Origin of the sequence: Mycobacterium sp. 852013-50091_SCH5140682 (genome assembly GCF_001665685.1) — a bacterium.
In the GTDB taxonomy this organism is placed as follows: domain Bacteria; phylum Actinomycetota; class Actinomycetes; order Mycobacteriales; family Mycobacteriaceae; genus Mycobacterium.
Map to the genome: position 1 here is coordinate 1 of NZ_LZTB01000028.1, position 176,473 is coordinate 176,473.

The window sequence follows — 176,473 nt, forward strand, 5'->3', positions numbered from 1 at the left end:
GAAGGACACTCGGATGGACACGACTCCGTCACCGCAGACCAACTTGAAAAAGAATGCCTTTGGTGTGCCCAGCATCTTGTTCTTCGTCTTCTCCGCCCAGGCGCCGCTCACCGGCATCGTCGGAGCTGCCGGGCTCGCGGTGGCGCTCGGCAACGGCGCCGGCGCCCCCAGCGCCTACCTCGCCGTCGGCCTGGTGATCGTGCTGTTCGCGGTCGGATTCACGACCGTCACCCGCACCATCGATGCCCACGGTGGGTTCTTCGCCGTCATCCGGGCCGGCCTCGGGCAGCGCGTCGGGACGAGCGGCTCACTGCTGGCGTTGTTGTCCTACAACACTGTTCAGTTCGCCATGTACGGTCTACTCGGCGCAAGCCTCTCGTCGCTGTTGGCCAACGACCTCGGCCTGCACCTGCCATGGTGGCTCGGTGCGCTGGCGGCGATCGCGCTGGTGTGGTTTCTGGGCTCACGCAACGTCGAACTCGGCGCCAAAGTGCTCGCCGTCCTGGTCAGCCTCGAATTCCTGTTGCTCAGCGCGTTTGCGGTCGGGGTCATTGTCACCAAGGGGCTGGGTGCACTGAACGTCGCCGGCAGTTTCAGTCCCGGTGCATTTTTCTACGGCGCGCCCGGAGTGGCAGTCATGTTCGCCATCGCCTCGATGTTCGGATTCGAGTCGACAGCGATCTACGCGGCCGAGGCCAAGGATCCTCACCGCACCGTGCCCCGCGCGACCTACATCTCGGTCATCATCATCGCGGTCTTCTTCGCCCTCGTAATCTGGATGTTGATCGTCTACTACGGCTCGGCCAACGCCCAACCCGCCGCCCTGGACGTGCTCAGCACCGATCCCACCCAATTCGTCCTGCAGCCGCTCAACGCGATCCTCGGCCCATGGGCCGGATCGGTGGCGCAAATCCTGCTGTGCACATCGCTTCTGGCGGGTGTGCAGGCCTTCCACAACATGATCACCCGCTACTTCCACGCCTTGGCCGAGCACCACGTGTTCCCGCATCTCTTGGCACGCACCAACCGCCACCAGGCCCCCTGGATCGCGGCAATCACCCAGACCATCCTGGCGGTTGCCGGCGTGGCCGCCTTCGCCATCCCCGGTCTGGATCCCATCACCAATCTGTTCACCTGGTTCAGCGGACTGGCCGTACTCGCACTGGTCGTGCTCTACGTGCTGTCCTCGGTCGCGATCCCCGCCTACTTTCGGCGTCACCCGGCGCCGTACCCGCTTTGGCAAACTCTGATCGCCCCGGCACTGGCCACCCTGTGCATGGCCGCCGTGCTGTGGATGGTCATCGACAACTTCGACGCCCTCGTCGGAGGCAACGGCCCCGTCATGTGGACACTGCTGATCACGGTGCCGACCGTCGCGGTGATCGGTCTTCTCATCCGGCAGCCCACCTCCCGAACCAACGGGCCCACCGATCGCAAACCGACTGCCGAAGCGTCCTAATCCGTTGCCATGCACTGCCACCCATCGAAAAGTCGATTCCCCAGAAGAGGTGACCTCATGCCCGAAACCCTTACCCCCGAACTGCTCCCCGTCGACGATCCGGCATACCGCTCCAATCCCTACCCCTACTACGCGCGACTACACACAGAGGCCCCGGTGTACCGACACCCGTACGGCTTCTGGGCGATCACCCGATACGAGGATGTCTCCCGACTGCTGTTCGACCGCACCATGAGCGTGGCACAGATCGATTTTGGTCCCGCGTCGCTGCTACACCACAGCCCGCTGGGCGCCGACCTGCCCGACCATGCCCGACTGCGTAAGGCGATGAGCCGCTGGTTCACCGCCCGCGCCGTCAAACAATGGCAGCACACCGCACGAACCCATCTGACTGATCGCCTCGACAGCATCGCCTCGGGCGGCGGCACCTTCGATGCCGTGCTGGACTTGGCGTTCCCCGTCACCTTCCGCACCATCTGCGACATTTTGGGCATCGAACCCCAAGATGCCCTTGCCGTACGAAATGCGACCTACACGGTAGGCGCGGGACTGAGCGCCAACCCGACGGAAGAAGAGATCACCGGCGTCGAGGACGCGATGGGGTGGTTCGTGACTCACTGCGATGAAATCATCGCCCTCAAACGGGACAACCCCGGTGATGGACTGCTGGACTCATTCCTCGATGCCGAATCCAAAGGCGAGCTCAGTCGGGACGAAACCACAGCATGCCTCGTATTGCTGTTCGCTGTCGGACATCTCGACATCACCTACCTGATCGTGCACGGACTGCGTCGCTTCTCTGAATCACCCCATGTCGCCCAGACCTACCGCACCGATCCGGCCAGCAGGCCCGGGATCATCGAAGAACTACTGCGTATCGACACCCCGGAACAGTTCGTCACCCGAATGACCACCCAACCGACCGAGGTCGGCGGTGTCACCATCCCCGCTGGCGAGATCCTGCTGCTGCTCATCGGAGCGGCCAACGTCGATCCCACGGTGTTCCCGGACCCCACTACCTTCGATCACACCCGCGACCTGTCGAAGTCCCGACACATCGCATTCGGCGCCGGCATCCACGGCTGCGCCGGCCAAATCCTGGCCCGAGCAGAAGCCGACCTCGTCTTCTCCACCATCGTGGAACAGTTCGGCGGCGTCCACCCCAACGGCGACGTGGAATACGCTCACACCGACTTCATCCGGTCCATCAAACGCTTGCCATTGAGACTGAACACAATCTGATCTCAGCCTCGGGGACCCCTGACCCGGTCACCGACACTGAAGCGCCGGCTAACGGAGGCGCCGCTCTTCCTCCTTCTCCAGACGTTCGCGTTCTGCTTCGCGACGCTCCTCCTCCTTTTCGATGGCTTCCTCGCGTTCGTTCTTGTTGGTCATGAATCCGAGCGTACTGTGCCGCACCGACTGAACGGCCTCGGATTGTGATGGCCAACAACCACTTTTGTCGGCTCCGACAGCAGGTCGCGCTGCCCGGGCGTCCCCGTCGGAGCCGTGCGTATCGTCGGGTCAAGCCGACCGCCCACGAATGAGGAGACAACCGATGGCGACACCGGAGAGCAGCGGCGCGGTGCAACCGCAACCCGTGCTGACACCGGTGACGCCCGCTGCGGTATTTCTGGTGGCGACCATCGACGCGGGCGGCGAGGACGCCGTGCATGACGCGCTCGGCAATCTCTCCGGGTTGGTCCGCTCAGTCGGATTCCGCGACCCTGCCAAGCAGCTGACGATGGTCACCTCGATCGGCTCTGCTGCCTGGGACCGGCTGTTCAGCGGCCCGCGCCCCGCACAGTTGCATCCCTTCGTCGCACTCGACGGACCGCGGCACCGCGCCCCGGCGACGCCCGGTGACCTGCTGTTCCACATCCGGGCCGACAGCATGGACGTCTGCTTCGCGCTGGCGAGCCACGTCCACAATGCGATGGCCGACGCGATCACGGTGGTCGACGAGGTGCACGGCTTCCGGTTCTTCGACAACCGGGATCTGCTCGGATTCGTCGACGGCACCGAAAACCCCGGCGGTGCACTGGCAATCAGCTCGACCGCCATCGGCGACGAGGACCCCGACTTCCGCGGCGGCAGCTATGTACACGTGCAGAAGTACCTGCACGACATGGCAGGTTGGGAAGCGCTGTCGGTGACGGAGCAGGAACGTGCGTTCGGCCGCACCAAGCTCGACGACATCGAATTCCCGGACGCCGACAAGCCTCGCAATTCACACCTGGCGCTCAACGTCATCACCGACGACGACGGCACCGAGCTCAAAATCGTCTGGCACAACATGCCGTTCGGTGAAGTGGGCCGAAGAGAATCCGGTACGTACTACATCGCCTACGCCCGCACGCCAACGGTCACCGAACGCATGCTGCGCAACATGTTCCTGGGCGATCCACCCGGCACCACCGACCGCATCCTCGACTTCTCCACCGCCGTCACCGGCGGTCTGTTCTTCACGCCCACAGTCGATTTCCTCGACAACCCGCCGCCGCTGCCACCGTCCGCCACCCCCGCGAGCGAATTGTCGATCGGAAGCTTGAAAGGAACGCCGCGATGAACAACCTCTACCGCGACCTGGCTCCGGTCACCGATCTCGCCTGGGCCCAGATCGAACAGGAAGCCGCGCGGACGTTCAAGCGTCACATCGCGGGACGGCGCGTGGTGGATGTGACCGGGCCGGGCGGCCCGTCGAGCGCCGCAGTCAGCACGGGGCATCTGCGTGCTGTGACGGCACCGGCCGACGGCGTGATCGCCCAGCTGCGCGACAGTAAACCCCCGGTGCGACTGCGGGTTCCGTTCACCGTGACGCGCGAGGACGTCGACGACGTCGACGACGTCGAACGGGGCGCGCAGGACTCGAGGCTCCCGCCATCGACGGCGCATTTGTATTGTCCACGCGCGGCGGCGATTTCGATCTGAACCTGGGCACAGACGTGTCGATCGGATACCTGTCCCACGACACCCAGAACGTACAGCTGTATCTGGAGGAGACCATGACGTTCCAGTGCTACACCGCCGAGGCATCGGTGGCGCTGACGCCATAGGTCAGCCGCGCAGCCGATCCGCGATGGCGGTGCGGGGCAATTTCGTCGGGTTCGGGTGAGTGATGATGATCCGTTCGAAATCCGGGCCGACCGCGTCGACGAACGTCAGGCCGGTCTCGTCATCGGTGTGGACGTAGGTCGCGGGATCGTAGGCTTGCAGGCGCCGAGTGATCTGCTCAAGGTCGGCCGCACTGTCGGTCGACCACACCAGGTGCTGGACACCGAGCACACCGATACCGCGCTCCAGAAACGGCTCCTTGGCGTGCAGATAGATCTGGAAGCCTTTGGGCGTCAACAACAATGACATGTCCTCGGTGTGCACCGCGACCCGGCACGAGAAAATAGCGCGATAGAAGTCGACAGACCGGCCCAGCTCGGTCACCCGTACGACGCACGATGTGACGGTCACGTTGATCTCGTTGCCCATGATTTAAGTCTGACCGTCGGTCAGCGCAAACGTCCAACCGGAAAATTCGACATGCCGATAGGTCTCGCCTATCAGCCGTGGTCTCATGGTTCATGCTCTTTCGCCAGCTGGAATATTTCGTGGCGCTCGCTCGCGAGAAGCATTTCGCCCGCGCTGCCGCGGCGTGTTACGTATCGCAGCCGGCGCTGTCGGAGGCCATCCGCAAGCTGGAGAACGAGCTGAAGGTTCCGCTGGTGCGGCGCGGAAAGAGTTTCGACGGGCTGACCCCGGAAGGCGAACGGCTCGTGCTGTGGGCGCGGCGCATCCTGGCCGACCACGACGCCCTCATCCACGAAGTCACCGCGCTGCAGACCGGCCTGACCGGCGAACTACGCCTCGGTGTGATCCCTGCCGCGTCCAGTACGGTGGCCCTGCTCACCAACCCGTTCTGCCTCGAACATCCTTTGGTGCGAGTTCAATTGGAGAGCAGCTTGCGCTCGGCAGGCGTCGTCGAACGCATCCGCCGCTTCGAACTCGATGCGGGCATCATCTATCCGGACGGTCAGAACACCACAGATCTTCTCGTCACGCCGCTGTACCAGGAACGCCAGGTGCTCATCGCCAGCGGCGACCTGCTGACGAGCCAACCTGACCCGACGACGTGGGAAGACGTATCGGAACTGCCGCTGTGCCTGTTGAATACGGGCATGCGGGGTCGTCAACTTCTCGACTCGGCGCTGGCCCTGCACGGTCTCACCCTGAGCCCGCGGTTGGAGGCGGACTCGGTGGTGTCGCTGCTGGCACACGTCAGCACCGGCCAATGGGCCAGCATCGTGCCCCAAACCTGGCTGCGGACCTTGCGTCCACCCGCCGGGGTACGGGTGGTGGAGCTGGACAATCCGTCGGTGACGGCGACGGTCGCGTTGGTCACCAGCGCCGCCGAACCCGGTTCGGTGCTGACCCGCGCGCTCGTCGAGATCGCGCAAAACGCCCGGATTACCATCGAACCCGGCTAGCCCGCCAGATCGACCGACAGCAGGGCACGCACTGCCTGCCCCAGATCTTCCTCGAGCCATGAGGGCCACTGCGCATCGTCGGCATGCCGTCGCACCGCGGCATACGGCAGGTCGACCACGGCCCGGGTCATCGCATCCATCGTGCGCGCGTCGTCGTTGCCGAACACCCCGCGAGCCAGCTCGCGTACCCGCTCGATCAACGGAGAGTTCATGGTGGCGAGCCGGGTCTCGAAGTCCGCATCGGGCTCGCCGTCGAGCAGATCACCGGGCCGGATGGTCAGCAGGAGTCGGGCATCGTCAGGAGTGGCCCGGGCGAACTGGACCGCTGCGACCCCCATCGCGACGGCCGCCTCCAACGGCGTCTGACCCGTCGCGGCCATCGCACGGGCCTGGAACCGCTCCAGCGCCCGGATCCAGGCCGCTGTCACGACGCCGTTGCGGTTACCGAACCGGTGATAGAGGGTGCCGGCCGGGGCCCCGCTGGCCCGCGCGATCGCCGCGACGCTCGCCGCCCGGGGACCGTCGGCCAGGACGAGTGTGCGTGTCGCGTCGAGAATTGCGTCGGTTTCATGCTTCCGCGGAGGTGCCACGATCTAGTATGGTCCTTCTATATGGAACGTTTACCCTATATCGACGAGCATGCCACAACCATCGACGCAGACGCGGCGACAACGTGGGAGGCGGTGCTGAGTGTCCTGTGCGGCGACCCGGCCGACCCGCACGCGCCGCGCGGCTTCAGGATCGGCGAGTGCCGCGCGCCCGAGCGCCTCGTCCTCGCCGGACGCCACCCGTTCGCGAGCTACGAATGGGTCTTCGAACTGGACGCCCTGGCGCCGAACCGCACCCGCGTCCGATCGCAGACCTGGGCGGCGTTCCCCCACGTCCGAGGGAAGATCTACCGCGCCCTGGTCATCGGATCCGGAGGGCATCGGATCGTCGTGCGCTGGACGCTCAAGCGCATTGCCGATGAGGCGCGCCGCCGCGGAGTGAGCGTCCGACAGCCCTGAATCGTCGGACCCGCCAGGGTCAGCCGAGGGTAACCAGCGTCACCGCACCGGCGGCCATCGCCAGCCCGACCGCCTGACCCTGGTGGATTCGCTCCCGCAGCACGACGACGGCGAGCAGCACGGTGAATGCGGGGTAGAGCGAGGACAGCACCGACGAGATGGCGAGCAGGCCGGAGTGGGTCGCGAGCTGGAAAAGCATGGTGGCGGCCGCGGTGGCCAAGCCGACCGACAGCGATACCGCGGCATACCGGTCGCGCGGGAGCCAGCTTTGCCGCAGCACGCTCGCAATCACCGCGATGACCACCACCGACACCGCCAGGCCGAGTGCGGCCGGGAACAGCCCGGAGCCCTCGGGCACCTGACCGAGGCAGACAAACAAGAACCCGAAACCGATCCCCGCCACGATCCCGTCAAGCACGCCGGTTGCACCCTTGGCGACATGCCCACCCGCAACGTTCTCGTCGCCCTCGCCGGTGGCGATCAGCCAGATCGCGGGCAGTGCGCAGACGATGCCGAACCAGGCCAGCGCGCTGGGCCGCTCACCGATGACCACACCCACCAGAACCGGCAAGGCGGCCGCGCCGACCGCCGACAGCGGCGCCACGACGCTCATCCGCCCATTCGCCAGGCCGCGGTACAGGAACCCGGTGCCCACGCCGGAACCAATGCCGGACAACGCACCCCATGCCAGCGCCGTGCTGCTCGGCGCGCCACCGAAGACCGTCGCCACCAGCGCCAGGACCGCCGCACTGCTCAGCTGGACCGCAAACGCCACCCGCCACACCGACGTTCGGCGGGACAGCACGCCGCCGAGGAAATCGGAGAGCCCGTACATGCTCGCCGCGCCCAGCGCGAGAAGGATACCCACGGCGGCCGAGGCTACCGGACCGGTCGGACACGGGTGACGTGCGCCACAGCTTGCCCTGGGAAAGACCTGTGTGCGTTCCCGGCGGTCGGGCGCCCCGCCGATCGGCACGACACACACTTTGCATCTTGACGCTGACTAGATAGGGGTTCATCATGGAACTAGTCACTGACAAGTTCAACGGAGGCGTCATGTCTGTCATGCAGCAACCCACCCGCGCAGGCGACCGCGAGCGCGAGCAGACCGCCAACGACCTCGGGCAAGCCCTTGCCCAGGGCTACCTGACCATGGCCGAATACGAGGACCGGCTGGCCACCACGTTCCGCTCGAACACCCACGGTGAGCTTCGCGGACTTGTGGCCGACCTCCCGCTGGCCCGGCTGCGGCGCAACGATCCCCGCCGTCGCGCCGCCCAGGTCCGCGCCGCGCGGCTCAGCGTCCGCATCCACGGCGGCGTCTACCTCGCGGTCTCGCTGTTGATGATCGGCATCTGGCTGGCGGTCGGGCTCGGCGGCGGTGGGTGGTACTTCTGGCCGGTCTGGCCCATCATGGGCTGGGGCATCGGCGTTGCGTCCCATGCCATCCCGATCTGGGCTCACGGCTCGATGAGACCCGCCCGGATCGCATAGCGGGTGAGCGCCAACCGATCCCGCAGGCCAAGCTTGGCCAGGATGTTGGTGCGGTGCCGGTCAACGGTTTTCGCGCTGATGGTCAGTGTCGCGGCGATCTCGCGCGTCGAATAGCCCTCGGCGATGAGCTTGAGCACTTCCTCTTCACGCGGCGTCAGGATGGTGTCCGGCAGTTCCCCCTGCCTGGCCCGGTGCAGATAGTCCCGGATCAGGGCGGTCACCGCGCCCGCGTACAGAAACGGCTCACCGCGCATCGTCGCCCGGCACGCCTCCAGCAGATCGCGATCGGCGACCGACTTCAGCACATAGCCCGATGCCCCCGCTTTGAGCGCCTCGAAGAAATACTGCTCGTTGTCGTACATCGACAGGATCAGGATGCGGACGTGCGGATGCGACCGGTTGATCTCACGTGCCGCCTGCAGACCGGTCATCCGCGGCATCGCGATGTCGAGAATCGCCAGATCGACCGGGGTTTGGTCGAGCGCCGACACCGCTTCGTACCCGTCGGCCGCTTCGGCCACCACCTGCAGGTCGGGTTCGGCATCGATGATCATGCGCAGGCCGCTGCGCACCAGCGCGTGGTCGTCGGCCAGCAGAATCCGTGCGGTCATCAGAGCGGGATCACCAACCGCACCTCCGTGCCGCCGTCTTGCGGTGAGGTGATGGCCAATTCGGCATTCACCAGCAGCGCCCGCTCGCGCATGCCGTTGATCCCCGCCCCTTCGTCATCCACACCACCGCGGCCGTCGTCGGCGATCCGCAATGTCACATCGCTTGCGCCGGAATGCAGATCGAGCCACACCTTGCTCGCTCCGGAATGCCGTGCCACATTCGTCAGGCTCTCCTGGGCGATCCGGTAACACACCAACTCCACGTCGGGGCGCAACCGAACTTCCTGTGGTGCAATATGTTTGACCACGGCGATACCCGAAGCCTGACCGAAGTCGGTGCACAGCGCGTTGAGTGCGCTGTGCAGCCCGAGATCCTCCAACGCGTCGGGACGCAGGCGTCGGGCAATTTCGCGGACCTCGTCAAGGCTGGACCGCACGATCTCCTGCGCATCGGCGAGTTCGTCCTGCATCGACGCGGGGGCCTGGTCGGCGACCCGTTTGAGCCGCAGCAGGGCCACCGTGAGGGTCTGGCCGATCTCGTCGTGCAACTCCCGGGCGATGCGTTGACGCTCGTTCTCCTGAGCCGCAAGTGCCGACGCGCTCGCGGTGGTCCGCTCGATCTCCAACCGATCGAGCATCGCGTTGAACGACGTGATCAGGTTTTCCAGATCGCTGTTGCCTCCCGGGTTCATCCGGTCGATGCGCTTGGGCGGATCGACTCGCCGCATTGACGCGGCGAGCCGATCCAGAGGGGCAAGACTCGAGCGCAGCAGCACCGCGTTGGCGGTCAGGATCACCACCAAACCCACGAGCAGCACCGGAATTTCGGCGAGCTTGATGCGCGACGACACCGACGCAGGCGACACCGCCAGGATCAACGTGCCGAGCGTGAAGATCAGCCCGTTGATGAGAAACACCCGACGGAACAGCGCCGTCGCCGGGGTGCGCGCCGCTTTCACCCCACCAGGGTGGCGTGCGACGCCGAGGTTTGTCCATACAGGCGCCATCCCCCTCGGAATGGGTGTCAGACCCGATGGTCAGCGACCGGACGGCGCCCCAAACTGAGCGCAATCGACGCCCGGCGACTCGGAGAACGAGGACCATGACCGTAGCGACCCACTGGAACGAAGACATGCAGGCACACGAAATCGCCGTCCACCCACCGACGGTCCGCATCGACGACCCGGTGTCCAAGGCGGTCCAGCTCATGGTGGTCAACCGGCTGCCCGGACTGGTGGTGGTCGACGATTCGGGGCGGCCCGTCGCGGTACTCCCCGGCACCCAGGTGCTGCGCCTGGCGATACCCGAGTCCTACCAAGACGATCCCGCCCTGGTACGCACGGTCGACGAGATCCACGCCGACCTGTTCTGGCACGGACCCGGCAAACTCACCGTCGGCGACTGTCTGCCCACACCCGTGGCGAAACCGGCCACTGTGCCGCCCGACGCGACGCTGCTGGAGATCGCGACCGTCATGGCGAACAAGCGCAGCCCGCTGATCGCCGTCGTCGACAACACCGGTCGGCTCACCGGGGCGGTGACGCTCGAACGGCTGCTGACCAGTCTGGCGGTGGCCGGGCCCGGCGACTGATCCCCCTGGTGCTCGCCGCAGAAGTCACCCCCGTCTCATCGCTCGCCGCAGACTTCTCCCCCGTCGCTTCGCTCGCCCCGGTCCTGGCACTGGCCATCTTCGTCACCGCCTTCTGGTTCATCGCCACCGAGCGGGCCGACAAGGTCAAGACCGTCCTCATCGCGGCCGGCCTGATGGCGTTGCTCGGGCTCATCCCCGGCGAGCGGGTGTTCTACTCCGAACACGAAGGCATCGACTGGAACGTCATCTTCCTGCTGCTCGGGATGATGGTCATCGTCGGTGTGGTCAAGCAGACCGGGCTGTTCGATTTCCTCGCGATCTGGGCGGCAAAACGCTCACGCGGCAAGCCTTTTCGGCTCATGGTGATGCTGATGCTGATCACCGCGATCGCGTCGCCCGTGCTCGACAACGTCACCATCATCCTGCTGGTCGCCCCCGTCACGCTGGTGATCTGCGACCGGTTGCGCATCTCCCCGCAGCCCTACCTCATCGCCGAGGTACTGGCATCCAACATCGGCGGCGCCGCGACCCTGATCGGCGACCCGCCCAACATCATCATCGGCAGCCGAGCCGGCTTGACCTTCAACGACTTTCTGGTGCACATGGCGCCCGCGGTGGCGATCATCTTCGCACTGTTCGTGGTGTTCACCCGGCTGCTGTTCCGAAAAGACCTGCGCGCCGAAGAGATTCACATCGATGAGGTCATGGCGCTGCAGGAACGCCGGGCGATCAAGGACACCCGCCTGCTCGTTCGCGCACTGGTGGTGCTGAACCTGGTCATCCTCGGCTTCGCCCTGCATTCGGTACTGCCTGTGGCACCGTCGGTCGTGGCCCTGCTCGGGGCCGGCGTGATGCTGCTGGTCACCGACGTCGACGTGGGCGAGATCCTGCCCGAGGTGGAGTGGCCGACGCTGGTGTTCTTCATGGGCTTGTTCGTGATGGTCGCCGGGCTGGTGCACACCGGAGTGATCGGAAAACTCGGCTCGGTGGCCGAGTCGGCATTCGGCGACAACTGGTTCGGCGCGGCCACGGCATTGTTGTTCGGGTCGGCGGTGGTCGGCGCGTTCGTCGACAACATCCCCTACACCGCGACCATGACGCCCGTCGTCGAATCGATGGTGGCGCAGACCCCGGACGCCGACACCGGCCAGGCGCTGTGGTGGGCCTTCGCGCTGGGCGCCTGCTTCTCCGGCAACGGCACCGCGATCGCGGCGAGCGCCAACGTGGTCGCGCTCGGCATCGCCCAGCGCGCCGGGCACCCGATCAGTTTCTGGCGCTTCACCCGCTACGGCGTCGTGGTGACGCTGCTGAGCACAGCGCTGGCGTGGATCTACGTGTGGCTGCGCTATTTCTGAGGTGCGCATCGAGATTCACAAGAGGGACAAGATCATGCCGATTTTTGTCCCTGGCTACAGTCTCGACGCCAGCCGCGGCTGAGCAATGCTCGTTCGACACGGGCGAGGACGTCGGCGATGTTGTCCTCGGCGATCACGCGGATGACGATCCACCTCATGGCCTCGAGCTCGCGTAGGGTCTTCCGGTCCTGCACATAGCGTTTGCGGTCGGACTGGTGGAAGATGCCGTCGTAATTGACGCCGACACCGAACTGCTCCCAACCCATATCGAGCACCGCCACCACGCGGCCGCGTCCCACCGTCACCACGATCTGGGTTTCGTCGGGCGGCATTCCGGCGTCGGTCAATCGCAGGCGCAGCCATGTTTCCCGCGGGGAATCGGCACCCGAGTCGACCAGCGGCAGTGCGACTTTCAGTGCCCGGATCCCCCGAACGCTCGGGTAACGCGCGATAAGCGGCGTGACGTCGTCGACGGTGACGCGCCGGGTCCATGCCAACGCATCAATACGTGCGACGGCCTCGTCGCGTGGGTAGTGGCGGCCGAGGTCGAACACGGTGCGCGCAGGTGTGGTGACCGGCATGCCCACGACCCGCTTGATTTCGTCGTCAGAAAGGGTCTCGTTGCGCACAACCAAACCTGCAGGTGGCCGGGTGTTGTTCCAGATGAGTTCGACCGGGACGTCGGGATCCACGTACGCCGCACCGTGCAGAGCCGACGCGGCGACGCCGGCGATCACTGCCCGACGGCCCGACCACAGCCAGGCACCGACGGTCCGGTCGCGCAGCGTCGGCTCCCCTCGCACATATACGTCGGGGAACAGCCTTTGGTAGTGGTGTCGCAGTTCATTACGCGTGACGAGCTGCTTGGACATTGCTTCACTGCCGACGATCACCCCACCCATGCCGGAATGTTGGCACGCGGTACCGACACCACACCGAGGCTGTACTGGGGGACAAATCTCGGCCTGATTTTGTCCCTCTTGTGAATCTCGGTGAGTCAGGCGCGGGTCCAGTGCGCGATGGCCGCACGCACGTCGGAGGAACGCGGTAACCGTTCGCTGGCCCAGGCCACGTAGCCGTCGGGCCGGACCAGCACCGCGTCGGGCAATTCGGGCCGGTTGTCGATCGCCTGCACGACATCACAGCCGGCGACGTCGACCGGCGCCGCGGTGACCAACACGAACTTGCCTCCCCGCAGCAGCTCGTACAGTCGGCTGTTGCCGCATTTCACGTCGGCCATCCGGCGACCGACCAGCCAGTCCTCACCGCGGGCGTGGGGATAGGCGATGCCGATACCGCTGAGCAGCTCGGCCACGAACCGGCGCGTACGAGGTATCCGCAGCACGGTCGCGAGGACGAGCGCCCGCGCCCGCCGCGTGACCGGTGAGCCGAGCACGATCTGGTTGAACGCGTCGGTCATCTGCAGCACCCGCTCGCCGACCGGATGCCGTTCGCGTTCGTAGCTGTCCAGCAGCCACGGCGGGGCCTCCCCGCGGACCGCGGCCGCGAGCTTCCAACCCAGGTTGATGGCGTCGCCGAGCCCGGTGTTCATGCCCTGCCCACCCAGCGGGGAATGCACGTGTGCGGCGTCGCCCGCCAAGAACACCCGCCCCGACCGATAGTGCCGGGCCTGCCGTCGTTCGCTGAGGAAACGCGAGCTCCACCGCATATCGCTCATGCCGAAGTCTTCGCCGGCGATCCGCTTGAACGCGTCGCGCATCTCATCGAGGGTCACAGGCTCGTCCAGCGGCGCCTGCTCCCGGGACCGGTCCCACGCGATCGCCCGGAACCAGCCGTCACCGAACGGCACGAACAGCACCACGCCGTCGGCGCTCGTCCGGCCGAACAGGGTTTCGGTGGGCTGCTCGGCCAGCCGGACGTCGGCCAGCAGGATGTGCGTGGCGTACTGCTTGCCGACGAAGTCGATGCCGAGCAGCTCGCGCACCGCGCTGTGCGCCCCGTCGCATCCGACGACATAGTCGGCACGCAGACTGTCCCCGCCTGCCAACTCGACCGTCACGCCGTCGTCATCCTGTTGGAGCCCGACAACTTCCGCACCGCGGCGCACCGTGACACCCAGCTGGGCGGCCCGCTCCTCCAGCACGTGTTCGGTGCCGCTCTGCGGGACGATCAACACCATGCCGAACTGAGTAGGCAATTCGCGCAAGTCCAATGTGCGGCCGCCGGGCGGAGCCACGTTGTGGACCGGCACTCCGCGGGCGATGAGCTCATCGACCAGGCCGCGCCCGTCGAGCAGCTCAAGGGTGCGGGCATGCACGGCGAAAGCCCTGGTGATGTTGGGCGTTGTGGTGCGCTCTTCGAGCACTGTGACCGCTGCACCGCCGAGCGCGAGCTCGCAGGCCAGCATCAAACCGGTCGGCCCGGCACCGACCACCAGAACCTCACGGGTTCCCACAGGAATCGATGCTAGCGACACCCGCCCACGTAGAATGGCCGAAACCCCGACGCCATTTGTGCTCGTTGATTCCGCGTCAGCGCTCAACGGTGTCCGACACCCCGACCCCAACCAGATCGGAGTGCCATGCTCGCCGTATTGGTCGCTCACGCGGTAGCCACCGCGCTTGCGCCCCTTCTGGTCGCCAGATGGGGCCGAGCGGCGTTTTATCCGCTCGCCCTCGTACCGCTCGGATCGCTGGTGTGGGTGGCGCTGAACTGGCCCAGCCACGACCGGGTGCCCACTCTGCACATCCCGTGGCTGCCCGAACTGTCGATGAACATCACGCTGCGCTTCGACTCGCTCGCGGCGATCATGAGCGTGCTGGTGCTGGCCATCGGCGCGCTTGTCCTCCTCTATTGCGCCGACTATTTCCACCATCACGACGGGCACAAAGAAAACCGGCTGCCCAGCTTCGCCGCCGAGCTGGTCGCGTTCTCCGGAGCCATGTTCGGGCTGGTGGTCAGCGACAACATGCTGGTGCTCTACATCTTCTGGGAAACCACCACGGTGCTGTCGTTCCTGCTCGTCGGCCACTACGCCGAACGCGCCACCAGCCGCCGCGCGGCGACCCAGGCCTTGCTGGTGACGACCTTCGGCGGGTTGGCCATGCTGGTCGGCATCGTGGTGCTCGGGCAGCTGGCGGGCACCTATCTGTTGTCAGAACTGATCGCGTCCCCGCCCGGTGGCACCGCGACCGCGATCGGCGTGGCGCTGATCCTCGTCGGCGCGCTGTCCAAATCGGCGATCGTCCCGATGCATTTCTGGCTCCCCGGAGCGATGGCGGCCCCCACGCCCGTCAGTGCCTATCTGCATGCCGCCGCCATGGTGAAGGCCGGTGTCTATCTGGTGGCGCGGATGACGCCGGGGTTCGCCGACACCCCGCTGTGGCGGCCGATGGTGATCGGTCTCGGGCTGCTCACCATGCTGCTGGCCGGCTGGCGGGCGGTGCGCGAGTATGACCTCAAGTTGATCCTGGCGTTCGGCACGGTCAGCCAGCTTGGCCTGATCACGGTCATGGTCGGGGCAGGTGGCAGCGACATGATGCTGGCCGGGTTGGCCATGCTGTGCGCGCACGCAATGTTCAAAGCAGCGCTGTTCATGGTGGTCGGCATCATCGACCACGCCACCGGCACCCGCGACATCCGCAGGCTCGCGGGGCTCGGACGGCACAATCGCCCGCTGTTCGTCATCGCCGTCGGCGCGACCGCGAGCATGGCCGCGTTGCCGCCGTTCTTCGGGTTCGTCGCCAAAGAGGCCGACCTGGAGACCGTGCTGCACAGCCCTGCGCTGGGCTCCGCGGCTCCGTGGGTGCTGACCGGCATCGTGGTGGGCTCGGTGTTCACCACGATCTACAGCCTGCGCTTCCTGTGGGGCGCGTTCGCCGCGAAGGGTCTGCCGCAGCCGAGCACCCGGGTCGCCGAGATGCATCGCCCGTCAACCAGTTTCCTCACCGCTCCTGCCATCCTCGCCACCGCAGGCCTGGCCTTCGGGCTATGGCCTGCCGGCATGGACGCGGTGCTCGACGAATACGCCAACACGATGCCCGGCGGCTCGGGTTATCACCTGGCGCTCTGGCACGGGTTGGGCCTGCCGCTGCTGCTGTCGGTGGTCGTCCTCGCCGTCGGTACCGCCGCGTTCTTCGGCCGGAACCGGTTGCCGCGCGCGGGGTCCGGCTTCCTGCCGCTGGGCAACGCCGACCGCATGTACGACGCGGTGATCCGCGGATTGGACATCTTCGCCGTCCGGTTGACCGCCGTGACGCAACGCGGCTCGCTGCCCGCCACCCAGTCGCTGATCCTCTCGACGCTCGTGCTGGTGCCGATCATCATGCTGGCGTTGGGCGCGCGGAACCGCCCGAATTTCGCGCTGTGGGATTCCCCGATCCAGGTGGTCGTCGGCGTGCTGATGCTGGCCGCCGCGCTCGGCGCCGTGGTGATGCGGAATCGACTGGCCGCGGTTTTGCTGATCGGTGTGACCGGCTACGGCTGTGGCGCGATCTTCGCATTCCACGGCGCGCCCGACCTGGCCTTGACCCAATTCCTGGTCGAGACACTGGTTTTGGTGATCTTCCTGCTGGTGTTGCGGACCCTGCCCGCCGAGGCGGACCGGACCAACATCAACCGTCACCGGTTGCCGCGTGCGCTTCTGGCGCTGGCGGTCGGGGTCGCGGTGACCACCCTGGCGGTGTACGCGATGGCCGCACGCACCGGCGTCGGCATCGCCGCACTGCTGCCGGACGCGGCCTACTACCGCGGGCATGGATCCAACACCGTCAACGTCCTGCTGGTCGACATCCGCGCCTGGGACACCATGGGCGAGATCATGGTGCTGCTGGTGGCGGCGACGGGCGTCGCGTCGCTGGTGTTCCGGCACCGTCGGTTCGGCGCCGCACCGCGGGTCAGCCAGGCCGTCGGTCAGCCCGACATCGGGCCCATCGCCGCGTACAGCCCGGCCGCCGGCGACATCACCTGGCTGCGCGGCAGCGAACTGCGTGATCCGCGGCACCGGTCGCTGGTGCTCGAGGTCGCGACGCGCATCATCTTCCCGCTGATCATGATGTTGTCGGCGTACTTCTTCTTCGCCGGGCACAACCACCCGGGCGGAGGTTTCGCCGGTGGACTGACCGCGGGCCTGGCCCTGGTGCTGCGGTATCTGGCCGGCGGGCGCTATGAACTCGGCGAGACACTGCCGCTGGATGCCGGGAAGATCCTGGGCACCGGGCTGGCGTTGTCGGCCACCACGGCGATCACCTCGGTGGCCTTGGGTGCACCCGCGTTGTCGTCGGCCGTGCTTCAGCTCGACCTCCCGGTGTTCGGCCACGTCAAGCTCGTCACCGCACTGTTCTTCGACCTGGGGGTGTATCTCATCGTGGTCGGCCTGGTGCTCGACGTCCTGCGCAGCCTCGGCGCGCGCGTGGACACCGAGCTGGCAGAGGCGGCCGGGCTGTCCAAGGCGGTGACGCGATGACGACGTTCCTGGTTCCTCTGCTGCTCATCGGCGGCCTCACCAGCACCGGCGTCTACCTGCTGCTCGAACGCAACCTGACCCGAATGCTCCTGGGCCTGTTGCTGATCGGCAACGCCGTCAACCTGCTGATGCTCACGGTCGGCGGGCCGTCGGGCAATCCGCCGATCCGCGGCAACACCAGCGACGGCGCCACCACGACGGCCGATCCCCTCGCGCAGGGCATGATCCTGACCGCCATCGTCATCAGCATGGGCATCGCGGCGTTCGTGTTGGCGCTGGCATACCGGTCCTACCGGCTGACCACTGTCGAAGAGGTCAGCAACGATCCCGAGGACACGCGAGTGTCGCAGCAGTCCGGCACAGAAGACGAGGCGGAAGACATCCCCCAGCCAACGGCCACGCGCGATACCGATGCCCCCGACGAGCTGGACGCACTGCCCGGTTTCGAGGGGTCCAAGTGAGCGCCCAAAGTCTGATCCCGCTGCCGGTGCTGATCCCGGCGCTCGGCGCGGCCGCCACGCTGGTGGCCGGTCGTCGCCCGCGGTTGCAGCGGATCATCACGCAGGTGGCCCTGGCGACCGTGGTTGCGGTGTGCGCGTCGCTGCTCTACCTGGCCGACCGCGACGGCACACTCGTGCTGCATGTCGGCGGCTGGGCGCAGAGCGTGCCGGGAATGGGGCCGCTGGGCATCACGCTGGTGGTCGACCGGCTCTCGGCGCTGATGCTGGTGGTGTCGTCGATCGTGTTGCTGGCGGTGGTGGTGTACGCCATCGGGCAGGGTATCCGCGACGGCGACGAGCGCCAGCCGGTGTCCATCTTCATGCCCACGTATCTGGTGCTGTCGGCCGGTGTGTGCACGGCGTTTCTGGCCGGTGACCTGTTCAATCTGTTCGTCGGGTTCGAGGTGCTGCTGGCCGCGAGCTTCGTGCTGCTGACCATCGGCGCCAGCCCCGATCGGGTGCGGGCAGGCATCTCGTACGTGATGGTGTCGATGGTGTCGTCGCTGATCTTCTTGATCGGCATCGCGCTGGTCTATGCCGCCACCGGAACCCTCAACCTGGCCGAGTTGGCGCTGCGGCTCGACGGGATATCGACCGGCACGCGCGACGCGCTGTTCGCGGTCCTTTTGGTGGCGTTCGGCATCAAGGCCGCGGTGTTCCCGCTGTCGGCCTGGCTGCCCGACTCCTACCCCACCGCGCCCGCGCCCGTCACGGCGGTGTTCGCCGGGTTGCTGACGAAAGTCGGTGTGTACGCCATCATCCGGGCGCACTCGCTGCTGTTCCCCGGCGGCGGGCTCGATTCGGTGCTGCTGGTGGCGGGGCTGCTGACGATGGTGATCGGCATCCTCGGCGCCATCGCGCAGAGCGACATCAAGCGGCTGCTGTCCTTCACGCTGGTCAGCCACATCGGCTACATGGTGTTCGGAGTCGCGCTCGGCAATCAGCTGGGAATGTCGGGGGCGATCTATTACGTCGCGCATCACATCGTCGTGCAGACGACGTTGTTCCTGGTGGTCGGCCTCATCGAGCGACAGGCCGGGGCGTCGACGCTGCAGCGGCTGGGCGGTTTGGCCGCGGCCAGCCCGGTGCTGGCCTTCGTGTTCGTCGTCCCCGCCCTCAATCTCGGTGGGATCCCGCCGTTCTCCGGTTTCATCGGCAAGATCGCCCTGCTGGAGGCCGGCGCCCAGAACGGGTCGACGCTGGCCTGGATCCTGGTGGGCGGCGCCGTCGTCACGAGCCTTTTGACGCTCTATGTCGTGGCCCGCGTGTGGACCAAGGCGTTCTGGCGGGCCCGAGCCGACGCACCCGAGGGCCACCTGGCCGCGGCCGCGCCCGCGGTGTTGCTCGACGACATCGAGGACATCCAGTTCGCCGACCGGGACAGCGTGGGGCGCATGCCGATCGGGATGTTGGTGCCGACGGGTGCGCTGATCGCGGTGGGGCTGACGCTGACCGTGGCTGCCGGACCGATCTTCTCCTACGCCGAGCGGTCGGCCGCCGAGGTGCTCGACCGGGGTCAGTACATTTCGGCAGTCCTCGGAGGTGCGTACCGATGAGCGCTTGCGCGAAGAGGAGACGATCATGAGACGCCAATTACTGCGGCTCTGGATCCTGTGTTTCCTGATCCTGGTCTGGTGCCTGTTGTGGGGCCACTTCTCGATCGCCAACATGGCGAGCGGGCTGGTGGTGGCGCTGGTGATCACGCTGCTGCTGCCGTTGCCTGCCGTGCCGGTCGAAGGTCGGCTGCATCCCCTGTCGCTGCTGAAACTCAATGTGCTGGTGGGCTACTACCTTGTGCTGTCCTCGGTGCAGGTGGCGTGGTTGGCGATCCGACCCGGCCCGCCACCGCTGGTCGCGGTGCTGCGGGCGCATCTGGCGCTCAAGTCGGATCTGGTGCTGGCCCTGGCGGTCAACATCTTCAACCTGATCCCGGGCTCGATCGTGCTGGAGATCGACCAGTCGCGCCGGATGCTCTATCTGCACGTGATCGACGTGGGTTCAGAACGGTCGGTGCACCGGTTCTACCGTCAGGTCGAGCAGGTCGAGCGGATGCTGGTCGCGGCCTTCGAGCGGGATGAGGACTGGCAGCCGGCAGCGGAGCAGGGGGCGGGCCGCACGTGATTACCGTCTGGATCATTGCCGCGGTGATGCTTTCGGCCGCCGCGGCCACCACCATGTTCCGGCTGTTGGCCGGGCCGACCACCCTGGACCGCCTCGTGGCTCTCGACACCCTGGTCGCGGTCACGATGTGTGCGATCGGTACGTGGGCGGCGTTCAGCCTGGACAGCACGGTGACCTACAGCCTGACCGCGTTGGCGCTGATCAGCTTTGTCGGTTCGGTCAGCGTGGCGCGTTTCCGCGTGCCCGACACGGACAAAGCCCGCAACAAGCGGGAGGTGTTGTGAACTTCCTCGACATCGTCACCGCGGTCCTGATTCTGGGTGGCTCGACGTTGGCGCTGACCGCTGCGATCGGCGTGGTCCGGTTCCCGGACACGCTCTCGCGCATGCACGCCGCGAGCAAGCCGCAGGTGCTGGGACTGCTTCTGGTGCTGGCAGGCGCCGCGATCCGGCTGCGGGGCAATGCCGACGTCGGCATGGTGATCCTGACCGGTCTGTTCACCTTGATCACGGCGCCGGTGGTGGCCAACCGGGTCGGGCAACTCGCCTACCGCGAGCAGAACATCCGCGACGACCTGCTCACCCGTGACGACTTGCGCGACATCGACAGCTGAACGCACCTGACGAGCGAAGTTCGGGAACACTGGACACAGTGAGCAGAACTGACGACGACACCTGGGACATCAACGAGAGCGTGGGTGCGACGGCGCTGGGCGTGGCCATGGCGCGGGCCCACGAGACCGCGTCGGAGTCTCCGCTGTTTCTCGATCCGTACGCGCAGATGTTTCTCGATGCCGCCGCCGAGCGCGGTTGGGTGCCGCCGCAGGGCGCGATGGCCGAGCGGATCCGGACCATCGGCGACTACGCCGCGGCGCGGACCAAGTGGTTCGACGAGTTCTTCATCGCCGCGGGGGCCAGCGGCATACAGCAGGCCGTGATCCTGGCGGCCGGCCTCGATGCCCGGGCCTGGCGACTGCCGTGGGTGGGCGACAGCGTGGTCTACGAGATCGACCAACCGAAGGTGCTGCAGTTCAAAGCCGAGGTCTTGGAGTCACACCATGCCCGGCCCGCCGCGGCGCTGGTGGCCGTCCCGGTCGACCTCCGTCAGGACTGGCCGACCGCGCTGCGTCAGGCGGGGTTCGACCCGGCGCAACCCACCGCGTGGTCGGTCGAGGGTCTGCTGCCCTATCTGCCCGCCACCGCGCAGGATCTGCTGTTCGAGCGCATCACCGAGTTGTCGGCGCGCGACAGCCGTATCGCCGTCGAGGGTTTCAGCGCCGACTTCTTCACCGAGGACTACCTCGCCCGCCGCCAGGCGCGGCTGCAGCAGCTCCGTGAGCAGGCCGGCCAAACGGGGCACGACCTGCCCGACCCGGCCCAGCTCTGGTACCTCGAAGAGCGGGCCGATGTGGCCACGTGGCTGCACGACCACTGCTGGCAAGTCTCGTCGGTCGCGGCCGACGAACTGATGGCCCGCTATCACCGGGCACCACTCGACGACGCCGACGACGGGAAAGTGCCGTCGGTGTTCGTCGAGGGCGTCTTGGACGAGCGTCCCGAGGGGTGAGGGCCCCAGTTACTTCGGCGTGGCCTTGACCGTCGGCGCGGCGAACGAGGTTTCCGGCGCCGTGGGAGGCGTCGTCATGGTGACGGTGGCGCCCAGCTTCATGGCGACCTGATCGGTGGTTCCGCCCACGGTGGCCGGGGTGCCGTCGATCGCGGTGATCACACCCATCACGGCCATGGCGCCCAGACCGGCGACCGCCGCCAACTTCTTTACGCGGTGGCGCGGCTTGTCTGGCTGGTACATCTGTTCTCCTCTGGCAAACGAGCGATTCGGGCTTCCCGACCGGAGCCCAAATGGTGACAGGGCTTCGATGAGAGAACGCTGATAAAACCCACCGTGAACTTTGCTCTCAGCGTTCTTTCAGCCGTCATGAAGATTGCGGACATGTAGCGCTGCGTTCGCCCTTCTCGCCGGATTTCCCGGGCAGGCGGCCGTCTCGACCCCGGCGCACACTCTGGTGGCAACTGGGCCCAAACTGTCTGGATGACGTCACGCGCCGCTACGCGCGGTCTGCGGCTGCGGCCCCGCGGCTGGGGCATCGCGACCCGGTCGGCCATCGTCGCGGCCACCGTCGTGCTGGTGGTGCACGTCGTCGCCGGAGCCGCGTTGGTCGCGCTGCTGGGCCACTTCCTGATCTCCGAGGTCGACGACGCCGCAGCGGCCCGCCTGCACGACATCGTCAGCGGGCTGCGCTCCGAGCCGCCCAACGAGTTCGACAGCGCCCTGTTGGACACCGACCAGCGGATCATCGCGATCCAGGTGATCTCGGACAACGACACCGTCGTCTACCGTTCGACCGACGCCCCCTCGACCCCGCTGGTCCCGATCGGCGGCATCGGCAAGACGCCGACTCAGATGTCGGACAACGCAACTCCGGACAACGACCTGCGCATCGTCGGGGAACGCGTACACACCTCCAGCGGCCACTACACGGTGCTGGTGGCAGGCAGCAGCGAGGTCGCCGAGAATACCGTCCAGACGGTCGCCTTCTTGCTTTGCGGCGCAGCACCTTTGGTGATCACCGTGGTCGCGATGGCCACGTATCTGTTGGTCAAGCGGTCGCTGAGGTCGGTCGACGCCATCCGCGCCCGAGTCTCCGACATCAGCACCTCGGATCTCTCCGAGCGCGTCCCGATGCCGGAGAGCCACGACGAGATCGCCGCCCTGGCCGACACCATGAACGCCATGCTGGCCCGCCTCGAGATGGGCCACAACGCGCAACGGCAGTTCGTCGGAGACGCCTCGCACGAACTGCGTAGCCCACTGACCACGATCATCTCGGCGCTCGATGTCGCGCAGTCGCACCCTGAGCTGCTCGATCAGGACATGATCGAGCAGACCCTCATCCCCGAGGCCCAGCGCATGCAGCTGCTCATCGACGATCTTCTGCTCTTGGCCCGCGCCGACGAGCGAGGTCTGAAGCTACGCAGGGAGGACGTCGACCTGGAGGCCATCGCCATCGCCGAGGCTGACCGGCTGTGTCGCGAAACCACCCTCTCGATCCACCGCGACATCACGCCGGCACACCTGCGCGGTGATTCCCGCGCACTGCTGCGGTTGTTGCGCAACCTCACCGACAACGCAGCCCGCCATGCTGATTCACGCATCGACATCACCCTCAGTGAGCACGACGGCAGCATCCTGCTCGCGGTCGCCGACGACGGGCCGGGGATTCCGGCCAAGGACCGGCTCCGGGTGTTCGACCGGTTCGTCCGGCTGGACTCCGACCGGTCCCGCAGCGGCGGCGGCACCGGCCTCGGACTGTCGATCGTCGCCGAAATCGTTGCGGCACATGACGGCAGCATCAACATGGCCGACCGACCCGGCGGCGGCACCGCCGTTTGCGTTCAGTTTCCGTCGGGTACTTCGCCGGACTCCAGCCGATAACCCACACCGCGCACGGTGCCGATCGTGTTGGTGCCGAAGGGCGCATCGATCTTCCGGCGGACGTACCGCACATACACCTCGACGACGTTGTGCGGCCCGGAATAGTGGGCGTCCCATACGTTGCGGAGGATCTCGGACTTGGTGACGACGGTGTCCTTGTTGCGCATCAAGTACTCGAGCAGGCCGAATTCCCTGCGCGTCAACTCAATTGGGACGCCATCGCGGGATACGGTCTTGCGGGCGGGGTCCAGCGACAGCGTCCCCGCCGTCATCACGACCGGGCGCTCCGGGGCGCAGCGGCGCTGCAGGGCACGCATCCGCGCGGCCAGCACGTTGAACTTGAACGGTTTGGTGAGATAGTCGTCGGCGCCGAGGTCCAAGGCGTCGGTCTCGTCGAATTCCCCGTCCTTGGCGGTCAGCATCAACACCGGTGTCCACACCTGCTCGGCCCTGATGCGGCGCAGCACCTCGTACCCACTCATCCCGGGCAACATGATGTCGAGCACGATGACGTCGAAATCGTCTTCGACCGCGTGATGCACAGCGTCGACACCATTGTCGGCCGCAACCACCACCCAGCCTTCTGCCCGCAGCCCCAAGCTCAATGTCTTGGTGAGCCGCGGCTCGTCGTCGACGATCAAAACCCGCATCTCGGCGTCAATCCTGCTACTCGGACAGTTGAAACTCCACCATGGCCGTCACCGTGTCGACGGCTTCACTCAGCGCGTCCAGCCGGGCCGCGGCGCTCGGTGCGCACAGCACCGAATACCGGTCGGCCTGCCCCATCGGCACCCGGGCGGCCAGCGCGTAGAGCGGATCGATCGGGTCGGCCGCGGCGGCGGTGACGATGTCGCGGCTGTGGAACGCGACGCCCCGCGCCTCGCCGATCAAATCGAACAGTGCCACCATACGGTCCTGCACATCGGCCAGCAACGACGCGTCGGCAGTGCCCGGTTCATCGTCCCAGACTTCGATCTCAGCCCGCGGGTACGGATCGTCGTCCAGCCAGCGCAACACCCGAATACGTTCGGCCATAACACATCTGAGCCGGTAGCGGTCCACGCCGAAGTTCTGGCAATCGACGATCCGGGCAAGCGCACCGACGTCGCATCGCTGGTCGCCCCCGCCGACCTCGCGCCCGGCCGAGATCAGTACGACGCCGAAGGCCGGCTCGGTCATGGCCATGCAATCGCTCACCAGCGCGACGTAGCGGGGTTCGAAGATGCGCAGCGGCAATTCTTCACCCGGCAGCATCGCCATCTCGAGGGGAAACATCGGTGTCGCGGTCACGGGTCAGCCGGGAACTTTCTTGTTGATCGCCTGCACCACCGTGGCGCCGGGATCGGCGAGCACGCACATCGCCCCGATGAAACTCACCCACAGGAACGGATTCTTCTTCAGCCCCGGGTAGCCGTTGTCGCCGAGCAGTTGGACCATGCCCATCTTGGTCGGGTCGTCGAATGCCGAGTACTCGTCGCACGTGGTGGACATGCCGTTCGGAGGCGGCGTGCTGGCAGCGCTGGTGCCTGGGGTCACCTCGGGCGGCAACGGGTTGGAGGTCGGCGTCGGGCGCGGCCGTGACGTCGTGGTCGTGGTCGTCGTGATCCCGGTCTGATCCGGGTCGGCCATCGGCGCGCCTGCGGTGACCTCGGTGCAGCCGGCGAGACAGATGGCCGCAGTGGCGATCACAGCCGTCATCGAACGCCGCATCAACTCACCCTATAGCTCAAGCTCACCGATCAGGGCGTCCACGACCTCACGCAGGTCGCCGTCGTTCTCCTCGGCGACCCGGCGCTGTCGTTGATACGACGCCCCCGAGTGGTAGATGTCGGCGACCGAGGCCAATTCCTCGCTGCACTTCAGAGATTTGGCCACGGGCTCCAGCCGGTTGAGCAGCTCGTCGAGATCATCGGTGACCAGCCGCTCATTGCTGTCGGCGTCGAGGATGATCACCGCGTCGAGGCCGTAGCGCGCTGCACGCCACTTGTTTTCCTGCACATGCCATGGCGGCATGGTCGGCAACAACTCGCCGGCGTCGAGTCGACGGTCCAGGTCGACGATCAGGCAATGCGTCAGCGCCACCAGGGCGCTGAGCTCGCGGATGTTGGAGACACCGTCGAAGATGCGGACCTCCACGGTGCCCAGCCCAGGCGACGGCCTGATGTCCCAACGGATTTCGTTGAGGTGGTCGATGATGCCGGTCTTCTTCTGGTCGTGCACGAAGCCCTCGAACTCGGGCCACGACTGGAATTGGAACGGCAGGCCTGCGGTCGGCAACTGCTGGAACATCATCGCCCGGTTGCTGGCGTATCCGGTGTCCTCCCCTTCCCAGAACGGGGAGGACGCCGACAGCGCCAGCAGGTGCGGATACTGGTTGAGCAGTGACGAGATGATCGGCATCACCTTGTGCGCCGACGAGATACCGACGTGCACATGCACGCCCCAGATCAGCATCTGGCGTCCCCACCACTGGGTCCGCTTGATCAGCTCGGCGTAGCGCGGTGCGTCGGTGAGCTGCTGTGTCGACCACTTCGCGAACGGATGCGTCCCCGCGCAGAACAACTCCATGCCGCGCGACTCGACGATCCGTCGTACGGATCCAAGGGTGCCGCGCAAATCGTCCATCGCCTCCGCGGTGTTCTCACACACCCCGGTGACGATCTCGACGGTGTTGCGCAGCAACTCCTTGTGAACGTGCGGGTTGTCGCCGAGGTCGGCGATCACCGCGGCGGCCTCGTTGCTCAGTTCCCGGCTGCCGGCGTCGACGAGAGCGAACTCCCATTCCACCCCGAGCGTGGGACGGGGTGAGCCGGCAAAATCGATGCGGCTGCTAGCCGGTACCGATGACACCGCAGGCCACGCGCTTGCCGGCGTCGCCGGTGGCCATAGTGGCCTCATCGGGGCCGGGTGCACCACCGGTGATCTGCTGGTAGCGCTCCGGCGGGATGTTGGCGAAGTTGTCGGACTTCTCGTGGATGATGATGGCCGTCTTGCCGCCGCCTTGCAGGTCGGCAGCGGTGAAGGCGTCGGTGGTGGTCACGAGCTTGCCCGAACCGTCGGCACGCACCTGCAGCGAGCTCAGGTCGCCGCTGGCGGGGTGCGCGGTGTGCCCGGCCACCTGGAAATGCCCACCTGCGGAGTTGAAGTCGCCAGGGGCGCCACCGGTCGGGGCGACCGAGTTGGCCTCACACTTGCCCACGGAGTGGATGTGCAGGCCGTGGAATCCGGGGGCCAGCTTCCCGGGTGCGGTGGTCTCGACGGTGACAGTGGCGAAGCCGTCGGCGAACTGGAATTCGGCGGTGGCCACGGAGGTGCCGTCGGCGGTCTTCAGGTCGGCGGTCAGGGTCTCGCCGGCAGCCTGGGCGCCGGTGGTCGCGGGGGCGGCTCCGTGGCCGCCGTGCTCACCGGGCGCCGCCGACGGGGACGGCGATCCGGTCCAGACCGACGGAGTGGTACCGGGAGTGTCGGACGGCACCTGACCAGGCGGGCTGCAGGCGCTCAGCGCGACAACGGGGGCGGCGAACAAGACAGCGACACTGACGGGCTTCAGCATGGGCCAAAGCCTAGCCGGTGACCACCACGATCACGCCCGGTGGTTGCTCGTTGAGTTCAGCGCGTCGAGGTTCGACCGGAGCGGCCAGCAATTTGCCCACCTCATCAGCGGCTTCCTTCTCTCCAGGGGTGTCGCCGAAGAACACTGTCGTGCCGGTGACACCGTCCAACGTGAGGTTGCCGGTCTCGGTCACATGCCAGTGTGCCTCGCGCAACCGGTTGGCAGTGCCTTCCGCAGCACCGGGGACATCGGAAACGTTGTACACCCGGACGTCTGTCTTGGCTGGGTCCGGCGCGGCCTTGGCGGCGGCGGACGTGGCGGTGGTCGTCGTGGTCGTCGCCGAGGACACGGTGGAGCTGTCCCCCGAGGAGTCGTCGCCTGAGCCGATCGCCTGGAATCCGACCAACAGGAAAACCACCCCGAGGAACAGCAGCACCATCACCATGGCACGCAGGGGTAGCCCGGAGGATTCTCGCTGATTCATCGGGTCCACTGTATCGAGCGAATTGCCCGACCCGTCACCGGCGCTGGCCTACGTGACGTCGAAGCCGAGCCGCCGCGCAGCCCGGGCCTTCTGCCGACTGGCCCGCAACCGGCGCAGCCGCTTGACCAGCATGGGATCGGCGGCCAATGCCTCCGGGCGGTCCACCAGTGCGTTGAGCACCTGGTAGTACCGCGTCGCCGACATGGAGAACAGCTCTTTGATCGCGTCTTCCTTGCTGCCCGCGTACTTCCACCATTGGCGTTCGAATGCCAAAATATCGTGTTCGCGTCGGGTGAGCCCGTCGGTCAGATCAGAGTCATCCCCGGATCGCTCAGTCCGCGCCATGGCGCCGTCCATATTGCTCCCTTGGACCCTTCCGACACTCGAGAAATGACATCGCTGTGGTTCGGCGATTATTCAACCACGGCTTGCTGGCTTGGCGTGACACATAAGCCCGCGAGTCGGGTGGGAAGCATTTCCGCCTAAGCTTCCCCCGTGGCTGTCGTACCGATTCGCATTGTCGGAGATCCCGTGTTGCATAAGCCGACCGAGCCGGTACCCGTCGGACCGGACGGAACACTCCCGGCTGATCTCGCCGAGTTGATCCAGACGATGTACGACACGATGGACGCCGCCAACGGGGTTGGCTTGGCCGCCAACCAGATCGGCGTCGCCAAGCGGTTGTTCGTCTACGACTGCGCCGATACGCGCACCCGCAACAACCGCCGCCGGGGCGTGATCATCAACCCGGTGCTCGAGACGTCCGAGATTCCCGAGACCATGCCCGACCCGGACAACGACGACGAAGGTTGCCTGTCGGTGCCGGGTGAGCAATTCCCCACCGGCCGCGCCGAGTGGGCGCGCGTCACAGGACTGGACGCAGAGGGTAACTCCATCACGTTGGAGGGCACTGATTTGTTTGCCCGCATGCTTCAGCACGAGACCGGCCACCTCGATGGTTTCCTCTACATCGACAAGCTCGTTGGCCGTCACGCGCGCGCCGCCAAACGTGCGGTGAAGCGCAACCATTGGGGCGTGCCGGGCCTGTCCTGGATGCCCGGCGAGGATGCCGACCCGTTCGGGCACTGATGCCAGTGGTGCTGCCGACGCCGGGCACGCGGGTCAGCCTGCGCTACCGCCTACCTTCGGGTTCAGCCAAACCGCTGACCGACGTCGTCGGGCATGTGGAGCAGGTCGAGCCCACCGTGCTGGTGCGCACCAAATCCGGCGAGCTCGTCGACATCGATCCCGGCGACATCGTCAGCGTGCGGGAGCTGTCTCACACCCCGGTGCGCGCCTCGGAGATCCGGGCCCTGGAGCACGCGGCCGCGCTGGCCTGGCCGGGCACCGAGCAACACTGGCATCGGGGCTGGTTCCTGCGGGCCGGTGGCGGTGTCACCAGCCGCGCCAATTCGGCTGTCCCGCTGGATATGTCAGCGCAGATCGCCGACCTGCCCGCGATTGTGGACTGGTATCGCGAGCGGGGCCTGCCACCGTGGCTGGCCCTACCGGAGCGGCTGCTGCCGATCCGGACTCCCGGCGTCAAGGCACACCGTGTCATGGTGCGCCCCCTCGACACGACGGCCCCGGCGCCGCAGGCCGTCGCGCTGGTCCCGCGGCCCGACGCAGCGTGGCTGGCCGGCTATCGGCGTGAGGTACCCGTCGACGTCCTGACGGCCGTGGTCGACGGCGAGCTGACGTTCGCGTCCGTGGCGGGCCGGGCGGTCGGCCGCGGGGCCGTCACGCCTGCTCCCGACGGCACGCGATGGCTCGGCATCTCGTCGATCCGGACGGCCGACGACAGCCGCAGGCAGGGCCACGCCCGGGCACTGTGCGAGGCGCTGATCGCGTGGGGCGGCGCGGCGGGGGCCCAACACGCCTATGTGCAGGTCGAAGTCGGCAATGACCCCGCCATCGCGATGTACACCGCGATGGGTTTCCGGCTGCACCACCACGGCCACTATGTCGACGCCCGTACGCTCTAACCCCATGCGCCTGGCCACCTGGAACGTCAACTCCATCCGCACCCGTGTCGACCGTGTCACCGACTGGTTGTCCCGTGCCGATGTCGACGTGCTGGCGATGCAGGAGACCAAGTGCACCGACGAGCAGTTCCCCACCATGCCGTTCGCCGCGCTCGGCTACGAGGTCGCCCACGTCGGCCTCAACCAGTGGAACGGGGTGGCCATCGCGTCGCGCATCGGCCTTGAGGATGTGCAGATCGGCTTCGACGGGCAGCCGACGTGGAGCAGCAAGCCCGAAGAAGAGGCGACCGCCGAGGCCCGCGCACTGGGGGCCACGTGCGGCGGCGTGCGGGTGTGGAGTCTGTATGTGCCCAACGGCCGTACCCTGGCCGATCCGCACTACACGTACAAACTGGATTGGCTTGCCGCCCTCCGTGATACCGCAGCCGGTTGGTTGCGTGAAGACCCGCAGATGCCGATCGCACTGGTCGGCGACTGGAACATCGCTCCCACCGATGAGGATGTCTGGGACATGGCCAAATTCGATGGCAGCACCCATGTCTCCGCGCCCGAGCGGGCTGCCTTCCAGGCCATGAACGACGCCCAATTCACCGACGTGGTGCGGCCTTTCACGCCCGGCCCGGGAATCTACACGTACTGGGACTACACCCAGCTGGCATTCCAGAAGCGCCGGGGCATGCGCATCGATTTCATCCTCGGCTCCCCCGGCCTGGCCGCCCGCGTCACGCATGCCGAGATCGTGAAGGACGAGCGGCGCCCCAAGAAGGGCACCACCGCGCCCAGCGACCACGCCCCGGTCGTCGTCGAGCTGAGCTGAGTCCTCTACCCGCTGACTCTGCGCTCAGGGCGCAAAAGTGCGAGTGAGCCACGCCGTGGACGCAGAATCAACGCTCGGACGGCCGACTCCGGACGGTTAGCATTGGCGCGACGGGAGGGGCAGATGACCAACAGGTGGAGCGCGGTGTCCACATCGCCGACCTTGCCCGTGCACCACGCGCCTGCCGACGGCCTCACCGCCTCGGATCTGTTCACCCCGCCGGTCGTCGCGACGGTCACGCTCGACGAGAAGCTCCGCCGGTCCTACTTCTGGCTGATCAACAAGGCCGTCATCTCCCCGTTCTACGACGTCGAATTCGGCTCGGACACCACGGTCAACTATCCGCTCGGCGATGCCGGCGCCGCTCTGAGCCTGCCCAAGCAACCGGCCTACTCATCCAATGTCCTTGTGCCCCTTCTGACTTTCGCCGTGGGCGGCAGGTGTCTGCTGATCGGTGGACCGGGCCGCGGCAAGACCACCCTTGCGGTGTTGATGGGCGTCCTGGCCGGATCGGCGCCCTCCGATGTGCGCCGCCACGTCCAGCAGGGCCAACCCCAGCTGACCGTGGGTGACCTGGTCGGGATTCCACTGCCGCGTGACCTGGTGCAAGCCGGGAGCCTCGCCGAGATCACCATCGCGTGGAAGAGCTGGCTGACGGCGCCGGTCAAGATTGTCGACGAGTACAACCGGATCCCGACCAAGACGCAGTCCGCGCTGCTGACCATGGTCGCCGAGGGCTACGTCGAAAGCCACGACCAGATGCACGTCACCACACCTGAAAACGGCGTGCATAGCTGGTTTTTCACCGCCAACGACGACGGCGGCGGTGGCACCTTCCCGGTGATCCAGGCACTGCGTGACCGGATCGACGTGACAGTGCAGGCCTTCGGATTCAACAGCCGGTTCCTCGACGAGCTGGTGACCCGCGTGGAAGCCGGTGACCGCCCGGAGGACAACGTGCCTGCCGAGTTGGTGTTCACCGCCGCCGAGCAGGCCGCGATGGTCGAGCAGATCCGCGCGATCCCGGTGCCCACCGAGGTGCGCCGCCGCGTGGAGTTCTTCGTCAGCCATTTCGAATTCGTCCAGCACGGTGGCCGCCGTTTCGAGTACCGCACCAAGGACGTGGTGGCCACCGCGGGACTTGAGGTCGAGCAGATCATCGACGCCAACTCGGGTGCCGATCTGCAGGTCGATCTCGGTGCACAGACCGTCAACGGGGTGTCCGTACGGTCGCTGCAGAATCTGGTGCTCTACGCCAAGGCACTGGCCTGGTTCCGGGGCAACGACACCGTCACCCTTGAGGACGTGCGGGCCATGGTGCCGTTCGCCTTGCGCGGCAAGCTGTTACCGAACCCCGCGCATCCGAGGTTCGACACCGGCGCGGACCGCGAGCTGGCATCGGACCCGGCGAGCTGGCTGACCGATCTGTTCGACACCTCGTGCCGGCAGTTCGTCGCGCTGGCCCGCGACGACGAGGACCCGGTGGCCGAACTGCTCGCCCAGTTCGGCCGCGGCCTCGACGGCGTGGACGCCCTCGAAGTGTCGCGGCGATTGACTTCGATCGAGTCCAGGATTTCGACGATCTCGAGCGTCGGCAAGATCTACGGCCGGGATTTCGATGATCTGGTCGCGCTCAAGTATCTCTACCAACGGTATTCGAACTACCTGCACTGGTTGGAGAGCGGCAGGTGATTGCCCGGGCATACCACCAGGTGAATCTCGACGTACCCGCGGAAGTCGACCTACCCACGGTGCCGGGGCTCGACCTCGCGCTCTCGGCCGACAACGTGGCGCGCTTCGGCGGTGATCCACACCGCTACCGCCATGCACTGCGCGGGGTCTCGGTGCCGCCCGACGCGATGGTCAACGTCGCCGCCGTTGCCGCCTGGCGCTCCGGGGTGCTCGGTATCCGTGCCGACGCCCTGGCCCGATTACAGCTGCTGCCAATCGATGTCGCGGCCTCGGTACTCGGCCTGCCCGCCGACGCAGTGGTGCCGTTCACCGATGGGCAGGCGGTGGACCGGTTCTACTGGCCGCTTCGGCCGCAGGGCCAGTTGATCGCGCGGATCGGCGGTTTCACCGGACTCGGTGGCACGTGGGACCACCCGCCTACCGACCCCGTATGCCACGGCCCGGGGCGGTGGTCGGTGAGCGTCGGCAACCAGCGTCGGCAGATCGATGCCGACGTGTTCGGCCACGTGCTGTCCTATTCCCCCACCGACGCCACGCCCGCCGACGGTCCCCGGACCGCGCAGTTGGTGGTGCGTCCCACCTCGTATCTGGCCGAGATCTGGCCGGCATGACCGGCCGGGCACCGACCGACACCGAACTGGTGGCCTGGCGGGCCGCACTGGAGCTGTGGGGTGTGCAGCTGCATCTACCGAACATGGTGCGCGACAGTGCAACCGGAACCTTCGCGTGGTTTTCCTTCCCGCCGTCGATCTCGATCGACGTCGACGAGCTCGCCCGCCACGGCGCTCAGCACCATCTGGTCAGCGTCTTCGCGCATGAAATCGGCCATCACGTACTGTCCCCGAGCACCCGTATCGTGTCGTTCAAGCTGCTGCAGCAGATGGCCCGGGCCATCGTGGCGAGCGACCCTCGCCGGTCCATCCCCGTCAACAAGACAGCGCAGAAGCTGTCCAATCTGTGGTCGGACATACTCATCAACGATCGAGTGGTGCGGATGCAGCGCAGGCGCCAGCCCGGCACCGAGCCGGACATGATCGCGCTGTGGCGCACCCTCGCGGCCAGGGACCCGGTGTCCAACGCGTTTTGGTGGGTGCTGATGCGGACCTATGAGCTGCTGTGGTCGCTGCCGTCGAACACGTTGTGTCCCAACGATCCTCCCGTGGTGCCCGAAGCAGCCCGGGAGGAGGCGCGGGCCCGCCAGCAGATCGACCCGGCCACGCTCGACGTGTCGATGGTCCGCGAGGATCTCCGGGAGAAGGAACGTGCCCACCGGGCAGCGGCGCTGCGGGTGCGGGCGCTGCAGGATGAGCTGCTGCTCAGCCAGCCCGTACAACCGGTCACCGATGCCGAATACGTCGCGGAGGCGGTCCGGACATTCGGGGCCGACCCGGTGGGTGGTGCGCTGACCTTCGGCATGGTGCTGGTGCCCTACCTGGTACTGGAATCCATCACCGCCGGGGAGGCCGACGTGACCGGCGGCGGCTGCGCGGAAGCCGGCGGATCACCCGCCACCGCATCCGAACTCGCCGAGGTGCTGGCTGATCCGCGGCTCACCGAGACCCCGGTGCACCCCGCGGCTACGGCCGTCGGCGCTCCGGCGCAGGAGCCCGCCGCGGGCCAACAGTACGGTGTCGCACAGACATTGGCCCTGTTCGAGGGCTCCGATCCGAACGCGGTGATGCTCGCCTGGTACGAGGCGCAAGCCCGGCCGTGGGTTTCTCCGCTGTTGCAACAGGGCCGCGGTGTCACCACGGCGGGTATCCCGGGGCCGCTGGAAACGTGGCAACTCGACGACGAAGTCGCCGACATCGACTGGCCGGCAACCCTTGCCGTGAACCCGGTGGTGGTGCCCGGGGTGACGACGCGGCGCCGCACGCACCTGCCGGACGATCCGTCTCCCACTACCGAAGTGGTCACGCTGGATCTGTACATCGACTCGTCGGGCTCGATGCCGAAACCCGAACGTGGCTCGCCCGCGGTGCTTGCCGGCACGATCCTGGTGCTTTCCGTTCTCAAAGGCGGTGGGCGGGTGCGGGTGACGTCGTGGTCGGGCCCCGGCCAGGTGGCAAGCGACAGCGTGTTCACCCGCGACCGGATGGAGATCATGCGCCGGCTGACCACGTTCTTCTCTGGTGGCACGTCGTTTCCGCTCGACCTGCTCGCCGAGCGGTACCCGCCCAGTGCCCGGGCCCACGACGAGCTGCGCCACCTGGTGGTGTTGTCCGACGACGGCCTGGCGTCGCTGTTCGGTGCAGGCCAGGAGGAGTACGCCGGGGTGGCGGCGGCTGTGCGGCGTCAACTCGACACCGCCACACTGTTGGTGCAGGACCGGTCCCGCACGGTCGCCGGGCCGGCCGCCGAGGCCGGTTATGCCGTCGACTACCTGGACACCATGTCCGACGCCCCTGGGGTCTGCGCGCGGTTGGCCGCCCACATCGCCGCGTATCGACGGACGGTGTTGCATGGCTGAGCAATTGGCGAACTGGTTCGCCGAAGGGCTGGACGAGCAGGCGGTGTGGTCGCGGCTGCGACCCGGCCCGCCGGTCGACGAGGTCGCCGCGCGGCTGGCCAGCACACCGCAACCGTTTCTCGCCGACACCGTCGACGTGGTGGCCCTCGCGTGCGACGTGTTCAACCACACGGGATGTGCGGCGGCAGCGCAGCGCATCTGCGAGCGAGGCGCACCGGCCTCGCGCCGGGGTGCCGCGATCGGATTGTGGTTGTTCGCGAGTGCGGACCTCATCGGCCCGTTCAGCGCGCCGCTGGACGAACGCATGGCCGCACGAGCCCTGCTGGCGTTGGCTTTTCGGGTGGCGCCGCTGGTCGACCCGGGCCGCTGGCTCAGCGATGCCCAGCGCCGCGACGAGGTGGTGCGCACGTTCCTGCTGTGGGATGGTCTGCTGCCGCACGGGGAAGATGTCGCGCAGGCCCGGTCCTTGTTCGAGATGCGGGATTCGGTGCGACGCGAAGGTGCGCTGGCGCAGGCCCTGGCTGACCATGAACACCGCATGGCCGTGCAACGCCGCCTGGCCGATGCCCAGGCCAAAGAAGCTGCGGCACGGTACAACAGTGAGTGACGATCCGTTGCGGCTCGCCGATTACGTCCCGTTCGGCCAGGTCGCGCTGACCGATCAGGAGCGCTGGCCCGGTCTGTCCGCTGCCGGGCAGCAACGGTTGGCCGACCTGGAACATCATCGCCTGGCGCCGGCATGGTGTCACCGCACAGGACACCGGCTGCGCCCCGATCAGCAGCTGGCAGCTACTCACCAACTGCCCCTTGACGATTGGCTGCCGCAGCATCTCGCGTTGGCCCGCACGCTGCCCGCCTACCGCCACCACAGCAGGCCGCTGACCGACCTCACCGACTTCCCGCTGATCGGTCGCGAGGATCTGGCCGGGGACATCGCGGCGTTCGTCCCGCCCGGCGCCGACCTGAGCCGCATGCTGCACGGTACGAGTTCGGGCAGCACCGGCGCGGCGCTGGTGATGCCCGACGACCCCGACGAGCTGGCTCGCGGCTTTCACTGGCTGCGCAGCCTGGTCGGCGCGCACTGGGAACCCGCGAGTGATCGACTTGCTTTGGCGCAGACAGTTTTTCAGCGGCAAGCATTCACCTACACCTCCGTGCTCCCGGGGTTCGGCGAGGCGTTGATGGCCCGGCTCAACCTGCATCCCGCCACATGGGCGGGCGGGCGCACGCAGCGCGACGAGTTTCTGCGGCATACCGATCCGCAGGTGATCAGCGGGACGCCCACATCGCTGGAGGTGCTGCTCGAACCCGGTCTGGCGCAGGCACTGCGACCGCTGGCGTTGATCTCAGGGGCGATGACGCTGACCGCTCCGTTGCGGCGCGCGCTGCATGCTGCCTACGACTGTCCGGTGCTGGACATCTACGGCTTGCACGAGACGCGGCCCATCGCGGTCAGTGACGACGGTGGACCATTCATCGTCGCCGAGCGCCGCGTGCACGTCGAGGTGTTGGCGGGCGAGGTCGTCGTGACGTGCGGTGAAAACCAGTTCCTGCCCCTGGTGCGGTACCGCACGGGTGATTACGCCCGGTTGGTCACGCATCGCGGTCGGCCCGCGCTGGCCGACCTGGAAGGCAGAGAGGCAACGGTTTTCACCGCGGCCACCGGGGCCGCGGTACCGTGCGTCGACCTCACCCAGCAGTTGCAGGCCGCCGGGGCCCGCGGGTGGAGCGTCGAACAGGATGCGGCAGGCCACATCTCGGCGGTGATCGCATCCGGTGACCCGCAGCGGGTCTCCGACGCGCTGGCCCTGCTGCTGGGTCGCCCGGTCGAGGTGACCCGCGTGGCGACGCTCGCCGAACTGGGACCGGGCAAGCCGCGGCGGTACGCCTCGGCTACTTCGCCGATGCGGTGATGAGCTCCACCGCTGGTCGGCGGTGGTGGCGCAACGGTCCCGGCGCAGTTGCACCGAACCGCGGATTTGGAGCTCGCTCTCCTCGATCTCGGTCACGTTTGCCAGCGTAGGTGCACCCGGACCCTCTCAGGCCGCGTTGTCGGCTCCAGGTTCGGTCCCATAGCGGCCCGCGCTGAACATCGACGCGATCGCACCGAGCACCATCATCACCGCTGCGGCGATGAACACCACCACCAGACCGGAGTGGAAGGGCTCGGTGATCAGCTGCGGAAAGAACTGCTGCCCGGTCAGCACATCGGCGTTGACCCCCGGTTGCTGCAGGGCGTGCGACGGGCCCAACAGCTCGGCGATCGGGTTGTAGCCAAGGAATGCCGCGAATAGGCTGCCGACCGGTGGCAGCTGGGCGACGTCGTGGGCCACCGCCGCGGAGACACCCTGCTGCTCAAGGCCGCTCGACATCGCGGTGGGCAGGGTTCCGGCGAGTCCGACGATCATCAGCGAGAAGAAGATGCCGATGGACAGTGACGAGCCCGCGTTGAAGAACGTCGCACGCACACCGGAGGCCGCGCCGCGCTCTGCGGCAGGTACCGCCGACATGATGGCAGCGGTGTTGGGTGCGGTGAAAATGCCGCCGCCCAGGCCGTTGAAGAACACCAATGCGGCGAACAGCCAGTAGTTGAAGTCGACGGGAATCATCACGAGCGCGACGAACGTGACCGCCATCAGCAGCATGCCGCCGACCGTGAACGGCCGCGCCCCGTAGCGGTCGGACAGGGTTCCGGCCAGCGGACCGGACACCAGGAATCCGATGGTCATGGGCAGCATGTAGATGCCCGCCCACAGCGGGGTGGACTCGAAGCTGTAGCCGTGCAGCGGCAGCCAGATGCCCTGCAGCCAGATGATCAGCATGAACTGCAGGCCGCCGCGGCCCACCGAGCTCATCAGGCCTGCGAGGTTGCCCATCCCGAATGCGGTGCTGCGGAACAGCCGGATGTTCATCATCGGATGCGCGACACGCAGTTCGATGACACAGAACGCGACCAGCATCAGGACACCGGCGATGATCGCGCCGAGCACCCATGGATTCAGCCATCCGGTGGTGGAGCCGCCGTAGGGCTGGATGCCGTAGGTGATGCCGGTGAGCAGCACGGTCAGCCCGATGCCGAACGTCAGCGTGCCGGCCCAGTCCAGCCGGCCCGGGCTGCGGACACCCAGTTCACGCAGCGAGCGGTAGCTCCAGATGGTGCCGAGGATGCCGACGGGGACACCGACCCAGAAGATGGCCCGCCAGTCCCATTCGGACAGCACACCGCCGATGAGCAGACCCAGGAAGGAGCCCGCGACGGCGGCCACCATGTTGACGCCGAGGGCCATGCCGCGCTGGTTGGCCGGGAACGCGTCGGTGAGGATCGCCGATGACGACGCCATCAGCATCGCGCCGCCGACGCCCTGCACCACGCGCCACCCGATCAGCCACACCGCACCGCCGCCGAGGTGGAACGGGTCCACCGAGAGCGCGATGGCCGCGACGGTGAACACCACGAAGCCCAGGTTGTAGATGCGGACCCGGCCGTACATGTCGCCGAGCCGGCCGAACAGCACCACGAGCACGGCCGTCACCACGAGGTAGCCCATGAGCATCCACAGCAGGTAACTGACGTTCGCCGGGGCCAGCGGGTTGAGCCCGATCCCGCGGAAGATCGCGGGCAGGGAGATCAGCACGATCGACGCGTTGATGGTCGCCATCAAGGTGCCCAGCGTCGTGTTGGACAGCGCGATCCACTTGTAGAACGGATGGTCGTGGTCCATCCGGATCCGCCGGCGCGCCGTCTCCAGGGCCGCCGAATCCGTGTCGGCACCGGCCTGCGGGGTAGCGCTGCCGGTTTCGTTCGCAGTCGTCGTCTCAGTCGTCATCAATCTTCTTCGTCGTCGTCATCGTCAGGTTCGTGGACCACCCAGAACGTATATATTAGCTATGCAAATCAACGGACGGCAATTCCATTGCAGTCCCGATCGCTGCTGCCAATCTCCTGGGAACCGGTCCGCTGTTCCCCACCGCGGGGCATCTGCGCTAGGTTGGTACCCGCACGATTCCAATCCACACGGGAGTGCACACCGAGTGCGCTGAGAGGACGGGTAGGCCCGTCGACCGTTGAACCTGACCGGGTAATGCCGGCGTAGGGAGATGAGCGTAATGACGCTGTCCGACGTTTCTGTTGACCTCTCCTCTGTGACCACGGGTCCCATCACGGGAAGCAGCAAGGTCTACCGCGAGATCGACGGTGTGCGGGTGCCGTTCCGCCGGGTCAATCTCACCAACGGTGAGCATCTCGACCTGTACGACACCTCGGGGCCGTACACCGACGACGATGCGGTGATCGACCTGACCGCGGGCCTTCGCCCGCGGCCCAACGTGATCCGCGACCGGGGCACCCAGCTGCAGCGGGCCCGGGCCGGCGAGATCACCGCAGAGATGGCCTTCATCGCTGCCCGCGAAGGGGTTTCACCCGAGCTGGTGCGTGACGAGGTGGCCCGCGGCCGTGCGGTGATACCCGCCAACCACAACCACCCGGAGAGCGAGCCGATGATCATCGGCAAGGCCTTCGGCGTGAAAGTCAATGCCAATATCGGCAATTCGGCCGTGACCTCGTCCATCGGCGAAGAGGTCGACAAGATGGTGTGGGCCACGCGCTGGGGCGCGGACACCATCATGGACCTGTCCACGGGCCGCAACATCCACGAGACCCGCGAGTGGATCCTGCGCAACTCCCCCGTGCCGGTCGGCACCGTGCCGATCTACCAGGCGCTGGAGAAGACCAACGGCGATCCCACCAAACTGACGTGGGAGTGCTACCGCGACACCGTGATCGAGCAGGCCGAGCAGGGTGTCGACTACATGACGGTGCACGCCGGCGTGCTGCTGCGCTACATCCCGCTGACCGTCAACCGCGTCACCGGCATCGTGTCCCGCGGCGGCTCGATCATGGCGGCGTGGTGCCTGGCGCATCACACAGAGTCGTTCCTGTACACCAACTTCGAGGAACTCTGCGAGATCCTGGCCCGCTACGACGTGACCTTCTCGCTGGGTGACGGGCTGCGACCCGGTTCGATCGCCGACGCCAACGACGAGGCGCAGTTCGCCGAGCTGCGCACGCTGGGTGAACTGACGAAGATCGCCAAATCCCATGGGGTGCAGGTGATGATCGAGGGCCCCGGGCACGTGCCGATGCACAAGATCGTGGAGAACGTCAAGCTCGAGGAAGAGCTCTGCGAAGAGGCCCCGTTCTACACCCTTGGCCCGCTGGCCACCGATATCGCGCCGGCATACGACCACATCACCTCGGCGATCGGCGCCGCGATCATCGCGCAAGCCGGCACGGCGATGCTGTGCTACGTCACCCCGAAGGAACACCTGGGCCTGCCCGACCGCAAGGACGTCAAGGACGGCGTGATCGCGTACAAGATCGCCGCGCACGCCGCCGATCTCGCGAAGGGTCACCCGCGGGCGCAGGATCGGGACAACGCACTGTCCAAGGCCCGCTTCGAGTTCCGCTGGCACGACCAGTTCGCGCTGTCACTCGACCCGGACACCGCACGCGAATTCCACGACGAGACCCTGCCCGCCGAGCCGGCCAAGACCGCGCACTTCTGCTCGATGTGCGGCCCGAAGTTCTGTTCGATGCGGATCACGCAGGACATTCGCGACGCCTACCCGAACGGAGTGCCCGACGAGATCGCGCAGGGCATGGCGGCGAAATCCCAGGAGTTCGCCGACCACGGAAATCGCGTGTATCTACCCTTAGCCCCGTGACGAACCACGAGAGCTTCCTGCCGCTGACCCCACCGGGCCAGGCCCCGCACCGGGTGATGACCATCGCCGGATCAGACTCCGGCGGTGGTGCGGGCATTCAGGCCGACCTGCGCACCTTCGCCATGCTCGGCCTGCACGGACTGGTCGCCATCACCGCGGTGACGGTGCAGAACTCGGTGGGCGTCAAGGGGTTTCACGAGATCCCGCTGGACGTGGTGGCAGGCCAGATCGAGGCCGTGGCGACCGACATCGGGCTGCAGGCCGCCAAGACCGGCATGCTGGCCTCGTCGGACATCATCGAGACCGTCGCCGAGACGTGGGATCAGCTGAGCCTCGGTGTGCCGCTGGTGGTGGACCCGGTGTGCGCCTCGATGCACGGCGACCCGTTGCTGCACCCGAGCGCTCTGGATGCGCTGCGTACCCGGTTGTTCCCGCTGGCGACGCTGGTCACCCCCAACCTCGATGAGGTCCGGCTCCTGACGGGCATCGACGTGGTGGACACCGCCAGCCAGCAGGACGCGGCCCGGGCCCTGCATGCCCTGGGACCGCGGTGGGCACTGGTCAAGGGCGGGCACCTGCGGGCCAGCACGCACAGCCCCGATCTGTTGTTCGACGGCACGGAGTTCCACGAGTTCGACGCCGAACGCGTCGACACCGGGCACGATCACGGCGCAGGCGATACCCTGGCCGCCGCGACGGCCAGTGCTCTCGCACACGGCTATTCGGTGCCCGACGCCGTGGCCTTCGGCAAGCGATGGGTCACCGAATGTCTGCGCGCGGCGTACCCGCTCGGCCACGGGCACGGCCCGGTGTCGGCACTCTTTAGATTGAACACATGAACCTGGACGCGAGCCTGGCTCCGATCGACGGCATCGCGCACGAACCCGACGGCACACCGGACGGTGTGGTGATGCTGACGCACGGGGCCGGCGGCAACCGGAATTCCCCGATGCTGGTCAAGATCTGCGATGAATGGGCTTCGCGTGGCTGGCTCGCGATCCGCTACAACCTGCCGTACCGGCGCCGCAGGCCCAAGGGTCCGCCGTCGGGGTCGGCGGCAGGCGACCGCGCCGGGATCGCCGAAGCAGTGGCGCTGGCCCGCACACTGAACGACGGTCCGGTGATCGCAGGCGGACATTCCTACGGCGGCAGGCAGACGTCGATGGCGGTGGCGGGCGAAGGCGCCGAGACACCCGTTGTCGTGGATGTCCTGACGTTGTTCTCCTATCCGCTGCACCCGCCGGGCAAGCCTGAGCGTGCCCGCACCGAGCACCTGCCGCGGATCACCGTGCCGACGGTGTTCACCCACGGCAGCGCCGACCCGTTCGGCACGCTCGACGAGCTGACCGCCGCCATCGCGCTCGTCGCCGGTCCGACCGAATTGGTCGCGATCACCGGCGCCCGGCACGATCTGGGCTCCAAGACCTCCGACGTGCCTGCCCTTGCCGTCGACGCGGCGCTACGGTTGCTGGCGTGACAAATCCGCCCGGGCATTACCCACCCCCGCCCCCGCAGCCGTATTCCGCGGAGTCCGGCCGGTTCGCGGCCCAACCGAAAAAGAAGTCCTCGGCACTCAAGTGGATCTTGATCCTCGTGGCAGTCGTCGTGGTCGTCGCCGTCGCGGCGGCCGCCGCGGTCTATTACCTGGTGAACCGCGACTCGACGCAGGCGACACAGGTCAAGGTCGGAGACTGCCTGGGCGACGTGCCCGACAGCAGCAGGGTGCTCTACGTCCACACCGTGACCTGCGATCAGCCGCACAAGGGCGAGGTGTTCTCGGTGCTGACCATGCCCGACGGCGCTTTCCCCGGTGACGCCGCCGTGATGAAGTACACCGACCAGTGCAAGCCTGCGCTCACCAACTACGCACCGAATGCCGTCAACGACGCGACCATCAAGCTGTTTGTGCTGTACCCGACCACCGACTCCTGGCAACGGGGAGACCGCACCGTCACATGCATCGCCACCAGCGATAATCCCCGCACCGGGAAATTGGGGTAACGCCCTACTCTAATCCGCGGACCTGCCCGGGCCGACACTCGACGCATGGTCGAGATCGACACTCCTGCGGTCGCCACCACCCGTGTGCTGCCGCTGGCGCCCCGCAATCCGATGCCCTACCGCCAACAGCTCAAGGCGTTGCGGCTCTTCATCGAAGGGCATCAGCGACTACGCGACGCGGGCGGTCCGGTCAGCCGCATCGTGCTGGGCCCCCGCTGGCTTGTCCCGCCGGTCCTGCTGATCACCTCGCCCCAGGGTGCGCGCGATGTCCTCGGCCGCCCCGACGCGGTCGCCGATCGCGGCGGCGCGATCAACATGATCGACCTGCGCAAGCTGATGGGCGGCAACCTGCTCAATCTGCCGCACGACCGCTGGCTGCCCCGCCGGCGCACCCTGCAGCCGATGTTCACGAAGAAGCATGTCCCGCGGTACGCCGGACACATGGCCGACGCCGCGCAGGCGGTCGCCGACAGCTGGGACGACGGCGCCACGATCGATCTGGACGCGGCGTGCCGCACCCTGACGCTGCGGGCCCTGGGCCGCTCGGTGTTCGGGCTCGACCTCGACGAGCGCGCCGAAGACGTAGGCCCGGCGTTGCGCGCGTCGTTGTCATGGATATCGGACCGCGCGATACAACCGGTCAAACTCCCGCAGTGGGTACCCACCCCGGCGCAGCGCCGGGCCAAGGCAGGCAATGCTCGACTACATCAGCTCGCCCACGAGATCCTGACCGCCGTGCGCACCGACCCCGATCGCGACGCGCCCTTGGTTCGCGCCCTGATCGAGGCCAGTGACCCGGACACCGGGCAACGTCTCACCGACGACGAAATCTGCCATGAATTGGTGCTGTTCGTGCTCGCCGGCCATGACACCACCTCGACCACACTGTGCTACTCGCTATGGGCGTTGGGCCGCCACCCCGACATCCAGGCTCGCGTGCACGCGGAGGTCGCCGCACTGGGTGACCGGCCCCTGACCCCGGAGGACGTGCCACACCTGGAGTACACCGTGCGGGTGCTGCACGAGTCGCTGCGGCTGTGCCCGCCCGGTGCGGGCACCCCCCGCATGCTCAACGAGGAGATCACCGTCGACGGCTACCGCGCCGAGGCGGGAACGATGGCGATGGTCAACTTCTACGCCATGCACCGCGACCCCGCCCTCTGGGACGATCCGCTGGAGTTCGACCCGGACCGGTTCACCCCGGAGCGCTCGGCAGGCCGAAGCCGTTGGCAATACCTGCCTTTCGGTGGCGGCCCGCGCTCGTGCGTCGGAGATCACTTCGCGATGCTGGAGGCGACCCTGGCGCTGGCCACCCTGGTGCGCGAGGTCGCAGTGACCTCGCTGCACGACGACTTCCCGGTGGACACGCCCTTCACCGTCGTCGCTGCCGAGCCGATTCCGGCGCGCGTGACCCGACGCAAAACCTGATCCCGGTCATCGTCAGAACCGCACCGCGGCAGTGAGTTTGGTGACCGACTCACAGATCTCTGCGACGCGCTCGGCGCACAGGCCCCACGGCTCGTCCACTCCGACCCGGTTGTCGAGATCCCACAGCACGCACTGTTCGCCCGGCATCGCGACGAGTTCCCATGCGATGACGGTCCTGCGCAGTTGCTCGGACATGGGCTCTGTTGCCGCGCGGCTGTTGGCCGGTGCACCGCCGACGGGCGTGTGGTGCATGAAGCGCCCATAGGCATCCGCACAGAACGACTGGTAGCGCATGGTGCACAGGATCAGGCCGTGCCACGCCTCATCCACTGCGTGCGACGGCATCCCGATCAGCTGATCGTCGGCCAACGCCGCAGCACAGCACCGCAACCACTGCCGCAAACCGGTTTTGATCAGCGCGTGCGGCTGCCACGGGCACGTCCTGAATACCGCCTGCGGCAGTTCGAGTGCCGCCACCGCGGCATAGGACCTCTCGAACCCGACCTCTCGGCGCCGTGCCGACCAGCGCGATGTCATCCCTCTGCCCTCCATGGCCTCGGCGGCGCTCAGCCGCCACAGCCTCCGCAGCCACCACAACCTCCGCAGCCACCGCCGCACCCGCCGCAACCGCCCACGTCCGAAGATTTCGACGTCTGCTTCGAGCGCGGCTGCGCAGGCGAGCCTGCCGCCCACAGCGCGGCACGGCGTGGCCGCACATAGCGGCCCGCATCCCGGCGCAGCGCCCGAATCTCCCTGCGGCACTGCTCTTCCGGGCTTACCTCGTCGCGACGGCGCGCGCCGGCGGATCGGTGCACCAGGGCGCTGGTCAGCACCACAGCCAGTGCGATCACCACCACGCCCAGTTCTGTCGTGTGCATCGTGAGCCTCCTTTGGCTCGGTGTGACGATCCCATTCTGTGAGGGCCGCCACATCCCCAGGAAGGGATCGGACCCGCATCGGGCGTTTCCTTGCACGATCCACAGATTCACCCGGCACAGCGCCGACAACTGCCGCGAAACATCCAAGGCGACAACCTGTTTGACGGACGGTCCGCGTTGTCATTGACCACGCCGCCCGGGGACGGTGTGATGTTTGCGTAAGCACGAGAAAGGACCGCAATGAGCACCTCCAACGGCTGGCCGGCCCTGCGCGTGGCGGACTGGGAACCGACCCGCGACACCCTGCACATGTGGACGCAGATCGTCGGCAAGATCCGCCTCACCCATTCGCCGCTGCTCAACCACTGGTGGCAGGTCACCCTCTATGTCAGTCCCCGGGGCCTGACCACTGGGTCGATTCCCTACGAAAACCGCCTGTTCGACCTGGAATTCGATTTCGTCGACCATGTGCTGGCAGTACGCAGCAGCGATGGCGCAGCGGCCACCGTCGCCCTGACCGCCAAGCCCGTCGCCGAGTTCTATGCCGAAACCATCGCTGCACTAGGAGAACTCGGCATCGAGGCTGGGATATCCGCGCGGCCCAACGAGGTCGATCCGGCCATTCCGTTCGCCGAGGACCACCAGCACGCGTCTTACGACCCGCAGGCCGCACACCTGTTCTGGCGCCAACTGATTCAGGCCCAGCGGGTGATCAACGAGTTCCGCTCCTTTTTCATCGGCAAGGTGAGCCCGGTGCACTTCTTCTGGGGCTCGTTCGACATGGCGTGCACGCGCTTCTCCGGCCGACCGGCGCCCGAGCATCCGGGCGGGGCGCCCAACTGCGGCGACTGGGTCATGGTCGAGGGCTACTCGCACGAGTTGAGCAGTTGCGGATTCTGGCCCGGCGGCGGCGAAGAAGGCGCCTTCTACGCGTACGCGTACCCGGAACCGCCGGGATTCGCCGAGTACCCGGTCGGCCCTGAGCCCGCCTTTTACAGCCAGGAGTTCCGCCAGTTCCTGCTGCCCTACGAGGCGGTGCGGACTTCCCCCGACCCCGACCGCGCCCTCATGGAGTTCCTGCAGTCCACCTACGCCGCGGCCGCCGACCTGGCCGGCTGGGACCGCTCGCAGTTGGAGGCCGATCCGCACAGGTGGCACGCTCCCGGCCGGTAACCCCTCGACAAAGTACCCGGTACCTGCGGTACTGTTTCGCCATGGGGGCACACGACGCGGTGATCGTCGGGGCGGGGTTCGCCGGGATCGGCGCGGCCATCCAGCTCAAACGGATGGGTATCGACGACTTCGTGATCGTCGACCGCGAAGCCGACCTCGGCGGCACCTGGCACGTCAACCACTACCCCGGCTTGGCCGTCGACGTCCCCACCACCACGTACTCGTACTTCTTCGAGCCCAACCCGCACTGGTCGCGACTGTTCTCGACGGGCACCGAGATCAAGCGCTACGCCGACGCGGTCGCCGACAAGTACGACGTGCGGCGCCACATCCGGTTCAACACGACCGTGCTGGGCGCCAGCTGGGACGAGGAGACCGCGCAGTGGCAGGTGACGGTCGCCGACGGTGAGACACTGCGGGCCCGCTACCTCTTCACCGCCACCGGGTTTCTCTCCCAGCCGCACACACCCGACATCGCGGGCATCGACAGCTTCGCGGGCCGGATCATCCACACCGCCGACTGGGATGACGAGCACGACCTCTCCGGTCGCAGCGTGGCGATCATCGGCACCGGCGCCACCGCCGTGCAGCTCATTCCCGAGCTGGCCCGCCGGGTGACTGCGCTGACCGTCTACCAACGCACCCCGATCTGGGTGGTGCCGAAGATAGACGTGCGGTTCTCACCCCGCGCCAAGGCGGTGTTCGCCCGAATACCGTTGACCCAGCGCGCCATCCGGGCCGTCACCGACGGTATCTACGCATTCATGGTCGACACCGCGGTGCTCAAACACCGTTACTTCCGTCGGCTCAACATCGCTGCGGCGGATCTGGCCAAACTGCACCGGTTCGCCTCGATCCGTGATCCGGAGCTGCGTCGCAAACTGACCCCGGACTACGACTTCGGCTGTAAGCGGCCGACATTCTCCAACAGCTACTACCGCACCTTCACCAAGCCGAACGTGCACCTGCAGGCCGACGGCATCGACCACATCGAACCGGACGGCATCGTCAACGCCGACGGCAGCAAGACCGTCATCGACACCCTCGTGCTGGCCACCGGATTCGACCTCTGGGAGGCCAATTTCCCGGCCATCGAGGTGATCGGCCGGGACGGCCGCAACCTCGGAAAATGGTGGCGCGACACCAGGTTCCAGGCCTACCAGGGCGTCTCGATGCCGTACTTCCCGAACTACCTGAGCCTGGCCAGTCCGTACGCGTTCCTCGGTTTGAACTTCTTCAACACCATGGAGTACCAGATGCGGTTGATGGACCGGCTGTTCGGTGAAGTGAAACGCCGCGGCGCCACCACATTCGAGGTGACCGAGGAGGCCAACGCGCGGTACCTGGACTTGATGACCGAGTTGCTGTCCGACTCGTTGTTCACCCTCGGCGACTGCGCTTCGGCACGGTCGTACTATTTCAATCCGAGCGGCGAAGCCACCCTGCTGCGACCCATGACTACGCGTCGGGCCGTTGCGGACGCTTCCCGATTCCCGTTGAGCGACTACGCATTTTCCTGATCAGAGAGGATCATCCATGACCGAACAGAACAACGACTCGACGCTGGCCAAGCTCGCAGGCCTCGGCCTGGCCGGAACCGGCCTGGCCCATTTCGTCAAACCGCAGTTGTTCGAATCGATCACGAAATCCGCGTTCCCCAAGGACACGCACAAGCACATCTACACCAACGGGGGCATCGAGACCGCGCTCGGGTTGGGGCTGGTGCTGCGCAAGACCCGCAAGCTGGCTCTCGTCGGAACCCTCGGATACGTCGCCTATCTGGCCGGCAACGCCGCCCGCAACCGGTAGCGCCCGAACAGGGTCAGATCGACCATGGCCGTCACAACGGCCCGGGCCTGCTCCGAATTCTGGTACCCCATGAGCCGGCCCAGGTCGATCACCAACGCCATCGCAGCATGAACCGCGAACCGCGCCTGACCGGCAGTCCACTGGGGCCGCACGGGCATCACCAGGTTCACCCAGGATTCGACTGCCGACCTCTGCAGGTCGCGCAGGATTTTCTGGTCGGCGGCGGTCATGTTGAGACGCTCGGTGTAGTAGACGTAGTCGAGTTCCGGGCGGGCGAACGAACGCGCCACGTACCCGTCGATCAGCACCGCGAGTGCCTGTTCGGGATCGGGGACGGTGCGCAGCACCTCGGCCATGTCTTCGGACAGTCGGTCGGCCGCCCGCCGGAATCCGGCCGCGAGGATGTCGGTCTTGCCCGAGAAGTACCGGTAGATGCCCGATGCCGGCATGCCGACCGCACTCGCGATGTCCTCCATGGTGGTGTCGCGGTAGCCGTTCTGGTTGAACAACCGCAGCGATTCACTCAGCAACGCTTCGTATTTGGTGGGACCGGCGGGAGGTGGGGTTACCGACGCCACCGGATCAGCGGCAGTGGGAAGCTCGGGCAGATCCGCGGTGAGCACGGTGTCGACGATCTCGGCGAGAACTGCACGGATCTGGCCGGCAGGCAGCTTGGCCCGATGGTCGACGATGCTGCCGAGCACGCTGAGCACCGCGGTGGACAACGTCCAGCGCTCGTGCGATCCGAGTTCGGGCCGCAGCGCCCGCAGCGGCCGCTGGATGCGCAGGTGCACGGTGCGCATCTGGCTGTTCAACGCAGCCTGATCGTCGCCGCGCAGGAACCGGGCCTCCCAGCGGTACAGGCCACCGGACTCCCGGTTGGCCAACGCGGTGTCGGTCAGGGCGGCGACCAGCCGACGCAGTTCCTGACGCGGGTCGGTTTCGGTCTCGTCGGCGAACGCGGTGCCGTCGACCAGTTGCTGGCCGAGATTGAGCACGGCGTCGCGGAACAGTTCGTACTTGCTCGAATAGTGCCGGTACAACGCGGCCGCCGAGATCCCGACGCGCGACGCGATGGCCTCCATGCTGACACCGTGATAGCCGAGGGCGCTGAACTCCTCCGCCGAGGCGCGCGCGATCTGGGCTTTCCGGTCTTTCGGGCGGCGCCGCACGACATCTGCACTCCGGTCGCCGCGGGTGGGCGGGGTGCGCGCCATGTCGACACCATAAACGGACCCGCGAATGTGGTCAAAGGGGCCGGACACGACGGAATGGGCATTAACATAGCCAGGGTTGATGCCGGATGGGGGTCCCGTGCTGGTCAGGTTGCGAAGATTGCTGGCGTACCGTGTCGCGGTCGGCGAGTTGATCGTCATCGCGCTGATCATCGGCACCCCATACGGGCTGATCGGGGTGATCTGGTCGAGCACCCACACCGAACATCTCCGCGAGATGTCCGGCCTGGACGCCGTGGTGTCGGCGCTCGGGTCGATCGTCTCGTGGCCGGTGCTGCTGTTCGCCGACGTTTGTATGACCTGAAGGGGGCATAGATGAGTTATCGAGCCGTGTATCTCGGGATCGCCGGTCTGGTGGTCCTCGGCATCGGCCTGTATCTGATGAGCATGCCGGTGTACCTCGACGACTTCGACCAGTACGGCATGCAGATTCCGTGCGGGTCGTCGTATTCGGCGCATCTGGTGCAGGCCAGCGCCGCTGGAGACCAGTACGTCGACAAGTGCGGTTCAGCGCTGCTGACGCGCCGGCTGTGGACCATCCCGGTGGTGGCACTCGGTGCCCTGGCGGTCCTCGCGGTCCTCGTGCGCGCAGCGACGTCGTCGGCGCACGAATCACTCATTCCGACGCGCGACACTCACTGAGCTCTCAGCGTCGAATGGCCAGTTGCCGCACGGATTTTCGCGAATCGCGTGCCACAACTGGCCAGTCGCGGGATAGCTAGTCGACCAATACCGCCGCGGCGGTGCACATGTGGTCGCGGACCGCAGTAGCGGCCGCGACCGGATCGCCCGATTCGATGGCCTCGACGATGTCGAGATGCCGCTTGGCGTCCATGTTCTTCAGGGCCCGGTCCACCCCGGCGTACATGATCGACATCCGGATGCTGCCCTCCAGGGACGACCACGAATGCAGCAGGGTTTCGTTGCCGCTCAGGTGACACAAGGTCCGGTGGAACTTGAGGTCGGCCTCGATGCGGTCCTCCAGGTTGGCCGCGGCCCATCGCTCCATGTCGGCGACGGCGCTGCGCAGGGCCAACACCGCCGTGGCCCGGTCGTCCCGCGACGCCAGGTCGCTGGCGGCCAGCGACTCGAGGGCACCACGGACGTCGAAGATGTCCTTGATTTCCTTGGCGTCGAGGTGCCGGACCGACAGGCGACCGCGCGCCCCCGCCGAGATCAGCCCTTCCTGCTGCAGTTGGCGCATGGCCTCGCGCAACGTGCCGCGGCTGATCTGCAGGGCATCGGACAGGTCGGTCTCCACGAGGTGGGTACCGGGCTGCAGCTGGCCAGAGGTGATGGCGCGGCGCAGCGCGGAGAGCGCCTGTTCGCGCAGGCTGGTCTTCTCAAGTCGCAGCAGCGACGGGGCCTCGACCGACATGACCTGCTCCTTGAGTGTCAACATTTGTTTGTCAACAGTGATCCTACAGTCGCTCGAGTACCGACGCGACGATTCGCCGAGTCGACAAGCCGTAGCGGTCGTGCAGCGTCGGAAGTGCCCCGGCGGCCAGGAATTCGTCCGGCAACGCGATGGGCGTCACCTGCCGGCTGATCCCACGCTGCACCAGCGCCGAGGCCACCGTCTCGAACAAGCCGCCGACCACGGTGTGGTTCTCCAGCGTCAGCGCGAGGCGGTCCGAATCAAGTTCGCGCAGCACGGTTTCGGCGTCGAACGGCTTGAGCGTCGGCGCGTGCACCACGGCGACATCGACATGGTGGGCCGTCAGTTCCTCAGCTGCCAGCAAGGCCCGCATCGTCATCAGGCCGCTCGAGACGAACACGACGTCGGTGCCGGGCCGCACCACCTTGGCCTTGCCGAGCTCGAAGGTGTATCCGTACTCATCGAGGACAGTAGGCACGTTTCCCCGGAGCAGACGCAGGTACGTGGGGCCGGCATGTTCGGCCAACTGGGGCACGGCCTGCTCGATGTCGACCGAATCGCACGGGTCGACGATGGTCAGCCCCGGCATCCCCCGAAAGATTGCGACATCCTCGGTGGCCTGGTGCGACGGCCCGTAACCCGTTGTGAGCCCTGGCAATCCGCCGACGATGTTGACATTGAGGCCCGGCTCGGCGATGTCGAGGCAGATGAAGTCGTAGGCCCGCCGGGCGGCGAACACGGAATAGGTTGACGCAAAAGGAATCAGGCCGGTCTCGGCCATGCCGGCGGCGGCGCCGAACAACAGCTGCTCGGCCATGCCCATCTGGAAGAACCGCTCCGGAAAAGCCTGGGCGAAGATGTGCATGTCGGTGTACTTGCCCAGATCGGCGGTGAGCCCGACGATGCGGTCATCGGCCTGCGCGGCTTTCACCAGGGCGTGTCCGAACGGTGCGGGTGTGGTCTTCTGCCCGGGATCGGCGAACGACGCGATCATCGCCGAGGTACGAAGTTTGGTGGTGCTCATGCCGATACTCCTTGGCGTCCTGCGGTTGATTCGGCGGTCAATTGGTCTCGGCAGATCTGCCACTCGTCGGCGTCGATCCGCATGAAGTGCGCCTTCTCACGCGTTTCCAGCAGCGGCACACCTTTGCCAACCTTGGTGTCGCACAGGATGACTGAGGGCTGTTCGGTACTGACACCGTCGAATGCGGCAAGCAGCGCCTCGACGTCGTTGCCGTCAACGCGCTGGACGTGCCAGCCGCAGGCCGCCCATTTGTCGGACACGGGTTCGGTGCGCAGCACACCCTCGGTCGGGCCGTCGGCCTGCAGCGCATTGATGTCGACCATCGCCACGAGATTGCCGAGCCGGTGATGCGACGCGCCCATCGCGGCCTCCCACGTCGAACCTTCGTCGAGTTCACCGTCGGAGAGAAAGTTGATCACCCGGGCGCTGTTGCCCTGGTGGCGCAGACCCAGCGCCATGCCGACGGCCACCGCGAGGCCGTGGCCCAGCGATCCCCCGGAGATCTCCATACCTGGTGTGTAGCTGGCCATTCCGGACATCGGCAGCCGGGATTCATCGGATCCGTAGGTGTCGAGTTCGGCGACGTCGACGATGCCCGCTTCGGCCAGTGCCGCGTACAGCCCGATCGCGTAGTGCCCGGTGGACAGCAGGAACCGGTCCCGCTCGTCCCAATGCGGGTCGTCGGCGCGGAAGCGCAGCTGATCGGCGTACACCGCGGCGAGCATGTCGGCGGCACCGAGTGCCTGCCCGACATAGCCCTGCCCTTGGGCCTCACCCATGTTCAGTACGTGGTGACGCATCCGGTAGGCAGCATCACGCACCTTCGCCGCGCGCATCAGGCGGCCAGCGCCTGGTCGGAGGCGGCCTTGTCGGCAGCCTGGCGTTCGGCGGATCCCCAAGTTTCGCGGGTCACCAGCGCGGCCCACAGGCCGATCGCAGCGTACGCGGAGAACAACAGAGCAGGTCCCATCCATCCCATCCATTCGAATAAAAGTGTCGTGATGAAGGGCGTGAAGCCCGACACCATCGCCGAGATCTGGTATGCCAGTGAGGCTCCCGACGCCCGGGTGTTGGCGGTGAACAGCTCCGGGAACCAGGCCCCCTGGGAGCCGGCGAGCGCGTTCTGACACACCCCGTAGGCGATCACGACGGTCGCGATGATGAGGAAGAACAGTCCCGTGTTCACCAGCACGAACATCAGCACGCCGAAGGGGATGCCGAAGGCGCACACCCATATGTAGACCGGCCTGCGCCCGGCCTTGTCGGTCAGCCGCGCCCATCCTGCGGTTGCGAAGATGCCGATCGCGGCAGCAATACACAGGGCGACAAGGGTTTCGGTGGCAGTGGCCAGTTTCGCGGTCTTGAGGTAGGAGATCATGTAAGTGATCGAGACTGCATAGCCGGCGGTCTCGGCGACGCGAAGGCCGATGCCGCGCAGGATGTTTCGCCAGTCGTTCTTGAGCACCTCGACGATGGGCGCCTTGACGATCTTGCCCTCGTCCTTGACGTCTTCGAAGACCGGCGACTCGGGCACCTTGGCCCGGATGATCAGACCGACGACGACCAGCACGATGCTGGCCAGGAATGGCACCCGCCATGCCCAGTCCCCGCCGAGGTGCACGCTGACCAGGAACACCAGGTTGGCCAGCAGCAGCCCTACCGGGAAGCCGGCCTGCACGATGCCGGTGTAGCGGCCCTTTTCCTTCCACGGAGCGTGTTCGTAGCTCATGAGGATGGCGCCGCCCCACTCAGCGCCGAACGCCAGGCCCTGAATGATCCGCACGGTCACCAACAGCACGGGCGCGATCACGCCGACCGCGGCATAGGTGGGCAGCAGCCCGATCGCGAAGGTGGACAGGCCCATGATGAGCAGCGAAGCCACCAGCACGGGTTTGCGCCCGACCTTGTCGCCGAGGTGACCGCCGATGATGCCACCCAGTGGGCGGGCCGCGAAGCCGACACCGAGGGTGGCAAAGGATGCCAGGGTGCCCGCGACCGGGCTTGAGTGCGGGAAGAACGCGTGGCCGAAGTACAGCGCGGCGGCGGTTCCGAACCCGATGAAGTCGTAGGTTTCGATCACGGCGCCGACGGCAGAGCCGACCGCTACCCGCTTGGCGTCCTTGGTGCCAAGTACGGGACCCCGCATTTTCAGAGCGTCATCGCTCATGGGCGTCATCCTTTCAAATCCCGCTCAATCCAGGTCTACCTGCGAGTTGCCTGAGATGTTGACTGTCAACAACGTGGTAGATGTCACCCAGTGTGAGCCCGCACACAGGTCAGTGTCAACAGTCAACATGATTTATTGCCGCCCGTTGACTGTTAACAGTCAACGGCAGTAGTGTGGGCCCCGCCACAACGTGAAGGTCCGGGAGAAAGCGCCGCCAGATGTCAGCTCATTCGTTTCACAGCCGACTGGGCTGTTCGACCATCAGCTTCCGCCACCAGCGGTTGTCCAAGGCCCTGGACACCATCGCCGGCCTGGGCTTCACCGAGATCGACCTCGGTGCGCTGCCCGGGGTGTGCGACCACGTGCCGTTCGTCCTCGACGAGGACGCCGTGCGCGATGTCTCGGCCACCGTTGCGGCGTCGGGCATCCGGGTCCGTTCCATCAACGGCGACATCGGCGATCTCAATGCCGCACTGGATGCCCAGGGCCGGGCCGCGCGGGACCGCCACCTGGCGATGCTGGTCGAGCTGACCGCCGCCACCGGCGCCGACGCCCTGGTACTGCCCTGTGGTGCGCTCGACCACGAGCCGATCACCTCGCTCGACGAAGACCTGACGACCGTTGCCGGTGAACTGGCCGCGGCCTCGAAGGTCGCCGCCGCCCGCGGCGTCGCGCTGTGGACCGAGTCACTGCACTTCTTCCGGTTGTGCTTCGACATCGAACGGGCCCAACGGCTCGCCGACCGACTCGACGAAAACGTCGGAATAGTCATGGATTTCAGTCACATCGTGGCGTCCGGCGGCGATCCCGTCGACTTCGTGGCACGGTTCGGGCCACGCATCCGGCACGTGCACATCCGTGATGCCGTCCCCGGCAACATCAATCTGTCGGTCGGCAACGGCCAGGTCGATTTCGCGACCGGACTCAAGAGCCTCGCGGCCGTCGGCTATTCGGGGCACTTCGCGCTGGAACTGGAAACCCGCGACGTCACCCACGACGAACGTCCCGCCGCTGCCGCCGCGGCCGGAAATCTCATCTCCGCCCTGATCTGAAAGGACTCGCAATGTCTGTCACCCGCACCGCCGTCGTCACCGGAGCCACCTCCGAGAAGGGCATCGGCGTGGCCGTTGCCGAGCGCTACGCCAAGGAAGGCTGGGGCGTCGTGATCCTCGATCTGGACGGCGAGAAGTCCGCCAAGGTCGCCGCCGAGATCGGCAACCAATTCGGGGTACCTGCGTTCGGCCATGCCGTCGACGTCACCTCCGAAGAGTCGGTCACCGCCGCGTACGACGCGGTTGCCGCCGAGGTCGCCGCGGGCAACCTGCCCACCGTCGGCGCGCTGGCCAACATCGCAGGCATCACCTCCCCCGTGCCGTTCCTGGAGACCACGCTGAATCTGTGGAACCAGGTCATGGCCGTCAACGCCACCGGAACCTATTTGGTGACAAAGGCTTTCCTGCCCGACATGATCGACGCCGGCTGGGGCCGCATCGTCAACATGAGCTCGGTGTCCGCGCAGCGCGGCGGCGGCGTCTTCGGCAAGGTGCCCTACTCCTCGGCCAAGGCCGCGATCCTGGGCTTCACCAAGTCGCTGGCCCGCGAGATCGCCAACACCGGCGTCACGGTCAACGCCGTCACCCCGGGCGCGGTCGACACCAACATCCGCGTCGGCTCCACCGATGAGCAGGAAGCCAAGCTGGCCGCCGACATCCCCGTCGGCCGCACCGCCACCACCGACGAGGTCGCCGCCGTCATCACGTTCCTGTCCAGCCAGGACGCCAGCTACCTCACCGGCACCACCGTGGACATCAACGGTGGCAGCCACATGCACTGACACCGCCGTCATCGCGTCGAGTGGCCAGTTTTTACAAGGATTTTCGCGACAAACGTGGCATAACTGGCCACTCGACGCCTATAGATAGTGCGTGACCCTGCTGAGTTGGAAACGCGTCGAGGCCCGCGCAGACGACGACTTCGTCGTCGCCCCCGGTGAGCGGCTGGACTGGCCCCGGACCGTCGGCATCGGCGCCCAGCACGTGGTGGCCATGTTCGGCGCCACCTTCCTGGTTCCGGTGCTCACCGGCTTTCCGCCGTCCACCACGCTGTTGTTCTCCGGCGTCGGCACCGTGCTGTTCCTGATCATCACGGGTAACCGGCTGCCCAGCTATCTGGGTTCGAGCTTCTCGGTGATCGCCCCGGTGACGGCGGCGGTCGCCTCCCACGGCACGGGCAGCGCCCTGGGCGGCCTCATCGCGCTCGGTGTGCTGCTCATCATCGTCGGCGCCGTCGTGCACCTGATCGGGACCCATTGGATCGACCTGACGCTCCCGCCGGTGGTGACCGGCGCGATCGTCGCGCTGATCGGCTTCAATCTGGCTCCGGCCGCCAAGAACAACTTCGAGAAGGGCCCGGTGGTCGGCCTGGTCACCCTGGTGGTGCTGGTCGCGACGCTGGCGTTCTTCCGCGGCATCATCGGGCGGCTGGCCATCTTCGGGGCGGTGGTGATCGGTTATGTGCTGGCGCTGATCCTCGGCGAGGTCGACACGTCCGCGATCGCCGCTGCGCCGTGGCTGGGGCTGCCGCACTTCCAGACGCCGACCTTCACCGTCGCGGTGCTGCCGCTGTTCCTGCCCGCGGTGATCGCATTGATCGCCGAGAACATCGGGCACGTCAAGTCGGTGGGGCAGATGACCGCCACCGACATGGACCCCCTCGTCGGCCGAGCACTGGCAGCTGACGGGCTGGCTACTGTACTGGCCGGTGCCGGTGGCGGATCGGCGACCACCACCTACGCCGAGAACATCGGGGTGATGGCCGCCACCCGGGTCTACTCGACCGCGGCGTACTGGGTGGCGGCCACCGTGGCGATCGTATTGTCGTTGTGCCCCAAGGTCGGTGCCGCGATCTCGGCCATCCCGCCGGGGGTACTGGGCGGTGCGACCGTGGTGCTCTACGGGCTGGTCGGGGTGCTCGGCGTCCGGATCTGGCTCACCAACCACGTCGACTTCGCCAAGCCGATCAACCAGATGACCGCGGCGATCCCGCTGATCATCGGTATCGCCGATTTCACCTGGACCGCAGGCTCTTTGACGTTCACCGGGATTGCCCTTGGCTCCATCGCGGCGTTGGTGGTCTACCACGGGATGCGCGTGCTGCAGTTCGCCGGCGGACAGCGGAACTCACTGCCCCAGCGCGTCGACCACCGCGGAGAACACGACGGGTAGCGCAGCGGCCGCCGGTGTGATGCTCGCCCGCACCGGACGAAAACCGCTGCCGTACAACAGCGCTGCGGTGAGAAAGCGGTAGCGCCGGGTCAACGCCCGCCACTGCCTGTCGTAGTCGCCCGGCCGGTCCGCCAGCACGCAGCCGACCAGCAACTCGGCCGCACCGAACGCCAAGCCCATCCCCTCGCCGGTCAGTGCGTCGATGTAGCCCGCCGCATCCCCGACCAGCAGCACGCGGCCCGCGCTGCGGTGCCGGACCTTCTGCCGCAACGGGCCCGCGGCCCGGTCGCTGCCGTGAGGGCACCCGCGGATCCGGTCGGCCAATGCCGGGAATTTCTCGACGTGCTCCTCGAACCGTCCGCGGGCCGACGTCAGGATCGCCACGCCGACACAGTCGTCGGCGACCGGGGTCACGTAGGCCTCGCTGGCCTCCCCATCTCGGGCCCAGTACACCTCGACACAGTCCGACCACGGCGCGATCCGGACATGGCGCCGGATGCCCCATCGCCGCCGCGGCCCGTTGTCCTCCGACAACCCGAGCGAACGGCGGATCGGCGAGTGCAGCCCGTCGGCCGCGGCCAGATACCTCGCCTGAAGCCCCGCCGCCGACACCGAATTCGAATCCTGGTGTACCACACCGACTTCGCCCTGCACCACCTTCACCCCGGCTGCCGCTACCGCGTCGGACAACGCGGCGTGCAGTACCGTGCGCCGCACGCCACGACCTGCTGCGCCGGAGAACCGCGCCTCGGCAACGCGGCGGCCATCGAGATAACGGATGCCGCGGAACTCGTGCCCCTCTGCGTCGACCCCCAGCGCCTGCAGGTGACGCACCGAATGCGGCATCAAGCCCTCGCCGCAGGCCTTGTCGATCGGGCCGCACCGACGTTCCACCACCACCGTCTCGAGCCCGGCGCGCGCTGCGTGCACCGCGGTGGCCAGACCGGCAGGCCCACCGCCCGCAACCAACAGATCAATCACGTCAAACCTTGCAACGCATCGTTTTCCACCCGGATCCGGGTCCGCAACAACGCCGCGTTGGCGACGGTGAAGATCAGTGCGGTGAGCCACGCGCCGCCCACCAGTGGCAGGGCCACGCCCTCGGTCACCACCGCGACGTAATTCGGGTGCGGCACCACGCGGTACGGGCCACCGGTGACCCGCTCAGCCCCCGGTATCACCACCACCCGGGTGTTCCACTGGCGCCCCAGCGTCGTGATGCACCACCACCGCAGCCCCTGCGCGGCCAGCACCAGCGCCAGCATCGGCCGGCCCAGCCACGGGCGGTAGGGCCTGCGGCGCGCCTCCAGCAGCGCACCGGCCAGCAGTCCCGTATGCAGTGCGACCATCACCGGATAGTGGCCGGCACCGAACTCCTTGCCGCCGTTGGCTTTACTCCACGCCAGATTGCGCCGGGAGACCACGAGTTCGGCCACTCGCTCGGCGGCGACCGCGGCGATGAGGACGGTTACCCCTCTGCGGCCCATCAGCGCCAACGCAGCAGGACGAGTTCGGAGCAGAACCCCGGGCCCATGGCCATCAGGACTCCCGGGGTGCCCGGCGCGGGGCGCTTGCAGATGGTGTCCCGCAACACGTGCAGCACCGACGACGACGACAGGTTGCCCACCTCTGCCAGCGATTGCCAGGTCAGATCCAATGCGTCGGAGGGGAGTTCGAGCGTCTCGATGATGGCCTCGATCACCTTGGGCCCGCCGGGGTGACTCACCCACGACTCGACGTCGCCGACGGTGAGGCCATGTGCGGCAAGGAAACCGGTGACGTCGTCGCCCAGGTACCTGCCGACGAAGCCCGGTACCTCTGCGCTCAGCACGATCTCGAACCCGTCACTGCCGATATCCCAGCCCATGGCGTGCAGCGAATCCGGGTACAGGTGGCTGCGGGAGTCAAGGACATCCGGGCCGCTCGGGTCGAGCTTCTTTGCCCGTTGGGCACCGACGGCCACCACGGCCGCGGCCCCGTCGCCGAACAGCGCGCCTGCAACCAGCGTCGGCATCGACGGATGGTGTTTGCGTGTCAGCGAACACAGCTCCACCGACACCAGGACCGCGACCTTGTCGGGAGCGCCGCGCAGATAGTCGTTGAGCCGGGCGATGCCTGCCGCTCCGGCCACGCACCCCAGACCGAAAATCGGCATCCGCCGGACATCGGGTCGCAGCCCCAACCTACCGGCGATGCGCGCATCCAGCGAAGGAACCACCGCGCCGGTGACCGTCGTGGTGATGATCAGATCGACGTCCTGCGGGCGCAGGCCCGCCTCTTCGAGCGCACCCGCCAACGCCTGGCACCCCAGCTCGGTGGCGTGTTCGATGAACAGGTTGTTGGTCTCACCGAAATCGCTGAGCGTCGCATACTCTTCCAGCGGCCTCACGAGGTAGCGGCTGTTGACCTTGGCGCTCTTGTGCAGCGCGCGCACCACGTCGGCGACCTTGTCATACCCCGGCAGCGCGAGCAGGGCCTCGGTGACCTCGTCCTGGGTATATCGATTGGGCGGGAGTACACCGTGAACGCCGGCGATTGTGCTGTGACTGACAATGTGGCCGAAGTCAATTCCCATACCTGTACTACGGAGTCGCCCGCGGTGAGGTTCACCGGGATTCGATGATTTTTTCTGATTCAGCGTGGGCGGCGATTTCGTTTGTCGTGCGACGGAACCCCGTTGACGCCGTCGATCGACATCGCGTAGCTACCGACAGCAAACGCCGCCGCGGGTCCCATGATTGACAGCGCATGGGCATCGACATTGTCGACGGTGTCGCGCGGGGTGTGGTAGTTCGGGTCGAACGGCTGGCCGGCTTTACCGCCCCAGAGCCGCGCTTGCACTTCCGTTTTGCGTTGCGACGATCCCGTGGTGGTACCGCCGATGGGCACGCCTGCGGCGAGGAAGGCGGTGTAGTCGGTGGTGTCGCTCAGCGGCATGTCGGCGGGCCGTACTCCGGCGAGGTTGAGGTAGCCGGCGAGGGTGCGCTCGATGCCCGCCGAGCCGTCGGGAACCGACTTGACTGTCGTGGTGGCGGCAGACTGGTCACCGTCGTAGGTGAAGTACCCGGCGTTGGTGGAACCCAGCATCTCGAAGTTCAGGTACAACGCAACATCGGCGAGCTGACCCGCGTCGAGCCCCTTCACATACTGCGTCGAGCCGTCCACCCCGGTCTCTTGGCCACCCCAGAACGCGAACCGCACCGCGTTGTGCACCGCTGGCGAACCACCCAGTTGCAGTGCGGTTTCCAGCAACGCGGCCACGCCGGTGGCGTTGTCGTTGATACCCGGGCCGCCGCGGATGCTGTCCAGATGCGCCCCGGCCATCACGACATCGGAGGTTGACCCGGTCTTGGTCTGCGCCACCAGGTTTCGCGACTTGATCAGTTCGGACTTGCCGTCCAGCGTAAGTTTGACCGCGGCCGACGTGCCCAGCAGTGCGGTGTCGGCGGACTTCTCGATGATGCCGACCGGCACCTTCAGCTGCCGGTAGTAGCCCGGAGTGAACAGGCCTGTGGGACTGGGCTTCACGGTGCTGACCACCAACAGCCCGACCGCGCCCTGCGCCACGGCGGTGTCCTGTTTGACCACAACGGAGCAGCCGGTGTCGTCGACGACCGCGATGGCTCCGGTCATCTTCTTTGAGCCGTAATCGGCTGCCGTGCAACCCGTGAGCTTGGTGGGATGCAGGGTGGGCGCGTTCAGTCCGCCTGGCGGTGTCTGGACCAGCAGCGACCCTTGAACGACCGGGTACCGAGTTCCGTCGACCACCAGCGCCGGATCGCCGCCCTGCATGGGCCCGAGCCGGTCGAATTCCGGGGTCTGCACATCGAAACCCTTGTCCTTCAACAGCTTCGAGACGTAATCGAGGCTGGCGTCGTACCCGGGAGTACCTTCTGCCCGGTTGCCGCCGTTGGCCTCGGCGATGTCCGCGAGCTTGTGCAGGTGCGTGTACATGGCGTCGACGGTGATCCGAGCCGCCAGGTCATGTGACAGATCGGTCGGCGGCGGCGACTGCGATGAACACCCGGTTACGGCGACGGCCACCAGCGCCGCGGCGGCCCAACCGGCCTTCACGAGGGGGTGACCTCGTGGCGGGTGCGGTCGGATCTGATCGGAATTCCGTTGCGGCCACTCTGATCCTGCGCGTACAGGCCCGTCACGTAGGCGACCCCCTCGCCGTGGATCTGCAGCGCGGTCGGGTCGACGTGGTCGATGGTGTCGGTGGCCTGGTGGTAGTTCGGGTCGAACGGCTGATCGACCTTGCCCTGCCACAGCTTCGCCTCCTCCTCCGACATCTTGTCCTCGGCTCCGGAGAACAACCCGCCTGCCGGGATACCCGCCAGCGTGAAACCGTCGTAGTCGGACCGGCCGTCGAAGCTGGTGTCGCGCGGCGTCTTTCCGGCGTTTTGCAGGTAGGTGGCCAACGTCCGCTCGATACCCGCCGAGCCCTCCGGCACCCGGGCCGGACCGCTGGGATCCGGTGGTGCGGACTGGTCGCCGTCGTAGGTGAAGTAGCCGGGATTGGGTGAGCCCAGCATGTCGAAGTTCAGGTACATCGCGATGTCCTTGAGTGCTTCGAGGTCCAGCGACTCCACATAGTTGCGCGAGCCGAGCAGGCCCTCCTCCTCGGCACCCCAGAACCCGAAGCGCACCGCGTTCTTGATGTCGGGCGAAACACCCAGCTGCAGTGCGGTTTCCAGCACCGCGGCGACCCCGGATCCGTTGTCGTTGATGCCCGGCCCCTCGGGCACGCTGTCCAGATGCGCGCCCAGCATGACCACGTCGGCGGTCGAACCGGTCTTGGTCTGGGCGATCACGTTGCGGGTGTGCTCGGTGCGGATACCGGCGTTGAGCTTGATGGTGGTCGGCCCCGGGGCCGAGCGCAGCCGGGCGCCGTCGGCCTTGGTCACGCTGACCACCGGGATCTTGACGTCGGTGCGCTCGCCGAGCGTGCCGCCCATCTGATCGCCGTCCTGGTTGTTGGCCACGATCAGCGCAACGGCGCCGCGTTCGACGGCCGCGGTCTCTTTGGCACTGAACGCGCAGTGCCCGCGATCGACCAGCACGACCGCACCGGCGACCGGCAGCCCGTCGTAGTCCTTGGCCTCGCAACCCGGGGAGTCGCCGGCGCGGGCGGGGACCAGCGGCCCGGACACCCCTTCGGCGCCGGTGCCGATGGTGTACAGCAGCGGCTTGGCGGTCACCGGCTGACCACCCACGGTGACCTGGGGATCTTCGGAGAACGGTATGCGCACCTGGAACTCGGGCGTTTGCACGTCGAAACCCTTGTCGCGCAGGGTTTTCGCCACATAGTCGACACTCGCGTCAAAGCCGGGTGTGCCGAGCGCGCGGGTGTTCCCGTTGGCGTTGGCGATGTCCTGCAGCTTCTTGAGGTGGCCCATCATCGCGTCCACCGACACCTGGTGACGCAACTGCTCGGCGAATTCCCGGGCCGCGGGCGGGGCCGCAGGCGTATCGACGTTGAGTTCGGTCTTGCTGTCACAGCCGGCCAAAGCCGCGGTCAGCACCACCGCGCCAAGGACCGCCCCCGTCAAATTGCGTCGCATTGCACCCACCGTAGTGGGTAGCTCCGCGGGCAGGGCGGCGTTAATCGGTCGCGTGCCGCCGAGCACCTTCAGGCGTCGGTCTGCAGTGCCTTCAGGTAGCGGTTCGTGACGAGTCTCTGCGCAACAGCTGCGGGAATCGCGGCGAGCTTGCTCCACCACGTGGCGGGCCGGGAGAACGCGACCACATCCACATACACGCGGCCTTCGTCATACCGGACGGCGAACAACTCTTCCCCGGACTCGGGATGCCCACGCAATGTCCCATAGGCGAAGCCGCGCCGGTCGGGTTCGTCGACGGTGTAGACGACCCGGCCGTAGGCCGGCACCGGTCCCAACCGGATTATGAGCAGCGCCCCTTCCTCGGCGAGTTCCGACGAGGTCTGGATGCGTAACCCCGCACCGCGTTGCACGCCCCAGTGCATCAACCGCTCGGCTGCGTTCTCGAAGCAGCTCCGGCCCTCACCGAGAGCGGCGGTCCGCCGGATGTGGTGATACCCGCTCGGCAATTCCCCGGCAGTGGCTCCGACTTCGGGGTAGTTCAACGGTTTGCGGCCCACTGCGGCCCAATCCATGTCAGGCATCCCTTCGGTTCAGCACCGCGATCGCCGCGACGAACACCACCACGACCAGCGCGACGAAGTAGCACAACGACCCCGTCTCACCCCACGGGATGTTGAAGGTCGGGAACAACCACTCCACGTCGAGGAAGCGGAACATGTTGGCGAACGGCAGCCACGGGCCGAGCTGCACACCCGTGGAGGGCAGGTTGGCCAACAGCGGCTCGGCGACCAGAGGCCACAACAGCAGTACCGCGACGGCGCCGGCCGCGAAACGGACCAATGCGCCGACTGCAACCCCGAGCACGGCCGCCAACGCGGCGTAGAGCGCAAAGCCTCCGGCGACCGACCAGGTTTCCGCACTGACCAGCGACAGTTGCGCGCCGACCACCGGTTCGGCGAACAACCGAGCCACCATCACCGACGCCAGCACCATCACCACCGCACAGATCGACGAAAAGGCCGCCGCCACAATGGCCTTCGCGATCAACACCCAGGTGCGGTTCGGTGTGGCCAGAAACGTCGTCCGGATCAGCCCGGTGCGGTACTCGCCGGTCACCGTCATCGACGCCAGGATCATCAGCACGGGAACCCCGAACACCGCCACCCCCAGCGCGGCCTTGCCAGGAGGCAGCGGGGTGAACCCGTACGCGGTCCAGCCCTGCAGCGCTGCCACCCCCAGGCTCAGCGCGGCCACGCCCAGCACCGACCAGAGCGGCGAGCGCGTCGTCGACAGTTTGATGCGTTCGGCGTCGAGCACCGCGAGCGCGCTCACGGCTTGCCCGCCCGGTAGTCGACGGCGTCGTCGGTGAGTTTCAAATACGCCTCCTCCAGCGAAGCCGACCGCGTGCTCAGCTCGTGCAGCACGATCGAATTGCGGGCTGCCAGTTCCCCGATCACCTCGATGGCCGCACCGCGCACCGTCAGCGCGTCGCCGTCCACGTCGGCCTGCAACCCGGCGTCGCCCAGCAGCTCGGCCAAGGTCTCCAGCTGCGGACTGCGCACCCGCACGGCATTGCCCGACTCGCTGACGAACTCCGTGACCGTCGTCGACGCGATCAGTTTGCCCTGGCCGATCACCACCAGGCGGTCGGCCGTGTTGGACATCTCAGCCAGCAGATGGCTGGACACGAACACCGTGCGGCCCTCGGCAGCGAGGCTGCGCATCAGCGTGCGCACCCAGTGGATGCCCTCGGGGTCCAGACCGTTGACGGGCTCGTCGAACAGCAGCACCGGCGGATCTCCCAGCAGCGCGGCGGCAATGCCCAGGCGCTGGCTCATGCCCAGCGACAGGGTCCCTGCGGGCCGATCGCCCACGGATTCCAAGCCGACGGCTTCGAGCACCTCGTCGACGCGGGGTACCGGGATGCGGTTGGCCGCGGCGATCCAGCGGAGGTGATTGCGCGCGCTGCGGTTGGGGTGGGCCTGACGCGCGTCGAGCAACGCACCGACGGTTCGCAGCGGGTCCCGCAGGTCGCGGTAGGGCTTGCCGTCGATGGTGGCGGTACCGGCATTCGGGCGGTCGAGACCCAGAATCAGCCGCATGGTGGTGGTCTTGCCTGCGCCGTTGGGCCCGAGAAACCCGGTGACAACACCCGGTTCGACGGTGAACGTCAGGTCGTCGACGGCGCGTTGGGTTCCGTAGAGCTTGGTCAGCCCGGCGATTTCGATCATCGCCTTCCAGTATTCCCACCGTCGCGCGCCGCGGCCAACGGCCGTCCTGTCGCGAATGTGAATCGTCTGCGAAAGATCAGCCGATTTTTCGCAGAGGATTCACGCTCGCGGGACGCCGGCGGCCGCGAGACGTTTGATGATGTCGGCCTCGCCGTCCATGGACGTGACGCGGATGTGGGCCCACCCCATGCGCGTCACTGTCTCTGCCTTGTGGATGTCCCGGCCGAAGCGGCGACGGTCTGTTCGATGCTGGTCCCCTTCATAGTCTGCGGCGACGTTGTCTGCCTCCCACGCCATGTCGAAAACCCCCATCAGCACGCCATATTCGTCATGGACAGGCACCTGGGTGCGCGGTCGCGGAAAGCCGGCACGGATCGCGAGCAGCCGCAGCCACGTTTCGCGCGGCGACTCCGCACCGGCGTCGACGAGATCCAGCACTGTTCGGGCGTTCTTGATCCCCCGGCGCCCGCGGTACCGCTCGACGAGCAATTCCACATCGGCCATTTTGAGGTGCGTTGCGTTGGCGAGAGCGTCAACGAGAGCCACCGCCTCGTCGACCGGATAACGGCAGGCGAGGTCAAGCGCGGTGCGGGCCGGCGTGGTCACCCGCATGCCGCCCACGACGGTGACCTCGTCGTCCTCGAAACGATCGGCCCAGCTGCGTATTCCGCTGGGCGGACGACGGTTGTCATGAATCAACTCGGCTGGATGCCGTGCGTCGAGCCATTTCGATCCGAGCAGCGCCGCAGCGGAGCGTCCTGCGACGATCCCACGGCGGCCCGACCACAGCCACGCGGCTTTCGCTTTCGCCTTGGCGGTGGGAACGGTGTCGCGGGGCACATAGATCCCGGGATAGATCGGCACGCACCTGCTGCGGAGCTGATACGCCGTCAACCGGCCCGAAGCGATGGCTTCCGTCCCCACGAATGGCTCCCCCATGCGCGAAGTGTGCCTGCCCCCACCGACACCTTCGCGATCGTGAATCGTCTGCGAAAAATCAGCCGATCTTTCGCAGAGGATTCACAGTCGCGGGACCGGTGACGTGAAACCGACTACAGCGAAGGACTCGACGCCTGAGCCCAGAACCGCTTGGGGATGCGGCCCGCTTGCCTGGCGAGATAGCCTGCGGTGACGGCCGCTGACATGGCCGCGGCCATGGTCGGCGGATCGGATGCCCGGGTGACGGCGGTGGCCAACAGCACTGCGTCGCAACCGAGTTCCATCGCCAGGGCAGCGTCGGACGCGGTGCCGATACCGGCGTCCAAGATCACCGGGACACCGGCCTGCGCGACGATCATCTCGATGCTGTGCGGGTTGGAGATGCCCAGCCCGGTGCCGATCGGCGAGCCCAGCGGCATCACCGCAGCGCACCCGGTGTCCTCCAACCGCCGCGCCAGCACCGGATCGTCGTTGGTGTACGGCAGGACGATGAATCCGTCGTCGACCAATTGTTCTGCGGCCTTGACCAATTCGATGGCATCGGGCAGCAGTGTGCGCTCGTCGGCGATGACCTCGAGCTTGACCAGGTCGGTGCCGAGCGCCTCGCGGGCGAGCTGGGCGGTCAGCACCGCCTCGGCCGCGCCTCGACAGCCCGCGGTGTTCGGCAGGGCCGCGATACCCAGCCGGTTGAGCAGATCCAGCACACCAGTTCCGCCCGACGCGTCGACCCGGCGCATCGCGACCGTGGTGAGCTCAGTCCCCGAGGCGACCAACGCTTCTTCGAGCACAGCGAGATTGGGTGCCCCGCCGGTGCCCATGATCAGCCGCGAACCGAACTCCCGGCCACCGATCTTCAGTACCGAATCAGCCACCTTGCACCGCCGTCACAACCTCGACGCGCGCTCCGTCGGCCAGGGTGCGATCCCACTCCGAGCGGGGTATCACCGACCAGTCCAACGCCACGGCGATGCCCTTCTCCGGAAAACCCCGCGTCTGCAGCAACCCGGCGACGGTGGTCTGTTCGGCCACCTCGACGGTTTCGTCGTTGACAGTGATGGTGATCATTTCGCTCCCACACTCACCTCGAGCTCGGCCGCGATCCGCTCAGCGGTCCACGGCGCCAACAAAAATCCATTACGGCCGTGCCCGGCCGCCACCAGCGTGCGGTCGTCGAGCCGTTCGACGACGGGCAGTCCGTCGGGCGTCATCGGCCGCAGGCCTGCCGCGGTCTCCGCCAGTTCGTACTCGCCGAGGGCGGGCATCACCGCACACGCGTCGTCGAGCAGGTCACGTACCCCGGTGACCACGGGCGCGGTGTCGCGACCGTGTTCGTACTGGGTGGCGCCGACGACGACACCGTCGGCTCGGGGAACCAGGTAGACCGGGCGGCCGTGCACGCGCGCGCGGATCACGCGGGTCGGCACCGGCATGCAGCCCGTGCGCCACCGCAGCCGCAGCACCTCACCCTTGACCGGTCGCACCGGCAGCCCCGGCCACAGCCGTGGAGCGTCGATGCCGTTGGCGATGACGCGCTGTTCAGCGTCGACCTCGTCGAGCGAATCCACCGCGGGTGCCCACTGCACACCCAGCCGTCGGCAGTGCGCGGCCAAGCCCTCGACGACTGCGCGGTTGTCCACCGCGAGTTCGGTCGTCGCCAGGAAGCCGTGCCGGATGCCCTGAGCCAGCAACGGTTCCACGTCGCGGGCGGCGGTCGTCGGCTCGACCGGATGCCCCTGCGTGGCCAGCCAATCGGCGACGGTCCGCAGATCGGCGACATCGGCTCGGTCGACGGCGACGACGAGCGATTCCCGGGCGGTCACCACCTCGGGCGGCAGCCCGTCGAGGAAGTCCGTGTGCCACAGCCGCAGCGATTCCAGACCGATCTGCAGCAGCCGTTCCTCGCCGGGCCAGCCCTCGCTGTGCGGGGCCAGCATGCCCCCGGCCACCCAGGAGGCGCCGCGCTCCACGCTGGCATGCAGCGTCACCGACCAGCCGGCCAGTGCCGCGCGGCGGGCGACGGACAGCCCGATGACGCCGCCGCCGATGACGGATAGTGGTGGGGACATTTCATCTCCTCCCTTCGCCGGCATGACCCGGATCAGGTGTGACGGTAAGGGCTGGTACGTACGCCCACTCTCAGCCCCCGCTCCCGGGACTCCCGTGTTGCCTGTTCACCATACTCGGAGCGCAGGCACTACCGTCGCGGTGTGCAACAACCTGCCGACCGACTCGCCCGATCCACGCTGTACCTGTGCACAGATGCCCGCCGTGAGCGCGGTGACCTGGCCGAATTCGCCGACGCCGCACTCGCCGGCGGGGTGGATCTGATCCAGCTGCGCGACAAGGGCTCCGCGGGCGAACGACAGTTCGGGCCGTTGGAGGCACGCCAGGAACTCGACGCCCTTGAGGTGCTCGCCGACGCCGCCCGCAGGCACGGCGCTCTGCTTGCGGTCAACGATCGCGCCGACATCGCGTTGGCGGCCGGGGCCGACGTGCTGCACCTGGGCCAGGACGATCTGCCGCTGCCGATCGCGCGCGGCATCATCGGGCCGCGTCCGGTGATCGGCCGTTCGACTCATGACGCCGGGCAGCTGGCAGCGGCCATCGAAGAGCCCGTCGACTACTTCTGCGTCGGCCCCTGCTGGCCCACCCCCACCAAGCCGGGGCGCACGGCACCCGGGCTCGAACTGGTGCGGGCCACGGCGGCGCTCAACCCGGACAAACCGTGGTTCGCGATCGGCGGTATCGACGCGCAACGGCTGCCCGAGGTGCTGGCCGCGGGCGCTCGCCGCGTCGTGGTGGTCCGCGCCATCACCGCGGCCGAGGACCCGCGGGCCGCCGCCGAAGAACTGAAGTCCGCGCTTACTGCGAGTCGATGACCAAAAGCGGGATGGTGGCCGTGACCTCACGCAGGCGCTGCCAGCTGGCCGCGAAACCGGGGTGCAGCGGCAGCTCGGCCACCTGATCCTCGGCCACCCAGCGCAGCTCGGAGCTCTCGCGGTTGGGGACCGTGTCCAAGGGTTCGGGCGCGTCGGCGATCACGGTGGTGTAGGTCCACTGCGTGCCACCCGATCCGACCACCTCGGCGGTCACGACCGTGGTCCGTAGGGTCAGCTGCGTACCGGACAGCCCGGCTTCCTCGTTGGCTTCGCGGACGGCGGCCTGCTCAGCGGTCTCGTGGCTGTCGCGGGCTCCGCCCGGCAGCGCCCACGTGCCACCTTGATGACTCCATGGCGCCCTGTGCTGCAGCAACACCGCGGCCGACCCGTCGGGCCACGGCGCTCGCAGCAGTAACCCGGCTGCGCCGTGCCGGCCCCAGAACCGGGCGCCGCTGTCGGACACCACCCATCCGTCACCGTCGCCACGCACTCGTACAGGATAGGGAACATGCCCGGCTTCGGGGGTTCCTGATTCCGGGCGAGCCATCCCACGAACTCTTAGACTTCTTTTATAGAGTTGGGACAGCCGTACGACAGCCGGAAAGGTCCGCGCGCAGGTGACTGTGGAGTTGGCACATCCGTCGACCGAGCCGCTCGCGTCCCGGTCGCCGACGACTCCTGCGCATCCGCGCTGGTGGTTTCTGTGGACCACGCCGGGGCGCATCCTGACCATCGGCCTCGTGCTGTCGGCGCTCGTCATCATCAGTGCCTTCGCGACCTCCACCACCATCAACCACCGGCAGCAGGCGCTGACCACGGTGCTCGACCACACCGAACCGCTGTCGTTCGCGGCCGGGCAGCTGTACACCACGCTGTCGGTGGCCGACGCCGCCGCGGCCACCGCGTTCATCTCGGGTGCTGAGCCGCGTGACGTCCGGCAGCGTTACGAACAGGCCATCACCGAAGCGTCGGTTGCGGTCACCCGGGCCTCGAGCGGCCTCACCGACGAACCGCTGGTCCAGCTGCTGGGCCGCATCAACGCCCGGCTCGCCGTGTACACCGGACTGGTGGAAACCGCGCGGACCAACAACCGGGCAGGCAACCCGGTGGGGTCGTCGTATCTGTCGGAGGCCTCGTCGCTCATGCAGACGCTGATCCTGCCCGACGCGCAGCGGCTCTACGAGCAGACCTCGGCCCGCGTCGACGCCGAAACCACGGCTTCCACCCGGATCCCGGCGCCGGTGGTCCTTGCGGTGTTGGCGACGTTGATGTTCGGGGCGTTCGCCAACCGCTGGCTGGCGCGGCGGACCCGACGCCGGGTCAACATCGGGTTCGTCGCGGGCGGGCTGGCCGTTCTGATCATGCTGATCTGGGTGATGACGGCGCTCGTGATCTCGACGTCGGACAGCCGCAGCGCCAAGGTCACAGCCGCCGACTCGCTCAAGACCGTCACGAACCTGGCCATCACCGCCCAGCAGGCCCGGGCCGACGAGACGTTGGCGCTGATCCGCCGGGGCGACGAGAACCTGCGCAAGCAGTCCTACTACCAGCGCATCGACATGATGCAGGAGCAACTGGCGGCCTACCTGGCTCGTGACAACGGGATGGACAAAACCGATCTGGCCGACGCCGATCAGTTGCTGACCCGGTGGCGCGCCGCCGACGACCGGATCAACGCCTACATCGCGGTCGGCAATTACCAGGCCGCCACCCAGGTGGCGCTGGGCACCAGCGAGGACGATTCAACCCCGGCCTTCGACAAGCTCGACGACGCACTGTCGAAAGGCATCCAACAAAGCCGCAACCAGTTGCGCAACGACATCGTCAACGCCCGCCGCGTGCTTTCCGGCGCGACCGTCGGTGCCGCGGTGTTGAGCGTGGCCGCCGCGGTGGCGGTGGCGTTGGGGTTGTGGCCGCGACTCAGTGAGTACCGGTAGCGCGATGAGAAAAATTCTGGTCCTCCTCGCGACGGTCCTGGTGGTGGCAGGCTGCGCGCAGACCGCGCCCGCTCTGACCGTCCCCGCGCTCACGCTCTCCCCGCCCACGCCCGCAGGCATGCAGGAACTGACGCCGCAGCCGGTGCAAGTGCCCTCGGCCGAGGCCGACGACTGCGACCGCACGGCGAGCCTGCGCCCGTTCAGCAACAAGGCCGACGCCGACGCCGCGGTCGCCGAGATCCGCAACCGGGGCAGGCTCATCGTCGGCCTGGACATCGGCAGCAACCTGTTCTCGTTCCGCGACCCGATCACCGGAGAGATCACCGGGTTCGACGTCGACATCGCAGGCGAGGTGTCCCGCGACATCTTCGGCACCCCGGCACAGGTCGAGTACCGGATCCTGTCCTCGGCCGACCGGATCACCGCACTGCAGAACAAGAAGGTCGACATCGTCGTCAAGACCATGACGATCACGTGTGAACGTCGCAAGCAGGTGAACTTCTCCACCGTCTACCTGATGGCCAATCAGCGGATCCTGGCTCCCCGCGACTCGACCATCTCGCAGGCCTCCGACCTGTCCGGCAAGCGGGTGTGCGTGGTCGACGGCACCACGTCGCTCAAACGCATCCAGGAGATCAGCCCGGCGCCCATCATCGTCTCGGTGGTGACGTGGGCCGACTGTCTGGTGGCGTTGCAACAACGGCAGGCCGACGCGGTCAGCACCGACGACTCGATCCTGGCCGGCCTGGTGGCTCAAGACCCGTATCTGCACATCGTCGGCCCGAGCATGAACCAGGAGCCGTATGGCATCGGCGTGAACCTCGACAACACCGGGCTCGTGCGATTCGTCAACGGCACGCTGGAACGTATTCGGCGGGACGGCACGTGGAACACGTTGTACCGCAAGTGGTTGACGGTGCTCGGCCCGGCGCCATCCCCTCCCGTCGCGAGGTACATCGACTGATGACACAGCCACCCGACATCCCAGAGGACCCCGACGAGGATCCCGGCACGCAGCCTGCCAGCTTCGAAGACCTCGACATGGATTCGCGGTCGACGGCCCGCCCGATGGCCACGCAGGCGGTGTTCCGGCCGGAGTTCGACGACGATGAAGACCACAACCAGTCTTCGATTTTCGGCGACACCGAGGCACACGACCACGGCACGGTGATGACGCGTGTGCTCTCGCCGGTCCGCCGATTGGGCGGCGGTCTCGTCGAGATACCGCGGGTGCCCGAGCGGGATCCCTTGACGGCCTTGATGACCAACCCGGTGGTGGCCGAATCGAAGCGGTTCTGCTGGAACTGCGGCAAACCGGTCGGCCGGTCGTCGCCAGACGGGAAGGCCCTCTCGGAGGGCTGGTGCCCGAACTGCGGCAGCTCGTATTCGTTCCTGCCGCAGCTGTCCCCCGGCGAGATCGTCGCCGACCAGTACGAGATCAAGGGTTGCATCGCCCACGGCGGGCTGGGCTGGGTCTATTTGGCGTTCGACCACAACGTCAACGAGCGGCCCGTCGTGCTCAAAGGCCTGGTGCATTCCGGCGACGCCGAAGCACAGGCCATCGCGATGGCCGAACGTCAGTTCCTGGCCGAGGTGACCCACCCGGGAATCGTCAAGATCTACAACTTCGTCGAACACGATGACAAGCACGGCAATCCGGTCGGCTACATCGTCATGGAGTACGTCGGCGGAACATCGCTCAAGCAGGCCAAGGGCGCCAAGCTGCCGGTCGCCGAGGCGATCGGCTACATGATGGAGATCCTGCCTGCGCTGGGCTACCTGCACTCGATAGGGCTGGCCTACAACGACCTCAAGCCCGAGAACATCATGATCACCGAGGAGCAGCTCAAGCTGATCGACCTCGGCGCGGTGTCACGGCTCAACTCTTACGGATACCTGTACGGCACACCGGGTTACCAGGCACCCGAGATCGTGCGCACCGGACCGACCGTGGCCACCGACATCTACACCGTGGGCCGAACCCTGGCCGCGCTGACGCTGAACCTGCGCACCCGCAAGGGACGCTACGTCGACGGGCTGCCGTCCGATGATCCCGTGCTCACCAAGTACGACTCGTTCGGGCGGCTGCTGCGCCGGGCCATCGACCCGGATCCCCGGCGGCGCTTCGCCACTGCCGAGGAGATGTCATCCCAGCTGCTCGGTGTGCTGCGCGAGGTGGTGGCCACCGACAGCGGGCTGCCGCGGCCGGGCCTGTCGACGGTGTTCAGCCCGTCGCGGTCGACGTTCGGCGTGGATCTGCTTGTCGCACATACCGATGTCTACGTCGACGGCCAGGTGCACTCGGAAAAGCTGACGGCCCAGGAGATCGTCCGCGCCCTGCCGGTGCCGTTGGTGGACCGCACCGATGTCGGGGCGCCGATGCTGGTCGCCAGCGTGCTGAGCCAGCCGGTGCACACCCTCGATCAGTTGCGCGCCGCGCGGCACGGCGCGCTCGACGCCGAGGGCATCGACCTGTCCGAATCGGTCGAGCTGCCGCTCATGGAGGCCCGCGCGTTGCTCGACCTGGGTGACGTGGCGAAGGCCACCCGCAAGCTCGACGATCTGTCCACGCGGGTGGGGTGGAACTGGCGGTTGATCTGGTTCCGCGCGGTCGCCGAGATGCTGTCGGCCGATTATGACTCGGCCACAAAGCATTTCACCGAAGTACTGGACACCCTACCCGGCGAGTTGGCACCGAAGCTGGCCCTGGCCGCAACCGCAGAGCTGGCAGGCACGGCCGACGAGCTGACGTTCTACAAGACGGTCTGGGGCACCGACAACGGCGTCATCTCCGCGGGATTCGGATTGGCCAGGGCCCAGTCGGTCAGCGGGGATCGCGACGGCGCGGTGCGTACGCTCGACGAAGTTCCCGCCACCTCACGGCATTTCACCGCTGCGCGGCTGACGAGCGCTGTCACGCTGCTGTCCGGACGGACCGCCAGCGAGATCACCGAACAGAACATCCGCGACGCCGCGCGGCGGGTGGAGGCCCTGCCCGACACCGAGCCACGCGTGCTGCAGATCCGGGCACTGGTGTTGGGTACCGCGATGGACTGGCTGGCCGACAACACAGCCAGCAGCAACCACATCCTGGGTTTCCCGTTCACCGAGCACGGCCTCAAGCTCGGCGTCGAAGCTTCGCTGCGGGCGCTGGCCCGCGTGGCTCCCACCCAGTCGCATCGGTATGCCCTGGTGGACCTTGCCAATAGTGTGCGGCCCATGAGCACGTTCTGAGCGCACTGGCGAGTCACACCAGCCACACCAGTCCCCGCTCGAAGACCATGTGACGTTGCGCCCGCCTATTAGCGACAATGTCGCGGAAATCGCCTCAGCTGCATCGCTTTTCCCTGCAGCATCACGTCGCGAACCCCTCCAGCCCGGGCAGTAACGTGAGCCGCATCAGCATCAAAATCGGCTGTGCCCGGCTGTTAGCGACTTTGTCGCTCGCAGCGCGGGCACGTTGCCATTGAGGCACCGTATGCCTGACGGTGCAGGCGTGACCCCTGGGATCGCCTGGTCCGAGACCAGTGATGCCAGCGATGCTGATGTGGCGATTGTCGCTCGATTGTCGCTAACAGGCGGGCAACTCGAGTGCCCCTTCCGGCGCCGGGGCAGCCGTGACTGATGTGAATCGCGGGACGATGTCAGGCGGTTCGGACCACCTGGACGCAGGCGCGGGCGATGGCCAGTTCCTCATCCGTCGGGATCACCAGCACCGTAACCCGTGACGACTCGGCAGAGATGCACCGCGCCTCCCTCGACGGGGCCTCGTTGAGCGACGCGTCGAGTTCGATACCCAATGCGGCCAGCCCGCTCAGCGCATCCCGGCGCACCGCGGCATCGTTCTCGCCGACCCCCGCGGTGAAGCTGATGATGTCGGTGGTCCCGAGCACCGCGAGATACGCGCCGACATACTTGCGCAACCGGTGGATATAGACGTCGTACGCCAATTGAGCTGCTGCATCACCGTTTTCGATGAGCTGGTGCAGTTTGCGGAAGTCGTTCTCGCCGCCGAGGCCCAGCAACCCGGACCGGCGGTTGAGCATGGTGTCGATGTCCTCGATGGTCATGTCCGCTGTGCGGCAGAGGTATCCGACGATGCCGGGGTCGATGTCGCCACTGCGGGTGCCCATCACGAGGCCCTCTAGGGGAGTGAGCCCCATCGAGGTGTCGACCGCGCGACCCTCGGCGACCGCCGACGCCGATGCGCCGTTACCGAGATGCAGCACAATCTGATTCACCGAATCGTAGGGCCGTCCGACGAAATCGGCGGCCTGTCGGCTCACGTACTCGTGCGAGGTGCCGTGGAAGCCGTAGCGCCGGATGTGCCATTTCTCCGCAACCTCGTGGTTGATGGCGTAGGTGGCCGCGGCGGCAGGCAGATCGTGGAAGAACGCGGTGTCGAACACCGCGATATGCGGGAGGCCGGGCAGGATGCGCCGGGACACCTCGATACCGACCATCGCGGGCGGATTGTGCAGCGGGGCAAGCGGAGCCAGCTCTTCGAGCTTGGACATCATCGCGTCGTCGATGACAGCGGGCCGGTAGAACGTCTTGCCGCCGTGCACCACACGGTGCCCGACCGCGACCAGGTCGAGGTCGTCGAGGTGCAGGCCCGCTTCCGCGGACAGTTCGAAGGCCAGCCGCAGCGCGGCGTCGTGATCGGCGACGCGGCCCTCCCGGCTCAGCGTGCGCTCGCCGACCTTCAAAGTCGCGGTCGACGAATCCTCGCCGATGCGCTCCACGATGCCGCTCGCCAGCTGCTGCCCCGAATCAGGCTGGATCAGCTGGTATTTCACCGACGACGAGCCGGAATTGATCACCAGCACGGTGTCGGTCATCTATTTGCTCCTCGCGTGCGCGTCATCAATTGCTCCTCGCGTGCGCGTCATCTCAGTTCCCCTGCGCCTGGATCGCGGTGATCGCGACCGTGTTGACGATGTCCTCGACCAACGCACCCCGCGACAAATCGTTGACGGGCTTGTTGAGGCCCTGCAGCACCGGGCCGATCGCGATGGCACCCGCGGACCGCTGCACGGCCTTGTAGGTGTTGTTGCCCGTGTTGAGATCCGGGAAGATCAGCACCGTGGCCCGGCCTGCCACCGGGGAATCCGGCATCTTGGTGACCGCGACCGATGGCTCCACCGCCGCATCGTATTGAATCGGACCCTCGACCAGCAGATCCGGTTCGCGCTGGCGCACCAATTCCGTTGCTGCCCTGACCTTGTCGACATCGGCGCCGGTACCCGACGTGCCCGTCGAGTAGGACAGCATGGCCACCCGCGGCTCGATGCCGAACTGTGCGGCGGTGCGCGCCGACGAGATGGCGATGTCGGCCAACTGCTCTGAAGTGGGGTCCGGCACGATCGCGCAGTCGCCGTAGGCCAACACCTTGTCGGCCAGGCACATCAGGAAGATGCTGGACACCGTCGAGATGCCGGGCGCGGTGCGGATGATCTCGAAAGCAGGCCGCACAGTGTGCGCGGTGGTGTGGGCCGCCCCGGACACCATGCCGTCCACCATGTTGTTGTGCACCAGCATGGTGCCGAAATAGGACACGTCATGAATGGTCTCGCGAGCCTGCTCGACCGTGATGCCCTTCTTGCGGCGCAGTTCGGCGTACTGCTCGGCAAACTGGTCGCACAGCTCGCTCGTCCGCGGATCGAGGACCACGGCCGCATCGATGTTCACGCCGAGTTCGGCTGCCCGGGAACGAACCTGGCTTTCCTCGCCGAGGATGGTCAGATCGGCCACACTGCGCCGCAGCAGCCGGCCCGCGGCCTTGAGGATGCGATCGTCGGTGCCCTCGGGCAGCACGATGCGCTTACGGTCGGAGCGGGCCCGGTCGAGCAGCTGATAGGTGAACATCTGCGGCGTGGTCACGGCCGGGATCGGGATGCTCAGTTGCGCCAGGAGATCGTTGACGTCGACGTGCTTGTCCATCAGCGCCAGCGCGGTGTCGATCTTGCGCTGCGACTTGGCGGTCACCCGGCCGCGGGCGCCGGCGACACGGCTCGCGGTCTCGAACGTGCCGTACTTGGTGGCGACAATCGGCAACCGCAACCCCAGCCCCTCGACCAACGCCGCGATCGAAGGGTGCAGATCGAGCCCGCCGTTGAGGATGATGCACGACAGCGACGGGAAGCCTTCTGCCGCATGGGCACTCACCACCGCAAGTACCACGTCGGACCGGTCACCCGGCGTCACCACCGCGACGCCCTCGGTCAGTCGCTCCAACACGTGCTCGGCGGTCATCCCGGCCACGAGCACACCCATCGCCTCGCGGGACAGCAGCGCCGGGTCCCCCGCGATCACCGTGCCGTCGACGGCCACCTGCAGTTCGGCCACCGACGGAGCGATCAGCAGCGGCTCCTCGGGCAGTACGTAGGCCGGCGGGCCGAGCGGTTTGAGGGCATCGGCCACCGCCGTCAACTGCGCGGGATCGCACCGGTTGGCGACGACCGCAGCGGCGTACGCATGTTGGTGGTTCAGCTCGGCCAGGCACACCTCGACGACGTGGGCGACCTCCTCAGGCGTGCGGTCAGCGGCCTTGACGGCGAGCACCACGGGAGCACCCAGGTTCACCGCGATGCGCGCGTTCATGCTGAGCTCACTGGGGGCTGCGACGTCGGTGTAGTCGCTGCCGACGATCAGTACCGCGTCGCACCGGTCGGCGACGCGGTGGAACCGGTCGACGATCTCGGCGATCGCGGCGTCGGGATCCTCGTGCACCTGTTGGTAGCCGACGCCGACGCAATCCTCGTACGGCAGACCGGCCGTGGCACCGGCCAACAGCAGTTCGAGGATGTAGTCGCGCTCCGCTGAGCCGTTTCCCGGGTCGCTTCGTTCCTGCCCCCCGGACAGGCGCGTGATGGGCCGGAACACCCCGACCCGGGGCACTGTGGCCGCAAGCCGGTGCAGAATCCCCAGCGCAATGGTCGACTTACCGGTATCCCCCTCGGGAGAAGCTACATAGATCGCGGTCGCGATGTTCCCATCCGGCACCGCTCCAGCATTCCCTAGATCACGACAGTTCCGCCAGCGCGCCCGCGAACTCCGTGCAGAACCAGTCCACGTCGGACATCGTGAACACCAGCGGCGGGCGCACCTTGAGCACGTTGCCGTCGCTGCCGCACACCGAGATCAGCACACGACGATCCCGCATCGCGTTGACGAGGTCGTGCGCGCCGGTGCGGTCCGGGGCACCGTCTGAACCTTCTGCGCTGCTGGCAACCACCTCGACGCCCACGTAGAGCCCGCAGCCGCGCACCTCCCCGATGCGCGGATGGTCAGCGCCGATGCGGGCGATCTCGTCGCGCAGCGCGGTGCCGACCCGGGCCGCGTTGTCGATCAGATTCTCGTCCTCGATCACATCGAGCACGGCGGCCGCGGCGGCCATGGACACCGGGTTCCCGCCGAACGTGTTGAAGTACGGCACGCCCCGGGCAAAGGTCTCCAACACGTGGCTGCGCGCCGCCATCGCCGCGACCGGCAGGCCGTTGGCCATCGGTTTGCCCATCGTGACCAGATCAGGCACCACGCCGTGGCGGGCGAAGCCCCACATGGCCTCACCGGTGCGGCCGAACCCGGGCTGCACCTCGTCGGCGATGAACACCCCGCCTGCCGCGCGCACCGCATCCACCGCCGGAGCCAGCACCGTGGGATCCGGGAAGATGCCGTCTGAGGCGAAGATGGTGTCGACGATCAGGCAGCTCACGCCATGGCCCGAGTCCTGCAGATCCTTGATCGCCGCCGCGACGTCGAGGGTCTGGGCCGATACCGTCCGCACATGCGGCCCGACGACGGTGGCTCCGCCCAGCGACGGTGAAATCGCCGTCACGGCTTCGGTATTGCCGTGATAGGCATCGCTGGTCACGATGACTCCACGGGCCCCGGTGTGCATCTGGGCCACCCGCAGGGCCAGGTCGTTGGCCTCGGAGCCGGTGCACGCGTACATCACCTGGTCCACGTCGGCAGGCATGGTGGCGAGCAGGCGGCGCGAGTAGTCGACGATGCCTTCGTGCAGATAGCGGGTGTGGGTGTTCAACGTCTGCATCTGGCGGGTCACCGCATCGACGACGTGTGGGTGGCAATGCCCGACACTCACGACGTTGTTGTAGGCATCCAGATATCGGGCCCCGTCGGCGTCGAACAGGTGACTACGCTGGCCACGAACCAGATGTACCGGCCGTTCATAGAACAGCCGGTACGCCGGTCCAAGCATCCGGGTGCGGTCCGCAATCAGGGATTCCGTCTCCGGGTCGGTCGCCAGACCGCCGGAGTAGCTGTTGGAATCCATGATGTTGGAGAAGCCCTGCGCGTTCAGCGTTCGTGCGCCTCCTCGAGCACCGTCCGACCGAGATCGGAATACCGTTGCGGGTCCTGGTATTTCAAGAACAGGGCCAGCACCACACCGCCGATACCAACGATGCCTACAACATACGGGATCGCAGCGAATATCCAGTCCGACGCGGCCGTACCCGCGGCGAACGACGCGTTCTTGGCCAGCAGGTAGATGACGTAGAGCATGCCGAGCCCGCCCAGCAGTGGGGCCAGCAAGGTGGTGAACCAGTTCGCGGTCTCCGGATGCTGCTTCTGCACGTGGAAGTAGGCGATGACCGAGAACGCCGCCAGTGCCTGCACGATCATGATCGCCGTGGTGCCGAGCAACGCCATCAGGCCGTACAACCCGGTGTACGGATCACGCCCCGTCACGTCGAAGAACAGCACAACGGCGGTGGCGAAACCGGTCTGGACGAATCCGGCGATGTGCGGGGATCCGTGTGCGGGGTGGGTCGCGCCGATGGTCTTGCGCATGCCCGGGACGACGTTCTCCCGCCCGAGCGCATAGAGGTAGCGGGCCGCGCAGTTGTGGAAAGCCATGCCGCATGCGAACGAACCGGTCATCAGCAGGATCTTGAACAGGTCGACCGCCCACTGGCCGAGATGCTGCTGCACCGGGTTGAAGAAGATGTTGCCCGCGGTGGCCGAATCCTGGGCCAGCGCAACAGCATTGTCCGGCCCGGTGCCGACGATCGCCAGCCACGACACCAGCACGTAGAACACCCCGATGCCGACCACCGAGCTGATCACCGCAATGGGGATGATCTTCTTGGGGTTTCGCGACTCTTCGCCGTACATCGCGCTGCTCTCGAAACCCACCCACGACCAGAACGCGAAGAACAGGCCGACGCCCGCGGAGCCCGCGACCGCGATCATGTGGCCGTCTGCACCGGCGACCGATCCCGACAGGCTGTGAAACCCGTTGAGCGGGTTGAGCGATCCCAACGACCACCCCTGCGGCCCGCCGCCGGTGAACACCACCGACAGTGCCATCAACGCCAACATCACGATCTCGGTGATCAGGAACACCCCGAGCACCTTGGCCGCCAGGTTGATATCGAAGTAGGTGAGCACGGCGTTGACCGCCAGCATCACGACCGCGAACACGATCCACGGCACGTCGATACCGAAGAAGGATCTGAACAGGTCGTTGCCGAAGAACGAGAAGATGCCGATGAGCGACGCCTCGAACACCATGTACGCCAAGGCCGTCAAGAATCCCGCACCGAGGCCGACGATGCGCCCCAAGCCGTGTGAGATGTACCCGTAGAAGGCGCCGGTAGCAGTGATGTGCTTGCTCATCGCGGCGTAGCCGATGGCGAACAGCGTCAGCACGATGGTCGCGACGAAGTAGCCGGCCGGCGCGTAGGCACCATTGCCGAAACCGACCGAGATCGGCACATTGCCGACCATGGCGGTGATGGGGGCGGCGGTGGCCACTGCCATGAACAGCACGCCGACCAGTCCCACGGCATTGGGTTTGAGGCGCTGGATATCAGCACCAACCGGTGCCGGATCGATGATCTCGCTCATTATGGGGTCCCGCCATTTGGTCTGTTTTCCTTGACATCGCCGACAGCGCTGTGGTGCGACGCAGCACATTGTTATCGCGCGCCGATGGCCAGGTCAACTCGAAATTTGTTGTGCTGCAGCCCTTTTGTTTCAGCGATGTTTCGAACCTGGGAATCGTGAAACGGGAAGGTAAACCCGCGTCATTTGGTCTGCTGCGGCGGCGCCGTTTGGTACACACTCGGGACATGTCTGCGACATCGGGTGGCCCTGTCGCCGAGGACGTCCGTCGGCGCATCCTGTCCATGCTGGCCGCCGGAACGCTGCGGCCCGGCTCCCGGCTGGGCACCGAACGCGAGATGGCGGAAAACTTTGCGGTGTCGCGGTCCACACTGCGCAGCGCGTTGCTGCCGTTGAGCCAGGCGGGCGTATTGGAGCGACGCACCGGCCGCGCAGGCGGCACCTTCGTGCGGGCCGACGTGGTGCAGCGCAATGCCGGTGAACTCGTCGGGCTGCCCGCCCGGTTACGCAGCGGCGGTCACACCAGCGCCACCCGGGTACTGGCGACCGACCGCAGGCCGGCCACGCCCGTCGAACGCCACGCCCTCGAAATCCCGGACGGCACAGAGATATTCACGATCAGGAGGCTGCGTTTCGCTGACGGTGTGCCGCTTTCGGTGGACTTCGCCTGCTTTGTCGCCGGGCACATGGAAGATCTGCTGGAACAACCGCTGGGCGGCTCACTCTACGAACTGCTGCGCGTGCGCTACGGGCTGACTCCGGCCACCACCACGGAAACCATCGAGGTGGTCACCGCCAGCCCGCGTGAAGCCGAATGGCTCGACATCGCCCACCGCAAGCCGCTGTTGGCGATCACCCGGGTCACCCGAGACAGCAGCGACCGCCCGTTCGAGTACGCCTACGACCTGTTCCGGGCCGACCGCGTGCGGCTCACCGCCACGAGCCACGGCACGGTCGGGGCGGTGCGGCGCTCGGTGAGCACCGCCTGAGGCACCGCGAGCGTGCGCGAGGCCTCGCACCGCGAGCGTGCGGGTCTGCTGGTCGACACGCCGACACTTAGCGGCGTGGCGGGCGACAAACACGCACGCTCGCGGTGCAACGCAAGCTCAGCCCAGCTTGCGCAGCCGGGGTTCCAGATCGGTCTTGAACAGCTCGAGGAAGCGGCGCTGATCCGGCCGCGGGTCGTGGAACACCAGGTGATTCAGACCCCAGTCGACATAGTCCTTGACCTTTGCGACGGCCTCGTCGGGATCGGACGCCACGATCCAGCGCTTGGCGACCTGCTCGATGGGCAATGCGTCGGCAGCCTTTTCCATCTCGATGGGATCGTCGATGGAGTGCTTCTGCTCGGCGGTCAGCGACAGCGGGGCCCAGAACCGGGTGTTCTCCAGCGCGAGCTTGGGGTCGGGATCGTAGGAGATCTTGATCTCGATCATCCGGTCGATGTCGTCGGCGTTGCGCCCGGCGGCCTGGGCGCCTTCCTTGACCGCGGGGATCAGCTTGTCCTTGTAGAGCTCTTCACCCTTGCCCGAGGTGCAGATGAACCCGTCACCCGCGCGGCCCGCGTACTTGGCCACCAGGGGACCACCGGCAGCGACGTAGACCGGGACACCGCCCTCGGGCACGTCGTAGATCGACGCGCCCTTGAGCCGGTAGTACTCACCGTCGAAGTCGACGCGGTCGCCCACCCACAGCTCGCGCATGAGCTTGACCGATTCCCGCAGGCGCGCGAAGCGCTCCTTGAACTCCGGCCATTCCCCGGCGTAGCCGGTGGCGATCTCGTTGAGCGCCTCACCCGTGCCCACGCCCAGGAAGATGCGGTCCGGGTACAGACACGCCATCGTCGCGAACGCCTGCGCGATCACCGCGGGGTTGTAGCGGAACGTCGGGGTCAGCACCGACGTGCCCAGCACCAGCCGTTCGGTACGTTCGCCCACCGCCGTCATCCAGGCCAGCGAGAACGGCGCATGCCCGCCCTCATGTCGCCACGGCTGGAAATGATCACTGACCGTCGCACTGTCCATTCCCGACGCCTCGGCCAGCACCGCGAGCTCGACCAGTTCCCGGGGCGCGAATTGCTCCGCAGAAGCCTTATAACCAAGTTTGAGTTCAGCCACGCTTTGTTTCTACTCCAGTCCATAGACTCGCGGCATGGCAGCAGCTCTGAGCGCTATCACCGAACACGTACATATCGCACAAACGGACCTGGTCAACTGGACTCTGGTGACCGATGGCGACGGCGTGATGCTGATCGACGCCGGATACCCCGGCCAGCGCGACGCCGTGCTGGATTCGGTGCGGCAGCTCGGCTTCGGCGTCGACGACATTCGAGCCATCCTGCTGACCCACGCTCACGTCGACCACTTCGGGTCCGCCATCTGGTTCGCGAAAACCCATGGGACACCGGTGTTCTGCCACGCCGACGAGGTCGGCCACACCAAACGGGAATATCTGGAGCAGGCCTCCCCGGCAGACGTCGTCAAACACATCTGGCAGCCGCGCTGGCTCAAATGGACCGCGACCCTCATCGCCAACGGCGGGCTGGACCACTCGGGCATACCGACCGCAGCGGCGTTGACGCCCGACGTGGCGTCCGGGCTGCCCGGCGCGCCGGTCGCGGTCCCCACGCCGGGGCACACGGGCGGCCACTGCTCGTACCTCGTCGACGGGGTTCTCGTCGGCGGAGACGCCCTGGTGACCGGGCACCCGCTGATACCGCGGCCGGGGCCGCAGCTGCTGCCCGCCCTGTTCAACCACGACGAGGCGGGGTGCCTACGCAGTCTGGAAGCGCTGGGACGGCTCGACACCGATGTGCTGCTGCCAGGGCACGGCCCGGCCTGGCGCGGCCCCATCGCCGAGGCAGTGCAGGAGGCGATCGCCCGGCACCGCTAGGTGTGTGAGGACAGAAGGTTCGTGACGGCTGCGCGCCGAGCTGGCACTGTCCGCGAGTCGCCGATATTGCGCTCTGTAGTGCCACAAAATCATCTCTTGCACAACAGGTTTGGCGACCACGTTTGTCATCGGATGCTCCGTGGCATGTGATGGGGCAAAGGAGGGTTAGGCTCTGGCGTTCCATACCAAGGGCGCCTGCCGGATCCAGCTGCCTTGTTCGACGGCATCGAGGAGGAATCCGGCCAGATCGGCGCGGTTGACGCGGGGGCCCGGCTTGGCGTTGCCGGTCTCCGCCCGTAGCGGGCCGCGGGCCGGCTTGTCGCTCAGTGCGACGGCGCGGGCCAGTGTCCAATCCGTGCCGGAGGCGCGCACGAGGTGGTCGAGAGCGTCGTGGTCGGCGAAGCCGGCCTTGAGGTTGGACAGCTTGATGAATGCCTTGACCACCGGGTTGAGCCGGTTCCAGTCGTCACCGGCGCCTTGCGTGGAGGCCAGCACGATGCGCCGGATACCTTGTTCGCCCATCACGGTGAGTGTGTTGCGGGCGGCGTCGGTCATGAACGTCGGCGGGCTGATGGGCTTGGCCCATGGATTGTCCGACGCCCGCGCGTTGCTGAGGACGCTGATCACGGCTTGCGTGCCCTGAGCAGCTCTGCGCAGGTCGTCAATGTTGAGGGGCGTGCCCCGAATGAGTTCCACGGTGGGCGGGGCTTGGACAGTGTCGGGGTTGCGCACCAGGGCGCGGGCACGGTGGCCGCGCTCGGCGGCCTGGGCGAGTACGTGGGTTCCCGTGCGGCCGCTGCCGCCGAGGACGAGCAGGTCGGTCACAGGTTCACCTCAGGGGATGTCAGGCGCGGGAAAGAGCGGTGCACCACGTCGACCTGATCGCGGTGTTCGAAGCGCTCCACTGCCCGATCCAGGCGGTGGCTGCCCAGGCCGCACCGCGGGCAGGTGATCTCGGACCAGATTTCCATCCTCATGCCCGCAACCTCCAATTCTTACCGTTTGTTCGTAACAACATGTTGCGTCAGAATGGGGAGGGGCACAAAAGGCACAGCGGTGTGCGTGACCGACAGGGATGGGCGCCATGCAGGACAGGGCGGCAATAGCAATGGCGGCCTCGGCCGGTCCTTGCGCCAGCATCCCGGCCGAGCAGATGGAATTTATCCGTCAAGTACTCGATCGGGTCGGCGACAAGTGGAGCATGTTGATCATTGCCGTTCTGCAAGACGGCGCGCTCCGCTACACCGAGCTGCAAGGACAGATCCCTGGCATCTCCCAACGCATGCTCACTCACACCCTGCGTCAACTCCGGCAGGACGGACTGATCACCCGCACCGCTTACGCAGAAGTCCCACCGCGCGTGGAGTACACCCTCACCCCGCTGGGCCACGGCCTCAACGCCATCGTCAAGCAGCTGATCGGCTGGGCCGCCGACCACCACAACGAGATTCGCGGCAACCGATGCCGCGCTGAGACCGCCGCGTCCCGATCCTGAACGGCGAAAACCGATTACACGAAACAGCGGCGCCGCACGTCCAGGTTCGAACTAGGTCGATCCCGCGCCCCAACAGCTACGCGACGCCGATCAGTGGATCACCTTGTAGCCGAGCAGGAAGAACCCGGTGAGGCACAACCCGCACGCCAGCACGATCGCGGGCATCAAGATGATCTGGTCGAGTTCGTCGGGGTCCAGTTCCTCGTCGTCGTACACGGGGCCGAACAGCACGCGAGCCATCCTGGTCTGCCGGAACCTGTGCATGCGGCGGCGCATACCGGACGAGTCGGTGCGCCGACCGATGAAGACCCGCAGCCCTATGCCAAGCGCGAATACGGCGGCTGCCCCCGCGAGCAGCAGCGTCCCCACCAGCACCTGCGAACTCGGCACAACTCCCGAGCTTATAGCCCCCAGCGCTCGGCGATCAGCCGATGCGACCGCAACCGGTCCTCGTGCCGGTGGGTCACCGACGTGATCACCAGCTCGTCGGCGCCGCTCAGCCGCTGCAGCGCCGCCAACCTGTGTGCCACCTGATCGGGATCGCCGACGAATTGTGTTGCGGTGCGGTCGCGCACGAGTTCCTGCTGCTCGGCGGTGAGCGGAGCGGCATCATCGGGATCCGGGTATGGCGCCGCGCCACCGCCTGCGCGGATGGAGTAGACCCAGTGCCCATAGGTCATCGCGAGGTGGCGGGCGGTGGCCTCGTCGTCGGCGACCACCACGTCGGCCGACACCACGACGTACGGTTCGGCCAGCCGGTCCGACGGCGTGAATCCGTTGCGGTACACCTCGATCGCCTCCAGCGCCGTGGCCGGAGTGATGTGGTAGCTGGCGACGAACGGCAGGCCTCTGGCCGCCGCGACCCGCGCGCTTTGGCCCTTGCTGCTGCCGAAGACCCACGGCGTCAACCCCGTGCCTGCACCCGGAACCGCCGTCCCGACGGCATATCGACCGTCCACCAGCGCCAGGATGTCGTCGACCTGATCGGCGAAATCCGGGGCAACCGCTCCGGGCTGCTGCAGCACCGCAGCCTGTGCCTGCAATCGTGGATTACGCAGCAGCGCAACGATATCGAACGGCGCCGGGATCACAACGCCATCGGTCTCATGCCACTCGCGAGGGGTTCTCGGCGGGCCGGACACGGCACTGGCGGCCTCGGCGCGCTTCTGCCCCGACCGGCCCACGCCGAGGTCGATACGGCCCGGATGAAACGCGGCCAGTGTCCCGAAACTCTCCGCCACGGCGATCGCGGTGGTGTGGCCGAGTTGAACTGCCGCGGTACCGACGCGAATCTTCTTGGTGGCAGCCGCGATCTGCCCGACCAATACGGCGGGTGACGAACTGGCCACCGCCGCGAAATGATGCTCGGCCACCCAGTACCGCTTGTAGCCCCACTGTTCGGCGTGGCGGGCCAGGTCGACGGTGTTCCGCAGCGCGGTGGCGGCGTCGCTGCCCGCACTGATCGGTGCGAGGTCCAAGATGGACAGCGGGGTCATCGCAGTGCCTTCTCGAACGCGATCGGAAACACCGTGCCGCCCCCTTCGGCAGGCAGCTCGAGCTCCATCCGCCGGTAGCCCGACGAGAGATAGAGCGCCTCGGCCTCGGGCTGGCGATGTCCGGTGGTCAGAAAGACTCGCCGATAGCCACGGCCGGCGATCTCGGCTTCGAGTTCGGTGAGCAGCCGGCCCGCATAGCCACGTTGGCGGTGACCGCTGGCAGTCCAGATGCGCTTGAGCTCCGCGGTGTCGGCGTCGAACCGTTCGAACGCACCACCGGTGACGGGTTGGCCGTCGAGCAGACCGATCAGCAGACCGCCGTCGGGCGGCGCGAAGTCAGCGGCAGGGTGCGCGCGCAACCACTCCATCACGCGTTCGGCGGTGCCGCCGTAGCGGCCCGAGTACTCGACGGCCAGTTCGGCCAGCAGCGGCTGGGCCAGCGGGTCGTCTTGTCCCACGGCCTGGAAGCGCAACCGCTCCAACGTTGATCCGGGCATCACTTCAATGTCTAACGTGTACGCCCGGTCCGCATTCCGACCGGGGATATTTGCTCGCGGTGATTGAAACTTCATGGAGGTCCGCGGCGCCCGGCGGGATTGCGGCAGGCGCCCACGCCGACACGCTGGCCTCAATCGGCCGCCGAGGACAACCGCCCGGCCCCTTCCCTCCAAAACTTGACACGTGTAAAGTTCGCCGCCATGGACAACATCAGGGGCAAGACCATCGCGATCACCGGCGCCGCCCGCGGTATTGGTTATGCCACCGCCAAGGCTCTGCTGGCCCACGGCGCCCGCGTCGTGATCGGCGACCGCGACGTCGCCCTGCAGGAGTCGGCGGTCGTCGAGTTGACCAAACTGGGCCCGGTCTCGGGCTACCCGCTCGACGTCACCGACCGGGAATCCTTCGCCACCTTCCTCGACAAGGCCCGCACCGACGGTGGCGGCCACATCGACGTGCTCATCAACAATGCGGGCGTCATGCCGATCGGCCCGTTCCTGGAGCAGACCGAGCAGTCGATCCGGTCGTCCATCGAGGTCAACGTGTACGGCGTGCTCACGGGCTGCCAGCTGGCGCTGCCGGAGATGGTCAAGCGCCGCAGCGGCCACGTCATCAACATCGCCTCGTTGTCAGGGCTGATCCCGCTGCCCGGCCAGGTGGTGTACGTCGGCTCCAAGTACGCCGTCGTCGGGCTGTCCACGGCGCTTGCCGACGAGATGGCCCCGCACGGCGTCAACGTGTCGGTGGTGATGCCGCCGTTCACCAACACCGACCTCATCTCCGGCACCAAATCCAGCGGGCCCATCAAACCCGTCGAGCCCGAGGAGATCGCCGCGGCGATCATCAAGACGCTCAACAAGCCCAAGACCCATGTTTCGGTGCCGCCGCCACTGCGGTTCACCGCCCAGGCCGCCCAACTGCTGCCGCCGCGCGGCCGCCGCGCGCTCAACAAGGCGCTGGGCCTCGACACCGTGTTCCTCGAGTACGACGCCGCCAAACGCAAGAGCTACGAGGATCGCGCGCAGGCCGCCCAGGGCGTCATCGAAAGCTGAGTTTCCCGCCGAGCAGTCAGGAAGGTCCGCGACACGCGGCGTGTCGCGGACCCTCTGCGTCTGCTCGCGCTAGTAGGTGATGGCCTCGATCAGGGGCGAGGGCTCATCCATCAACGCCCAGAAGCGATCTCGGATCGCCACGGTCATCGGTCCGGGCTCGCCGTTACCGATGGGCTCGCCGTCGAGGGTGTTGATCGGCGTGACGCCGCCCGCGGTGGTGACGGCCATGAGTTCGTCGGCCTCGTAGAGCTCGTGACTCGTCACGTCACGCAGCGTGGCCTCGATGCCCATCTGCTCGGCGATTTCGAAGACCGTCTTACGGGTGATGCCCGGCAACGCATTTCGTGACGGGGAGGCGAGCTTGCCGTCCTTGACGATGCAGACGTTGAAACCCGGGCCCTCGGCCACGCAGTTGTCGGCGTCCATCAGGATGGCGGTGCGGGCACCGCGGTCCTTGGCCTCGAAGCTGGCCGCGGTGAGATCGCCCCACTGGTAGTTCTTGATGGTCGGGTCGACGGTGTTGCGCCCGGCCCGGCGCACGTGGCGCGGGACGACGGCGGTGGTGCCGAAGATCTGCTCGGCAGGCGGGAATGCCCACAGGTAGGGAATGGCGTAGATGTAGACCTGGTGGGTGAGCTTGGTCAAGTCCTTCTCGCCCTTGCGTTTTCCGTAGCCGCGCGTGACGGTCAGGTTGACGAACGACTCCCGCAGCTGCGAGAGCGACACACACTTCTTGGTGATCTCGGCGAGTTCGCCCTTGGAGTAGCCGGGGTCGAGGCGCAGCTTGCGGGCGCCGTCGAGCAACCGGTCGAGGTGGTCGCCGAGCCGGAAGATGTTGCCGTGCCAGACATGTGCGACGGTGTAGGTCAGGTCGGAATGGCCGAACCCGGTGTCGAAGATCGAGATCTTGGCGTCCTCGGCCGGGATGAACTCCCCCTCGATCCACGCGGCTCCGCCCGCGAAGGGGCTCGACTCGTCGAGTTCGTAGTCGCTGTACTGGATTACCGAACCCGCCGGGGTGTCCTCGCGGATCGCGCCGGGTTCGACGGCGACCAGGTTGCTGGTACCGATATCGCTAACTGTGGTCATGACAGGTCCTTTCAGTGATTGACGGCAGGAATGAAGCGAGCGGGGATCACCCGGCGTGGGTCTTGACGTAGTCGGCACCGGCGTCGCCGCGGCGCAGTCGCGCCTTGAGCCCGGTGGCCCACCAGGCCGCAGCGATGGCCGCGACGCCGAGGAAAACCCATTTGTTGTTGGTGAATTGGGGCAGGAAGAGCAGGGTGACGGCGACTCCGACGAAGATCACCAGGGCCGTGACGTAGAGCGGCAGCCGGAACCGGCCGAGATCGAAGGTGCCCGGTTCGGCGGCGGGGATGGTTCCGCGCCGGTAGCCGACCAACAGGCCGATGGTCTGCAGGATGTAAACGAAGAAGAACAGCAGCGACGCGATGCCGATGATGTAGTTGAACGCCTCCTCGTTGACCATGGCGGACAACAGCAGCGCCGCGGACAGGCAGCCCAGCCCGATCACCGCGTAGGTCGGTGTCTTGCGGGTCGGCGAGACGTGCCGCCAGATGTGCGAGAACGGCAGCATGTTGTCGCGGGCCATCGAGTAGGTGAGCCGGGTGGCCACCAGGATGTTGGCCAGCAGGCAGGCCAGGATATTCGTCAAGGCAACGGCGACAACGATTTTCGTGACGACCGGGCCGGCCTGCTGATTGATGATCTCCTCGATCGGCGCGGCCTGGTTGGCTGCGACCGCATCGACGTCGCGGATCGCCAGCACGTAGACGATGTACATCAGCAGTTCGATGACGATGGACGTCACCAACGCGTAGAACATCGTCCTTGGCACGACCTGACGCGCGTTGCGGGTCTCCTCGGCGACATCGGCGCCGGACTCCACACCGATCAACCCGAAGAACGGTCCGAGGGCGGCCGCCAGCCAGGCCAGCACGTAGGAGTCCTTGTCGCCGGACTCGCCGCCGGTGAACAGCACCGAGATGGGCTGATGGTGCTCGGGTGCCGAGAACGCGATGACCGCGACCAGCAGGGTGGCGCCGACCGTGATGACGAGTTCGAGGCTGACGCCGATGTTGTTCACCATGGTCGCGAAGCGCACGCCGTAGATGTTGATCAGCACGCAGACGAAGACCACGCCGATGGCGAGAAGGATCTGGGCGCTCTGGCTCATGGTCCAGCCGAACAGTCCACCGAGATAGCCGGACAGGATGAAGCCGACGCCGGTCATGCCGCAGACCCAGCCCATCAGCGCGATGAATCCGGTGAACCACGCCAGGTCCGGTCCGTTGATCCGGCTGATCCACTGATACGAGTAGCCCGCGAGCGGCAGCTTCGCGGTCAGGTCGGCGGCGATCAACGCCCACAGCGCGAACACCGCGCCGGCCAGCAGCAGGGTCCACACGAACGGCCCGCCCGCGGTGAAGTAGCCGGCACCGAAGCCGGTGAACACCGCGGTGGTGGCGCTGATGGTGGCGAATCCGATGGCGAACGAAGCCAGCTTGCCGACCGAGCGGTCCAGCTTCTGGGTGTAGCCCAGCTCGGCCAGCTTGGCGTCCTCGGCGTCAAGCGGCAGGTTGGGGTTGGATGAATGAGTGGGTGAAGCCAGTGCGTCGGTCATGATCACTCCAGGTCAGGTAAGGCAAGTGAACGACTGATGTAAGGAAATCGCCACCGGTCGGCTACCGGAAGTTCCATCTTTTGATGGAGTGATAACCATGCTTTATCAGTGCTGCGTGGCGGGTACGGCCACTTCTTCGCCCTCGCCGAAATTCCATTCCTGCTGCACATGCCTGATCAGCGCGTCGGCCTGCGGCGTGATCGCGGCGGGGTGCCAGGCCAGCGCGACATGGCTGGCCGGCCGGTCGACGATCGGCACATAGACGATGCCGGGCCGATCGTAGAACCGGGCCACCGACGACGTGGTGAAGCTGATGCCCAAGCCGCGCGCGATCGACGTCGTCTCCGCCTCGTACGTCGCCGCCACCGCCGCGATGGTCGGCGGCCGGTTGCCCCTGGCATCCATCGCCAGCCAGTAGTCCCGCCACGCACCCGCCGTGACCGGCGCGCACACGATGGGATCGTCGAGCAGCTCGGCGATTTCGACCTCCGTGCGGTCGGCCAGCCGATGATCGCGCGGCAGGCACGCCACCCAGGTCTCGGAGTCGAGGATCAGCATGCGGTGCTCCGGCAGATCCACCGGCGGCCGGATGAGCGCCACATCGGTGGTCCCGGACGCCAGCCCCGCGGTCGGGTCGGCGAAGTCGAATTCGATGGGTTCGACGCGGACGTCGGGATAGGCGGCCTCGAAGTGCCGGACAATCCGGAACAGCAGGTCGGCACCGGTGCCGATGAGATAGCCGACCCGCAACCGGCCTTGCCGCGTACCGGAGAGCGTCACGAGATTGGCCACCACCGCGTCGACACCGGCCAGCGCCTGCTGCACCTGCGGCAACCAGGCCGCACCGAGATCGGTCAACGCGACCTCGCGGGTGTTGCGGTTGAGCAGCACCACCCCGAACGCCTGCTCCAGCTGTTTGATGGCCGTCGAGAGCGCGGGCTGGGTGATGAACAGCCGCTCGGCTGCGCGCCGGTAGTTCAGCTCTTCACCCAGCACCGCGAAGTACCGCAGCTGACGCAGGGTGACGTCGGTCATGCGGCAAGGCTATCCGGCCGACCAACCCCTGCCGAGCAGACGCAGAATCGCACGCTTTTGCGTGAAAACGTGCGATTCTGTGACTGCTCGGCTTAGAACTGTGGGACCGGATCGCCGGCGCGGTAGGCCTCGATGGCGTCGAGGTGCTCGACGAACTCGTCATGCCCGAACTCGTGACTGTCGGTGCGGCCGACGAACACCACTCGCACCACCGCGCCGTCCTCGGCCGCGTCGAGCCACAGCGAGGTCACCGGCAGGCCGTCGTCGACCTCTGCCCCGGACGGTTCGTAGAACCACGCCGCGACCTCGTCGCCGGAGGTTTCCTCGTCAAAAGTCCAGCCGCGCTCGGTGATTCGCTCATCGAACTCGGCCAGATCGGCGACGACGGCGTCCTGGATGGCCGACAGTTGTTCGACGACCTCCTGGGGTACCCAGCGCGAATGCTGGGTGGCCTGCCGCTTCTTGCGACGGGCCTTCTTCGCATCAGAGCCGCGGGACATGGCTCAGCCCAGGGCCTGGTCGAGATCGGCGATCAGATCTTCCGTGCCTTCCAGACCGACCGAGATCCGCACCACGCCGTCGCCGAGCCCGATCGCCGCACGCCCCTCCGGCCCCATGGCCCGGTGAGTGGTGGTGGCAGGGTGCGTGATGAGGGTTTTCGCGTCCCCCAAGTTGTTGGAGATGTCGATGACCCGCAGCTTGTCGAGCACCTCGAAGGCCCGGTCCTTCGCAGATCCGCCTTTTCGAGCGGCGAGTTCGAACGTGACCACCGTGCCGCCGCCGCGCATCTGCCGCTTGGCCAGGTCGTACTGCGGATGTGACTGCAGGAACGGGTATTTCACCCAGTTCACGCCCGCCTTGGTTTCCAGGAACTCCGCCACCGCAAGCGCCGACCGATTTGAGTAGTCCACCCGAACAGCCATCGTCTCAAGGCCTTTCAGCAACGTCCAGGCGTTGAACGCACTGATCGCCGGGCCCGTGTGGCGCATGAGCTTCTGCACCGGGCCGTCGATGTACTCCTTGTCGCCGAGAATGGCGCCACCGAGCACGCGGCCCTGCCCGTCGATGTGCTTGGTGCCCGAGTACACCACGACGTCGGCGCCCATCGGCAGGCCCTGCTGCAGCAGCGGGGTGGCAAAGACGTTGTCCAGCACCACCTTTGCTCCGGCAGCATGGGCCAGCTCAGATACCGCCGCGATGTCGACGAGCGACTGCATCGGGTTGGACGGCGTCTCGAAGAACACCGCCTGCGTCGGCACCGACAACGCCTCCTCCCACTGGGAGAGATCGTCGCCGTCGACGAACACCGCCTCAACACCCCAGCGGGGCAGGATCTCGTTGCACACGACGAAACACGAACCGAACAGGCTGCGGGCGGCCACCAGGCGATCGCCTGCGCCGAGCAACGCGCCCAGCGCGGTGAACACCGCGGCCATACCGGTGGCGGTGGCAAAGCACGCCGGAGCGTCCTCGATCAGCCGCAGCCGCTCCTCGAACATCGAGATGGTCGGGTTGCCGTAGCGCGAATACACGAACCGGTCGATCTCGCCGGTGAAGGCCTTTTCGGCGGCGGCCGCATTCTCGTAGACGTATCCCGAGGTGAGGAACAGGCCCTCGGCGGTCTCCTCGAACTGCGACCGGAGCAGGCCACCACGCACCCCGATGGTGGCCTGGCTGACGCCGTCAGGCAGCGGTGCGGGGATCCGCACAGAGGGCACAGATGGGTTGTCAGTCATGCCGTCCTCAACTCTGCTTCCAGGGCAAACCGACGGCCTTCCAGCCGGTAGCGCCGCGGTGGCGGTTCTCGTCGAGGTTGCCCTCGAAGCCGTCGAGCACGTTGTAGGACGGGCGGTAGCCCGCAGCGGTCGCAGCCTCGGCGGCACCGATCGAGCGGTTGCCGGAGCGGCATAGGAAGACTACCGGGCGGTCACCGGAGTCGACCTTCTCCCGGAGATCGTCGACGAACGCGTCGTTGTGGCTGCCGTCGGTGCGGTTCCACTCGATATAGACCACGTCGCGGCCCAGCTGGCTCAGATCCGGGACGCCGACGAAGCGCCACTCGGCGTCGGTCCGACAATCCACCAGCACGGCGGAAGGGTCCTCACTCAGCAGTTTCCAAGCCTCCTGCGGCGTGATATCACCTGCATAGCTCACGGCCGTGAGTCTTTCACACCACCGCAGACGCGCCATGCGCCGTCCTCGCGCACGAAGGCCGTCTCGGCGTTGAGCTTGGTGTCGGGTGTCTTGTCGAAGTGATACACCACGGTGCCGGTGGCCCGGTCACCGTCGATGCGAACACCCGTCACGTCGTCGACGAACCGAGCACCCTGCTTGCTCACCGAATCACGTTGCCGGGCAAGGAAATCAGCCTCGGTGCCGCGTTGGTCACGACAGGTGTAGTCACCGAACGCGGTCCAGTTCTCACGCTGCATGGCGTCGTTCTGCCCCACCGCGGCGCGCCCCACCCGCTGCTCCTCGGACAGGCCGTCACCGCTGGACAACACGTTGGCCACCGCAATGGCGATCACGACGAGCACAATGATGGCCAACGCCCCCAGAAACGGCGCCATGGTCGGCCGGTCGACCGGCTCGTCGGTCGTCACGAGAAGAGCTTGCGCAGGGCAGTGCCCACCCGCCGGGCCCGGTCGCGCGCCACGATCACATCCGGCGCAGTCGCCAGGGCCACCCCGAGCCGCTGCCTGCCGTCGGACTCGTCGCCCCGGCCGAACAGCCGCACATCGCTTTCCGAGGTGGCCAACGCGTCGGCGAGCACAGCCGTGACGTTGCTCGTGTCAGCGGATCCGGCCGCGCCATAGCTGACCTCGGCGGCGGCCGGCGAGATCATGATGGTGTCGACCGCCAAACCGAGGATGGCCCTGGCGTGCAACTCGAACTGCGACAGTCGCTGCGACCGCACCGTGACCAGGCCGCTGTCGCCCGGACCGACGCGGACATCGGCGAAGTACACGTCGTCACCCTGCACCAGCAGCTCGACAGAGAAGACGCCCCGCCCGCCCAGCGAGTTGACGATGCGCGCGGCGATGGACTTCGCGCCGTCCATCGCGGCAGGCGCGAGCTGCTGCGGCTGCCATGCCTCCAACACGCCGGCATCGTCGTCGCGGTGGCCGATGGGCTCACAGAAATGCACACCCGGTCCCGCGGGGCCGGTGGTGCGGATGACGAGCAGGGTGACCGCGTGTTCGACCTCGACCACCGACTCGGCGAGCACCCGCATGACCCCGCCCGCAGCGGTCGCACGCTCCCAGGCCGGCTCGATGTCATCAGGCCGCAGCAACACCGACTGGCCATCGTCCAGCGACCCCGCGACGGGCTTGACCAGCAACGGGTATCCGGCATGTTCGGCGACAGCCGTCAGCTCGTCGACGGTCCCGGCAAACCAGAACGGCACGGTCGGCAACCCGAGCTCGTCGGAAGCCAACCGGCGCAGGCCCTCCCGGTCCTGGCTGAGCCGGATGCTGCGCGGCGTCGGCAGCACCTCGGTGTCGCCTTGTTCGGCCACCGCGATCAACGCGTCCGCCGCGACCGCCCCTGACTCGGTCACCACGTAGTGCGGACGCTCACGCTCGATCAGCGCGGCGAGTTCTTCGGTGTCGTCTCCCCGGTCCGCCGCGATGACGGCAACACCCAGCCGCTCGAACGCCAGCGCCAGCTCACGGCTGGATTCACCTGCGCCCAGCATGAGCGCGGTGGTCCGCCGTCGCGCGGGCGCTGCGGGCTCCTCCGGCACCGGCGCCGGCTCAGGTTCCGCCGGGGCGTCGTCGGGCTCGGCTTCTGCCGTCGGCTCCGCTGCCGTCGGCTCCGCCTCCGGCGGGGTCTCGGGCTCCGCCGCTTCCGACGCAGATGGTTCCTGCGCCGATTCGGCTTCTTCGGTCGTTTTGCCGGCCTCTTCGAGGGCTGCGTCAATCGAGTCACTCATCGCGCCACCAAGACTGCCAGATCGTCATCCGACACGATGGTCGATGTAGCACCAACGCCAGCTCTCGCCCGGTTCCGCCGACTGCATGACAGCATGGCCACTCTGCTTGAAGTGCGCGGTGGCGTGCTGGTGCGGGCTGGAGTCACAGCAGCCGACGTGCCCACACGTCATGCACATCCGCAGGTGGGCCCAGTTGTTCTCGCCGTCCTCCGCGCATTCCTGACACCGCCCGGGGGTAATCGGCTCAGGCTCGTCCACGGCGGCGGCGAGGTGCTCACAGGTCTTGGGCACCGCGGTCGGTTCGCGCCGACGTGATCTCCTCAACATGTTGATCAAGGATAGGACCGGACGCGAAGGAGGATCGACGACGTGGGTGTCTCACTCTTGGCAGCTCTCGTGGTCTCGGTGCTGCTGGCCGCAGTGGCTCGCCGCTGCGACGTATCGGCGCCGTTGGCGCTCGTGGTGGCCGGGTTGGCCGCCAGTGCGATACCCGTGCTCCACGACGTCCATCTCGACCCCGAGCTGGTGTTGTACGTCATCCTGCCGCCGCTGCTGTGGTCGGCCGGGCTGGAGAGCAGCTACCTGGCGATGCGCAAGCACACCCGGGCGATCGGGCTGCTGGCGGTCGGGCTGCCGCTGGCGACGACGTTGGTCGTCGGGATCGTGGCATTCCACACCGTGCCCGAGTTGACCATCCCCGCGGCACTCACCCTCGGTGCGATCGTGGCTCCGCCCGACGCGGTCTCGGCGACCGCCATCGGGCGCAGGCTCGGGTTGCCGCGCCGCATCATGACGCTGCTCGGCGGGGAGAGCCTGCTCAACGACGCGACCGCGCTGACGGCTTACAAAGTGGCGCTCGCCGCGGCCATCGGCGCGGCGGCGACGTGGCAGCGCGGCCTTGGCACGTTCGCCCTGGCGGCGGTCGGCGGTGTCGTGGTCGGCGTCACGTTGGGCATGACCGTGCACTACATCCGCACCCGGCTCGACGACCCGCTGGTGGAAAGCGCGATCGGGCTCGTGGCGCCGTTCACGATCTACCTCGTCGCCGAGGAGGTGCACGGCTCCGGCGTGATCGCGGTGGTGGTCGCGGCCCTGCTGCTGGGCCAGCGGGAAACCGATGCCGGCTATGCGACCCGGCTGCAGGACACCGCGGTGTGGAAGGCGCTGCAGCTGGTGCTCGAATCGTTCGCGTTCTTCCTGATCGGGCTGCAGCTGCCCAAGGTGATCGGTGAGCTCACGGGCGTCTCGGCGGCCACGCTGGCGATCTCCTCAGCGGCAGTGCTCATGGCGGTGATCATGGTCCGGGTCGTCTGGATGTACTGCTTCACCTATCTGCCGCGGCTGCTTTCGGCGAAGGTGCGGGCCCGTGAGCAGGCTCCGACGCCGGGGCAGGTGTTCATCCTGGCGTGGGCGGGAATGCGTGGCGTGGTCTCGCTGGCCGCGGCCTTCGGCGTGCCCGCCACGACGCTGTCCGGCGCGCCGTTCCCGGGTCGGCCGCAGTTGGTGTTCCTCACGTTCGTCGTGGTCGTCGGAACGCTGCTGCTGCACGGTCTGACGCTGCCGTGGTTCATCAAAGTGCTCGGGGTGCAGGGCAACGAGGAGCACGCCGACGCGATCGCCACCGCGGCCGCACAGGACCGGGCCGCCAGGGCCGCCGCCGACCGGCTCGACGAGCTGCTGGCCGAGCAGGCTCCCGACTCCGACGTGCCGGAACGCGCCGCCGAGATCCTGCGGGCGTGGAACACCCGGCGCCGCAACGCCGCTTGGGAACGGCTGGGTCGCGACGACGCCGACATCGGGGAGAGCCCCACCTCGGCCTTCCGCCGGTTACGGTTGGAAATGCTTGCCGCCGAACGCAAGACGTTCATCGCCGAGCGCGATGCCGGTCACATCGACGACGAGGTGTTGCGCACCGTGCTGCGGGGGCTCGACCTGGAAGAGGCGACCCTGAACCGTGATTAGGACACTGTCCTGGCTGGCGGTGCTGGTCGTGCTGCTCTCCGGCGCGCTGTTGGGGCTGCTCAGCGGAGACGAGTCGGGGTCGGCGTCACCGGTCGCTGTTCCCGAGAACGCCGAATCCGCGCGGGCCGACGCGCTGCGGGCCCAATTCCCCGGCGGCGCAGAGGTTCCCGCCATCCTGGTGGTCACCCGCACCGACGGAGCCGAGCTCGGCGCCGACGACATCGACGCGACCGCGCTGGCGCGCCACCGGATGACGGATGCGCCCGGCCCACCCGTCGTTGTCTCCGACGACGGCAAAGCGGCAGTGGCGACGGTCCCATTGGATGCCGGCCTGTCCGGCTTTGCTCTCAACGACGCGGTGCGCGAGCTGCGGGACAAGGCCGGGGCGGGCCTGCCGCCCGGCCTGCACGCACAGCTCACCGGCGGCCCCGCCTTCGGCGCCGACATCGCGAATTCCTTTGCCGGAGCGAACATCACGCTGCTGGCAGTGACCGCGACGGTGGTGGCGCTGCTGCTGATCGTCACCTACCGCTCGCCCGTGCTGTGGTTGGTCCCGCTGCTGGTGATCGCGTTCGCCGACCGCGTCGGTGGCGTGCTCGGCACCGCCGTCGCCTCCGGCCTCGGCCTGCACCCCGACGGGTCGACCGGCGGGATCACCAGCGTGCTGGTGTTCGGTGCAGGCACCAACTATGCGCTGCTGCTGATTTCGCGGTACCGCGAAGAGCTCAACACGCACTCCGACCACCGTGAGGCACTGCGGGTGGCGGTCCGGGCCGCGAGCCCGGCGATCATGGCCAGCAACGCCACCGTGGTGCTGGCGCTGCTCACCCTGCTGCTCGCGTCGGCGCCCAGCAACCGCAGCCTCGGCGTCCAGGCCGCCGCGGGCCTGGTGGTCGCCGCAATCTTCGTGCTCGTGGTGCTGCCGCCGCTGCTGGCGCTGTGCGGCACCCGACTGTTCTGGCCGTTCATCCCGAAGCCCGGCACCAATGCCGTTACCGACAGCGGTATCTGGCACCGGATCGCCGACGCGGTGGCCAAGCGGCCCGGCCGGGTCGTTGTGGTGGCCACCGCGGGGCTGGCGGTGCTGTGCATCGGGCTGCTGAACACACCGATCGGGTTGTCCCAGACCGAGCAGTTCCGGGTCCAGGCCGAATCGGTCACCGGGTACGAGACGCTGGCCGCCCACTTCCCCAGCGGCCTGACCGATCCCACCCGGGTCATCGCCGCGACCACCAAGGCCGACGCCGTCCAGCGGGCCATCACCGAATCCCCGGGCGTCGTGAGCGCCGGCCCGGCCGGGGAGTCGCCGGCCGGCCTGAGTCAGTGGTCGGTGGTCCTGCGGGCCGCACCCGCATCGGAGGACGCCTTCAAAACCGTTGACGCCCTGCGTAACTCGGTGCACGCGGTGGACGTCACCGCAGTGGTGGGCGGTTCGGACGCGCAAGCCAGGGACGCCGCGGCAGCCGCGCAACGGGACCGGCTCGTGGTGATTCCGGCGATCCTGGCCGTGGTGCTCGCCGTGCTCTACCTCCTGCTGCGGTCAGCGCTCGCGCCGCTGGTGCTGGTCGCCGTCACGGTGCTCAGCGCATTGGCCGCGCTGGGGCTCGGCGGCTGGACCAGCGTGCACGTCTTCGGCTTCCCGGCGCTGGACAACAGCACCCCGCTGTTCGCGTTCCTGTTCCTCGTGGCACTCGGCGTCGACTACACGATCTTCCTGGTGACCCGGGCGCGGGAGGAGACGCCGCAGTACGGCACCCGGCAGGGCATCGTGCGCGCGGTGTCGGCCACCGGGGCCGTCATCACCAGCGCAGGCATCGTGCTGGCGGCGGTGTTCTGCGTGCTCGGTGTGCTGCCGCTGATCGTCTTGACGCAGCTGGGCATCATCGTCGGACTCGGGATCCTGCTGGACACGTTCGTCGTCCGCACGGTGATCGTCCCGGCGCTGTTCACGTTGATCGGCCCGCGGATCTGGTGGCCCGGGCTGCGCTCGTAACACCGGCGTACCGTCGAATTCATGACTGCGCCCGAGGTCCTGCCGCCACTGCACATGCGGCGCAACGCCTTCGATCCGACACCGTACTTGCGGGAGGTCCGTGAGACCGACGGGGTGCGCACCGTCGTCAACGCGCTGGGCATGTCGGTGCATCTGGTCACCCGGCACGACGACGTCAAGATGGTGCTGGCCGATCACGAACGGTTCTCCAACAGCAGGCCACCGGGGTTCGCGCTGCCGGGTGCTCCGGAGATGTCCGACGACGAGCAGGCCAGCGCCCGGGCCGGCAACCTGCTGGGGCTCGACCCGCCGGAGCATCAGCGGCTGCGCCGCATGCTCACCGCGGAGTTCACCATCCGCCGGATGAACCGGCTGGAGCCACGGATCGTCGAGATCGTCGAGGCGCAACTGGACGCCATGGCCGCCGCGGGGCCGCCCACCGATCTGGTGGCCGATTTCGCCCTGCCCATACCGTCCCTGGTGATCTGCGAGCTGCTCGGTGTTCCCTACGCGGACCGCGACGATTTCCAGCAACGCTCCACCCGACAGCTCGACCTGTCCGCACCGATTCCCGAACGCCTCAAATTGCAGCGCCAGGGCCGCGAGTACATGCGCCGCCTGGTCGAGAGCGCCCGCCGCGATCCGGGTGAGGACATCCTCGGCATGCTGGTGCGCCAACACGGCGACGAGCTCAGCGACGACGAACTGATCGGGATCGCGGGGTTGCTGCTGCTCGCCGGGCACGAGACGACGTCGAACATGTTGGGACTGGGCGTACTTGCGCTGCTCCGCCACCCCGACCAGCTCGCGGCGGTGCGCGACGACCCCGATGCCGTCGGCCCGGCGGTCGAGGAGTTGTTGCGCTGGCTGTCGATCGTGCAGAACGCGATCCCGCGCATCACCACCACCGCGGTCGAGATCGCCGGAGTCCGGATACCGGCCGGTGAGCTGGTGTTCGCGTCGTTGCCGTCGGGCAACCGGGATCCCGAGTTCATCGACTCCCCAGACGTTCTCGACATCCGCCGCGGCGCGCCGGGACACCTGGCCTTCGGCCACGGCGTGCACCACTGCCTGGGCGCTCCGCTGGCCCGCATGGAGATGCGGATAGCGTTCCCCGCGCTGCTGCGGCGCTTTCCCCGGCTGGCCCTCGCCGAACCGTTCGACGAGGTGTCCTACCGGTCGTTCCACTTCATCTACGGGCTGCGATCGCTCGCGGTAACGTGGTGAGCGCCATGAGGATTGAAGCGGATCGCGACGCCTGCATCGCATCGGGCAACTGCGTGATGGTCGCCGGGGCGGTGTTCGACCAGGACGACGACGGCGTGGTGCAGCCTCTGGTGCACGAGGTTCCCGACGCCGAACTGGACCACGCCCGCGAAGCCGTCAGACTGTGCCCCGCCAGCGCGTTACGCCTCGTGGACTGACTCCCCCGGCAGGTCGATCACACCGGCGCGGATCAGCACCAGCACACTGACCACCAGGACCCACGCCGGGAATGCCAACGTCAGCCACATGGACACGTCGCCGGCCACCAGCAGTCCGACGGCCAGCACGTAGCTGGTGATCACGAGCCAGTGCGGCATGAGACCGGTCTTGAGCCAGATGGTGGCCAGCGAGATCATGAAGACCGCGGCCATCCGCACCGCGTAGGTCTTCGAGATGGTCAGCAGGACGAACTGGCCGAAGGTCGCCACGCTCGGATCCATCGCGCCGCCACTGTGTTCCAGCCCGGCACCCACCCCGGCTGCCACGAAGAGCATGGCCAGGAACAGCGTGCCGCTGCCGACGAAGACCGTCGAGAAGAACCTGTCCTCGTAGCGGCCGAGGCCGTCGCGCATGACACCCATGAACCACAGGAAGGTGATGCCCGCGAACGGCATGATCGTCGCTGCCGCTCGGAGATTGGCGCTGCCGGTGACCAGCCACTGCGAACCGGGCTCGGCGCCCTCCGGCAGCGCGGTGCGGATCAGGATCAGCGCCGTCCCACACAGTAGGGCGAACAGAACGCCGGCGAGTGCTGCCGCACGGGGCGTGGAGAGTCGACGCAGATGCTGTTGAGCCACCGCGTCATGTTCGCACGGCTCAGGGCTGTCCGGGCAACAATCTGACCATGAGCCCGTGTGCCTCGGCGAGCAGATTCCCACCCGCGTCACGCAGTTCGGCGTTGACGAATGCCTTGCGCCCCTCGGCTTCCCGCACCCAGCCGCGCGCGGTCAGGAGCGTGTCGATGGGCGTCACCTTGCGGTAGTCCACGTGCAGGAACGCGGTGCGGCTGATGGGCCGCCCGGCTGCGTGGATGACCATGCCGAACACCGAGTCGAACAACAGCGGCAGCACCCCGCCGTGCACGGCGTAGTTGCCGCCCACGTAGTAGCGGCTGAAATCCACGTGCAGTTCGACGCCGTCTGCTTCGAACTTGGCGACCGTCCACGGCGGCATCAGCAAGCTGCCCGCACCGGGCAGTGATGGCACGCGGTTGGCCGGGCCGACTCCCTCAGGTGCCTCGTACGGGGCGAGCAGTTTGACGAGTTCCTCGACGCGATCGGCGGCCGCGTCCCAGACGTCGGCGTCGGGGTTAGCCGACACCGCCAGGTCCTGGGCGCGGCGCATCGCCGTCACGAACCGACCGAAACCCGGCCCGGGGTCGGCGGCCTCGAAAACCGGGAAACCACCGTGCTGTTCGAAAACCGACTCGCGTTGTTCGTCCGTCACTTCGGAGCCAGGATGTCGCGCCGCACAATGGTCTGGTCCCGGCCCGGTCCCACACCGATGCACGAAATATGCACGCCGGCAAGCTCTTCGAGGCGAAGCACGTAGTCCTGCGCCTTGGCGGGCAAGTCGCTGAACTCGCGGGCGCCGGAGATGTCCTCCCACCAACCGGGCAGTTCCTCGTAGACCGGCTCGGCGCGGTGAATGTCGGACTGTGTCATCGGCATCTCGTCGGTGCGCTTGCCGTCGACCGTGTACCCGACGCAGACCGGCACGGTCTCCAGGCTCGACAGCACGTCGAGCTTGGTTAGGAAGTAATCGGTGATGCCGTTGACCCGGGTGGCGTAGCGCGCGATCACGGCGTCGAACCAGCCGCAGCGGCGCGGCCGCCCCGTCGTCACCCCGACCTCGCCGCCGGTCTTGGCCAGGTAGGCCCCGTGCTCGTCGAACAGTTCGGTCGGGAACGGCCCCGACCCGACACGGGTCGTGTACGCCTTGAGGATGCCCAGCACCGTGGTGATGCGGGTGGGGCCGATGCCGGATCCCACCGACGCTCCGCCTGCCGTCGGGTTCGACGACGTGACAAACGGGTAGGTGCCGTGGTCGACGTCGAGCAGCGTGCCCTGCGACCCTTCGAGCAGCACGGTCTCGCCGCTTTCCAAGGCCTTGTTGAGCAGCAACCGGGAATCGGCGATGCGATGCTTGAACCCCTCGGCCTGGGCAAGCAGGTTCGAAACCACCTCAGCCGGGTCGAGCGCCTTGCGGTTGTAGATCTTGACCAGCACCTGGTTCTTGAATTCCAGTGCGGCCCCGATCTTTTCGGCAAGCAACTGCTCGTCGAGCACATCGGAGACGCGGACGCCGATGCGGGCGATCTTGTCCTGGTAGCACGGCCCGATGCCGCGGCCGGTGGTACCGATCTTCTTGGTGCCCGCGTACCGCTCGACCACCTTGTCCATGGCGACGTGGTACGGCATCAGCAGATGCGCATCAGCCGAGATGAGCAGTCCCGAGGTGTCCACGCCGCGTTCTTCGAGGCCGCTGAGCTCGCTCAGCAGCACACCGGGGTCGACGACCACACCGTTGCCGATGACGTTGGTGACACCGGGCGTGAGAATGCCCGAGGGAATCAGATGCAGGGCGAAGTTCTCCCCGGTGGGCAACACGACGGTGTGTCCGGCGTTGTTGCCGCCCTGGTAGCGAACGACCCATTGCACCCGGCCACCGAGTAGATCGGTGGCTTTACCTTTGCCCTCGTCGCCCCACTGGGCACCGATGAGCACGATTGCCGGCATGGCGTAATCTCCCGCCTATCTCCGCGTCTTGAACTGGCGCAGCCGGTAGGTCACCTTATCCCAGCGCACGCGAGGAGCACACATTTTGTCCAACCAGACGCCCGATGCGCCTGGTGTCGCAGTCTTCGGCAGCGCCGTGCCGAGTCCGCTGCGCGGCCTGCCGACCGTCGAGCTCGACGGCGTCGCCACCCGGCGCCGGGTCATCGTCGCAGGTGGAACGGCCGAGCTGGCCGCTGTGCTGACCGCGTTGCTGCGGGCCGAGCGGCTCGATGTCGAGGTTGCCCATGCCACCGGCTACCTGTCCGCACGTCGTGCACTCCGTGCCCCGGCCCGCCGCGTGCCACTGATCCGCGACGAGACCGGGGCGGTCATCGTGTCCGCTGCCCAGTGGCGGGGCGTCGACGGCGGGCCACTGCACGGCGAGGCGGTGGTCGACGATCATCTGCTGTTCGACGGCGACGTCCCGGGTGTGCGGGTGGAACCCACGCTCGCCATGCCCGGTCTGCGCGCGGCCGTGCTCACCGAACGCGGGCGCCCCCGCACCTGGGTCACCGGGCGGGCCGCCCAGCTGGGCACCACCGGTGCCCAGGTCACGCGTGACGGCGTGGCGGTGCCGCGCAAGGTGCGCCGTTCGACGTTCTACCGCCACACCGAGGGTTGGCTACGGGTCGGCTGAGCAGCGCAGCAACCGGTAGCGTCGAATCGTGAACATCCGTCCGCTGCATCAATCGGTGCGCCCGAGCCCGGTCTTCCTGGCCGTCGTCGCCATCACCGCCGCGGGCGGCGTGGCCGCGTGGCTGGCCGGCGACACCGTGCGGCCGCTGTCCTACGCCGGTGTGTTCGTGCTGGTGGTGGCGGGCTGGCTGGTGTCGCTGTGCCTGCACGAATTCGGGCACGCGTTCACGGCGTGGCGCTTCGGCGACCATGACGTCGCGGTGCGCGGCTACCTGACCCTCAACCCACTCAAGTATTCGCACCCCATGCTGTCGCTGGGTTTGCCCGTGCTGTTCATCGCGCTCGGCGGTATCGGGTTTCCCGGCGGGGCGGTGTACGTGCGCACGTCGTGGATGACGGCCCGCCAGCGAACGATCGTGAGCCTGGCCGGCCCGGCGGCCAACCTGGTGCTCGCGGTCCTGCTGCTCACGGCCACCCGGTTGTTCTACGACCCGGCGCACGGCGTGTTCTGGTCCGGGCTGGCATTCCTGGGTTTCCTGCAGGTCACCGCGCTGGTGCTGAACCTGCTGCCGATCCCGGGACTGGACGGCTACAGCGCGCTGGAACCCCACCTGAGCCCCGAGACGCAACGCGCACTTGAGCCGGCCAAGCAGTGGAGTTTCTTCATCCTGCTGATCCTGCTCATCACGCCGGCCCTCAACCGGTGGTTCTTCGGCCTGGTCTACTGGGCCTGCGAACTGTCCGGTGTGCCGCGATTCCTGATGCAGATCGGCGGGCAGCTGACGCGGTTCTGGTCAGCCTGGATGTAGCAGGCCTAGAGGTCGGCGAGCACTGCCCGCAGCGCGTCGGCGAGGCCACCGCGGCCCGGTACGTAGAACGGCCCGACACCGTCGGCGAGCAGCATCCGCAACCGCGCCACCCCGTGCGCGCGCACCGGCCGAGGGCCTTCCAGCCGCAGCCGGATCTCCTCGATCTGGTCGACGGCCGACATCACCGCGCCGAGGTGCGTCGGGATCCGCGACGAATAGAAAATCGGGTCGGCTTCTGCTCGCTGCACCGCCAGGCCCAGCGTCTCGGCCAGCTCATGGCGGTGCCGATCGGAGGTCAGCCGCTCGACGTGCATGGCCAACGCGCTGCCCGGCTCGATGATCACGCCGTCGAGGAGCTGCTGGTCGTAGCGCCAGGCGAACACCCGCGCAGCCAGCCGGGCCAGCGCGGATCCATCGAAGGCGTTGTCGTAACTCATCTCGAACAGCACAACGGGCGCGCTCGCTGCGCAATTCCGAAACTGCGGCGAAGGTGACAGGCTCGCCGAACCCGTGGCGAACGTGACACTTGCGACATATGCGAGTATGCGCATATATTGCGTCCATGGGTGCAGGCCACGATCACAGCCATTCGACGGACACGCGCGTCAGCCGCATGGTCATGGCTGCCGCCATCCTGTCGATCTTCTTCGTCGTCGAACTGGTCACCGCGCTGACCATCAACTCCATCGCGCTGCTCGCGGACGCCGGACACATGCTGACCGACCTGGTCGCGATGTTCATGGGCCTGACGGCGGTGCTGCTGGCCCGCAAGGGCAGCTCATCGCCGGCCCGCACGTACGGCTGGCACCGCGCCGAGGTGTTCACCGCCGTCGCCAACGCCGTACTGCTGCTCGGCGTCGCGGGTTTCATCCTCTACGAGGCGTTCGAACGGCTCGGCGACGCACCAGACATTCCCGGTGTGCCGATGATCGTCGTGGCGCTCGTCGGGCTGCTGGCCAACGCCGTCGTGGTGCTGATGCTGCGCTCGCACTCCGAAAGCAGCCTCGCGGTCAAGGGTGCGTACATGGAGGTGGTCGCCGACACCGTCGGCAGCATCGGGGTGCTGATCGCCGGCATCGTCACGGTCACCACCGGATGGCCCTACGCCGACGTGGTGGTCGCGGTGCTGGTGGCGCTGTGGGTGCTGCCCCGCGCCATCTCCCTGGCGCGCGCCGCGCTGCGCATCCTGAGCGAGTCCTCGCCCCGCCACATCGACGTCGAGGAGCTGCGCAGCGCGCTCGGCGAGGTGGTCGGCGTCACCGGTGTGCACGATCTGCACGTGTGGACGCTCGTGCCCGGCAAAGACATGGTCACCGCACACCTAACCAGCACCGCCGACGCGGCAGCAGTGCTCGACGGCGCCCGCGCGGTGCTCACCGCTCGTGGCCTGGAACACGCCACGGTGCAGGTGGAGGCGCCCGGCACGAGCGGGGACTGCCCCTGCGAATCGACGTGGTGACCCTGCGTGAGGACCCGGGCACCGAGCAGGTGCCGGGCCGCGTCGCTTAGACCCTTAGACCCCCTCGGGCCGGTCAGCCCAGCCCGAGCTCGGCGCGCGCCGACGGATCGCAGTCGTCGAGCAGGTCAAGGCACCGCTGGAACTCGTCGGTCTCGCCGATGTCGTCGGCCGCGCGGGCCAGCGCCGCGACACAACGCAGGAATCCCTGATTGGGCTCATGGCTGAACGGCACCGGGCCGAAGCCCTTCCACCCGTTGCGGCGCAGCTGGTCCAACCCGCGGTGGTAGCCCGTGCGGGCATAGGCGTAGGCGGTCACCGCCTTGTCGTCTGCGAGCGCGTCCTCGGCCAGCACGGCCCACGCGATCGATGCCGACGGATGCGCCGCAGCCACCACAGCGGGCTTCTCCCCCGCCGCGAGTTCATCCTCGGCATCGGGGTCGCCCGGGAGCAACACTGGATCCGGTCCTAGCAGATCACCCATCCGCGTCATGGGCCTATTGTGCACCGGCCTATAAGCTCCACCGGTAGCGACGTACGGGAGGACCGCAACAGGGATGTCGAATCCATCGGAGCCGGACGACGCCGGTAGGCCGGGGCGAGCAGACGACCAGACCGAGCAGATGAGGGTGGACGCCGAGTCCGAGGCCACCACCGAGATCATCGGCTCCGCGACCGCCATGACGGAAGCGGCGCAGCAGCACGACGAACGACGCTTCACCGCCCCATCGGGTTTTGACGGTTCGACGCAGAAGATCGACACCCCGCCGGACCCGGAAACCGAGGTGTTCGCCCCACCGACGGCAAAGGCCGCGGCTCCCCAGATGATTCCGCCGCGGGACGGGGCGCCGCCACCGCCCGCGTCCGAGGCGCCGTCCCGGCGCAGTTGGGGCTGGGTGATCGCGGTCCTGCTGGTGATCGCCGCGCTGGTGGCCATCGCGATCCTGGGCACCGTGCTGCTCACCCGCAACTCCACGGCGTCGGCGCAGGAAGACAAGGTGCGCGCGACCATAGAGAACTTCGACGCCGCGGTCCAGAGCGGTGATCTGGCCACCCTGCGGTCCATCACCTGCGGCAGCACGCGCGACAACTACGTCAACTACGACCAGCAGGCCTGGGATGAAACCCATGCCCGGGTGGCGGCGGCCAAGCAGTACCCCGTGGTGTCCAGCGTCGACCAGGTGGTGGTCCACGACGACCACGCCGAGGCCAACGTCACCACCTTCATGGCGTTCGCGCCTCAGACGCGGTCGACGCGCAGCTTCGACCTGCAGTTCCGCGACGATCAGTGGAAGATCTGCCAGGCCCCCACGGGCTGACCAGCCCTGACTAGCCTGCGGTCACGCTGCGGCCCGCGCTGTGCAGGTCGTTGCAGGCCTCGGTCACGCGCTCGGTCATGGAGGCCTCGGCCTTCTTGAGGTAGGTGCGCGGGTCGTAGGTCTTCTTGTTGCCAACCTCGCCGTCGACCTTGAGCACACCGTCGTAATTGGTGAACATGTGCGCGGCGATCGGACGGGTGAAGGCGTACTGCGTATCGGTGTCGACGTTCATCTTCACCACGCCGTACTTCAGCGAATCCTCGATCTCGGACTTGAGCGAACCTGAGCCGCCGTGGAAGACGAAGTCGAAAGGCTTTGCGTCGCTGGACAATCCGAGCTTCTTCGCGGCTACCCGCTGCCCCTCGGCCAGCACCTCGGGCTTGAGCACCACGTTGCCGGGCTTGTACACACCGTGCACGTTGCCGAACGTCGCCGCCAGCAGGTACCGGCCCTTCTCACCGGCGCCCAGGGCGTCGATGGTCTTCTCGAAGTCCTCCGGGCTGGTGTAGAGCTTCTCGTTGATCTCGGCTTCGACGCCGTCCTCCTCGCCGCCGACCACGCCGATCTCCACCTCGAGGATGATCTTGGCGGCCGCAGCGAGCTTGAGCAGGTCCTGGGCGATGGCCAGGTTCTCGTCGATCGGTATCGCCGAGCCGTCCCACATGTGCGACTGGAACAGCGGGTTGCGCCCGGCGGCCACCCGCTCGGCGGAGATGGCCAGCAGCGGCCGGACATAGGTGTCCAGCTTGTCCTTGGGACAGTGGTCGGTGTGCAGCGCGACGGTGATCGGATACTTGTCGGCGATCACGTGGGCGAACTCGGCCAGCGCAACAGCGCCGGTGACCATGTCCTTGACCCCCAGGCCCGAGCCGAACTCCGCACCACCGGTGGAGAACTGGATGATGCCGTCACTGCCCGCATCGGCGAAGCCCTTGATTGCCGCGTTGATGCTCTCCGACCCGACGCAGTTGATCGCAGGGAACGCGAACGAATGCTCCTTGGCCCGGCCCAGCATCTCGGCGTAGACCTCGGGAGTGGCGATGGGCATGACAGTGTCCTTTCCTGTCCCATGCTGATTGTTGCGGCGCAGGTTCTCGCAGGTGCGGGGCGGTGACAGGGCGCAGGTACCCTTGGGACTCGTGATCGCCACCGCCATCCCAGAGGTTACGACCAATCTGGCGCTGATGCCGAGTTTCATGGATCCGCTCAACCTCATCGGATACTTCGGCGCGTGGGCGCTGGTCGGCATCCTCGTGGTGGTGTTCGTCGAGTCCGGAGTCCTGTTCCCGATCCTGCCCGGCGACTCGCTGTTGTTCGTGGCGGGCATGCTCGCGGCGGGCACCGCGGCCCGGGGAATCGACGCCCAGGCGAACTTCCAGCTGTGGCAGCTGCTGGTGTTCATCCCGCTCGCCGCGATCCTCGGTGGGCAGGTCGGCTATTTCATCGGGCGCACCATCGGCACGTCGATGTTCAAGCCCGACGCGAAGGTGCTCAAACAGCGCTATCTCGACGAGGCACATGCGTTCTTCGAGCAGCGTGGCCCGTTCGCCATCGTGATCGCGCGTTTCGTGCCGATCGTGCGGACCCTGGCCCCATTGACCGCGGGCGCCGCGAAGATGCGCTATTCGGTGTTCACGACCTTCAACGTCCTGGGTGCGGTGGTCTGGGGCGTCGGCCTGATCCTGCTGGGTTACTGGCTGGGCCAGTTCACCATCATCCAGAAGCTGCTGGAACCCATCTTCATCGTCATCGTGCTCGCCTCGGTCGCACCGATGTTCTTCGAGTGGCTCAAGCGTCGCCGCGCGGCGAAGGACGCCACCGAGACCTCTTAGCCGAGCGCGTCGAACAGTTCCCGCAGCCCGGCGAGGCTGTGCGCGGACAGCACGTGGTCGCAGAACGGCAGCGCCGCGGCCATCGCCCCGGCGAGCGGGGCGAATCCGGGGGCGGCTGCGCGAGGGTTGAGCCAGATCACCAGGTGTGCGCGACGCCGTAGCCGGCTCATGGCGTGGCGCAGCGTGTCCGGCTCGTCGGCGTCCCAGCCGTCCGAGGCGATCACCACGACAGCCCCCCGCAGGGCGTTGCCGTGCGGAGGTGTGAGCAGGGTGTTGATCGACCGGCCCACGTGAGTGCCGCCGTACCGGTCCGTCACCTTGTCGTTGGCCCGGGCCAGGGCGGTCTCGGCGCTTCGGTGTGACAGGGCCGCGGTGAGCCGCGTCAGCGTGGTCGCGAACGCGAACACCTCGGGACGCAGGCCCGTGGAACGCAGTGCCGTCGCCCGCATCAGGTGCAGGTAGACCGTGGCGTACGGCTGCATCGAACCGCTGACATCGCAGACCAGGACCACCCGGCGCGGCCGCGCCCGCCTGCGGGTGCGGGCCACCCGAAGTGGCTCCCATCCGGTCGTGCGAGATGCCTTGATGGTCGCGCGCAGATCGACGTGCCGACCGGCCGGGTGGCGTTGACGACGCAGGGTGCGCCGCTGCGGCCAGCGGGTTTGCGCGCTCTGCAGCCACACTCCGATGCGACGCAGCTCGTCGGCGTCGAATTGGTCGAACGGCGTGTCGGCGTGCGTGACGAGCCGGCTCGGCAGCAGGTCCGGCAGCGCATTGCCCGCGGGTGCCTGGGCAGCCCCGGCGAGCGCGGCGGGTCGCGTGGTCCACGGCAGCCCGGAACCGCCCTCGGCCGAGTTCGAGTCGGTGGTGGGCCGCCCCGCGAGAGTCAGCGCCGGGTCCACAGGGCGTTTCAGGCTCACCGGATCGAGACTGAGCACGGCGTCGCCGAACACCACATCGAATACCACGTCGAACGCCGCAACGTCGTCGACGCGGCTCACCAGCGTCAGCCGCGCTGCCCAGTACAGCTGGGAACGGTGTGCGGGAGCCAGGATGTGCATGGCCTGCACCAGGCCGGCCGATCCGACAGCCGACACTGCTACTCCGGCGCCACGCAACCGGTCGACCAGGGCGACCGCGAACGCGGCGAGGTCGACCCCACGCAGGAGGTACGGACTCGTCATCGACGGGCGCGGGCCATCCGTAACCGCCCGATGGTGAACACCACGACAGCCACCAGGAACGCCACCGCGACCCGGGGACCGTACTGCCTCAAGGCGCTGCCGCCGGCGAGGTCGAGAAGGTCGATCGGCTGCAGGTCTGCTGTCGGCGGTGCGGGGGCGACGGGTGCGTCGGCCGCCGCAGGTTGGTCGGCGGCGAGCTTGGCCTCCAACGAGTCGACGAACTGGCCCAGCAGCTTCTCGGACACCTGCTGCAACATGCCGCTGCCGAACTGCGCGAGCTTTCCGACGACCTTGAGATCGGTGTCGACGGTGACCCGGGTCGTCTGGCCCGCGTCGTGCAATCGGGCGGTGACCGTGGCGGCGGCGTTGCCGGTGCCGCGGGCTTCCTTGCCCTTGGCGTCGATGACGGCGCGATGCTCGTCGCGGTTCTGCTCGACGAAGCGCACCTTGCCGCTGAACTCACTGGTCACCGGGCCCACCTTGACCTTGACCTTGCCCAGTACGTCGTCGCCGTCCTGCCCGGTCAACTGTGCACCGGGCATCAGCGGGACCACTTGGTCGAGATCGGTGAGCAGATCCCACGCGTCCTCTATCGGCACACTGACGGTGAACTCGTTGGCGATCTTCATAGTGCGCTCCCTCTCAGTTCCAGCATGGCGTCGTGCAGGATTCGGCTGTCGTCAGGGGTTTTGGCCAGGGCGCCGAGTGTGCCCAGCGCGGCAGGAACGACCAGGTCCCCGACCCCGAGAGCGACCAGTGCGGCCACCCAGTCGATGGTTTCCGCGATGCCCGGGGGTTTGTCCAAGTCGAGATCGCGTGCGGCACCGACGAACTGGGCCGCACGTTCGATGAGTGCATCGGCGGCGCCGGGCACAGTGCGGCGCACGATCGCGACGGCCGTGACCCGGTCGGGGTATTCGATCCAGTGGTAGAGGCAGCGCCGGCGCAAGGCGTCATGCAGGTCGCGACTGCGGTTGGAGGTCAGCACCACGATCGGCGGCTGCTCGGCAACGAACGTCCCGAGCTCGGGCACGGTGACCGCGGCCTCGCCGAGGAATTCCAGCAACAGCGCCTCGAATTCGTCATCGGCACGGTCGATCTCGTCGACGAGCAGCACCGGCGGGTTCGGCCCGCGGTGCCGGACACTCTGCAGGATGGGCCGGTCGACGAGATACGCCTCGGTGTAGAGGTCGGATTCGCCGATTGCCTGTCCGCCGTGAGCCTCCGCCAACCGGATCGAGAGCAGCTGGCGCTGGTAGTTCCAGTCATAGAGGGCCTCGGCGGCCGTCAACCCCTCGTAGCACTGCAACCGAATCAACGGGGTATCAAGCACTGCGGCAAGGGTTTTGGCGGCGGTCGTCTTACCGACACCGGGTTCGCCCTCCAACAGCAGTGGCCGGCCCATGGTCACCGCCAGGTAGATCGCCGTCGCGGTACCCTCGCCGAGCAGGTAGTCGTGGCCGTCGAAACGCCGCACCACATCGGCGACGCTGCCGAATGGTTCAGTGGCCATGCGCATCGCAGTGGTGTTCGGCGGACGGCCCGGCGTGAGTATCGAACGAACGCTCCGCGAGGCCACCGACCCGGATGCCCTGGATCACCTCGGCCACGATGGACACTGCGATCTCGGCGGGAGTTTTCGCGCCGATGGACAGCCCGACCGGGGTGTGCACGCGCGCACGTTCGGCCTCCGACAGCTGCATGGCATCCAGGATCGAAGTGCCCCGCACCCGGCTGGCCACCAGACCGACATACCCCACCCCGGCATCCAGTGCGGCCCTGATGATCTCGGCCTCGGGGCCACCGAGGCTCGCGATGACGACCGCGGTGGTGTCACCGAAATCGGCGCCGTCGACGCCTGCCGGACGGCGCACGTCGTAGCCGAGCACCGCGCACAGGTCGACCACGCGGTCGCCTACGGGTGTGGCCCCGACGATCTGCACCAGGGGCGCAGGCACTTCGGGCGCCAGGAAGATCTCCAGCGCACCTCCGGACAGGCACGGGTTGACCACGACGCACGCGCCCGGGGCCTCCGGGAAATGCACATCACCGTCCGGCAGCACCCGCAACAGCACGCTCTGACCGACCTGCAGGGCCCCCAATGCGGCCTTGCGTACCGAGTTTTGGGCACACTGCCCGCCGACGAACCCCTCGATGGTGCCGTCGGCAAGCAGGATCGCCTCGTCGCCGGCATGGGCCGAGGCGGGCGGCTGCGCGCGCACCACCGTGGCGTGCACAAAAGGGGTTCGGGCCTGTCGCAGTTGCGCGACCCGATCGGTCAGCGTCATCGGCGTCTCCCTCTAGATAGGCGGTCTGGCCCGGCCCTGCATGGCCTCCCACACCCGCGACGGCGTCAACGGCATGTCGGCGTGCCTAACCCCGAACGGCGCCAACGCATCCACGACGGCGTTCACGACGGCGGGCGGCGAACCGACCGTGGCGGACTCACCGATACCCTTCGCGCCGATGGGGTGGTGCGGCGACGGGGTCACGGTGTGGCCGGTCTCGAAGTGCGGTACTTCCATCGCGGTCGGGATGAGGTAGTCCATCAGCGATCCGCCCAGGCAATTGCCGTCCTCGTCGAACGCGATCATCTCCATCAGCGCCATGCCGATGCCGTCGACCAGGCCGCCGTGCACCTGCCCTTCGATGATCATCGGGTTGATCCGGGTACCGCAGTCGTCGACCGCGAGGAACCGGCGCACTTTGACCACCGCCGTGCCGGGATCGACGTCGACGACGCAGAAGTACGCCCCGTACGGATAAGTGAGATTCTCTGGGTTGTAACAGATCTGGGCGTCGAGCCCGCCTTCCAGCCCCTCCGGCAGATCCCCCGCGCCGTGGGCCCGCATCGCGATGTCCTGGATGGTCACCGACGCCGTGGGGTCGCCCTTGACGTGGAAGCTGCCCTTGTCCCACTCGAGGTCGGCAACGGAGGCTTCCAGCATGCCCGAGGCGATGATCTTGGCCTTGTCGCGCACCTTGCGGGCGACCAACGCAGCTGCCGCACCCGACACCGGGGTGGACCGGCTGCCGTAGGTGCCCAGGCCGAACGGCGTCTGATCGGTGTCGCCGTGCACGACGTCGATGTCCTCGGGCGGGATACCGAGTTCCTCGGCGACGATCTGCGCGAACGTCGTCTCGTGCCCCTGCCCCTGCGTCTGGACACTCAAGCGCACCACGGCTTTTCCGGTCGGATGCACCCGCAGCTCACAGCCGTCGGCCATGCCGAGCCCCAGGATGTCCATGTCCTTGCGCGGCCCGGCGCCCACGGCCTCGGTGAAGAACGACATGCCGATGCCCATGAGTTCACCGCGCTCGCGCTTCTCCCGCTGTTCGGCTCGCAGTCCGTCGTAGTCGATCATCTCCATCGCCAGGCGCATGGTCTTCTCGTACTCGCCGGAGTCGTACACCCAGCCGGTCTTCGACTTGTACGGGAACTGCTCGGGCTTCAACAGGTTTCGCAGCCGCAGCTCGGCGGGATCCATCTTGAGCTCGAACGCCAGGCAATCCACCAGACGCTCGACGAAGTACACGGCCTCGGTGATGCGGAACGAGCACGCGTACGCCACGCCACCGGGCGCCTTGTTGGTGTACACCGCGGTCATGTGGCAGTAGGCGGCCTCGATGTCGTAGCTGCCGGTGAACACCCCGAAGAAGCCGGCGGGGTACTTCGTCGGGGCGGCAGTGCCGTTGAACGCGCCGTGGTCGGCCAGTACATTGGACCGGATCGCGAGGATCTTGCCGTCACTGCGCGCGGCGATCTCACCGACCATGATGTAGTCACGCGCAAAGCCTGTGCTGGTGAGGTTTTCGCTGCGGTCTTCCATCCACTTGACGGGCTTACCGAGCAGCAGCGAGCCGACGATCGCGCACACATAGCCGGGATAGATCGGCACCTTGTTGCCGAATCCGCCACCGATGTCGGGGGAGATCACCCGGATCTTGTGCTCGGGCAGACCTGCGACCAGTGCGTACAGCGTGCGGTGCGCGTGCGGGGCCTGCGAGGTGCACCAGAGTGTCAGCTTGCCGGATACGGGGTCCAGATCGGCCACCGCACCGCAGGTTTCCATCGGTGCGGGATGCACCCGCGGATAGACGATTTCCTGCTTGACCACCACGTCGGCCGTCGCAAACACCGCCTCGGTGGCGGCGGCGTCACCGGTCTCCCAGTCGAAGCAGTGATTGTCGGTCTTGCCGTCGAGGTCGGTGCGAATCACCGGGGCATCGGCGTCCAGCGCGTGCCTGGCATCGATCACGGGATCCAGCGGGTCGTACTCGACGTCGATGAGCTCCAAGGCATCCCGCGCCGAGTAGCGGTCCTCGGCGACGACGAAGGCCACCTCCTGGCCCTGGAACCGCACCTTGTCGGTCGCCAGCACGGCCTGCACATCATTGGACAGGGTCGGCATCCACGCCAGGCCCTTGCCCGCCAGGTCCGCGCCGGTCACGACGGCCTTGACCTTCGGATGCGCCTGCGCCGCACTGACATCGACGCTGACGATCCGGGCGTGGGCGTACGGCGAGCGGAGTATCGCCAGGTGCAGCATGCCGGGCAGCTTCACGTCGTCGACATAGTTGCCGCGACCGCGGATGAACCGCGGGTCCTCCTTGCGCAGCATCCTGCCGTGCCCGCAGGGCTTCTCGTCGTTGACGGCGGTGTCCTCGGGCCGGTCGACCGGGTTTTCCAAAGTGGTCACGCCTTCGCCTCCTCCCGGGCATGCCGCGCCGCCCACTGCACGGAGCGCACGATCGTGGTGTAGCCGGTGCATCGACAGATCTGGCCCGAAATGGCTTCGCGGATCTCGGCTTCGGTCGGGTCCGGATTGCGGTCCAGCAGGGCTCGCGCGGTGATCATCATGCCCGGGGTGCAGAAGCCGCACTGCAGGCCGTGACACTGCATGAACCCCTCTTGTACCGGGTCCAGCCGGCCGTCGACCTCCATACCCTCGACCGTGCGCACCGCGTGCCCGGACGCCATCGCGGCCAGCATGGTGCACGATTTCACCGGTTGACCGTCGACGTCCACGACGCACGTGCCGCAGTTGGATGTGTCACAGCCCCAATGGGTTCCGGTCAAGCCCAGCTCGTCACGCAGGAAGTGCACCAGCAGCATCCGCGGCTCGATCTCAGCGGCGACGGTTTCGCCGTTGACTGTCATGTTGACCTGCATGATCAATTTCCTTCCGGTCATGGGGTGCTGAGTATCCGCTCGACCGCGGTGCGCAACGTGCGGATGGTCAGCTCGGATGCGAGGTGCCGCTTGTAGTCGGCGCTGCCGCGCATGTCGCCGATCGGTTCGCAGGCCTGCGCGGCGGTTGCTCCCGCCGCGGCGAAGGTCTCCTCGGTCGCCGGTCGACCCGCCAGGGAATCCGCCAGCGTGCGCAGCGCCTGAGCGTCGGCGTTGACCGCGGTGAGGCCGATGCGTGCGGCGACGATCGAATCCCCATCGAGTGTCACCTGCGCGCCGGCCGCCGTCACCGCCCAATCCCCCACGCGCCGTTCTACTTTCGCGTACGCACTGGAGGTGCGGTGGCGTACCGGTATCCGCACCTCGATGAGCATCTCGTTGTGGGCCAGCGCGGTCTCGTACGGGCCGACCAGGAAATCGTCGATGGGAATCTCCCGGTCCCCCGATGGTCCGTGCACCAGGCAGACCGCACCGACGACACCGCACACAGTGGTCAGGTCTTCGGCCGGGTCGGCCTGACAGAGCGACCCGCCGAGGGTGCCCCGGTTGCGGACGACGGGGTCGGCGATCACCCGTTCGGCGTCGCGGAAGATGGGGCACACCTGGGCCAGCGGATCTGACTCCAGCACCTCGCGGTGCCGAGCCATGGCCCCGATGCGCACGAGGGTGGGGTCGGTGACGATATAGCCGAGCTCGGCGGCGAGGTCGTTGATGTCGACGAGGTATTCGGGGTTGGCGATCCGCAGCTTCATCATCGGCAGCAGGCTGTGACCGCCTGCGACGATCTTGGCGTCCTCACCCAACCTGTCCAGCAGACCGACGGCGTGGTCGACGCTGGTGGCGCGTTCGTACTCGAAGGGGCCGGGAACTTGCATGTGACCCAGCTCACGCCTGTCTGTCGTCGGCGTCAATAGCGAGTTAAGCGATCACTTAACTCGCCGGTTGGGACACCTGTTGCCCCAGCTCGTGGTGGATCCTGCCGCCGGTTTCGCCCAGGGGCCTGCCGCCGCCGCCCCATCGCCGGGCCACGATCTCCGCCGCGATCGACACTGCGGTCTCCTCCGGGGTCCGGCCACCGAGGTCCAACCCGATCGGGCTGGACAGTCCGGCCAACTCGGCTTCGGTCAGCCCCGCCTCGCGCAGCCGTTGCAGCCGGTCCTCGTGGGTGCGCCGCGATCCCATCGCACCGATGTAGGCGGCCCGGGCGTTCTCGGGTAACCGCAGCGCCACCTCCAGCAGCGGCACGTCGAACTTGGGGTCGTGGGTCAGCACGCAGATCACGGTGCGGGAGTCGATGGCGCCGGCGGCGACCTGCGCGGCCAGGTAGCGATGCGGCCAATCGACGACGACCTCGTCGGCCGTCGGGAACCGCGCCGAGGTGGCGAACACGGGGCGGGCATCACAAACGGTGACGCGGTAGCCCAGGAACGCACCCTGCTGCGCGACCGCGGCGGCGAAGTCGATGGCCCCGAACACGAGCATGCGGGGCCGCGGCGCATGACTCGCGACGAACACCTCCATGCCCTCGCCGCGCCGTTGACCGTCAGGCCCGTAGGTCAGCACCTCACTGCGGCCGGCCGCGAGCAGGCCGCGCGCATCGTCGGTCACCGCGGCGTCCGCCCGTAAAGACCCGAGTGAGCCGTCGACTGGACCGTCCCCCGGGTCGCGGCGCACCACCAGCCGCCTGCCGACCCAGGTCACGTCGGGGTGCGCGATGACCGTCGCGACGGCGACCGGGCGGTGCGCGTCGATGTCGGCAGCGACGGCGTCCAACTCACGAAAAGTGCTCTGCGACACCGGTTCCACGAAGACGTCGAGTATTCCGCCGCACGTCAGCCCGACCTCGAACGCATCATCGTCGCTGACGCCGTAGCGCTGCAGCACAGGGACTGCCGTGGCCAGCACTTCGGACGCCAGTTCGTAGACCGCACCCTCGACACAACCGCCCGACACCGAGCCGCTCACCGTGCCGTCGGCCGCCACCACCATCGCGGCACCGGGCGGGCGCGGGGCCGATCGAGATGTCCGCACCACCGTCGCGAGACCGGCGGTGCCGCCTGCCCGCCAGACTGCTAACAGAGTGCTCAGCACCTCTCTCACGTTTTCAATTTAGGCTGCATACGTGACACCTGCGCAACTGCGTGCATTTTCGGCGGTGGTCAGACTCGGTTCGGTGCGCGCGGCTGCCGAGGAGCTCGGCGTTTCCGATGCCGGGGTGTCGATGCACGTCGCCCAGCTGCGCAAAGAACTCGACGATCCGCTGTTCACCAGGACAGCGGCCGGGCTGGCGTTCACCCCGGGCGGGCTGCGGCTGGCCAGCCGCGCCATCGAGATTCTGGGCCTGCAGCAGCAGACCGCGATCGAGGTGACCGAAGCCGCGCACGGCCGCAGGCTGCTGCGCATCGCGGCGTCGAGCGCCTTCGCCGAGCACGCGGCACCGGGCCTCATCGAACTGTTTTCGTCCCGCGCCGACGACCTTTCGGTCGAGCTCAGCGTGCATCCGACCGGCCAGTTCGCGCATCTGATCACCTCGCGCGCCGTCGACATCGCGCTGGGCCCGGCCCCCGACAGCAACGGCCAGGAACTCGTCGTCCGGCCCTTCCTGAAGTATCAGATCATCACGGTCACCGCACCCGACAGCCCACTGGCCGGCCGCACCCCCACGCCAGGCCTACTTCAGGAACAACACTGGCTGCTGGGCCCGCCAGGCGGCAGCGTCGACGGCGAAATCGCTTCCATGCTGCGCAGTCTCGCGATTCCCGACGCACGCCAACGCATCTTTCAGAGCGATGCCGCCGCGCTCGACGAAGTTCAGCGCGTCGGCGGGCTGACACCGACCATCGGCTTCGCCGTCGCGAAGGATCTGACGAGCGGACGGCTCGTCCACGTCAAGGGCCCAGGCCTGCAGATCTCCGGCGAATGGTCAGCCTCCACCCTGCCCACCGCAGCGCGCCAGCCCGCCGTCTCGGAGCTGGTCCGGTTCATCACCACACCGCGTTGCACGCAGGCGATGATCCGCGGCACGGGCGTGGGGGTGGCCCGGTTCCGGCCGAAAGTGCATGTGACCCTGTGGAGTTGAGCCACAGGTAGACCGCACGTTGAGCGCCGCTCAGGCGCTTTCCCCCCGGCGGACCGCCGATGCCCGTGGAATCAGCGCATCCTGGATGAACTCGACGAGGACTTCTTTCATCGCACTGACCGTCATGTTCGGGGTGCCGGTGAGCACCTGGATCGCCATGCCGTCGGTCAGCGCCGAGAGCCGATGGGCGACGGTGTCGGGGTCGACGTCGGTGCGGAACACCTCCTGACGTTGACCGCGTTCGACGATGCGCCGGATCGTCTCGCGCCACCGTTCGTAATACGCGCCGTGGATGGGGCGAAGCTCGGGACGGATCAGGGCCTCGGCCCAGAACTGAATCCACACCGACCACTCGTCCCTGACCGCGCCCACCCGGGGCAACTGCATGTCGATGAGCTTGAGCAACCTCTGATGGGCGTCATCGATGGCCTTGAGCTCCGCGCTCTGCCTGCCGAAGGCGTGGTCGATCGAATGCTTGAGCGCCGCGGTCAGCACGTCGTTCTTGCCGGGGAAGTAGTAGTGCACCGTGCCGGTACTGGTACCGACGACCTGCGCGATGTCCGATATGCGGACCGCGTGATAACCCCGCTCGGCGATGAGCTGCGCGGCGGCGTCGAGGATCGCGGCCTTCCTGGAATCGTCGGCATTCTCAGCAGTCACGTCGATCTTTTCTTCCCGTAGCTACCTGACTCAGCAATCAAACCACATTTGACAGGTTGACGCGTCAGTCAGATTCGACTCGCGCGTCAGACGCCTCCAATCCCCACGCGACACGCGGGTCCACCTGCGGAAAAACGCACTTTACGTGGACAAATAGTCGATGACCATGTTGTGATCTGCATCACACAAGGTTGACCGGCGTGCGTCCGCTCACGCTATAACTGATGCATCAGTCAAACGGGAGGAACGATCGTGGGAGAGCCGTCGAGTCCAGCATCCGACGCCCTGAGCCCGACGCTGCACCGCGGCAAGGTCGCACTGATCACCGGTGGCGGCACCGGCATCGGACGAGCCACCGCATTGGAATTCGCGCGCTGCGGCGCAGACGTCGTCATCAGCGGGCGCAGGCCCGAGCCGCTCAAAGACACCGCCGCCGAGATCGAGGCACTCGGGGCGCGCGCCCTGGCGATACCGACCGATATCCGCGACGAGGAACAGGTCGCCGAGATGGTTACGCAGACGCTGGACCGGTTCGGACGCATCGACGTGCTGGTCAACAACGCCGGAGGACAGTTCTCCGCCCCGGCCGAGGAAATCAGCCTGAAAGGCTTCCGGGCCGTGCACCGACTGGCCGTCGACGGCACCTGGGCCGTCACGCATGAGGTTGCGACGCGCGCCATGATTCCGCAGCGCGGCGGCGTGATCTTCTTCATGGCGTTCTCCCCGCGCCGCGGCATCGCCTCGTTCGTCCACGCCACCTCCGCGCGCGCGGCCGTGGAGAACCTGGCCAGCGGTCTGGCGCTGGAGTGGAGCAAGTACCGGATCCGCAGCATCTGCATCGCCCCGGGGACCATCGCCACCGACGGCATGGACGCCAACTACACCGAGGACGCCCGCGCCCAATGGGCCGCCGCGGTACCGCTCGGGCGGCTCGGCACGGCCCAGGACATCTCGCCGACCATCGCGTTCCTCGCTTCACCGGCCGCCGGCTACGTCACCGGCACCACGATCGTCATCGACGGCGGTGCCGACGCCTGGGGCAACTCCCATCCCGCACCGCAATTGAAGGACAACGAATGACCGCCCCCGCGCCTCGCGACCTCACCGCCCTGTTCAACCCGCGTTCCGTCGCAATCGTCGGTGCCAGCAACGACGAGACGAAGTACGGAAACTGGCTTTCCGTACAGGCGCTGCGGATGCCCAGCAGCCGCAGCCTGCACCTGGTGAACCGGCGCGGTGAGCCGGTCCTGGGCCGGGAAACCATCAAGGCGCTCTCCGAGGTGACCGACCCGGTCGACCTGGTCGCCGTCGCCGTCCCCGCCGCGGGGTTCGAGCAGGCCGTCGAGGACGCCCTGGCCGCCGGAGCGAAGGCGATCGTCGGTGTCACCGCGGGATTCGCCGAGCTCGGCGCCGAGGGTCGGGCCTTGCAGGAACGCATCGTCAAGCGCGTGCGCGATGCAGGGGCGCTGCTGCTCGGCCCGAACTGCCTGGGCGTACTGGATTCCACCACCGAGCTCTACCTGGCGTCGAACCCGATGCCGACCGGCCGAGTCGCGCTGCTGTCCCAGAGCGGCAACATGGCCCTGGAACTGTCCGGCTTCCTCGCCGCGCGCGGACACGGATTCTCGCGCTTCGTCTCCCTGGGCAACCAGGCCGACCTCGGCGTGGCCGACGTCATCCGCTCCTGCACCCGGCACCCGGGCACCGATGTGATCGCGGTGTACTGCGAGGACTTCGGAGACGGCCGGGCCTTCGTGGCCGCCGCCGCCGAGGCCGCTGCCGCGGGTAAGCCCGTGCTGCTGCTGACCGTCGGCGGTAGCGAGGCATCCGTCCGCGGCGCCCAATCCCACACCGGCGCACTGACTTCCGACAGTGCCGTGATCGCGGCAGCCTGCCGCTCCGCCGGAATCCACCGCGTGCGCTCGCCGCGCGAGCTCGCCGACGCCGCGGCTGCACTGCTGAGCTTCGGACCCACCGGAGTCCGTCGCGTCGGGGTGGTCGCCGACGGTGGCGGGCACGCCGGCGTGGGATCGGACATCGTCGAGGCCGCGGGCCTGAGCGTGCCGGAATTCGACGCCTCGGTGAGCGACGCGCTGCGTGCGCTGCTGCCGCCGTCGGCCGCGGTGACCAATCCGGTCGACCTGGCCGGAGCAGGTGAGCAGGACATCACCTCGTTCGCCAAGGTGCTGGAGACCACGCTCGCCAACGAGCACCTCGATGCCGTGCTGATCACCGGATACTTCGGTGGCTACGGCGGTTACGGCGACGCGCTGGCCGCCCGCGAGATCGAGACCGCCCATGAGATGGCCCGCATCGCCAAGGCCCACGGCAAGCCGGTCGTGGTGCACACCATGCACCACGGCAGCGAAGCCGCCCGGGTGCTCGCCGAGTCCGGCCTGCCGGTGTTCGCCGCGGTCGAGGACGCCGCACGCACCCTGGCCATCTTCGGCGACGGCAGGACCCCGCCCGCGCTACCGCAACTGGCCGAATCCGCCGAGCAGGCAGCCGAATCCGACAGCTACTGGGAGGCCCGCGAGCTGTTCCGCACCGCAGGACTGAACTTCCCCGGCGCGGCATTGATCGAATCGGCCGACGCCGCCGCCGAGGCCGCCGGGCGCATCGGCTACCCGGTGGTGCTGAAAGCCATGGGCCTGCTGCACAAGTCGGACTCCGGCGGGGTCGCGCTCGGCCTGGCCGACGAGGAGCAACTGCGTGCGGCGGTGCAGGACATGCAGCAGCGGCTGAGCCCGCCGGGATTCTGCGTCGAGGCGATGGCCGATCTGCGCGACGGCGTGGAACTCATCGTCGGCGTGCAGAGCGATCCGCGATTCGGACCGGTCGCCATGGTCGGGCTCGGCGGCATCTTCACCGAGGTGCTCAAGGACGTCGCCTTCGCGCTGGCCCCCGTCGACCACGCGACCGCGCGGGAGATGCTCGACAGCCTGCGCGCCGCGGCGCTGCTGCGCGGGGTCCGCGGGCGTCCTGCTGTCGACCTCGACGCGGCCGCGGCTGCCATCGCGGCGGTCACCTCCGTGGCCGCACACCATCCCGAGATCACCGAACTCGAGGTCAATCCCCTGCTGGCCACCCCGTCCGGCGCGCTCGGCCTCGACGCCCGCATCGTTCTCGCCCCCTGACCGACATCTCATCACAATACGAAAGGACAACTTCCACAATGGAATTCGCATACACGCCACGGCTCGCGGAGCTCAAGGACCGCGCCCGCGCACTGACCGAGAAGATCATCCCGTTCGAGCTCGAATGCGAGCAGAACAACGGCCTCTCGGCCGAGTCGCACGCCGTCATCAAGGCCGCCGTCCTGGAGGCAGGCCTGCAGGCCATCAACACCCCGGTCGAATTCGGCGGCGCCGGCCTGAGCGTGCTCGAACAGGTCGTCGTGCAGGACGAGTTGGGCAAGCTGACCAACGCACTGTGGGACGCCGTGTGGCGCCCGGCCAACCCGCTCGCCCACGCCACCCCCGAACAGCGCGAGCGCTACCTGATCCCGGGCGCCCGCGGCGACCGCCGCGACGCGGTGGCCATCTCCGAGGCCGACGCAGGCTCCGACTTCTCCGCGGCGAAGACCACCGCGACGCCCGACGGCAACGGCGGCTACATCATCAACGGCGAGAAGTGGTTCGTCACCGTCGGTGACGTCGCCGACTATCTCATCGTGCTGGCCTACGTGCAGCCCGACAACGCCCCGACCATGTTCCTGATCGACGTGCCGAGCCCGGGCGTCAGCATCACCAACGTGCCGCGCTTCACCCACACCTTCGTCTACGAGCACCCCGAGTTCACCTTCAAGGACGTCAAAGTCGGCCCCGAGGCAGTGCTCGGCGGCATCGGCGAGGGCCTCGAGCTGACCCGCGACTGGTTCACCGAGGAGCGGCTGATGATCGGTGCGCGCACCATCGGCGCGGCCGAGCGGGCACTGACGCTGGCCGTCGACTGGGCGCGCGAGCGGGTCCAGGGCGGCGACACGCTCATCAACCGCCAGCTGATCCAGGGCATGATCGCCGACTCGGTATGCGACATCGCCACCAACCGGGCTCTGACCCACCAGGTCGCATGGGAGTTCGACCAGGCCGACCCCGACAACGCCGACCAGCGAAAGACCTTGCACGCCAAGGCCGCAACCGTGAAGCTCGCAGCCTCCGAGGCCTCCAACCGCGTCGTGGACCGGGCCGTCCAGATCTTCGGCGGCCGCGGCTACATCCGCGACTACCCCGTCGAGCGGCTGTGGCGTGAGCTGCGGGTCGACCGGATCTGGGAAGGCACCTCGGAGATCCAGCGCCTGGTCATCGCGAACGAGACCAAGAAGCGCGGCCTGGAAAAGCTGCTGTCGTTCCCCTACGCCACGGACGGGGAGTAGCCAGATGGCGGCCGGGGCATCCACCAGCTCAGAACACCCAGGCAGCGTGGAAGTACGCCGCGAGGGCAACGTCGCCGTCGTGACACTGCGCCGCGAACGCAAGCGCAACGCGCTGTCGACGCACATGGAGGCCGAGCTGCTGCAGGCCCTGCACGCACCCGAGCTGACATCGAGCCGGGCGGTCGTGATCACCGGTGGGGATACGGTGTTTTCGGCCGGTGCCGACGTCACCGAGCTGCGTGACATGACCCCGGCCGCCATCGCCACCTACTACCGGGAATCCGGCTCGGTGTACGAAGTCTTCGCCGGCCTGCCCCAACCCACCGTCGCCGCGATCACCGGCTACTGCCTGGGTGGCGGACTCGAACTCGCATTGGCCGCCGACATTCGCATCGCCGATCCCGCAGCGATATTCGGGTTCCCTGAGGTGGGCATCGGGATCCTGCCGTCGTCCGGCGGCGTCACCCGCGCCACCAGGATCCTCGGGCCGGGCCGCACCCGTGACCTCATCCTGCGCGGTCGCCGCATCGACTCCGCGGTCGCCGAACACTGGGGCCTGATCACCGAGATCGCCCCTGCCGGAGAGCATGTGGCGGCCGCGCTGGCCGTCGCCGACGAACTCGCCGCGTACCACCCGATGACGATGTCGGTCACCAAACAGGTACTCGACGCCAGCATCAACGCATCCCAATCCGCCTCGCTGGTGCTGGAACAACTCGCATACGCACTGCTCAACAACACCGCATCATCTTCTGGAGAACCCCGATGAACCCGCTGGACGTCCTGGACCGGCCCACCAACCGTGGGTTTCTGACCAAACTGCTCATCGCCTGCTGCGGCGGCCCGTTCCTCGACGGGTACGTCATGAGCATCATCGGCGTGGCCCTGATCGGCGTGGGCGAGGACATGAATCCCAGCACCACCGAATCGGGCCTGATCGGTGCCGCATCGTTGATCGGTATCTTCTTCGGCGCCACGGTCTTCGGGGTGATCACCGACCGCGTCGGCCGGGAGAAGATGTACGCGCTCGACCTGCTCGTGCTGGTCGCGGGCTGCGCCCTGTCGGTATTCGTCACCGCCCCTTGGCAATTGATCGTGCTGCGGTTCGTCATCGGGGCCGCGATCGGAGCTGATTACCCGATCGCCACCTCATTGCTGACCGAGTTCACCCCGACGAAGAAGCGCGGTGCCATGGTCGGGATGTCCGCTGTGGCATGGTCGGCCGGTGCCGTCGCCGCCTACGTCGTCGGCGCGATCGTCGTGGCCGTCTCCGACGGCAACCAGAACTGGCGCTGGCTGCTGGCGTCGAGCGCGGTGCTCGGGGTCATCGTCATCCTCATCCGCCGCGGCATTCCCGAATCGCCACGCTGGCTGATGAACAACGGCAGGGTCGCCGACGCCGAAGCAGTAGTGCAGCGCATCTACGGCGTCAAACTCGACCTGAGCCAGGTGAGCACCGACGACACCGAAGCCAAGCCCAAGGTCAACCTCTCGGCGATCCTGAAAGGCCAGTACGGACGTCGGCTCATCATGTGCTCGGCGCTCTATCTCGCGGTGGTCACCCCGCTCTACGCACTGCTGACCTTCCTGCCGTCGATCCTGCAGGGCTTCAAGATCTCCGGTGAGGGCCCCATGGGGCTGATGGTCGAGACCGTCATCATCGGCCTGATCGTCGCCGGGTCGATCCCGGCCCTCTACCTGGTCGAGCGCTGGGGCCGACGCCCCATCGCGGTGGTGCCGCTCGGACTGATGGTTCTCCCGCTGGCCGGCCTCTGGCTGTGGGCGGGCGGCCCGCTGTGGTTCATCGTCGGCTGCTTCTGCCTGTACGCCTTCATCTCGGGCGGCCCCAGCATCCTGGTGTGGATCTACCCCAACGAGTTGTTTCCCACCGAATTACGCGCCACCGCAGTCGGTTTCGCCACCGGCATCAGCCGCTTCGGCGCCGCGACGGGCACCTATCTGCTGCCGATCAGCATGTCGGCGCTCGGAACCGGTACCACCATGCTCTTCGGCGCGATCCTGACCGCCGCGGCGTTCGTGGTGTGCCTGTTCATGGCCCCCGAAACCAAAGGCAAGAGCCTCGAAGAGGTGTCCGGTCTGACGCGCGAGCCGACGCCCGCCCGTGGGTGAGCCGTCAGCCGCGACATGGTCTGACACCATCCGGCGCAACCTGGCCGTCTTCACGCGCACGGCGGATGGGCGTTCGGGCGACGAGCATGTCACCAGCCCGATCGGCCGCCGCGCGGCAGCCGTCACGGTGTGCGTGCTCGACGCCGAACGCGATGCCACGGTGCTCATGATCAAGCGGGCCCCGCGCGGCATCAACAGGCCAGTGGGCACTGCCCGGTGGCCGCGTCGACCCCGGCGAGACGGTCACCGGCGCTGCCCTGCGCGAACTGCATGAAGAAGTCGGTCTGCAGCTGACCGAGGGTCACATCGTCGGTGTGCTCGACGACTTTGTCACCGACTCCGGTTTTGTGATCACCCCCGTCGTTGCGGTGGTGCCGGGATCTCCGAGACTGCAACGCAATCCGGCCGAGGTGCACTCACTGCACCGGATTCCCCTGAACCGTCTCGTCAGCGACGAGCTGCCCAGGTGGGCCCGTACTCCCGCAGGCCCACTGTTGCAGATGCCGCTGCGGAGCAACATGGTGGTTCACGCCCCGACCGGCGCGATACTGTTGCAGTTCCGTGAGGTGGCGTTGCTCGGCCGCTCCATCAGGGTGGCCGACCTGCAGCAGCCCGCCTTCACGCGGGTGTAGACCACCGGCACGGCGGCGTCGAGCGCGCTAAGCCTCGCCCACGCCGGCCAAGGTGTGGGCGGCCTCCATCAACATCCACCCCGACACCTGCACCGACATGTCGCGTTCCGGAATCGCCGAAGCATTGACCGCACCCTCGACGAACTCGGCTTCCTGCCCCGCGGAAGTCGGCATCTCGGCGTTGCGATTCCAGAACGGGCCGAACAACGGCAGGCCGTCGACCGTCTGGCGGTAATCCCACGCCGATTCCGCGGATTTCAGCACCAGCGACCGGGCGGTGTCGCGGGCAGCGGCGTCCTCGGCGGTCTCACCCGGCAGCGTCGTCGCCACCAGGGCGAGATACCGCGCCAGGATGCCGTTGAACAGCCCGCCGTCACCGCCACCGGCCCCTTTGATGACGCCGTCCTCGGTCATCTCCTTGGCGACCGCCGCGACGAGTCGACGCACGCGCTCGGAATGTCTGGGATCCTGCGTGCGCGCCGCAAGCTCCACCTCAAGGCCGAGCACGACCCCCTGGCAGTAGGTGTACTGCGCCCGCACCATCGAACCGGCCTTGATGCCGTCGAACACCAGATCGGTTTCCGGGTCGATCAGGGTTTCGTCGATCCAGTCGGCCATCTGTTGGGCGCGACGCAGCCGATCGTCGTAGCGGGCCAGGAAGATGCCTGCCGGGCCGTTGGCCGGGGCGTTGAAGAACTGGTCCTGCTTGCGCCACGGGATTCCGCCGCCGTCCTCGGGCACCCAGGCGTTGACGAACTGCTCACACAGCTTCTTGAGCGCACCGGGCTTCTCGACCCCCGCGAGCCGGCCCGCACGCTCCAAAGCCAGTGCCAGCCAAGCCATATCGTCGTAGTAGTCGTTGGTCCACCCGGTGTTGCGCAGATGATGCGACCGGATCTGCCGTTCGATGCGCAGCTTGCGGTCAGGCTGCGGATCGCGCACCTGCGCATCGACCAGGCAGTCGAGCAGATGGGCCTGCCACCAGTAGTGCCAGGTACCGAAATGCCGGTACTTCGGCGTCGACGGCCAGGCCACCACGCCGAGTTGCGTACCCGGCAGGTACCACAGTTTGCTCAGATGTCGTTGGATGATCGCAGCTTCGGCGCTGCCCGCGCGGTTGGCCCATAGCTGATCCATGACCCCGATCCTGCCCTACCAGGCCGCCGAAATGTCGGCGTGTCGGGTGATCCAGGCGTGCATGGCTATCCCGGCAGCAACCCCGGCGTTGATGCTGCGGGTCGATCCGAACTGCGCGATGGACACCGTCAGCGCCGCACCGGCCTGCGCCTCCGGTGTGATACCTGGGCCTTCCTGCCCGAACACCATCAGACAGTCGCGGGGTAACTCGGTCTGTTCGAGTCGGGTCGCGCCCGGCACGTTGTCGACGGCTACGACCGTGAGGTTCGCTTCCGCGGCGTAGGCCAGCAGTTCGGCGGTGGTGTCGTGATGGCGCAACCGCTGGTAGCGATCGGTGACCATGGCGCCACGCCGGTTCCACCGCCGCCTGCCGACGATGTGGACGGTGTGGACCGCGAACGCGTTGGCGGTGCGTACCACCGCGCCGATGTTCGCATCGTTGCCGAAGTTCTCGATCGCGATGTGCAGCGCATGCCTGCGTCGGTCGATATCGGCCACGATCGCTTCGCGGGTCCAATATCGGTAGGCGTCAACGACATTGCGGGTGTCGCCGGTCCGCAGGAGCTCCGGGTCGTAGCGCGCGGCGTCCTCTCCTGAGGGCAGCGGGCCCGGCCATGGGCCGACCCCGGGTGTCTGTCCCCATTCCGTTGGGCCCAGTGGCTCGCTCATGGCTTGGTCCACAACGCGGCGTGCGTGCCGATCACCGACACCGTGGCGTACAAGAGTGCGGCGTTGATCTCGCCTTGTGTGCACAGCGAAGTCCGGGTATTCACCGCTTCGCGCGACGCGTCCGGCAGCAACAGCACCGAAGACCCGTAAGCCGAACAGGCGTAGCTGAGCCCTGGTGGCGGTAGCGTCGGAGCCGCCACGACCATCAGCGGCCCGCCGCGCTTCGCCGAGTCGTCCCGGTAACGCTTTGCCAGGCCGTCGATTTCGAGACCGAGCAGCATGTAGCCGTTGCCCTTAAAGGCGTCCGGTGCGCCCATCGCGGTCGGGGCCAATTGAGCCCCGTCGGCACTGAACGCGTCGACGCTGGTCGTCCTGATGGCGATGCCGGTATCGCCTGCATCGGTGGGCAACATCCCGACCGGGAAGGCCGCCGGGTAGGCCACGGTGGTCTTCGGAATGCGCTCGCGCGGCGAATAGACGTACACCCCGCGGACCTGGCTCTGGTCGCGCAACGGACCGAAACAGACTGTGCCACTGAGTTTGTCGGGACCGGAGGCAGCCAGCGGCCGGATACCCAGGCTGTTCACCCCGGTGCACCCGCCCAATCCGTTGGCTTCGAGCGGGTGCGACAGTGCGCCGTACAGACCGAACCGGAGGTCCTCTGGTTTTGCCCGTTGGTCACCGGCGGCCGAGGCGTCGACATCGACGAGGACGTGCTCGTTGTCGAACCGCAGGTTGTCCAATGTGAAATGCCAGCCCAGCACCGTCAGCGAGGCACCGAACGACACCGTGAGTGCCTCGTACGTGCGGCGCGGGGCACCGTCGGAAGAACAAGCAGTGGCGACGACGAGCAGCACCGCCGTCACCGCCGCGATCAGTGCCCGCACCGGTTCTCAGGTTCTGCCACGGCCCTTGCCTACCACCCTTGTCACGGCACGCACAAAATCTCGCGGCACCAGCCGGCTGCCGGTCGTGAGCACCTTGTACTGCAGACCGGGCACGATGACGACCCTGCCCTTGGCAACGTCGGCCAGGCATTCGCGCACCACGTCGTCGACCTCGAGCCACATGTACGACGGCGTATCGGCCATATCGATACCTGCCCGCGCGTGGAATTCGGTCCGGACAAACCCTGGGCACAGCGCGTGCACGCCCACCCCGGTGCCCGCCAAGCCGTTGGCCAACCCTTCGCTGAACGACACCACCCACGCCTTGGACGCCGAATACGTCGACCCGCGTCCCGGAATCAGCCCCGCCACACTGGCCACGTTGATCACGGTGCCATTGCCCGCCTCGACCATCGTCGGCAGCACCGCGTGCGTCAGCTCCATCACGGCGGTGACATTGACATCCAATTGGGCCTTCAGCCGGGCGAATTCAGCGGTCCAGAACTCCCCCGAGGTGCCGAACGCGGCGTTGTTGACCAAGACCTGCACACCGGAGCGCAGCCGCTCGGCGACCTTGGCCCGGTCGGCGGACACAGCCAGATCGGCAGGCAGCACCTCGACGCCGACACCCGCCTCGTCGTGCAATTCGGCCGCCAGTTGCTCCAGACGAGCGGTGTCGCGGGCGACGAGCACCAGGTCATAGCCGTCGCGGGCGTATCGACGGGCGAATCCCGCTCCGAGCCCCGATGTCGGTCCGGTGATCAGCGCGACGGGACGGGACATGCCCGACACACTACTGAACGGTAAGCGAGCCGATGGCTGCCGGCTTTAAACGCACGACCGCAACAAAACGTTTATCCATTCCAGATAGCGGGCAATAGTGATGCCGTGACGTCAACGGCGGAATATGCGGACCAGCTCCGTGCCGCCCAGCTGCGCGTCACCCGGCCGCGCATCGCCGTTCTGGAGAAAGTGCGCATCCATCCGCACGCCGACACCGAGACCATCTTCGGCGCCGTGCGCGCGGTCCTGCCGGAGGTCTCCCGCCAGACCGTCTACGACGTACTCAACGCCCTCACCTCGGTCGGGCTGCTGCGTCGCATCCAGCCCCTCGGTTCGGTGGCCCGCTACGAGTCCCGCGTCGGCGACAACCACCACCACGTCGTGTGCCGCAGCTGCGGCACCATCGCCGACATCGACTGCGCAATCGGCGCTGCGCCCTGCCTTACACCGTCCGACCTCGACGAGGCCATCGACGGTTTCGTGGTCGACGAGGCCGAGGTCATCTACTGGGGCGTGTGTCCCGACTGCTCGGCCTCGGCGTCCCGATCGCACGCCTGATCACAGCCCCATCGACAACCCGGAAGGAAATGTTGTGTCATCCGATACGTCCCACAGCCGCCCACCCCACCCCGACGACGACACCGCAAGCCGCAGCGAGAGCGAGAACCCGGCCATCGCCTCGCCCAAGCCTAAGTCGCACGCCCCGCTGACCAACCAGGACTGGTGGCCGGAGCAGATCGACGTGTCGCGGCTGCATCCGCACGCCCCGGCCTCCAACCCCTTGGGTGAAACCTTCGACTACACAACGGAATTCGCGAAGCTTGACGTCGACGCTCTCAAGGCCGATGTCCTCGACGTGATCACCACCTCGCAGGACTGGTGGCCGGCCGACTACGGCAGCTACGCGGGTCTGTTCATCCGGCTGAGCTGGCACGCCGCAGGCACCTACCGCATCTTCGACGGGCGCGGCGGCGGCGGGCAGGGCCTGCAGCGGTTCGCCCCGCTCAACAGCTGGCCGGACAACGCCAACCTCGACAAGGCGCGACGGTTGCTGTGGCCGGTCAAGCAGAAGCACGGCAACAAGATCTCCTGGGCCGATCTGATCATTTTCGCCGGCGATGTCGCGCTCGAATCGGCCGGTTTCAAGACGTTCGGGTTCGGCTTCGGTCGCGAGGACGTGTGGGAGCCCGAAGAGGTGCTGTTCGGCGAGGAGGACACCTGGCTGGGTACCGACAAGCGGTACTCCGGCGAGCGTGACCTGGCGCAGCCCTACGGCGCCACCACCATGGGTCTGATCTATGTGAATCCCGAAGGCCCCGAAGGCAATCCGGATCCACTGAAGGCTGCCATCGACATCAAGGAGACGTTCGGTCGCATGGCGATGAACGTCGAGGAGACCGCGGCGCTGATCGTCGGCGGCCACACCTTGGGCAAGACCCACGGCGCGGGCGACGGGGACCTGGTCGGCCCGGAGCCCGAGGCCGCCCCGATCGAACAGCAGGGTCTGGGCTGGAAGTGCCCCTTCGGCTCCGGAAACGCCGGTGACACCATCACCTCCGGCCTCGAAGTGGTGTGGACGCCGACGCCGACCAAGTGGAGCAACTCGTTCCTGGAGATCCTGTACGGCTACGAGTGGGAGCTGACCAAGAGCCCGGCCGGCGCGTGGCAGTTCGAGGCCAAGGACGCTGAGGCGATCATCCCGCCCCCGTTCCCCGGCGCGCCGAACCGCAAACCGACGATGCTCGTCACCGATGTGGCGCTGCGCGTGGACCCGGAGTTCGGCGAGATCACCCGCCGCTGGCTCGACCATCCCGAGGAACTCAACGAGGCGTTCGCCAAGGCCTGGTACAAGTTGCTGCACCGCGACCTCGGCCCGATCTCGCGCTACCTCGGCCCGTGGGTGGCCGAACCGCAGCTGTGGCAGGACCCGGTGCCCGCGGTCGAGGGCGAGCTGATCGACGACGCCGACGCGGCGACGCTCAAGGCAAGCATCCTGGATTCCGGGCTGTCGGTTCCGCAGCTGGTGAAGACCGCGTGGGCCGCGGCATCGAGCTTCCGCCGCACCGACAAGCGCGGTGGCGCCAACGGTGCGCGGCTGCGGCTGCAGCCGCAGCGCAACTGGGAGGCCAACGAGCCGTCCGAGCTGGACAAGGTGCTGCCGGTGCTGGAGAAGATTCAGGCCGACTTCAACGCCGCGGGCGGTAGGAAGGTGTCGCTGGCCGATGTCATCGTGCTCGCGGGTAACGCCGCGATCGAGAAGGCCGCCAAGGACGGCGGTGTCTCGGTGACGGTGCCGTTCACCCCGGGCCGCACCGACGCCACCCAGGAGGACACGGACGTGGAGTCGTTCGCGGTGCTGGAGCCGCGGGCCGACGGTTTCCGCAACTACATCCGCCCCGGGGAGAAGGCGCCGCTGGAGCAGCTGCTGCTCGAACGCGCCTACCTGCTCGGCGTCACCGGGCCGGAGCTCACGGTGCTGATCGGCGGCCTGCGGGCATTGGGCGCGAACCACGGCGGCAGTAAGCACGGCGTGTTCACCGACCGCCCCGGCACGCTGAGCAACGACTTCTTCGTCAACCTGCTGGACATCGGCACCGAGTGGAAGCCTGCCCAGTCGCAGGAGAACGTCTACGAAGGCCGCGACCGGGCGTCGGGTGACCTCAAGTGGACCGCGACGGCCAACGACCTGGTCTTCGGCTCACATTCGGTGCTGCGCGCCATCTCCGAGGTGTATGCCCAGGCCGACGGGGCGCAACGGTTCGTCGACGACTTCGTCGCCGCGTGGGTCAAGGTGACCGACAACGATCGGTTCGACGTCAAGAAGTGACGCAGCAAAAAAACCACCCCGTGGGCCTGCGGCTCGCGGGGTGGTTTTTTTGTCGAGTATCAGCGCTGGTAGTGCGGCGCGTGGCGGCCGTTGCGCGCCTGCGGCGGCGCGGGCCTGCGGATCGTGTCCGAGCGGGTGGGCTCCTGACGTTGCTGCGTGTAGCGGCTCACGTCACCGCGCCCGGGAGGCGCATCGGCGCGGCCCGGCGGCAGTTCGCGGCGACCGGCCGAGGTGGGCTGCAGCGGACGACTGGGCGACCCGGCCCGACGCACCAGTGCGGCCTGGCTGGCCGGCGCCGATGAGCCGTTCTGCGGAACCGGCGGCAGCACGCGCAGCAGGTCGTTGAACTGCCGCACGGTGCGCAGCCCCTCGTCCCACTGGGCCCGGGTGCTGGTGACAGGCATACTCACCAGCGTCCAGTGCTGCTCGTTCCACATGATCTCGGCACAGTCCGGAGCGGTGTGGGCGAACGTCACCATCCGGCGGTCACACGCGCGACGGGCGGCGTCGAGGTTGGTGGAGTACACCATCCGCGGGCCGATCGCGCCGAGCAGCCAGATATCGCTCTCCCGAGGCTCCTTGATGCCTTTGAGCCGGAGATCGACGACGACGTTGGTGCCGACCTTGCGGTGCAACGCGATCACCGTGGCGACTTCGTCGATGTCGAAAATGAATACCGCCTCGCCACGAATCTGGCCGAGCACGACATTCTTGGCCGTGACGTCGCCGACAGTCGACATCACCCCGCGCTTCCAGCGCTTGAGGATCTCGTCGGACTCATGCTCGTAGTCGAAGCCATGCGACTTCGCCCACGACTTGCGGCGTCGCCCCAACCCACGTCGACGGTCGATGTCGACGTACAGCAGCACTGCCGCACCCACGAAACAGAGTGCGGACAGCGTGAACCAGAGCGGGACCATCGGGCCTAGCCTACTTGTTGGTAGGCCGGTTGCTCGAACTAACGAAGGTCACAACCCGGTTACGTGCGGGTTTGTAGATGCCGAATGGCCACTTATCGCACACACCCGTGGGGTTTCTGTGCAATAAGTGGCCACTGAGGCCGTGCCTTATCCCAGGCTTAGCCCAGCACGAGGCTTTCGCCGTCCTCGCTGACGTTCACGGGCACCACGTCGCCGTCGTGCACCTCACCGGCCAGCAGCTTCTTCGCGAGCTGATCGCCGATGGCCTGCTGCACGAGCCTGCGCAGCGGACGCGCGCCGTAGAGCGGGTCGAAGCCACGGTCACCCAGCCACTTCTTGGCGTCCAGCGAGACGTCGAGCGACAGCCTGCGCTGCGCCAGCCGCTTGTCGAGCTGCTGGAGCTGGATGTCGACGATCGAGACCAGCTCGTCGGGCTTGAGCGCGTCGAAGATCAGCACGTCGTCGAGCCGGTTGATGAACTCCGGCTTGAACGCCGCCCGCACCGCCGCCATCACCTGCTCCGGGGTGCCACCGGCGCCCAGGTTGGAGGTCAGGATGAGGATCGTGTTGCGGAAGTCGACCGTGCGGCCCTGCCCGTCGGTCAGCCTGCCCTCGTCGAGCACCTGCAGCAGCACGTCGAACACGTCCGGGTGGGCTTTCTCGATCTCGTCGAACAGCACCACGGTGTACGGACGCCGGCGCACCGCCTCGGTCAGCTGACCGCCCTGGTCGTAGCCCACGTAGCCCGGAGGCGCACCGACCAGCCGAGCCACCGAGTGCTTCTCGCCGTACTCGCTCATGTCGATGCGGACCATCGCCCGCTCGTCGTCGAACAGGAATTCGGCCAGCGCCTTGGCCAGCTCGGTCTTGCCGACACCGGTCGGGCCCAGGAACATGAACGAGCCCGTCGGCCGGTTGGGATCGGCAACCCCGGCCCGGCTGCGCCGCACGGCGTCCGACACCGCGACAACCGCCTCGGCCTGTCCGATGACGCGCTTGCCCAGCTCCTGCTCCATGCGCAGCAGCTTGGCCGTCTCGCCTTCGAGCATCCGGCCTGCCGGAATACCGGTCCAGGCCTCGACCACCTCGGCGATGTCGTCGGGGCCGACCTCTTCCTTGAGCATCACGTTCTCGCGGGCCTCGGCCACGGGCAGCGCCGCGTCGAGTTTCTTCTCGACCTCGGGGATGCGTCCGTAGCGCAGCTCGGCGGCCTTGGCCAGATCGCCGTCACGCTCGGCCCGATCTGCCGCGCCGCGCAACATGTCCAGCTGCTCCTTGAGCTCGCGGACGACGTCGATGGCGCTCTTTTCGTTCTGCCAGCGGGTGGTCAGCTCGGAGAGCTTCTCCTTGTAATCGGCAAGCTCGCCGCGCAGCTTCTCCAGCCGCTCCTTGGAGGCGTCGTCTTCTTCCTCCTCGAGCGCCATCTCCTCGATCTCCAGACGGCGGACCAGCCGCTCGACCTCGTCGATCTCGACGGGCCGGGAGTCGATCTCCATGCGCAGCCGCGACGCGGCCTCGTCGACCAGGTCGATGGCCTTGTCCGGCAGGAACCGGCTGGTGATGTAGCGGTCCGACAGGGTCGCCGCGGCGACCAGCGCGGAATCGGTGATGCGCACGCCGTGGTGCACCTCGTAGCGGTCCTTGAGACCGCGCAGAATGCCGACGGTGTCCTCGACGGACGGTTCGCCGACCAGCACCTGCTGGAAGCGACGCTCCAGGGCGGCGTCCTTCTCGATGTACTTGCGGTACTCCTCGAGCGTGGTGGCACCGACCAGCCGAAGTTCACCGCGGGCCAGCATGGGCTTGATCATGTTGCCCGCATCCATCGCGGATTCGCCGGTGGCGCCGGCGCCGACGATGGTGTGCAGCTCGTCGATGAACGTGATGACCTGGCCTGCCGAGTTCTTGATGTCGTCGAGGACGGCCTTGAGGCGTTCCTCGAACTCACCGCGGTACTTGGCACCGGCCACCATGGATCCGAGGTCCAGGCTGATGACGGTCTTGTCCCGCAGGCTTTCGGGCACGTCGCCTTCGACGATGCGCTGGGCCAGGCCCTCGACGATGGCGGTCTTGCCGACGCCGGGTTCGCCGATGAGCACGGGGTTGTTCTTGGTACGACGGCTCAGCACCTGTACGACGCGACGAATCTCGTTGTCGCGGCCGATGACCGGGTCGAGCTTGCCTTCGCGGGCGCGCGCGGTCAGGTCGGTGGAGTACTTCTCCAGCGCCTGGTAGCTGCCCTCGGGGTCCGGGCTGGTGACCCGGGCGCTGCCGCGAACCTTGGTGAACGCCTCGCGCAGCGCCTGCGGTGACGCGCCGTTGTTGCTGAGCAGCTTGGCGACCTCGGAGTCACCGGTGGCCAGGCCGACCATCAGGTGTTCGGTGGAGACGTATTCGTCGTCCATCTCGGTCGCGAGCTGCTGGGCTGTGGTGATGGCAGCGAGCGATTCACGGCTCAGCTGCGGTTGCGAGCTGGCGCCGCTGGCGCTCGGCAGCTGGTCGAGCAGCCGTTGCGCTCCGGCCCGGATCGTCGCGGGATCGACACCGACGGCCTCCAGCAGGGGTGCGGCAATGCCATCGTTCTGAGTGAGCAGTGCCATCAATAGGTGGGCGGGCCGGATCTCCGGGTTGCCGGCAGAGCTGGCCGCCTGCAGCGCTGAGGTCAGCGCCGCCTGAGTCTTGGTCGTCGGGTTGAACGAGTCCACGACACCTCCCTTTTCTGATAAAGAAAATGCTTGTCGCGATGTACAACGTAGTCAAGGTTGAGTCTGTTCCGCTCAAGTCTGAAAATTTTTCGGTCAATTTCCGATCGGACCCGCCTCCGATGACCGCACGCGGGTAATCGGCCAAGGTCCGCGCCGTTTAGGCAGTGCGGGGCTACCGTCTACGCATGTCCGAATCCGGCTTCGGTGACTTCGAATACGAGCGGAAGTTCTTCGTCCGCGAGCTGCCCGACGTGGCGGCGTCGGATCCCACCCCTGCCCTGATCGTGCAGGCTTACCTGTTTTCGGCCGACGGCTACGCGGTGCGGGTCCGGGTCCAGGGACCCGCCCCGGCCAACCTGCACACCACACCCGGCGAGCTCGTCGAGGCCCTCGGTGAAGAGTCGATCGGGACGATGACCGCCAAAGGGCCCGCCGTGGGCGGCACCCGTTACGAGGCCGAACGCGAACTCGATCCGATGGTCGCGGGTCAAATCGTGCGGCGGGCCGAGCACGTGGTCGCCAAGGTCCGGTATTCGGCGTGGCTGGGCGAGGACGGCTGGATCATCGACCGGTTCCTCGGCGGTAACGCCCCGCTCGTGCTGTCCGAGGTGGAGCGCGGCGGCCCGGTTGTCGACCTGTCGATCCCCGCGTTCTGCGTGACCGAGGTGTCCGAGGATGACCGGTTCCGCAACGAATGTCTGGCGTACCACCCGTTCGGCGGATGGGCCGAGGAGTACCGGCGCGAACTCGACGCCCTCGGCCCGACGTTTGTCGACACCCTGGGCCGGAACCAATTCGAAGGCACCTGACCGCCGACTGCGGATCCCCCGACGCCATATCGTTGCTACGGTCTCCGACGAATCCTGCGAACACCGAGAGAGTGCGCCATGTCCGAAAGCTGGGGGTCGGTGCTCACCGAACTCATCCCACTGGCACTCGTGGTGGCGCTGTCACCACTGTCGATCATCCCCGCCGTGCTGGTGCTGCACACGCCACGGCCCCGGCCGACCGGCCTGGCGTTCCTCGCCGGCTGGCTCGTCGGGCTCCTGGTCCTGACGGCGGTGTTCGTCGAGGTGTCCAACCTGCTCGGCGGACTCGACAAGGCGCCCAGATGGGCGTCGTGGCTACGCATCGTGATCGGCATCGCCCTGGTCATCTTCGGCGTCTACCGCTGGCTCACCCGGGCCAAATCCGAACACAGCCCGGCCTGGCTGAGCAGCATGAGCAAGTTGAGCCCACCCCGCGCGGCGGTCACGGGCGCGGCGCTCACGGCAGTCAACCCCAAAGTGCTGTTCATCTGCGCCGCAGCAGGTTTGGCGATCGGTAGCGCCGGGCTGGGCCAGCACCGGGCGTGGCCTGCCGTCATCTATTACGTGGTGATCGCGAGTTCGACAGTGGCACTGCCGATCCTGGCGTATGCGGTATCGGGCGAGCGCCTGGACCCGCTGCTGACCCGACTCAAGGACTGGATGGAGCGCCAACATGCGGTGCTCGTGGCGGGGATCCTCGTGGTGATCGGACTCTTGGTGCTGTACAAGGGTATTCACGCGCTCTAGCGGCCCGGTAGGACTGTTGGCACCCGGGCAATGGTTCCTGTGAAATACCTGGAAAGTCACTGGTAGCGTTCGCAGTAGGCCTCTCACGTCGCGGCGAATTGGTGCGCTTGCCCCCACCGATGCGCTGTTAGCCTCATTTTCGACGAGAGGGGGCGTTGCCACATGGCGCCGAGGATTCCACACCACCCGGGAGGTCATCACCCGAATCCGGGCGGGCACCACCCCAACCCGGGCGGGCACCATCCGCGCAATCCCGGTGGGCACCAGCCGAATCCAGGCGAACAGCACCCCCACCCCGGCGGGCACCATCCGGGCAACCCGGGCGGCCACCATCCGGGCAACCCCGGCGGGCACCATCCCCACAATCCCGGAGGCCACCACCCCAGCGACGAGGGCGGCCACGGCGGCGGCATCTTCAGCAAGATCAAAGACGCGTTCAATGACGCGAAGGACATCGTCTCCGACATCAAAGACATCGTCTCCGACGTCAAGGACATCACCGACACCGTCTCCGATGTCGTCAGCGACGTAAAGGACATATTCAGCGGCACGTTCGGCGGCCTGGCCAGCGGCCTGGGCAATCTCATCGACATCGGCAGGCAGTTCTTCTCCAACGCACCGGAGACGCCGATCATCGACGCGGGCCTCAAGGTCATCAACGGCATGAGCGATATGTGCGGCGACGGCAGCCCCGACACCGGTGAGGGCTTCGCCGGCGGCGCCGACCAGTTCGACAATGTCGGCCAGTCCCTCAATTCAGCAGCGCCCGATGACAGCTGGGAGGGTGGCGGCGCGAGCGCCTACTCCAGGCAGAACGTCAAGCAGCAGGGCCGGATGCAAGCGCTGGCCGAGACGGACAGCACCGTCGCGCAGGTCCTGGCTCAGGAAGCCGAGCAGCTGGGCGTCACGGTGCAGCAACTCAACGGTGCCGCAACCATTCTCCAGCTCGCCATCCTGCCTGCTTCCATAGCGATGGCCGATCCCCTTGGCGGCGAGGCGGTTTCGGTCGCCATCCAGATCGCCGCGGTGGCCAGCGGCATGGCCATCGCGACTCCGGCGATGGCCAACATGGTGAGCAACTCGATGCAGAACGCCCAGGCCATCCAACAGGCCGCCAATTCCTACCGCGAGGTCGCGTCCAACGCGAAACTCGATGGCTCGCCGTCGTTCTCGCCGTCCACGGGCGGTAACCGCCGACCGCATCAGAAGGAATCCCCGGCCAACGGCAAGCCCGATTCCGAGACCCCGCCGTGGCTGAACCAGACCCCGCTCGGTGACAACGCGACGCCGGGCAGCGGCGACAGCATGTATCCGGGTGGTGGTAATGGCGCCGCAACCGGAAGCGGAGGCGGTGGCGGCACGGGCAGCGGCGGGGGTAGCGGCACCGGCGGTGGTGGCGGCGGCAACCCGGGCGCAGGCACCGGCGGCAGCGGGACCGGTGGTGGCGCTCCGGTCAGCCAAGGATCAGGGGCCGCAACCCCGGCAGGCATGTCGACCGGATCGTCCGGCGGGGTACCGGGCGGCGGTGCTTCCGGTGGCGGCTCCCCGAGCGGATTGCTCAGCGGCCTCGGCAGCGCGCTCGGGTCGTTGATCGGCCAGGCCGCCCAGCAGGGTGCTCAGGCCGCCCAGAATGCCCAGAACCAGAAGGCCCAAGAACCCGGCGCCGACGAGAAGGACGGGGCCAAAGACAAAGACGGCAAGGACTTGGAGAAGGACGCCAAGGACGAAGAGGGTGACAAGGCAGGGGGCGACGCCGACAAGGACGGAAAGCCCGACGCCACGCCCGAGGACGCTCAACCGGCCGGCGCTCAGGCCGGGCCGGGTGCTCCCGGCGGGCGGGCCCCGATCCACTTCGAGTTCGACATGGACCGCGAGCAGGTGCACGGGCCGCTCAACGTGACGCTGGATCCGGATCACCCCAACGCCGCACCTGTCGTCTCCCGGCCGCCGACCCAGCAGGTCTAACCGAACTCCGACTACAGGGAGATCCCCATGGGAAATGTGAACGTCACCACGGCTCATCTGCGCGAATTGGCAAGCCAGCAAAGCGAAGCCGCGAGCGCCATCACCGAAGCCGCCTCCGCGACGCAGGGTACGGCGATGAACATGTGGAGCTCGCACGGCGTTGTCTGCTCCGCCACGAACATGGCGGTGATGGCAGCCGACGGCGCGCGCGGGGCCGCATGCACTGCCGCGGCGAAGGTCTCGTCGACTCTGTCGGAGATGCTCGACACGGCCGCTTCGCAGTACGACCAGACCGACTCCACGCAGGCCTCCGAGCTCGACACCACGATGTACACCTGATGGCGCGACGCCTCGCGCCGCAGTGTCCCATCCGCGCCTTCAGGGGGTTGAACAATGGCTGACCACGACCGGTTCGACGACGACGCCGACGAGTGGGGCGGCTCGCACGACGACGGGTTGGGTGCGTTCGACTTCTCCGCATCCGACTCGGTGGACGACGACGATTCAGGCCTGGACTCGTTCGACGGTTTCGAATCGCACGACCCCGGCACACAGAGCGACGAGAGCGCGCAGGACGACGACGATTTCGACGTCCTGTACGTCGACGCACCGGCCGCCGAGCATGACACCGACGGCGACCTCGCCGCGTTCCACGACCCCGATCAGCACGCCGGCGACGAGGAACAGGAAACGCTGTTTCCGCTGTTTGTCGTCACCAATCCCCCGGGCACCGTCAGCGTCACCGCCGCGATCAGTGGTCAGCTGCAACAGATCCAGCTCTCCCCGCAGGCGAGCAAGATGACCGAGTCCGAGCTCGGCAACGAAATCCAGCGGACTGCTGCCGTTGCCATAAAGAAGGCGCAGGCGGGGCTGAACTACTTCGTGTACAGCACCCTGGTCAAGCAAGGCATGGATCATTCGTCAGCGCGCAACTTCGTGGAGTTCGGTATGCACCTGCCGACCATCGAGCAGGCCAAGGAGGCCGAGGCCGACTTCGTCGCGCAGTATCGGCGGGAGTGAGGTCAGCTCGCCCCGGGCAGTCCCAGTTCGTCGGCGTCGGCGGTGAGATAGCGCGTCACCGTCGGCGCCACCAACCGCACCACCTCGTCGTCGGACAACGTCGCCAGCGGCGGGATCTCCATCACGAACCGCAGCAACGCGACACCCACGAGGCTCGACGCTGCCAGCATGGCCCGTAACCGCGCCTGTTCGCCGCCGCCCAGCACACCCGAAACCGCGGTCAGCACGTAGTTCTGCATGAAGCCCCGAAACGCTTCGTGCGCATCGGTGTTCGACGTCGCGGACTGCAGCATCACCCGCATGCTCGCGGCGGTATCCGGTGCGGTCCAGATGCCGAGGTAAGCGCGCACCATCCGGGTGCCGACGTCATCGCCGGGCCCTTCCAGGGCCGCCACCAGATTGGCCGGGTCGATGATCAGTTGCAGGGATTCGCGGAACAGGTCGGCCTTGGAGCCGAACAGGTAGAGCACCATCGACGGATCGACGTGGGCATCGCGGGCGATGGCTCGCAGCGTCGTCTTCTCATAACCGTCGGCGGCGAACCGGACTTTCGCGGCCGCCAGCACCGCATCCCGAGAGACCGGATCGCCCTGCCTGCGGCCGCGGCGTCTGGTTTGCGCAGGTGAAGCCATGCGCGAACACTATCATTTCAATGGTTGTTGAAATATCGCCGGGCCGGCGTTACGCTCTGTGCAGCGCATTAATTCAACACTGGATGAAAAGGTTGGTCCCATGACAACAACCGCGTTCCCGGCCCCCGCACACCACGCCGCCCCCGAGCACCGTCCGCCCGCCGCGCTGCGCGCCACCGGCATCATCGCCCTGTTGACCGCCGCGATCGCACTCGTCGCCGTCGCCTTCGCGCTGCCCGCGGCACGGTCCAAACCTCACAACGTTCCCATCGGCGCCGCCGGAGGACAGGCGGCGAGCAGCCAGGTCGCCGAGCGCCTCCAACAGCAGGCGCCCGACGCATTCGCCGTCACCTACTACCCGGGCGAAGCCGAACTGCGCGACGCCATCCGCAATCGAAATGTGTACGGCGGCATCGCTTTCGGTTCGCAAGGCCCGCTGATGCTGATCGCCACCGGAGCCAGCCCCGCGGTCGCGCAGTTGCTCACCCAGGTCGGCACCGGCATTGCGCAGCACTCGGGTGTCGCGCTGCGCACCGAGGATGTGGCCCCGCCACCGGCCAAGGATCCCCGCGGCGCAGGCCTGGCCGCATCCGCCCTTCCCATCACCCTGGCCGGCATGCTGCCCGCCATCGCCCTGGTGCTCGCACTCAAGCGTGAGGTGTGGACCCGGCTCGTCGCCACCGTCGTGTTCTCCGGGATGGCGGGCGTCACCATCGCCGCGCTGCTGTACTACGTCTTCGGCTCGATCGAGGTCAACCTATGGGGCGTGGCCGCAGGCCTGAGCCTCGGCATCGGCGCGGCCGGGCTCTTCATGCTGGGGATGGGCTCACTGTTCGGCAAGGTCGGGTTGGCAGTCGGCGCAGCGCTGGCACTTCTGGTCGGCAACCCGCTGTCCGGTCTCACCTCGGCGCCCGAGATGCTGCCCAGCGGATGGGGATTCGCGGGGCAACTGCTCCCGCAGGGCGCCAACGCCACACTGTTGCGGTCCACGGCGTTCTTCGATGGCGCAGGTGCGACCACCGCGATCCTGGTGCTGAGTTGCTGGGCGCTCGCGGGTGCGGCCCTGGTGGTCACCGCCGCGGTGCGGCGGCACGGTTAGAATGCGACCGCGTGGGCCTCGATGACCGTGACGCGCTGCAGATACTCCGCGATGCGGTCGACCCCGAACACGGGTCCGACGCGCTGATCCGCGACTTCTACACCCACTGGTTCGCCACCGACCTGACCGTACGCGACCTGTTTCCCCCCGACATGACCCAGCAACGCACGGTGTTCGCGCGTGCGATGACGTGGCTCTTCGGCGAACTGATCGACCAACGCGCGGAAGAGCCGGTGGCGTTCCTGGCCCAGCTGGGCCGCGACCATCGCAAATACGGTGTGACGCAACAGCATTACGACTCCATGCGGGAAGCCTTATTGGCCACCATGCGCGCGCATCTCGGTGCCGGGTTCACCGACCGGATCGCCGACGCCGCGCAGGAGGCGGTCGGGTTGTTCGTCGGGGTGATGCGCGGAGCCGCCGACGCCGAACAGACCCCGGCCTATTGCGACGGCACCGTCATCGAGCACCTGCGCGTCACCCGCGACGTCTCGGTGATCCGGTTGCAACTCGACCAGCCGCTGTTCTATCACCCCGGCCAGTACGTGACGGTGCAAGTGCCGCAATGGCCGCGGCGGTGGCGCTACCTCAGTCCGGCCATCCCGGCAGACCGCTCGGGCGCCGTCGAATTCCACGTCCGCTCGGTCACCGGCGGCATGGTCAGCACCGCGATCGTCGCCGAGACCCGCGTCGGCGACCGGTGGCGGATATCCAGCCCGCACGGCGCCATGCAGGTCGACCGAGCCGGCGAGGACGTGCTGATGGTCGCGGGCAGCACGGGCCTGGCACCGCTGCGCACGCTGATCATGGACATGACCCGGCACGGGGTGAATCCGCGGGTGCACCTGTTCTTCGGCGGGCGGTTCCCGTGCGACCTCTACGACCTGAAGACGTTGTGGCAGATCGCGTCGTCGAACCCGTGGTTGTCGGTGACCCCGGTCTCCGAGTACAGCACCGATCCGCCGTGGGCCACCGACTATCCCGACCCTCAGCCGCCACGCGGCCTGCATGTCCGCCAGACCGGTCGGCTTCCCGACGTGGTGACCCGTTACGGCAACTGGGGCGACCGCCAGATCCTGATCTGCGGCAGTCCTGGCATGGTGGAGGCGACGAAAGCCGCTCTGATCGCCAGAGGTGCACCGCCTGAACACATCCAGCACGACCCACTCACAGACTGACCGTATTGGTGTGACCGCAACCGACGCATGACAGACTGGCGCCATGGCCGACTATCAACCTGTCATCCTGCGCGATCCGTCGTCATCGCTGACCGCGACGTACGTACCGGTCGCCGGGATGGTGTGCACGTCGCTGGCCGAGGACGGTGCGGAGTTCCTGGGCCAACGCCGCGGCCTGGAGGCCTACATCACCACCGGTAAGACGATGGGTATCCCGATCCTCTACCCGTGGGCAAACCGGTTGAGCGCCAGTAAATATGCCATAAACGGCGCGGTCGTGACGCTGACGCCGGGGGTGGCCGGGGTGCGCAGTGACCAGCACGGCGTACCTATCCACGGTGTGCTCGCCGCCAACCCCGGCTGGCTGGTGATCGAACAGACCGACAACAAACTCGTCGCGATCCTCGACTGGGGTGGCAAGCCGCGACTGCTGACGACCTTCCCGTTCCCCCACATCCTGACCATGACAGTGACGCTCGCGGACCGCACGCTGACCGTGGCGACCACGGTGATGCCGTCGACGGCGGCGTCGGTGCCGTTGTGTTACGGCTACCACCCGTATCTCAAGATTCCCGATGTGCCACGGGAGGAATGGCAGCTGCAGACGCCGACGATGCGTCATCTGCCGGTGGACAACTGGGGCATCCCGACCGGAGAAACCGAGGAATGGCCGGGCGGCACCGAGCAGCTCAAGACCACCGAACTGGACCACGGCTTCGACCAGGTTCGCGAGGGTTCGGTATTCGCCATCTCGGGCGGCGGCCGTCGCGTCGAGGTGACGTTCGACCGCGGCTACCCGGCCGCGCAATTGTTCGCGCCGGGTAACGACGATGTGATCGGGATCGAGCCGATGGCCGCACCGACCGACTCTCTGCGCCGCGGCAACTATCCGATGGCGGTTCCGGGACAGCCGGAGACCAGTACGTTCTCGATCAAGGTCAGCTAGCCGGACCGCTTCCGCCCAGCAGCGTGTCAGCCAGCTGCTGCGCGGCGTAGGTGTCGAGCGCTGCATGACCGAGCAGCAATCGGTACCACAGAAAGCCGTAGGCGAGATCGATCAGCACGCCGATATCTGCGTCGCCGCGGATGTCGCCGCGGTCACGGCCGCGTTCGAACAGATCGCGCAGCGGTTCCTGGCGCATGACGGCATAGTCCGGCGCGATTTTCGCGATATCCGGATCCTGTTGGGCAATTGCCATGAACTGACGCAGGATTCGCTGATTGTCAGTTGCGTCGGCGAAAGATGCGACCAGCAGCCCGACGAGATCATCGCGGAAGCTTCCGGTGTCCGGTACGGCCACCTTCGTAGCGGCACGCTCGGCAAGCGCCTCGGCGATCAGCGGGCCTTTGCCGTTCCACCACCGGTAGATCGTCTGACGGCCGACACCCGCGGCGGCCGCCGTACCCTGCACCGTGATCTCCCCCGACTCCTCGAGTGCGGCGATGGCCGCGTCGAGGATGGCTCTCCGCGCGCCCTCGTTCCGCTTCCTACCGGTGTGCGTCCTTGAACGTGGATCGGTCACGGGTCGAATCTACCCTTTGACAAGACAGTGTGTCTCGACAATGATTTGTCGAGACACACTGTCTTGTCTATTGGAGTGATACATGGTGGTCCAGTGGCCAGCTGCGATCGACGAAGTACTCGACGGCGATCAGGTCATCGGTGTTGCGACTGTGACACCCGCACGGGGCGTGGTGATCTCGCCGATGACCAACTTCGCTGTCCATCGTGCGCAGGCTGGCGTCATCGCGGTCAACAGCTCTCTGGGTGCCGCGAAGAAGACCGAGCGGATGCGGCGAAACCCGCACGTAGCGGTCGCATTCCACAGTCGCCATCACAGCTCGGCCAGCGGCTCGCAATACGTGCTGGTGCACGGCGACGCCACGGTCTCCGCACCGGTCCTGGACTTTCCAGCGACCATCGGCGCCCGATGGGACGATAAGGATGGCGCACCCGCCCGCGGACTGTGGGGATGGTGGTTGCGCGACTACTACGTCCGTGTGCCCATCGCGATCGCCGTACGGCGCCTCATCGTCTGGCCCGGGCTCGACGCGGCCGGTGCGCCAGAGGTGTACGGTGAACCGTTGCCGGAAGCCCCAGCGTCGCAGTCACCCCCGTCCCACGGTACCGCCGCACGCACCAACTGCGCTCGCGCAGCCCGGATTTCGCGGCGACTGCCCCATGTACTACTCGGGTGGGTCGGTGCCGACGGCTATCCGGTCGTGGTGCCGGTATCCGTCGATGAAGGCGACCACGGTCTGCGGCTCAGTACTGCGGCACCGCTACTCCCCGCCGGAGAACGCAGGGCCGGACTCACCGCCCACCAGTTCACCCATCACGGCCGGGGCAGGCACGGGGACCGGCAGCGACTGTACACTGGCTGGCTTGAGGGCGAATCACCTTGCACTGCAAATTATTACCCACACAGCGGCGCGGGCTTCGCCATGCCACCATCGACCCTGGCCTATCGGATGGCGGTGGGGCTGGCGGCCCGCAAAGGAGCGAAGGCCGTAGCGCTGCGCCCTGACGACAGCTAGCGGGCGCCCCGTCGGGGCTGCCAGACCACCACGGCCTTCGAGGTCATCCCGACGTCGTGGCGGGAGCTTGCACTGAGCTGTTCTACCTGCTGGGTCAGCTCGGAGACCCGGGCGCGCAGGGCGTCGACCTGATTGGTCAGTTCGATGATGCGCTTGATGCCCGCGAGGTTGACGCCTTCGTCCTGCGACAGGCGCTGCACCTCGCGCAGCAGATCGACGTCACGCTCCGAATACCGGCGTCCCCCACCGGAACTGCGTTGCGGGGTGACCAGGCCGAGCCGGTCGTACGTACGCAGGGTCTGCGCATGCATACCGGCCAGCTCGGCTGCCACAGAGATCAGAAACGTGCGTGCTTCCTCTTTACGCTTACTCATACGTTCCCCGCCCATCCGGCCCGCGGATCAAATCCGCTGGCCCGCTCGGCTTTCGCGTATGCCTCCAGCGCCTCGGCCGCCTCACCTTCGAGGTGCGGCGGTACCGCCACCTTGACGGTGACCAGCAGGTCGCCATGACCACCGGAGCGCTTGGGCACTCCGCGTCCACGAACCCGCAGGATCCGGCCGTCGGATGTGCCCTTGGGCACCCGAACGCCGACCTTGCCGTCCAGCGTCGGCACCGAAAGTGTTGTGCCGAGCGCCAATTCGTGGAAACTCACCGGGACCGCGACGGTCAGGTCGTCGCCGTCACGGCCGAACACCTTGTCCGGGCGCACATGCACGGTGACATAGAGGTCACCGGATGGTGCACCCCGTAACCCGGCTTCACCCTGCCCGGCGAGCCGGATCCGCTGCCCGTCCTCAACGCCGGGAGGGATCCGGACGTTGATGGTGCGGGTGCGGGTGGTGACGCCGGTGCCCTTGCACTCGTCACACGGGTGCTCGATGATCGAGCCACTGCCCCGGCATTCGGTGCACGGCTCAGAGAAGCCGAACGCCCCCTGGTTGCGGTTGACCACACCAGAACCGTTGCAGTTCGGGCACACCTTCGGGCTCGTGCCCGGCCGCGCACCGCTGCCGTGGCAGTTGGTGCACGGCGCCGGGCTGGTCAGCCGCAGTGGCATGGCCACGCCTTTGGTGGCCTCCAGGAACGACAGTTCGGTCTCGGTCTCCAGGTCGTTACCCCGCCGGGGCCGGCTCGGACGCGGTTGCGCACCGCGCCCGAACAGGCCGCCGAAGAGGTCACCGATGTTCGCGCCGCCGCTCTGACCGGCCGCATCGAACAGGTCGCCGAGATTGAATTCGCCTCCGTCGGAACCGAATCCGCCGCTGAAGCCGCCACCGCCGCCGTCGTTGAACCGGCGACCGAAGCCGCCCCCGGCGAACAGCCGCCGGGTTTCGTCATACTCCTTGCGCTTCGCGGGGTCCGACAGGACGCTGTTGGCCTCGGATACCGCCTTGAACCGCTCCGCGGCTCCCGCATCGGGATTCCGGTCGGGATGCAGTTCGGAGGCCAGTTTCCGGTAGGCCTTCTTGATCTCGTCGGCGCTGGCGTCAGAGGAGACGCCAAGCTCCTTATAGAAGTCCTTCTCGACCCATTCGCGCTGGGCCATACTGCGCCACCTCCTTACCTCGTCTCTCTAGTTGGTCTTATTTGTCTGATTCTGCGGCCTGCGGACCGGCGGCGTCCGGGTTATCGGCAGCGCCGGCCCCCGACGCGGCGTCGGGCACGGTGTCGACGACACCGACCATGGCGTGCCGCACCACCTGGTCACCGACCTTGTAGCCGCGGCGCATCACCGTTCCGACCACCGGATGCGTGCCTTCGCCCTCGTGCTGCACGGCCTCGTGCAGTGACGGATCGAACTCGTCACCCTCCTGGCCGAACGCGGAAAGCCCAAGCCCTTCAAGGGCGCCGACGAGCTTGTCGGCGACGGACTTCAGCGGACCGGATTCCAGGTCGCCGTGGCTGCGGGCCCGTTCCAGGTCGTCGAGCACACCCAGCAACTGGGTGACGACCCCGGCCTTGCTCCGCTCAGCGATGAGCTGCTGATCCCGCAGCGCGCGCTTGCGGTAGTTGTCGTACTCCGCCTTGACGCGCTGCAGCATGCCTTTGAGCTCGGCGACCTCGTCGCTATCGCCTGCCGACTCCGGTGCTGCGGCCGCGGCCGGCGCCGCCCCTGCCGGGGTCGGCGCCGCCTCACGAACCTCACCAGTGTTGGGATCGATGCGCCGTTTGTCGGTAATGGTCACCGGCTCGTGCGAATCGTTCTCACTCACTTGGTCTCCCTGTCATCGTCGACGACCTCGGCGTCAACCACGTCGTCATCGGAATTGCTCGAGCCCGCGGCGCTGCCGCCGGCAGACTGCTCGGCCTGAGTGGCCTCGTAGATGGCCTGACCCAGGCCCTGGCTCTCCTCGCCCAGCTTCTCCATCGCGGACTTGATCGCGGAGATGTCGGTGCCTTCCAGCGCCTTCTTGGCGTCGGCGATGGCGGCGTCGACCTTGCTCAGCGTCTCCTCGGGAACCTTCGAACCGCCCTCGGCTTCACGCTGCTCCTTGACGAACTTCTCAGTCTGGTACACCAGCGACTCGGCCTGGTTGCGGACGTCGGCCTCTTCGCGACGCTTGCGGTCTTCCTCGGCGTGCGCCTCGGCGTCCTTGATCATCCGGTCGATCTCTTCCTTGGACAGGCCAGAGCCTTCCTGGATCTTGATCGTGTTTTCCTTGCCGGTGCCCTTGTCCTTGGCGGTCACGTGCACGATGCCGTTGGCGTCGATGTCGAAGGTGACCTCGATCTGCGGCACACCACGCGGAGCCGGCGGGATACCGGTCAGCTCGAAGGAGCCGAGCAGCTTGTTGTGCGAAGCGATTTCGCGCTCACCCTGGAACACCTGAATCTGCACCGACGGCTGGTTGTCGTCGGCGGTGGTGAAGGTCTCCGACCGCTTGGTGGGGATGGTGGTGTTGCGCTCGATGAGCTTGGTCATCACGCCACCCTTGGTCTCGATACCGAGGGACAGCGGGGTGACGTCAAGCAGCAGAACGTCTTTCACCTCGCCCTTGAGCACGCCGGCCTGCAGCGCGGCGCCAACGGCGACGACCTCGTCCGGGTTCACGCCCTTGTTGGGCTCCTTGCCGCCGGTCATCTCCTTGACCAGGTCGGTGACCGCGGGCATACGGGTGGAACCACCCACCAGCACGACGTGGTCGATGTCGCCCACGGCGATGCCGGCATCCTTGATCACCTGCTGGAACGGCTTGCGCGTGCGGTCCAGCAGATCCTGGGTGATGCGCTGGAACTCGGCGCGGGTCAGCTGCTCGTCGAGGAACAGCGGGTTCTTGTCCGAGTCCACGGTGATGTAGGGCAGGTTGATCGAGGTGCTCTGCGAGCTCGAGAGCTCGATCTTGGCCTTCTCGGCTGCCTCACGCAGCCGCTGCATGGCCATCTTGTCCTTGGTCAGGTCGATGCCCGAGGTGGCCTTGAACTTGTCGACCAGCCACTCCACGATGCGGTCGTCCCAGTCGTCGCCACCGAGGTGGTTGTCACCGGAGGTGGCGCGGACCTCGACGACGCCGTCGCCGATTTCCAGCAGCGAGACGTCGAAGGTGCCGCCACCGAGGTCGAAGACCAGGATGGTCTGTTCCTTCTCGCCCTTGTCCAGGCCGTAGGCCAGGGCGGCCGCGGTCGGCTCGTTGACGATGCGCAGCACGTTGAGGCCGGCGATCTGGCCGGCTTCCTTGGTGGCCTGACGCTGGGCGTCGTTGAAGTACGCGGGCACGGTGATCACCGCGTCGGTGATGTCCTCACCGAGGTAGGCCTCGGCGTCCCGCTTGAGTTTCATCAGCACACGCGCGCTGATCTCCTGCGCGGTGTAGTGCTTGCCGTCGATCTCCACGGACCAGTCGCTGCCCATGTGGCGCTTGACCGAACGGATGGTCCGGTCGACGTTGGTCACTGCCTGGTTCTTGGCGGGCTGACCGACCAGCACCTCGCCGTTGCGCGCGAACGCGACGACAGACGGGGTGGTGCGGGAGCCTTCGGAGTTGGCGACGACGACGGGGTCGCCACCTTCCAGAACCGCGACGACGGAGTTGGTGGTCCCGAGGTCGATACCGACCGCACGAGCCATAGTGTTGCCTCCTGTAGACATATAGGGGTCTGAGCGGACTGCGCTCAAGCTTGCTCTGGTCGACTATCGGTTGTCAACCCAAACTTGAGCCTGACTCACTCAACTTGTTGTCGATGTGGTCAACGGGGGTTTTCCCGGATTTGTTCCCCAACCCGCGATTTTTTCCGGAAAATGCCGAACTGCCTGCTCAGAGGTTCGGCGGCACCCGCTTGGCAGCTACCCGAGCACTTCCCGCTCGTTGGCACCTGACATGCGGGAATCGCGCGAGTTGGTCACGCTCTGCGCGAACTGGTCCATCGCCTGCATGTTGGCGATCTCCGAGAGGGTCTCCCGCTCGTGGTGGTGTCGCTTGTTCTTGTTCCGGTAGCGCGAGTACTGGTACATGAAGAACGCAGGCCCGGTGAGGAGGAAGAGGAAGGGAATCCACTCGCTGCCACCCGAGGATGAGGACGACGACGAGTGGTGATGGCTGGACGCGACGATGTCGACAGCCATCGACAACATTGAGATGTCCACCTGTGCCCCCTACCTCCAGAACACCAGCGCCGAGAGGAACGTCCCTGCCAGCCCGAACAATTCGGCCACACCGGAGGCGACCCACAGCCGCGTGGTGTTGATGGGCACCGAGCCCATCGTCTCGCCGGTGCGTCCGTTCACCGCGATGTAGTGCAGCAGCTCTTTCCCGCTGCTCTTGCGCTCGTAGTAGCTGTAGAGCCACACCGGCAGATATGCCGACACCCACCGCTCACCGTGGACATCGATGCGCTGCTGGTCCCACCGCACGCCGCGGTCGTAGAAGTCCAAGGTCTCGGCCGCGCGGTACCGGCCGATGTCCTGGGCCTGCAGGCGCGCGGGTTCGAACATGGCGTCGACATCGAGATCCCGCCGCTGCGAGGTGAATCCGGATAGATAGTTGGGGTCGTAGCGCACGGCGTTCTTGGTGTCGAACGGCATGATCGAGTTGATGATGTTGTTGGTGTTGCGATCGGTGTGGAAGTCGCGCTTGTCGGCGGCCGATTCGATCGTGAGGTCGTCGACATAGAGGTCGAACTTGCGGGCCACGCGATACGCGTCGAAGTCGTAACGGGTCTCGGACCTGTCGTCATCGATCCGCACGGAGTAGCTGCGGGTGGTGTGCTCGCCGAAGCCCACGAACTCGACCGAGCTGTTGAAGTCGATGATCAGGTAGGGCAGATAGACGCCCATGACGTTGTCGGGCGCGAACTCCGCGGTGAACCGCCGGTTGGCGAAAAACTTTCGCGCCGAGACGAATTCGGAGATACGAGCGACGGCCTCGGCTTTGGGCAGCGAGAACGGCAGCACCACGTCGGGTACCGCGCCGTTCTGGATCTGCTCGTTGACCGAGAGTTTGTTGCGGCACCAGTGACAGCGCGCCTGCACGGCATGGGCCGTGTCGATCGACACCTCGGCGCCGCACGCACTGCATTTGAAGCTCACAACCTGGTCGACCCCAGGCACGATGTTGCCTGCCGCTGAGCCGACCTGGCGGCCACGCAGTTCCCTGATCGGTGAGTTGAGATTGAACAGGTCTGCGGCGTTCTTCTCGCTCCACGCGAATCGGCAGAATCGGCACACCAATTGACTGCCCTTGATGTCGAAGCCGATGTCGGTGGCCCCGCAGCGCGGGCACTTGTTGAGTCCGTCCGCTCGGTCCGTCGACGTCTGGATGACCTGCGGCCCGTTGTGCTGGTCGTAGGTGACCACAGGTGCTTCGCCGGGGCCGTAGCCCGCGTTGCGCTCGGCCTCGCGCGCCCGGTTCACGTCGTCCCAGGTGGCATTGGCGAATTCGCCGGGCGGCGTCACCTCGGCGGCCCGGTCGCGCGGGATCACCCCGCCCGGCTGCGCGTATCCGTATGGCTGGGCCGGCGGAGCCTGCTGCGGCCACTGATTTTGCGGCGGCGGGGGCTGGCCGTTGTCCGGCGGATATCCGCCGGCCCGGTCACCCCGGTTGTGAGGGCCGGACATGGCTACAGCCCGAGCGCTTTGGCCTTGGCGGCGTCGTAGTCGGCCTGCGTGATGAGGCCCTGATCGAGCATGCTCTTGTACTGGGCGAGTTTCGCCACCGGATCGTCACCGGCCGGTGCCTGCTGCGGTGGGTTCTGCGGAGGGGGCCCCTGCTGTTGGTACCCCTGCTGCGGGTACTGCTGTTGATACCCCTGCTGCTGGTAGCCCTGCTGCGGATACTGCTGGCCCTGCTGCTGATACCCCTGTTGCGGATACTGCTGGCCCTGCTGCGGCGGGGGCACCTGCTGATACGGCGCAGGCCCGGTCGGCTGTTGCAGGCCGCCCATCGCGCCGCCCGCGGCGTTCATCCCCATGCCCATCATCGCGATTCCGGCCGCGCCGCCACCGTTTTCGCCTGCGGCCTGCATGCCGCGCGCGACCGACTGCTGCAGGAAAGAGTTGCCGCGAGAACCGCTCAAGGCATCGGCCTTCTTGACGTCCGACAGCAGCCGGCGGGTGTCCTCGTCGTACTCGATCGAGGCGATCGCGACGTTGATGATCGTGATGCCGCGCCCGCTGGTCCACCGGTAGGCACTGTCGACGGCGGCCGAGAGCGACTGGGCGAAACCGATCGAGTCGCCCTGGATGCGGGCCATCCGGTTGCCCTTGCTCGGGTCGTTCGTATAGTGCGAGAACGCCGGCGCGAGCGACGACACCACCTCGTTGAAGAGTTGGGTGGCCGCGTCGTTGTCGTAATCGGTGAAATCGAAAACCTGCCCGCCGGCCTGCAGGTACGTCAGCGGCACGAACTGGGTGGCGAACAGCACCGGGTCGATGATGCGCATGGTGTACGTACCGCGGGTGATGGCACCCACCTGAGCGCCGAGATACGCGTCGTCCCAATAGATCTCCGACTGCGTGCCGAAGCGGTTGTTGGGCAGCTCACGCAGGTTCACGTAGAACACGAGCTGCTGGCTGCCGGGCTGGCCGCCGAATTTGAAGCGCTCGAACGATTGCGTGACGAGCGGGCTCACGATGCCGTTGCCGGCGAAGACCGACTGCGAGTTGATGTCGTCGGACCGCCACTCGTAGCCACCCGGCTGGGCGATGAAGCCCGTGATCTTGCCGTCCTGGAACGTCAACAGGCCCGTGCCCTCGGGCACGACGATCTTCGACCCGTTGCTGATGATGTTCTGCGACCCACGGGTATTGGAGCCGCGGCCGGCGTTCTGTCCGACCGGAACGCCGGGGAAGATGGCCGCAGTCGGGGCGACCTGCGGCGGAACAACGAAGTCTTTCCACTGGTCAGCGAGTGTCCCGCCGAACGCGCCTGCGAAAGCCTGAATGAATCCCACGATTGGCGCTCCTTAGACCTCGCAGCGATCCGACAGCGGGAGCCGTCGATCGCCTCGACGGAGAGGGCATTTGCCCTTGGTTGGCAGCCACAGCGTACCCGCGCAAACCCTTCGGACAGGGCGGTCTGAGGGGCACACCCTTTGCCCTGCCGGGCACATTCTTCGCGGGTGCTCGTGATCGCCGAACGCGTTTGAGGTAGACGCCCGCGGATCAGGCGCGGCGATCCTCGGCCTTGAGCTGGCGGAGCATGTACCGCACGCAGTTGTCCACTTTGGTCCGCCAGGCATCCACGGCCCGCGCCGGGTCCTGGCTGCGGATCTCGTCGATGATCCGCTGGTCGTCGGCGATGATCTCCGCGGTCGGATAGCGGTAGTCCAGTCCAAGGATCGCGATGAACAGCCGCACCTGGGCGGTGAGCTGCACGAACATCCAGCTGATCCGTGGCATCCCTGCGGCCAGCGCCAACTGGTCCTGCAGATCCATGTCCAGGGCGTACGTCTCGGCGTCGAGCCGGTGCTCGGCGCATACCGAAATCCGGGCCAGCGTGGTGTCCACGTACGCCGGCGGCGAGATCCGTTGCGCGACCATGGTCCGCACCAGCGCCGTGCCCAGCAGACCACGCGCCGTATACGTCTCGATCACGTCGCGCGGGGTGGGAGTGGGTAGCCACAGGTGGCCCGCCCGGCGGTCGAGAATCGCCTGGTCGGCCAGGTAGTTCAGCACTTCCGTGGTGCGCGGGCGGGACAGCCCCGACAACCCCGAGATCAGCCGAACGGAGATCGCCTCGCCGGGACGCACCCCGCCGTCGGCGATCGCCGAGCACATGGCGGCCACAGTGTCCGAGATGTCCTGGACCGAGGCCGGCGCGGCAGGCACCGGCTCAGGCGGCGGCGTCGCGCGGGACAGACCGCGACTCCACGTGAACGTCCACGGCTCCTCGGCGCTCGCCGTGGCGTCGCGGATCCGACTCTGCAGCGCCCGCAATTCCCGCAGCTGGGTGGGCGCGATGCGCGCGGAGAGGTGATGCAGCTGGGCCGGCCACTCGTGCCCCGGCCGCGACAACACCGTCACCGTCGGATGCCGGGTGATCCAGCGCCGGGCAGTCGAATCCAGCGGCTGATCCACCACCACAGTCACGGGCGCCTCGGGCAGCCACTCCCGTTCGGCGCGCCGGAGCAGGGCGAACGCGTCACCGTCGGGTGTGGTCCCGTCAGTGCGCGGACGACGCATCAGCGCCGCACACAACACCGTCTCGACGGCGTCGACCAGGCCCGCTGACGGTTCCGCCGACGTCAACTCGACCGCCTCGCGTTCGAAGCCGAGCGCACAGCCTGCGGTGCCGACGTCGACGTAGCTCAAGATCAGTGTCTTCTCGCCGACATCGAGGCCAGTCGTGGGCGGGAAGTGCTGACGACGGATCCGGCTCACCGTCGCCTGGCTGACCCCCGTCGCCTCGGCCACGGCGCGGGTGGTCCACCGGTCGCGACCGTCCGGCGGCGCGGTGAGCGAGCATCCCAGTACCGCACGCAGCATGTCGTCGGTCACCGTCGGGCGGCCCTGCGGCGGAGTCACGGCCAGCAGCGCCTCCACGCCGCCGTGCCGGTAGGTACGCCACCACCGACTCACCGACGTGGCGCTCACCGACGCGCGCCGCGCCGCCTCGGCGACCCCTACTTCCGCGCAGTCGAGAACCACCCGGGCCCGTACTCCCTGACCATGGGAAACCTGGCGGGATCGGGTGATACGCAAGAGTTCGGCCCGGTCTTCGAGAGGAAGGCCATTCTCATCGTCCGCCATGCCGCAACCGTAACTTTCCTGTGAATCAATCCGGATCGGATCCATCACACAGACTAGTCGGTGGTGATTTGCATCACGCATCGTAGCTCCAGTGGTTCCGCGAGCACCGCGGCGAAGGGAGTTCGGAAAAACATGAGTGACCCGCTGTTCACGCCGTTCAAGCTGAAGAATCTGGTGCTTCGCAACCGGATCGTGAGCACGTCGCACGAACCGGCTTACAGCGAGGACGGTCTTCCGAAGGATCGCTACCGCATGTACCACCGGGAGAAGGCCCGCGGCGGCGTGGCGCTGACGATGATCGGCGGCAGCGCACTGGTCAGCCCGGATTCGATGCCGCCCTTCGGCAACCTGCAGCTGTGGCGCGACGAAGCGGAACCGCTGCTGCGCGCGCTCGCCGACGACGTGCACGAGCAGGGCGCCGCGGTGATGACTCAGCTGACGCACATGGGCCACCGCACCGACAACTACACGCACGACTGGATTCCGGCGCTGTCCGCGTCGGGCACCCGCGAGCCTGCGCACCGCTCGTTCTCCCGCGTCGCCGATGTCCGCGACCTGGAGCGCATCGCCCGCGACTTCGCCGACACCGCGGCCCGGTGCAAGGCCGGCGGCCTGGACGGCGTGGAGATCTCCGCATACACCGGCCACTTGCTCGACAGTTTCCTGTCCCCGCGACACAACCACCGCACCGACGAGTACGGCGGCTCGCTGGAGAACCGGATGCGGTTCCCGTTGCAGGTCATCAACGCCGTGCGCGAAGCGGTCGGCGACGACTTCATCGTCGGCGTGCGCATGTCCTTCGACGAGATGCTGCCGGACAACTCCGGCATGGTCCCTGCCGACGCGCTGCAGATCGCGGCCGCGATGCAGGACGCAGGCGTCGACTTCTTCAGCGTCAACCGCGGCAACGCCGACACCGACTGGGAACTGGCCAAGGTCATCCCCCCGATGTTCACCCCGGCCAATCCGCACCTGGAGTTCGCCGGCTGGATCAAGAAGCAGCTGTCGGTCCCGGTCATGCACTCGTCGCGCATCGCGGACGTGGCCACGGCCCGGTACGCGATCAGCGAGGGCCTGCTCGACATGGTCGGCATGGTCCGCGCGCTGATGGCCGACCCGGACCTGCCGAACAAGACGCAGGAGGGCCACGCCGACCGGATCCGGCCCTGTGTCGGCGCGAGCGTGTGCATCGACGGCATCTACACCCACGGTTCGGCGATGTGCATCCACAACCCGGCCACCGGACGGGAAACCCAACTGCCGCAGCGCGTCACCCCGGCCCCGGCCGAGCAGCACAAGCGGTGTGTGGTGATCGGCGGCGGACCCGCCGGACTGGAGGCGGCACGTGTGCTCGCCGAGCGCGGCCACTCCGTGACCCTGTACGAGGCGGGCGACCGCTTCGGCGGGCAGGTTGCGCTGGCCGCGGTCTCCGAGCGCAGGCGCGATCTGATCGGCATCGTCGACTGGCGGTACGACGAGTGCAAGCGGCTCGGCGTCGAACTCAAGCGCAATCACTACGTGGACCCGTCGGAACTCGAATCCCTCACCGAGTCCGTGGACGTGGTCATCCTGGCCACCGGCGGCCTCCCGAACCCCGACCTCGGTATCCCCGGCGGTGAGTTGGCCGTCGACACCTGGGACATCATCTCGGGTGCCCGCAAGGTGGGTGGCGACGTGCTGGTGTACGACGACCTCGGCGGCCACCAGGCGATGGATGCGGTCGAGGCACTGATCCGCACGGCAGGCGCCGTCGAATACGTGACCCCCGAGCGCAGCGTCGCCGTCGACGTCGGGGCCTCGCCGGCAGGTCAGTACTTCGCCCTGTTCGCCGACCACGAGGTGACCACCGGCGTGCTGCACCGGCTGGTGTCGATCGAGAAGCACGACGGCCGCCTGCTGGCCCGGCTGCAGGTCGAGGGCGCCAAGGCCGCCACCGAGCGCGTTGTCGACGCGGTCGTGGTCGAACACGGCACCGAACCGGACAACGACCTCTACGACGCGCTGCTGCCCGGTTCGGTCAACCTCGGGCAGATCGGGATCCGCGAACTGCTGGCCCGCTCGCCGCAGCCTGCGACAGCGAATCCCGATGGTCGCTACGCCCTGTATCGAGTCGGCGATGCCGTCGCGAGCCGCAACATCCACGCCGCGATCCTCGATTCCTACCGCCTCTGCCTGGCCATCTGAATATCCACCGCAAACCCTCACAGCCCACCCACACGAGGAGTACAGCCATGTCTTCGCCACAGAGCACAGCGGGTAAGGACGCCGCTGGGTTACCCGTAAGCACCCCGGCGTTCAGGCGCCGATTCCTGTTCCGGCTCACCGCAGTACTGGTCGGCGGGATGTTTCTCGACGGCTACATCCTGGGGATCATCGGTCCCGTCACCGGCCTGATCCAGGACGACCTGCAGGTCAACGACCTCATGATCGGCCTGATCGCGGCAGGCACGCTGTTCGGTATCTTCGTCGGCGCCCCCGTGGGCGGCTGGCTGACCGACAAATACGGCCGCAAACCCATGTTCCTCATCGACATGGGCCTGTTCGTGCTCGCATCCTTCCTGCAGTTCTTCGTCGCCCTCGGCCAGTTCTTCATCACCTCGGCGATCCAGCTGCTGATCATCCGCTTCCTGATGGGCATCGCGATCGGCGGTGAGTACTCCATCGGCATGCCGCTGATGACCGAGTTCTCGCCGGCCCGGCTACGGGGCCGCCTGCTCGGCGCCGCCCTGGTGGCCTGGTACGTCGGCTTCATGGTCGCGTTCATCGTGGCGCACGCACTGATGGACGCAGGGCTGAACTGGCGCATCATCATCGGCTCCAGCACTGTGATCGCCGCGGGGTTGTTCCTGGCCCGGCTCGGCCTGCCCGAGTCGCCACGCTGGCTGATCCAGAAGGGCAGACGCGATGAAGCGCTGTCCATCGCGAACAAGTACATGGATGTGTTGGAAGCCGCCGCCGTGACCCGCGAGAGCGAGGGATGCGATAAGAAGCCCGTCGTCAGCGGCACGTTCAGCATGCTGTTCAACAAGCACAACTGGCGCGCCACCCTGTTCACCGCCGGTTTCTGGTTCTGTGCCGTGACCCCGTACTTCGCCATCGCGACCTTCGCCGACAAGGTGCTCAAGCAGTACGGCATGGGTGAGGGCCTGGCCAGCGGTGTCGGCCTGTCCGCGCTGGCGTGCCTCGGCGTTCTCGGCACGGCGCTGCTGCTCGACAAGCTCGGCCGGCGTGTGTTGTCGGTCCCCACGCAGTGGGTGTGCGTCGTGCTGCTGGCCGTGATCGGGTTGTGGACCGGGGCACCCGCCATCGCCGTGCTGACGATGTTCCTGGCGTTCTCGTTCTTCAACGCCGGCTACACCACACTGACCCAGGTCTACCCCGGCGAAGTGTTCCCGACCGAAGTCCGTGGCATCGGCACCGGCTTCGCCGCCGCGTTCAGCCGGATCGGCGCCGGTATGGGCACGTTCCTGCTGCCCTGGTCCATCGCTCACCTGGGGATGTCGGTCAGCATGCTGGTCGCGGCCGGGGTCGCGCTGGTGGGAGCCGCCCTGTCCCAGTGGCTTGCCCCGGAAACCAAGGGCAGGACCCTGGCCGAGACCGCGTCGACGCTGGCGCACTGATCCGCAGTAGGTTGGCGCGCATGACGTCTCCTTGTGTCGACCTGACCACAGCGCAGCGCCTGGTGGCGGCCGCGCACGCCGAAGCACAGCGGCGGGCGGTGACCGTATCCGCCGCGGTGGTCGATTCGGGTGGACACCTGGTGGCGTTCGGGCGGATGGACGGGGCCGAGATCGCCGGCCCCGTCCTTGCCGTCGATAAGGCCTATACCGCGGTGGCCAACAGCACTCCGACCGCGGAGTTGGGTGTGCTGGCCGCGCCGGGCGGTGAGCTTTTCGGACTGCAGGCCAACGGCGGCGGACGGTTCGTGATCTTCGGCGGCGGCATCCCGCTTCGTGCCGGCGGCGTGATCGTCGGCGGTGTCGGGGTCAGCGGCGCCAGCGCGGCCGACGACGTGGCGTGTGCCGAGGCCGCGGTCGCGGCGTTCGGCTGAGCGCCAGGGTCACGAGGCCGGGCAGCCGCAGGTGTCCCCGATCCGCAGCGATGACGTGAGTTCTGCGCCGACGCCGCCCTCGCCCAGCAACTGCCCCAGTGCGCGGCGCGCCAAGGCGGCGACCGGTTGCTGCACCGCCGTGAGCCTCGGTTGACCATAGTCGTTTGTGCCGCCGTCGAATCCGATGACGCGGACCCGCTCCGGGATCGGTAGGCCCGCATCGGCGATGGCCCGGATGGTGGCAGCCGATTGACCGTAGGTGCCGACGATGATTGCGCGCGGTGTCTGCTCGGTGCGCAGGAACGCGCTCACAGCGGTGTAGGCACCCGCAGGTGTGAGATCGGTGCGAATGTGCCGGAGCGTTCCTCCGACGACCGAAGCGACGCCCCGATATCGCTGCTCGACGGTTTCCCGGTCGCCATGGCGGACATCGGATTCGGTGAAACCGCCCACGAATACCGTGTCCCGGCAGGCGTGTTCGTCGAGGAGGTGACGGGCCGCCAGTGCACCCGCCCGCGCATGGTCCACGCCAACGATGTCGGCGGCGACATCGCCGCGGATGTTGTGCAGCCACACCACCGGGATGCGTTCGTGGCGGCACAGCTTGGCGGTTTCGGGTGCGTTGGCGGCGCCGATCACGACCAGTCCGTCGACGCCCACTTCGGCGAACGCGGTGGCGAATTCCAGCTCACGCTCGGGGTCGTAGCCCGTGTTGCCGATCATGGTCAGGTGGTCACGGGCCCTCGCTTCGACCTCGATCCGCCCGACGAACTCACCGAACAGCGGCAGCCCCAGGTCGGGGACGAGCAGACCGATCTGACGCCACCGGCGCGGCCTCCGCAGCGCCCGGGCACGTAGATCGGGGCGGTAGTCCAGCTCCTCGATGGCGTCGATCACCTTCGCCCGCAACGATTCTGACACCGGACGCGGCCCGTTGTTGAGCACATAGCTCACCACCGCTGTCGACGTGCCTGCGCGGCTTGCCACGTCGGCCAGGGTCGGACGTTTCCCGCTCACCCTTGGATTCCCCGTCCTCCGGCGATGCTTCGCCAGACTTTCGCTCACGCCGATTATGACGGTTCCGCCGTCACCTCCGCTCATTACGCTAATCGATTAGAACCGTTACGGGGAGGACCCGTGGACGTAACACGACATTGGTGGAGTAGTCGACATGGCATACGTACGACAATCCGGCGTCACACATTTCGACCCCGAACTCGCATACGACAGCTACGTGCTGTTCACCGGCGCAGATTCGGTGACCCGCCTCATCGCCCTCGATGGGACCGTCGTGCACGAGTGGCCCTACGCAGGCGTGCCGCCACGCATCCTGGATCCGGCGCTCAACGGCGGCCGCATCGGCGACGTCGGGGTGCAGCTGTCCGACAGCGGCGACGCCCGCGGCGGGATCTACGCCAACGGGACTGTCGGGCAATTGGATTGGAACGGAAACCGGGTTTGGGAATGGGGCCTGCAGGCACCGGGTGGGGCAGCCCGGCAGAACCACGACTGGGAGCTGCTGCCCAGCGGCAACCGGCTGATCCTGGTCACGGCACCGCGCGTCGTCCCGGGCCTTGGCGACCACGTCGTCGGCGATCAGGGCCTCTACGAGGTGGCGCCCGATGGCGAGATCGTGTGGACCTGGCTGGCCGGCGACCACCTCGACGAGTTCGGCTTCTCTGCGGCCGGTTGGGCCGCGCTGCGCGAGACGGTGGCCCGCGACCCCGAGGACCCATGGGGCTATCTGGAGATGAACAGCGCCAAATCCCTTGGCGCCAACCGCTGGTACGACGCACAGCCCGACACCGTGTTCCAGCCCGACAACATCCTGGTGAGCTTCCGCAAGGCCAACATCATCGCGCTCATCGACAAGTCGTCCGGTGCTGTCGCCTGGCGACTCGGACCGTACTACGCCGCGCAGGCCGGGGCTCAGCACCAGCGGATCAACGCCCATAAGGTGCCGCGTCCACTGGATCAGACATCCGGACAACACAATCCGCACATGATCGCCGCGGGCCTGCCCGGTGCGGGCAACATCCTGGTGTTCGACAACCAGGGCGGCGCGGGTTACCCGCCCGCACCGCTGGGCATCTACGCCGGGTCCCGCGTCCTCGAAATCGATCCGGTCACCGAGGAAATAGTCTGGCAGTACACCGCGGAGGATTCGGGCCGCCCGTCGTGGACGTTCTTCAGTTCCTTCGTGAGCAACGCCCAGCGCCTACCCAACGGCAACACCCTGATCACCGAAGGCATGCACGGGCGGCTGTTCCAAGTGACGGCCGACGGCGACGTCGCGTGGGAGTACCACAGCCCCTATGAGGGTTACGGTGTCGCCGGTGAGCCAGAGGTCAAGCAGCCCAGGGTTCCAGGAGTTGATCGACTGACCCTGACCGCCCTGGTGTACCGGGCCCAGGCCGTACCGTTCGAGTGGACCCCGCTTGCCGGTACGCGCTCATGACCGCGGGGGTGGTGGTCCGGACATCGGCGGCAGGCGCGGCGAAACGCGCGGCACCGGTGCGGCTGCGCTCGGTGTTGGCCAGGTTCTCCACGCTCGGGTGGACTGTCGCCGGCCTGGTGCTCGCATCGACGGTCTGGTCTGCGGTGGTCGCGACGGGCCGGTTCCCCCGGCAACTCTTCCCGAGCGTGCCGCAGATCCTCTCCGCGGGCCACGTCCTGTGGGCCGACGGGCTGCTGCTCGATGACATCAGCGCGAGCTTGCGCAGGGCCGCAGTCGGTTTCGCGATCGGTGCGGCCGTCGGCGTCGGCGTCGCGGTGCTCACGGCGACCACCGCGGCGGGCCGTCATCTCCTGCAACCCGTGCTGCGCGTGTTCGCGCCGATCCCGACGATCGGCCTGGTGCCGTTGGCCATTCTCTGGTTCGGATTGGGCGAGAACAGCAAGACCCTGGTGATCGCGCTTGGAGTGTTCGTCCCGGTGTGGATCAACAGCCATTCCGGGCTCGCGAGCACACCGGCCGATTACCTCAAGGCCGCCCGCTGCCTGGGGGCGGGTCGGTGGCAGACGCTGCGCAAGGTGGTGTTGCCCGAGGCCGCACCGGATATCGCCGCGGGTCTGCGGGTGGGCGCCGCGATGGCGTTCGTGTTGATCGTGGTGGCCGAGATGACCGGCACCACAGCGGGTATCGGCTACCGGATCTATCAGGCACAGCTGTTCTCCCAGGCCGACCGGCTGATCTTCTGCCTGATCGTCCTTGGCATCCTCGGCGCGCTGTGCGACCTCGCCGTCAACGCCGTCACCACCCCGTTCACGCGGTGGGCGCAGGAGGAACGCTGACATGGCCATCCAGACCCACGACCTCGTCGTGCAGTTCCCGGGGCAGCGCGAACCGACGCTGAAGAACATCTCACTGACCGTTCCCGACGGATCGTTCGCGGTACTCGTCGGCGCATCGGGCAGCGGCAAATCCACCCTGCTGCACTGCCTGGCCGGCCTCATCACCCCGACCTCGGGCACCGTGACCGACACCGGCGAACCCGTCACCGAACCACATCCGCGCCGCGGCATGGCGTTCCAGCGCGACGTGCTGTTCCCGTGGATGACGGTCGCCGACAACATCGACTTCGCGCTGGCGGCACGGCATCTCGCCAAACCCGAACGCCAGGAACAGATCCGCATCCTGCTCGACCTCGTCGGCCTGCGCGAGGAGGTCGCGCGGCAACGCCCCACCGAGCTGTCCGGCGGCATGCGGCAGCGGGTCAGCATCGCCCGGGTGCTCGCAGGCGAACCGTCGGTGATGCTGATGGACGAACCGTTCGCTGCGCTCGACGCGCTCACCCGGCTGCGGATGCAGGACCTGCTGATCGACCTGTGGACCCGCCTGAACCGCACGATCGTCTTCGTCACCCACGACATCGACGAGGCCATCCGGCTCGGGGACACCGTCAGTGTGCTGCGCGACGGCAGGATCGCCGAGCACATCGTCAATCCGCTGAGCCGGCCCCGCCCCGCCGACGCGCTGGCGGACCAGCCCGGCTACAGCGGGATCCGCAAAACCCTGCACCATCAACTCGAGGAAGCCCGAACGTGAAACCCACTCTCCGGCGGATGCTCACCGCCGTACTGACCGCCACTGCACTCGCCGTGTCCGTCGTCGCCTGCACCAGTTCGGGCAGTGCGAACGCCAACGAACTCACGGTCGGCTTCGTCGTCGACCCGTCCTGGGCCCAGGTCCCGGTGGCAGCCTCGACAGGCCTGTTCGACAAGCACGGCGTCAAGGTCAAGGTGGTGAACTTCTCCTCCGGGGTCGAGGCGCTGCAGGCCGCCGCGGCGGGGCAGGTCGACATCACCACTGCCGCAGACGTTCCCACGTCAGCCGTGCTCACCCGCAGCCCGACCCTACGGATCGTCGGCGACGGATCGCGGTGGGAAGGTTCACGCATCGTGGCGCGGCGCAGCGCGGGCATCACCACCATCGCCGACTTGGCGGGCAAGTCGATCGGCACGCCGCTGGGCACCAGCGCCGCCTACTACATCTCGAATACCCTGGCGCAGAACAACATCAACGCCAAGCTGGTCCAGGTGGCGCCGTCGGCCGTGGTCACTGCGGCCACCCAACGCAACGTCGATGCGGTGTCGATCTTCCAGCCGTACCAGGCGCAGACCATCCAAGCGCTGGCCACCGATGCGGTCGAGCTCGATGGCGGCACCTATCACCAGCACAGCCTGTTTCTCGCCACCCAGCAGGCGATCACCGACAAGTCTCCGGCGATCACGGGCTTCTTCGCCGCACTGGCCGACGCCGGATCCGCACTGGCCCAACAAGACAACGCCGCGATCGACGCTGTGGCCAAGGCCACGCAGCTCGACGCCGGCTTGCTGCGCCCGGTGCTCAAAGAATTCGACTTCACGCTGCAGCTCAACCCGGATCTCGCCACCAAGCTGACCGAACTGGGCGAATGGGCCAAGACCCAGAAGTCGATCGACGCCACGGCTGCGTTGCCCGATTACGCGCAGTTCCTGGACAGCCGGTTCCTGACGAAACCGGCTGCGTAGCAAGCGGTCAACGACCCCCCAGCAGATCCCGGGATCGCAATGCCAACCACAGCTGCGCTATGTCGGCGGTGTCGGACAGCCGGGCGCCGGTGAGCTCTTCGACCTTGTGCACGCGGTAGAGCACGGTCTGGCGGTGCACGTTCATGGCGGCGGCGGTGCGCTGCCATGACCGCTGGTTGGCGAGGAAAGCCTCCAACGTCTCGACCAAACCGGTGCGGTGCTGCGCATCGTGCTCGATGAGCGGGCCCAGCCACCGCTCGACCATGGCCTGGGCGTCCTCGACACCGCCCATCCCGACCCACGACGTCGCGGTGCCGTATCGCACGATGGCATCGCCGGTCCGCTGCGCAGTGCCCAGCGCCCAGGTCGCTTCGCGGGCGGCTTCCGCCGAGCGGCCCACGGTTTTCATCACCCGGCTGGCTCCTACCCTGGCGGTCGGGCCGAGCGAGGCGGCGATGGCGTCGACCGCCGCATCGGTACCCGGAACCACCGCATGCGCGACGCCGGAGCGGAACGCCGTCACATGCGGAATCCGCCGCCGCCACAAGGCCACATGCAGATCCCGCAGCCTCCGCTCGTCGGCGCACGTCACCGAGACGAACATCGACGTCGCAGGATCCAAACCCGCTGACTGCAGTTGCCTGCGCCCGACTCGCTGATCGATACGGCCGTCGATGAGCTGCGCGGTGAGCTCGGCACCCGCGCGGCGGGTGTGCTCCAGCGCCAGGTGGGTCTGGGACAGTTCCAGCGCGACGACCGTCGCCGCGTGCTGGATCAGCACGCCGTCGAGCGCCACACCGCCTTCCCGGATGACGGCCAGCACCGCGTGTTCGTGCGTCGGTACCTCGCCGACCAGGACCTCGACGCCGCTGGGGGTCAGGATGGACCGCGCGCCGGCCGCGAGCGTGCCCTGCGATGCCGCGCGCACGGTCTCCTTGACCTCGTCGCCGGGATGCGGGCCGTCGGGGTGATAGGCGTCGCCGGTGACGCGGTCGCAGACGAACACCGAACACCGCAACTCCTTGGTAAGGGCGTCGGCGATGCGGGACCGCGCCACGTCCCCGGCCGTGGTGCGCCGCAGCGCGTCGTAGATCCGGGCCGTCCGCATGAGGCGTTGCGACTGTTCGAGCAGCGTGGCCTCCGCGATGGCGCGCGAAATCGCCACGAACGGCATGGGATAGCGGATCCAGAGCACCGGTAGGCCGAGACGCTCACTGGCCCGGGTGAAGCGCTGGGTCAGCCGCGGGCAGTACATCTCCTCACCGATGGCCAACCCACTGGCGCCGACCCGCTGCAGCTCGTCGAGCAGATGCTCCTGTTCGGCCGCTCCCGCGGGGAACGACATGCCGTTGGTCATCAGAAGCTCCCCGGCACTGACCCACTGCCACGGCTCGGGCAGGTCCGACGTGTGCGTCCAGGACACCTGGCGGTCCAGCCCGGCCTTGCCGGAATGCAGTCGCAGCTGCAGGTGCGGCATGTCCAGCAGCTCGCGCACCGTGATGCTCACCAGCCAACCGTATCGCTGGATCGCGTCAGGGAACGGGATTGTCGACGACGGCCGTATGACTCTGCGGCCGGCTCACCCGCGGCCCGAGCACCGCGTAGAGCGACGCGGCCACCAGGCCGCCTGCGAGCCAGGAAAGATCGAGGCCACCGAGAGCCCGCGAACCGAAGCCCTGCATGGCCCCTGTCGCCCCGTACATGAACATCCAGGTGGCGACGATGCCTGCCGCGAAGCAGAACATGGTCGCCCAGTTCACATCCGGCAGCCGTCGCGAGCCGATCGGGTCGAACAGCCGCTGCGCGTCGACGCGGCCCTTCTCGACGACGTAGTAGTGGACCAGCATGATGCCCGCCCAGCTCGCGACCCATGCCACGATCGCCGCCAGCCAGGTGTCGAGCACGGTGGCCAGGCTGGACTGGAAGACGAAGAAGACGATGGCCGCCAGCGCGAGGACACCGACGAGCACGTTCAGCTTGCGCCGATGCACTTTGATGTCGAGAGCTTGGGCGGCCACCGAGAAGGTGTAGATGTTGAGAATGTTGGTCGCTATCGGACCGTGGATCACCAACAGCAGCACCGGCAGGGCCAGCGCCCCGTAGTTGTCGACGATCAGCCGGCCGGGATCGACCGATCCGTTCGTCGTCGCCAGGCTGGCGCCGAGGGCACCGAGCCAGACCACCGGGATGATCTGCCCGAGAGCGCTGGCCAGATACAGCCTGCGCGGGGGAACCGTGGTACTGACAAATCGTGAGTAATCACAGGCGTAGGTGAACCAGGTTATGCCCCAACCGATTCCGATCACGGTCATCACCGTCGACATCGCAACGAGGCGCTCACCGCCCTGCAACACGTGACCCGCAGGCCCGGCGTAGGACCAGTCGATGTCGAGGTGGAACCATGCGACGAGCGTCATCAGGACCAGGACCGCCAAGGTGGGTGGCACGGTCCAGCGCTCGAACGAGGCGATGGTCCGGTACCCGAACCAGGCGATCGTCACCTGGATTCCCATGATGGCCGCGGCCACCAGGATCTTCGGCAGGACGTTCGCGGCGTCGGGGTCCACCAGCCCCAGCTTGCCCAGCAGCGCCATCACGAGGTCGAGGATGATCCAGGTGTTCACCGCGCACCACCCGACAGCCAGGGCCGCCTGGATCGCGGCGGGCACGTAGGCACCGCGGCGTCCGAAAGCGGCCCGCGACAGCACCATGGCTGTGACCCCGGTCTGCTGGCCCATCACCACGAAGATGCCGAACAACCCCATGCCGACGACGTTTCCGGCGATCAGGACGATCAGCGTGTCCCGCAGACCGAGGCCCAGTTCGATGCCGAGCGCACCGAGCACCCAGTTGATCGGGGCGATGTTGGCACCGGCCCAGATCCAGAACTGTCCCGAGACCCGCTTGGTGCGAACAGCTTCCGGAATCGGCTGGAGAACCTCTTCGAACTGGTGGATGTCGGGCTCGGCGCTGTTCACGGTCGGATCTACTCGACGTGGCTACCGACGACGGGGGCGGGGTTCTTCTGTCTGCGCGCCAGCGAAGTCATCGTGAAATAGTACAGCGGCGACACCACGACCAGCCCGACGATGAACGAAATATCGGTATTGCCAAGGAGTTTGGCCATTGGACCGGTGTAGGCGGTGCCGATGATCATGAACGGCAGCTGTACGGCGACGCCGATCAGGTAGCAGATCACCGCAGGCCAGTTGACCCGGCCGTAGCGGCCGCCGTCGGCTTTGAAGAAGTCGTCGACGACGTAGTCGCCGTGGCGCACCAGGTAGAAGTCGACCAGATTGACCGCGGTCCATGGGACCAGCGCACCCAGCAGCAGGATCAGCAGATTGTTGTACTTGGCGACGAAATCGTCACCGGCCGACAGGGCGACGAACACCGCGAAGGCGCAGATGCAGGCGGCGATGATGGCGCGTTCCCGGGCCCGTGCGGTGAATTTCGGGACGAAGGTCTGGATGATGGTGATGGTGCACAGGGTTCCGCAGTAGAGGTTCATCGCGTTCGTCGCCGCGACTCCGACGCTGAACACCGCGACCACCAGTACGCTGATTCCGGCGGTGGCCTTGGTCAGCGCGATGGCGGGATCGTCGTCGAGGGCCAGCAGACCGACTCCCGCGCCGAGCAGCATCGGCAGGATCGATCCGATCGTTGTGCCCCAGTAGCTCATCCAGAAGGCCGGCTTGGCGCCGGTCGCCTTCGGCAGGTACCGGGAGTAGTCCGAAACATAAGGGGCATAGGCGATCTGCCACACCGCGGCGGCGGCGAAGGTACCCAGGAAACCAGCCACCGACGCGCCGGTGCTGTGGAAGAAGTCCGCAGGCATCGGGTGGACACCGAACGCCCACACGAAGGCCAGTACCAGCGTGATGCCCGACGCCCAGGTCATGATCCGGGCGTAGGCGTGGATCAGCGTGTAGCCCCAGATCGTCGCCGCGATACTGACGCACGCCAGGATCAGGATGCCACCCTTGACCCCGAGGAACGGAAGCACAGAGGCCAGTGACTCACCGCCGAACACCAGGATCGAGATGAAGAACCCGGTGTACATACACACCACCACGGCGACGATGAGTACCGCGCCCAGAGAACCGAATTGGCCTTTGGTCTGCACCATCTGAGGTACCCCGAGGGTCGGGCCCTGAGCCGAGTGCAGCGCCATGAAGATCGCTCCGAACAGGTTGCCGAGGACGATCGCCAATACCGCAGACCATGCCGGCTGGCCGAACACCGTCGTCGCCAGCGCACCCGTGACGATCGCCAGGATCATGATGTTGGTGCCGAACCAGATGGTGAACATGTCCCGGTTACGGCCGTGACGCTGGTCCAGCGGCACCTGCTGAATGGTGTTCTCCTCGATGGAGGAGATGGATTCCGCTGATTTACTGCGGGTTTCACTCATGATGGGTTCTTTCGGGTGGTGTCGGATCAGCGGATGACGAAGCCGCGGTCGACGACGTGCTCCAGCATGTCGACGTAGCTGTCCATGTCGTCGCGCGCGGGGCGCGGTGCCGCGTCATAGGGCATGGCGGCTTTCACTGCGGGGCTGAGGAAGTAGGCCCCCGCGACCAGCACGGTGAGCGCCTCGAACTGCTCGGGTTGCTCGGTGGCCAGGCTGTCCAATGCGGCCTCGGGGTCCTTGCCCGCGCTGGAATCCAGTGCCGCGGTGAGCGCCTCGACGAGATCGGGCCGGTAGCCCAGAGCCTGGTCGAGCAGGTCGCCGGGCACCTCTGCGGTGGTGGCCGACGGCATGGTGTCGCTTGCCGGGATGAGGGTTTCGGCCAGGATGGCGAACACCTGACGCTGTTCGGGAGTGAGCATGGCGGTCCTCAGAACGGAGTGGGGATGCTGGAGCGGGTTTCGGCCAGGTGCCGCATGGACCGCAGTGCGACGGCCATGATGGTGGCGGTCGGGTTCATGCCGGTCGAGGTGACCATGGTGCTGCCGTCGACGATGAACAGGTTCGGGACATCATGGGTGCGGCACCATTCGTCGACCACGGAGTTGGCCGGGTCGGTGCCCATCTTGGTGGTGCCCAGCAGATGCCAGGCACTGTGCCGCACTACCGGAACCGGGTGTATCTCAACGGCTCCCGCGGCGTCGTGGGCTTCGACGGCACGCGCGACGTTGAAGTCCAGCATCCGCCGACAGTTCTCGCCGATGGTGTAGTGGATCTTAGCCGCGGGGATCCCGTCGGAGTCGGTGACGTCGGGATCCAGTGTCACGGTGTTGGATTCGTCGGGCAGGTCCTCGGTGGTGATGCCCCACTCGGTGTAGCGGCCGAAGGTCCGCTTCAGGCGCGGATGGAAGTTGGCGCCGAAGCCGTCACGCCAGTCGTCGCCGGGTTCCCACAGGGTCTGCGCCAGTGGGCCACCCGTGGGCATGAGGTTCCACTTCGCGCCGCGCACGAATCCGCGATCGGTATCGGTCTCGTAGAACTGCAGGGACTGCAGGGCCTGACCGGCCGGGCCGAGCCAGGTCTCCATGTCCTCGTCGTAGGCCCCGTAGACCGAGGCGTACGGGTGGGTCATCAGGCGCTTGCCGACCAGGCCCGAGGAATTGGCCAGGCCGTCCGGCGCCGAGTTCAGCAGCAGCCGCGGCGTGCCGATTCCGTTGGCCGCCAACACCGTCACACGCGCGGCCTGATGCTGCAACGTGCCGTCGCGGTCGACGTACTCGGCGCCGGTCGCCAGCCCACGCTCGTCGGTCGTGATCCGGCTGACCCGGGCTCCGGTGACCAGCTGCACGCCGAGTTTGATCGCGTCGCGCCAGTGGGTGATGTCGGTGCTGGCCTTGGCGCCGACGGGGCAGCCGGATTCGCAAGCGCCGTAACGCATGCAGGCTTCTTGGTTCTTGTACTTGCGCGACGCGATGGCGTTGGGAGCGGGCCACCAGTGCCAGCCCAGCTTGTCCATGCCTTTGGCCGCGATCAGGCCGTACTTGCCGATCGGCAGCGGCGGCAGCGGAAAGGTGTGCGCGTCGGGGTAGGCCGGGTCGCCTTCGAGGCCGGACGCTCCGATGTGGTGGGTCACCTCGTCGAGGAACGGCCGCAGATCCTCATAGGTGAATGGCCAGTCCTCGGCCACCCCGTCAAGGGTCTTGACCCGGAAGTCCGACGGCATGGGGCGCACCCAATGGCCGGAGAACATGATGGTGCTGCCGCCGACACCGCTGAACATCAACGGCTCGACGGGGCTGTCGGTGCTGTCGATGGGATAGTCGGCCGGGTTCTGCCGCACGTTGGGGCTGGCATTCCACTGCTTGAGCCGGGTCAGTTCCCACTCCGGCTTGCCCGCGGTGAAGTCGTCGGGCAGGTTCCAATCGCCCTGCTCCAGGCAGACCACCTTGAGGCCGTGGCGGGCCAGCTCCAGGGCCGCAACCCCGCCGGACGCACCTGCGCCAATGATGAGGACATCAGGTTGCTCGTCGATTGCTCGGGTATTCACCAGTCGCACTCCAGGTCAGATGGCTGCTGTGCGAATAATGATGCGTGGGTCACACTCACGGGCGCGAGAAGTGATCCGCACAAAACGGTAAACCTGCCTTGTGCATGCGCACAAAGTCTGGCAACGTCCTGCCAAACCTCTCCGCCGAGCAGACGTCAAAGTCCACGACACGCCGCGTTTCGCGTGCCGCGACGTCTGCTCGCCGAGGATGGTTTACCGCACCACGTTGCGCATCCGTCTGGCCGCGACGGCGACTGCCAGTGTCGTCAACTGGCCGGGTTGGTCGAGATTCACGTCGAGCAGGCGGGCGATCTGATCCAGCCGGTAGTACAGCGACTGCCTGCGGATATGCAACAGTTTGGCCGCCTCGGCCTTGGCTCCTCCACATTCGATGAGCACTTCCAAAGTCCGCATCAGCTGTCCGCCCTTGGCGGCGTCACTGCGTTCGAGCGCGCCGATGTGGTCGTCGACGAACGCGCGCAACGCGTCACCGTCACCATGGCCGGCCAGCAGCCGTTCCAGCGCGAGCGCCCGCACCCCGAGTGCGGGGCCCGTCACCCCGAGATCCTGCCCGAGCCGCAGGGTCTCGCGCGCCTCGGACATCGCCCGCGGCAACGTTCCGATGTCATCGACTACGCGACTTACAGTGATGCACAACGGGTTTCGCGCCAACCGAAGGGCGCGCGTCGCGGCCTGCACCGCGGCGGCGACGTCGGTGCGCGGTTCGGCCGCCGACACCGTGAGCACGCCACACAACAGACCGTCGACCAGCCCGAAGATGCCGGGCCCGACGTGGTGCAGCAGGGTGTCGGCGACCAGCGCCACGGAGTCGACGCGCTGCGGGTCGACGGCCACACACGCGTAGCGCTGGCCCGACGTCGCGATACCCGCGGCCCGGAGCCGGGTTTCGAGAGCACCGCGGTCGCCCGCCTGATTGGCGACCAGTTGGTCGAGCACCAGCTGTTGCGCCCGCAGGGTGCCCGCGATCCCCTCTCGCATCAGACACAGCCCCAGCACGGTCGGCGCCCGCTCGAGCACTGCAGCGCACAGCAATTCGGGCGCACCCGACGGGTCCACCGACAGCCGTCCCCACGCCGTGCCGTCGACCATGACGGGCACCTCCGCGCGCATCGCGTCGGTGCCGTCGACGGCGCCGGCGGTGACCATCACGCGTCCCGCGTAATCGGTGAGCCGTGCCGACGTACCGAGCATGGCCGCAACCTGGTCGATGAGTTCGTGCAGGGTCGCGCCGCGGGCCAGCGCTTCGGACAACGCCCGTGACGTCTCGTCGGCATAGCGCAACCGTGACACGGACCGGTCGATGAGTTCACTGTTGACCGCCTCGGCGACCTCGGTGAAGCGCAAAGTCGGGGCCAACTCGACCACCGGGAACCCGAGCGGCTGCGCCTCGTCGACCATTTCCGGCGGCACCTGCGCGAATGTTCTGCCGACCTCGAAGAACAATCCGGCCACTGCACGCTCGGCCAGCCGCCGGATGTAGAGCCTGCGGCCGACCTCGTCGACACCGACGAGACCGACGCCGTTGGTCAGCAGCACCTCGTCACCGCGCAGCAGATCCGCGATGTCGTACAGATCGGTGGAGTGCACCCACCGCACGGTGTGGTCCAGGTTCTCCCGGCCACTGAGCACCGTCGGATTCGCCGACCGCAGCGACGGGTGGGCAAGCACGTCGCCGACGGTCAAGGTCATACGACAGTATGACCCACATATGTGTCCGAACCTATGACGTTTCGTCCGTTGTCGTCGACTGACCTGCAGGGCATTCTGGTCCACACAACAGCGAGGAGCACTCATGACCACACTCGTCACCGGCGGCCGCGGTTTCGTCGGTCGTCATCTGGTGGACCAACTGCTTGCCGACGGTGAGCGCGTCATCATGTACAACCGCGACTACTCCGTCGACCCTCGCGACGGAGTAGTCGCGGTCCTCGGTGAACTGTTCGACATCCCACGCCTGACCGACACCCTCACCAGCTATGGCGTCGACCGCATCATCCACACGGCCGGGCAGAGCCATCCGGCCCTGTCGATCGAACTGCCGGTCACCACGTTCGCCGCCAATGCCGATGGCACGCTTGCGGTTTACGAGGCGGCCCGCATGACGGGTGTGCGCCGCATCGTATTCTTCTCGTCGGAATGCGCGCTCGGCAACATCACCGAGCCGGGACCCGTCACCGAGGACGTGAAACCCTCCCCCACCACCGTCTACGGCGTCACCAAGGTGGCAGGCGAGTTGCTCGGCAGCGCGTACAACTCGCTCTACGACATGGAAATCGTCTCGTTGCGCATCACCGAGGTCTACGGACCCGGGCTCTGGATGCCCAGCCTGCTCGGCGACATGATCCGGGCCGGCCTGCGCGGCGAGCCCTTCACTCTCGAATCCGGCGGTGACCATGGCTTCCAATTCGTCTACGTCGACGACGTCGCCACGGCGGCCCGGCTCGCCTCCACCACCGCAAACCTCACCCAACAGGCCTATTTCGTGTCCGGCGGTGACCGGATGACGGTGTTCGAGACCGCCGAACTGCTGGCAAAGTTCCTGCCGCAAGCCAAGTTCGACATCGGCCCCGGCTACCTTCCCGACTGGGACCGGCAGGTCCAGTTCGATCTGAGCCGATCCGAACGCGACCTCGGCTACGTACCGCAGTGGCCGCTGGAGAAGGGCCTGGAGAAGCAGATCGAGTGGATCCGGGCCACCGAGAACCTCTGAAAGGATTGCAGCACATGGGCGAGATGACGAACCGCACTGCGCTGGTCACCGGCGCCTCCTCGGGAATAGGGCTCGCCGCCGCCGCGACGCTGGCCCGTGAAGGTGCCGACGTGGCGGTCCTGGCCCGGCCCGAGGACGACCTGTCCGAGGCCGTGCGGCTGGTGAGCGAGCACGGCCGACGCGCCCTGCCGATCAGCGTCGACGTCCGGGACTCCGCCGCGGTGCGGGCGGCATTCGAGCGCACCGAAGCAGAGCTCGGCCCCATCGACGCGGTGCTCAACAATGCCGGAATCTCCCGCGTCGCACCGCTTGTCGACACCACCGACAAGGACTTCGACGACCTTGTGGCGATCAACCTGGCCGGATCGTTCTACGTCCTGCGCGAAGCTGCGCGCGTCATGCAACCTCGCCGCCGCGGCTCGATCGTGAACACCGGCTCCGAACTCGCCCTCATGGGCCAGCCGGGTTTCGTCGCGTACACGGCGACCAAGGGTGCCATCGTCGCGATGACCCGCAGTGCCGCAGCGGAATTGGTGACCTGGGGCATTCGGGTGAACTCGGTGTGCCCGGGCACCACCCGAACTCCGCTGCTCATGGTCGAATTCGAGGACAGTGCCGATCCCGAGGCCGAGATCGCCGAGATCTCGTCCAGCGTCGCCGCCGGACGGTTCGGCGAACCGCAGGAAATCGCCGAAGCTGTGGTGTTCCTGCTGTCCGACCGGGCCAGTTACGCGGTGGGCACGCATCTCGTGGTCGACGGTGGCCGGTCCACCTGTATACCTGCCGGCAACATCGGCGTCTCTCACTGAGCAACAAGGAGTTACGACATGACTGAACAAAAGCCGCGACTGTACCGGGAGATGACCTGGCCGGAGATCGCCGAGGCGGCGCGCGCCGACATCCCCGTCGCCATCCCGATCGGCTCGACCGAGCAGCACGGCCACCACCTGCCTGTCTGCACCGATTGGCTGATCCCCGAGAAGCTGCTGGAGGAAGCCAGCCGCCGGACCGACCTGGTCGTCGGGCAGTTCGTCCCGTTCGGGTATCGCAGCCGACCGGGCAGCGGTGGCGGACAACATATCCCGGGCACCCTCTCACTGCGGGCGACCACCTACATGGCACTGCTCGAGGACATCCTGAGTGAACTCAAGCGGGCCGGGTTCCGCAATATCGTGCTGTACAACTGGCACTACGAGAACAGCGGATTCATCTACGAGCCCGCTTTTCTGATCTCCGAGAAGCATCCCGAACTGAAGATCCTCGTGATGGAGGACGCCAACCCCGACTTCACGCCGGACCGCCAGCAAGCCATCTGGCCTGACGGTTTCCCTGGCCTCGCGCTCGAGCATGCCGCCGTGATCGAGACCTCGCTGCTGCTCCACCACGCACCCCATTTGGTGCGCGCCGAGCACATCAAGGCCGACGCCCCGGAGCGAGTGGTCAACCACGATGTCCTGCCGATCGACACCCGCATGTCCACGACCACCGGCACGCTGTCCTCCCCCGAAGCGGCCAGCGCTGAGAAGGGCAAGATGCTCACGGAGTGGATGGTCGACCGCCTCGTGGCCATCCTCGCCGAGGAGTTCGGCGACCGCAGGCTGACTGTCTGACTGTCTGACCTCCTTGCCTTGCACCGCGAGCGTGCGTGTTTGTCCCTCGACACGCCGCTCGCGGTCGGCATTTTGCGCACACTCGGCGACGCCACCGCCTCGGTTTGGCCCCGGCGAACTTACGGGCGAGACCGTCTAGCAGTGGTTTGCCACTGGCCAGTTCGAGGACCGCCCCAGCGTCGACTTCTCAACGCTGTCGAGGATGCTGATCCCCCACGTCTGCAATTCATTCGGAGATGTTCGAACAGCCAACGCCTGCGGGCGGATTGCAGGATGATGGTTCGCGTTCGTGATTGCTGGACCAGCCAGCAAGTCCGTACGTGAGAGGGGGCCATGATGTTGTACCCGACGGCATCAGGTGGCAACGTCCTGGTTGATGGTCAGCACTGGCGTGGCAAGCTGCAACGCCCGCAAGGCGGAGACCTAGCAATCCATCTCGACAAGGGTTTGCTGTTCGACGGCCGAGCCCGGGGCCTCGCTCAGGTGGTGACGGTAGGCACGGGAGGCGATCCACTCATCGTCGACGGGCGGGCAGAGGCGGGACGACTCGACTGTCAGCTGCTCGACCCGGCCGCAAGCCGCGACCCGCTGCAGCTGACGGGCACATTTGCGGGTGACGAGTTGACCGGAACCCTGACCGGCCGCCAATCAGGCAATCATCAGCTACGAGGTAGAGACCAATATCGGCGACTTCGAGTTCGTCAACTGGTCGTTCGCGGTTGTGGTACCGCTCGGGTCATGGAAAGGCCGCTCGCTCTGGGGCAATTCGAGCGGAAACGTGACCATCATCATCGATCCGTGTGCCCCAATCCAGGACTGGGACAAGTGGCACATGAACTTCGACCTCTCCACGTGGTGGGGCGCGCCCGTCGCCCACTTCTACGTTCTTCGCGGCGAGATCGCGGAGCCTGACAAATGGGTCACGTTGCTCCCGGGAAGCTGCGCCTGGCCGGACGATCGCTGGGGCGACGTCCAGGGGAGGATGAAGTTCCATCGGGACTACCGGTAATACAAACCGGGGGCGCTAACCCAAACACCGCGAGTGTGCGTGAAATGCCGCTCAAACACGGCGTGTTGGGCAGCAGACACCTTCGTAACTGGTTTTTGTCAAGGGTTTTGGTGGCCGGCCCGGTCCTCGTCTCAACGTAGTTCGTCAAGCGGGTTGGTACCCGACTGCGTTCAACCGAGTTCGGTG

General features: G+C 67.2%; 175 protein-coding genes, 2 pseudogenes and 2 riboswitches. Of the genes and pseudogenes, 84 read left to right on the forward strand and 93 right to left on the reverse strand.

Annotated elements, in window-relative coordinates; genetic code table 11:
• The 4 genes and pseudogenes from A5784_RS08970 to A5784_RS08985 form a co-directional block, all read left to right on the forward strand.
• Positions 1-1,459 (forward strand): APC family permease (locus A5784_RS08970; protein ID WP_232005988.1); only part of this gene is annotated, 1,459 nt, incomplete at its 5' end.
• Between the two features lie 57 nt (positions 1,460-1,516).
• A complete protein-coding gene (locus A5784_RS08975; protein WP_064944431.1) occupies positions 1,517-2,701 on the forward strand; it encodes a cytochrome P450 in 1,185 nt (394 codons plus the stop codon).
• A 316-nt stretch (positions 2,702-3,017) separates the two neighbouring features.
• Entirely contained in the window at positions 3,018-4,028 is a 1,011-nt protein-coding gene (locus A5784_RS08980; RefSeq protein ID WP_064944433.1) for a Dyp-type peroxidase, read from the forward strand.
• Positions 4,025-4,515 (forward strand): annotated as a pseudogene (locus tag A5784_RS08985) (encapsulin). The gene A5784_RS08980 and the pseudogene A5784_RS08985 overlap by 4 nt, the downstream one beginning before the upstream one ends.
• 1 nt (position 4,516) lies before the next feature.
• Here the strand turns inward: A5784_RS08985 and A5784_RS08990 are convergent.
• A complete protein-coding gene (locus A5784_RS08990) occupies positions 4,517-4,942 on the reverse strand; it encodes a VOC family protein (RefSeq protein ID WP_064944435.1) in 426 nt (141 codons plus the stop codon).
• A gap of 92 nt (positions 4,943-5,034) precedes the next feature.
• Here A5784_RS08990 and A5784_RS08995 point away from each other — a divergent pair, with 92 nt between their 5' ends.
• Positions 5,035-5,937 carry a LysR family transcriptional regulator gene (locus tag A5784_RS08995; RefSeq protein ID WP_064944705.1) on the forward strand — a complete coding sequence of 301 codons (903 nt, stop codon included), beginning with the start codon at positions 5,035-5,037 and terminating at the stop codon, positions 5,935-5,937.
• On the opposite strand, the gene A5784_RS09000 is transcribed toward A5784_RS08995, so the two are convergent.
• Positions 5,934-6,527: a TetR/AcrR family transcriptional regulator gene (locus A5784_RS09000; protein ID WP_064944437.1), complete on the reverse strand. Its 594-nt coding sequence runs from the start codon at positions 6,525-6,527 to the stop codon at positions 5,934-5,936. The genes A5784_RS08995 and A5784_RS09000 overlap by 4 nt on opposite strands.
• Before the next feature lie 21 nt (positions 6,528-6,548).
• Between A5784_RS09000 and A5784_RS09005 the strand changes: the two genes are divergently transcribed.
• Positions 6,549-6,944: a hypothetical protein gene (locus A5784_RS09005; RefSeq protein ID WP_064944439.1), complete on the forward strand. Its 396-nt coding sequence runs from the start codon at positions 6,549-6,551 to the stop codon at positions 6,942-6,944.
• A gap of 19 nt (positions 6,945-6,963) precedes the next feature.
• Here A5784_RS09005 and A5784_RS09010 read toward each other — a convergent pair whose 3' ends face one another.
• Positions 6,964-7,812: a DMT family transporter gene (locus A5784_RS09010; protein ID WP_064944441.1), complete on the reverse strand. Its 849-nt coding sequence runs from the start codon at positions 7,810-7,812 to the stop codon at positions 6,964-6,966.
• 188 nt (positions 7,813-8,000) lie between these two features.
• Between A5784_RS09010 and A5784_RS09015 the strand changes: the two genes are divergently transcribed.
• On the forward strand, positions 8,001-8,438 hold the full coding sequence (locus A5784_RS09015; protein WP_064944706.1) for a DUF1707 domain-containing protein: 438 nt from the start codon (positions 8,001-8,003) through the stop codon (positions 8,436-8,438).
• On the opposite strand, the gene A5784_RS09020 is transcribed toward A5784_RS09015, so the two are convergent.
• Complete coding sequence (locus A5784_RS09020; protein WP_064944443.1) at positions 8,405-9,049, reverse strand: response regulator; 645 nt, start codon at positions 9,047-9,049, stop codon at positions 8,405-8,407. The two genes, A5784_RS09015 and A5784_RS09020, sit on opposite strands and share 34 nt — an antisense overlap.
• On the reverse strand, positions 9,049-10,008 hold the full coding sequence (locus A5784_RS09025) for a HAMP domain-containing sensor histidine kinase (RefSeq protein WP_064944445.1): 960 nt from the start codon (positions 10,006-10,008) through the stop codon (positions 9,049-9,051). Before A5784_RS09025 ends, A5784_RS09020 begins: the two co-directional genes overlap by 1 nt.
• Positions 10,009-10,151: 143 nt before the next feature.
• Here A5784_RS09025 and A5784_RS09030 point away from each other — a divergent pair, with 143 nt between their 5' ends.
• Complete coding sequence (locus tag A5784_RS09030) at positions 10,152-10,640, forward strand: CBS domain-containing protein (RefSeq protein ID WP_232005990.1); 489 nt, start codon at positions 10,152-10,154, stop codon at positions 10,638-10,640.
• 83 nt (positions 10,641-10,723) lie between these two features.
• The gene (locus A5784_RS09035) at positions 10,724-11,995 is read left to right on the forward strand and encodes an ArsB/NhaD family transporter (protein ID WP_064944707.1); all 1,272 of its coding nucleotides are present in this window, start codon (positions 10,724-10,726) and stop codon (positions 11,993-11,995) included.
• Between the two features lie 32 nt (positions 11,996-12,027).
• On the opposite strand, the gene A5784_RS09040 is transcribed toward A5784_RS09035, so the two are convergent.
• Together A5784_RS09040 and A5784_RS09045 are read right to left on the reverse strand one after the other, a co-directional pair.
• On the reverse strand, positions 12,028-12,897 hold the full coding sequence (locus tag A5784_RS09040; protein ID WP_064944447.1) for a type IV toxin-antitoxin system AbiEi family antitoxin: 870 nt from the start codon (positions 12,895-12,897) through the stop codon (positions 12,028-12,030).
• Positions 12,898-12,992: 95 nt separating this feature from the next.
• Positions 12,993-14,411, reverse strand: a complete 1,419-nt coding sequence (locus tag A5784_RS09045; RefSeq protein ID WP_082944727.1) for an FAD-dependent oxidoreductase — start codon at positions 14,409-14,411, stop codon at positions 12,993-12,995.
• 126 nt (positions 14,412-14,537) lie between these two features.
• Between A5784_RS09045 and A5784_RS09050 the strand changes: the two genes are divergently transcribed.
• The 7 genes from A5784_RS09050 to A5784_RS09080 are packed head-to-tail and all read left to right on the forward strand — an operon-like array spanning position 14,538 to position 21,607.
• Positions 14,538-17,420, forward strand: a complete 2,883-nt coding sequence (locus A5784_RS09050) for a Na+/H+ antiporter subunit A (protein ID WP_064944449.1) — start codon at positions 14,538-14,540, stop codon at positions 17,418-17,420.
• Entirely contained in the window at positions 17,417-17,881 is a 465-nt protein-coding gene (locus A5784_RS09055; RefSeq protein ID WP_064944450.1) for a Na(+)/H(+) antiporter subunit C, read from the forward strand. The genes A5784_RS09050 and A5784_RS09055 overlap by 4 nt, the downstream gene beginning before the upstream one ends.
• Positions 17,878-19,476, forward strand: a complete 1,599-nt coding sequence (locus tag A5784_RS09060; RefSeq protein ID WP_064944452.1) for a Na+/H+ antiporter subunit D — start codon at positions 17,878-17,880, stop codon at positions 19,474-19,476. The genes A5784_RS09055 and A5784_RS09060 overlap by 4 nt, the downstream gene beginning before the upstream one ends.
• A 25-nt stretch (positions 19,477-19,501) precedes the next feature.
• Positions 19,502-20,041, forward strand: a complete 540-nt coding sequence (locus A5784_RS09065; protein ID WP_064944710.1) for a Na+/H+ antiporter subunit E — start codon at positions 19,502-19,504, stop codon at positions 20,039-20,041.
• The gene (locus A5784_RS09070; protein WP_064944454.1) at positions 20,038-20,325 is read left to right on the forward strand and encodes a monovalent cation/H+ antiporter complex subunit F; all 288 of its coding nucleotides are present in this window, start codon (positions 20,038-20,040) and stop codon (positions 20,323-20,325) included. The genes A5784_RS09065 and A5784_RS09070 overlap by 4 nt, the downstream gene beginning before the upstream one ends.
• On the forward strand, positions 20,322-20,654 hold the full coding sequence (gene mnhG, locus A5784_RS09075) for a monovalent cation/H(+) antiporter subunit G (protein ID WP_064944456.1): 333 nt from the start codon (positions 20,322-20,324) through the stop codon (positions 20,652-20,654). Before A5784_RS09070 ends, mnhG begins: the two co-directional genes overlap by 4 nt.
• Before the next feature lie 38 nt (positions 20,655-20,692).
• Positions 20,693-21,607: an SAM-dependent methyltransferase gene (locus A5784_RS09080; protein WP_064944458.1), complete on the forward strand. Its 915-nt coding sequence runs from the start codon at positions 20,693-20,695 to the stop codon at positions 21,605-21,607.
• Between the two features lie 9 nt (positions 21,608-21,616).
• Here A5784_RS09080 and A5784_RS09085 read toward each other — a convergent pair whose 3' ends face one another.
• On the reverse strand, positions 21,617-21,850 hold the full coding sequence (locus A5784_RS09085; protein WP_062827830.1) for a hypothetical protein: 234 nt from the start codon (positions 21,848-21,850) through the stop codon (positions 21,617-21,619).
• Positions 21,851-22,090: 240 nt separating this feature from the next.
• On the opposite strand from A5784_RS09085, the gene A5784_RS09090 reads away from it, so the two are divergent.
• A complete protein-coding gene (locus A5784_RS09090) occupies positions 22,091-23,494 on the forward strand; it encodes an ATP-binding protein (protein ID WP_064944459.1) in 1,404 nt (467 codons plus the stop codon).
• On the opposite strand, the gene A5784_RS09095 is transcribed toward A5784_RS09090, so the two are convergent.
• The 7 genes from A5784_RS09095 to napA are packed head-to-tail and all read right to left on the reverse strand — an operon-like array spanning position 23,455 to position 27,888.
• On the reverse strand, positions 23,455-24,144 hold the full coding sequence (locus tag A5784_RS09095) for a response regulator transcription factor (protein WP_064944461.1): 690 nt from the start codon (positions 24,142-24,144) through the stop codon (positions 23,455-23,457). The two genes, A5784_RS09090 and A5784_RS09095, sit on opposite strands and share 40 nt — an antisense overlap.
• 16 nt (positions 24,145-24,160) lie before the next feature.
• On the reverse strand, positions 24,161-24,769 hold the full coding sequence (locus A5784_RS09100) for an LON peptidase substrate-binding domain-containing protein (protein ID WP_064944711.1): 609 nt from the start codon (positions 24,767-24,769) through the stop codon (positions 24,161-24,163).
• Positions 24,770-24,787: 18 nt separating this feature from the next.
• Positions 24,788-25,204: a hypothetical protein gene (locus A5784_RS09105; RefSeq protein WP_064944463.1), complete on the reverse strand. Its 417-nt coding sequence runs from the start codon at positions 25,202-25,204 to the stop codon at positions 24,788-24,790.
• Between the two features lie 9 nt (positions 25,205-25,213).
• Positions 25,214-26,344 (reverse strand): glutamate--cysteine ligase, encoded by a 1,131-nt coding sequence (locus A5784_RS09110; RefSeq protein ID WP_064944464.1) that lies wholly within the window; start codon positions 26,342-26,344, stop codon positions 25,214-25,216.
• Complete coding sequence (gene sodC, locus A5784_RS09115; protein WP_064944466.1) at positions 26,325-27,047, reverse strand: superoxide dismutase[Cu-Zn]; 723 nt, start codon at positions 27,045-27,047, stop codon at positions 26,325-26,327. The genes A5784_RS09110 and sodC overlap by 20 nt, the downstream gene beginning before the upstream one ends.
• 10 nt (positions 27,048-27,057) lie before the next feature.
• On the reverse strand, positions 27,058-27,531 hold the full coding sequence (locus A5784_RS09120) for a LytR C-terminal domain-containing protein (RefSeq protein WP_197514677.1): 474 nt from the start codon (positions 27,529-27,531) through the stop codon (positions 27,058-27,060).
• A gap of 48 nt (positions 27,532-27,579) precedes the next feature.
• A complete protein-coding gene (gene napA / locus A5784_RS09125) occupies positions 27,580-27,888 on the reverse strand; it encodes a nucleoid-associated protein NapA (protein WP_029370048.1) in 309 nt (102 codons plus the stop codon).
• 138 nt (positions 27,889-28,026) lie between these two features.
• On the opposite strand from napA, the gene A5784_RS09130 reads away from it, so the two are divergent.
• The 8 genes from A5784_RS09130 to A5784_RS09165 all read left to right on the forward strand — a co-directional run bounded on the left by A5784_RS09130 (position 28,027) and on the right by A5784_RS09165 (position 36,408).
• The gene (locus A5784_RS09130; protein WP_064944470.1) at positions 28,027-28,620 is read left to right on the forward strand and encodes a peptide deformylase; all 594 of its coding nucleotides are present in this window, start codon (positions 28,027-28,029) and stop codon (positions 28,618-28,620) included.
• The gene (locus A5784_RS09135; RefSeq protein WP_064944472.1) at positions 28,620-29,516 is read left to right on the forward strand and encodes an N-acetylglutamate synthase, CG3035 family; all 897 of its coding nucleotides are present in this window, start codon (positions 28,620-28,622) and stop codon (positions 29,514-29,516) included. Before A5784_RS09130 ends, A5784_RS09135 begins: the two co-directional genes overlap by 1 nt.
• Before the next feature lie 4 nt (positions 29,517-29,520).
• Positions 29,521-30,333 carry an exodeoxyribonuclease III gene (locus A5784_RS09140; RefSeq protein WP_064944474.1) on the forward strand — a complete coding sequence of 271 codons (813 nt, stop codon included), beginning with the start codon at positions 29,521-29,523 and terminating at the stop codon, positions 30,331-30,333.
• Between the two features lie 123 nt (positions 30,334-30,456).
• Positions 30,457-32,025 (forward strand): AAA family ATPase, encoded by a 1,569-nt coding sequence (locus tag A5784_RS09145; protein WP_064944476.1) that lies wholly within the window; start codon positions 30,457-30,459, stop codon positions 32,023-32,025.
• Entirely contained in the window at positions 32,022-32,636 is a 615-nt protein-coding gene (locus A5784_RS09150) for a hypothetical protein (RefSeq protein ID WP_064944478.1), read from the forward strand. The genes A5784_RS09145 and A5784_RS09150 overlap by 4 nt, the downstream gene beginning before the upstream one ends.
• On the forward strand, positions 32,633-34,495 hold the full coding sequence (locus A5784_RS09155; RefSeq protein ID WP_064944480.1) for a hypothetical protein: 1,863 nt from the start codon (positions 32,633-32,635) through the stop codon (positions 34,493-34,495). Before A5784_RS09150 ends, A5784_RS09155 begins: the two co-directional genes overlap by 4 nt.
• Positions 34,488-35,102: a hypothetical protein gene (locus A5784_RS09160; RefSeq protein ID WP_064944482.1), complete on the forward strand. Its 615-nt coding sequence runs from the start codon at positions 34,488-34,490 to the stop codon at positions 35,100-35,102. Before A5784_RS09155 ends, A5784_RS09160 begins: the two co-directional genes overlap by 8 nt.
• Positions 35,095-36,408: a phenylacetate--CoA ligase family protein gene (locus tag A5784_RS09165; protein WP_197514678.1), complete on the forward strand. Its 1,314-nt coding sequence runs from the start codon at positions 35,095-35,097 to the stop codon at positions 36,406-36,408. Before A5784_RS09160 ends, A5784_RS09165 begins: the two co-directional genes overlap by 8 nt.
• A 126-nt stretch (positions 36,409-36,534) precedes the next feature.
• On the opposite strand, the gene A5784_RS09170 is transcribed toward A5784_RS09165, so the two are convergent.
• A complete protein-coding gene (locus A5784_RS09170) occupies positions 36,535-38,217 on the reverse strand; it encodes an MFS transporter (protein WP_064944713.1) in 1,683 nt (560 codons plus the stop codon).
• Positions 38,218-38,500: 283 nt separating this feature from the next.
• A riboswitch (TPP riboswitch) is annotated at positions 38,501-38,609 on the forward strand.
• Between A5784_RS09170 and thiC the strand changes: the two genes are divergently transcribed.
• From thiC to A5784_RS09195, 5 genes are all read left to right on the forward strand, one after another.
• Positions 38,603-40,219, forward strand: coding sequence for a phosphomethylpyrimidine synthase ThiC (thiC, locus tag A5784_RS09175; protein WP_064944484.1), 1,617 nt, complete (start codon positions 38,603-38,605; stop codon positions 40,217-40,219). It overlaps the preceding riboswitch by 7 nt.
• Positions 40,220-40,275: 56 nt before the next feature.
• Positions 40,276-41,058: a bifunctional hydroxymethylpyrimidine kinase/phosphomethylpyrimidine kinase gene (gene thiD / locus A5784_RS09180; protein ID WP_197514682.1), complete on the forward strand. Its 783-nt coding sequence runs from the start codon at positions 40,276-40,278 to the stop codon at positions 41,056-41,058.
• The gene (locus A5784_RS09185; protein ID WP_064944488.1) at positions 41,055-41,696 is read left to right on the forward strand and encodes an alpha/beta hydrolase family protein; all 642 of its coding nucleotides are present in this window, start codon (positions 41,055-41,057) and stop codon (positions 41,694-41,696) included. The genes thiD and A5784_RS09185 overlap by 4 nt, the downstream gene beginning before the upstream one ends.
• A complete protein-coding gene (locus tag A5784_RS09190; protein WP_064944490.1) occupies positions 41,693-42,220 on the forward strand; it encodes a septum formation family protein in 528 nt (175 codons plus the stop codon). The genes A5784_RS09185 and A5784_RS09190 overlap by 4 nt, the downstream gene beginning before the upstream one ends.
• A 45-nt stretch (positions 42,221-42,265) precedes the next feature.
• Complete coding sequence (locus A5784_RS09195) at positions 42,266-43,648, forward strand: cytochrome P450 (protein WP_064944493.1); 1,383 nt, start codon at positions 42,266-42,268, stop codon at positions 43,646-43,648.
• A gap of 12 nt (positions 43,649-43,660) precedes the next feature.
• Here A5784_RS09195 and A5784_RS09200 read toward each other — a convergent pair whose 3' ends face one another.
• Positions 43,661-44,185: a UCP032817 domain-containing protein gene (locus A5784_RS09200; protein ID WP_064944714.1), complete on the reverse strand. Its 525-nt coding sequence runs from the start codon at positions 44,183-44,185 to the stop codon at positions 43,661-43,663.
• A 29-nt stretch (positions 44,186-44,214) separates the two neighbouring features.
• On the reverse strand, positions 44,215-44,526 hold the full coding sequence (locus tag A5784_RS38745; RefSeq protein ID WP_197514679.1) for a hypothetical protein: 312 nt from the start codon (positions 44,524-44,526) through the stop codon (positions 44,215-44,217).
• 240 nt (positions 44,527-44,766) lie between these two features.
• Here A5784_RS38745 and A5784_RS09205 point away from each other — a divergent pair, with 240 nt between their 5' ends.
• From A5784_RS09205 to A5784_RS09215, 3 genes are read left to right on the forward strand one after another with little or no spacing between them, the layout of a single operon-like run.
• Positions 44,767-45,699 (forward strand): DUF5996 family protein, encoded by a 933-nt coding sequence (locus A5784_RS09205; protein ID WP_064944495.1) that lies wholly within the window; start codon positions 44,767-44,769, stop codon positions 45,697-45,699.
• A 41-nt stretch (positions 45,700-45,740) separates the two neighbouring features.
• Complete coding sequence (locus tag A5784_RS09210; RefSeq protein WP_064944497.1) at positions 45,741-47,219, forward strand: flavin-containing monooxygenase; 1,479 nt, start codon at positions 45,741-45,743, stop codon at positions 47,217-47,219.
• A gap of 16 nt (positions 47,220-47,235) precedes the next feature.
• A complete protein-coding gene (locus tag A5784_RS09215) occupies positions 47,236-47,508 on the forward strand; it encodes a DoxX-related protein (RefSeq protein ID WP_064944499.1) in 273 nt (90 codons plus the stop codon).
• On the opposite strand, the gene A5784_RS09220 is transcribed toward A5784_RS09215, so the two are convergent.
• Entirely contained in the window at positions 47,475-48,725 is a 1,251-nt protein-coding gene (locus A5784_RS09220; RefSeq protein ID WP_064944501.1) for a TetR/AcrR family transcriptional regulator, read from the reverse strand. The genes A5784_RS09215 and A5784_RS09220 overlap by 34 nt on opposite strands.
• 97 nt (positions 48,726-48,822) lie before the next feature.
• On the opposite strand from A5784_RS09220, the gene A5784_RS38750 reads away from it, so the two are divergent.
• Both A5784_RS38750 and A5784_RS09230 read left to right on the forward strand, forming a co-directional pair.
• On the forward strand, positions 48,823-49,047 hold the full coding sequence (locus tag A5784_RS38750; RefSeq protein WP_082944728.1) for a hypothetical protein: 225 nt from the start codon (positions 48,823-48,825) through the stop codon (positions 49,045-49,047).
• Positions 49,048-49,058: 11 nt separating this feature from the next.
• Entirely contained in the window at positions 49,059-49,385 is a 327-nt protein-coding gene (locus A5784_RS09230; protein WP_064944505.1) for a hypothetical protein, read from the forward strand.
• Positions 49,386-49,461: 76 nt separating this feature from the next.
• Here A5784_RS09230 and A5784_RS09235 read toward each other — a convergent pair whose 3' ends face one another.
• Genes A5784_RS09235 through A5784_RS09250 form a run of 4 tightly spaced genes read right to left on the reverse strand, consistent with a single transcriptional unit; the run spans position 49,462 to position 53,312 of the window.
• Complete coding sequence (locus tag A5784_RS09235; protein ID WP_064944715.1) at positions 49,462-50,121, reverse strand: GntR family transcriptional regulator; 660 nt, start codon at positions 50,119-50,121, stop codon at positions 49,462-49,464.
• A 43-nt stretch (positions 50,122-50,164) separates the two neighbouring features.
• The gene (locus A5784_RS09240; protein WP_064944506.1) at positions 50,165-51,145 is read right to left on the reverse strand and encodes a transketolase family protein; all 981 of its coding nucleotides are present in this window, start codon (positions 51,143-51,145) and stop codon (positions 50,165-50,167) included.
• Positions 51,142-51,981 (reverse strand): transketolase, encoded by an 840-nt coding sequence (locus A5784_RS09245; protein WP_064944508.1) that lies wholly within the window; start codon positions 51,979-51,981, stop codon positions 51,142-51,144. Before A5784_RS09245 ends, A5784_RS09240 begins: the two co-directional genes overlap by 4 nt.
• The gene (locus A5784_RS09250; RefSeq protein ID WP_064944510.1) at positions 51,981-53,312 is read right to left on the reverse strand and encodes an MFS transporter; all 1,332 of its coding nucleotides are present in this window, start codon (positions 53,310-53,312) and stop codon (positions 51,981-51,983) included. The genes A5784_RS09245 and A5784_RS09250 overlap by 1 nt, the downstream gene beginning before the upstream one ends.
• Before the next feature lie 218 nt (positions 53,313-53,530).
• On the opposite strand from A5784_RS09250, the gene A5784_RS09255 reads away from it, so the two are divergent.
• The 3 genes from A5784_RS09255 (at position 53,531) to A5784_RS09265 (ending at position 56,536) form a co-directional block, all read left to right on the forward strand.
• On the forward strand, positions 53,531-54,364 hold the full coding sequence (locus A5784_RS09255) for a sugar phosphate isomerase/epimerase family protein (RefSeq protein WP_064944512.1): 834 nt from the start codon (positions 53,531-53,533) through the stop codon (positions 54,362-54,364).
• Between the two features lie 11 nt (positions 54,365-54,375).
• Positions 54,376-55,146 carry an SDR family NAD(P)-dependent oxidoreductase gene (locus tag A5784_RS09260; protein ID WP_064944514.1) on the forward strand — a complete coding sequence of 257 codons (771 nt, stop codon included), beginning with the start codon at positions 54,376-54,378 and terminating at the stop codon, positions 55,144-55,146.
• Positions 55,147-55,237: 91 nt separating this feature from the next.
• Positions 55,238-56,536, forward strand: coding sequence for a uracil-xanthine permease family protein (locus A5784_RS09265; protein ID WP_064944516.1), 1,299 nt, complete (start codon positions 55,238-55,240; stop codon positions 56,534-56,536).
• Here the strand turns inward: A5784_RS09265 and A5784_RS09270 are convergent.
• From A5784_RS09270 to thiO, 12 genes are all read right to left on the reverse strand, one after another.
• Positions 56,492-57,517 carry an NAD(P)/FAD-dependent oxidoreductase gene (locus A5784_RS09270; RefSeq protein ID WP_064944518.1) on the reverse strand — a complete coding sequence of 342 codons (1,026 nt, stop codon included), beginning with the start codon at positions 57,515-57,517 and terminating at the stop codon, positions 56,492-56,494. The two genes, A5784_RS09265 and A5784_RS09270, sit on opposite strands and share 45 nt — an antisense overlap.
• Positions 57,514-58,023 carry an isoprenylcysteine carboxyl methyltransferase family protein gene (locus tag A5784_RS09275; protein ID WP_064944521.1) on the reverse strand — a complete coding sequence of 170 codons (510 nt, stop codon included), beginning with the start codon at positions 58,021-58,023 and terminating at the stop codon, positions 57,514-57,516. Before A5784_RS09275 ends, A5784_RS09270 begins: the two co-directional genes overlap by 4 nt.
• Entirely contained in the window at positions 58,023-59,111 is a 1,089-nt protein-coding gene (locus tag A5784_RS09280; RefSeq protein WP_064944523.1) for a type III polyketide synthase, read from the reverse strand. The genes A5784_RS09275 and A5784_RS09280 overlap by 1 nt, the downstream gene beginning before the upstream one ends.
• A gap of 59 nt (positions 59,112-59,170) precedes the next feature.
• Complete coding sequence (locus tag A5784_RS09285; protein ID WP_064944525.1) at positions 59,171-60,610, reverse strand: M28 family peptidase; 1,440 nt, start codon at positions 60,608-60,610, stop codon at positions 59,171-59,173.
• Complete coding sequence (locus tag A5784_RS09290; RefSeq protein ID WP_064944716.1) at positions 60,607-62,103, reverse strand: M28 family metallopeptidase; 1,497 nt, start codon at positions 62,101-62,103, stop codon at positions 60,607-60,609. The genes A5784_RS09285 and A5784_RS09290 overlap by 4 nt, the downstream gene beginning before the upstream one ends.
• Before the next feature lie 68 nt (positions 62,104-62,171).
• Positions 62,172-62,675: a DUF1990 domain-containing protein gene (locus A5784_RS09295; RefSeq protein ID WP_064944527.1), complete on the reverse strand. Its 504-nt coding sequence runs from the start codon at positions 62,673-62,675 to the stop codon at positions 62,172-62,174.
• Between the two features lies 1 nt (position 62,676).
• Positions 62,677-63,435: an ABC transporter permease gene (locus tag A5784_RS09300; RefSeq protein ID WP_064944530.1), complete on the reverse strand. Its 759-nt coding sequence runs from the start codon at positions 63,433-63,435 to the stop codon at positions 62,677-62,679.
• On the reverse strand, positions 63,432-64,334 hold the full coding sequence (locus A5784_RS09305; protein ID WP_064944532.1) for an ABC transporter ATP-binding protein: 903 nt from the start codon (positions 64,332-64,334) through the stop codon (positions 63,432-63,434). Before A5784_RS09305 ends, A5784_RS09300 begins: the two co-directional genes overlap by 4 nt.
• Positions 64,335-64,433: 99 nt before the next feature.
• Positions 64,434-65,273 (reverse strand): type IV toxin-antitoxin system AbiEi family antitoxin, encoded by an 840-nt coding sequence (locus tag A5784_RS09310; RefSeq protein ID WP_064944534.1) that lies wholly within the window; start codon positions 65,271-65,273, stop codon positions 64,434-64,436.
• A gap of 113 nt (positions 65,274-65,386) precedes the next feature.
• On the reverse strand, positions 65,387-66,145 hold the full coding sequence (locus tag A5784_RS09315) for a thiazole synthase (RefSeq protein ID WP_064944536.1): 759 nt from the start codon (positions 66,143-66,145) through the stop codon (positions 65,387-65,389).
• A complete protein-coding gene (gene thiS / locus A5784_RS09320) occupies positions 66,138-66,338 on the reverse strand; it encodes a sulfur carrier protein ThiS (RefSeq protein WP_082944729.1) in 201 nt (66 codons plus the stop codon). The genes A5784_RS09315 and thiS overlap by 8 nt, the downstream gene beginning before the upstream one ends.
• A complete protein-coding gene (gene thiO / locus A5784_RS09325) occupies positions 66,335-67,339 on the reverse strand; it encodes a glycine oxidase ThiO (RefSeq protein WP_064944538.1) in 1,005 nt (334 codons plus the stop codon). The genes thiS and thiO overlap by 4 nt, the downstream gene beginning before the upstream one ends.
• Positions 67,332-67,445: riboswitch (TPP riboswitch) on the reverse strand. Its footprint overlaps the gene before it by 8 nt.
• 35 nt (positions 67,446-67,480) lie before the next feature.
• Between thiO and thiE the strand changes: the two genes are divergently transcribed.
• The gene (gene thiE, locus A5784_RS09330) at positions 67,481-68,152 is read left to right on the forward strand and encodes a thiamine phosphate synthase (RefSeq protein ID WP_064944540.1); all 672 of its coding nucleotides are present in this window, start codon (positions 67,481-67,483) and stop codon (positions 68,150-68,152) included.
• On the opposite strand, the gene A5784_RS09335 is transcribed toward thiE, so the two are convergent.
• Entirely contained in the window at positions 68,136-68,642 is a 507-nt protein-coding gene (locus tag A5784_RS09335) for an NUDIX hydrolase (protein ID WP_064944542.1), read from the reverse strand. The two genes, thiE and A5784_RS09335, sit on opposite strands and share 17 nt — an antisense overlap.
• A 127-nt stretch (positions 68,643-68,769) precedes the next feature.
• Here A5784_RS09335 and glnX point away from each other — a divergent pair, with 127 nt between their 5' ends.
• Genes glnX through A5784_RS09350 form a run of 3 tightly spaced genes read left to right on the forward strand, consistent with a single transcriptional unit; the run spans position 68,770 to position 73,323 of the window.
• Positions 68,770-70,089 carry a protein kinase G-activating protein GlnX gene (gene glnX / locus A5784_RS09340; RefSeq protein WP_064944544.1) on the forward strand — a complete coding sequence of 440 codons (1,320 nt, stop codon included), beginning with the start codon at positions 68,770-68,772 and terminating at the stop codon, positions 70,087-70,089.
• A 4-nt stretch (positions 70,090-70,093) separates the two neighbouring features.
• Entirely contained in the window at positions 70,094-71,053 is a 960-nt protein-coding gene (locus tag A5784_RS09345) for a glutamate ABC transporter substrate-binding protein (protein ID WP_064944546.1), read from the forward strand.
• Positions 71,053-73,323: a serine/threonine-protein kinase PknG gene (locus tag A5784_RS09350; protein ID WP_064944550.1), complete on the forward strand. Its 2,271-nt coding sequence runs from the start codon at positions 71,053-71,055 to the stop codon at positions 73,321-73,323. The genes A5784_RS09345 and A5784_RS09350 overlap by 1 nt, the downstream gene beginning before the upstream one ends.
• Before the next feature lie 410 nt (positions 73,324-73,733).
• Here the strand turns inward: A5784_RS09350 and A5784_RS09355 are convergent, their stop codons facing one another.
• From A5784_RS09355 to A5784_RS09370, 4 genes are read right to left on the reverse strand one after another with little or no spacing between them, the layout of a single operon-like run.
• Positions 73,734-74,930 carry an acetate kinase gene (locus A5784_RS09355; protein WP_064944552.1) on the reverse strand — a complete coding sequence of 399 codons (1,197 nt, stop codon included), beginning with the start codon at positions 74,928-74,930 and terminating at the stop codon, positions 73,734-73,736.
• Between the two features lie 52 nt (positions 74,931-74,982).
• Complete coding sequence (gene pta, locus A5784_RS09360; RefSeq protein ID WP_064944554.1) at positions 74,983-77,094, reverse strand: phosphate acetyltransferase; 2,112 nt, start codon at positions 77,092-77,094, stop codon at positions 74,983-74,985.
• Between the two features lie 19 nt (positions 77,095-77,113).
• Entirely contained in the window at positions 77,114-78,388 is a 1,275-nt protein-coding gene (locus A5784_RS09365; protein WP_064944557.1) for an aspartate aminotransferase family protein, read from the reverse strand.
• Between the two features lie 23 nt (positions 78,389-78,411).
• Positions 78,412-79,965, reverse strand: coding sequence for an APC family permease (locus tag A5784_RS09370; protein WP_064944559.1), 1,554 nt, complete (start codon positions 79,963-79,965; stop codon positions 78,412-78,414).
• A gap of 224 nt (positions 79,966-80,189) precedes the next feature.
• On the opposite strand from A5784_RS09370, the gene A5784_RS09375 reads away from it, so the two are divergent.
• Positions 80,190-80,951: a GntR family transcriptional regulator gene (locus tag A5784_RS09375; RefSeq protein ID WP_064944561.1), complete on the forward strand. Its 762-nt coding sequence runs from the start codon at positions 80,190-80,192 to the stop codon at positions 80,949-80,951.
• Positions 80,952-81,068: 117 nt separating this feature from the next.
• On the opposite strand, the gene fgd is transcribed toward A5784_RS09375, so the two are convergent.
• Positions 81,069-82,079 carry a glucose-6-phosphate dehydrogenase (coenzyme-F420) gene (fgd, locus tag A5784_RS09380; RefSeq protein WP_064944563.1) on the reverse strand — a complete coding sequence of 337 codons (1,011 nt, stop codon included), beginning with the start codon at positions 82,077-82,079 and terminating at the stop codon, positions 81,069-81,071.
• 34 nt (positions 82,080-82,113) lie between these two features.
• Between fgd and A5784_RS09385 the strand changes: the two genes are divergently transcribed.
• Entirely contained in the window at positions 82,114-82,854 is a 741-nt protein-coding gene (locus tag A5784_RS09385; RefSeq protein WP_064944565.1) for an MBL fold metallo-hydrolase, read from the forward strand.
• Positions 82,855-83,019: 165 nt separating this feature from the next.
• On the opposite strand, the gene A5784_RS09390 is transcribed toward A5784_RS09385, so the two are convergent.
• Complete coding sequence (locus A5784_RS09390; RefSeq protein WP_064944567.1) at positions 83,020-83,679, reverse strand: NAD(P)-dependent oxidoreductase; 660 nt, start codon at positions 83,677-83,679, stop codon at positions 83,020-83,022.
• On the reverse strand, positions 83,676-83,831 hold the full coding sequence (locus A5784_RS37440) for a hypothetical protein (protein WP_197514680.1): 156 nt from the start codon (positions 83,829-83,831) through the stop codon (positions 83,676-83,678). Before A5784_RS37440 ends, A5784_RS09390 begins: the two co-directional genes overlap by 4 nt.
• Before the next feature lie 131 nt (positions 83,832-83,962).
• Between A5784_RS37440 and A5784_RS09395 the strand changes: the two genes are divergently transcribed.
• Positions 83,963-84,349: a winged helix-turn-helix transcriptional regulator gene (locus A5784_RS09395; protein ID WP_197514683.1), complete on the forward strand. Its 387-nt coding sequence runs from the start codon at positions 83,963-83,965 to the stop codon at positions 84,347-84,349.
• Positions 84,350-84,439: 90 nt separating this feature from the next.
• On the opposite strand, the gene A5784_RS09400 is transcribed toward A5784_RS09395, so the two are convergent.
• From A5784_RS09400 to A5784_RS09410, 3 genes are read right to left on the reverse strand one after another with little or no spacing between them, the layout of a single operon-like run.
• Positions 84,440-84,739 (reverse strand): hypothetical protein, encoded by a 300-nt coding sequence (locus A5784_RS09400; RefSeq protein ID WP_232005991.1) that lies wholly within the window; start codon positions 84,737-84,739, stop codon positions 84,440-84,442.
• An 11-nt stretch (positions 84,740-84,750) separates the two neighbouring features.
• Positions 84,751-85,845, reverse strand: a complete 1,095-nt coding sequence (locus tag A5784_RS09405) for an LLM class flavin-dependent oxidoreductase (protein WP_064944572.1) — start codon at positions 85,843-85,845, stop codon at positions 84,751-84,753.
• The gene (locus tag A5784_RS09410) at positions 85,842-86,342 is read right to left on the reverse strand and encodes a GNAT family N-acetyltransferase (protein ID WP_064944574.1); all 501 of its coding nucleotides are present in this window, start codon (positions 86,340-86,342) and stop codon (positions 85,842-85,844) included. The genes A5784_RS09405 and A5784_RS09410 overlap by 4 nt, the downstream gene beginning before the upstream one ends.
• A gap of 201 nt (positions 86,343-86,543) precedes the next feature.
• On the opposite strand from A5784_RS09410, the gene A5784_RS09415 reads away from it, so the two are divergent.
• Positions 86,544-87,395 (forward strand): SDR family oxidoreductase, encoded by an 852-nt coding sequence (locus tag A5784_RS09415; RefSeq protein ID WP_064944576.1) that lies wholly within the window; start codon positions 86,544-86,546, stop codon positions 87,393-87,395.
• Positions 87,396-87,464: 69 nt separating this feature from the next.
• Here A5784_RS09415 and A5784_RS09420 read toward each other — a convergent pair whose 3' ends face one another.
• From A5784_RS09420 to A5784_RS09460, 9 genes and pseudogenes are all read right to left on the reverse strand, one after another.
• Positions 87,465-88,484 (reverse strand): aminotransferase class IV, encoded by a 1,020-nt coding sequence (locus A5784_RS09420; protein WP_064944578.1) that lies wholly within the window; start codon positions 88,482-88,484, stop codon positions 87,465-87,467.
• Positions 88,485-88,665: 181 nt separating this feature from the next.
• A pseudogene (locus A5784_RS09425) lies at positions 88,666-90,039 on the reverse strand (APC family permease); the annotation flags it as partial.
• Between the two features lie 105 nt (positions 90,040-90,144).
• Positions 90,145-91,074, reverse strand: coding sequence for a LysR family transcriptional regulator (locus A5784_RS09430; RefSeq protein ID WP_064944580.1), 930 nt, complete (start codon positions 91,072-91,074; stop codon positions 90,145-90,147).
• Between the two features lie 92 nt (positions 91,075-91,166).
• Positions 91,167-91,574 (reverse strand): hypothetical protein, encoded by a 408-nt coding sequence (locus A5784_RS09435; protein ID WP_064944581.1) that lies wholly within the window; start codon positions 91,572-91,574, stop codon positions 91,167-91,169.
• 3 nt (positions 91,575-91,577) lie between these two features.
• A complete protein-coding gene (locus A5784_RS09440) occupies positions 91,578-92,810 on the reverse strand; it encodes an O-succinylhomoserine sulfhydrylase (RefSeq protein WP_064944583.1) in 1,233 nt (410 codons plus the stop codon).
• A 7-nt stretch (positions 92,811-92,817) separates the two neighbouring features.
• Positions 92,818-93,228 carry a rhodanese-like domain-containing protein gene (locus A5784_RS09445; RefSeq protein WP_064944585.1) on the reverse strand — a complete coding sequence of 137 codons (411 nt, stop codon included), beginning with the start codon at positions 93,226-93,228 and terminating at the stop codon, positions 92,818-92,820.
• Positions 93,225-93,644 (reverse strand): Rv0361 family membrane protein, encoded by a 420-nt coding sequence (locus A5784_RS09450; protein WP_064944720.1) that lies wholly within the window; start codon positions 93,642-93,644, stop codon positions 93,225-93,227. The genes A5784_RS09445 and A5784_RS09450 overlap by 4 nt, the downstream gene beginning before the upstream one ends.
• A gap of 29 nt (positions 93,645-93,673) precedes the next feature.
• The gene (gene purT / locus A5784_RS09455) at positions 93,674-95,011 is read right to left on the reverse strand and encodes a formate-dependent phosphoribosylglycinamide formyltransferase (protein WP_064944587.1); all 1,338 of its coding nucleotides are present in this window, start codon (positions 95,009-95,011) and stop codon (positions 93,674-93,676) included.
• A gap of 24 nt (positions 95,012-95,035) precedes the next feature.
• On the reverse strand, positions 95,036-95,338 hold the full coding sequence (locus tag A5784_RS09460; protein ID WP_064944588.1) for a UBP-type zinc finger domain-containing protein: 303 nt from the start codon (positions 95,336-95,338) through the stop codon (positions 95,036-95,038).
• Between the two features lie 42 nt (positions 95,339-95,380).
• Between A5784_RS09460 and A5784_RS09465 the strand changes: the two genes are divergently transcribed.
• Genes A5784_RS09465 through A5784_RS09480 form a run of 4 tightly spaced genes read left to right on the forward strand, consistent with a single transcriptional unit; the run spans position 95,381 to position 100,390 of the window.
• Entirely contained in the window at positions 95,381-96,973 is a 1,593-nt protein-coding gene (locus tag A5784_RS09465; protein ID WP_064944590.1) for a Na+/H+ antiporter, read from the forward strand.
• Complete coding sequence (locus tag A5784_RS09470; RefSeq protein WP_064944592.1) at positions 96,966-98,966, forward strand: MMPL family transporter; 2,001 nt, start codon at positions 96,966-96,968, stop codon at positions 98,964-98,966. Before A5784_RS09465 ends, A5784_RS09470 begins: the two co-directional genes overlap by 8 nt.
• A gap of 21 nt (positions 98,967-98,987) precedes the next feature.
• On the forward strand, positions 98,988-100,193 hold the full coding sequence (locus A5784_RS09475; protein WP_064944594.1) for a cytochrome P450: 1,206 nt from the start codon (positions 98,988-98,990) through the stop codon (positions 100,191-100,193).
• A 5-nt stretch (positions 100,194-100,198) separates the two neighbouring features.
• Complete coding sequence (locus A5784_RS09480) at positions 100,199-100,390, forward strand: ferredoxin (protein ID WP_064944721.1); 192 nt, start codon at positions 100,199-100,201, stop codon at positions 100,388-100,390.
• Here A5784_RS09480 and A5784_RS09485 read toward each other — a convergent pair.
• The 3 genes from A5784_RS09485 to A5784_RS09495 are packed head-to-tail and all read right to left on the reverse strand — an operon-like array spanning position 100,373 to position 102,970.
• Complete coding sequence (locus tag A5784_RS09485; protein ID WP_064944596.1) at positions 100,373-101,029, reverse strand: hypothetical protein; 657 nt, start codon at positions 101,027-101,029, stop codon at positions 100,373-100,375. The two genes, A5784_RS09480 and A5784_RS09485, sit on opposite strands and share 18 nt — an antisense overlap.
• A 19-nt stretch (positions 101,030-101,048) precedes the next feature.
• Positions 101,049-101,678, reverse strand: coding sequence for a PaaI family thioesterase (locus A5784_RS09490; RefSeq protein ID WP_064944598.1), 630 nt, complete (start codon positions 101,676-101,678; stop codon positions 101,049-101,051).
• Entirely contained in the window at positions 101,675-102,970 is a 1,296-nt protein-coding gene (locus A5784_RS09495) for an adenylosuccinate synthase (protein WP_064944600.1), read from the reverse strand. The genes A5784_RS09490 and A5784_RS09495 overlap by 4 nt, the downstream gene beginning before the upstream one ends.
• Positions 102,971-103,055: 85 nt before the next feature.
• On the opposite strand from A5784_RS09495, the gene A5784_RS09500 reads away from it, so the two are divergent.
• Both A5784_RS09500 and A5784_RS09505 read left to right on the forward strand, forming a co-directional pair.
• Positions 103,056-103,646: a hypothetical protein gene (locus A5784_RS09500; protein WP_064944602.1), complete on the forward strand. Its 591-nt coding sequence runs from the start codon at positions 103,056-103,058 to the stop codon at positions 103,644-103,646.
• A gap of 28 nt (positions 103,647-103,674) precedes the next feature.
• Entirely contained in the window at positions 103,675-104,454 is a 780-nt protein-coding gene (locus A5784_RS09505; RefSeq protein WP_064944604.1) for a site-2 protease family protein, read from the forward strand.
• A gap of 5 nt (positions 104,455-104,459) precedes the next feature.
• Here A5784_RS09505 and A5784_RS09510 read toward each other — a convergent pair whose 3' ends face one another.
• On the reverse strand, positions 104,460-104,891 hold the full coding sequence (locus tag A5784_RS09510; RefSeq protein ID WP_064944722.1) for a hypothetical protein: 432 nt from the start codon (positions 104,889-104,891) through the stop codon (positions 104,460-104,462).
• Between the two features lie 125 nt (positions 104,892-105,016).
• Here A5784_RS09510 and A5784_RS09515 point away from each other — a divergent pair, with 125 nt between their 5' ends.
• A complete protein-coding gene (locus tag A5784_RS09515) occupies positions 105,017-105,913 on the forward strand; it encodes a cation diffusion facilitator family transporter (RefSeq protein ID WP_064944606.1) in 897 nt (298 codons plus the stop codon).
• 73 nt (positions 105,914-105,986) lie between these two features.
• On the opposite strand, the gene A5784_RS09520 is transcribed toward A5784_RS09515, so the two are convergent.
• Positions 105,987-106,403 carry a DUF3151 domain-containing protein gene (locus A5784_RS09520; protein WP_064944608.1) on the reverse strand — a complete coding sequence of 139 codons (417 nt, stop codon included), beginning with the start codon at positions 106,401-106,403 and terminating at the stop codon, positions 105,987-105,989.
• 64 nt (positions 106,404-106,467) lie between these two features.
• On the opposite strand from A5784_RS09520, the gene A5784_RS09525 reads away from it, so the two are divergent.
• Positions 106,468-107,229: an Rv0361 family membrane protein gene (locus A5784_RS09525; RefSeq protein WP_064944610.1), complete on the forward strand. Its 762-nt coding sequence runs from the start codon at positions 106,468-106,470 to the stop codon at positions 107,227-107,229.
• A 10-nt stretch (positions 107,230-107,239) separates the two neighbouring features.
• On the opposite strand, the gene fbaA is transcribed toward A5784_RS09525, so the two are convergent.
• Complete coding sequence (gene fbaA / locus A5784_RS09530) at positions 107,240-108,277, reverse strand: class II fructose-bisphosphate aldolase (protein ID WP_064944723.1); 1,038 nt, start codon at positions 108,275-108,277, stop codon at positions 107,240-107,242.
• Positions 108,278-108,413: 136 nt separating this feature from the next.
• Between fbaA and A5784_RS09535 the strand changes: the two genes are divergently transcribed.
• Positions 108,414-109,061, forward strand: coding sequence for a DedA family protein (locus A5784_RS09535; protein WP_064944724.1), 648 nt, complete (start codon positions 108,414-108,416; stop codon positions 109,059-109,061).
• Here the strand turns inward: A5784_RS09535 and A5784_RS09540 are convergent.
• Genes A5784_RS09540 through A5784_RS09575 form a run of 8 tightly spaced genes read right to left on the reverse strand, consistent with a single transcriptional unit; the run spans position 109,058 to position 117,536 of the window.
• Positions 109,058-110,245, reverse strand: a complete 1,188-nt coding sequence (locus A5784_RS09540; RefSeq protein ID WP_064944612.1) for a vWA domain-containing protein — start codon at positions 110,243-110,245, stop codon at positions 109,058-109,060. The genes A5784_RS09535 and A5784_RS09540 overlap by 4 nt on opposite strands.
• Positions 110,242-110,874, reverse strand: a complete 633-nt coding sequence (locus A5784_RS09545; protein ID WP_064944615.1) for an SRPBCC family protein — start codon at positions 110,872-110,874, stop codon at positions 110,242-110,244. Before A5784_RS09545 ends, A5784_RS09540 begins: the two co-directional genes overlap by 4 nt.
• Positions 110,871-111,758, reverse strand: coding sequence for an AAA family ATPase (locus tag A5784_RS09550; RefSeq protein ID WP_064944725.1), 888 nt, complete (start codon positions 111,756-111,758; stop codon positions 110,871-110,873). The genes A5784_RS09545 and A5784_RS09550 overlap by 4 nt, the downstream gene beginning before the upstream one ends.
• The gene (locus tag A5784_RS09555) at positions 111,748-112,533 is read right to left on the reverse strand and encodes an XdhC family protein (protein ID WP_064944617.1); all 786 of its coding nucleotides are present in this window, start codon (positions 112,531-112,533) and stop codon (positions 111,748-111,750) included. Before A5784_RS09555 ends, A5784_RS09550 begins: the two co-directional genes overlap by 11 nt.
• A gap of 12 nt (positions 112,534-112,545) precedes the next feature.
• A complete protein-coding gene (locus A5784_RS09560) occupies positions 112,546-114,945 on the reverse strand; it encodes an aerobic carbon-monoxide dehydrogenase large subunit (protein ID WP_064944726.1) in 2,400 nt (799 codons plus the stop codon).
• The gene (locus A5784_RS09565; protein ID WP_064944619.1) at positions 114,942-115,418 is read right to left on the reverse strand and encodes a (2Fe-2S)-binding protein; all 477 of its coding nucleotides are present in this window, start codon (positions 115,416-115,418) and stop codon (positions 114,942-114,944) included. Before A5784_RS09565 ends, A5784_RS09560 begins: the two co-directional genes overlap by 4 nt.
• Positions 115,419-115,435: 17 nt before the next feature.
• Positions 115,436-116,311 (reverse strand): FAD binding domain-containing protein, encoded by an 876-nt coding sequence (locus A5784_RS09570; RefSeq protein ID WP_064944621.1) that lies wholly within the window; start codon positions 116,309-116,311, stop codon positions 115,436-115,438.
• A gap of 55 nt (positions 116,312-116,366) precedes the next feature.
• Positions 116,367-117,536, reverse strand: coding sequence for an XdhC family protein (locus A5784_RS09575; RefSeq protein WP_082944732.1), 1,170 nt, complete (start codon positions 117,534-117,536; stop codon positions 116,367-116,369).
• Between the two features lie 22 nt (positions 117,537-117,558).
• On the opposite strand from A5784_RS09575, the gene A5784_RS09580 reads away from it, so the two are divergent.
• Entirely contained in the window at positions 117,559-118,515 is a 957-nt protein-coding gene (locus tag A5784_RS09580) for a LysR family transcriptional regulator (RefSeq protein ID WP_064944625.1), read from the forward strand.
• Positions 118,516-118,545: 30 nt separating this feature from the next.
• Here A5784_RS09580 and A5784_RS09585 read toward each other — a convergent pair whose 3' ends face one another.
• Positions 118,546-119,175 carry a TetR/AcrR family transcriptional regulator gene (locus tag A5784_RS09585; RefSeq protein WP_064944628.1) on the reverse strand — a complete coding sequence of 210 codons (630 nt, stop codon included), beginning with the start codon at positions 119,173-119,175 and terminating at the stop codon, positions 118,546-118,548.
• 252 nt (positions 119,176-119,427) lie between these two features.
• On the opposite strand from A5784_RS09585, the gene A5784_RS09590 reads away from it, so the two are divergent.
• From A5784_RS09590 to A5784_RS09615, 6 genes are all read left to right on the forward strand, one after another.
• Positions 119,428-120,255, forward strand: coding sequence for an SDR family oxidoreductase (locus A5784_RS09590; RefSeq protein WP_232005992.1), 828 nt, complete (start codon positions 119,428-119,430; stop codon positions 120,253-120,255).
• Positions 120,252-122,312 carry an acetate--CoA ligase family protein gene (locus tag A5784_RS09595; RefSeq protein WP_064944630.1) on the forward strand — a complete coding sequence of 687 codons (2,061 nt, stop codon included), beginning with the start codon at positions 120,252-120,254 and terminating at the stop codon, positions 122,310-122,312. The genes A5784_RS09590 and A5784_RS09595 overlap by 4 nt, the downstream gene beginning before the upstream one ends.
• Positions 122,313-122,350: 38 nt before the next feature.
• On the forward strand, positions 122,351-123,550 hold the full coding sequence (locus A5784_RS09600) for an acyl-CoA dehydrogenase family protein (RefSeq protein ID WP_064944632.1): 1,200 nt from the start codon (positions 122,351-122,353) through the stop codon (positions 123,548-123,550).
• A gap of 4 nt (positions 123,551-123,554) precedes the next feature.
• On the forward strand, positions 123,555-124,319 hold the full coding sequence (locus A5784_RS09605; RefSeq protein ID WP_064944634.1) for an enoyl-CoA hydratase/isomerase family protein: 765 nt from the start codon (positions 123,555-123,557) through the stop codon (positions 124,317-124,319).
• Positions 124,316-125,680 (forward strand): MFS transporter, encoded by a 1,365-nt coding sequence (locus tag A5784_RS09610; protein WP_064944636.1) that lies wholly within the window; start codon positions 124,316-124,318, stop codon positions 125,678-125,680. The genes A5784_RS09605 and A5784_RS09610 overlap by 4 nt, the downstream gene beginning before the upstream one ends.
• A 209-nt stretch (positions 125,681-125,889) precedes the next feature.
• The gene (locus A5784_RS09615) at positions 125,890-126,312 is read left to right on the forward strand and encodes an NUDIX hydrolase (protein ID WP_197514684.1); all 423 of its coding nucleotides are present in this window, start codon (positions 125,890-125,892) and stop codon (positions 126,310-126,312) included.
• Between the two features lie 27 nt (positions 126,313-126,339).
• Here A5784_RS09615 and A5784_RS09620 read toward each other — a convergent pair whose 3' ends face one another.
• Genes A5784_RS09620 through A5784_RS09635 form a run of 4 tightly spaced genes read right to left on the reverse strand, consistent with a single transcriptional unit; the run spans position 126,340 to position 129,788 of the window.
• Positions 126,340-127,449: a glycoside hydrolase family 76 protein gene (locus A5784_RS09620; protein ID WP_064944639.1), complete on the reverse strand. Its 1,110-nt coding sequence runs from the start codon at positions 127,447-127,449 to the stop codon at positions 126,340-126,342.
• Positions 127,450-127,464: 15 nt separating this feature from the next.
• Positions 127,465-128,118, reverse strand: coding sequence for a TrmH family RNA methyltransferase (locus tag A5784_RS09625; protein ID WP_064944641.1), 654 nt, complete (start codon positions 128,116-128,118; stop codon positions 127,465-127,467).
• Complete coding sequence (locus A5784_RS09630; RefSeq protein ID WP_064944643.1) at positions 128,115-129,005, reverse strand: hypothetical protein; 891 nt, start codon at positions 129,003-129,005, stop codon at positions 128,115-128,117. Before A5784_RS09630 ends, A5784_RS09625 begins: the two co-directional genes overlap by 4 nt.
• Positions 129,006-129,011: 6 nt before the next feature.
• Positions 129,012-129,788, reverse strand: a complete 777-nt coding sequence (locus A5784_RS09635; RefSeq protein WP_064944645.1) for an SDR family NAD(P)-dependent oxidoreductase — start codon at positions 129,786-129,788, stop codon at positions 129,012-129,014.
• 105 nt (positions 129,789-129,893) lie between these two features.
• On the opposite strand from A5784_RS09635, the gene A5784_RS09640 reads away from it, so the two are divergent.
• Together A5784_RS09640 and katG are read left to right on the forward strand one after the other, a co-directional pair.
• Positions 129,894-130,346 (forward strand): Fur family transcriptional regulator, encoded by a 453-nt coding sequence (locus A5784_RS09640; RefSeq protein ID WP_064944646.1) that lies wholly within the window; start codon positions 129,894-129,896, stop codon positions 130,344-130,346.
• A 34-nt stretch (positions 130,347-130,380) separates the two neighbouring features.
• Positions 130,381-132,615, forward strand: coding sequence for a catalase/peroxidase HPI (gene katG, locus A5784_RS09645; protein ID WP_064944648.1), 2,235 nt, complete (start codon positions 130,381-130,383; stop codon positions 132,613-132,615).
• Positions 132,616-132,674: 59 nt separating this feature from the next.
• Here katG and ttfA read toward each other — a convergent pair whose 3' ends face one another.
• Positions 132,675-133,535, reverse strand: a complete 861-nt coding sequence (gene ttfA, locus A5784_RS09650; protein ID WP_064944650.1) for a trehalose monomycolate transport factor TtfA — start codon at positions 133,533-133,535, stop codon at positions 132,675-132,677.
• A 158-nt stretch (positions 133,536-133,693) separates the two neighbouring features.
• Positions 133,694-136,240 carry an ATP-dependent chaperone ClpB gene (clpB, locus tag A5784_RS09655; protein WP_064944651.1) on the reverse strand — a complete coding sequence of 849 codons (2,547 nt, stop codon included), beginning with the start codon at positions 136,238-136,240 and terminating at the stop codon, positions 133,694-133,696.
• Positions 136,241-136,425: 185 nt separating this feature from the next.
• Here clpB and A5784_RS09660 point away from each other — a divergent pair, with 185 nt between their 5' ends.
• The 5 genes from A5784_RS09660 (at position 136,426) to A5784_RS09680 (ending at position 140,781) form a co-directional block, all read left to right on the forward strand.
• Positions 136,426-137,049 (forward strand): CYTH domain-containing protein, encoded by a 624-nt coding sequence (locus A5784_RS09660; RefSeq protein WP_064944653.1) that lies wholly within the window; start codon positions 136,426-136,428, stop codon positions 137,047-137,049.
• 78 nt (positions 137,050-137,127) lie between these two features.
• Positions 137,128-137,796 (forward strand): GAP family protein, encoded by a 669-nt coding sequence (locus A5784_RS09665; protein WP_064944655.1) that lies wholly within the window; start codon positions 137,128-137,130, stop codon positions 137,794-137,796.
• A 162-nt stretch (positions 137,797-137,958) separates the two neighbouring features.
• Entirely contained in the window at positions 137,959-139,761 is a 1,803-nt protein-coding gene (locus tag A5784_RS39600; RefSeq protein ID WP_197514681.1) for an EspA/EspE family type VII secretion system effector, read from the forward strand.
• Between the two features lie 27 nt (positions 139,762-139,788).
• Entirely contained in the window at positions 139,789-140,100 is a 312-nt protein-coding gene (locus A5784_RS09675; protein WP_064944657.1) for an ESX-1 secretion-associated protein, read from the forward strand.
• Between the two features lie 54 nt (positions 140,101-140,154).
• Positions 140,155-140,781, forward strand: a complete 627-nt coding sequence (locus A5784_RS09680; RefSeq protein ID WP_232005993.1) for a hypothetical protein — start codon at positions 140,155-140,157, stop codon at positions 140,779-140,781.
• Between the two features lie 2 nt (positions 140,782-140,783).
• Here A5784_RS09680 and A5784_RS09685 read toward each other — a convergent pair whose 3' ends face one another.
• The gene (locus A5784_RS09685) at positions 140,784-141,413 is read right to left on the reverse strand and encodes a TetR/AcrR family transcriptional regulator (protein WP_064944659.1); all 630 of its coding nucleotides are present in this window, start codon (positions 141,411-141,413) and stop codon (positions 140,784-140,786) included.
• A 100-nt stretch (positions 141,414-141,513) separates the two neighbouring features.
• Between A5784_RS09685 and A5784_RS09690 the strand changes: the two genes are divergently transcribed.
• The 3 genes from A5784_RS09690 to A5784_RS09700 are packed head-to-tail and all read left to right on the forward strand — an operon-like array spanning position 141,514 to position 144,636.
• On the forward strand, positions 141,514-142,512 hold the full coding sequence (locus A5784_RS09690) for a hypothetical protein (protein WP_064944661.1): 999 nt from the start codon (positions 141,514-141,516) through the stop codon (positions 142,510-142,512).
• An 11-nt stretch (positions 142,513-142,523) separates the two neighbouring features.
• A complete protein-coding gene (locus A5784_RS09695) occupies positions 142,524-143,690 on the forward strand; it encodes an FAD-binding oxidoreductase (protein ID WP_064944663.1) in 1,167 nt (388 codons plus the stop codon).
• Positions 143,691-143,733: 43 nt separating this feature from the next.
• On the forward strand, positions 143,734-144,636 hold the full coding sequence (locus A5784_RS09700) for an aldose 1-epimerase (protein WP_064944665.1): 903 nt from the start codon (positions 143,734-143,736) through the stop codon (positions 144,634-144,636).
• On the opposite strand, the gene A5784_RS09705 is transcribed toward A5784_RS09700, so the two are convergent.
• Positions 144,629-145,213 (reverse strand): TetR-like C-terminal domain-containing protein, encoded by a 585-nt coding sequence (locus A5784_RS09705; RefSeq protein ID WP_064944667.1) that lies wholly within the window; start codon positions 145,211-145,213, stop codon positions 144,629-144,631. The two genes, A5784_RS09700 and A5784_RS09705, sit on opposite strands and share 8 nt — an antisense overlap.
• 82 nt (positions 145,214-145,295) lie before the next feature.
• Between A5784_RS09705 and A5784_RS09710 the strand changes: the two genes are divergently transcribed.
• Positions 145,296-146,228, forward strand: a complete 933-nt coding sequence (locus A5784_RS09710; RefSeq protein WP_064944669.1) for a pyridoxamine 5'-phosphate oxidase family protein — start codon at positions 145,296-145,298, stop codon at positions 146,226-146,228.
• On the opposite strand, the gene A5784_RS09715 is transcribed toward A5784_RS09710, so the two are convergent.
• The 8 genes from A5784_RS09715 to A5784_RS09750 form a co-directional block, all read right to left on the reverse strand.
• The gene (locus A5784_RS09715; RefSeq protein ID WP_156750468.1) at positions 146,225-146,602 is read right to left on the reverse strand and encodes a heat shock protein transcriptional repressor HspR; all 378 of its coding nucleotides are present in this window, start codon (positions 146,600-146,602) and stop codon (positions 146,225-146,227) included. The genes A5784_RS09710 and A5784_RS09715 overlap by 4 nt on opposite strands.
• Positions 146,599-147,777: a molecular chaperone DnaJ gene (dnaJ, locus tag A5784_RS09720; protein ID WP_064944672.1), complete on the reverse strand. Its 1,179-nt coding sequence runs from the start codon at positions 147,775-147,777 to the stop codon at positions 146,599-146,601. The genes A5784_RS09715 and dnaJ overlap by 4 nt, the downstream gene beginning before the upstream one ends.
• 37 nt (positions 147,778-147,814) lie before the next feature.
• Complete coding sequence (gene grpE / locus A5784_RS09725) at positions 147,815-148,444, reverse strand: nucleotide exchange factor GrpE (RefSeq protein WP_064944674.1); 630 nt, start codon at positions 148,442-148,444, stop codon at positions 147,815-147,817.
• Positions 148,441-150,297 (reverse strand): molecular chaperone DnaK, encoded by a 1,857-nt coding sequence (gene dnaK / locus A5784_RS09730; protein WP_064944676.1) that lies wholly within the window; start codon positions 150,295-150,297, stop codon positions 148,441-148,443. The genes grpE and dnaK overlap by 4 nt, the downstream gene beginning before the upstream one ends.
• 216 nt (positions 150,298-150,513) lie before the next feature.
• A complete protein-coding gene (locus A5784_RS09735; protein WP_064944678.1) occupies positions 150,514-150,813 on the reverse strand; it encodes a hypothetical protein in 300 nt (99 codons plus the stop codon).
• A gap of 9 nt (positions 150,814-150,822) precedes the next feature.
• The gene (locus A5784_RS09740; protein ID WP_232005994.1) at positions 150,823-152,283 is read right to left on the reverse strand and encodes a TFIIB-type zinc ribbon-containing protein; all 1,461 of its coding nucleotides are present in this window, start codon (positions 152,281-152,283) and stop codon (positions 150,823-150,825) included.
• A gap of 2 nt (positions 152,284-152,285) precedes the next feature.
• The gene (locus tag A5784_RS09745) at positions 152,286-153,617 is read right to left on the reverse strand and encodes an SPFH domain-containing protein (RefSeq protein ID WP_064944680.1); all 1,332 of its coding nucleotides are present in this window, start codon (positions 153,615-153,617) and stop codon (positions 152,286-152,288) included.
• Between the two features lie 211 nt (positions 153,618-153,828).
• Positions 153,829-155,415 (reverse strand): FCD domain-containing protein, encoded by a 1,587-nt coding sequence (locus tag A5784_RS09750; RefSeq protein ID WP_064944730.1) that lies wholly within the window; start codon positions 155,413-155,415, stop codon positions 153,829-153,831.
• 132 nt (positions 155,416-155,547) lie between these two features.
• Between A5784_RS09750 and A5784_RS09755 the strand changes: the two genes are divergently transcribed.
• From A5784_RS09755 to A5784_RS09765, 3 genes are read left to right on the forward strand one after another with little or no spacing between them, the layout of a single operon-like run.
• On the forward strand, positions 155,548-157,599 hold the full coding sequence (locus tag A5784_RS09755) for an NADH:flavin oxidoreductase (protein WP_064944682.1): 2,052 nt from the start codon (positions 155,548-155,550) through the stop codon (positions 157,597-157,599).
• Positions 157,600-157,646: 47 nt separating this feature from the next.
• Complete coding sequence (locus A5784_RS09760) at positions 157,647-159,035, forward strand: MFS transporter (protein WP_064944684.1); 1,389 nt, start codon at positions 157,647-157,649, stop codon at positions 159,033-159,035.
• Between the two features lie 20 nt (positions 159,036-159,055).
• On the forward strand, positions 159,056-159,466 hold the full coding sequence (locus tag A5784_RS09765) for a GlcG/HbpS family heme-binding protein (protein WP_064944686.1): 411 nt from the start codon (positions 159,056-159,058) through the stop codon (positions 159,464-159,466).
• Between the two features lie 9 nt (positions 159,467-159,475).
• Here A5784_RS09765 and A5784_RS09770 read toward each other — a convergent pair whose 3' ends face one another.
• Positions 159,476-160,483 carry a LacI family DNA-binding transcriptional regulator gene (locus tag A5784_RS09770; RefSeq protein WP_232005995.1) on the reverse strand — a complete coding sequence of 336 codons (1,008 nt, stop codon included), beginning with the start codon at positions 160,481-160,483 and terminating at the stop codon, positions 159,476-159,478.
• Between the two features lie 154 nt (positions 160,484-160,637).
• Here A5784_RS09770 and A5784_RS09775 point away from each other — a divergent pair, with 154 nt between their 5' ends.
• The 4 genes from A5784_RS09775 to A5784_RS09790 are packed head-to-tail and all read left to right on the forward strand — an operon-like array spanning position 160,638 to position 164,479.
• Positions 160,638-161,924 (forward strand): aryl-sulfate sulfotransferase, encoded by a 1,287-nt coding sequence (locus A5784_RS09775; protein WP_064944688.1) that lies wholly within the window; start codon positions 160,638-160,640, stop codon positions 161,922-161,924.
• Entirely contained in the window at positions 161,921-162,760 is an 840-nt protein-coding gene (locus A5784_RS09780; RefSeq protein WP_064944690.1) for an ABC transporter permease, read from the forward strand. The genes A5784_RS09775 and A5784_RS09780 overlap by 4 nt, the downstream gene beginning before the upstream one ends.
• A 1-nt stretch (position 162,761) precedes the next feature.
• The gene (locus A5784_RS09785) at positions 162,762-163,514 is read left to right on the forward strand and encodes an ABC transporter ATP-binding protein (protein ID WP_064944692.1); all 753 of its coding nucleotides are present in this window, start codon (positions 162,762-162,764) and stop codon (positions 163,512-163,514) included.
• Entirely contained in the window at positions 163,511-164,479 is a 969-nt protein-coding gene (locus A5784_RS09790; RefSeq protein ID WP_064944694.1) for an ABC transporter substrate-binding protein, read from the forward strand. Before A5784_RS09785 ends, A5784_RS09790 begins: the two co-directional genes overlap by 4 nt.
• Positions 164,480-164,486: 7 nt before the next feature.
• Here the strand turns inward: A5784_RS09790 and A5784_RS09795 are convergent, their stop codons facing one another.
• The 6 genes from A5784_RS09795 to A5784_RS09820 form a co-directional block, all read right to left on the reverse strand.
• Positions 164,487-165,986: a PucR family transcriptional regulator gene (locus A5784_RS09795; protein ID WP_082944734.1), complete on the reverse strand. Its 1,500-nt coding sequence runs from the start codon at positions 165,984-165,986 to the stop codon at positions 164,487-164,489.
• A gap of 25 nt (positions 165,987-166,011) precedes the next feature.
• Positions 166,012-167,457 (reverse strand): purine-cytosine permease family protein, encoded by a 1,446-nt coding sequence (locus A5784_RS09800; protein ID WP_064944695.1) that lies wholly within the window; start codon positions 167,455-167,457, stop codon positions 166,012-166,014.
• A gap of 8 nt (positions 167,458-167,465) precedes the next feature.
• Complete coding sequence (locus A5784_RS09805; protein ID WP_064944696.1) at positions 167,466-168,893, reverse strand: purine-cytosine permease family protein; 1,428 nt, start codon at positions 168,891-168,893, stop codon at positions 167,466-167,468.
• A 26-nt stretch (positions 168,894-168,919) separates the two neighbouring features.
• Positions 168,920-169,312, reverse strand: coding sequence for a hypothetical protein (locus tag A5784_RS09810; protein WP_064944697.1), 393 nt, complete (start codon positions 169,310-169,312; stop codon positions 168,920-168,922).
• Between the two features lie 8 nt (positions 169,313-169,320).
• On the reverse strand, positions 169,321-170,946 hold the full coding sequence (locus tag A5784_RS09815; RefSeq protein ID WP_064944698.1) for a GMC family oxidoreductase: 1,626 nt from the start codon (positions 170,944-170,946) through the stop codon (positions 169,321-169,323).
• Positions 170,947-171,150: 204 nt separating this feature from the next.
• The gene (locus A5784_RS09820; RefSeq protein WP_064944699.1) at positions 171,151-172,647 is read right to left on the reverse strand and encodes a PucR family transcriptional regulator; all 1,497 of its coding nucleotides are present in this window, start codon (positions 172,645-172,647) and stop codon (positions 171,151-171,153) included.
• A 103-nt stretch (positions 172,648-172,750) separates the two neighbouring features.
• Between A5784_RS09820 and A5784_RS09825 the strand changes: the two genes are divergently transcribed.
• The 4 genes from A5784_RS09825 to A5784_RS09845 all read left to right on the forward strand — a co-directional run bounded on the left by A5784_RS09825 (position 172,751) and on the right by A5784_RS09845 (position 176,287).
• On the forward strand, positions 172,751-173,668 hold the full coding sequence (locus tag A5784_RS09825) for an NAD-dependent epimerase/dehydratase family protein (RefSeq protein WP_064944700.1): 918 nt from the start codon (positions 172,751-172,753) through the stop codon (positions 173,666-173,668).
• A gap of 14 nt (positions 173,669-173,682) precedes the next feature.
• Positions 173,683-174,477: an SDR family NAD(P)-dependent oxidoreductase gene (locus A5784_RS09830; protein WP_064944701.1), complete on the forward strand. Its 795-nt coding sequence runs from the start codon at positions 173,683-173,685 to the stop codon at positions 174,475-174,477.
• 18 nt (positions 174,478-174,495) lie between these two features.
• Positions 174,496-175,278, forward strand: a complete 783-nt coding sequence (locus tag A5784_RS09835; RefSeq protein WP_064944702.1) for a creatininase — start codon at positions 174,496-174,498, stop codon at positions 175,276-175,278.
• Between the two features lie 778 nt (positions 175,279-176,056).
• Positions 176,057-176,287, forward strand: coding sequence for a hypothetical protein (locus A5784_RS09845; RefSeq protein WP_064944704.1), 231 nt, complete (start codon positions 176,057-176,059; stop codon positions 176,285-176,287).
• Positions 176,288-176,473 lie beyond the last annotated feature (186 nt).

Bases quoted from the DNA above. Each gene is read 5' to 3' on its own strand.
- A5784_RS08980 (WP_064944433.1), top strand. From the start codon at position 3,018: ATGGCGACACCGGAGAGCAGCGGCGCGGTGCAACCGCAACCCGTGCTG.
- A5784_RS09375 (WP_064944561.1), top strand. From the start codon at position 80,190: ATGTCTGCGACATCGGGTGGCCCTGTCGCCGAGGACGTCCGTCGGCGC.
- A5784_RS09605 (WP_064944634.1), top strand. From the start codon at position 123,555: ATGGCGGCCGGGGCATCCACCAGCTCAGAACACCCAGGCAGCGTGGAA.
- A5784_RS09345 (WP_064944546.1), top strand. From the start codon at position 70,094: ATGAGAAAAATTCTGGTCCTCCTCGCGACGGTCCTGGTGGTGGCAGGC.
- A5784_RS09535 (WP_064944724.1), top strand. From the start codon at position 108,414: ATGCCGAGTTTCATGGATCCGCTCAACCTCATCGGATACTTCGGCGCG.
- A5784_RS09170 (WP_064944713.1), bottom strand. From the start codon at position 38,217: ATGGACCACGACCATCCGTTCTACAAGTGGATCGCGCTGTCCAACACG.
- thiC (WP_064944484.1), top strand. From the start codon at position 38,603: ATGACGCTGTCCGACGTTTCTGTTGACCTCTCCTCTGTGACCACGGGT.
- A5784_RS39600 (WP_197514681.1), top strand. From the start codon at position 137,959: ATGGCGCCGAGGATTCCACACCACCCGGGAGGTCATCACCCGAATCCG.
- A5784_RS09145 (WP_064944476.1), top strand. From the start codon at position 30,457: ATGACCAACAGGTGGAGCGCGGTGTCCACATCGCCGACCTTGCCCGTG.
- A5784_RS09135 (WP_064944472.1), top strand. From the start codon at position 28,620: ATGCCAGTGGTGCTGCCGACGCCGGGCACGCGGGTCAGCCTGCGCTAC.
- A5784_RS09420 (WP_064944578.1), bottom strand. From the start codon at position 88,484: ATGACCACAGTTAGCGATATCGGTACCAGCAACCTGGTCGCCGTCGAA.
- A5784_RS09090 (WP_064944459.1), top strand. From the start codon at position 22,091: ATGACGTCACGCGCCGCTACGCGCGGTCTGCGGCTGCGGCCCCGCGGC.
- A5784_RS09810 (WP_064944697.1), bottom strand. From the start codon at position 169,312: ATGCTCACTCCCGAACAGCGTCAGGTGTTCGCCATCCTGGCCGAAACC.
- A5784_RS09050 (WP_064944449.1), top strand. From the start codon at position 14,538: ATGCTCGCCGTATTGGTCGCTCACGCGGTAGCCACCGCGCTTGCGCCC.
- A5784_RS09595 (WP_064944630.1), top strand. From the start codon at position 120,252: ATGACCGCCCCCGCGCCTCGCGACCTCACCGCCCTGTTCAACCCGCGT.
- A5784_RS09805 (WP_064944696.1), bottom strand. From the start codon at position 168,893: ATGAGTGAAACCCGCAGTAAATCAGCGGAATCCATCTCCTCCATCGAG.
- A5784_RS09235 (WP_064944715.1), bottom strand. From the start codon at position 50,121: ATGTCGGTCGAGGCCCCGTCGCTGCTGCGACTTGAGAAGACCAGCCTG.
- A5784_RS09555 (WP_064944617.1), bottom strand. From the start codon at position 112,533: ATGACGCTGACCGATCGGGTCGCGCAACTGCGACAGGCCCGAACCCCT.
- A5784_RS09610 (WP_064944636.1), top strand. From the start codon at position 124,316: ATGAACCCGCTGGACGTCCTGGACCGGCCCACCAACCGTGGGTTTCTG.
- A5784_RS09750 (WP_064944730.1), bottom strand. From the start codon at position 155,415: ATGGCGGACGATGAGAATGGCCTTCCTCTCGAAGACCGGGCCGAACTC.
- A5784_RS09715 (WP_156750468.1), bottom strand. From the start codon at position 146,602: ATGAGTAAGCGTAAAGAGGAAGCACGCACGTTTCTGATCTCTGTGGCA.
- purT (WP_064944587.1), bottom strand. From the start codon at position 95,011: ATGAGTGACTCGATTGACGCAGCCCTCGAAGAGGCCGGCAAAACGACC.
- A5784_RS09675 (WP_064944657.1), top strand. From the start codon at position 139,789: ATGGGAAATGTGAACGTCACCACGGCTCATCTGCGCGAATTGGCAAGC.
- A5784_RS09690 (WP_064944661.1), top strand. From the start codon at position 141,514: ATGACAACAACCGCGTTCCCGGCCCCCGCACACCACGCCGCCCCCGAG.
- A5784_RS38745 (WP_197514679.1), bottom strand. From the start codon at position 44,526: ATGCACACGACAGAACTGGGCGTGGTGGTGATCGCACTGGCTGTGGTG.
- A5784_RS08975 (WP_064944431.1), top strand. From the start codon at position 1,517: ATGCCCGAAACCCTTACCCCCGAACTGCTCCCCGTCGACGATCCGGCA.
- A5784_RS09030 (WP_232005990.1), top strand. From the start codon at position 10,152: ATGACCGTAGCGACCCACTGGAACGAAGACATGCAGGCACACGAAATC.
- A5784_RS09450 (WP_064944720.1), bottom strand. From the start codon at position 93,644: ATGGCGCCGTTTCTGGGGGCGTTGGCCATCATTGTGCTCGTCGTGATC.
- thiS (WP_082944729.1), bottom strand. From the start codon at position 66,338: ATGATCACCATCACTGTCAACGACGAAACCGTCGAGGTGGCCGAACAG.
- A5784_RS09370 (WP_064944559.1), bottom strand. From the start codon at position 79,965: ATGAGCGAGATCATCGATCCGGCACCGGTTGGTGCTGATATCCAGCGC.
- A5784_RS09385 (WP_064944565.1), top strand. From the start codon at position 82,114: ATGGCAGCAGCTCTGAGCGCTATCACCGAACACGTACATATCGCACAA.
- A5784_RS09210 (WP_064944497.1), top strand. From the start codon at position 45,741: ATGGGGGCACACGACGCGGTGATCGTCGGGGCGGGGTTCGCCGGGATC.
- A5784_RS09395 (WP_197514683.1), top strand. From the start codon at position 83,963: ATGGCGGCCTCGGCCGGTCCTTGCGCCAGCATCCCGGCCGAGCAGATG.
- A5784_RS09085 (WP_062827830.1), bottom strand. From the start codon at position 21,850: ATGTACCAGCCAGACAAGCCGCGCCACCGCGTAAAGAAGTTGGCGGCG.
- A5784_RS09525 (WP_064944610.1), top strand. From the start codon at position 106,468: ATGTCGAATCCATCGGAGCCGGACGACGCCGGTAGGCCGGGGCGAGCA.
- A5784_RS09780 (WP_064944690.1), top strand. From the start codon at position 161,921: ATGACCGCGGGGGTGGTGGTCCGGACATCGGCGGCAGGCGCGGCGAAA.
- A5784_RS08990 (WP_064944435.1), bottom strand. From the start codon at position 4,942: ATGGGCAACGAGATCAACGTGACCGTCACATCGTGCGTCGTACGGGTG.
- A5784_RS09540 (WP_064944612.1), bottom strand. From the start codon at position 110,245: ATGACGAGTCCGTACCTCCTGCGTGGGGTCGACCTCGCCGCGTTCGCG.
- A5784_RS09220 (WP_064944501.1), bottom strand. From the start codon at position 48,725: ATGGCGCGCACCCCGCCCACCCGCGGCGACCGGAGTGCAGATGTCGTG.
- thiO (WP_064944538.1), bottom strand. From the start codon at position 67,339: ATGTCCCCACCACTATCCGTCATCGGCGGCGGCGTCATCGGGCTGTCC.
- A5784_RS09310 (WP_064944534.1), bottom strand. From the start codon at position 65,273: ATGGGGGAGCCATTCGTGGGGACGGAAGCCATCGCTTCGGGCCGGTTG.
- A5784_RS08995 (WP_064944705.1), top strand. From the start codon at position 5,035: ATGCTCTTTCGCCAGCTGGAATATTTCGTGGCGCTCGCTCGCGAGAAG.
- A5784_RS09095 (WP_064944461.1), bottom strand. From the start codon at position 24,144: ATGCGGGTTTTGATCGTCGACGACGAGCCGCGGCTCACCAAGACATTG.
- A5784_RS09775 (WP_064944688.1), top strand. From the start codon at position 160,638: ATGGCATACGTACGACAATCCGGCGTCACACATTTCGACCCCGAACTC.
- A5784_RS09765 (WP_064944686.1), top strand. From the start codon at position 159,056: ATGACGTCTCCTTGTGTCGACCTGACCACAGCGCAGCGCCTGGTGGCG.
- A5784_RS09565 (WP_064944619.1), bottom strand. From the start codon at position 115,418: ATGCAGGTCAACATGACAGTCAACGGCGAAACCGTCGCCGCTGAGATC.
- A5784_RS09160 (WP_064944482.1), top strand. From the start codon at position 34,488: ATGGCTGAGCAATTGGCGAACTGGTTCGCCGAAGGGCTGGACGAGCAG.
- A5784_RS09200 (WP_064944714.1), bottom strand. From the start codon at position 44,185: ATGACATCGCGCTGGTCGGCACGGCGCCGAGAGGTCGGGTTCGAGAGG.
- A5784_RS09410 (WP_064944574.1), bottom strand. From the start codon at position 86,342: ATGCCCGGATCAACGTTGGAGCGGTTGCGCTTCCAGGCCGTGGGACAA.
- A5784_RS09440 (WP_064944583.1), bottom strand. From the start codon at position 92,810: ATGACTGACAACCCATCTGTGCCCTCTGTGCGGATCCCCGCACCGCTG.
- A5784_RS09700 (WP_064944665.1), top strand. From the start codon at position 143,734: ATGGCCGACTATCAACCTGTCATCCTGCGCGATCCGTCGTCATCGCTG.
- A5784_RS09040 (WP_064944447.1), bottom strand. From the start codon at position 12,897: ATGGGTGGGGTGATCGTCGGCAGTGAAGCAATGTCCAAGCAGCTCGTC.
- A5784_RS09120 (WP_197514677.1), bottom strand. From the start codon at position 27,531: ATGAATCAGCGAGAATCCTCCGGGCTACCCCTGCGTGCCATGGTGATG.
- A5784_RS09755 (WP_064944682.1), top strand. From the start codon at position 155,548: ATGAGTGACCCGCTGTTCACGCCGTTCAAGCTGAAGAATCTGGTGCTT.
- A5784_RS09195 (WP_064944493.1), top strand. From the start codon at position 42,266: ATGGTCGAGATCGACACTCCTGCGGTCGCCACCACCCGTGTGCTGCCG.
- A5784_RS09625 (WP_064944641.1), bottom strand. From the start codon at position 128,118: ATGAGCGAGCCACTGGGCCCAACGGAATGGGGACAGACACCCGGGGTC.
- A5784_RS09405 (WP_064944572.1), bottom strand. From the start codon at position 85,845: ATGACCCCGCTGTCCATCTTGGACCTCGCACCGATCAGTGCGGGCAGC.
- A5784_RS09475 (WP_064944594.1), top strand. From the start codon at position 98,988: ATGACTGCGCCCGAGGTCCTGCCGCCACTGCACATGCGGCGCAACGCC.
- A5784_RS09350 (WP_064944550.1), top strand. From the start codon at position 71,053: ATGACACAGCCACCCGACATCCCAGAGGACCCCGACGAGGATCCCGGC.
- fbaA (WP_064944723.1), bottom strand. From the start codon at position 108,277: ATGCCCATCGCCACTCCCGAGGTCTACGCCGAGATGCTGGGCCGGGCC.
- dnaJ (WP_064944672.1), bottom strand. From the start codon at position 147,777: ATGGCCCAGCGCGAATGGGTCGAGAAGGACTTCTATAAGGAGCTTGGC.
- A5784_RS09005 (WP_064944439.1), top strand. From the start codon at position 6,549: ATGGAACGTTTACCCTATATCGACGAGCATGCCACAACCATCGACGCA.
- dnaK (WP_064944676.1), bottom strand. From the start codon at position 150,297: ATGGCTCGTGCGGTCGGTATCGACCTCGGGACCACCAACTCCGTCGTC.
- A5784_RS09105 (WP_064944463.1), bottom strand. From the start codon at position 25,204: ATGCGGCGTTCGATGACGGCTGTGATCGCCACTGCGGCCATCTGTCTC.
- A5784_RS09275 (WP_064944521.1), bottom strand. From the start codon at position 58,023: ATGGGCCGCAGAGGGGTAACCGTCCTCATCGCCGCGGTCGCCGCCGAG.
- A5784_RS09435 (WP_064944581.1), bottom strand. From the start codon at position 91,574: ATGTCCCGCGGCTCTGATGCGAAGAAGGCCCGTCGCAAGAAGCGGCAG.
- A5784_RS09020 (WP_064944443.1), bottom strand. From the start codon at position 9,049: ATGACCGCACGGATTCTGCTGGCCGACGACCACGCGCTGGTGCGCAGC.
- A5784_RS09510 (WP_064944722.1), bottom strand. From the start codon at position 104,891: ATGAGTTACGACAACGCCTTCGATGGATCCGCGCTGGCCCGGCTGGCT.
- A5784_RS09245 (WP_064944508.1), bottom strand. From the start codon at position 51,981: ATGCGCGCGGCGAAGGTGCGTGATGCTGCCTACCGGATGCGTCACCAC.
- A5784_RS09430 (WP_064944580.1), bottom strand. From the start codon at position 91,074: ATGACCGACGTCACCCTGCGTCAGCTGCGGTACTTCGCGGTGCTGGGT.
- A5784_RS09660 (WP_064944653.1), top strand. From the start codon at position 136,426: ATGTCCGAATCCGGCTTCGGTGACTTCGAATACGAGCGGAAGTTCTTC.
- A5784_RS09495 (WP_064944600.1), bottom strand. From the start codon at position 102,970: ATGCCGGCAATCGTGCTCATCGGTGCCCAGTGGGGCGACGAGGGCAAA.
- A5784_RS09635 (WP_064944645.1), bottom strand. From the start codon at position 129,788: ATGTCCCGTCCCGTCGCGCTGATCACCGGACCGACATCGGGGCTCGGA.
- A5784_RS09015 (WP_064944706.1), top strand. From the start codon at position 8,001: ATGTCTGTCATGCAGCAACCCACCCGCGCAGGCGACCGCGAGCGCGAG.
- A5784_RS09760 (WP_064944684.1), top strand. From the start codon at position 157,647: ATGTCTTCGCCACAGAGCACAGCGGGTAAGGACGCCGCTGGGTTACCC.
- A5784_RS09240 (WP_064944506.1), bottom strand. From the start codon at position 51,145: ATGAGCACCACCAAACTTCGTACCTCGGCGATGATCGCGTCGTTCGCC.
- A5784_RS09065 (WP_064944710.1), top strand. From the start codon at position 19,502: ATGAGACGCCAATTACTGCGGCTCTGGATCCTGTGTTTCCTGATCCTG.
- A5784_RS09825 (WP_064944700.1), top strand. From the start codon at position 172,751: ATGACCACACTCGTCACCGGCGGCCGCGGTTTCGTCGGTCGTCATCTG.
- A5784_RS09055 (WP_064944450.1), top strand. From the start codon at position 17,417: ATGACGACGTTCCTGGTTCCTCTGCTGCTCATCGGCGGCCTCACCAGC.
- A5784_RS09250 (WP_064944510.1), bottom strand. From the start codon at position 53,312: ATGAGCGATGACGCTCTGAAAATGCGGGGTCCCGTACTTGGCACCAAG.
- A5784_RS09460 (WP_064944588.1), bottom strand. From the start codon at position 95,338: ATGTTGAGGAGATCACGTCGGCGCGAACCGACCGCGGTGCCCAAGACC.
- A5784_RS09355 (WP_064944552.1), bottom strand. From the start codon at position 74,930: ATGACCGACACCGTGCTGGTGATCAATTCCGGCTCGTCGTCGGTGAAA.
- A5784_RS09710 (WP_064944669.1), top strand. From the start codon at position 145,296: ATGGTGGTCCAGTGGCCAGCTGCGATCGACGAAGTACTCGACGGCGAT.
- A5784_RS09290 (WP_064944716.1), bottom strand. From the start codon at position 62,103: ATGCGACGCAATTTGACGGGGGCGGTCCTTGGCGCGGTGGTGCTGACC.
- A5784_RS09600 (WP_064944632.1), top strand. From the start codon at position 122,351: ATGGAATTCGCATACACGCCACGGCTCGCGGAGCTCAAGGACCGCGCC.
- A5784_RS09230 (WP_064944505.1), top strand. From the start codon at position 49,059: ATGAGTTATCGAGCCGTGTATCTCGGGATCGCCGGTCTGGTGGTCCTC.
- A5784_RS37440 (WP_197514680.1), bottom strand. From the start codon at position 83,831: ATGAGGATGGAAATCTGGTCCGAGATCACCTGCCCGCGGTGCGGCCTG.
- A5784_RS09835 (WP_064944702.1), top strand. From the start codon at position 174,496: ATGACTGAACAAAAGCCGCGACTGTACCGGGAGATGACCTGGCCGGAG.
- ttfA (WP_064944650.1), bottom strand. From the start codon at position 133,535: ATGGTCCCGCTCTGGTTCACGCTGTCCGCACTCTGTTTCGTGGGTGCG.
- A5784_RS09785 (WP_064944692.1), top strand. From the start codon at position 162,762: ATGGCCATCCAGACCCACGACCTCGTCGTGCAGTTCCCGGGGCAGCGC.
- A5784_RS09830 (WP_064944701.1), top strand. From the start codon at position 173,683: ATGGGCGAGATGACGAACCGCACTGCGCTGGTCACCGGCGCCTCCTCG.
- A5784_RS09305 (WP_064944532.1), bottom strand. From the start codon at position 64,334: ATGATCGAAATCGCCGGGCTGACCAAGCTCTACGGAACCCAACGCGCC.
- A5784_RS09515 (WP_064944606.1), top strand. From the start codon at position 105,017: ATGGGTGCAGGCCACGATCACAGCCATTCGACGGACACGCGCGTCAGC.
- A5784_RS09140 (WP_064944474.1), top strand. From the start codon at position 29,521: ATGCGCCTGGCCACCTGGAACGTCAACTCCATCCGCACCCGTGTCGAC.
- A5784_RS09820 (WP_064944699.1), bottom strand. From the start codon at position 172,647: ATGACCTTGACCGTCGGCGACGTGCTTGCCCACCCGTCGCTGCGGTCG.
- A5784_RS09365 (WP_064944557.1), bottom strand. From the start codon at position 78,388: ATGGATTCCAACAGCTACTCCGGCGGTCTGGCGACCGACCCGGAGACG.
- A5784_RS09545 (WP_064944615.1), bottom strand. From the start codon at position 110,874: ATGAAGATCGCCAACGAGTTCACCGTCAGTGTGCCGATAGAGGACGCG.
- A5784_RS09680 (WP_232005993.1), top strand. From the start codon at position 140,155: ATGGCTGACCACGACCGGTTCGACGACGACGCCGACGAGTGGGGCGGC.
- napA (WP_029370048.1), bottom strand. From the start codon at position 27,888: ATGGACGGCGCCATGGCGCGGACTGAGCGATCCGGGGATGACTCTGAT.
- A5784_RS09620 (WP_064944639.1), bottom strand. From the start codon at position 127,449: ATGGATCAGCTATGGGCCAACCGCGCGGGCAGCGCCGAAGCTGCGATC.
- A5784_RS09185 (WP_064944488.1), top strand. From the start codon at position 41,055: ATGAACCTGGACGCGAGCCTGGCTCCGATCGACGGCATCGCGCACGAA.
- A5784_RS09295 (WP_064944527.1), bottom strand. From the start codon at position 62,675: ATGGATTGGGCCGCAGTGGGCCGCAAACCGTTGAACTACCCCGAAGTC.
- A5784_RS09255 (WP_064944512.1), top strand. From the start codon at position 53,531: ATGTCAGCTCATTCGTTTCACAGCCGACTGGGCTGTTCGACCATCAGC.
- A5784_RS09665 (WP_064944655.1), top strand. From the start codon at position 137,128: ATGTCCGAAAGCTGGGGGTCGGTGCTCACCGAACTCATCCCACTGGCA.
- A5784_RS09215 (WP_064944499.1), top strand. From the start codon at position 47,236: ATGACCGAACAGAACAACGACTCGACGCTGGCCAAGCTCGCAGGCCTC.
- A5784_RS09415 (WP_064944576.1), top strand. From the start codon at position 86,544: ATGGACAACATCAGGGGCAAGACCATCGCGATCACCGGCGCCGCCCGC.
- A5784_RS09205 (WP_064944495.1), top strand. From the start codon at position 44,767: ATGAGCACCTCCAACGGCTGGCCGGCCCTGCGCGTGGCGGACTGGGAA.
- A5784_RS09740 (WP_232005994.1), bottom strand. From the start codon at position 152,283: ATGTCCGGCCCTCACAACCGGGGTGACCGGGCCGGCGGATATCCGCCG.
- A5784_RS09155 (WP_064944480.1), top strand. From the start codon at position 32,633: ATGACCGGCCGGGCACCGACCGACACCGAACTGGTGGCCTGGCGGGCC.
- A5784_RS09100 (WP_064944711.1), bottom strand. From the start codon at position 24,769: ATGTTTCCCCTCGAGATGGCGATGCTGCCGGGTGAAGAATTGCCGCTG.
- thiD (WP_197514682.1), top strand. From the start codon at position 40,276: ATGACCATCGCCGGATCAGACTCCGGCGGTGGTGCGGGCATTCAGGCC.
- A5784_RS09550 (WP_064944725.1), bottom strand. From the start codon at position 111,758: ATGGCCACTGAACCATTCGGCAGCGTCGCCGATGTGGTGCGGCGTTTC.
- A5784_RS09280 (WP_064944523.1), bottom strand. From the start codon at position 59,111: ATGGGAATTGACTTCGGCCACATTGTCAGTCACAGCACAATCGCCGGC.
- A5784_RS09480 (WP_064944721.1), top strand. From the start codon at position 100,199: ATGAGGATTGAAGCGGATCGCGACGCCTGCATCGCATCGGGCAACTGC.
- A5784_RS09685 (WP_064944659.1), bottom strand. From the start codon at position 141,413: ATGGCTTCACCTGCGCAAACCAGACGCCGCGGCCGCAGGCAGGGCGAT.
- A5784_RS09520 (WP_064944608.1), bottom strand. From the start codon at position 106,403: ATGACGCGGATGGGTGATCTGCTAGGACCGGATCCAGTGTTGCTCCCG.
- A5784_RS09260 (WP_064944514.1), top strand. From the start codon at position 54,376: ATGTCTGTCACCCGCACCGCCGTCGTCACCGGAGCCACCTCCGAGAAG.
- sodC (WP_064944466.1), bottom strand. From the start codon at position 27,047: ATGCTGAAGCCCGTCAGTGTCGCTGTCTTGTTCGCCGCCCCCGTTGTC.
- A5784_RS09570 (WP_064944621.1), bottom strand. From the start codon at position 116,311: ATGCAAGTTCCCGGCCCCTTCGAGTACGAACGCGCCACCAGCGTCGAC.